General features: G+C 70.8%; 203 protein-coding genes, 2 tRNA genes and 5 pseudogenes (1 of these 210 only partly in view). 119 read left to right on the plus strand and 91 right to left on the minus strand.

The genetic code is table 11. The features are described from left to right. Positions 1-109: 109 nt before the first annotated feature. A complete protein-coding gene (locus KZ820_RS10450; RefSeq protein ID WP_007406227.1) occupies positions 110-1,177 on the minus strand; it encodes a molybdopterin-dependent oxidoreductase in 1,068 nt (355 codons plus the stop codon). A gap of 146 nt (positions 1,178-1,323) precedes the next feature. Between KZ820_RS10450 and KZ820_RS10455 the strand changes: the two genes are divergently transcribed. From KZ820_RS10455 to KZ820_RS10470, 4 genes are all read left to right on the plus strand, one after another. Next, positions 1,324-2,196: a LysR family transcriptional regulator gene (locus KZ820_RS10455; protein WP_007406272.1), complete on the plus strand. Its 873-nt coding sequence runs from the start codon at positions 1,324-1,326 to the stop codon at positions 2,194-2,196. Then, on the plus strand, positions 2,193-3,344 hold the full coding sequence (locus KZ820_RS10460; protein WP_007406242.1) for a TDT family transporter: 1,152 nt from the start codon (positions 2,193-2,195) through the stop codon (positions 3,342-3,344). The genes KZ820_RS10455 and KZ820_RS10460 overlap by 4 nt, the downstream gene beginning before the upstream one ends. A gap of 89 nt (positions 3,345-3,433) precedes the next feature. Further along, entirely contained in the window at positions 3,434-4,669 is a 1,236-nt protein-coding gene (locus KZ820_RS10465) for a molybdopterin-dependent oxidoreductase (protein WP_007406293.1), read from the plus strand. Between the two features lie 14 nt (positions 4,670-4,683). Beyond that, positions 4,684-5,166 (plus strand): c-type cytochrome, encoded by a 483-nt coding sequence (locus KZ820_RS10470; protein ID WP_007406258.1) that lies wholly within the window; start codon positions 4,684-4,686, stop codon positions 5,164-5,166. Between the two features lie 63 nt (positions 5,167-5,229). On the opposite strand, the gene KZ820_RS10475 is transcribed toward KZ820_RS10470, so the two are convergent. Continuing rightward, positions 5,230-7,332, minus strand: coding sequence for an ATP-binding protein (locus KZ820_RS10475; RefSeq protein WP_219748592.1), 2,103 nt, complete (start codon positions 7,330-7,332; stop codon positions 5,230-5,232). Between the two features lie 605 nt (positions 7,333-7,937). On the opposite strand from KZ820_RS10475, the pseudogene KZ820_RS10480 reads away from it, so the two are divergent. Further along, positions 7,938-8,339 (plus strand): annotated as a pseudogene (locus tag KZ820_RS10480) (IS21 family transposase); the annotation flags it as partial. Position 8,340: 1 nt separating this feature from the next. Continuing rightward, positions 8,341-8,839, plus strand: a pseudogene (gene istB / locus KZ820_RS10485) (IS21-like element helper ATPase IstB); the annotation flags it as partial. A 440-nt stretch (positions 8,840-9,279) separates the two neighbouring features. Here istB and KZ820_RS10490 read toward each other — a convergent pair. The 12 genes from KZ820_RS10490 to KZ820_RS10545 form a co-directional block, all read right to left on the minus strand. Continuing rightward, on the minus strand, positions 9,280-11,382 hold the full coding sequence (locus KZ820_RS10490; protein WP_219748593.1) for an AAA family ATPase: 2,103 nt from the start codon (positions 11,380-11,382) through the stop codon (positions 9,280-9,282). Further along, positions 11,379-11,813 (minus strand): nucleotide exchange factor GrpE, encoded by a 435-nt coding sequence (locus KZ820_RS10495; protein WP_219748594.1) that lies wholly within the window; start codon positions 11,811-11,813, stop codon positions 11,379-11,381. The genes KZ820_RS10490 and KZ820_RS10495 overlap by 4 nt, the downstream gene beginning before the upstream one ends. Positions 11,814-11,817: 4 nt before the next feature. Further along, the gene (locus tag KZ820_RS10500; protein WP_219748595.1) at positions 11,818-12,252 is read right to left on the minus strand and encodes a hypothetical protein; all 435 of its coding nucleotides are present in this window, start codon (positions 12,250-12,252) and stop codon (positions 11,818-11,820) included. Next, positions 12,249-14,282: a hypothetical protein gene (locus KZ820_RS10505; RefSeq protein WP_219748596.1), complete on the minus strand. Its 2,034-nt coding sequence runs from the start codon at positions 14,280-14,282 to the stop codon at positions 12,249-12,251. Before KZ820_RS10505 ends, KZ820_RS10500 begins: the two co-directional genes overlap by 4 nt. Next, entirely contained in the window at positions 14,254-15,816 is a 1,563-nt protein-coding gene (locus KZ820_RS10510; RefSeq protein WP_219748597.1) for a site-specific integrase, read from the minus strand. Before KZ820_RS10510 ends, KZ820_RS10505 begins: the two co-directional genes overlap by 29 nt. After that, positions 15,813-17,018: a site-specific integrase gene (locus KZ820_RS10515; protein WP_219748598.1), complete on the minus strand. Its 1,206-nt coding sequence runs from the start codon at positions 17,016-17,018 to the stop codon at positions 15,813-15,815. The genes KZ820_RS10510 and KZ820_RS10515 overlap by 4 nt, the downstream gene beginning before the upstream one ends. 238 nt (positions 17,019-17,256) lie before the next feature. Further along, on the minus strand, positions 17,257-17,826 hold the full coding sequence (gene ssb / locus KZ820_RS10520) for a single-stranded DNA-binding protein (protein ID WP_219748599.1): 570 nt from the start codon (positions 17,824-17,826) through the stop codon (positions 17,257-17,259). A gap of 110 nt (positions 17,827-17,936) precedes the next feature. Next, positions 17,937-19,808 (minus strand): ferrous iron transporter B, encoded by a 1,872-nt coding sequence (gene feoB, locus KZ820_RS10525; RefSeq protein ID WP_219748600.1) that lies wholly within the window; start codon positions 19,806-19,808, stop codon positions 17,937-17,939. A 13-nt stretch (positions 19,809-19,821) separates the two neighbouring features. Next, positions 19,822-20,118 carry a FeoA family protein gene (locus KZ820_RS10530; protein ID WP_373369022.1) on the minus strand — a complete coding sequence of 99 codons (297 nt, stop codon included), beginning with the start codon at positions 20,116-20,118 and terminating at the stop codon, positions 19,822-19,824. 74 nt (positions 20,119-20,192) lie between these two features. Next, positions 20,193-20,870, minus strand: a complete 678-nt coding sequence (locus KZ820_RS10535; protein WP_219748601.1) for a COQ9 family protein — start codon at positions 20,868-20,870, stop codon at positions 20,193-20,195. Continuing rightward, on the minus strand, positions 20,870-21,844 hold the full coding sequence (locus KZ820_RS10540; RefSeq protein WP_219748602.1) for a DMT family transporter: 975 nt from the start codon (positions 21,842-21,844) through the stop codon (positions 20,870-20,872). Before KZ820_RS10540 ends, KZ820_RS10535 begins: the two co-directional genes overlap by 1 nt. Positions 21,845-21,931: 87 nt before the next feature. Beyond that, on the minus strand, positions 21,932-22,606 hold the full coding sequence (locus KZ820_RS10545) for a hypothetical protein (RefSeq protein ID WP_219748603.1): 675 nt from the start codon (positions 22,604-22,606) through the stop codon (positions 21,932-21,934). 216 nt (positions 22,607-22,822) lie between these two features. On the opposite strand from KZ820_RS10545, the gene KZ820_RS10550 reads away from it, so the two are divergent. After that, positions 22,823-23,833, plus strand: a complete 1,011-nt coding sequence (locus KZ820_RS10550) for a histone deacetylase family protein (protein ID WP_219748604.1) — start codon at positions 22,823-22,825, stop codon at positions 23,831-23,833. Positions 23,834-23,849: 16 nt separating this feature from the next. Next, positions 23,850-25,220 (plus strand): sugar porter family MFS transporter, encoded by a 1,371-nt coding sequence (locus tag KZ820_RS10555; RefSeq protein WP_219748605.1) that lies wholly within the window; start codon positions 23,850-23,852, stop codon positions 25,218-25,220. A gap of 20 nt (positions 25,221-25,240) precedes the next feature. Here KZ820_RS10555 and KZ820_RS10560 read toward each other — a convergent pair whose 3' ends face one another. After that, positions 25,241-26,176 (minus strand): ribose-phosphate pyrophosphokinase, encoded by a 936-nt coding sequence (locus KZ820_RS10560; RefSeq protein ID WP_219748606.1) that lies wholly within the window; start codon positions 26,174-26,176, stop codon positions 25,241-25,243. 80 nt (positions 26,177-26,256) lie between these two features. On the opposite strand from KZ820_RS10560, the gene KZ820_RS10565 reads away from it, so the two are divergent. The 6 genes from KZ820_RS10565 (at position 26,257) to ribH (ending at position 31,695) form a co-directional block, all read left to right on the plus strand. Then, the gene (locus KZ820_RS10565) at positions 26,257-27,621 is read left to right on the plus strand and encodes a glutamate--tRNA ligase (protein WP_219748607.1); all 1,365 of its coding nucleotides are present in this window, start codon (positions 26,257-26,259) and stop codon (positions 27,619-27,621) included. A gap of 17 nt (positions 27,622-27,638) precedes the next feature. Then, positions 27,639-27,986 carry a hypothetical protein gene (locus tag KZ820_RS10570; RefSeq protein ID WP_219748608.1) on the plus strand — a complete coding sequence of 116 codons (348 nt, stop codon included), beginning with the start codon at positions 27,639-27,641 and terminating at the stop codon, positions 27,984-27,986. A 244-nt stretch (positions 27,987-28,230) separates the two neighbouring features. Further along, positions 28,231-29,178 carry a bifunctional diaminohydroxyphosphoribosylaminopyrimidine deaminase/5-amino-6-(5-phosphoribosylamino)uracil reductase RibD gene (gene ribD, locus KZ820_RS10575; protein WP_219748609.1) on the plus strand — a complete coding sequence of 316 codons (948 nt, stop codon included), beginning with the start codon at positions 28,231-28,233 and terminating at the stop codon, positions 29,176-29,178. 9 nt (positions 29,179-29,187) lie between these two features. Next, positions 29,188-29,811, plus strand: coding sequence for a riboflavin synthase (locus KZ820_RS10580; protein ID WP_219748610.1), 624 nt, complete (start codon positions 29,188-29,190; stop codon positions 29,809-29,811). Then, a complete protein-coding gene (ribB, locus tag KZ820_RS10585; RefSeq protein WP_219748611.1) occupies positions 29,801-30,934 on the plus strand; it encodes a 3,4-dihydroxy-2-butanone-4-phosphate synthase in 1,134 nt (377 codons plus the stop codon). The genes KZ820_RS10580 and ribB overlap by 11 nt, the downstream gene beginning before the upstream one ends. 341 nt (positions 30,935-31,275) lie before the next feature. Beyond that, complete coding sequence (gene ribH, locus KZ820_RS10590) at positions 31,276-31,695, plus strand: 6,7-dimethyl-8-ribityllumazine synthase (RefSeq protein ID WP_219748612.1); 420 nt, start codon at positions 31,276-31,278, stop codon at positions 31,693-31,695. Positions 31,696-31,900: 205 nt separating this feature from the next. Here the strand turns inward: ribH and KZ820_RS10595 are convergent, their stop codons facing one another. The 3 genes from KZ820_RS10595 to KZ820_RS10605 all read right to left on the minus strand — a co-directional run bounded on the left by KZ820_RS10595 (position 31,901) and on the right by KZ820_RS10605 (position 33,596). Continuing rightward, positions 31,901-32,710: a DUF72 domain-containing protein gene (locus KZ820_RS10595; protein ID WP_219748889.1), complete on the minus strand. Its 810-nt coding sequence runs from the start codon at positions 32,708-32,710 to the stop codon at positions 31,901-31,903. Positions 32,711-32,773: 63 nt separating this feature from the next. After that, positions 32,774-33,451 (minus strand): HPP family protein, encoded by a 678-nt coding sequence (locus KZ820_RS10600; protein WP_219748613.1) that lies wholly within the window; start codon positions 33,449-33,451, stop codon positions 32,774-32,776. A 70-nt stretch (positions 33,452-33,521) separates the two neighbouring features. Beyond that, positions 33,522-33,596: transfer RNA gene (locus KZ820_RS10605), tRNA-Gly, on the minus strand. A gap of 159 nt (positions 33,597-33,755) precedes the next feature. On the opposite strand from KZ820_RS10605, the gene KZ820_RS10610 reads away from it, so the two are divergent. From KZ820_RS10610 to KZ820_RS10700, 19 genes are all read left to right on the plus strand, one after another. Next, positions 33,756-34,466: a response regulator transcription factor gene (locus KZ820_RS10610; protein ID WP_132908299.1), complete on the plus strand. Its 711-nt coding sequence runs from the start codon at positions 33,756-33,758 to the stop codon at positions 34,464-34,466. 11 nt (positions 34,467-34,477) lie between these two features. Then, positions 34,478-35,791 (plus strand): ATP-binding protein, encoded by a 1,314-nt coding sequence (locus tag KZ820_RS10615; RefSeq protein ID WP_219748614.1) that lies wholly within the window; start codon positions 34,478-34,480, stop codon positions 35,789-35,791. Positions 35,792-36,004: 213 nt separating this feature from the next. After that, a complete protein-coding gene (locus KZ820_RS10620; protein ID WP_219748615.1) occupies positions 36,005-37,558 on the plus strand; it encodes a SulP family inorganic anion transporter in 1,554 nt (517 codons plus the stop codon). Positions 37,559-37,725: 167 nt separating this feature from the next. Further along, positions 37,726-38,574, plus strand: a complete 849-nt coding sequence (locus KZ820_RS10625) for a TorF family putative porin (protein ID WP_219748616.1) — start codon at positions 37,726-37,728, stop codon at positions 38,572-38,574. Between the two features lie 291 nt (positions 38,575-38,865). Continuing rightward, positions 38,866-39,762, plus strand: a complete 897-nt coding sequence (locus tag KZ820_RS10630) for a tetratricopeptide repeat protein (RefSeq protein ID WP_219748890.1) — start codon at positions 38,866-38,868, stop codon at positions 39,760-39,762. Then, complete coding sequence (locus KZ820_RS10635; RefSeq protein WP_219748617.1) at positions 39,759-40,382, plus strand: LON peptidase substrate-binding domain-containing protein; 624 nt, start codon at positions 39,759-39,761, stop codon at positions 40,380-40,382. The genes KZ820_RS10630 and KZ820_RS10635 overlap by 4 nt, the downstream gene beginning before the upstream one ends. After that, positions 40,379-40,576 carry a Trm112 family protein gene (locus tag KZ820_RS10640; RefSeq protein WP_219748618.1) on the plus strand — a complete coding sequence of 66 codons (198 nt, stop codon included), beginning with the start codon at positions 40,379-40,381 and terminating at the stop codon, positions 40,574-40,576. Before KZ820_RS10635 ends, KZ820_RS10640 begins: the two co-directional genes overlap by 4 nt. A gap of 412 nt (positions 40,577-40,988) precedes the next feature. Continuing rightward, complete coding sequence (locus KZ820_RS10645) at positions 40,989-41,300, plus strand: STAS domain-containing protein (protein ID WP_219748619.1); 312 nt, start codon at positions 40,989-40,991, stop codon at positions 41,298-41,300. Next, the gene (locus tag KZ820_RS10650) at positions 41,297-41,665 is read left to right on the plus strand and encodes a response regulator (protein ID WP_219748620.1); all 369 of its coding nucleotides are present in this window, start codon (positions 41,297-41,299) and stop codon (positions 41,663-41,665) included. The genes KZ820_RS10645 and KZ820_RS10650 overlap by 4 nt, the downstream gene beginning before the upstream one ends. Further along, on the plus strand, positions 41,662-43,650 hold the full coding sequence (locus KZ820_RS10655; RefSeq protein ID WP_219748621.1) for a chemotaxis protein CheA: 1,989 nt from the start codon (positions 41,662-41,664) through the stop codon (positions 43,648-43,650). The genes KZ820_RS10650 and KZ820_RS10655 overlap by 4 nt, the downstream gene beginning before the upstream one ends. Further along, entirely contained in the window at positions 43,647-44,171 is a 525-nt protein-coding gene (locus tag KZ820_RS10660; protein ID WP_219748622.1) for a chemotaxis protein CheW, read from the plus strand. Before KZ820_RS10655 ends, KZ820_RS10660 begins: the two co-directional genes overlap by 4 nt. A 100-nt stretch (positions 44,172-44,271) precedes the next feature. After that, complete coding sequence (locus KZ820_RS10665) at positions 44,272-46,056, plus strand: methyl-accepting chemotaxis protein (RefSeq protein ID WP_219748623.1); 1,785 nt, start codon at positions 44,272-44,274, stop codon at positions 46,054-46,056. Continuing rightward, positions 46,053-46,547 carry a chemotaxis protein CheW gene (locus KZ820_RS10670; RefSeq protein WP_219748624.1) on the plus strand — a complete coding sequence of 165 codons (495 nt, stop codon included), beginning with the start codon at positions 46,053-46,055 and terminating at the stop codon, positions 46,545-46,547. The genes KZ820_RS10665 and KZ820_RS10670 overlap by 4 nt, the downstream gene beginning before the upstream one ends. 118 nt (positions 46,548-46,665) lie before the next feature. Further along, positions 46,666-48,720, plus strand: coding sequence for a methyl-accepting chemotaxis protein (locus KZ820_RS10675; RefSeq protein WP_219748625.1), 2,055 nt, complete (start codon positions 46,666-46,668; stop codon positions 48,718-48,720). A gap of 125 nt (positions 48,721-48,845) precedes the next feature. Beyond that, complete coding sequence (locus KZ820_RS10680) at positions 48,846-50,498, plus strand: methyl-accepting chemotaxis protein (RefSeq protein ID WP_258048085.1); 1,653 nt, start codon at positions 48,846-48,848, stop codon at positions 50,496-50,498. A gap of 89 nt (positions 50,499-50,587) precedes the next feature. Then, positions 50,588-51,397, plus strand: coding sequence for a CheR family methyltransferase (locus KZ820_RS10685; protein ID WP_258048111.1), 810 nt, complete (start codon positions 50,588-50,590; stop codon positions 51,395-51,397). A 5-nt stretch (positions 51,398-51,402) separates the two neighbouring features. After that, complete coding sequence (locus KZ820_RS10690; RefSeq protein WP_219748628.1) at positions 51,403-52,479, plus strand: protein-glutamate methylesterase/protein-glutamine glutaminase; 1,077 nt, start codon at positions 51,403-51,405, stop codon at positions 52,477-52,479. A gap of 15 nt (positions 52,480-52,494) precedes the next feature. Then, positions 52,495-54,222, plus strand: coding sequence for a hypothetical protein (locus KZ820_RS10695; protein ID WP_219748629.1), 1,728 nt, complete (start codon positions 52,495-52,497; stop codon positions 54,220-54,222). 66 nt (positions 54,223-54,288) lie between these two features. Beyond that, the gene (locus KZ820_RS10700) at positions 54,289-54,531 is read left to right on the plus strand and encodes a glutaredoxin domain-containing protein (RefSeq protein WP_258048086.1); all 243 of its coding nucleotides are present in this window, start codon (positions 54,289-54,291) and stop codon (positions 54,529-54,531) included. Positions 54,532-54,580: 49 nt separating this feature from the next. Here the strand turns inward: KZ820_RS10700 and KZ820_RS10705 are convergent, their stop codons facing one another. The 3 genes from KZ820_RS10705 to KZ820_RS10715 all read right to left on the minus strand — a co-directional run bounded on the left by KZ820_RS10705 (position 54,581) and on the right by KZ820_RS10715 (position 57,021). Then, a complete protein-coding gene (locus tag KZ820_RS10705) occupies positions 54,581-54,997 on the minus strand; it encodes a cupin domain-containing protein (RefSeq protein ID WP_219748630.1) in 417 nt (138 codons plus the stop codon). 65 nt (positions 54,998-55,062) lie between these two features. After that, complete coding sequence (locus KZ820_RS10710; protein ID WP_308462196.1) at positions 55,063-55,941, minus strand: type 1 glutamine amidotransferase; 879 nt, start codon at positions 55,939-55,941, stop codon at positions 55,063-55,065. Between the two features lie 48 nt (positions 55,942-55,989). Further along, positions 55,990-57,021, minus strand: coding sequence for a cache domain-containing protein (locus KZ820_RS10715; RefSeq protein ID WP_219748631.1), 1,032 nt, complete (start codon positions 57,019-57,021; stop codon positions 55,990-55,992). 300 nt (positions 57,022-57,321) lie between these two features. Here KZ820_RS10715 and KZ820_RS10720 point away from each other — a divergent pair, with 300 nt between their 5' ends. The 5 genes from KZ820_RS10720 to KZ820_RS10740 all read left to right on the plus strand — a co-directional run bounded on the left by KZ820_RS10720 (position 57,322) and on the right by KZ820_RS10740 (position 67,920). Then, positions 57,322-60,456, plus strand: coding sequence for a TonB-dependent receptor (locus KZ820_RS10720; protein WP_219748632.1), 3,135 nt, complete (start codon positions 57,322-57,324; stop codon positions 60,454-60,456). A 58-nt stretch (positions 60,457-60,514) separates the two neighbouring features. Further along, positions 60,515-62,023 carry a tryptophan halogenase family protein gene (locus KZ820_RS10725; RefSeq protein WP_219748633.1) on the plus strand — a complete coding sequence of 503 codons (1,509 nt, stop codon included), beginning with the start codon at positions 60,515-60,517 and terminating at the stop codon, positions 62,021-62,023. Between the two features lie 46 nt (positions 62,024-62,069). Further along, on the plus strand, positions 62,070-65,474 hold the full coding sequence (locus KZ820_RS10730) for a glycosyl hydrolase 2 galactose-binding domain-containing protein (RefSeq protein ID WP_258048087.1): 3,405 nt from the start codon (positions 62,070-62,072) through the stop codon (positions 65,472-65,474). A 257-nt stretch (positions 65,475-65,731) separates the two neighbouring features. After that, the gene (locus KZ820_RS10735; protein WP_219748635.1) at positions 65,732-67,204 is read left to right on the plus strand and encodes a carboxylesterase family protein; all 1,473 of its coding nucleotides are present in this window, start codon (positions 65,732-65,734) and stop codon (positions 67,202-67,204) included. After that, positions 67,201-67,920, plus strand: a complete 720-nt coding sequence (locus KZ820_RS10740; RefSeq protein ID WP_308462197.1) for a GDSL-type esterase/lipase family protein — start codon at positions 67,201-67,203, stop codon at positions 67,918-67,920. Before KZ820_RS10735 ends, KZ820_RS10740 begins: the two co-directional genes overlap by 4 nt. Positions 67,921-68,037: 117 nt before the next feature. Here the strand turns inward: KZ820_RS10740 and KZ820_RS10745 are convergent, their stop codons facing one another. Genes KZ820_RS10745 through KZ820_RS10755 form a run of 3 tightly spaced genes read right to left on the minus strand, consistent with a single transcriptional unit; the run spans position 68,038 to position 69,991 of the window. Beyond that, on the minus strand, positions 68,038-68,235 hold the full coding sequence (locus tag KZ820_RS10745; RefSeq protein WP_219748636.1) for a hypothetical protein: 198 nt from the start codon (positions 68,233-68,235) through the stop codon (positions 68,038-68,040). Then, the gene (gene tgt, locus KZ820_RS10750; RefSeq protein WP_219748637.1) at positions 68,232-69,380 is read right to left on the minus strand and encodes a tRNA guanosine(34) transglycosylase Tgt; all 1,149 of its coding nucleotides are present in this window, start codon (positions 69,378-69,380) and stop codon (positions 68,232-68,234) included. Before tgt ends, KZ820_RS10745 begins: the two co-directional genes overlap by 4 nt. After that, entirely contained in the window at positions 69,377-69,991 is a 615-nt protein-coding gene (locus KZ820_RS10755) for an EF-hand domain-containing protein (RefSeq protein ID WP_258048088.1), read from the minus strand. The genes tgt and KZ820_RS10755 overlap by 4 nt, the downstream gene beginning before the upstream one ends. Before the next feature lie 725 nt (positions 69,992-70,716). On the opposite strand from KZ820_RS10755, the gene KZ820_RS10760 reads away from it, so the two are divergent. The 5 genes and pseudogenes from KZ820_RS10760 (at position 70,717) to KZ820_RS10780 (ending at position 79,186) form a co-directional block, all read left to right on the plus strand. Beyond that, positions 70,717-71,910: a carbohydrate porin gene (locus KZ820_RS10760; protein WP_219748638.1), complete on the plus strand. Its 1,194-nt coding sequence runs from the start codon at positions 70,717-70,719 to the stop codon at positions 71,908-71,910. A gap of 103 nt (positions 71,911-72,013) precedes the next feature. Next, positions 72,014-73,576 (plus strand): alpha-N-arabinofuranosidase, encoded by a 1,563-nt coding sequence (locus KZ820_RS10765; RefSeq protein WP_373369020.1) that lies wholly within the window; start codon positions 72,014-72,016, stop codon positions 73,574-73,576. 11 nt (positions 73,577-73,587) lie between these two features. Continuing rightward, a pseudogene (locus KZ820_RS10770) lies at positions 73,588-74,637 on the plus strand (glycoside hydrolase family 43 protein); the annotation flags it as partial. Between the two features lie 494 nt (positions 74,638-75,131). Further along, positions 75,132-78,038 (plus strand): TonB-dependent receptor, encoded by a 2,907-nt coding sequence (locus KZ820_RS10775; protein WP_219748640.1) that lies wholly within the window; start codon positions 75,132-75,134, stop codon positions 78,036-78,038. Positions 78,039-78,103: 65 nt separating this feature from the next. Beyond that, positions 78,104-79,186 carry an arabinan endo-1,5-alpha-L-arabinosidase gene (locus KZ820_RS10780; RefSeq protein WP_219748641.1) on the plus strand — a complete coding sequence of 361 codons (1,083 nt, stop codon included), beginning with the start codon at positions 78,104-78,106 and terminating at the stop codon, positions 79,184-79,186. A gap of 86 nt (positions 79,187-79,272) precedes the next feature. On the opposite strand, the gene KZ820_RS10785 is transcribed toward KZ820_RS10780, so the two are convergent. Together KZ820_RS10785 and KZ820_RS22175 are read right to left on the minus strand one after the other, a co-directional pair. Next, the gene (locus tag KZ820_RS10785) at positions 79,273-80,100 is read right to left on the minus strand and encodes an endonuclease/exonuclease/phosphatase family protein (RefSeq protein ID WP_219748642.1); all 828 of its coding nucleotides are present in this window, start codon (positions 80,098-80,100) and stop codon (positions 79,273-79,275) included. Positions 80,101-80,241: 141 nt separating this feature from the next. Further along, positions 80,242-81,051 carry a cold-shock protein gene (locus KZ820_RS22175; RefSeq protein ID WP_219748643.1) on the minus strand — a complete coding sequence of 270 codons (810 nt, stop codon included), beginning with the start codon at positions 81,049-81,051 and terminating at the stop codon, positions 80,242-80,244. Between the two features lie 265 nt (positions 81,052-81,316). Here KZ820_RS22175 and KZ820_RS10795 point away from each other — a divergent pair, with 265 nt between their 5' ends. The 12 genes from KZ820_RS10795 to KZ820_RS10850 all read left to right on the plus strand — a co-directional run bounded on the left by KZ820_RS10795 (position 81,317) and on the right by KZ820_RS10850 (position 93,649). After that, positions 81,317-81,937: a ribonuclease D gene (locus KZ820_RS10795; protein ID WP_219748644.1), complete on the plus strand. Its 621-nt coding sequence runs from the start codon at positions 81,317-81,319 to the stop codon at positions 81,935-81,937. Further along, a complete protein-coding gene (lptC, locus tag KZ820_RS10800; RefSeq protein WP_219748645.1) occupies positions 81,930-82,562 on the plus strand; it encodes an LPS export ABC transporter periplasmic protein LptC in 633 nt (210 codons plus the stop codon). The genes KZ820_RS10795 and lptC overlap by 8 nt, the downstream gene beginning before the upstream one ends. Before the next feature lie 12 nt (positions 82,563-82,574). Continuing rightward, a complete protein-coding gene (locus KZ820_RS10805) occupies positions 82,575-83,123 on the plus strand; it encodes an LptA/OstA family protein (RefSeq protein ID WP_219748646.1) in 549 nt (182 codons plus the stop codon). A 321-nt stretch (positions 83,124-83,444) separates the two neighbouring features. Continuing rightward, on the plus strand, positions 83,445-84,239 hold the full coding sequence (gene lptB, locus KZ820_RS10810) for an LPS export ABC transporter ATP-binding protein (protein WP_258048089.1): 795 nt from the start codon (positions 83,445-83,447) through the stop codon (positions 84,237-84,239). A 28-nt stretch (positions 84,240-84,267) separates the two neighbouring features. Then, positions 84,268-85,755 carry an RNA polymerase factor sigma-54 gene (gene rpoN / locus KZ820_RS10815; RefSeq protein WP_219748647.1) on the plus strand — a complete coding sequence of 496 codons (1,488 nt, stop codon included), beginning with the start codon at positions 84,268-84,270 and terminating at the stop codon, positions 85,753-85,755. A 107-nt stretch (positions 85,756-85,862) separates the two neighbouring features. Beyond that, the gene (gene epsC / locus KZ820_RS10820) at positions 85,863-86,819 is read left to right on the plus strand and encodes a serine O-acetyltransferase EpsC (RefSeq protein ID WP_219748648.1); all 957 of its coding nucleotides are present in this window, start codon (positions 85,863-85,865) and stop codon (positions 86,817-86,819) included. Positions 86,820-86,821: 2 nt separating this feature from the next. After that, positions 86,822-87,577 carry a gamma-glutamyl-gamma-aminobutyrate hydrolase family protein gene (locus KZ820_RS10825; RefSeq protein ID WP_219748649.1) on the plus strand — a complete coding sequence of 252 codons (756 nt, stop codon included), beginning with the start codon at positions 86,822-86,824 and terminating at the stop codon, positions 87,575-87,577. Positions 87,578-87,878: 301 nt separating this feature from the next. Further along, complete coding sequence (locus KZ820_RS10830) at positions 87,879-89,627, plus strand: DUF885 domain-containing protein (RefSeq protein ID WP_219748896.1); 1,749 nt, start codon at positions 87,879-87,881, stop codon at positions 89,625-89,627. Positions 89,628-89,700: 73 nt separating this feature from the next. Continuing rightward, on the plus strand, positions 89,701-90,615 hold the full coding sequence (locus KZ820_RS10835) for a dihydrodipicolinate synthase family protein (RefSeq protein ID WP_219748650.1): 915 nt from the start codon (positions 89,701-89,703) through the stop codon (positions 90,613-90,615). A 13-nt stretch (positions 90,616-90,628) separates the two neighbouring features. After that, positions 90,629-91,627: a 4-hydroxyproline epimerase gene (locus tag KZ820_RS10840; protein WP_219748651.1), complete on the plus strand. Its 999-nt coding sequence runs from the start codon at positions 90,629-90,631 to the stop codon at positions 91,625-91,627. Positions 91,628-91,754: 127 nt separating this feature from the next. Beyond that, complete coding sequence (locus KZ820_RS10845) at positions 91,755-92,060, plus strand: hypothetical protein (RefSeq protein WP_219748652.1); 306 nt, start codon at positions 91,755-91,757, stop codon at positions 92,058-92,060. Then, entirely contained in the window at positions 92,057-93,649 is a 1,593-nt protein-coding gene (locus tag KZ820_RS10850) for a methyl-accepting chemotaxis protein (protein ID WP_219748653.1), read from the plus strand. The genes KZ820_RS10845 and KZ820_RS10850 overlap by 4 nt, the downstream gene beginning before the upstream one ends. Position 93,650: 1 nt before the next feature. Here the strand turns inward: KZ820_RS10850 and KZ820_RS10855 are convergent, their stop codons facing one another. Then, positions 93,651-94,823: a phospholipase D-like domain-containing protein gene (locus tag KZ820_RS10855; protein WP_219748654.1), complete on the minus strand. Its 1,173-nt coding sequence runs from the start codon at positions 94,821-94,823 to the stop codon at positions 93,651-93,653. A gap of 136 nt (positions 94,824-94,959) precedes the next feature. Here KZ820_RS10855 and rpoZ point away from each other — a divergent pair, with 136 nt between their 5' ends. After that, complete coding sequence (rpoZ, locus tag KZ820_RS10860) at positions 94,960-95,304, plus strand: DNA-directed RNA polymerase subunit omega (protein WP_183922344.1); 345 nt, start codon at positions 94,960-94,962, stop codon at positions 95,302-95,304. Between the two features lie 289 nt (positions 95,305-95,593). Here the strand turns inward: rpoZ and KZ820_RS10865 are convergent, their stop codons facing one another. The 6 genes from KZ820_RS10865 to rpmI form a co-directional block, all read right to left on the minus strand. Beyond that, positions 95,594-96,469, minus strand: coding sequence for an aldose 1-epimerase family protein (locus KZ820_RS10865; RefSeq protein WP_219748655.1), 876 nt, complete (start codon positions 96,467-96,469; stop codon positions 95,594-95,596). Beyond that, positions 96,462-98,852, minus strand: coding sequence for a phenylalanine--tRNA ligase subunit beta (gene pheT, locus KZ820_RS10870; protein WP_219748656.1), 2,391 nt, complete (start codon positions 98,850-98,852; stop codon positions 96,462-96,464). The genes KZ820_RS10865 and pheT overlap by 8 nt, the downstream gene beginning before the upstream one ends. 25 nt (positions 98,853-98,877) lie before the next feature. Next, positions 98,878-99,987 carry a phenylalanine--tRNA ligase subunit alpha gene (pheS, locus tag KZ820_RS10875; RefSeq protein ID WP_219748657.1) on the minus strand — a complete coding sequence of 370 codons (1,110 nt, stop codon included), beginning with the start codon at positions 99,985-99,987 and terminating at the stop codon, positions 98,878-98,880. Continuing rightward, positions 99,984-100,331 (minus strand): GIY-YIG nuclease family protein, encoded by a 348-nt coding sequence (locus tag KZ820_RS10880; protein ID WP_219748658.1) that lies wholly within the window; start codon positions 100,329-100,331, stop codon positions 99,984-99,986. The genes pheS and KZ820_RS10880 overlap by 4 nt, the downstream gene beginning before the upstream one ends. Before the next feature lie 326 nt (positions 100,332-100,657). Then, positions 100,658-101,023, minus strand: a complete 366-nt coding sequence (gene rplT / locus KZ820_RS10885) for a 50S ribosomal protein L20 (protein WP_183922336.1) — start codon at positions 101,021-101,023, stop codon at positions 100,658-100,660. 20 nt (positions 101,024-101,043) lie between these two features. After that, positions 101,044-101,247 (minus strand): 50S ribosomal protein L35, encoded by a 204-nt coding sequence (rpmI, locus tag KZ820_RS10890; protein WP_058755056.1) that lies wholly within the window; start codon positions 101,245-101,247, stop codon positions 101,044-101,046. Between the two features lie 195 nt (positions 101,248-101,442). Here rpmI and KZ820_RS10895 point away from each other — a divergent pair, with 195 nt between their 5' ends. Next, positions 101,443-103,599 (plus strand): AsmA family protein, encoded by a 2,157-nt coding sequence (locus KZ820_RS10895; RefSeq protein WP_219748659.1) that lies wholly within the window; start codon positions 101,443-101,445, stop codon positions 103,597-103,599. 7 nt (positions 103,600-103,606) lie between these two features. Here KZ820_RS10895 and KZ820_RS10900 read toward each other — a convergent pair whose 3' ends face one another. The 3 genes from KZ820_RS10900 to KZ820_RS10910 form a co-directional block, all read right to left on the minus strand. After that, entirely contained in the window at positions 103,607-104,260 is a 654-nt protein-coding gene (locus KZ820_RS10900; protein WP_219748660.1) for an NADPH-dependent F420 reductase, read from the minus strand. Between the two features lie 81 nt (positions 104,261-104,341). Continuing rightward, positions 104,342-105,574 carry an MFS transporter gene (locus KZ820_RS10905; RefSeq protein WP_308462198.1) on the minus strand — a complete coding sequence of 411 codons (1,233 nt, stop codon included), beginning with the start codon at positions 105,572-105,574 and terminating at the stop codon, positions 104,342-104,344. A 5-nt stretch (positions 105,575-105,579) separates the two neighbouring features. Then, positions 105,580-105,807 (minus strand): hypothetical protein, encoded by a 228-nt coding sequence (locus KZ820_RS10910; RefSeq protein ID WP_219748661.1) that lies wholly within the window; start codon positions 105,805-105,807, stop codon positions 105,580-105,582. Positions 105,808-106,183: 376 nt separating this feature from the next. Between KZ820_RS10910 and KZ820_RS10915 the strand changes: the two genes are divergently transcribed. The 6 genes from KZ820_RS10915 to KZ820_RS10940 all read left to right on the plus strand — a co-directional run bounded on the left by KZ820_RS10915 (position 106,184) and on the right by KZ820_RS10940 (position 111,970). Then, entirely contained in the window at positions 106,184-107,317 is a 1,134-nt protein-coding gene (locus KZ820_RS10915) for a nitrogen regulation protein NR(II) (protein ID WP_219748662.1), read from the plus strand. Positions 107,318-107,513: 196 nt separating this feature from the next. Further along, positions 107,514-108,806 carry a hypothetical protein gene (locus KZ820_RS10920; RefSeq protein WP_219748663.1) on the plus strand — a complete coding sequence of 431 codons (1,293 nt, stop codon included), beginning with the start codon at positions 107,514-107,516 and terminating at the stop codon, positions 108,804-108,806. A gap of 65 nt (positions 108,807-108,871) precedes the next feature. After that, positions 108,872-109,231 (plus strand): hypothetical protein, encoded by a 360-nt coding sequence (locus KZ820_RS10925; RefSeq protein ID WP_219748664.1) that lies wholly within the window; start codon positions 108,872-108,874, stop codon positions 109,229-109,231. Then, positions 109,228-109,956 carry a C39 family peptidase gene (locus tag KZ820_RS10930; RefSeq protein WP_219748665.1) on the plus strand — a complete coding sequence of 243 codons (729 nt, stop codon included), beginning with the start codon at positions 109,228-109,230 and terminating at the stop codon, positions 109,954-109,956. The genes KZ820_RS10925 and KZ820_RS10930 overlap by 4 nt, the downstream gene beginning before the upstream one ends. Next, positions 109,953-110,633 carry a hypothetical protein gene (locus KZ820_RS10935; protein ID WP_219748666.1) on the plus strand — a complete coding sequence of 227 codons (681 nt, stop codon included), beginning with the start codon at positions 109,953-109,955 and terminating at the stop codon, positions 110,631-110,633. The genes KZ820_RS10930 and KZ820_RS10935 overlap by 4 nt, the downstream gene beginning before the upstream one ends. After that, positions 110,633-111,970, plus strand: a complete 1,338-nt coding sequence (locus KZ820_RS10940; RefSeq protein WP_219748667.1) for a transporter — start codon at positions 110,633-110,635, stop codon at positions 111,968-111,970. Before KZ820_RS10935 ends, KZ820_RS10940 begins: the two co-directional genes overlap by 1 nt. Before the next feature lie 6 nt (positions 111,971-111,976). Here the strand turns inward: KZ820_RS10940 and KZ820_RS10945 are convergent, their stop codons facing one another. Further along, positions 111,977-112,711, minus strand: a complete 735-nt coding sequence (locus KZ820_RS10945) for a hypothetical protein (RefSeq protein ID WP_219748668.1) — start codon at positions 112,709-112,711, stop codon at positions 111,977-111,979. An 84-nt stretch (positions 112,712-112,795) separates the two neighbouring features. After that, on the minus strand, positions 112,796-113,530 hold the full coding sequence (locus KZ820_RS10950) for an SDR family NAD(P)-dependent oxidoreductase (protein WP_219748669.1): 735 nt from the start codon (positions 113,528-113,530) through the stop codon (positions 112,796-112,798). Between the two features lie 90 nt (positions 113,531-113,620). Between KZ820_RS10950 and KZ820_RS10955 the strand changes: the two genes are divergently transcribed. The 5 genes from KZ820_RS10955 to KZ820_RS10975 all read left to right on the plus strand — a co-directional run bounded on the left by KZ820_RS10955 (position 113,621) and on the right by KZ820_RS10975 (position 116,657). Continuing rightward, the gene (locus tag KZ820_RS10955) at positions 113,621-114,022 is read left to right on the plus strand and encodes a winged helix-turn-helix transcriptional regulator (RefSeq protein ID WP_219748670.1); all 402 of its coding nucleotides are present in this window, start codon (positions 113,621-113,623) and stop codon (positions 114,020-114,022) included. Positions 114,023-114,117: 95 nt separating this feature from the next. Further along, positions 114,118-114,696: a LemA family protein gene (locus KZ820_RS10960; protein ID WP_219748671.1), complete on the plus strand. Its 579-nt coding sequence runs from the start codon at positions 114,118-114,120 to the stop codon at positions 114,694-114,696. 9 nt (positions 114,697-114,705) lie between these two features. Then, complete coding sequence (locus KZ820_RS10965; RefSeq protein WP_258048090.1) at positions 114,706-115,512, plus strand: TPM domain-containing protein; 807 nt, start codon at positions 114,706-114,708, stop codon at positions 115,510-115,512. Continuing rightward, positions 115,512-116,171 (plus strand): TPM domain-containing protein, encoded by a 660-nt coding sequence (locus KZ820_RS10970; protein ID WP_219748672.1) that lies wholly within the window; start codon positions 115,512-115,514, stop codon positions 116,169-116,171. The genes KZ820_RS10965 and KZ820_RS10970 overlap by 1 nt, the downstream gene beginning before the upstream one ends. A gap of 57 nt (positions 116,172-116,228) precedes the next feature. Beyond that, entirely contained in the window at positions 116,229-116,657 is a 429-nt protein-coding gene (locus tag KZ820_RS10975; RefSeq protein ID WP_219748673.1) for an acyl-CoA thioesterase, read from the plus strand. A 4-nt stretch (positions 116,658-116,661) separates the two neighbouring features. Here the strand turns inward: KZ820_RS10975 and KZ820_RS10980 are convergent, their stop codons facing one another. From KZ820_RS10980 to KZ820_RS11000, 5 genes are all read right to left on the minus strand, one after another. After that, a complete protein-coding gene (locus tag KZ820_RS10980) occupies positions 116,662-116,853 on the minus strand; it encodes a hypothetical protein (RefSeq protein WP_219748674.1) in 192 nt (63 codons plus the stop codon). 47 nt (positions 116,854-116,900) lie between these two features. Beyond that, positions 116,901-117,551, minus strand: a complete 651-nt coding sequence (locus KZ820_RS10985; protein ID WP_219748675.1) for a peptidylprolyl isomerase — start codon at positions 117,549-117,551, stop codon at positions 116,901-116,903. Positions 117,552-117,618: 67 nt separating this feature from the next. After that, on the minus strand, positions 117,619-118,743 hold the full coding sequence (locus KZ820_RS10990) for an alpha/beta fold hydrolase (protein WP_219748676.1): 1,125 nt from the start codon (positions 118,741-118,743) through the stop codon (positions 117,619-117,621). Between the two features lie 41 nt (positions 118,744-118,784). Continuing rightward, positions 118,785-120,011, minus strand: coding sequence for a histidine-type phosphatase (locus KZ820_RS10995; RefSeq protein ID WP_219748677.1), 1,227 nt, complete (start codon positions 120,009-120,011; stop codon positions 118,785-118,787). A gap of 154 nt (positions 120,012-120,165) precedes the next feature. Then, positions 120,166-121,476: a gluconate:H+ symporter gene (locus tag KZ820_RS11000; RefSeq protein ID WP_219748678.1), complete on the minus strand. Its 1,311-nt coding sequence runs from the start codon at positions 121,474-121,476 to the stop codon at positions 120,166-120,168. 123 nt (positions 121,477-121,599) lie between these two features. Between KZ820_RS11000 and ubiA the strand changes: the two genes are divergently transcribed. After that, positions 121,600-122,505 carry a 4-hydroxybenzoate octaprenyltransferase gene (gene ubiA / locus KZ820_RS11005; protein WP_308462199.1) on the plus strand — a complete coding sequence of 302 codons (906 nt, stop codon included), beginning with the start codon at positions 121,600-121,602 and terminating at the stop codon, positions 122,503-122,505. A gap of 14 nt (positions 122,506-122,519) precedes the next feature. On the opposite strand, the gene msrA is transcribed toward ubiA, so the two are convergent. From msrA to pabB, 4 genes are all read right to left on the minus strand, one after another. After that, positions 122,520-123,182: a peptide-methionine (S)-S-oxide reductase MsrA gene (gene msrA / locus KZ820_RS11010; RefSeq protein WP_219748899.1), complete on the minus strand. Its 663-nt coding sequence runs from the start codon at positions 123,180-123,182 to the stop codon at positions 122,520-122,522. Positions 123,183-123,271: 89 nt separating this feature from the next. Continuing rightward, on the minus strand, positions 123,272-123,412 hold the full coding sequence (locus KZ820_RS11015; RefSeq protein ID WP_219748680.1) for a hypothetical protein: 141 nt from the start codon (positions 123,410-123,412) through the stop codon (positions 123,272-123,274). Positions 123,413-123,617: 205 nt separating this feature from the next. After that, complete coding sequence (locus KZ820_RS11020) at positions 123,618-124,817, minus strand: pyridoxal phosphate-dependent aminotransferase (RefSeq protein ID WP_219748681.1); 1,200 nt, start codon at positions 124,815-124,817, stop codon at positions 123,618-123,620. A 49-nt stretch (positions 124,818-124,866) separates the two neighbouring features. Beyond that, positions 124,867-126,612 (minus strand): aminodeoxychorismate synthase component I, encoded by a 1,746-nt coding sequence (pabB, locus tag KZ820_RS11025; RefSeq protein WP_219748682.1) that lies wholly within the window; start codon positions 126,610-126,612, stop codon positions 124,867-124,869. Between the two features lie 192 nt (positions 126,613-126,804). Here pabB and KZ820_RS11030 point away from each other — a divergent pair, with 192 nt between their 5' ends. From KZ820_RS11030 to KZ820_RS11055, 6 genes are all read left to right on the plus strand, one after another. Further along, positions 126,805-127,464 (plus strand): MBL fold metallo-hydrolase, encoded by a 660-nt coding sequence (locus KZ820_RS11030; protein ID WP_308462200.1) that lies wholly within the window; start codon positions 126,805-126,807, stop codon positions 127,462-127,464. Positions 127,465-127,730: 266 nt separating this feature from the next. Continuing rightward, the gene (rpmF, locus tag KZ820_RS11035) at positions 127,731-127,910 is read left to right on the plus strand and encodes a 50S ribosomal protein L32 (protein WP_028967316.1); all 180 of its coding nucleotides are present in this window, start codon (positions 127,731-127,733) and stop codon (positions 127,908-127,910) included. Between the two features lie 46 nt (positions 127,911-127,956). Further along, a complete protein-coding gene (gene plsX / locus KZ820_RS11040; protein ID WP_219748683.1) occupies positions 127,957-128,991 on the plus strand; it encodes a phosphate acyltransferase PlsX in 1,035 nt (344 codons plus the stop codon). Then, entirely contained in the window at positions 128,988-129,968 is a 981-nt protein-coding gene (locus KZ820_RS11045) for a beta-ketoacyl-ACP synthase III (protein ID WP_219748684.1), read from the plus strand. The genes plsX and KZ820_RS11045 overlap by 4 nt, the downstream gene beginning before the upstream one ends. A 91-nt stretch (positions 129,969-130,059) precedes the next feature. After that, positions 130,060-130,359, plus strand: coding sequence for an integration host factor subunit alpha (locus tag KZ820_RS11050; protein ID WP_183922282.1), 300 nt, complete (start codon positions 130,060-130,062; stop codon positions 130,357-130,359). 2 nt (positions 130,360-130,361) lie between these two features. Then, positions 130,362-130,790, plus strand: coding sequence for a MerR family transcriptional regulator (locus tag KZ820_RS11055; protein WP_219748901.1), 429 nt, complete (start codon positions 130,362-130,364; stop codon positions 130,788-130,790). On the opposite strand, the gene KZ820_RS11060 is transcribed toward KZ820_RS11055, so the two are convergent. Next, positions 130,787-131,227, minus strand: a complete 441-nt coding sequence (locus KZ820_RS11060; protein ID WP_219748685.1) for a MarR family winged helix-turn-helix transcriptional regulator — start codon at positions 131,225-131,227, stop codon at positions 130,787-130,789. The genes KZ820_RS11055 and KZ820_RS11060 overlap by 4 nt on opposite strands. Positions 131,228-131,353: 126 nt before the next feature. Here KZ820_RS11060 and KZ820_RS11065 point away from each other — a divergent pair, with 126 nt between their 5' ends. The 3 genes and pseudogenes from KZ820_RS11065 to KZ820_RS21900 all read left to right on the plus strand — a co-directional run bounded on the left by KZ820_RS11065 (position 131,354) and on the right by KZ820_RS21900 (position 132,303). Beyond that, on the plus strand, positions 131,354-131,779 hold the full coding sequence (locus tag KZ820_RS11065) for an organic hydroperoxide resistance protein (protein WP_219748686.1): 426 nt from the start codon (positions 131,354-131,356) through the stop codon (positions 131,777-131,779). A gap of 58 nt (positions 131,780-131,837) precedes the next feature. Continuing rightward, positions 131,838-131,924, plus strand: a pseudogene (locus tag KZ820_RS22315) (VOC family protein); the annotation flags it as partial. 109 nt (positions 131,925-132,033) lie between these two features. Then, positions 132,034-132,303 (plus strand): lactoylglutathione lyase, encoded by a 270-nt coding sequence (locus KZ820_RS21900; protein ID WP_258048117.1) that lies wholly within the window; start codon positions 132,034-132,036, stop codon positions 132,301-132,303. 10 nt (positions 132,304-132,313) lie between these two features. Here the strand turns inward: KZ820_RS21900 and KZ820_RS11075 are convergent, their stop codons facing one another. The 5 genes from KZ820_RS11075 to argH form a co-directional block, all read right to left on the minus strand. Continuing rightward, positions 132,314-133,267, minus strand: a complete 954-nt coding sequence (locus KZ820_RS11075) for a zinc transporter ZntB (RefSeq protein ID WP_219748687.1) — start codon at positions 133,265-133,267, stop codon at positions 132,314-132,316. After that, entirely contained in the window at positions 133,264-134,052 is a 789-nt protein-coding gene (locus KZ820_RS11080) for a precorrin-2 dehydrogenase/sirohydrochlorin ferrochelatase family protein (protein ID WP_373369021.1), read from the minus strand. The genes KZ820_RS11075 and KZ820_RS11080 overlap by 4 nt, the downstream gene beginning before the upstream one ends. Before the next feature lie 4 nt (positions 134,053-134,056). Then, entirely contained in the window at positions 134,057-135,313 is a 1,257-nt protein-coding gene (gene lysA, locus KZ820_RS11085; RefSeq protein ID WP_219748688.1) for a diaminopimelate decarboxylase, read from the minus strand. A 227-nt stretch (positions 135,314-135,540) separates the two neighbouring features. Continuing rightward, positions 135,541-135,786, minus strand: coding sequence for a hypothetical protein (locus KZ820_RS11090; RefSeq protein ID WP_219748689.1), 246 nt, complete (start codon positions 135,784-135,786; stop codon positions 135,541-135,543). Then, positions 135,783-137,162, minus strand: coding sequence for an argininosuccinate lyase (gene argH, locus KZ820_RS11095; RefSeq protein WP_219748903.1), 1,380 nt, complete (start codon positions 137,160-137,162; stop codon positions 135,783-135,785). The genes KZ820_RS11090 and argH overlap by 4 nt, the downstream gene beginning before the upstream one ends. A gap of 16 nt (positions 137,163-137,178) precedes the next feature. Here argH and KZ820_RS11100 point away from each other — a divergent pair, with 16 nt between their 5' ends. Then, positions 137,179-137,769 (plus strand): TlpA family protein disulfide reductase, encoded by a 591-nt coding sequence (locus tag KZ820_RS11100; protein WP_219748690.1) that lies wholly within the window; start codon positions 137,179-137,181, stop codon positions 137,767-137,769. A gap of 207 nt (positions 137,770-137,976) precedes the next feature. Here KZ820_RS11100 and KZ820_RS11105 read toward each other — a convergent pair whose 3' ends face one another. From KZ820_RS11105 to KZ820_RS11115, 3 genes are read right to left on the minus strand one after another with little or no spacing between them, the layout of a single operon-like run. Next, the gene (locus KZ820_RS11105) at positions 137,977-139,095 is read right to left on the minus strand and encodes a lactonase family protein (RefSeq protein ID WP_258048092.1); all 1,119 of its coding nucleotides are present in this window, start codon (positions 139,093-139,095) and stop codon (positions 137,977-137,979) included. A gap of 16 nt (positions 139,096-139,111) precedes the next feature. Then, on the minus strand, positions 139,112-139,486 hold the full coding sequence (locus tag KZ820_RS11110; protein ID WP_219748691.1) for a response regulator: 375 nt from the start codon (positions 139,484-139,486) through the stop codon (positions 139,112-139,114). Next, complete coding sequence (locus KZ820_RS11115; protein WP_219748692.1) at positions 139,483-141,054, minus strand: sensor histidine kinase; 1,572 nt, start codon at positions 141,052-141,054, stop codon at positions 139,483-139,485. Before KZ820_RS11115 ends, KZ820_RS11110 begins: the two co-directional genes overlap by 4 nt. A gap of 105 nt (positions 141,055-141,159) precedes the next feature. On the opposite strand from KZ820_RS11115, the gene KZ820_RS11120 reads away from it, so the two are divergent. Further along, positions 141,160-143,091: a CocE/NonD family hydrolase gene (locus KZ820_RS11120; RefSeq protein ID WP_219748693.1), complete on the plus strand. Its 1,932-nt coding sequence runs from the start codon at positions 141,160-141,162 to the stop codon at positions 143,089-143,091. Positions 143,092-143,113: 22 nt separating this feature from the next. Here the strand turns inward: KZ820_RS11120 and KZ820_RS11125 are convergent, their stop codons facing one another. The 3 genes from KZ820_RS11125 to KZ820_RS11135 all read right to left on the minus strand — a co-directional run bounded on the left by KZ820_RS11125 (position 143,114) and on the right by KZ820_RS11135 (position 144,946). Continuing rightward, positions 143,114-143,302 carry a hypothetical protein gene (locus KZ820_RS11125; RefSeq protein ID WP_219748694.1) on the minus strand — a complete coding sequence of 63 codons (189 nt, stop codon included), beginning with the start codon at positions 143,300-143,302 and terminating at the stop codon, positions 143,114-143,116. Positions 143,303-143,416: 114 nt separating this feature from the next. After that, complete coding sequence (locus KZ820_RS11130) at positions 143,417-143,851, minus strand: NIPSNAP family protein (RefSeq protein WP_219748695.1); 435 nt, start codon at positions 143,849-143,851, stop codon at positions 143,417-143,419. Positions 143,852-143,932: 81 nt separating this feature from the next. Next, positions 143,933-144,946 (minus strand): serine hydrolase, encoded by a 1,014-nt coding sequence (locus tag KZ820_RS11135; protein ID WP_219748696.1) that lies wholly within the window; start codon positions 144,944-144,946, stop codon positions 143,933-143,935. A gap of 350 nt (positions 144,947-145,296) precedes the next feature. On the opposite strand from KZ820_RS11135, the gene KZ820_RS11140 reads away from it, so the two are divergent. After that, the gene (locus KZ820_RS11140; RefSeq protein WP_219748697.1) at positions 145,297-147,372 is read left to right on the plus strand and encodes a M13 family metallopeptidase; all 2,076 of its coding nucleotides are present in this window, start codon (positions 145,297-145,299) and stop codon (positions 147,370-147,372) included. A 181-nt stretch (positions 147,373-147,553) separates the two neighbouring features. Here the strand turns inward: KZ820_RS11140 and KZ820_RS11145 are convergent, their stop codons facing one another. From KZ820_RS11145 to KZ820_RS11175, 7 genes are all read right to left on the minus strand, one after another. Further along, positions 147,554-148,228: a GIN domain-containing protein gene (locus tag KZ820_RS11145; RefSeq protein WP_219748698.1), complete on the minus strand. Its 675-nt coding sequence runs from the start codon at positions 148,226-148,228 to the stop codon at positions 147,554-147,556. Next, positions 148,216-148,986: a head GIN domain-containing protein gene (locus tag KZ820_RS11150; protein ID WP_219748699.1), complete on the minus strand. Its 771-nt coding sequence runs from the start codon at positions 148,984-148,986 to the stop codon at positions 148,216-148,218. The genes KZ820_RS11145 and KZ820_RS11150 overlap by 13 nt, the downstream gene beginning before the upstream one ends. 112 nt (positions 148,987-149,098) lie before the next feature. Then, positions 149,099-149,632: a CarD family transcriptional regulator gene (locus tag KZ820_RS11155; protein ID WP_132908544.1), complete on the minus strand. Its 534-nt coding sequence runs from the start codon at positions 149,630-149,632 to the stop codon at positions 149,099-149,101. Between the two features lie 253 nt (positions 149,633-149,885). Then, positions 149,886-151,445 (minus strand): sulfatase family protein, encoded by a 1,560-nt coding sequence (locus tag KZ820_RS11160; protein ID WP_219748700.1) that lies wholly within the window; start codon positions 151,443-151,445, stop codon positions 149,886-149,888. A gap of 2 nt (positions 151,446-151,447) precedes the next feature. Beyond that, positions 151,448-153,778, minus strand: a complete 2,331-nt coding sequence (locus KZ820_RS11165; RefSeq protein WP_219748701.1) for a TonB-dependent receptor — start codon at positions 153,776-153,778, stop codon at positions 151,448-151,450. A gap of 325 nt (positions 153,779-154,103) precedes the next feature. Continuing rightward, positions 154,104-154,643, minus strand: a complete 540-nt coding sequence (locus tag KZ820_RS11170) for a SixA phosphatase family protein (RefSeq protein WP_219748702.1) — start codon at positions 154,641-154,643, stop codon at positions 154,104-154,106. A 15-nt stretch (positions 154,644-154,658) separates the two neighbouring features. Beyond that, positions 154,659-157,379 carry an ATP-dependent DNA helicase gene (locus tag KZ820_RS11175; RefSeq protein ID WP_219748703.1) on the minus strand — a complete coding sequence of 907 codons (2,721 nt, stop codon included), beginning with the start codon at positions 157,377-157,379 and terminating at the stop codon, positions 154,659-154,661. Positions 157,380-157,551: 172 nt separating this feature from the next. On the opposite strand from KZ820_RS11175, the gene sucC reads away from it, so the two are divergent. The 9 genes from sucC (at position 157,552) to KZ820_RS11220 (ending at position 167,007) form a co-directional block, all read left to right on the plus strand. Further along, a complete protein-coding gene (sucC, locus tag KZ820_RS11180; protein ID WP_219748704.1) occupies positions 157,552-158,751 on the plus strand; it encodes an ADP-forming succinate--CoA ligase subunit beta in 1,200 nt (399 codons plus the stop codon). Between the two features lie 459 nt (positions 158,752-159,210). Beyond that, positions 159,211-159,960 carry an electron transfer flavoprotein subunit beta/FixA family protein gene (locus KZ820_RS11185; protein ID WP_219748705.1) on the plus strand — a complete coding sequence of 250 codons (750 nt, stop codon included), beginning with the start codon at positions 159,211-159,213 and terminating at the stop codon, positions 159,958-159,960. A gap of 11 nt (positions 159,961-159,971) precedes the next feature. Then, on the plus strand, positions 159,972-160,901 hold the full coding sequence (locus KZ820_RS11190; protein ID WP_219748706.1) for an electron transfer flavoprotein subunit alpha/FixB family protein: 930 nt from the start codon (positions 159,972-159,974) through the stop codon (positions 160,899-160,901). Between the two features lie 206 nt (positions 160,902-161,107). Then, positions 161,108-162,736: an NAD(P)/FAD-dependent oxidoreductase gene (locus KZ820_RS11195; protein ID WP_219748707.1), complete on the plus strand. Its 1,629-nt coding sequence runs from the start codon at positions 161,108-161,110 to the stop codon at positions 162,734-162,736. Positions 162,737-162,899: 163 nt separating this feature from the next. Further along, positions 162,900-163,301 (plus strand): DUF2147 domain-containing protein, encoded by a 402-nt coding sequence (locus KZ820_RS11200; RefSeq protein ID WP_219748708.1) that lies wholly within the window; start codon positions 162,900-162,902, stop codon positions 163,299-163,301. Beyond that, complete coding sequence (locus KZ820_RS11205; RefSeq protein WP_219748709.1) at positions 163,298-163,459, plus strand: hypothetical protein; 162 nt, start codon at positions 163,298-163,300, stop codon at positions 163,457-163,459. The genes KZ820_RS11200 and KZ820_RS11205 overlap by 4 nt, the downstream gene beginning before the upstream one ends. Beyond that, positions 163,459-164,199, plus strand: coding sequence for a 16S rRNA (uracil(1498)-N(3))-methyltransferase (locus KZ820_RS11210; RefSeq protein WP_219748710.1), 741 nt, complete (start codon positions 163,459-163,461; stop codon positions 164,197-164,199). The genes KZ820_RS11205 and KZ820_RS11210 overlap by 1 nt, the downstream gene beginning before the upstream one ends. A gap of 135 nt (positions 164,200-164,334) precedes the next feature. Then, entirely contained in the window at positions 164,335-165,708 is a 1,374-nt protein-coding gene (locus tag KZ820_RS11215) for a glutamate--cysteine ligase (protein ID WP_219748711.1), read from the plus strand. A 120-nt stretch (positions 165,709-165,828) separates the two neighbouring features. Then, positions 165,829-167,007, plus strand: coding sequence for an aspartyl protease family protein (locus tag KZ820_RS11220; RefSeq protein WP_258048093.1), 1,179 nt, complete (start codon positions 165,829-165,831; stop codon positions 167,005-167,007). A gap of 33 nt (positions 167,008-167,040) precedes the next feature. Here KZ820_RS11220 and KZ820_RS11225 read toward each other — a convergent pair whose 3' ends face one another. Beyond that, positions 167,041-167,235 (minus strand): hypothetical protein, encoded by a 195-nt coding sequence (locus KZ820_RS11225; protein ID WP_219748928.1) that lies wholly within the window; start codon positions 167,233-167,235, stop codon positions 167,041-167,043. A 41-nt stretch (positions 167,236-167,276) separates the two neighbouring features. Here KZ820_RS11225 and KZ820_RS11230 point away from each other — a divergent pair, with 41 nt between their 5' ends. Beyond that, positions 167,277-168,068 carry a class I SAM-dependent methyltransferase gene (locus tag KZ820_RS11230; protein WP_219748712.1) on the plus strand — a complete coding sequence of 264 codons (792 nt, stop codon included), beginning with the start codon at positions 167,277-167,279 and terminating at the stop codon, positions 168,066-168,068. A 449-nt stretch (positions 168,069-168,517) separates the two neighbouring features. Here the strand turns inward: KZ820_RS11230 and phaR are convergent, their stop codons facing one another. After that, positions 168,518-169,075, minus strand: a complete 558-nt coding sequence (phaR, locus tag KZ820_RS11235) for a polyhydroxyalkanoate synthesis repressor PhaR (protein WP_219748713.1) — start codon at positions 169,073-169,075, stop codon at positions 168,518-168,520. Positions 169,076-169,088: 13 nt separating this feature from the next. Here phaR and KZ820_RS11240 point away from each other — a divergent pair, with 13 nt between their 5' ends. Continuing rightward, positions 169,089-170,168 carry a polyhydroxyalkanoate synthase family protein gene (locus KZ820_RS11240; protein ID WP_258048094.1) on the plus strand — a complete coding sequence of 360 codons (1,080 nt, stop codon included), beginning with the start codon at positions 169,089-169,091 and terminating at the stop codon, positions 170,166-170,168. Positions 170,169-170,193: 25 nt separating this feature from the next. On the opposite strand, the gene alr is transcribed toward KZ820_RS11240, so the two are convergent. Further along, positions 170,194-171,240, minus strand: coding sequence for an alanine racemase (gene alr / locus KZ820_RS11245; RefSeq protein ID WP_219748714.1), 1,047 nt, complete (start codon positions 171,238-171,240; stop codon positions 170,194-170,196). An 84-nt stretch (positions 171,241-171,324) separates the two neighbouring features. Here alr and KZ820_RS11250 point away from each other — a divergent pair, with 84 nt between their 5' ends. Then, a complete protein-coding gene (locus tag KZ820_RS11250) occupies positions 171,325-171,909 on the plus strand; it encodes an NADPH-dependent FMN reductase (protein WP_219748715.1) in 585 nt (194 codons plus the stop codon). Positions 171,910-171,913: 4 nt separating this feature from the next. On the opposite strand, the gene KZ820_RS11255 is transcribed toward KZ820_RS11250, so the two are convergent. From KZ820_RS11255 to KZ820_RS11270, 4 genes are all read right to left on the minus strand, one after another. Next, positions 171,914-172,939 (minus strand): serine hydrolase domain-containing protein, encoded by a 1,026-nt coding sequence (locus KZ820_RS11255; protein ID WP_308462201.1) that lies wholly within the window; start codon positions 172,937-172,939, stop codon positions 171,914-171,916. After that, entirely contained in the window at positions 172,936-174,456 is a 1,521-nt protein-coding gene (locus KZ820_RS11260) for an MFS transporter (RefSeq protein ID WP_258048095.1), read from the minus strand. The genes KZ820_RS11255 and KZ820_RS11260 overlap by 4 nt, the downstream gene beginning before the upstream one ends. 102 nt (positions 174,457-174,558) lie before the next feature. Next, the gene (locus tag KZ820_RS11265) at positions 174,559-174,930 is read right to left on the minus strand and encodes a response regulator (protein WP_219748716.1); all 372 of its coding nucleotides are present in this window, start codon (positions 174,928-174,930) and stop codon (positions 174,559-174,561) included. A 91-nt stretch (positions 174,931-175,021) separates the two neighbouring features. After that, positions 175,022-176,020: an SDR family oxidoreductase gene (locus KZ820_RS11270; RefSeq protein WP_219748717.1), complete on the minus strand. Its 999-nt coding sequence runs from the start codon at positions 176,018-176,020 to the stop codon at positions 175,022-175,024. Positions 176,021-176,194: 174 nt separating this feature from the next. On the opposite strand from KZ820_RS11270, the gene KZ820_RS11275 reads away from it, so the two are divergent. The 4 genes from KZ820_RS11275 (at position 176,195) to KZ820_RS11290 (ending at position 181,457) form a co-directional block, all read left to right on the plus strand. Continuing rightward, positions 176,195-179,287, plus strand: a complete 3,093-nt coding sequence (locus tag KZ820_RS11275) for a PAS domain-containing protein (protein ID WP_219748718.1) — start codon at positions 176,195-176,197, stop codon at positions 179,285-179,287. Positions 179,288-179,812: 525 nt separating this feature from the next. After that, on the plus strand, positions 179,813-180,061 hold the full coding sequence (locus KZ820_RS11280; protein WP_219748719.1) for a hypothetical protein: 249 nt from the start codon (positions 179,813-179,815) through the stop codon (positions 180,059-180,061). Between the two features lie 567 nt (positions 180,062-180,628). Then, positions 180,629-181,102, plus strand: a complete 474-nt coding sequence (locus tag KZ820_RS11285; protein WP_219748720.1) for an SRPBCC domain-containing protein — start codon at positions 180,629-180,631, stop codon at positions 181,100-181,102. Between the two features lie 19 nt (positions 181,103-181,121). Beyond that, positions 181,122-181,457, plus strand: coding sequence for an ArsR/SmtB family transcription factor (locus KZ820_RS11290; RefSeq protein WP_308462210.1), 336 nt, complete (start codon positions 181,122-181,124; stop codon positions 181,455-181,457). Positions 181,458-181,655: 198 nt separating this feature from the next. Here KZ820_RS11290 and KZ820_RS11295 read toward each other — a convergent pair whose 3' ends face one another. Further along, positions 181,656-182,117 (minus strand): Rrf2 family transcriptional regulator, encoded by a 462-nt coding sequence (locus tag KZ820_RS11295; protein ID WP_308462202.1) that lies wholly within the window; start codon positions 182,115-182,117, stop codon positions 181,656-181,658. A 101-nt stretch (positions 182,118-182,218) separates the two neighbouring features. On the opposite strand from KZ820_RS11295, the gene KZ820_RS11300 reads away from it, so the two are divergent. Next, on the plus strand, positions 182,219-183,121 hold the full coding sequence (locus tag KZ820_RS11300; RefSeq protein WP_219748722.1) for an NAD(P)/FAD-dependent oxidoreductase: 903 nt from the start codon (positions 182,219-182,221) through the stop codon (positions 183,119-183,121). A gap of 313 nt (positions 183,122-183,434) precedes the next feature. Beyond that, positions 183,435-185,186, plus strand: a complete 1,752-nt coding sequence (locus KZ820_RS11305; RefSeq protein WP_308462203.1) for a chloride channel protein — start codon at positions 183,435-183,437, stop codon at positions 185,184-185,186. Here the strand turns inward: KZ820_RS11305 and KZ820_RS11310 are convergent. After that, positions 185,159-186,535, minus strand: coding sequence for a sensor histidine kinase (locus KZ820_RS11310; protein ID WP_219748723.1), 1,377 nt, complete (start codon positions 186,533-186,535; stop codon positions 185,159-185,161). The genes KZ820_RS11305 and KZ820_RS11310 overlap by 28 nt on opposite strands. After that, positions 186,522-187,199, minus strand: a complete 678-nt coding sequence (locus KZ820_RS11315; RefSeq protein WP_219748911.1) for a response regulator transcription factor — start codon at positions 187,197-187,199, stop codon at positions 186,522-186,524. The genes KZ820_RS11310 and KZ820_RS11315 overlap by 14 nt, the downstream gene beginning before the upstream one ends. Before the next feature lie 131 nt (positions 187,200-187,330). On the opposite strand from KZ820_RS11315, the gene KZ820_RS11320 reads away from it, so the two are divergent. The 3 genes from KZ820_RS11320 to KZ820_RS11330 are packed head-to-tail and all read left to right on the plus strand — an operon-like array spanning position 187,331 to position 191,966. Further along, on the plus strand, positions 187,331-188,611 hold the full coding sequence (locus tag KZ820_RS11320; RefSeq protein ID WP_219748724.1) for a TolC family protein: 1,281 nt from the start codon (positions 187,331-187,333) through the stop codon (positions 188,609-188,611). Continuing rightward, the gene (locus tag KZ820_RS11325) at positions 188,608-191,778 is read left to right on the plus strand and encodes an efflux RND transporter permease subunit (RefSeq protein ID WP_219748725.1); all 3,171 of its coding nucleotides are present in this window, start codon (positions 188,608-188,610) and stop codon (positions 191,776-191,778) included. The genes KZ820_RS11320 and KZ820_RS11325 overlap by 4 nt, the downstream gene beginning before the upstream one ends. After that, positions 191,775-191,966: a hypothetical protein gene (locus KZ820_RS11330; protein ID WP_219748726.1), complete on the plus strand. Its 192-nt coding sequence runs from the start codon at positions 191,775-191,777 to the stop codon at positions 191,964-191,966. Before KZ820_RS11325 ends, KZ820_RS11330 begins: the two co-directional genes overlap by 4 nt. A gap of 25 nt (positions 191,967-191,991) precedes the next feature. On the opposite strand, the gene KZ820_RS11335 is transcribed toward KZ820_RS11330, so the two are convergent. Beyond that, a tRNA-Val gene (locus tag KZ820_RS11335) sits at positions 191,992-192,066 on the minus strand. 58 nt (positions 192,067-192,124) lie between these two features. Further along, positions 192,125-192,502, minus strand: coding sequence for a cell cycle two-component system response regulator CpdR (gene cpdR / locus KZ820_RS11340; protein ID WP_183922199.1), 378 nt, complete (start codon positions 192,500-192,502; stop codon positions 192,125-192,127). A gap of 155 nt (positions 192,503-192,657) precedes the next feature. Here cpdR and KZ820_RS11345 point away from each other — a divergent pair, with 155 nt between their 5' ends. Further along, positions 192,658-193,500 (plus strand): N-formylglutamate amidohydrolase, encoded by an 843-nt coding sequence (locus KZ820_RS11345; RefSeq protein ID WP_219748727.1) that lies wholly within the window; start codon positions 192,658-192,660, stop codon positions 193,498-193,500. Between the two features lie 194 nt (positions 193,501-193,694). Here the strand turns inward: KZ820_RS11345 and KZ820_RS11350 are convergent, their stop codons facing one another. The 3 genes from KZ820_RS11350 to KZ820_RS11360 all read right to left on the minus strand — a co-directional run bounded on the left by KZ820_RS11350 (position 193,695) and on the right by KZ820_RS11360 (position 196,523). Continuing rightward, positions 193,695-194,237: a cytochrome b gene (locus KZ820_RS11350; protein ID WP_219748728.1), complete on the minus strand. Its 543-nt coding sequence runs from the start codon at positions 194,235-194,237 to the stop codon at positions 193,695-193,697. Positions 194,238-194,258: 21 nt separating this feature from the next. Further along, positions 194,259-195,026: a SapC family protein gene (locus KZ820_RS11355; protein WP_183922193.1), complete on the minus strand. Its 768-nt coding sequence runs from the start codon at positions 195,024-195,026 to the stop codon at positions 194,259-194,261. Between the two features lie 81 nt (positions 195,027-195,107). Beyond that, entirely contained in the window at positions 195,108-196,523 is a 1,416-nt protein-coding gene (locus tag KZ820_RS11360) for an FAD-binding oxidoreductase (protein ID WP_219748912.1), read from the minus strand. A 109-nt stretch (positions 196,524-196,632) separates the two neighbouring features. On the opposite strand from KZ820_RS11360, the gene KZ820_RS11365 reads away from it, so the two are divergent. The 4 genes from KZ820_RS11365 to KZ820_RS11380 all read left to right on the plus strand — a co-directional run bounded on the left by KZ820_RS11365 (position 196,633) and on the right by KZ820_RS11380 (position 202,012). Beyond that, a complete protein-coding gene (locus tag KZ820_RS11365) occupies positions 196,633-197,106 on the plus strand; it encodes a hypothetical protein (protein ID WP_219748729.1) in 474 nt (157 codons plus the stop codon). Positions 197,107-197,292: 186 nt separating this feature from the next. Then, positions 197,293-198,753, plus strand: a complete 1,461-nt coding sequence (locus KZ820_RS11370) for a DEAD/DEAH box helicase (RefSeq protein WP_219748730.1) — start codon at positions 197,293-197,295, stop codon at positions 198,751-198,753. A gap of 67 nt (positions 198,754-198,820) precedes the next feature. Then, a complete protein-coding gene (ppk2, locus tag KZ820_RS11375; protein WP_219748731.1) occupies positions 198,821-199,597 on the plus strand; it encodes a polyphosphate kinase 2 in 777 nt (258 codons plus the stop codon). 285 nt (positions 199,598-199,882) lie between these two features. Then, positions 199,883-202,012, plus strand: coding sequence for a M3 family metallopeptidase (locus KZ820_RS11380; RefSeq protein WP_219748732.1), 2,130 nt, complete (start codon positions 199,883-199,885; stop codon positions 202,010-202,012). 278 nt (positions 202,013-202,290) lie between these two features. Here the strand turns inward: KZ820_RS11380 and KZ820_RS11385 are convergent, their stop codons facing one another. Genes KZ820_RS11385 through KZ820_RS11395 form a run of 3 tightly spaced genes read right to left on the minus strand, consistent with a single transcriptional unit; the run spans position 202,291 to position 206,087 of the window. Continuing rightward, entirely contained in the window at positions 202,291-204,066 is a 1,776-nt protein-coding gene (locus tag KZ820_RS11385) for a heparinase II/III family protein (RefSeq protein ID WP_219748733.1), read from the minus strand. A gap of 4 nt (positions 204,067-204,070) precedes the next feature. Beyond that, positions 204,071-204,733 (minus strand): ribulose-phosphate 3-epimerase, encoded by a 663-nt coding sequence (gene rpe / locus KZ820_RS11390; protein WP_219748734.1) that lies wholly within the window; start codon positions 204,731-204,733, stop codon positions 204,071-204,073. 31 nt (positions 204,734-204,764) lie between these two features. Beyond that, positions 204,765-206,087, minus strand: coding sequence for an RsmB/NOP family class I SAM-dependent RNA methyltransferase (locus tag KZ820_RS11395; RefSeq protein WP_219748913.1), 1,323 nt, complete (start codon positions 206,085-206,087; stop codon positions 204,765-204,767). Positions 206,088-206,174: 87 nt separating this feature from the next. Here KZ820_RS11395 and KZ820_RS11400 point away from each other — a divergent pair, with 87 nt between their 5' ends. Further along, on the plus strand, positions 206,175-206,336 hold the full coding sequence (locus KZ820_RS11400) for a DUF1674 domain-containing protein (protein ID WP_219748735.1): 162 nt from the start codon (positions 206,175-206,177) through the stop codon (positions 206,334-206,336). A gap of 9 nt (positions 206,337-206,345) precedes the next feature. On the opposite strand, the gene KZ820_RS11405 is transcribed toward KZ820_RS11400, so the two are convergent. Continuing rightward, positions 206,346-208,415: a TonB-dependent receptor gene (locus tag KZ820_RS11405; protein ID WP_219748736.1), complete on the minus strand. Its 2,070-nt coding sequence runs from the start codon at positions 208,413-208,415 to the stop codon at positions 206,346-206,348. Positions 208,416-208,594: 179 nt separating this feature from the next. Here KZ820_RS11405 and KZ820_RS11410 point away from each other — a divergent pair, with 179 nt between their 5' ends. Together KZ820_RS11410 and KZ820_RS11415 are read left to right on the plus strand one after the other, a co-directional pair. After that, positions 208,595-209,368: a DeoR/GlpR family DNA-binding transcription regulator gene (locus KZ820_RS11410; protein WP_258048097.1), complete on the plus strand. Its 774-nt coding sequence runs from the start codon at positions 208,595-208,597 to the stop codon at positions 209,366-209,368. Then, positions 209,365-210,504 carry an MFS transporter gene (locus tag KZ820_RS11415; RefSeq protein ID WP_219748738.1) on the plus strand — a complete coding sequence of 380 codons (1,140 nt, stop codon included), beginning with the start codon at positions 209,365-209,367 and terminating at the stop codon, positions 210,502-210,504. Before KZ820_RS11410 ends, KZ820_RS11415 begins: the two co-directional genes overlap by 4 nt. A gap of 9 nt (positions 210,505-210,513) precedes the next feature. Here the strand turns inward: KZ820_RS11415 and KZ820_RS11420 are convergent, their stop codons facing one another. After that, positions 210,514-211,899, minus strand: a complete 1,386-nt coding sequence (locus KZ820_RS11420) for an alpha-L-fucosidase (protein ID WP_219748739.1) — start codon at positions 211,897-211,899, stop codon at positions 210,514-210,516. A 298-nt stretch (positions 211,900-212,197) separates the two neighbouring features. Between KZ820_RS11420 and KZ820_RS11425 the strand changes: the two genes are divergently transcribed. Together KZ820_RS11425 and KZ820_RS11430 are read left to right on the plus strand one after the other, a co-directional pair. Further along, positions 212,198-214,321 (plus strand): TonB-dependent receptor, encoded by a 2,124-nt coding sequence (locus KZ820_RS11425; RefSeq protein ID WP_219748740.1) that lies wholly within the window; start codon positions 212,198-212,200, stop codon positions 214,319-214,321. Continuing rightward, on the plus strand, positions 214,321-215,418 hold the full coding sequence (locus tag KZ820_RS11430) for a PepSY-associated TM helix domain-containing protein (protein ID WP_219748741.1): 1,098 nt from the start codon (positions 214,321-214,323) through the stop codon (positions 215,416-215,418). Before KZ820_RS11425 ends, KZ820_RS11430 begins: the two co-directional genes overlap by 1 nt. A 75-nt stretch (positions 215,419-215,493) precedes the next feature. Here the strand turns inward: KZ820_RS11430 and KZ820_RS11435 are convergent, their stop codons facing one another. The 3 genes from KZ820_RS11435 to KZ820_RS11445 all read right to left on the minus strand — a co-directional run bounded on the left by KZ820_RS11435 (position 215,494) and on the right by KZ820_RS11445 (position 219,171). Continuing rightward, positions 215,494-216,972, minus strand: a complete 1,479-nt coding sequence (locus tag KZ820_RS11435; protein ID WP_219748742.1) for a UxaA family hydrolase — start codon at positions 216,970-216,972, stop codon at positions 215,494-215,496. A 175-nt stretch (positions 216,973-217,147) separates the two neighbouring features. After that, on the minus strand, positions 217,148-218,176 hold the full coding sequence (locus KZ820_RS11440; RefSeq protein ID WP_219748743.1) for a ferritin-like domain-containing protein: 1,029 nt from the start codon (positions 218,174-218,176) through the stop codon (positions 217,148-217,150). Positions 218,177-218,187: 11 nt separating this feature from the next. Next, a complete protein-coding gene (locus KZ820_RS11445; RefSeq protein ID WP_219748744.1) occupies positions 218,188-219,171 on the minus strand; it encodes a ferritin-like domain-containing protein in 984 nt (327 codons plus the stop codon). A 249-nt stretch (positions 219,172-219,420) separates the two neighbouring features. On the opposite strand from KZ820_RS11445, the gene KZ820_RS21905 reads away from it, so the two are divergent. Both KZ820_RS21905 and KZ820_RS22180 read left to right on the plus strand, forming a co-directional pair. Beyond that, positions 219,421-219,630 carry a hypothetical protein gene (locus tag KZ820_RS21905; protein ID WP_258048098.1) on the plus strand — a complete coding sequence of 70 codons (210 nt, stop codon included), beginning with the start codon at positions 219,421-219,423 and terminating at the stop codon, positions 219,628-219,630. 51 nt (positions 219,631-219,681) lie between these two features. Then, positions 219,682-219,777 (plus strand): annotated as a pseudogene (locus KZ820_RS22180) (hypothetical protein); the annotation flags it as partial. A gap of 149 nt (positions 219,778-219,926) precedes the next feature. Here KZ820_RS22180 and KZ820_RS22185 read toward each other — a convergent pair. Beyond that, on the minus strand, positions 219,927-220,106 hold the full coding sequence (locus tag KZ820_RS22185; RefSeq protein ID WP_308462213.1) for a hypothetical protein: 180 nt from the start codon (positions 220,104-220,106) through the stop codon (positions 219,927-219,929). On the opposite strand from KZ820_RS22185, the gene KZ820_RS22190 reads away from it, so the two are divergent. The 4 genes from KZ820_RS22190 (at position 220,042) to KZ820_RS11460 (ending at position 224,059) form a co-directional block, all read left to right on the plus strand. After that, the gene (locus KZ820_RS22190) at positions 220,042-220,347 is read left to right on the plus strand and encodes a hypothetical protein (protein ID WP_308462211.1); all 306 of its coding nucleotides are present in this window, start codon (positions 220,042-220,044) and stop codon (positions 220,345-220,347) included. The genes KZ820_RS22185 and KZ820_RS22190 overlap by 65 nt on opposite strands. Further along, positions 220,268-221,200 (plus strand): tetratricopeptide repeat protein, encoded by a 933-nt coding sequence (locus KZ820_RS22195; protein ID WP_308462204.1) that lies wholly within the window; start codon positions 220,268-220,270, stop codon positions 221,198-221,200. Before KZ820_RS22190 ends, KZ820_RS22195 begins: the two co-directional genes overlap by 80 nt. Before the next feature lie 424 nt (positions 221,201-221,624). Then, a complete protein-coding gene (locus tag KZ820_RS11455) occupies positions 221,625-223,358 on the plus strand; it encodes a GMC family oxidoreductase (RefSeq protein ID WP_219748745.1) in 1,734 nt (577 codons plus the stop codon). Beyond that, complete coding sequence (locus KZ820_RS11460) at positions 223,355-224,059, plus strand: gluconate 2-dehydrogenase subunit 3 family protein (protein WP_219748746.1); 705 nt, start codon at positions 223,355-223,357, stop codon at positions 224,057-224,059. The genes KZ820_RS11455 and KZ820_RS11460 overlap by 4 nt, the downstream gene beginning before the upstream one ends. A gap of 159 nt (positions 224,060-224,218) precedes the next feature. On the opposite strand, the gene KZ820_RS11465 is transcribed toward KZ820_RS11460, so the two are convergent. Further along, positions 224,219-225,427, minus strand: coding sequence for an LL-diaminopimelate aminotransferase (locus KZ820_RS11465; protein WP_219748747.1), 1,209 nt, complete (start codon positions 225,425-225,427; stop codon positions 224,219-224,221). Positions 225,428-225,565: 138 nt separating this feature from the next. Here KZ820_RS11465 and KZ820_RS11470 point away from each other — a divergent pair, with 138 nt between their 5' ends. Then, positions 225,566-225,975, plus strand: the 5' portion of a protein-coding gene (locus tag KZ820_RS11470) for a PHA/PHB synthase family protein (protein WP_308462205.1). The gene runs 1,270 nt beyond the window's last position; 410 of the gene's 1,680 nt are visible here — the first part of the coding sequence; its start codon is at positions 225,566-225,568; its stop codon lies off the right edge, out of view.

A 225,975-nucleotide genomic window follows, 5' to 3' on the forward strand; every position in this document is an offset into this window, starting at 1 on the left:
TTCTCACGCGAGCGTTCCCAGCCGAGCACCATCCCGGCCGCGGTCGCCACCACCAGCCGGCCAATCGCATCGATCCAGAAAGCGACGTCCGGTGCCGCTGATGCTTCGATCATTCGACCAGCACGTGAACGTGATGCCAGGCGGTGCACAGATAGCCGGCGAAATTCCACATCGTATCCGGCCGCTCGGGCTGTCCCTGCCCGGTCTCGTCGAAGGCACGGGCGACAAGGTGCTGGCGTCCCTTGGCAAGTGTGGCGTCAAGGATCCAGCGCCGCCAGCCCCAGCGCGTCTCCGGATCATCGGCGAAGGTCGCCTGTTGCCAGTCGCGACCGCCGTTCACCGACACTTCGATCCGAGAAATACGGCGGTCATAGGCAATGGCATATCCCTCAATCCGCACCTCTCCGGCGGCCAAACTCTCGCCCGCACCGGGCGAGCAGATCGCGGCGTTGAGCGGCATGGCATTGATCGTCAGACCCTGGCTCCAGTCGACGGTGTCGCTCGTCACAGCGGCGGGGAAGAGCTTGTAGTCGTGCGCCTGGATCGGTGCCTCGGAGGGCGTTTCACGCACCTCGATCCGTGTCAGCCATTTGGCGCTGCGGACCCCGGCATAGCCAGGCACCACCATGCGGAGCGGGGCGCCATGTTCGGGCGTCAGCGGCTCGCCATTCATCGCCCAGGCGAGGAGTACGTCGGGCTCCCGCGCCTTGCTCATGGCGATCGATACCCCGAACAAGGCTTCTTCACCCTCCACGTCCACCTCGTCCGCGCCGGTGAACGCCACGAACAGCTCGGACGCATCCGGCGCGCCGACCGCATCGAGCACATCGGCCAAGCGTACGCCGGTCCACTCCGCATTGCCGATCGCGCCTACGTCCCACGGATCGCCGGAGGTGTTGGCGACCTGCTGGAGATCGGTACGCCGGTTGCCGGCGCACTGGAGAACCGCCGTTACCGTGCGCGTGGCAAACGTGCTCTTCAGTTCCTGCACCGAGAAGAAGCGGCTCGCCATGCCCCTCCCGCTCACCTCGATCCGATGATTGGCGGGCAGATCCGGCACCGGCCCGTGGCTGCGCACGTAGAACAGCGCCTGCGGCGTCAGAAACCGCTCGATCAACGCACCGGGCGTCGGCTCGGCATTGTAGGGATCAGAACTGCGCTCGATCATATCGGTCATGGACGATCAAACGTCGCGGGCACGCGTAACGCTTCAAGTCTTCGAGACCATCGCAGACGAAAGGCTGCCGACCATTCCGATATCCAGATTGGAATGACCATATCAAACGGTTGGTCGTATCGATCTAAGTACGCGATATATGCTGCATGACTTTGGAGCAGCTCAGAATATTCGTCGGTGTCGCGGAGCGCGAACACGTCACCAAGGCAGCGGAGGCGCTGAACGTCACGCAGTCTGCTGCCTCCGGGGCGGTTGCGGCCCTCGAAGCGCGCTACGGCGTTCCGCTGTTCCACCGCGTCGGGCGTGGCATCCAGCTTACCGAGGCAGGCCGCGGCTTTCTGGAGGAAGCGCGCGCGGTGCTGGGGCGGGCAGCGCATGCCGAGACGATGCTCGCGGACTATGCCGGGCTCGCGCGTGGTTCGTTGCGGATCGTCGCCAGCCAGACGATCGCGAGCTATTGGTTGCCGGCAAAGCTCGCCGCCTTCCACGAACGCCACCCACAGATCGCGGTCGAGCTGGCGATCGACAACACCGAAGGCGCGGCAGCGCAGGTGTTGAGCGGCGCGGCGGAACTCGGCTTTGTCGAGGGCGAGGTGGACGAACCGGCGCTTGCCCACTGGAATGTCGGGCATGACCCAATGGTGCTGGTCGGCCGCGAGGAAGCCGAACGCATCGACGAGGCCTGGCTGCGCACTACACGCTGGATCGTCCGTGAGCAGGGATCGGGTACGCGCTCGACTTTCGAGGACGTGCTGCGAACGCGCGGGTTTGATCCGGCCCAGCTGACGATAGCGATGACGCTGCCGTCCAACGAGGCGGTGCGCACCGCCGTTGAGGCCGGTGCCGGCGTTGCCGTCTTGTCGCGATTGGTCGTCGCGCGCGCGCTCAAGGCTGGCGATCTCGTCGAGCTGCCGCTCGGGCTGCCCGACCGCGCCTTCCACGCGCTGCGCCACAAGGAACGCTATCGCACCCGCGCGGCCGACGCGCTGACGGATCTCATCAAGGAGCAGGTCGCATGACTGCCGACACGCACTCCGTTCTCAGCGGCCTCAAGCCGCTCAGCCGGCTCGATCACCCCCGCGAGATGATCCGCCAGTTCACGCCCAACTGGTTCGCCGCGACGATGGGCACGGGCATCCTTGCCCTCGCGCTGCCGCAGGTGCCCGGCATCGGGCCTTCGCTTAAACCTGTCGGCGAGGTGTTGTGGTTCTTCAATATCGCGCTCTTCGCGCTGTTCGCCGGCCTCTATGGCGCGCGCTGGGTGATGTTCGGGCACGAGGCGCGGCGCATCTTCGGGCACAACACCGTGTCGATGTTCATCGGGACCATTCCGATGGGGCTGGCGACGATCATCAACGGCTGTCTCGCCTTCGGCATCGCGCGGTTCGGAAATGGCATCGTGCCGGTCGCGCATATCCTGTGGTGGATCGACGTCGCCATGTCGCTCGCCTGCGGCGTGCTGATCCCCTACCTGATGTTTACCCGCCACGAGCACAGCCTGGACGGCATGACCGCCGTATGGCTGCTGCCGGTCGTCGCTGCCGAAGTGGCGGGCGCCAGCGGCGGGCTGCTCGCGCCGCATCTAACCGATCCCCACGCGCAGATAGTGACGCTCGCGACCTCCTATGTGCTGTGGGCCTATTCGGTGCCGGTCGCGTTTGGCATCCTCGCCATCCTCATCCTGCGCATGGCACTCCACAAGTTGCCGCATGAAAGCATGGCGGCATCTTCCTGGTTGGCGCTGGGGCCGATCGGCACGGGTGCTCTGGGCATGCTGGTGCTCGGCGCGGATGCGCCGGCGATCCTCACCGCGCACGGGCTAGCCGGCGTCGGCACCGTCGCGCAGGGGATCGGCGTTGTCGCCGGGCTCTGCCTTTGGGGTTTCGGCCTGTGGTGGCTGGCGCTCGCGACGCTTATCACCATCCGCTACTGGCGCGCGGGCGTGCCGTTCAACCTCGGCTGGTGGGGCTACACCTTCCCGCTCGGCGTCTACACCGTCGCCACCTTCCGCCTCGGCACGACGCTGAACCTTATGTTTTTCGGTATCGTCGGCACGGTGCTGACGGTTGCGCTCGCGGCGATGTGGCTGCTGGTCGGTGCCAAGACGCTAGCCGGTGCATGGCGGGGCAACCTGTTCGTCTCGCCCTGCATCGCCACCCCGAACTGATCCGCCATGATGATCGGATCAGTCGGTCCGATCACTTGCAGAATGCCCCTTCGATCCGCCAGCGTGACTGGCCACAGGAGAGCCTTGTCATGGACAATTTCGACGCCGGGCTGGCGAGTGAGACCAGCCGTCGCCGCTTCCTCAGCCATGCCGCGCTCGGCACCGCCGGCCTTGCCGCCGCGCCGGCACTGGCGCAGCAGCTCGTCGACCTGAAGCTGCCCGGCGGCAATGCCGAGCGGCCGATGACCAGCGCCTTTCCCGGCAAGGGCAGCATGATCCTCCAGCGCGTCCATCCACCCTTGCTGGAGACGCCGATGGAGGTCTTCGACAAGTCGGTGTTCACGCCCAACGACCAGTTCTTCGTCCGCTGGCACTGGGCCGACATACCGACCTCGATCGACGTGGAAAGTTTCCGCCTCAACGTCTTCGGCCACGTCAATCGGCCGCTGTCGATCAGCCTCGCTCAGCTGCTGCGCCTTCCACGGGTCGAGATGGCGGCGGTGAACCAGTGCTCGGGCAACAGCCGCGGGCTGTTCCAGCCGCGCGTCGCCGGCGCGCAATGGGGCAATGGCGCGATGGGCAACGCCAAGTGGCTCGGCGTTCGCCTGCGCGACGTGCTCGACCTCGCCGGGGTCAAGGCAGGCGCGGTGCAGGTGCGCTTCGGCGCTCTCGATCAGCCGGTCGTGGCGGGCGCTCCTGACTTCGAGAAGGCACTCGACATCGACCATGCCCGCGACGGCGAGGTCATGATCGCCTTCGGCATGAACGGCGAGCAACTGCCGCTCCTCAACGGCTTTCCCTGCCGGCTGATCGTGCCGGGCTGGTACTCGACCTATTGGGTCAAGATGCTGAACGCGATCGAGGTACTGCCCGGCCCTGACGACCAGTATTGGATGGCCAAGGCCTACAAGATCCCCGCGACACCCGGCGCGAATGTCGCGCCCGGTGCCAAGGACTTCCCGACCGTACCGATCAATCGCATGATCCCGCGTAGCTGGATGACCAGCCTGCCCGATGGTCAGGCGATCGCCTATGAAGCGTCGATCCCGGTCGGCGGCATCGCAATGGGCGGCGATTGCGGCGTCGCCAAGGTCGATGTGTCGTCGGACGGTGGCCGCACCTGGTACAGGACGACGCTCGGAGCGGACGAGGGCAGGTACAGCTTCCGGCGCTGGGACGGGCGGGTGCCGCTGAGACGCGGGCCTAACCCCATCATGGTGCGCTGCTGGAACACCAACGGTGTCGCTCAGCCGATGAAGCCGATCTGGAATCCCGGCGGGTTCATGCGCGGCAACATTGAAACCACCACCATCATCGCGGCCTGAGGAGCGAGCAAATCATGAAGACTCCGTCTCCCGGCATGATGGCTGCTGGCCTGATCGGCCTGACCGGCATCATCCTCGTCTCGATCGGCGCGCCGAGCAGCCGCAAGGCGCCCGTTCCGATCTCCGAGATGTCTGAGCCGGCACCGGCCGCCAGCGTGTCAGCGCGCGGCTTCTCGCTTGCCTCGACCAGCGTCGACCTGCCGGCCGACGACGCGACCTACCCCGACGGTCCGCACGCCGACGTCATCAATGCCAATTGCACCTCGTGCCACTCAGCCAGCATGGCGCTGACCCAGCCTGCGCTATCGGCGGATCAGTGGAAGGCGACCGTCACCAAGATGCGTGAGGTGTATAAGGCGCCAGTGGCCGAGAAGGACGTCGATGCGATCGTTGCTTATCTCACCGCTATGCCGAGCCAGAAGGTGGCACCCGCGACCGGCAAGGCGCAGGACCCGGACCCCAAAGTGGCTCCTGATGTCTCAGGTGGAACCGGCTAACCGATCTACTTCCATAATCCCGAAATACCATCCCAATCGGGACGGTCGCCGGAATGCTTGTCACTAAATCGGCGACTGTAGCGGCGATCTGGCGCCATTCTTGGTGAGAAGCGTGGCAAGCTTGCTTGCAAGATCATGATGCCGAAACGGCTTCTCAAGTCGGGGAAAGCCAGCTTCAATGCCCAGGCTGTCGGAATATCCTGAGACGATCAACACGGGCAGGTCGGGGCGATCTTGCAAGATCGAATGTGCCAGTTCGACCCCGGTCATGCCCGGCATCAGATGATCGGTCACGAGAACGTCGATATGCGGATGTTCACCAAATGCCTGCAACGCTTCCGCCCCGGAGCGCGCCTCGATGACCTCGAAACCGATTTCCGCCAGCATGTCGGCCGTACTGGCCCTCACCACATCTTCGTCATCGACGAGAACGGCGATTCCCGTTACCAGCGGATCATACGCCTGCGACGATGCGACCGGAGCGTGAGCCATCCGGCTAAGCGGCAACCACAGGCTGATCGTCGTTCCTGCGCCCAACTCGCTTTCGATCGTCATAGCGCCCCCGAGCTGAAGCGTCAGGCCATGCGCCATTGACAGGCCGAGGCCTGTGCCCTTGCCGATGCCCTTGGTCGAAAAGAACGGTTCGATCGCCCTAAGGCGTGTCGCCTCGTCCATGCCTTCCCCGTTGTCGGAAAGTTCGATCACGACATAGCTCCCTGGCGGTACATCGGGATGCTGACGACCGGGGCTACGCCGATGCGCAGAAAGGCTAAGCCTCCCGCCGCGCGGCATGGCGTCGCGTGCGTTCAACGACAGGTTGATGATCGCCATCTCAACCTGATGAGCGTCTGCGTGCGCGAGCGGCAGGTCTTCTCCCACTTCCACATGCAACGGGATCAGCGGCCCGGTCGTCGTCGCAACAAGGTCGCTGATCCCACGCACCAGTGCCCCAGCATCGACAGGTTCGACCTTCAAGGGCTGGCGGCGTGCGAAGGCCAGGAGGCGCTGCACCAGCGTCCTTGCCCGTTCAGCGGATTGCAGGGCGCCTTCGATCAGCCGCTGTTCGCGTTCCCCTCCAACCTTGCGGCGTTGAAGAAGATCAAGGCTGCCGAGGATCGGCGTCAACAGGTTGTTGAAGTCATGTGCGACCCCGCCGGTCAGCTGGCCCATCGATTCGAGCTTTTGTGACTGGCGGAGCGCCTCCTGGGCCGCCACCAGCTCACGGGTCCGTTGCTCGACAAGATGTTCCAGTGTTGCAGCGGAACTGCGCAAGGCATCTTCCATTCGCTTGCGCTCAGTGATGTCGATCGAGAGGCCGTCGAGGGTCTGTAACGTTCCGTCAGGGCCGAAGCCGGGCTGACCCCTGATCTCGATCCAGCGAACCTCGCCCGCCGGCGTCCGCAATCTATACTCGATATGGTATTCGACACCCTGCGTCAGACTGGCTTCGATCGCAGCGAGTACACGGGCGCTGTCGTCTTCATGGATCGCGGCATGGAGATCGGCATAGGTGAACGGTAAGTCAGGGTTGCGGCCGAAGTTAATTCGGCACAGCTCGGAGGTTCGCAACTCGCCCGTCGCGACGTCAAAGGACCAGATCCCCATCTTTCCGGCCGACAACATCAGCGCACGCTGACGATCGGCGTCACCCGCCACGCGCAGCAGCCTGGCGTTCTCGATTGCGATGCCAGCGAGTGTCGCCAGTCCCTCAAGGCGCCGGATTGTGACAGGATCATGGTCACGGACGTCCGACCAATAGGCACCAAGGGCGGCAACAGGGACCGGCGCTCCAATCGGGGCCAGCATCATGCTGCGGACGAATGTTGGTGCATACGCATCCTGCGGTATGCGTGGGTCGATCCCCGTGTCGGGAACGACCACCGTCTGTCGGTGCTGCATCGCCCATCCCGAAACGCATTCACCGACCGGGAAGCGATTGCCGGACCATAGCTTTCCGACCGCATCTTCGGCGGCATAGAAGCAATGGTCGTCTTCGCGGATCACCACCGCGATGCCCTCTGCGCCCAAGGCTGCCCGGGCGGTCTGACGCAAAACCTCGACTACCGCATCCAATGATTTGGCATGAGCGAGCTTGCTGCTCGCATCGATCAGCAGCGTCTCCGTACCCAACGGGTGCTCGGGCGTCGGTGCGGGAAAATGCGGCATCGGCTACTCCTGGCCGCATAGCACAGATCGTGCCCCGAAGGCATTGCGGCTCGCCGACGAAGTCGGCACACAACGCATGGCGATCCGAAAAGATCAACTATCCATGTGATGATCTGCAAATTGCCCGGCTGTCGGCTTACGTCCTCTGTGTCGGACAGCCTATGAGCCCCGCTCGACTTTCTCCTGTCGCGCTGCGAGTTCACCCCATTTCACGGCAGCCCTGAGATGCATGGCGGCGACATGCTCCAGTGACGAAGCAGCGGCGCTCGCGCGCTCGCGTGTTTCGTTTTCACGGTACATCGATGAGTGGTTCTTGGGCATGTCACCCTTCCGAAAGGCCGGGCGTTACGAGCAGCCAGAGCGACAGACATACAGGTAGACCCAGACGGCTACAACGGATCGATACTGTCCCATGTCACCATCCTTTGCGGGAATCTGCACTATCGTCCAATCCTCACCTTTTGCTGTTGGACAGTTGGGGATCTGGCTTGTGGATCGGCGTGGAAAAAGGACCCCGGTAGCGAGGTGATCGGCGTCGAAAAAGGACCCCTCATCCCGGTGGTCTAGGCTGCTCGCTTGGCGGTGTGTCAGGCGGCGAGATCGGGATGCTGGTATTGGAGACGGTGTTGAGGATCCGGCGCGAGCACGCGTCGGGCAAGGCCATCAAGGCGATAGCGCGGGACCTGCACCTGTCGCGCAAGGTGGTGCGCAAGGCGATTCGGGCGCCGGAGGCGGACATGGGCTACCGATGCGAGGTTCAGCCGCTGCCCAAGCTGGGGCCGTTCCAGGCGCGACTGGACGCGTTGCTGGAGGAGGACGAGGCGCGGCCGCGGCGCGAGAAGCTGCGGCTCACGCGCATCCACGATCTGCTGCTGCGTGAGGGGTTTGACGGCTCGTACGACGCAGTGCGCCGCTATGCAGCGCGCTGGCGGCAGGTTCGGCGTCGCGACGTGATGGATGCGCCGGCGTTCATCCCGCTGCTGTTCCGGCCGGGCGAGGCCTATCAGTGACGGCACGCCCATCAACGAGGGGCTGGTGCGCTCGCTGTACAGCGGCTCGTTTCTTCCGGGCAGGCGCAACGTCGTGCTGGTCGGCGGAACTGGCACCGGCAAGACGCATCTCGCCGCCGCCATCACGGCCAATGTGGTACGGGCCGGCGCCCGCGGGCGCTATTTCAACACGGTGGATCTGGTGAACCGGCTCGAAGGAAACCCGCCTCGGCAAGGCCGGCACGCTGGCGGCCCAGCTCTCGCGCCTGGACCTCGTGGTCCTCGACGAGCTTGGCTACCTGCCGTTTGCCCGCTCGGGCGGTCAACTGCTCTTCCACCTCGTCAGCAAGCTCTACGAGCAGACCTCGGTCATCGTGACCACGAACCTCGCCTTTGGCGAGTGGCCGACCGTCTTTGGCGACCCCAAGATGACCACCGCGCTGCTCGACCGCATTACCCACCACTGCGACATCGTCGAAACCGGCAACGACAGCTGGCGATTCAAGCACCGCAGCTGACGCCCGGGGGCCACCGGAAGAAGACGCTTCGCGCTGGTTGCGCCTCCGGTCGGGCTACGCCCGCCCTACGCCGCAACCAGCGCGAACGGCGCACCCGTCATACCCGTTATGCTGCTCGACGAAGGGGGTGCCTTTTGGACGCCGATAGGGGGTCCTTTTTGGACGCCGATTGACAATCTTAGACGGTGGACAGGCCCAGCGACGGATAAGGGTAGTGCGGTAACCAACCCGCGGATGAGAGCGTGATCAATCGTCGTCGATCAGGCGCCCGCGGCACACCCGCCAAGGTCAATGCGCCCGCTGGCGTCACAGCCAGCGAAGAGGTAAACTCGGCCGGCGTCTCGGATGGCAGTCATGAGAGCGTACGCTGGGAGAGAGGTTCTGCGATGACCTCCAGCCTGACCGATGGGGGGGCGTTTCCCCTCGTCGAGTGTTTCGTCCTAGGCGGCTTCAGCCTCGGCGGATGCGATGATGGAGTCGGTTACGGCTTGAGCGAGATACGTAGCGCGCCGCGTCGCCTGCGGCGGTCGGCGGACTGCGTCGCGGATGATCTTGGGGTCGCCGACGAGTACGACCCGCCGGGTTGCACGGGTGATCCCCGTATAGAGCAGGGCGCGATCGAGGATCCGGCTGGCAGTGACTGGCACGACCACGATCTCGAACTGCGACCCCTGCGCCTTGTGCGTGGTGATCGCCCATGCGGGCTCGAGATATTCGAGCAGCTCCGCCGGAATGGTGCGGTCGCCCTCGTCGAAGCGGACGGCGAGCCCGTTCTCGGTCATTCCCTGCACATTGCCGAGGCTGCCGTTCCACAGGTCGAGGTCGTAGTCGTTGACCGTCCAGATGACGGGCTCCCCGCGTAGCCAGGTCAAGGGATTGAGCTTGCGCGCCACCGCCCATGCGTCGTGCAGGGCGGCGTTCATCGCCGCGGTGCCGCCGTCGGCTGGATCACCGGCCCCCTTGATCGAGCCGACGATCTGCGCGTTCGGGAGAGCACGGCGGATGGTAACGGCCGTTGTCACCACGTCACGCGCGTCGCAGGCGGCGATCGACACGCCGTGGTCGGCGGTGGCGTCGAATGCCGGCAGGTCGGGGAGGACGCCGTCGCGCACCGACTGCGCGGTGGCAGGTATGCCGGACGCCGCCGCCTGGCGCATGACTTCGGTCAGCACGGTACGCGGGATCGCGTCGACGCCGAGAAGGGCGTGGAAGGTCAGACCGAAGCCGACCGGCGGCAGCTGGCCGTCGTCGCCGACGAGCAGGAAGCGGCAGCCGGCTGGCGCGGAGAGCATGATGCGGTACAGCGACCCGAGGTCCACCATGCTCGCCTCGTCTATGATGATCATGGGCAGGGTGGAAAGATCGACGTGGCCGGTCGCCACGCCGATCAACCAGCCCGCGATGGTGCGGGCCATTTCGCCGGTGGCCTCGCGCATGCGCAGGGCGGCGCGGCCGGAGAGCGCCAACATCTCGACCGGGATGCCGGCGGCCGTGGCCGCACGGCAGATGGCCTTCAGCGTGGTCGTCTTGCCGGTGCCGGCGCCGCCGACGAGCAGCGAGAAGTTGGCGGTGATCGCCATCGCGACGGCCGCCGCCTGTCCGGCGTTAAGGTTGACGCCATCACCGGACCGGTGGGGGAGGGGGAGAACGGTCGGTTCGCGCGATGAGGAGGCGAGTTCGTCCGCGATCCGCTGCGCGATCGCGTCCTCCATGAGCGCGGTTCCCGACGACTGCCAGCCGGTGGGACGCCTGCGGATGGCGCCGAGAAGTGAGGCTTTGGCCAGGACGTCGTCGCCCACGGGCATGCCCAGGAGGGCCGCAGCGGCCTTCCGGAGGGCGTTACCGTCCATCAGCGTGTCGCCGTCGCCCAGACGGACGTTCAACGCCGCCTCGCATGCTGCCACAAGACGGCGCTCGTCCTTCTCCCCGAGACCCATCCGGCGGGCGATCGCGTCCGCCGACTTCCAGCTGGTGAATGCGAGCAGCCGATATGGATCGTCGTGGATGCGATCGAGTGCGTCGGCATCGTAGACGGCAAGCAGCTTGGCGGCAATGCGCGGCGGAATACCGACGCGGTCGAAGCCTGCCAGGATGCGCGGCTCGGCGTCGACCAGCGGCCATTCGAGAAGGATCGTCTTGATCTGCGCGCGCGAGCGGTTGTCGTCCGGGAGCGCGCGCAGAAGCGCCTCGGCGTCGCCCGCCTCGAGTACGTCGATCAGTTGCTCGCCGAATGCGTCCCACAGCTTGTTGGCCGTCGCCTCGCCGACGCCCGGGAAGCGCTGACCGGCCAGCAGCCGCGCGATTAAGCGCCCTTTGGGGCGAGCGAGCTTCATGTCGGTGACGACGACCTGCGGACCGTAGCCGGGGTGGATCTCGGCGGTGCCGCGGATGTGCCAGGTCTCGCCGGTGGCCGGCGGCCTCGCCAGATCCCTGGCGATGAAGCGGCGGCGGACGTGCCCGTCGTCGTCGGCGCGGAAGACGGCCATCCGCACGCCCGCGCTCAGCACGTGCGTGACGGTCGCGCGGACAGCGACGTCGCTCATCGCGGCAGGCGGCCCGTGTCCGCCAGATGGAACTCGATGGCCTCGTAGCGGCGCATGCGGCGGCGCAGTTCGACGGCCTCGGCGCGTGCGACAAGCAATTCCTTCTGCAGCTGGTCGTTGTGCCGCTTGAGCGCCTTCTTTTCCTCGTCCGGAGCGGCTGCACCCGGGCGCTGGAACGGTTCGGCGTCGGCAGACCCCTTGGCCGCGATCGGCGGAATGCCGTGCAGAGCGAACCGTGCATTGCACAGGTCGCGATTCCGACCGTTCTGATAGATCAGCTGCCGATCGTTCAGCGGCACGTCGCGAACGATCGCCGCGATGTCGGCGGAACCGTCGGGCCTGCGCGGGATGTCGGGACCGACGCGATCGAAGTAGCCGATCAGCGCTTGGTGATTGGCCTCGCCGCGCGCCTTATTGCTGGGTTCGGGCATCGGATCATCCCTCGTTGCGGTTGGGCAACGGCATCTCGAGCTCTTCGGCCGTCATGCCCTTCCTGATCCGCGCGTTGTAGATGTAACGGACGAACCGCTCCTCGTAGCCCGACACGACGGCCTTCAGCTTTACTATCTGTTCCTCCTGGCGCTTGATTCGCTGCAGAAGGAGTTCTTCGCCGACTAGGCGGATCCGCTTCGGCTTGCCGCCGTCGAGTTCCTTCCGCTTGGCGTTGAAGGCGGCCTCGATCTCCTGGTGTTTCAGCATGCCGATTCGACTGAGCTTCAGCTTCAGACAGCTCTCCACCTTCTTTTCGAGGCCAGGCCCCGTCAGCTTGCCCCAATCGTTCGTCCATCGATTAATCAGGCCGACAATCTGGTCCCGCCTGTCGCCGGTGATTGCCTCGCGGGTGCGCCCGGGCGTCTTCCTGTCCGTCATGCCGTGATCCTGATGTCGGGGCCGCCGTAGTGGGCAGGCGAGGTCGCATTGGGTTGGACGAGCGTACCGTCTTCGATAGTCGGATCGTCGTGGATCGCGATGATGCGGTCCAACGCACTTACGACGTCCACGGTGGCCCGATGGTGCTGAGACGCGCCGATCGTGCCGTCGTCGACCTCGGCGATCAGGCGCTCCGCGATCCAGGCGTTGTCGTCACGCATCTGTGCGGCGCGTGCCCTAGCGAAGCGGTCACCCTTCTTGATTGCTGCGGACTCGCAGGTCGCGCAGGCTCCGAATTCGGGACATGGCGAACTGTTCCAGTCCTGCAGGCAGAAGCCGATCTCCGTCACGTGCGCGGTCGCGATGACGGTTTCCGCGAAGGCCTCCCGCTTCACCGGCGGAAGCGAGGTATGGATGTCGGCCAGCGGACCGATCACCTTGCCGCCGTGGAGCAGCTCGCGGGCCTGCTCGGCGAGGAAGGTGGGCGTCAGATGGTCGTACTCGCTGTTCTGAGCAACGTCGTCACGGCCCGACCAACGCGCGATCAGCCCCTGCTCGAGACCGCCTGCTTGGGCGAGGGTATTCAGCCAGTGACGGAACTGGTGCGTGCGTGCGACTAGGTCCTTCCGCTGGAGGATGCGATCGAACCCGGATGCGACGATGCCGTTGCGCCCACCCAGGAAGTCTCGGATCTGCTGGTCGGACACGATCTCTAGGAGGCAGGGGTTCGTGGCACGCGTTGCGTGGTGCGCGTTCCGGAAGCTGAGGAACAGCCGTTCGTGCAACGGCGTCTCCCGATCGGATGCGGGGATGATCGGCATGTCGGCGAGAAGCGCGACCTCCAGATCGGCACGCCTCACGACCTTGCGCATCTTCCCGCCGGACGTACGAAGCTGATCTTCAAGCGGTACGCCGTGCTGTTTGAGCCACAGCAGCGCGGCCGCCGGCGCTGCCATGCCGAACATCGCCTGCACGTCGCGCACCGTGTACAGCTTGTCGGGATCGAGATCGGGGTCGGGCAGCCATGCCCTCCCAGGATGGTCGTGCAGCCAGCGGGCAAGCTCGCGTGCACCGGCCGTCGCTGAACGGACCCGCTCGATGGCCAGCTTCGCGACGTCCGTCATGACCGTCGGGATCCACTTCACGTCCGGCTCGCCGGACTTCTCCTTCCAGTACCGGATGCCGAAGCGGAAGATGCCGATGCCGTCCAGATCGAAGACGGGTCCGTTCACGCCCTCCTTCTGCTCCTCGATCTCACAGTTCTCGTTGATGCCCAGCGTCTCGACGATCCGCCAAGGTGCGCAGTGGAGCAGCGTGACGGCACCCATCAGCACTACATCGCTTTCGTCCTCGACGGCGTTCCAGATGGCTGCGAGCGCGTCGAAGACCTCGTCGTCGGGGATGCTCCTCGAGCGGGCACTGTCGGCGACCTCGCTCTGACGGCTGCCATTGTTCGCGACGCGCGGAATCGGGTTCTTCCAGTCGAGCCTGCAGAACCCGATTCCCTTGGCGTCGATCGTCGCGGCGATGATCTCGAGCGCCTGACCCAAGCGATACACGCTCGCTCCGGTCGCACGCTGCCGCACCCGGTTGGCCGCGGCGGCGAAGTCCTGCGGCAGGAGTCGGCACGGGTCGTGACCGCGATCGGCGAGTTCAAGCGACAGGTCGCGCGCCGCGTTGACGATCCTCGAGAGCGGGTGGACGGACTGCGGATTTCCGTCCTGCCGCGTCCTGACGATCGCCTTGATCAGCGAGGCGAAGGGCTCGGGAAGCGGCGTTCGCCCCTTCATCGACTTTGACGAACCACCCTCGTGCGTCGTAAAGTAGATCACGCTGCGACTATGTGATTTGTTCGCCGGCTGGGGGCAGTATGCCGTTATGTCCCAATCGGGTCGGTCCCAGTCAAGATCCGTGCCGAACGCCGCGCAGTCGGTGCGAGCCTGAAGCACGAAGTCGGCTAGGCGCTGGCGGGCATCACGCTGGGGGCGGGTCTCGAGGACCTCAATCATTGGCTGCCATTTGTCGGGCACGAATGTCCTCGATGCGCTTGATGACCCCTGCGACCGCCACGATCAGCTGATCTTCGATGCCGACGATCTTCGGGTCGAGACCCTGCAACTGCCGCTCCTCGCGCGCGATGATGAGCTGAGCGAGTACATCGTCGTGCGGGCCGTCCATCCACGCCTGAAACTTGACGCAGGTGTAGCATGCGTAGGGGGCTGTGATGTTACAGAACGAGAAGCTACCGCAGGTGCCGACGGGCGCGAAACGGCGCGCCGTAGAATCGACAAGGAAGCGGCGGCTTCCTTTCTCGCCCCCTCGAATAGCATCATGCTCGTCCCGCACGATGCCGGCAAACGCCTGCGCGCGAGGCGCAAGAGACATGGCCATAGCCCGATCAAGATGTTCCACGATGTCGGAATGGATTTCCCAGTAGACTGGAACGTTCTGGAGGTCGCTGTGGTCAAGCGCGTCGGCAACGGCGGCACGGGACGCGCCGTTGTTTACCATGCGGCTGGCGAAGGTGTAGCGGAACCGCCGCGTTGTCACTTCCAGCAGGTTGCCGTCCCGGCCGAGCACGCCAAGACGGCGAATGGCCGACTGGATTAATTTTGTAAACTCGAACGCTGCACAATGATAAAGCCATTCATCTTCGATGTTGCCACGCGAGAGCGCGGGCGTATCTCGCCTAAAGAGAGGGCGAGAGAATTTATCTCCGGGATGCGGTGTGGCTCGATTTTGTTCGCAGAGTTCCGCAAGAATGTTGCCGAAGAACGTATTCAGCTTGCGCTGTCTAAAACTAGTCCGAAGGCGTTCCTCGCCCTTCTTGTGGCGAGGAATATTCAGGATGTAGCAGGTGATGGCTCCATTGGCTTCAACCGGTACGAGATCATCTTCGCGAAGCGCGGCGTATTGGGATGCATTGTTTCCCGTTGCGAGACACAGCACCAGTGCGGCCTGTTCGGCAACCGGAATGGTGCCTTCGACCCGGGCGGCCTTCAGGGCGGTGATAATGTTCGCGACTTCCTGGGTGGTCAGAGGACCTTCGGTGGGATCCTGCGACCTAACAGCTCTCCCCTTAGCGTTTCCGCCAATGACGAGGCCGGTCAGCCTGTCCTCCACGTCGGTCGAGAAGGACTCGAGCCGCTGTCGACGACACCATCGGTACATCAGGCGGCTCTCGTGCAACAGGTATGACCGTTCGGCGCCGAGTTTGACGCGGGCCTCGCTGAAGGCCAGATAGGGCAAAGTGCGGCCCTCTGCGGCAGCGGTGATTGCTGCCGGGGTGTGAAGCAGATGTAGCACGCGGCCGAACGTGTTGTAGGTGGTCCAAGCCGAGGTTCTAACGATGTGATGGACTATGAAGCATCGGAAGGCGTCTAGGATCTGCCCCTCCGGCAACTTCACCAGATCCCAGTTCAGCACCTTATCGCCGCTCGGGCTGTTCAGGCGCCAAACCCTTCCGGAGACGTCGACAGGCAGGCCTGCGCGATCGACGATCGTCGTGTTAGCCGGCGGCCAGCGACGCTGCTCAAATTCCGGAAGTGATGCAGGTGCATTCATGCCATGGCCTCGATCTTACCTTGAAGGTCGAGCAGAATGCGGCTCGCCTCCTTCACAATCTCGCTGTGCGAGTAGTTGACCGACTGTTTCGAGTTCTTCGCCCAGCCCATCAGATAATTGTTGACCGTGTCGCGGAATGCATCCTTCCAGCCGAGTTCGGCCGCTCGCTGCCGAAAGCGGGCATTCCAAGTGTGCCGCATCTTGTGGGGATTGAGGTCAGCCGGCAGATCTTCGGGAAAGCGAAGCCGCAGCACCTCGAAGATGTCGTAGACGCTGTCGAGCGACATGGCCGCGCCATCGCCCTTTGTTCCCATGAAGAAGAACGGCTGACGTTTAGCCCCCTTCAGTCCGGCGCGATGCCGCATCGCGTAAGTATCGAGTACAGTCGCCAAGACGCGGCTGACGATGAGCGTCCGACCCATCGTCTTGACCAGCGGCGGCTTGCGTCGGACTTCGTCCGGATCGTTGGGACGAGGCACGATGACGATGCTTGGATTTGCGCCGTGAAGCCTCAGGTCCTCGGCGGCCTTAAGCACGAGGGGCTCCCCCTCCCGCGTGCCGAGTTCGTCCAGCATGAGGACGATTGCGAAGTTTCGATATCGCGTTTCGGGCTTGAACGGATTGCGGGTGTCGTCGGGACGACAGACGGCAAGGAGGAACTCGCGCTGCTCGTCCGTCAACGCCTCGCGCTGACCCTTCCTTCCCGACCGTCGAAGCGAGTCGATCTGTTCGCGGACCTCGGTCAAACGCGCACGCAGGTTGATGGCATGCGCGGGGGTCGACGCCCGATGGATAATGGGCGCGGTGCGCCACTCGATGTAGTCGCAGGTCCAGCCCAGCCGATCGGAATGTGTGTCGGCCTTCACGGCGCGGGGAATGGGCGTCCCCCTGATGGATCGGGGTTCTTTCTTGCTCGCCCGCATCCATTCGGAAAGCATGTCGATCTCGTGCGGGGCGAACAGCGTGCCGCTCTCGACGCGTTGCGTCAGATCGATGCCCTGCTTGTCTAGCCACTCGTGCAATAGGCAGAGGCTGTCGACCTCGCGCTTGGCGCTGTTGATCGAACCGGTGCGCTGCTGGCTGATGCTGTAACTGCAGACTTGGGCATCCGGCAGACCGGTGGCACGCGAGACCATCAGCGGGAAGCGCTCTCCGCTTTCAAGGCGGATGATCTTGGTGCTGTAGCCGCGTCCGTCCGTCATGATCGCCCCTTCTTGCAAGGCAATCTGTAACTGATTGGTTGATAGTCAAGGCCGCTACGTAAACGTACATAGCCGGTAAGTCATCGTGGGTCACAGAAAAAACGGGCAGCAGTTACAACTGCCACCCGTTATATTCAGGCAAAAATGCCTCGTTACTAGTTACAGGTTTTCCGCTTGATCTGGCGTTTTTCGCCTCGTAAACACGGCGAATAGTTACAGATTTAAGCCTTACCCGTTATCAGAACGGCACGTCGTCGTCGAGGTCGTCCGCGAAGCCGCCGCCGAAATTGCCACCGCCGCGGCTGCCGCCGCCGCTCGAGCCGCCACCGCCGCCCGCGCCGCCGCCGAAGCCGCCGCCGCCGCGCGACCCGCCACGTCCACCGCCGCCGCCGAAGTCGTCACCGCCGCCGAAATCGTCGCGGCCGCCGCCGCCGCCGCCACCGCCACCGCTACCCTGCGGGCCGTCGAGCATGGTCAGCACCGAGTTGAAGCCCTGCAGCACCACCTCGGTGGAATATTTGTCGTTGCCCTGCTGGTCCTGCCACTTCCGCGTCTGCAGCTGGCCCTCGATGTAGACCTTGCTGCCCTTGCGCAGGTAACGCTCGGCGACGTTGGCGAGCCCCTCGTTGAAGATCGCCACCGAATGCCACTCGGTCTTCTCCTTGCGCTCGCCGGTGTTGCGATCCTTCCACGATTCCGACGTGGCGATGCGGAGATTCACCACCTTGCCGCCGTTCTGGAACGAGCGCGATTCGGGATCGCGCCCGAGATTGCCGACGAGAATGACCTTGTTGACGCTGCCTGCCATCGAATCCTCTGCGCGCCGGTACCGCCGGCGCCTGCTGGTGAGTGCCGGCCCGCGCCGGCGTCCCGCGGCGTTCCCGCGCGTGGCGGGCAAACGACCGATGGCCTAGATAGTCACAGCCCCGCCGCCACCGCCAGCCAATAAGTGATACCCGCCATCACATAGGCCGCGGCGAAGAGGTAGCCGATCATGAACAGCGGCCAGCGCCACCCGTTGGTCTCGCGCCGCGTCACCGCGATCGTGGAGATGCACTGCGGCGCGAACACGAACCACATCAGAAAGGCCAGTGCGGTGGGCAGCGACCAGCGCCCGCGCAGTTTCTCCACCAGCCCCTGTTCGCCGGCATCGTCCTCGACGTCATCGATCGCATAGGCGGTGCCGATCGCCGCCACCGCCACCTCGCGCGCCGCCATCGCCGGGATCAGCGCCAACGCGATATCGTGGTTGAAGCCGATCGGGCGCACCACTTTCTCGAGCCCGTCGGCGACCCGGCCGGCGATCGAGTAATCGACCTGCCGCTGCCCCGCCGGCGCCTGGGGGAAGCTGAGCAGCGCCCACAGCACCACCGTGGTGAGGGCGATCGTGGTGCCCGCGCGCTTGAGGAAGATCTCGGTGCGGCTCCACAGCCCCAGCCCGACGTCGCGCAGCCGCGGCATCTGATATTTGGGCATCTCCATCATGAAGCCCGACGACTCACCCTTCGTCACGGTGCGGCGCAGCAGCAGCGCGGCGACGAACGCACCCACGATGCCGAGCAGGTAGAGCGCGAACAGCACCAGCCCCTGCAGGCCCACGAACGGCAGGACCTGCCGCGACGGGATGAACGCACCGATGATGATCGTATAGACCGGCAGCCGCGCCGAGCAGGTCATCAGCGGAGCGATCAGGATGGTGGTAAGCCGGTCCTTCTCGTCCTCGATCGTGCGCGTCGCCATGATCCCGGGCACCGCGCAGGCGAAGCTGGAGAGCAGCGGGATGAAGGCCCGTCCGGAGAGCCCCACCTGCGCCATCAGCCGGTCCATCAGGAAGGCGGCGCGGACCATATAGCCGCTCGCCTCGAGCACCAGGATGAAGAGGAACAGGATCAGGATCTGCGGCAGGAAGACCACCACCGCGCCCACTCCCGCGATCACGCCGTCGGTCAGCAGCGAGCGCAGGAAGCCGTCGGGCAGCACGCCCTTGAGCCACGCCTCCGCGGCGGCGAAGGCCCCCTCGATCCAGCCGATCGGCGCCTCCGACCAGCTGAACACCGCCTGGAACATGACGAAGAGCAGCGCGACCAGCAGCACCGGTCCGAACAGGGGATGGAGCGCGACCGAGTCGAGCATGTGGTTCCAGCGGCGCACCGGTGTCTCGCTCACCGTCGCGGCGGCGGCGATCGCGCGCGCGCGGCGCTGGAGGGTGACGATATCGTCGTCGACGCTGCCGTCGGAGGCGCGCAGCCGGCGCATCCCCGCCGCCGCGGGTGCGCCGCCCACCAGCGCGGTGAGTTGCCCGCGCAGCGTATCGATGCCGCGACGCCGCACCGCGACGGTCGGCACCACGGGCACGCCGAGCTCGCGCTCGAGCACCGCGGGATCGAGCACCAAACCGTCGCGCTCGGCGAGGTCGACCATGTTGAGCGCCACCACCACCGGCAGACCCAGCGCGATCAGCTGCATCGCGAAGCGCAGGTGATTGTCGAGGTTGGAGGCATCGATCACCACCAGCAGCGCGTCCGGCAGCCGCTCGCCCGCCTGCGCGCCGGTGACGACGTCGCGAGTCACGCGCTCGTCGGGCGAGGCGGGGTCGAGGCTGTAGGCGCCGGGCAGGTCGACCAGCTCGACCGGGCGGCCGTCCTCGAGCGCGAGCCGGCCCGAGTGCCGCTCCACCGTGACGCCGGGGTAATTGCCGACCTTCTGCCGCGCTCCCGTCAGCGCGTTGAACAGCGCGCTCTTGCCGGCATTGGGATTGCCGACCATCGCGACCAGCGGCGGGAGTTCCATCAGGAGGGGCGGGTCATTCCGCCGGCAGCGGATCGGGCGAGACGCTGATCGCGCGCGCCACGGCGCGGCGCAGTGCCACCGTCATCCGTCCGATACGGCACGCGATCGGCCCGCCGCCCAGCCGCGAGCGGTGCAGTACCTCGATCGCGACGCCCTCGTCGAAGCCGAGTTCGCGCAGCCGCCGCGCCTCGGGCGAAGCGAGTCGCGCCCACTCGATCGCACCCACCGTCGCCGACCGTCGACGCGGCAGCGTCTCGAGCGTGAGCGAGTCGGCCGCATGGTGAGCGGCGGTGTGGCGGGGGGAGCGGATCGCGGTCACGGTCTCGGTATAGGGCGCATGCAACTGATTATCAATAAGCTGCGTCGTCCTATCGCCGCGTCGGGTCAGACGACCGGATAGCGCAGTCGCCCGACGAAGCGGCTCAGGCTGGGGCGACGCGTGGCGCGCTGCTGGAACGCGGCCTTGCTTTTCTCGAAGCGCATGATGCCGTCGATCCGGCGCGCCAGGAAGGCGCTGGTATCGGCATGCGCCTCGCTCTCGTCGTCGAGGAAGACGGTGGTGGTGGCGGCATAGACCGCCAGCAGCATCGCGCGCTTGGTGTAATGATTATAGTCGGTCGCACGGTCGCCCGCGAGCCGCCACATGCGGTCGACGCTGCGCCAGCCGAGTCGCGCCGCGCGCGCGACGTTCTGCGGCAGCGCCAGCACCGCGCGCGCGCGCCGCAGCGCCTCGCGCTCGGGCGCCAGCACCGCCAGCCGCGCCTCGACCAGCGCGGTGATGCGCTCGCGGATCTTCATCGCGCCGAGCCGCTCGGGCGGCAGCGCGCGGGCCATCTCGGCGTCGACATGGTCGAACCAGGCGTCGATCATCGCCACCGGCCCGTCAGCGAAGGCGAGCCGCGCGACGTCGGCGTCGATGTCGTGGCTCTCGGCGGCGAGGTCGCGGGCGGCGTCGCCCCAGCCGTCGAAGGCGGCGTTGGCGGCGATCGCTGGGGCGAGCAGCGCGCGCACCTCGTCGAGCGTCAGGTCCTCCGGCGCGATCGCCGCGGCATCGTCACTCATCACGCTTCCTCCGTCACCGCCTCGGCCGGCGCCGCCGCCCCGATCGGCCTAGCTTCCTCGCGCTCGCGCCGCACCAGCACCAGCGCCGCCGCGATCATCGCCACGCCGACCAGGTCGGGGCCGCCGAGCGTCTCGCCGAACCAGACCCAGCCCACCGCGGTGGCGACCATCGGCTGGATCAGCAGCGCCAGCCCGACCACCAGCGGCGAGGCGCGACCCAGCGCGTAGATCATGCAGCCCTGGCCGATCACCTGGCTCACCAGTGCGACGCCCAGCAACGGCGTCCAGTTCCCCGGCATGATCCGCTCGCCCAGCGCGAGCGCGAAGACGAGCAGCGGCAGCAGCGACGCCGCCGACGAGAGCGCCAGCGCGGGCAGCGGCGCCATCGCGCGGCGCACGTCCGACATCAGGATGAAGTAAATTGCGTAGAGCACCCCCGCGCAGACGCACAGCAGGTCGCCGCCGAGCTGGCGCGGGTCGAGCTGATAGGAGCGCCCCATCAGCAGCGCCGCGCCCGCCGCGGCGAGCAGCAGCGCCAGCCCCTGCCACCGCGTCGGCCAGGTCCGCGCAACCAGGAAGCCCCATAGCGGGAACAGGAAGGTCGCCGAATTGCCGAGCAGGGTGGCGTTGGCCATCGTCGTCTGCAGGATGCCGGCATGCCAGGTGCCGAGATCGGCGGCGAAGGCGAGCCCGGCGAGCGCGAGCAGCCACCAGCGCCGCGCCGAGGCGGACGTCGCGGGTGCGACCCCGCGCGTGCGCCGCGCCGCCACCAGCGCGGCACCGCCGAGCAGCGGCAGCGCCAGCGCCATGCGCCAGAAGGCGGCGGCGACCGGGCCGACGTCGGCGAGCCGGACGAACAGCGGCCCGAAGGCGAGCGCGCTGTTGGCGACCACCAGCGCGACGAACGCCGCCGCGCCCGTCTCCGGGTGCGCGCGCGCGGCGGCGAGCGAGGTGGCGCTGGTCGGCTGGTCCATGGCGCGACCCTTAGGCCGCGTTTCCGGCGCGGGAAAGCGCGGCGGTGACCCGCGCCACCCGGTCGGGCCGGGCGGCGCGGGTGCGGCTCACTTCGCTGGCACGACGGCGGCGACCGGCACGGCGGCGGCGACCGGCGCCGCCGCCGCGGCGGCGACGATCGGCGTGGCCGCCGCCGGCGTCACCGCCAGCGGCGCCGGCGCCGCCGCGGCGAAGGCGAGCGGCACGTCCTCGTCGACGAAGCCCTTCACCGGCGTACCGATCGCGAGATGCGCGCTGGTGCCGGTCATGAAGAAGCCCGCCGGAAGGAACACCAGCGCCGACACTGCGGTGGCGCCGATGCCCCCGGCGGTGCCCTTGTCGTCGAAGCCGCCCGACAGGCGCACCTGGCGACCGTTGACGGTGAGATAGAGCAGCCGCGCCGCGAAATGGCCCGACTTGCCCCACATGCCCTTGTTGCGCACCTCGGTGAGCTCGCCGACCGCGGGCGTGCCCGCCGGGACGACGGTGGTGCCCTGCACCAGCAGCGGCTCGGCGGTCTCGAGGTGCACGCGCTGGCCGATCTTGAGCTTCTTCCCCTTGGTGGTGAGCTCCTCGGTGAGCTTGAGCGGCACCTCGGTGCCGGTGCGCAGCACCGCCTGCCCGGTCACCGGTGCCGCGATGGGCGCGACGGCCTCGGGCTGCGCCGGCGCGGCGACGGTCTGCGCGCGGGCAGCGCCGCCCACGAGCAACACCGCCGCGGCCGCGGCGTAAAGATGAATCATGATGTGAACCCCCGTTTGCGGCCCGCCCCCGCGGGCCGCGGGCGAACCTCGCCGAGCACCCCGCCGTCGTCAAACGGGATCGCCACGGAAGTGGACCGGATCTGGGACATTCCTCCCGCCGACTTGACGCGGGCGCGGTGCCGGCGCCACGGCGTGGAGATCGTCCAGAGGTCGCGCGAGAGTCGGATTGACCGTCAGCCACGAACGCCCGCGCCGGTGAAGCGCTTCTACGCGCCGCAGCAGGCATCGCACGCGCCCGAGCTGGAGCTGCACAACGGCGCCTTCACCGCTTACGCCGAGGTGCCGCAGCGCGCCGAGATGATCCTCGCCGCCATCGGTGGGGCGGTTCCGCCGCCCGATCGCGGTCTCGCGCCGATCGCGGCGGTGCACGACGCCGCCTATCTCGACTTCCTCCGCGACGCGCCGACGCTGTGGCGCGCCGCGGGGCGGCCGGGCGACGCGATCCCCTACGCTTTCCCGATCGTCGGCCGACGCCCGCTGGCGCTGTCGCGGATCGACGCGCTGCTCGGCGCGCACGCCTTCGACGCGACGACGCCGATCACCGAGCGGACCTGGGACGCCGCTTACTGGAGCGCGCAGACCGCGCTCGCCGCCACGCACGCGGTGCTGGAAGGCGAGCGCGCCGCCTTCGCCTTGTGCCGCCCGCCCGGCCACCACGCCGGGCGCGACTATTGCGGCGGCTATTGCCACGTCAACGTCGCCGCCGTCGCCGCGCAGGCGGCGCGGGACGCGGGCCGCGCGCGGGTGGCGGTGCTCGACATCGACTATCACCACGGCAACGGCACGCAGGACATCTTCTACGACCGCGGCGACGTCTTCTACGCCTCGGTCCACGCCGATCCGGCGAGCGACTATCCTTTCTACTGGGGCCATGCCGACGAGCGCGGTGCGGGCGAGGGGGAGGGCGCGACGCTCAACCTGCCGCTGCCGCGCGGCGCCGCGCTGGCCGGGTTCCGCGCCGCACAGGCGCGCGCGCTCGACGCGATCGCCGCCTTCGGTGCCGACTTCCTCGTGCTCAGCTTCGGCGCGGACACCTGGGAGGGCGACCCGATCAGCCACTTCCGCCTCACCACCGGGGACTTTGCGGTCCTGGCGGGCGACGTGGCCGCGACCGGGCTGCCGTGCGCGATCGTGATGGAAGGCGGCTATGCGGTGAACGCGCTGGGTGCCAATGTCGCCAGCCTGCTGAGCGGGTTCGAAGGCTGAGGGAAGGACAGGATAGATGGCGGTGACGGCGATAGCCCCGGATCAATCGGGCGGCAGCGCGCCGCCGCTCAACGCCGGGCTGCTCGCCTGTATCGTCACCGCCGCGCTGGCGGGGCTGCTGTTCGGCTTCGACACCGCGGTGATCTCGGGCACCACCGTGTCGCTGACGCGCGCCTATGGGCTCGACAGCTTCTGGCTCGGCGTCACCGTGTCCTCGGCATTGTGGGGCACGCTGGTAGGGGCGCTGTTCGCGGGGATTCCGGGCGACCGCTTCGGCAGCCGGGACACGCTGCGCGTGCTCGCGCTCTTCTACGTCGCCGGCGGCATCGGCTGCGGGCTGGCGTGGAGCTGGGAGTCGCTGGTCTTCTTCCGGGTGATCGCCGGGCTGGCGGTGGGCGGCTCGTCGGTGCTGGCGCCGGTCTATATCTCCGAGATCGCCCCGCCCGCGCGCCGCGGCGGGCTGGTCGCGGCGTTCCAGTTCAACATCATCCTCGGCATCCTGCTGGCCTATGTGTCGAACGCGATCATCGCCGCGCTGGCGCTGGGGGCGGACGATTGGCGCTGGAAGTTCGGTGTCTCGGCCGCGCCCGCGATCGTCTTCCTGCTGCTGCTGCTGCGCATCCCGCACTCGCCGCGTTGGCTGATGGCGAAGGGCCGCGCCGCTGAGGCGCGTGACGCGCTCGCCCGCGTCGGCATGGGCGAGGAGCAGGCGGAGAAGGAGCTGGCCGCGATCCACGCCGGCTTCGCCGCCAAGCCTAGCGGCGAAAGACTGTCGTGGCGGCGCCATCGCAAGCCGATCATGCTGGCGCTGCTGGTGGCGGGCTTCAACCAGCTCTCGGGCATCAATGCTTTGCTCTATTACCTCAACGACATCTTCGCGGCGGCCGGCGGCGCGCTCTCGGCCGACGTGCAGGCGATCATCATCGGAGTCGTCAACGGCATCTTCACGGCGGTGGGCATGCTGCTGATCGACCGGCTCGGGCGCAAGACGCTGCTGATGGTCGGCTCGGCCGGGATGGCGGCGAGCCTCACCGTGGCCGGGCTGGCGCTCGGCGGGTCGCTGCCGGGCTGGATCGTGCTGCCCGCGCTGATCGGCTTCATCGCCTTCTTCGCGCCGAGCACGGGCGCGGTGATCTGGGTCTATATCAGCGAGGTCTTCCCCACCGCGGTGCGCGGGCGCGGCAGCGCGGTCGGCGCCTCGACGCACTGGGGGCTGGACGCGATCATCGCCGCCGCTTTCCCGACGGTGGCGGCGCTGTCGGTGAGCCTGCCCTTCTACGTCTTCGCGGCGATGATGCTGCTGCAGCTCGTCGTGGTGGCGCTCTACTTCCCCGAGACCAAGGGCGTGCCGCTCGAGGAGATGGAGCGGCGGCTGGGCGTCGGCTGACGCCCGTGCCGTCGCGGGCCTCAGTCGAAGAGGCTGCTGACGCTCGACTCGTCGGCGATGCGGCGGATCGCCTCGGCGAGCAGCGGCGCGATGGTGAGGTGGCGGATCTTCGCCGCCCCGCCGATCGCCTCGTGGTTGCCGATCGAATCGGTGATGACCAGCTCGTGCAGCGCCGAGCCCTCGACCCGCGCCACCGCGCCGCCCGACAGCACGCCGTGGCTGACATAGGCGACCACGCCCTCCGCGCCCGCCTCGCGCAGCGCGGCGGCGGCGTTGCAGAGCGTGCCGGCCGAGTCGACGATGTCGTCGATCAGCACGCAGAAGCGCCCCTCGACGTCGCCGATGATGTTCATCACCTCGGACTCGCCCGCGCGCTCGCGGCGCTTGTCGACGATCGCGAGCGGGGCGTTGTCGAGCCGCTTCGACAGCGCGCGCGCGCGCACCACGCCGCCGACGTCGGGCGAGACGACCATCAGGTTCTTCTCGCCGAAGCGCGCGCGGATGTCCTGCGACATCACCGGCGCGGCGAACAGATTGTCGGTGGGGATGTCGAAGAAGCCCTGGATCTGCCCGGCGTGCAGGTCGACCGACAGCACGCGGTCGGCACCCGCGGTCGTCACCAGGTTGGCGACCAGCTTGGCCGAGATCGGCGTGCGCGGCCCCGGCTTCCGGTCCTGCCGCGCATAGCCGAAATAAGGCAGCACCGCGGTGATGCGCTTGGCCGACGCGCGCTTGAGCGCGTCGATCATGATCAGCATCTCCATGAGATTGTCGTTGACCGGGTAGCTGGTCGACTGGACGACGAACACGTCCTCGCCGCGCACGTTCTCCATGATCTCGACGAAGATCTCCTCGTCGGCGAAGCGGCGCACCAGCGCCTCGGTCAGCGGCACCTCGAGATAGTCCGAGATCGCGCGCGCCAGCGGCAGGTTGGAGTTGCCGGTCATCAATTTCATCGAGAACACCCTTTCGCGCCCGTTGCTCTAGGCTGGGGGGCTGGCGAGGGGAAGGGGCGGCGCGTAAGCGCGGGCGGGCCATGACCAGCCCTTCCTTCCCCGTCGTCACCCGCTTCGCGCCGTCGCCGACCGGCCGGCTCCACGTCGGCAACATCCGCACCGCGCTGCACAGCTGGATGCTGGCGCGGCGCGATGGCGGGCGCTTCGTGCTGCGCATCGACGACACCGACGCCGAGCGCAGCGAGGAGCGCTACGTCGACTCGATCCGCGCCGACCTCGCCTGGCTCGGGCTGGTGCCCGACCAGGAGGTGCGCCAGTCGGCGCGGTTCGCGCTCTATCAGGCGCGCTTCGACGCTTTGGTCGACGCGGGGCGGATCTACCCGGCCTATGAGAGCGCGCAGGAGCTGGACCTGAAGCGCAAGGTGCTGCTCGGCCGCGGGCTGCCGCCGGTGTACGACCGCGCCGCGCTGCGCCTGACCGCCGCAGAGCGGGCGGCGCTCGAGTCCGACCGCGTACGCCCGCACTGGCGCTTCAAGCTGGATCATGACTCGCCGATCGAGTGGGACGACCTGGTGCGCGGGCCGCAGCGCTTCGATCCCGCGACGATGAGCGACCCGGTCGTGCGCCGCGCCGACGGCTCGTGGCTCTACATGCTGCCCTCGGCGATCGACGACGCCGATCTCGGCATCACGCACGTCGTGCGCGGCGAGGACCATGTCTCCAACACCGCGCTCCAGTTGCAGATGTTCGCCGCGATGGGCGCGCCCGCGCCCGCCTTCGCGCACGCCGCGCTGCTCACCGGCAGCGAGGGCAAATTGTCGAAGCGGCTCGGCTCGCTCGGGGTCGATCATTTCCGCGAGGGCGGGATCGAGCCAGCGGCGGTGCTGTCGCTGCTGACACGGATCGGCACCAGCCAGCCGGTCGAGCCGCTCGTCGATCCGGCGCCGCTGATCGAGGCGCTCGACTTCGCGCACTTCGGCCGCGCCCCGGCGCGCTTCGACGAGGCCGAGCTGGCGCAGGTGAGCGCGCGCATCGTCCACCAGCTGCCGTTCGACGCCGTCGCCGATCGGCTGCCGGAGGGGATGGACGCCGCGGCGTGGGCCGCGGTGCGGCCCAACCTCGCCGCCGTGGCCGAGGCGGCGGACTGGTGGGGCGTGATCGAGGGGCCGATCGATCCGCCCACCGCCGCCGAGGACGGCGCCTATCTCGCCCAGGCCGCCACCGCGGCGCGCGCGATCGACTGGGCGGGCGACCCGTGGCACGCGCTCACCGCGCGGCTCAAGGCGGAGAGCGGGCGCAAGGGCAAGCCGCTGTTCCTGCCGCTGCGCCGCGCGCTCACCGGGCGCGACCACGGCCCCGACATGGCGGCGCTGCTGCCGCTGATCGGGCGCGACCGCGCGCTGGCGCGGCTCGACGCCGCGGCGGACTCGAACCGGAGCGGCTGAGGCCCTATATCCACGCGATGCAGTTCTTCGCCCGACTGTCGCCGCTGCGCGCCGCGCGCGACCTCCGCTTCTTCTTCCAGACGCGCGAGCGCTACGAATGGGGGTTCCTGGCGCTGTCGGTGGCGATCACCGGCTTCTTCGTCTGGGCCTTCTTCCACGATTCGTACTTCGAGAAGGAGTATAAGCCCAACATCATCTACTTCGAGCAGTGGAAGCTGGATCGCACCGACGCCCAGATCATCGCGCAGCAGCAGATCGACCAGGCCAAGCGCGAGATCGCCGAGCGCGAGCAGCGTGCGCGCGAGGAGAAGCTGCGCCAGGGCTTCAAGCGGCTCGACGACAAGCTCAACGCGATGGGGATCTGAGCTGAGGGAGTCCGGCGCCGGGGTGGGTCGAATGTGCGGGTGGGCCGCTGAATCCGCTGCCGCCCCGGCGAACGCCGGGGTCCAGGTGGAAAGGCTGTCGTGAGTCTCAACATCGTCTCCCAACTGGACCCCGGCGTTCGCCGGGATGGTGCAGGAGATGGCGCCAGACCCGATAGAAGCTCCTACCGCTGATTGCTTGCCGCGCATGTCATCTCCAACACTCCTCGCCGCCGACCCCCGCTGGATGGCCGCCGCGCTCGCGCTCTCTGAGCGAACGCGCGCGCGCACCTTCCCGAACCCGAACGTCGGCTGTGTCCTCGTCCGCGACGGCGCGGTGGTCGGGCGCGGCTGGACCCAGCCGGGCGGCCGGCCCCACGCCGAGGCGATGGCGCTCGACGAGGCGGGAGCGCGCGCCCGCGGCGCTACCGCTTACGTCACGCTTGAGCCCTGCGCGCACGCCAGCCCGCGTGGCCCCGCCTGTGCCGACCTGCTCGTCGCGTCGGGGATCACGCGCGCGGTGGTGGCGCTCGGCGATCCCGACCCGCGCACCGACGGTGCCGGTCTGGCGCGGCTGCGGGCGGCGGGGATCGCAGTCGAGGTGGGCATAGGCGCGGATGCGGCGCGGCGCGCGATGGCGGGCTTCCTCACGCGGCGCGCGCTGGGGCGGCCGTACGTCACGCTCAAGCTCGCGCTGTCGCTCGACGGCGCCGCCGCGATGGCCGACGGGCGCAGCCAGTGGATCACCGGGCCGGAAGCGCGCGCGCACGCGCATCTCGAGCGCGCGCGCCACGAGGCGATCCTGGTCGGCCGCGGCACCTGGGAAGCGGACCGGCCGCGGCTCGACGTCCGGCTCGCGGGGCTTGAAGGCAGGGCACCGCTGCGGGTGGTGCTGTCAGCGGGGACACCGGCCGCGCAGGAGCGTGATCCGCGCTGGACCTCTACCCCAGCCGGCATCGCCTCCCTCCCCGCCGACCACCTGCTGATCGAGGGCGGCGCGGGCACCGCCGCGGCCTTCCTGCGCGCCGACCTGGTCGATCGCCTGCTGCTCTACCGCGCGCCGATCCTGATCGGCGGCGGGCGCACGCTGCCCGACATCGGGCTCGCCGCGCTCGGCGACGCGCACGCGCGCTGGCGGCTCGCCGACTCGCGCCAGCTTGGCAGCGATCGGCTCGAAGTCTACGAGCGCGGCTGAGAGGTCATCATGTTCACCGGCATCGTCTCCGACATCGGCACCATCCGCCAGATCGCGCAGCGCGGCGACACCCGCGCGGTGATCGACACCGCCTATGACGTCGCCACGATCGAGCTGGGCGCGTCGATCGCCTGCTCGGGCGTGTGCCTCACCGTCGTCGACAAGGCGCCGCACGAGAGCGGCGTCGGCGGCTGGTTCGCGGTCGACGTCTCGCACGAGACGCGCAGCCGCACCGCGCCGGCGCAGTGGGCCGAGGGGCGCAGCCTCAACCTCGAGCGCGCGATGAAGCTGGGCGACGAGCTCGGCGGGCATATCGTCACCGGCCATGTCGACGGCGTCGCGACGGTGGAGGCGATCACCGCCGACGGCGACTCGCGCCGCATCGCCTTGCGCGTGCCGGGCGAGCTGGCGCCGTTCCTCGCCCCCAAGGGCTCGGTCACGGTCGACGGCGTCTCGCTCACCGTCAACGCGGTGGAGGACTTGGCCGACGGCACGCGCTTCACCGTCAACCTGATCCCGCACACCCAGGCGGTCACCACGCTCGGCGCGCTGATCGAGGGCGAGGCGGTCAACATCGAGATCGACGTGCTCGCGCGTTATCTCCAGCGGATGGAGCATTATCGTGGTCGCTGAGCCCGCGGCGCTGGCGCGGCTGCGCCACGGCTATCTCTCCTCGCCCGAGGAACTGATCGACGAGGCGCGCAACGGCCGGATGTTCATCCTGGTCGACGACGAGGATCGCGAGAACGAGGGCGATCTCGTCATCCCCGCGCAGATGGCGACGCCCGAGAAGATCAACTTCATGGCCAAGTACGGCCGCGGGCTGATCTGCCTCGCGCTCACCAAGCCGCGCGTCGAGCAGCTCGGGCTCGACCTGATGAGCCGCAACAACGGCACCCGCCACGAGACCGCCTTCACCGTCTCGATCGAGGCGAAGGAAGGAGTCACCACCGGCATCTCCGCCGCCGACCGCGCGCGCACGATCGCGGTGGCGATCGATTCGACCAGGGTGCGCGACGACATCGTCACCCCCGGCCACGTCTTCCCTTTGGTGGCGCGCGACGGCGGCGTGCTGGTACGGGCCGGCCATACCGAGGCGGCGGTCGACGTCGCGCGGCTCGCCGGGCTCAACCCTTCGGGCGTGATCTGCGAGATCATGAACGAGGACGGCACGATGGCCCGGCTCGACGATCTCGTCACCTTCGCGCAGTTCCACCATCTCAAGATCGGCACGATCCGCGACCTGATCGCCTACCGCCGCCGCCACGACCATCTCGTCGAGCTGGTCAGCGAGGCGCCCTTCACCAGCCGCTGGGGCGGCGACTGGACGGTGCGCGCCTATCGCAACAAGGCGACCGGCACCGAGCAGATCGCGCTGGTCAAGGGCCGCGTCGATCCGACCAAGCCGACGCTGGTGCGGATGCACGCGCTGTCGCCCTTCGCCGACATGTTCGGCGAGGACAGCCAGCGCAGCCACCTGCTGTCGCGCTCGATGGAGCTCATCGGGGAGGCCGGTGCGGGGGTAATCGTGGTGATCAACCGCCAGCGCGCCGACGCCTTCACCACCGCGGTGCGGATGAAGGCGGGCGAGGCGGTGACGGTCGATATGGAGGAGCTGCGCGACTATGGCGTCGGCGCGATGATCCTGGCCGAGCTCGGCGTCCACGACATGGTGCTGCTGACCAACACGCACCACACGTTGGTCGGGCTCGACGGCTACGGCCTGTCGATCGTCGGCGAGCGCGAGATCGATTGAGCGCGGCGGGCGCGTGAGCCGAGCGCGACCTGCCAGGCGCGGGCGAGGGACGAAGTGGCCGGCCACGTCCTTCACTTCGACCTCGGCTCGCGTCCTCTCGCGGCCGCACCACCACCTTACGTCATCCCCGCGAAGGCGAGGATCCAGACACGTTGACGGGCGTGGCGGTGTGCAGCGCCAGCGGCCCGCGACGGCACGTACCTGGCGCGGCTCACTACAAGAGGCGCGAGGACCGCGCGTCTGGATCCTCGCCTGCGCGGGGATGACGGGAAGAGGGCGCAGTGCCGGCGCGCACACCTGCGTGGGCAGCACCAACACACGACCACAGCAAGGAGACCAGCATGGCGCATATCCTGATCGTCGAGGCACGCTTCTACGACCATCTCAACGACCTGCTCGTGGCGGGCGCGCGCGGCGCGATCGAGGCCGCCGGGCATAGCTGCGAGGTGCTCACCGTGCCCGGCGCGCTGGAATTGCCCGGCGCGATCGCCATGGCGTCCGAGCGCGGGCGCTGGGACGCCTTCGTCGCGCTCGGCGTGGTGATCCGCGGCGAGACCTATCATTTCGAGATCGTCGCCAACGAGAGCGCGCGCGGGATCATGGCGCTGACGATGGACGGCGTGGCGATCGGCAACGGCGTGCTCACCACCGAGGACGAGGCGCAGGCGATCGTTCGCGCCGATCCGGCGCAGCTCGACAAGGGTGGCGCCGCGGCCAAGGCAGCGCTGGCGCTGCTCGACCTACGCGACCGGATGGGGTGAGCGGGACGGCTGTCCTACGTGGCAGGCGCGCGGCTAGGACGCGCGCGTGCCCGCCGCTCAGGTCAGCCTCCCGCCTCACGTGCGTCCGCCGACGCTCCGGCCGGCGACTCAACTTTTGCAGCATTGGCGCCCCCGGGCCGCCGCGCCGGCGCCGTGCGCCGCCGGCGCGAACCCGCGCGGCGACTCAACATTCGCAACATTCGCACTACGCGGGCGTCCGCCCCAGCCGCTCGAGCAGCGCCATCGCGGCGTGCGGCGCGCGCACCTTGGCGCCGTTGATCATGAACACGAACGTGTCGCGCGGCCGCACCGGCGCGGGCGCGGCGACATAGGGCAGCCCGTCGGGACTTTTCCCTGCCGCCCAGTCGCGCGCCACCGTCTCCCAGCGATCGAGTGCGGCCGGCGCGTAGCCGGCGGGCTCCTCCTCGCGCGCGTCTTCCAGCCGGGCGTAGACGATGTCGCCCGAGACGTCGGCGAGCGCGGGATAGTCGGCCGAGTCGCCGTGGACGATCGCCACCCCGGCGGCGCGGCAGAGCGCGACGAACTCGGGCACCGCGAACGATTCATGCCGCACCTGGATCGCGTGGCGCAGCGCGACGCCGTCCTGCTTCGCCGGCAGCAGCGCGAGGAAGGCGCGCAGGTCGTCGGCGTCGAATTTCCGCGTCGCCGCCATCTGCCACAGGATCGGGCCGAGCTTGTCACCCAGCTCGGTGATCCCCTGACCGACGAAGCGCTGCACCGACTCGCCCGCCTCGGCCAGCACCTTGCGCGTGACGCAATAGCGCGACGCCTTGAGCGCGAAGACGAAGCCTTCGGGCGTGCCGTCGCGCCAGCTCGCAAAGGTGGCGGGCTTGAACGAGGAATAGAAGGTGCCGTTCACCTCGATCGCGGTGACGTGGCGGCTGGCATAGTCCAGCTCGCGCTTGTGCGGCCATTTCTCCGGATAGAAGGTGCCGCGCCACGGCTCATAGGTCCAGCCGCCGATGCCGACTCGGATGTTCGCCTCGCTCGTCATGGCCACCGGGGTGCCGCGTCGCGCGCGCTCTGTCCATCGCCGGCAATGCGGCGACCGACGGCTTCATCGCCGCGGCGGCGGCGGGCCGGCGCGGCGCCGTGCGGCATGCCACTCGGCGCGGGTGAGCAGCGCGTCGAGATCCTCAGGGGCGATGTCGAAGCTCTCGTGCAGGTCGGCGAGCGCGGCGTCGATGTCGGCGGCGTGGAGCCCGGCCGCGATGGGGGCGGCGGCGCGATGCGGGTAGGAGCGCCGCGTCACCCGGTGAAACAGCAGCCCCGCGGCCACCAGCGTCACCGAGTTGAGCGCCACCGGCAGCAGCGCGAAGCCGAAGCCGGCGGCATGGACGGTCGGCCCGCCGATCACCGCGGTCAGCGCCGCGGCGCCGCCGGGCGGGTGGAGGCAGCGCAGCAGCGACATCGTCAGGATCGCGGCTCCCGCGGCGAGCCCGGCGGCGATCGCGGCGTCGGGCACCAGCCGGTACACCGCGACACCGACCAGCGCGGAGAGCGTGTTGCCGCCGATCACCGGCCAGGGCTGCGCGAGCGGGCTGGCCGGCACCGCGAACACCAGCACCGCCGAGGCGCCGAGCGGCGCGACGATCAGCGGCAGCGCGGCGCCCTGCACCAGCAACGCGCCGAGCAATGCGGTGAGCGCGATGCCGATCGCTGCGCCGAGACAGGCGATCAGCCGCTCGCGCAGCTGCGCGCCGGAGAGCAGGGGCTTGAACAGGCGAACGGGCATGGCGCGCCTGTGGCGTCGCGCGTTCCGCGCGTCAACGCATCGACGATGGTGAGAGAGCCGGATGACCGACTGGAGCGGGCGAAGGGATTCGAACCCTCGACCCCAACCTTGGCAAGGTTGTGCTCTACCCCTGAGCTACGCCCGCTCTGGCGCCTGTGCCGCCCTCGGGAAGAGGACCGGCTGGGTGAGGCGCGGCCACTAGCAGCGGCCCGGGAGCCTCGCAACAGCTTTTTACACGTCCACGCATTTTTCTGCCGCACGCGCGAATTGACCCCGATCAGCCCTGACCTTAGGTCCCGCTGGCATGACCGCTCCAACGATCCTGCTCGTCGAGGACGATCCCTCGCTCCGCATGCTCACCGCGCGCGCGCTGCAGGAGAACGGCTTCGCGGTGCGCCCCGCGTCCGCGGCGCCGGAGATGTGGCTCGCGCTCGACTCGGGGCCGGTGGACCTCGTGCTGCTCGACATCATGCTGCCCGGCACCAGCGGGATCGACCTGTGCCGCTCGCTGCGCCAGAAGAGCGACGTGCCGATCATCTTCATGTCGGCGCGTGCCTCGGAGACCGACCGGGTGGTCGGGCTCGAGCTGGGTGCGGACGACTATATCGCCAAGCCGTTCGGCACGCGCGAGCTGGTGGCGCGGGTGCGCGCGGTGCTGCGCCGGCCCGCGCTCGACCGCCGCGCCGGCGCGGGCGACCAGGGCATGCTGACCTTCGACGGCTGGACGATCAACCTGCCGCGGCGCGAGCTCAGCTCGCCCAGCGGCGCGATCGTCGATCTCACCGGCGCCGAGTTCGACCTGCTCGTCGTGCTCGCCGACCATGCCCAGCGCGTGATCGCGCGCGAGCGGCTGATCGAGCTCAGCCGCACCCGGCTGGGCGACAGTTCGGACCGCTCCATCGACGTGCTGATCAGCCGGCTGCGCCGCAAGCTCGGCAGCGCGGGGGCGCCCGCGCCGATCGTGACGGTGCGCGGCGTCGGCTATATGCTCAACGCCCCGGTCGAGCGCGGCTGACGCCGCCGCGGATGCGCTCGCTGCGCCGCCCCGCGCTGGGCCTGCTCGGCCAGGTGGTGGCGATCCTGCTGCTGACGCTGGTGATCGAGTTCGGCGCCAGCACGCTGCTGTACGAGCGCGCCAGCCGCTTCGCGGTGCGCGACGACGAGGCCAACCGGCTCGCCGAGCATCTCGTCATCAGCCGCCGCCTGCTCGCCGAGCGCCCCGCCGCGCAGCGCGAGCGCATGGCCGCCGAGCTCACCACCGACCGCTACGCGCTGCGCTGGAGCGAGGCGCTGCCCGCCCCGCCGCCGATCGCGCCCGCGCTCGACGAGATGCAGCGGCAGGTGATCGAGTGGGAGCCGTCGCTCGCCGCGACCGATCTCCGGCTGCGCGTGCAGACTCCGGGTCGACGCTCGGTGGTGACCGGCGGCTTGCGGCTCGACGACGGCAGCTGGCTGTATTTCCGCACGCTCGAACCGGTCGCGACGATCAACCTCGCGTTCGAGCGGATCGCGCTGGCGATGGTGCCCGCGATCGCGCTGATGGTGCTGGGCGGGATCCTGCTGCGGCGCGTGCTGCTGCCGCTGCGCCGGCTCGCCGCGGCGGCCGAGCGCGTCGGCCACGGCGATGTCGTCCCGGTGGAAGAGGACGGGCCGGGCGAGGTGCGCCGCGTGATCGGCGCGTTCAACCGCATGCAGGATCGCATCCAGGCGCTGATCGCGGGGCGCACGCAGGCGTTGGCGGCGGTCGGGCACGACCTGCGCACGCCGCTGGCACGGCTCCATCTCCGCACCGAGTCGCTGCCGCAGCTCGAGGCGCGCGAGGCGATCGCGCACGACGTCGCCGAGATGGAGTCGATGATCACCTCGCTGCTCGCCTTCCTCGGCGGCGAGGCGGAGCCCGAGCCGCCCAGCGTCGTCGACCTGGCGGTGATGTGCGCCACCGTGATCGACGACGCGCAGGATCGCGGCGCCGATGCCGAATATGAGGGCCCGGATCACTGCGAGTGGAGCGTGCGCCGGCTCGGCTTCAAGCGCGCGCTGGTCAACCTGGTGGAGAACGCGCTGCATTACGGCGAGCGCGCGCGTCTCACGCTGCTGCCCGGCGACGCCGCACTGACGATCCGCGTCGAGGACGACGGGCCGGGTATCCCCGACGATCAGCTCACGCGCGTGCTCGAGCCCTTCGTCCGGCTCGACCCGGCGCGCGGGCGCGACACGGTGGGGTTCGGGCTGGGACTGTCGATCGTCCAGCTCGCCGTCGCCGCGGAGGGCGGCACGCTGACCTTGTCCAATCGCGCGGAGGGCGGACTGCGCGCCGAGATCGTGCTGCCGCGGCGCTGAGGCGCTCCGTGCCGGCCGGAAGCTGGGCATGGCCGCGCGAGCAACACAACGACACGCCTCGGTCGAACGCGGGACACCCGGTGGCGCTACTCCCTGGACGATTGCTCATCAGGAGGTTGCCGCCGTGGACGACGCCAGCGGACGCGTGTTCAGTCGAGAGGTTGCGGCGTCTCGGCCGGCCTTCCTTCCCGCCCAGCGCCGGGTCGCGGCGTGATGGCCAGCCTCGCGCAACGTACCACCGCGGCCGCCCGCCCCGGCGTCTCGGTCCCCGCGATCCGCTTCCTCGGGCGCGACCTCACCGCCTCGATCGTCGTCTTCCTCGTCGCCATGCCCTTGTGCATGGGGATCGCCATCGCCTCGGGCGTTCCGGCCGAGAAGGGCCTGATCACCGGCATCATCGGCGGCATCGTGGTCGGTGCGATCGCGGGTTCGCCGCTTCAGGTCAGCGGCCCCGCGGCGGGTCTGGCCGTGATCGTCTACGAGCTCGTGCGCGACCAGGGTATCGGCGCGCTCGGGCCTATCCTCATCCTCGCGGGGCTGGTCCAGTTCGTCGCCGGCGTGTTCCGGCTCGGCGGCTGGTTCAAGGCGATCTCGCCCGCGGTGGTGCACGGCATGCTCGCGGGGATCGGCGTGCTGATCGTCGTGGGCCAGTTCCACGTGCTGTTCGATCACCGCCCGCTGCCGAGCGGGCTGCAGAACCTGGCGGCGGCGCCCGGCCGCCTGCTAGGGCTGTCGAGCAACCTGCAGGCGACCGAGTTCGCCTTCGCGATCGGCGTCGCGACGATCCTGGCGATGCTCGGCTGGGAGAAGTTCCGCCCGCGAGCGCTGCGGCTGCTGCCGGGTGCGCTGGTCGGCGTCGTGGTCGGCACCTTGCTATCGCTGACGCTGGGGCTCGAGGTCGCGCGCGTCCAGGTGCCCGCCTCGATCATGGGCGCGATCGCGCCGCCGAGCGCCTCGGCACTGGCGAGCTGGCTCAATCCCTCGATCCTCGCCGCTGCGCTGGCGATCGCCTTCATCGCCTCGGCCGAGACATTGCTGTCGGCCGCCGCGGTCGACAAGATGCACGACGGCGTTCGCACCGATTACAACAAGGAGCTGCGCGCGCAGGGCGTCGGCAACCTGTTGTGCGGGCTCGCCGGCGCGCTGCCGATGACCGGCGTGATCGTGCGCAGCTCGGCCAACGTCCAGGCGCAGGCGGCGACTCGCCTGTCGTCGATGCTGCATGGCGTGTGGATCCTGGGCTTCGTCGCCGCGCTGCCCTTCGTGCTCACCGCCATCCCGATGGCGGCGTTGGGCGCGGTGCTGGTGGTGACCGGGGTGCGGCTGGTGAGCGTCAAACACGCCACCCACCTGTTCCACGACTATGGCGCGCTGCCGGTCTTGATCTGGGCGGCCACCCTGGTGACCGTGGTGGCGACCGACCTGCTCACCGGCGTGCTGGTCGGCATCGGCCTGACCATGCTCGAGCTGGTGCCGCACCTGCGCCGCCTGCGGCTCAAGGTGTTCGAGGCGAGCGACGGCGAGTCGCACGCGATCACGCTCGACGGCACCGCAACCTTCGTCACGCTGCCGAAGCTGTCGGAGACGCTTGATCGCGTGCCCGCCGGCACCAACGTGCGGATCGACGCCACGCGGCTCGACGCGGTCGATCACACCAGCGCCGAGATGCTGCGCGACTGGTTCCAGCGCCGCCGCGCCGCCGGGACGACGGTGGAGATCACCGGGGCGCGTGGCAGGATCGCCACACTCGCGGAGCATCGTCACTGAGCAGGTGCAGCAGCAACTTTTGACATCAAGCGGAAATAATAGAGCAACATAGCCTGAATACGTCGGGAGGGTGGCTTAGCGGCTGCCCTCCCGACGCCTTCGTGGGTACCGGGGGAGAGCGAGCCCGGGTCACGAGCAGGAGGAGCCTCTGCCACAAGGGAGGTTCCATGAACTACACGCTTCGTCTCGCCGCGGCGCTCGCCGCCGGCCTCGCCGTTCCCGCCGCCGCGCAGGACACCGCGCCGCCCAAGCCCATCACCGTCTCCGGTTCGGTCGGCCTCGTCAGCGACTATCGCTTCCGCGGCGTGTCACAGTCCGATGAGAATCTAGCGGTGCAGGGCGGCTTCACCATCGCGCACGAGAGCGGCGTCTACATCGGCACTTGGGGCTCGAACCTGGCGGGCTGGGGCACGTTCGGCGGCGCCAACATGGAGCTCGATCTGATCGCGGGCTACAAATTTCCGGTAGGCGGCGGCACGCTCGACGTCGGCGCGACCTGGTACATGTATCCGGGCGGCTTCGACAACACCGACTTCATCGAGCCTTACGCCAAGCTGTCGGGCACGCTCGGCCCCGCCTCGCTGACCGCCGGTGTCGCTTATGCGCCCAAGCAGGAAGCGCTCGGCTCCTGGTATCTCAACGGCACCTCGGCGGCGAACGGCGTGTACGATCGTCCGGGAGACAAGAACGACAACCTCTATGTCTGGGGCGACGTCGCGGCGGCGATCCCCGACACCGGGCTGACCGCCAAGGCGCATATCGGCGCCTCCAAGGGCAACAAGGGCCTCGGGCCGTTCGCCACCAGCGTCGCGCCGACCGGCGAATATGTCGACTGGATGCTCGGCGCCGACTATGCGATCCCGACCACGCCGCTGACCTTGGGCGTCGCCTATATTGACACCAACATCTCCGAGCGCGAGGCGGCCTATCTCCAGCCGAGCTTCAGCAAGGGGCAGGACGGCACTGGCACGATCGCGGGCAGCACCGTGGTGGTATCGCTGACGGCGGCGTTCTGAGACCGAGAGCGTATTTTAACTGAGGGTGTCATCCTGAACTAGCTTCAGGATCCACCGGCGCGCGCACTCGGATCATGAGGCGCTCGCTGCACCGTGGATCCTGAGGCGAGATCGGGATGACGCAGGATATGGATCAGGCGTGTCGCTGCCGTCCGACCGACCCTCGCGCTCGCCGCGGCCCAGCAAGCGTCGCTGGCGGCGCCCCAGATGTTCCAGGGGGTTTGTATCCCCTCTCGCCTTCCCACATAAGGGCCCCAGCAATCGCAGGAGCGCCCCTTGGCCACGCTAGGAATGTCACCGGCAGAGAAGGAGGCCGTGCAGCGCTTCCGGTCCGAGGTCGTCGAACCCTCGATGACCCACCTCGTCATCATCGATTTCTGGGCCGAGTGGTGCGGGCCGTGCAAGGCGTTGGGACCGGTGCTGGAGAAGGTCGCCGCCGATTACGCTGACAAGGGCGTGGTGCTGGTCAAGGTCGATACCGACAAGGATCAGTTCATCGCCGCGCAGTTCCAGGTCCGCTCGATCCCGACCGTCTACGCGATGTTCCAGGGGCAGCTCGTCGCCGATCTGACAAGCGCTCGCACCGAGTCGCAGCTGCGCACCATTCTCGACCAGCTGCTGCGCCAGCTGCCGATCTCTGGCGAGGCGCAGGAGCAGGAGGCCGAGCTCGAGCCGCTGGTCGCCATGGGCGAGCAGGTGCTGGCCGAGGGTGATGCGGCGCGCGCGCTGTCGATCTTCGACCAGCTCGCCGACATGGCACCTGACCATCCCGGCGTGCTGTCCGGCCGGATCCGCGCGCTGGTCGCGGCGGGGCAGGTAGACGAGGCCGACGCCGCCATCGCCGCGCTGCCCGAAGAGGTGGCGGCACTGCCCGACATGGCGCGCGCGCGCTCGGCGCTGGCGCTGGCACGCTCCGCGCCGGCGGTGGATGATCTCGCCCCGCTGGAGGCGGCGGTGGCGGCCGACCCGGACGACCTCCAGGCGCGCTACGACCTCGCCAACGCCCGCATGGCCGCGGGCAACCGCGACGCCGCGGCGGAGGGCTTCCTCTCGATCGTCGCGCGCGAGCGTGACTGGAACGAGGGCGCCGCGCGCCAGCAGCTGCTCAAATTGTTCGAGGTGGTCGGGCTCGAGGATCCCTGGGTCGCGGCGCAGCGGCGCAAGCTGTCGGCGACGCTGTTCGGATGAGCGAGACGACGCGGCTCTCGATCTTTCCGCTGCCAGGCGCGCTGCTATTCCCGCAGCTGCACCTGCCGTTGCATATCTTCGAGCCGCGCTACCGTGCGATGGTGTCCGACGCGATGGCGCGCGACCGCCGCATCGCGATGATCCAGCCGCGCCCGGACAGCGAGGATCGCGGCAAGCCCGGGCTGTTCGAGGTCGGCTGCGTCGGCCGCATCGCCGAGGTGGAGGCGCTCGAGGACGGGCGTTACAACCTGATCCTGCAAGGCCTCGCGCTGTTCCGCCTGGTGCGCGAGATCGAGGTGACGACGCCGTTCCGCCAGATCGAGGCGGAGCTGCTGCCGTCGCCGCCTGACGAGACGCTGTCGCTTGGCGCGCGCTCCTCGCTCGAGCTGGAGGCGCGACGATTCGCCGCGGTGCAGGGCTATGCGGTCGACTGGAAGGCGGTAGGCCGGCTCGACGACACCAGCCTGGTCAACGGCATCGCGCAGATCGCGCCGTTCGACGTGGCGGCCAAACAGGCGTTGCTCGAGGCCGACGGCATCGCCGATCGCGCCGAGCTGCTGGTGCAGCTGATGCAGTTCTTTGGCCGTCACGACGGTGAGGACCGGGTGACGCTGCAGTGAGCGACGCGGTGCCGCCGATCCTCGATCCCTGGCTGCTGGCGCGACTGGTGTGCCCGGCGACGCGCACGCCGCTGCGCTACGATGCGGTGCGCGGGTTGCTGGTGTCGGACGCGGCGCGGCGCGGCTATCCGGTGCGCGACGGCGTGCCGGTGCTGCTGGTCGAGGCGGCGGTGCCGCTCGACGACGCGGAGTAGATCACCGGAACGGGTTGACCCGTTCTGGCGAAGTGCTACCCGCTAACTCGTGACTTGATCCTGCTATGTCCGCGTGATGCCGCCTAGTATCGGCGCTGACCCAGATCGGTGATCAAGTATAGGTCGGCTTTCCTTTCGCTAGCTAATATGCCGTAAACGGCATGTGCTCAGCACGTTCGTCAGCTTCTGCTTCATCGATGCTACCGGATAGCGTCTCATCGATGGGGCAGGAAAGAAGATCGGACGTGATGACGACCCGCAGCGAAGCGCCCATGATCGGTCGCACGCCAGGCCATCGCGCGGGACGTCGGTGCGCTGCTCCCTTGCTCGGGAGTGGCGCGGCGACGCGTGCGCTTTGTTCGGCTCCCGCAGGGCCGAGGCGAGATGGTGTCTGGACGAGGATCTGACCGGTATGACCACCGCGATCGTGGCGGAGCGCGGCTTCTCGCTCGCGACCATCGACCGGCTCGCCGCCGCCCTGCGCGAGGCGCTCGCCCGGGGAGATTCGATACAGCTCGACCTCACCCATGTCGCCGCCCCCGATCTCGCGCTGCTCCAGCTCGTCGAGGCGGCGCGGCGGCAGGCGTCACGCGACGGCGTCGACGTCGCGTTGGCCGCGCCCGCTGGCGCCGGTCTGGCGAGGGCGCTGGAGCGCGCCGGCTTCATCAAGGGCTTCGACGCCACCGACCATGATTTCTGGTTTCACGGAGACCCGCCGCGATGAGTGCCTCGATCCTGACCGTCGACGATAGCGCGAGCCTGCGCATGGCGATCCGCATCGCCCTGACGGGGGCGGGCTATACGGTGACCGAGGCGTGCGACGGCGCGGACGGACTGGCCAGGGCGACGGCGACCCGCTTCGACCTGATCGTCACCGATCTCAACATGCCGAACATGGACGGGCTGAGCATGATCCGCGCGCTGCGCGAGCAGCCCGCCCAGGCGGGCGTACCGATCATCTTCCTCAGCACCGAGTCGGACGCGGAGGTGAAGGCGCAGGCGAAGGCCGCCGGCGCGACGGGCTGGCTGGTCAAGCCGTTCGAGCCCGAGCAGCTGATCCGAGTGGTGCAGAAGGTGCTGGGGCGGTGAGCATCGAAGATCCCACCGCCGCCTTCCGGGTGGAGGCGCGCGAGCTGCTCGATCAGGTCGAGCAGGCGTTGCTCGACCTCACTCACCGGCTGGACGATCCCGCGCTGATCGACTCGGTGTTCCGCGGGCTGCACACGCTCAAGGGCTCTGGTGCGATGTTCGGCTTCGACGCGCTCGCCGCCTTCACCCACCATATCGAGAGCGCGTTCGACCGGGTGCGCAAGGGTCGCGCCCGTGCCACGCTCGAGCTGGTCGCCACCGCGCTCGCCGCGCGCGACCACATGCGTGCGCTGGTGGAGGGCGACGCCGTCCCGCAGGACGGAGCGGCGATCCTGGTCCGGCTCGCCGCCGCGGTCGACGCTCCCCGAACCGAGCCTGCCGCGCCGCCGCGATCCGCGGGGCGAGAGGCAGCTACCTCCGGCTGGCGATTGTCGTTCCGGCTGCCCCGGGCGGCGCTGGCGCACGGCACCAACGCGCTCGCGCTGCTCGACGAGCTGCGCGCGCTCGGCGACTGCACCCTGGTGGCGCGGCGCGACATGATCCCGCCGCTCGACCAGCTCGCCGAGCGCGACTGCCTGATCGCCTGGGACGCCGAGCTGCGCGGCGCCGTGCCGCGCGCCGCGATCGACGACGTGTTCCTCTTCGTGCTCGACGATATGGAGCTGAGCGTGACGCCGCTCGCGTCAGCCGAGGCGCCCACCACCGCGACCGAGGTGACGCCGGTACTAGAAGCGGCGCGCGAGCACGAGCGATCCGCGGCCGACCAGCCCGCGCCCGACACGTCCGGCGAGCGCCGCGCCCGCGTCGCGCAGGGCGAGCTGGTCCGCGTGCCCGCGGCGCGGCTCGATACGTTGATGGACCGTGTCGGCGAGCTGGTGATCGCACAGAGTCGGCTGAGCCAGCTCGCCGGCGACCGCCACGACCTGCTGCTGCGCTCGGTCGCGGAGGAGATCGAGCGGCTCGCCGGCGAGCTGCGCGACACGATGATGGTGCTGCGGATGGTGCCGGTAGCGAGCCTGTTCGGTCGCTTCCGCCGGCTGGTGCACGATCTCGCGCGTGAGACCGGCAAGGCGATCGCGCTCGAGACGGCGGGCGAGTCGACCGAGATCGACAAGAGCGTGGGTGAGCGGCTGTTCGACCCGCTCGTCCATATCGTTCGCAACGCCTGCGATCACGGGCTGGAGCCGCCGGACGAGCGGATCGCGTTCGGCAAGGGCGCGACCGGCACGATCCGGCTGGCGGCGCACCAGGCGGGCGGCGCGGCGGTGATCACGATCAGCGACGACGGTCGCGGCGTCAGCCGAGCGCGCGTGCGCGCCAAGGCCGAGGCGAGTGGGCTGGTCGCGCCCGGCGAGGTGCTCAGCGACGCGGCATTGCTCGCGCTGATCTTCCATCCCGGTTTCTCCACCGCCGCGGCAGTGACGAACCTTTCCGGACGCGGTGTCGGCATGGACGTGGTCAAGCGCGAGATCGAGCGGCTGCGCGGCACGATCGAGCTGGTAAGCACGGAGGGCGCCGGCACCTCGATCACGCTGCGCATCCCGCTGACGCTGGCGATCATCGACGGGCTGCTCGTCCGCGTCGGCACGGCGTGCTATGTCATCCCCCTCGCGGCGGTAGAGGAGTGCCTCGAGCTCTCCGCCGAGGAGGACCGCCGGTCGCTCGGCCGCAGTCTGATCACGCTGCGCGACCGGCTCGTGCCGTTCCTGCGGTTGCGCGAGCTGTTCGCCAGCGACGCTCCACCCGATGCCTTTCAGAAGATCGTGGTGGTCGCGACCGGGCGCGAGCCCGTCGGGCTGGTGGTCGATCAGATCGTCGGCAGTCATCAGACGGTGGTGAAGGCGCTCTCGCCGTTCCACCGCGGCATCGGCTCGTTTTCGGGCGCTACCATACTGGGCGACGGTGGCGTGGCGCTGATCCTCGATGTCGCGCAACTGGTCGCGCTCGGACAGCAGATTGAGGCGGCGATGGAGCAGGCGGCATGAGCGCGCGCTCCATCGGCGGCTGGTTGGTCAAAGGCTCCGCAGCGATCGCCTGGGATGCGCACGGCGAACTCGAGGTGCTCACCTTCGATCTCGGCGGCGAGCGCTTCGCGATCGAGGCGACGTTGGTGCGCGAGATCGTCGAGCTGCTGCCCGAGACCGCAGTGCCCGGCGCTCCCGCGCTGGTCGGCGCGGTGGTGAACCACCGTGGCCGCATCGTGCCGGTGGCTGACCTGCGCGCGGCCTTCGCCATGGTCGCAGCGCCACCCACCGTGGAGAGCCGCCTCGTCGTGGCCGAACTCGCGCTCGACGATGAGACGCTGCTGCTCGCCCTGCGCGCCGACCGCGTCCGCGAGGTGGTGACACTCGCCGAGGCGAGCAGCGGGGACGCGCCGAGCGTCGGCGTGCGCTGGCCGCGCGCTTATATGCGGCGGCTGGTGCGCTCGGGCGACGACGTGATCGTGCTGCCCGACCTCGCCGCCATTCTCGCCCCGGCGTTCGACGACACGGGCGTCGGGGGATGAGCAGGGCGGCGCCGTGGCGACTTCATCCGGCGACCACCGGCTCCTTCGCCCTGACAATCTCAATCACATCGTACCGACCCTCTCATCGAGGACCCCAGTGATGCGTGCCACGATCAAGCTGAAACTCATCGTCACCTTTTCGGTGCTGACCCTGCTGCTGCTCGCCGTCGTCGGCGTCGCGATCACGCGGATGGGGGCGCTCGACGCCGCCATGGCTGAGGTGCTCGACGGGCCGACCAAGCGCGCGTTGCGCTCGCTCGCGCTCAACGACGCGCTGGGCGACGTGATGCGCATGGAGAAAAACATGGCGATGACGACCGACGACGCGCTGACGCGTACGTTCGACGAGCGGCTCGGCCAGGATCGCGCGCGGGTCGAGCGGCTGATGGCCGAGGGGCTGGCCCAGGCTTCGGAGGAGAACAGGCCGCGCTGGGGTCGGCTGCAGGACGAATGGGCCGCGTACAAGGCGGTCAACGACCGCATCCGTGCGCTCGCCCTCGCCAATCAGAACGCGGAGGCGGCGCGGCTGTCACTCGGCGCGGCGCTCAAGCTCGGCGACGAGATCACCCAGACGAGCGACCAGATGGTCGCCGCCAATCGCGCCTCGATGCAGCGCGCCGAACAGGACACCGACGTGCTCTACGCCCGGTCGCGCCGGACGCTGATGGCGACCGCTGCGGTGGCGGTGGCGGTGGCGGTGGCGGGGACGGTGTGGATCGCGCTGCTGGTATCGCGCGGGTTGCGCGCCGCCTCGACCGCGATCGAGGCGGTGGCGCTCGGCGACCTCGACCAGGACGTGCGAGTCTCGGGCAACGATGAGATCCGCGACCTGGTCGAAGCGGTCAACCGCATGACCGCCAACCTGCGCGGCACCGCGGCGCTGGCCGATTCGATCGCGCGCGGCGACCTGACGGTGGAGCACGTGCCGCTGTCCGAGCGCGACCGGCTCGGCCAGGCGATGGTGGCGATGGTGGCGCGGCTGCGCGGCGTAGTGGGCGACGTGAGCGGCGCGGCGGCGCAGGTCGCGGGCGGCAGCCAGGAGCTCTCCTCGGCCTCGGAGCAGGTGTCGCAGGGGGCAACCGAGCAGGCCGCGGCGGCGGAGGAAGCGTCCGCGTCGATGGAGCAGATGGCGGCCAACATCAAACAGAATGCCGACAACGCCACGCAGACCGAGAAGATCGCGCGCCAGTCGTCGCAGGATGCCGAAATCAGCGGGGCGGCGGTCCAGAGAGCGGTGGGGGCGATGCGTACCATCGCGGAGAAGATCGGCATCGTGCAGGAGATCGCGCGACAGACCGACCTGCTCGCGCTCAACGCCGCGGTGGAGGCGGCGCGCGCGGGCGAGCACGGCCGCGGCTTCGCGGTGGTGGCGGCGGAGGTGCGCAAGCTCGCCGAACGCAGCCAGGCCGCGGCGGCGGAGATCGGCGCGATGTCGAGCGACACGGTCGCGGCGGCCGGCGACGCGGGCGAGATGCTTACCCGGCTGGTACCCGACATCCGCCGCACCGCCGAGCTGGTGGCGGAGATCAGCGCGGCGTGCCGCGAGCAGGACCTCGGCGCCGGACAGATCAACCTCGCGATCCAGCAGCTCGACCAGGTGACGCAGCAGAATGCCGGCGCCGCCGAGCAGATCTCCACCACCGCCGACGAACTCGCGGGCCAGGCCGAGGAGCTCCAGCAGAGCATCAGCTTCTTCCGCACCGATCAGCAGCGGCCGAGCGCAGGCGCACCGCGCCGGACGTCACGCGCAGCGGCCGCGCCGCCGTCGCGGGCGGCCACGCCGCCGCATCGCGCCGGCGATCCGGCGCGGTCGCGCGGCTTCGCGCTCGATCTCAGCAGCGGCGGTCCCGATCGTGAGGACGCCGACTTCGGTCGCGCGGCATGAGCGCGACGGGCGAGCTCCAGGTCGTCGTCTTCGCGCTGGGCGACGAGCAGTTCGCGCTGCCGGTCGGCGAGGTGCGCGAGATCCTCGACCATCACGCGCCTTTCCGCGTGCCCCATGCCCCGGCGTGGCTGCTCGGCCTCACCGACGTGCGCGGCGCCTCGGTGCCGGTGATCGACCTGCGGCTGCGCCTCGGGCTGGCACCGGCCGCGGTCACGCCGATGACGCGCGTGCTGGTGGTGGAGGTGACGCTCGCCGAGCGCGCCGCGGTCGTGACGCTGGGGCTCACGGTCGATCGCGTGCTCGACGTGCGCGGCTATGCCGCAGCGGCGATCGAGCCGCCGCCCGAGCTGGGCGTGCGCTGGAAGGCCGAGCATCTGCGCGGCGTGCTGCGCCGCGACGGCGGCTTCGCCATCCTGCTCGACCTCGCCAGCATCTTCTCGAGCGACGCCGATGCCGAGCTGCTGATCGATACCGCGGAGGAGAGCGGCTGATCTCCGGCACGAGGGATGGCAACGACTTCGCGCGCGCGCGGACGGGCAGGGCGAGGCGACCCTCTATCATGGAAGCATTCCGGCCCATCGCCGGTCGCCCTGCCGCGGAGCCGATCGAATGAAGCGACTGATCGAAGACCTACCCATCGCGCGCAAGCTGTCGTTCGGCATCGGCGCGATCCTGCTGCTGACACTGGTCGGCGACGCGGCCGTGTTCGTCCAGACGCTGAGAGCACGCACGATCGGCGAGGAGAACCGTCGCTATTCCGTCCTGATCGGCGACGTCTCGGAGATGATGCAGGCCGTGACCGATCAGGAGACCGGCTATCGCGGCTATCTGCTCGCGGCCGATCCGGGCTTCCTCGATGCCTATCAGCGCGGCGGCACCGACCTGGATCGCGCCTCGCTCGCCGCTCTGTCCGACGCCGGTGGCGTGGTGAACTTGCGGGCGCAGGTGGAGAGCGTGCGCGGTGCGGCGGCGCGCTGGCGCGAGACGGTGGCGGAGCCGGGAGTCCGGCTGATGGCGGACCCGCGCACGCGCGAGCGTGCCCGCGCGATCGAGCGCGGCGGCGCCGGCAAGCGCCTCTTCGACGAACTGCGCGCGCGCTACGGCGCCGTTGCCAGCACCCTCCGCGCCCTGCGTGCCGAGCGGCGCCGCCAGCAAGACACTCTCTTCGTCGCCGTCCCGCTCGAGATACTCGCCAGCGCGCTCGCCAGCGCGCTGATCGCTTTGCTGGTCGTCGTGGTGCTGTCGCGCACCTTGGCGCGGCCGGTCACTGCGGTGCAGGAGGAGCTGGCGACGATCGCCGACCCGATCGACACCGGGCGCCGCGACGAGATCGGGCAGATGCAGGGCAGTGTGCGCGCGGTGCGGGAGGCGATCGGCGCCGTCTCGGCGACGCTGCGCGCGGTGTCGGTCGGCGAGACGAAAGTCGGCGTGGCGCGGCGCTACGGCGGCCTCAGCGACCAGCTCGCCGACGACATCGACCTGATCCGCCGCAACATGCAGGTGATCGCGCGGATCGCCGATCAGGTCGCGGGCGGCGACCTCACCGCCCGGCCGACGCCACAGTCGGACTCCGACATCCTCGGCCAGGCGCTGGTGACGATGCTGGCCGGGCTGCGCGCCACCGCGACACTGGCCGAGGCGGTGGCGACGGGCGATCTCACCATCGATCATCGCGCGCGCTCGGAGCAGGATCAGCTCGGCCGCGCGCTGGCGACGATGATCGAGCGGCTGCGCGCGATCGTCGGCCACGCCGTGGCGGCGGCCGAGCGCGTGGCCGGTGACAGCCAGCAGCTGTCCGGCGCGGCCGAGCAGGTGTCGCAGGGGGCGACCGAGCAGGCCGCGGCGGCGGAGGAAGCATCCGCCGCGATGGAGCAGATGGCGAGCAACACGCGCCAGAACGCGCACAATGCCGCGCAGACCGAGAAGATCGCGCGCCAATCGGCCATCGACGCGGAGGCGAGCGGCGCGGCGGTGCAGACGGCGACCCGGGCGATGCGCGCGATCGCGGAGAAGGTCGGCATCGTGCAGGAGATCGCGCGCCAGACCGACCTGCTCGCGCTCAACGCCGCGGTGGAGGCGGCGCGCGCGGGCGAGCACGGCCGCGGCTTCGCGGTGGTGGCGGCCGAGGTGCGCAAGCTCGCCGAGCGCAGCCAAGACGCGGCGGCGGAGATCGGCGCGATGTCGGGCGAGACGAGCGAGGCCGCCACTGCCGCCGGTGAGATGCTCGGCCGACTCGTTCCCGACATCCGCCGCACCGCCGAGCTGGTGGCGGAGATCAGCGCGGCGTGCCGCGAGCAGGATCTCGGTGCCGGCCAGATCAACCTCGCCATCCAGCAGCTCGATCAGGTGACGCAACAGAGCGCCAACGCCGCCGAGCAGATCGCGGCGACCGCCGACGCGCTCTCCGCCGAGGCCGATGCGCTGCGTCGCGACCTGACCTATTTTCGTGTCGACACCGACGGATCGCAGCCGATCACGCGGGCCGTCGCCGCCGCGCGGCCGAACAGCGGTGACGAGCCGGCTGTGCTCGAGCGCTCGGGGGCAGCGCCCACCGCGCGATCGAAGCGCTCGCTGAAGGCAGGCGCGCTCGTCGACTGGCTCCGCCAAGCGCGCGGTTCGGCGCTCGACCTCGCCGGCGACAACAGCGCGGCGGAAGCCGGATAGGTCGTGCGGCGTCGTCATATAAAAGGGGCGGGGACCGGTTCGGCCGCCCCTCGCTCTTCAACACCTCGGACCCAGGCGACGCTCGCGCCGCCACGATGGTCGAGTGTCTGCTCGTGGGATTGGGTATGCGTGCGACGATAAAGTCGAAGCTGGGGCTAACGTTCGGGATCATCATCGCGCTTCTTGCGAGCATCGTCACCGCCGGCGTGTCACGGCTGACGATGTTGAACACGGCGATCGGTGAGGTGATCACCGGGCCGGCGCGACAGCTCGAGCGCGCGCTCACGCTCGACGGCGAACTCGGGCGCCTGCTGAATGCTCAGAAGGACGTCATCCAGTCGAACGACAAGGATGTCGAGCAGCGCGACAATCAGGTGGCGTTAGCAGCGGCCGGCAAGATCGATGCTCTTCTCGACGACGGCACCGCGCATGCCTCACGGGAGGGGTCACCGCTCTGGCGCGCGGCACGAGCGGAGTGGGAGCGCTACAAGCCGCTCGACGAGCAGATCCGTGCCCTCGGCATGAGCGGCCGCGACCGGCAGGCGGGTGCGTTGAGCGCGGCGGAAGGTCAGCGCGCGACCAAGCGGCTGGCGCATGTGTTGGCGGAGCTGGTCAAGCTTCAGCGCGACCGGATGCAGGTGGTCGATCAGGAGACCGACTCGGCCTTCGATCGGGCGCGCTCGCTGCTGCTCATCGCCGCGGGTGCGGCGCTGCTGAGCGCGCTCGTGGGCGCGGTGTGGATCTCGCGCCAGATCAGCGACGGGCTCGGCCTCATCCGAGACGGAGTCGCGGCGATCGCGCGGGGTGACCTGACGGCGCGCATCACCACTCGCCACGACGATGAGATCCGCGCGGTCGCCGATCACGTCAACGGCATGGCGCGGCTGCTCGGCCAGACGATCGCGGCGACGGCGCGGGCCTCGGAGCAGGTCGCGGCGAACAGCCAGCAGCTCTCCGCCGCGTCGGGGCAGATGTCGCAGGGCGCGACCGAGCAGGCGGCCGCAACCGAAGAGGCGTCCGCCTCGATGGAGCAGATGGCGGCGAACATCCGCCAGACCGCCGACAATGCCGCGCAGATGGAAGCGATCGCGCGCCAGTCCGCGCGCGACGCCGAGGAGAGCGGCGCGGCGGTCCGCGACGCGGTCGGCGCGATGCGCACCATCGCGGCGAAGATCGACATCGTGCAGGAGATCGCGCGCCAGACCGACCTGCTCGCGCTCAACGCCGCGGTGGAGGCGGCGCGCGCCGGCGAGCACGGCCGCGGCTTCGCCGTGGTGGCGGCCGAGGTGCGCAAGCTCGCCGAGCGCAGCGAGGCCGCGGCCTCGGTGATCGGGGCGATGTCGGGCGAGACCGCTGCCGCCGCGACGAAGGCCGGCGACATGCTCGCGCGGCTCGTACCTGACATTCGCCGCACCTACGACCTGGTCGCGGAGATCAGCGCCGCCTGTCGCGAGCAGGACCTCGGCGCGGCGCAGATCAACCTGGCGATGCAGCAGCTCGATCAGGTGACGCAGCAGAATGCGACGTCGTCCGACCAGATCTCCGCCACCGCCGAACTGCTCGCAGAGGAGGCCGAACGCCTCACCCGCGAGATCGCCTTCTTCACGCTCGCCGAGTCGGGGGCGGTTGAGCCAGCGGCGGCACGCCGCGAGCGCCCGGCCGGATCGAAGCCGTCCATGGTGACCCGAGCGCTGCGGGCCGCGGTGCCGCCCCGCGGCGTCGCCATCGCGCTGGCCGACGGGCCGGGCCGCGGTGTCGAGCGCGTGTTCCCCGCATGACCGTGCCGAACCGGTCGTCGGAGTGCCTCGCCGCGCGGCCGGAGGCTCGCGTCGGCACGATCGCACCGCGTCCCGCACCGGATGACCGACTGTCGCGCCGCGACTTTGCTCGACTGAGCGCGTATATTCTCGAGCAGTCAGGTATCCGGCTGCCCGACGGCAAGACGACGATGCTCGAGGGACGGCTGCGCCGCCGCGTCCGCGCCACCGGCCACGCGAGCCTGGCGGACTATTGTGCCACCTTGTTCGAGTGCGGCGGCCTGCCGGCCGAGCGCGAGCATCTGCTCAACGCGGTAACCACCAACAAGACCGACTTCTTTCGCGAGCCGCGCCACTTCGATTATCTCCAGGCCGAGGTGCTGCCGCGGCTGCGCGACGCCGGCGTGCCGCGGCTCCGCGTCTGGAGCGCGGGCTGCTCGACCGGGGCGGAGCCTTACACGCTGGCGATGCTGCTCGACTCCTTCGCGATCGATCACGGCGGGCCCGATTACGGCATCCTCGCGACCGACCTCGACACCGAGGTGCTGGCAGTGGCGCGCCGCGGCGTGTTCCCGACCGCGCAGCTGGATCCGGTGCCGCCGCTGTTGCGCCAGCGCTATCTCCACCACGCGCTCGATGGCCGGGACGAGCTGCGCATCGCGCCGGAGCTGCGCGCGGCGATCGGCTTCGCGCCGCTCAACCTGATCGAGCAACATTATCCGGTGGGTGCGCCGATGCACCTGATCTTCTGCCGTAACGTGTTGATCTATTTCGAGCGCGATACGCAAGTCGCGGTGGTGCGCCGGCTCGCCGACTGCCTCGCGCCGGGCGGGCTGCTGTTCCTCGGCCACAGCGAGTCGATCGCCGGGTTCGATCTCCCGCTGGTGCCCGTCGCGGGCACCGTGTTCGCGCGGGCATGAGCACGATGCGCAAAACCCGCGTCCTCGTGGTCGACGACAGCGCCAGCGTGCGGCAGGCGATGATCGCGATCCTCACTGCCGACCCCGAGCTGGAGGTGACGACTGCCAGCGACCCGTTCGTCGCGGCGCGGCACATCCGGCAGGTGGTGCCCGACGTGATCCTGCTCGACGTCGAGATGCCGCGGATGGATGGGCTGACCTTCCTGCGCAAGCTGATGGCACAACGACCGATCCCGGTGGTGATGTGCTCATCGCTGGTGGAAGAGGGTTCGGAGACGCTGCTCCAGGCGCTGGAGGCGGGGGCGGTGGACGTGATCCTGAAGCCGCGTCTCGGCGTGGTCGAACATCTCGCCGACGCGCACGTGCAGATCCGCGAGACGGTGAAGGGCGCGGCGCGTGCGCGGCTGCGCGCCCGGCCGAGCGCGCGGAACGTGCCCGACGGGCCGCAGCGCAAACTCTCCGCCGACGCGGTGCTGCCACCCCCGAGTGGCAACGCGATGAGTCGTACCACCGAGATGGTCGTCTGCATCGGCGCCTCGACCGGCGGCACCGAGGCGCTGCGCGAGGTGCTGGAGGCGCTACCCGCCAACGCACCGGGCATGGTGGTGGTGCAGCACATGCCCGAGCGTTTCACGCGCGCTTTCGCCCAGCGGCTCGACTCGCTCTGCGCGGTCGACGTGCACGAGGCCGCCGACGGCGACACGGTGATGCGCGGCCGCGTTCTGATCGCGCCGGGCGGGCTGCGTCACACGTTGCTCGAGCGGCACGGCGCGCGCTATGTCGTCGCGGTGCGCGAGGGCCCGCTGGTGTCGCGCCATCGCCCCTCGGTCGACGTCCTGTTTCGCTCGGCCGCGCGCAACGCCGGCGCCAACGCGGTGGGCGTGATCATGACGGGCATGGGGGACGACGGTGCGCGCGGGCTGCTCGAGATGAAGCAGGCCGGCGCGCGCACGATCGCGCAGGACGAGGCGACCTCGGTGGTGTTCGGCATGCCCAAGGAAGCGATCGCGCGCGGCGCGGCCGATCGCGTGGTGCCGCTAGGGCGGATCGCCCGCGAGCTGCTCCAGGCCACGGCGCGCTGAGCCAGAGGAGGAAGGATGCTGGTAGCCCCGATCACGCCCGATCGCGATCTCACCCCGATCGAGCAGCTCGTCGACGGGCTGAACGCGCTCGCGGGCGGGCTGGAGGGGCGCTTTCGCGGGGTCGGGGAGACGCTCGCCGCCGCGATCGATACGATCGACCGGATGGCCGGCGCGCTCGACGAGGTGCAGCGCGCGCTCGCACCCGAACGCGCTGGCGCCGCGGTGGCCGAGCTGCGCGCCGCCGCGGCGCGGCTCACCGCGCTGCCCGAGACGCAGCGCCGGCGCGCCGAGGATGTCGCGGAGCTGACCCAACGCACGCGCGCGCTGCGCGCACTGCTCGCGGAGATGGGCGAAGTGATGCGGCTGCTCGGCTGCTACGGCATGAGCATCAAGATTGCCTCGGCGGGCGAGCCCGCCTTCTTCCAATTCGTCGCGGTGATGCAGGCCAAGCTGGACGGCAGCGAGCAGCAGCTACGCCGCTTCGCGCAGGAGCTCGAGCGCTTCGGGCGGATCGTCGCCGACGTGCAGGCGACCGACGCGCGGCTCGCCGGGGAGTGCGCCAAGGTGGGCGCGCAGGCGCCGGCCGAGCTCGCCGCCAGTGCCGACACGCTCGAGGCGCAGCTCGCCGCGATGACGCGTATGGCGCACGAGGTGAGCGCGATCACCCGCACGGTGCAGGGCGAGGTGGCGCGCGTGCTCGGCGCGATCCAGATCGGCGACAGCGTGCGCCAGCGGGTCGAGCATTGCGTCGCGGTGCTACGGGTGATCGATCCGTCGGCGGGGATCAACGGCGAACGTCCGGCGCCCCCGCCACGCGGCGCGGTGGCGCATGTCGCGCGGCTGATCGCGGCGCAGATGCGCGCGATCGCGGACGACTTCCGCCACGAGAGCATCGCGTTGCTCGACTCGCTCGCGCGGCTCGGCCCGCTCGCGGCCGAGCTGCTCGCGCTGGTGGAGGCGCAGGCGGCGCGAGGCGCGGAGAGCACGAGCGAGGCCGGCGGTGACGGCGGCGCGCTGCTGCGGCTGGAGCAGGGCATCGCCGCGCTGGGGGACATTACTGCGCGGCTGTTCGATACCGACGAGCAGTCGGCGATGCTGGCGGCCTTCGTCGAGGAGACCGTGGTCGATCTCGGCCGCGGTCTGCAGGCGATCCGCGCAGTGACGCTCGACGTGCAGGACATCGCGATCAACACGCGACTGCTCTGCCGGCGCCACGGCGACATCGGTCGCGCGGTGGCGGTGATCGCCAGCGAGGTCGACCCGTGTGCGCGCAAGCTGGAGCGGCTGCGCGGCACCGTGGTGGAACAGATCGCGGCGCTCGGCGGCATCGCCCTGGGCGGCGACCGTGCGGCTGCCGGCGGCGACGCGCGCGCGACGCTGCGGGACGCGCTGGCGGTGGTGCGCGCCGCGTGCGAGCGCTCGGATGCGGCGGTGGCCGGGAGCGGCGACGAGGCGCGCCGGATCGTCGCGGCGCTGGAGCACAGCGTCGAGGAATTGCACGAGCAGCAGATGTTCATCAGCGCGCTCGAGGCCGCGTCGGGCTCTCTCCACGATTGTACCCAAGGGCACGCGACGCTGAGCGATGCCGATAAGGCCAGCCTGCGTGACCTCATGCCGTGGATCGCCGGGCTCTACACGATGGCGCGCGAACGCGAGATCCACGCGACCTTCCTGCTGCCCGGCATGACGATGCGGACGAGCGAGGCGGTGGCGCCCGAGGAGGACGGGGACGGCTTGTTCTGAGTCGCGGCGGAACCCGCGGCGTCGACGCGGCTTGGGGGGCTAATCCCCTGAGACGAGGAACCGACGATGACTCAGCAGGCCACTCTCTACCGCATGGTGCTGCCCGACCATGTCTGTCCGTTCGGCGTGCGCGCCAAGGCGATGCTGGAGCAGGCCGGATTCGACGTGGACGATCAGATCCTGGCAACCCGCGACGCGGTCGATCGGTTCGAGCATGAGCAGGGCGTCGAGACCACCCCACAGGTCTTTATCGCCGGCGAGCGCGTCGGCGGCAGCGACGAGCTGGAGCGCTGGCTCCAGCGCCGCTGAGCGCGACGCCGGTCGGGTCGGCGGGGGCGCGTTGCCCCCACTGTCCTCCTCAGTGGCCGATCGCCTCGCGGACCTTGTCGGCGGCCTTGGCGAGCAGGCCCTTCTCCGCCTCTTCGGCCTCTTCCTTGGTGCGGAACGCGGCGCCCTCGGGCTCGGCGGGCGGTGCGTAGACCGAGAAGAGCTTGAGCTCGCCGCTGCCCTTGTTGACGATATTGTGCTGCGCGCCCTTCGGCACGACGACGAGGTGGTTCGGACCGGCCTTGGTAGAGTGACCGTCGATCACCACCTGCGCGTCGCCGGCGACGATGAAGGTGGTCTGGTCGGCGGGGTGGGTTTCCATGCCGATCTCCTCGCCCGCCGGGATGCTCATCAGCACGATCTGCACCTTGGCGTCGCGGTACACTTCCTTCTGCCAGAGCTCGTTCTTCGACGCGAGCTCGACCATGTCCTTGTTGAAGATCGTCACGGGATCGTCCTTCCTTGATGTCTCGTGGAGCCGGACGTTCGAGCCCGGCAGAGCGTTCCCGTGGCTCAGCCGCGCCGGCGTGCCCGCGTCGGCAGCACCAGGCGCTCGATGAAGTTGCGGATCTCGGTCGAGCGGGTCGCCGCGTCGATGACCTGCGAGTCGAGCCCGAGCCGCCAGGCGAGGTCGCGCCGCTCGGGTGCTGCGTGCAGCGTCTCGACCAGCTCGGCCTGTGCGGCGACGTCCACCTCGTCTCGCGCGAGCCGGTGCTCGATCAGGTCATCGGCCTGGCGGCGCAAAGCGGCGGCGACCTCGCCCAGGTCGATCTCCGGATGATATTGCACGCCCCAGAACACGCCGTCGCCGTGGCAGATCTCGGCGGCTTGGACCGCGGTCACCGCGTTGCCGGCGAGTAGCGTCGCGCCCGCGGGCAGCTCGGCGACCTCGTCGGTATGGATCGCGGGCGCGTCATAGGCGGGCGGCCGGCCATGCAGCAGCGGATGGTCGCGCCCCGCCGTCGTCGGCGCGATGCGGCGCGCGAACCCGGCCTCGCGGCGCTCACCCATCGCGCGCACGCGGCCACCCGCCGCGACGACCGCGACCTGCAACCCCGCGCACGAGCCGAACGACGGCACGCCAGCGCCGAACACGTCGCGCATGAAGGCGATGATGCGGCGGCACTCGGGGCTGTCGTCGTAGAGGTGCAGCGGCGAGCCGGTGAGGAAGACCGCGTCATACTCCGCGATCTCAGCGATGCCGGGCGGCGTCGCGCCGTCGTCGGCGGGCGTGATCCGGGTGATCGTCGCGCCCGGCGCAATCGTCTCGAGCAGCGCGGCATAGGTCTCGCCCGAGCTGCGCCCGACGCTGTCGCGTCGATGCGCGCGTGCGTCGGGCGGCTCGCTCTCGGCGACCAGGAAGGACAAAGCGGCGACGAGTAGATCGGACACGGGGCGCTGGAACGAGCCGGCGGGCGATCGGCTCCGCTCGTCAATGACTTAGCGCGAGCGCCCGGTCAGCGCGGCGACGATCTCGCTCTCCGAGGCGACATGATCCTCGATGACGCAGCGAAAGCCCAGCCCGGGCATGCCGTGGTCGCTTGGCACCCTGGCCTGGGCGACGGTGAGTCCGTCGAGCGCGCGGGTGAGCCGCTCCGTGCTCGTGACGACATGCGGGTGCGGCTCGAGATGGCGATAGCCGCCGGTGGTCGCGACGACCCGGCCCTCGGGATCGACGATCGAGATGGTCGCGCGCGCGGCGCGATTCATCACCCCGATCAGCTCGGCCACCTGGCCCTCGAAGTCGAACTCGAGGTAGCAGATGCCGGTGATCACGCCCTCGCACACCACCGGCGCGACATAGATCAGCACCTTGCGATCGTTCGACCAGGGATTGACCCAGACCTCGTCGGTGACCCAGCCCGCCGTCGCGCCCCCCGACAGCACCCGGCGGAACTGCGCGAACTCGGCGAAATGGACGTCGCGCACCGCCATATTCTCGTGCGCGCAGACCCGCACCTTGCCCTCGGCGTCGACCAGGAAGGCGTTGAGGAAATACGGCGAATAGCCGAGCAGCGCGCGCAGCCGTTCGAGCGCCCGCGTCTCGGCGCGGGGATCCTTGTCGAGCAGCAGACTCTCGCGGATGGCATGGTCCGAGGCGAGGAAGCGCACGTCGACCGAGCGGTCGTGCAGCATTCGCGCCAGCGCGTCGGCGATCGACTGCGCCAGTTCTCCCAGCCGCCCGCCCTCGAGCTCGCTGACCAGCTCCGCCGCGATCTCGCTGCCCTGACGCAGTCGACCGAGCAGTTCCTCGCGGAAGGCGTGCGACGAGCTGCTCGCCTGCGCCGCGAGCGATTTCACCTCCTGTGCCACGATTCCAAAGCCGCGGCCCGCCTCACCCGCACGCGCCGCCTCGATCGCCGCATTGAGCGCGAGCAATTTGGTTTGCGCCGCGATCGCCTCGGAGCGGTCCGCGTGCGCGCGCACCTCGGTGCTGAGCGATCCTAACAGCGAACGGATGCGACGCGGCATGGTTATTCCCAGATGGAGCGGGCGGTATAGGCGAAGAGCGTGAACCCGGGGTAACTCACCTGTGTCAAGCGCTCACGCCGCTCGCGACGCCACCTCCGGCGTTGCGCCAAATCGTTTTCGCTGCTCCGCCCGAAGGCTACTTGCGCATCATTGATCATACTTAATGCGTATAATGTGAGAGAACGTTCACATCATAGCTGTTCCCGCCGCGGTTTGACGCTTGACAGTGCGAGGACTTCCACAGATTAAATCAATTTGATTGACGTATCGCCGTAGAGCGCGTTGTTCAGGAGGGGATTTATGAAGGGGCTCAATGGGTTGAACGCGAGCCGCGCGAAGCTGCTCGCCGCCGTGTCGCTGGTCGGGCTGCTCGGCCTGCCGCTGGACGCACTGGCGCAGACCGGCGCCGGTACCGCCACCGGGGACGCGGCGACGACCGATCCCGACCGCGTCGCGGCGCCCGACCAGGCCGGTGAGGAGCCCGCCGATATCGTCGTCACTGGCATCCGCGCCTCGCAGGCGCGCGCCATCGAGGTGAAGCGCAACGCCGACAGCGTGGTCGAGGCGATCAGCGCGCAGGATATCGGCAAGCTGCCCGACGTCACCATCTCCGACTCGCTTCAGCGCATCCCCGGCGTGCAGATCCGCCGCGACGCGGGCGAAGGTGCCGCGGTCAACATCCGCGGGCTGCCACAGGTGACCACGCTGCTCAACGGCGAGCAGTTCCTCGGCGCCAACTCGGTGACGACGGTGCAGCCGAACTTCACCGACATCCCGTCGCAGCTCTTCTCGGGCGCGACCGTGTTCAAGTCGCCGACCGCGTCGCTCCAGCAGGCGGGCCTCACCGGCACGATCGACCTGCTGACGCGGCGCCCGTTCGACCTCAAGCAGGGCCTTACCTTCTCGGCCGCGGGCGAGGGCCAGTACGGCGACAAGACCGAAAAGTGGAATCCGTCGTTCAACGGGCTGATCGCCTTCCACGGCGATCGCGTCGGACTGCTCGTCTCGGCGGCGTACAGCGACCTGACGCTGGCCAACAGCTTCCGCGGCATCCAGGATTATGGCGTCGCGCTGCGCAACGAGTCGGGCAGCGCCACCAACCAGGGCGACTTCGCGGTTGGCAACAACGGCGTCAGCCGTGGCACCCCGGTGCGCAACGCCGCGGGCGCGATCGTCGGCTACGACGTTAATGGTGACGGCGACGCCAACGACGCCTTCATCACGCCGCAGTCGCACACGGCATGGAACCGCATCACCGATCGCCAGCGCTTCGGCGCCAACGCGTCGCTGCAGTTCGAGATCAACGACGCGCTGCGCCTCACTGCGGACGGCTTCTACACGCGCCAGACGCAGTACGACCGCACCGCCGGCTTCCAGTTCCAGAACGTCGACTGGCTCTCCTCGCCCTTCTCGCCGACGAAGTCGCGCGACACCGGCGCGGTGGTCAACGGCTTCGACGTCAACACCGTCCAGCAATATACCTATAGTCTGCCGAGCTTCGACAGCTACTCGGAGACGTTCCGCACCAAGAGCGAGTCGCAGAACTACAACCTCCAGCTCGACTGGAAGCCGAGCGACACGTTCAAGGCGACCGTGCGGGGCATCTACGGCAAGGCCTCGCGCAACCGTGATCAGTCGTACACTCAGTTCAGCCTGACCAACGGCCGCCAGTGGGGCTATCAGCCCGACGGCAGCGCCAATCCGGGCGGCCAGCAGATCGGCGGCCTCGGCAACTACCCCGCCTCGATCGGCGGCGACCGCCAGTTCAATCCGACCGGTTATCAGGTCTACAGCCCGACCGCGACGATCGACTATTCCAGCGGCGCGCCGGTGTTCGGCTTCTCGCCCGACTTCCTCGCGCAGGCGAGCGACCCGTCGCGCTACGGCCTCAAGACGATCTCGTCCGAGGGCAACGTCTACCAGAACGGCGACATCTGGGCGCTGCGCGCCGATGGCGAGTGGCAGGCCAACGACCAGCTCAAGATCGCGTTCGGCGCGCGCTACGGCGAGCGCAGCGTGGAGCAATACACCTTCGACCGCGCCTCGCCCTTCTACGCCGGGAACACCGACAACCCGCAGAACCCGGCGGCGGGCTGCCTGGTCAAGTGGAAGGCGTTCGACGTCAACCTCAACGACAACTCGTGCTCGGTGCTCGATCCTGCCGGTCGCGCCTATACCGCGGGACTCACCCGCCAGGCGACCGACCCGATCTTCGCGGGCCTGATCAAGCAATATGCGCTGCCTGCCGCGGGCACGCCCGCGCTCTACGCGCTCGATCCGAAGGCGATGGACGACAGCGAGGCCTGGCAGAACAAATTCTACCCCGGCAGCGTCAACATCGTGAACCCGGCGCTGTCGTTCAACGTCAACACGCGCCAGATCTCGGGCTATGCCCAGGTCTCCGGCGAGGGCGAGCTGCTCGGCATGGCGTTCCGCGCCAACGGCGGCCTGCAGGTGGTCAACACCCGCCTCAACGTGCGCCAGAACATCCTCGGCGCGCCGCAGCCCTACGGCGTCTCCGGCGTGGACGCGGGTGACGTCGTCACCGAGCGTCAGTTCACCGACTTCCTGCCGTCGATCAACATCGCCTTCGACGTCACCGACAAGCTGCGCGCCCGGGCCGCTTTCTCGAAGACGATGACGCTGCTCGACTTCCAGCAGTGGGGCGGTGGCCTCAACGTCGGCTATGCGATCAACACGCAGATCTCGCCGCCGCGCTTCGAGGCGCAGACCGCGGACTCGCTCGGCAACCCCAACCTCAACCCGTGGCGCGCCACCAACGTCGAGGCGAGCCTCGAATATTACACCGGCCGTTCGAGCCTGGTCGCGGCGGGTGCCTTCTATATCGCGGTCGACAGCTTCATCGATCGCACCACCGAGCTGCGCAGCGACATCCCGGACAATGACGGCGTGATCCGCCGCCAGGTCGTGACCAACACCTTCCGCCAGGGCGAGGGCGGCACGCTCAAGGGCATCGAGCTCTCGGCGCGCCAGTCACTGGCCGATTACGGCGTCAACGGGCTGTTCGGCGGCTTCGGCGTCGACGCCAACTACACGCTGTCGCTGGGCGACGCGGGGCTCGTCGACCTGGCGGGCAACAACCAGCCCTTCCAGGACAATTCGAAGCACCAGATCAACGCGGCGCTCTGGTTCGAGAAGTACGGGTTGCAGGCGCGCGTGGCCTACAATTACCGCTCGAAGCGGCTGGTGTCGTCCAACTACGGCGGCATCGTCGGGCTCGCGCAGTACCAGGCGCCGACCAACTATCTCGACGCCTCGATCTCGTATGACGTGACGCCGTTCCTCACGCTCTACGGCCAGGCCTCCAACCTGACCGCCGAGACCGAGCGTTACTATCTCACGTGGCCGGACCAGGTGTTCAACGAGAACATCTACGAGCGGCGCTTCATCGCCGGCGCGCGCGTCCGCTTCTGATCGCCCTGGTCACCGCTCTTGCCCTCGGGCAGGAGCGGTGGCGGGTGAGGGACGCATCATGACGCACGCACCGATCCGCTCGATCACGATCGTCGGCGGGGGGACCGCCGGCTGGATGGCGGCGACCTGGCTGGCGCGGCGCTTCGCGCACCTTCGTCTTGTTATCACCGTCGTCGAGAGCGCCGCCATCGGCACGGTGGGCGTCGGCGAGGCGACCGTGCCCGCGATCCGCGACTTCCTCGCCGCGGTCGAACTCGGCGAGGCCGAGGTGCTGCGCGAGACCGAGGGCACGATCAAATACGGCATCCGCTTCCGCGACTGGCAGCGCGACGGCCACGACTTCTTCCATCCCTTCGGACTGTACGGCGTGGCGGCGCGCGGCGTCGCCTTCCACCATTATTGGCTCAAGCTGCGCCAGGCGGGGGATCCGACGTCGCTCGGCGCCTATTGCGTCGCGACCCAGCTGGCCGAGCGCAACCTGTTCCTGCCCCCGACCGAGCGCCCGGCGAACGACCTCGGCGTGTTCAACTTCGCGCTCCACTTCGATGCCTCGAAGTTCGCCGCGCTGCTCAAGCGGCTCGCGCTGGCCAACCATGTCCGCCACGTCGAGGGCCGCATCACCGAGGTGCTGCGCGACGGCGAGCGCGGCGCGGTCAATGCGGTGCGGCTGGAGGACGACACGCGCGTCGAAGGTGACCTCTGGATCGACTGTTCGGGCTTCCGGAGCCTGCTGCTCGGCGAGGCGATGGAGGTGCCGTACGTCGACTGGCGTCGCTGGCTGCCGTGCGACCGTGCGGTGGCGATCCCGTGCCGCGCGTCGGGCCCGCACCGCCCCCTCACCACCGCGACGGCGCGCCCGGCGGGGTGGCAGTGGCACATCCCACTGCGCCACCGCACCGGCAACGGCTATGTCTATTGCTCAGATTTCGCGAGCGACGACGAGGCCGAGACGCTGCTGCGCGAAAGCCTGGAAGGTGAGCCGCTCGCTCCCGCCAACCGGCTGCGCTTCACCGCGGGGCATCGCGCGCGCTTCTGGGAGAAGAACGTCGTCGGGCTCGGCCTCGCCTCGGGCTTCCTCGAGCCGCTCGAGTCGACCAGCATCTCGCTGATCCAGTCGGGCCTCGACCGGCTCGCCCCATTGTTCCCCGACCAAGGCTTCGACCCACGCCTGGCGGCGACCTACAACCGCCAGTCAGTGCTCGAGTTCGAGCGGATCCGCGACTTCCTGCTGCTCCACTACCTTCCCAACCGGCGCGAGGGCGAGCCCTTCTGGGATGCGATCCGCGCGGTGCCGCCGACCGACGGGCTACAGGCAAAGCTCGACGCGTGGCGCGCTGCGGGCGAGTTCGTGCGACGCGAGTGGGACACGTTCCAGGACGCGAGCTGGCTCAGCCTCTACGCCGGCTTCGACGATCTGCCCGCACGACCGTCGCCGCTGGCGGACCAATATGATGTCGCGACGCTAACCGACAGCCTGACGCGGATGCGCGAGGCGATCGCGGGCACGCTGCGGCTGGCCGAGCCGCATCAGGATTTCCTCCGCCGCGTCGCGGGCGGGGGGCAGTGACAGCGCGCCGCGGCGCCAACCGGGAAGAGGGACGATGGGGGCGAACATGAGGCGGGCGGCCTGGCTGCTGGCGGGGACCGGGCTGGCGCTGGGCGCGACGATTGCCGCGCACGCCGACGTGCCGGGCAACGGCGGGCCGTACAACGTGCGCAGCCTCACCGGCGGCATCGGGATCGAGCGCCCGCTCGCGCGCGCCGACGCGCTGGTCGCGGCGGGTGCGCCTTACACGCTGAGCGCCTGGGTGCGCGCCGACTCGGCGCAGGACGCCGCGGTCACACTGATCGCGCTCGGCGCCGCGCCGACTCAGCGCGCGCTGCTGCTCGACCGCGGCCGGCTGGTGCTGCGTGACGGGTCGGGGGTGGTCCGCGGGCCGGCGCTGACCCCGGGCAAGTGGGCCCATGTCGCCGCAGTCTCGGACGGCGCACGCGCGACGCTCTACCTCGACGGGCGCCGCGTCGGCGGTGGCGCGGCGCGTGCGACCGCGGTGACGCCCGTGATCGCGATCGCGCCGCCCGGCGCGGCGCATTACGGCGGCCAGCTCGTCGGCGCGACCGCGGAGAGCGGCGCGATCGACGCGCGCGCGCTCGCCGCGGCGGCGCGTGCGCGCCCCGACTTCGACACGGTGCAGATGACCGAGATCGGCGTCGGCTGGCCGTTCCAGAAGACCGCCAATATCGGGCTCACGGTCCAGCAGGACGCCTGGACGCTCCCCAGGTCGCGCGCCGACGCGACGACCCCGCCGGTCGCCAAGCCCGTGCCGCAGCGGCCGGTCATGCAGCCGACCGCGCCGGGCCACTGGCAGCTCAACGGCTGGCAGCTCGCCGCCGCGCCCGAGGTAGCCGGTGACGGCGCCGCACTGTCGCGCCCCGGCGCTGCCAAGGGTGACGTGTGGCGCGCCGCGACCGTGCCCGGCACCGTGCTCCAGACGCTGGTCGACCGCGGCGTCTACCCGGACCCCTATTACGGGCTCAACAACCTCCAGATCCCCGAGCGACTGGCCCGGCAGGACTATTGGTACCGCACGCGCTTCACCGTGCCGCCCGAGGCGGCGGGCAAAAGGCTGACGCTCGTCTTCGGCGGGATCAACTATGCCTCCGAGGTGTGGGCCAACGGCGAGCGGCTCGGGACCACGCGCGGCGCGTTCATCCGCGGCCAGTTCGCCTACACGCCGGTGGCGGGCGAGAATGTCGTGGCGGTGCGCGTCTCGCCACCGCCGCACCCCGGCATCCCGCACGAGCAGTCGGTCGCCGCGGGCGTCGGCGAGAACGGCGGCCAGCTCGCGATCGACGGTCCCACCTTCGTCGCGACCGAGGGGTGGGACTGGATCCCCGGTATCCGCGACCGCAACACCGGCATCTGGCGCCCGGTCGAGCTGGTCGCGACCGGCGCGGTCAAGATCGGCGACCCGCACGTCGTCACCGACCTGCCGCTGCCGCGCACCGACAGCGCCGACGTCTACGTCACCGTGCCGCTCGACAACGCCGGCGCTGCGGCGCCGGTGACGGTGCGCGTCGCCTTCGACGGCGTCACGGTGGAGCGGCAGGTCACCGCCGCGCCGGGGCACAGCGAGGTCGCCTTCACCCCGCGCGACTTCCCGCAGCTGCGCGTCGCCAACCCGCAGCTGTGGTGGCCCAACGGCTATGGCGAGCCACACCTCTACGACGTCACCTATCAGGTGAGCGACGCCGCGGGCGTATCCGACCTGCGCAAGGGCCGCTTCGGCATCCGCGAGGTGAGCTACGACCTCTCGCTGTTCGATCCCGCCGGGGCGCTGCGCCGAGTCAACGTCCAGACCACCGACGGCGCGCTCGCGGGCACGAAGCTGATCGACGTGCGCCACGCCGCGATCAAGGAATCGCCGCGCGGCTGGGCCGAGTCGCTCACCCCCGCCGGCGCGACCTCCAGGGCGGTGACGCCGATCACCGAGACCCTGCCCGAGCCGCACCTCACGCTGCGCGTCAACGGCGTGCGCATCGCCGCGCGCGGCGGCAACTGGGGCATGGACGACGCGATGAAGCGCGTGAGCTACGACTGGCTCAAGCCCTTTTTCCGGCTTCAGCGCGAGGCGCACATGAACGTCATCCGCAACTGGATGGGCAACAACGACGAGGAGGAGTTCTTCGATCTCGCCGACGAGAACGGCATGATGGTGCTCAACGATTTCTGGCAGTCGACGCAGAACTTCCAGGTCGAGCCCGACGACCCCTCGCTGTTCCTCGCCAACGCGCGTGACACGATCGCGCGCTACCGCAACCATCCCTCGATCGTGCTGTGGTTCGGCCGTAACGAGGGCGTGCCGTATCCCACGCTCAACGAGGGGCTCGACCAGGCGGTGTTCGAGCTGGACGGGACGCGCTGGTTCACCGGCAGCTCGAACGTGGTCAACCTGCAGGGGTCGGGGCCGTACAATTATCGCCCGCCGGTCGGCTATTTTACCGATCTCGCCACCGGCTTCTCGGTCGAGACCGGGACGCCCTCGCTGTCGACAGCGGAGTCGATCGCCAGCTACGTGCCCGCCGCCGACCGCTGGCCGCTCGGCGACGTGCTGGCCTATCACGACTGGCACGTCAGCGGGAACGGCGACACCAAGACCTTCACCGCGACGCTGGAGCGGATGTTCGGCGCGGGCACCAGCTTCGCCGACTTCGAGCGCAAGGCGCAGATGATGAACCTCGAGACGCACAAGGCGATGTACGAGGGCTTCCTCGGCCATCTCTGGAGCAAGAACTCGGGGCGGCTGCTGTGGATGACGCACCCGGCGTGGCCGTCGAACGCGTGGCAGATCTACTCCTGGGACTATGACACGCACGCGGCTTACTATGGCGCGAAGAAGGCGACCGAGCCGCTCCACGTCCAGCTCAACCTGCCGGGCAACGAGCTGGTGGTGCTCAACACGACGCAGACCGCCGCGTCGGGGCTGACCGCGCGCGTGCGCGTGGTCGGGCTCGACAATCGCGAGCTGTTCGCGCGCGAGGACCGGGTCGACGCCGCGGCCAATGCGGCGACGACGCTGGCGGCGGTGCCGCTCGACCGGCTCTTCGCCGAGCACCCGATGGTGCTGGTTAAGCTGGTGCTGAGCGACGCCGCGGGGACGACGGTGTCGGAGAATGTCTACTGGCGCGGTCGCGACGAGGGCGCCTATCGCGCGCTCAACGAACTCGCGCCGGTGGCGCTGGAGACGTCGGTGGCGAGCGCGACCGAGAGTGATGATCGGGTCGTGCGGGTGACGCTGAGCAACGACGGCGCCGTGCCCGCGCTCAACGCCAAGCTCACGTTGGTCGACGCCGCGGGCAAGCGCGTGCTGCCGGCCTATTACGACGACAATTATGTCGCGCTGCTGCCGGGGGAGAAGAAGGTGATCGCGATCCGCTATCCCGCGCGCGGCGCGACCGCGGCGGCGGTGACGCTGGCGGGCTGGAACGTGCGCGAGAGCAAGGTGGCGGTGAAGTGAGGCGTGCGCTGCTCGCCGCGCTGGCGCTGGTGGGAATGGCGGCGGCTGCCGCAGCGGGAGCGGCCGACCTCGACGGTCGCGGGCCGAGCGAAGGCCGTCTTTCCTCGCCCTTGCGTCATCCCGGACTTGTTCCGGGATCCACGTCGCCGCGCACCTACCGAGCCGTGGACGTGCGGAACGGTGGATCCCGGACCAAGTCCGGGATGACGGAGGTGGGGATCGGGCGCTCATCGCCGACATCGACGGACACCGTGTTCATGCACACGCAGGAACCCGGCGCCGCGAACGCCGGCGCTCGTGACCCTGGACTCCTGCGTCCGCAGGAGCACGCCGCGGCCCCCGTTGCGCGCACCAGCCTCGGCAACGTGCGCGGCACCAGCGCGGGCGGACACCTCGTCTTCCGCGGTCTCCCCTATGCTGCGCCGCCGCTCGGCCCGCGCCGCTTCGCCCCGCCGGCGCCGCCCGCGCGCTGGCCGGGCATCCGCGACGCCGCCGCGCCGGCCGCCGCCTGCACCCAGCAGGATTACACTTGGAACCGCGCCGATCACCTTCACCAGTCGGAGGACTGCCTGACGCTCGACGTCGGCACCGAATCGCTCGCCGGCCGTCGCCCCGTGCTCGTCTGGATCCACGGCGGCGCCAATTACGCCGGCTCGCCCGGCGACATGGCCGAGTCGCCGATCGTCGCGCGCGGCATCGTCATGGTCGGCGTGCGCTACCGGCTCGGCGCGCTCGGCTTCCTCCATCACCGTAGCGCCGGCGGCGGCAACCTCGCGACCCAGGACCAGATCGCGGCGCTGCGCTGGGTCCGTGAGAATATCGCGCGCTTCGGCGGCGACCCCGACCGGGTCACGATCGCGGGCGAGAGCGCGGGCGCACAGGATGTCGGGCTGCTCGTCGCCGCGCCCGCCGCGCGCGGGCTATTCCGCCGCGCCATCATGGAGAGCGGCACGCCCGGCTTCGGCCTGCCGTGGCGCTCGCGCGAGGAGGCGCTGCGGCTCGGCGACCAGGTCGACGACGCGCTCGGTGCACGCGGCGACGCCGACGCGATGCGCTCGGTCGCGGCCTGGCCGCTGCTCGTCGCGGGCGAGACGACGCATGACCAATTGCTCACCGACGACAGCTATCGCTGGCTGCGCACCACCGTCGACGGCACCGTCTTTCCCGCGGCGCCCGACCGGCTGCTCGCCGCCGCCCCGGATGTCGACGTGCTGATCGGCACCAACCGGATCGAGCTCGACCTGCCCGGCGGGCACACCCGCCGCGACGCCTTCGTCGCGCTGAGCTACCCCGGCCACGAGGCGGAGGCGCGGCGCTTCTACCGGCTCGACCAGCCCGAGCCGCGCGCCGACCCGGCCGATCGCGACGGCACGCGCGACCAGCGCATCGCCACCGACGCGACCTTCCGCTGCCCGGCGCAGCGCTTCGCCGCGACGATGCGGGGGCGCGGCGGCAAGGTGTGGCGCTACCTGTTCGACGGCAGCGCCACCGGCGCGCCAACCCGCCACGCGCTCGAGATCCCGTTCATCTACGCCGACCAGCCGCTCGGCCGGCTTCACCTGATCGACTATTGGGCCAATTTCGTGAAGACGGGCGACCCGAACGGCGCCGGCCTGCCGAGCTGGCCCGTGGCCGACGCGGCGCAGACCTTTCTCGCGCTCGACGCGGCCGGCGCGCGCGCCGCTGTCCCACCTGCCAATGACGTGTGCAACTGGGGAGACTCGCTGTGATCGATCGTCGCGCCGCGCTGCTGGGAGTCGCCGGTGGTATCGCCGCCGGGGCGCTCGCCACACCTGCCGCGGCGGCGGACGACGCCGCCGAGCGCCGGCTCCACGAGGACTGGCCGTGGCTCGGCCGCTACGCCGCGGACAACCGCCGGCTGATCGAGGCGCGTGCCAAGGTCGGCATCGTCTTCCTCGGCGACTCGATAACGGAGGGCTGGGGCAGCAAGCGGCCGGGCTTCTTCACGCCGGGGCGCGTGAACCGCGGCATCGGCGGGCAGACCACGCCGCAGATGGTGCTGCGCGTGATGGCCGACGTGGTCGCGCTGCGCCCGCGCGCGCTCCACCTGATGGCGGGCACCAACGACATCGCGGGCAACACCGGGCCGATGACGCCGCAGCAGACGCGCGACAACGTCACCGCGATGATCCAGCTCGCGCGCGCCAATCGGATCGAGGTGCTGCTCGGCGCGATCCCGCCCGCGGCGAACTTCCCCTGGCGACCGGGGCTGGAGACGGTGGCGCCGATCCGCGCTTTCAACGCCTGGGCCCGCGAGGCCGCGCCGCGGCTGGGCGCGCGCTTCGTCGATTACACGCCCGTGCTGGCGGATGCGGCGGGCGGGATGCGCGCGGGGCTGGCCTATGACGGCGTCCACCCGACCGAGCGGGGCTATGACGCGATGGCGACGGTGATCGAGCCGGTGCTGCGCGGGTTGAAGCTGTAGCAAGGTGTCCGGCTGGCGACTGTGCTCCCGCTGAGGCGAGAGCCCGGCGCCACCAGCGGGACACTCGGTCGCTCTGGCCTCCTGCATCCGGAGGAACACGTCATAGCGAAGGCTTGCTTACTTCTCGTCGCGGCGAGAGTTGGCGAACAGGACCGCCGCCGCCACCGCGGCCGAGCCGATCCCCGCCGCCAGCCAGGTCTTGCCGCCCTGCCAGCGGCGGTCGCGGCTCTTCTGCGCCGCCTTGCCCGCGCCGGCTTCCTCGTGCGCCTTGGCGGCGGCCACTTCGGCGAGGATCTCGTTGGGTTGGTCGCTCATCGGGTCTCTCCTTTGCCCGCGCCATAACGCGCGCGGAACGCGTTGGCGAACGTCGCCAGCACGCCCTGCGCGATCGCCGTGCGCAGGTCCGCCATCAACGCCTCGTAGAAGGCGATGTTGTGCTCGGTCATCAGCATCGCGCCGAGGATCTCGCCGCTGCGCACCAGATGGTGGAGATAGGCGCGCGTCCAGGTGGCGCACACCGCGCAGCCGCAGTCCGGATCGAGCGGCGCCTGGTCCTCGTTGAAGCGCGCGTTGCGGATGTTGATCGGGCCGTCGCGCGTGAACGCCTGGCCGGTGCGCCCCGAGCGGGTCGGCATCACGCAGTCGAACATGTCGACCCCGCGCTCGACCGCGCCGACGATGTCATCGGGCTTGCCCACGCCCATCAGGTAGCGCGGCTTGTCGACGGGAAGCTGCGCCGGCGCATAGTCGAGGCAGCCGAACATCGCTGCCTGCCCTTCGCCGACCGCGAGCCCGCCGATGGCGTAACCGTCGAAACCGATGTCGACCAGCGCGTCGGCCGAGGCGCGCCGCAGCCCCTCGTCGAGCGCGCCCTGCTGGATGCCGAAGATCGCATTGTGCTCGGCATGCGCGCCGCCGCCGTCGAAGGCGTCGCGGCTGCGCTTGGCCCAGCGCATCGATCGCTCCATCGCCGCGGCCTGCACCTCGCGCGTCGAGGTGGTGGGGACCAGCTCGTCGAACGCCATCACGATGTTCGAGCCGAGCAGCCGCTGGATCTCGATCGAGCGCTCGGGCGTGATCAGGTGGCGCGTGCCGTCCAGGTGCGAGGCGAAGGCGACGCCCTCCTCCGAGCGCTTGGTCAGCTCGCTCAGGCTCATCACCTGATAGCCGCCCGAGTCGGTGAGGATCGGCCGCTCCCACCCCATGAACTCGTGGAGCCCGCCCAGCCGCGCCACCCGCTCGGCGCCGGGGCGGAGCATGAGGTGATAGGTGTTGCCGAGGATGATGTCGGCGCCGGCGCGCTCGACGTCGGCGGGCTTCATCGCCTTCACCGTCGCGGCGGTGCCGACCGGCATGAACGCGGGGGTGCGGATGTCGCCCCGCTCCATCCGGATCGTGCCGGTGCGCGCGGCGCCATCGGTGGCGTGGACCTGGAAGGCGAAGCGTGGCGCGGCGCTCATCGCGCGCGCTCCGCCTCGGGCGCGTCGGCGTCGGGCGGCGGCGTGTCACGCCCGCCGCGCTTCCCGTCCTTCCCGCGACCGTCGCCGCGATCCGGCTTCCTGGCGTCCTCCTTCTTCGGCGGCCGGCGCCCAGCGGTCGGGCCCTGCGCGTCGACCGGCATGGTGCGATAGGTCAGCAGCTCGGCGCGGCTGACGAGATGGTCACCGTCGCGGTCGTAGCGCGCGAACAGCCGCGAGAAATGATCCTCCAGCTCGTCGAGCGTGACCGCGTCGTCGTCGTTGCGATCCACCTCATAGGGGCTGGGCAGCGCGTGCTGGTCGCCGAGGAAGCGCTTGGCCCAGTCGGAGAAGGCGAGGTAGCGCAGCTTGCCCGTCTTGGCGGTGTCGATCGCCTCGAACGAGCGACGCACGCCCTCCTCGAGCTCGGCGCGATCGACCATCGCGTCGCCGTTCGAATCGAAGGTGGCGATCATCATCGCCACCGGCTCGGCGACGAGCGTGGCGGGGGTCTGCGGCGCGGCGGGCAGCGGCGCGCGGACGGTGACGGTCTCGCCCTCCTGCTGCGGGAGCGGCGCGGGCGCGGCGGCGAGGAGCAGGGCGAACGCGAACATGCCGCCGTCCGTGGCAGAAGCGGCGGCGCGGGCCAAGGGGCGGGTGTGTCGCATGGCCGTCGGCGACGAGGCCGAACCGTCCGGCCAAGTAGCGGCGGTGGCGGGCTTTCGTCGTCCAGATCGGGGCCGCGGCGGGCGCGAATGTTGCGAATGTTGAGTCGCCGGCGGTTCGCGCGAACGTTGAGTCCGGCGCGGGCGGGTGGGCGGTCTCGGTTAACGGGCGTCGCTGACGAGATCCTGGCCGGCGACGATGAGACAGAGCGGTCGTGGATGTGGCACGCCCTTTCGGTGTAGGACAGCCGGCGTGGAGGCAGGCCGCAGATCCACCCCGGCACGGGGAGGGGGACCGCCGCGCGCTAGCGCGGTGGAGGGGGCTGTCCGCGCAGCGCCGCGCCTGCGAACGCCCCTACACCAGCCTTCGACTGTCGTGCAGGTGGAATTGCCCCCGGCAATTTCAGCCATGTCCCGGGGACATGGCGACCTGCTCGACCCTCCCCGCGAGCGGCGAGGATCTGAGGGGTCGCTTCGCCCGGGCCACCGCTACCATCACCAACCCCGCCGCAGACAGCGCGCTCGTTCTCGGCTCGGACCGGCAGTCGAGGTGAGTGACGTCCGTGAGTCGCACCACCGGCTTCCCACCCGAGCCCGGCGCGCGCCTTCACCGCCCCTGTTCGCCCCGCGCGCGCTCGGCTAAGCGCCGCCGGGCACGGGGAACGGAGTGCGGCATGGGGGTCCAATCGACGCGCATCGCGCTGCCGCTCGCGTGCCTCACGCTGATCGTCGCGCCGGCGCGCGCCCAGGACGAGCGCCCGACCGGCTATCCGCGCTCCGCCAACGAGCGGCGCGACGGCACGCTGACGCTCTCCGCCGTCTATACCGCCGATCTCGCCGCCGATGTCGCGGGCGGGCGCGCGCGCGGCGTGCGCTACCTCGACAATCTTGACCTGCAGGCCGCGCTCGACCTGAACGGCCTGGTCGGCTGGCACGGCGCGCGCGCCTTCGGCTACGTCATCCGTGACAACGGGACGAGCCTCTCCGCGCTCAGCGGCGACGCTCAGGGCGTGTCGAACATCGAGACCGCGGTGCCCGCCACCCGCCTGTTCGAGGCGTGGATCGAGCAGGACATCGGGCGCCGCGCCTCGGTCAAGGCGGGGCTGTACAACCTCAATGCCGAGTTCGACACGACGGTGAGCGGCGGGCTGTTCCGCCTGTCGTCGCACGGCGTTGGTCCCGAGCTGGCGCAGTCGGGCCGGCGCGGGCCGTCGATCTTCCCGGTGACGTCGCTCGCGCTGCGCGGCGAGGTCGGCTTCGGCACGCACTGGCTGTTCCACGCCGCGGTGCTCGACGGCGTGCCCGGCGATCCCGACCGCCCGGCGAGGACCGCGATCCGGCTGCGGCGCGCCGACGGCGCGCTGCTGGTCGGCGAGCTCGGCTGGCTCGACCGCGCCACCAAATTGGCGATCGGCAGCTGGCGCTATACCGCTCCGTTCGCGCCGATCGGTGACCCCGCGGCGCGCGGTCGGGGCAATGCCGGCGGCTATGTGCTGGCGGAGCGCCAGCTCGTCGGCGACACTCGCGGCGGCGCCGGGGTGAGCGGCTGGCTGCGGTACGGCGTCGCCGATGCCCGCTATAATGCGATCACGCGCTACCTCGGTGGGGGGCTGGTGCGCTCGGGCACGTGGCGGGGGCGCGACGACGACCAGCTCGGCCTGTCGCTCGCCTGCGCCTGGTTCGGTGAGCGCCACCGCGCGCTGGTCGACACCGGCGCGCGCGAGCTGATCGTGGAGGCCGCCTACCGCTGGGTCGCGGCGCGCTGGCTCAGCCTCGAGCCCGACGCGCAATATGTGGTCGACCCGAGCGGCCGGCGCGACATCCCCGACGCGCTGGTGCTCGCGCTCCGCGTGAAGGTCGGACGCTGACGCAAAGTCGTTGCGTTCGGACGAGCGCATCCATAATGTCCGAGTAATCGTGATCTGGGTGAGCCGCGTCGGGAAACGCGCCGCCGACCAACGGGAGGATGGGATGAAGGGACGTCTGTTCGCGCTCACCGGCGCGCTGATGCTGGCGGCGCTCGCGCCGGTGCCGGGCATCGCGCAGGAGCCCGCCGCGCCGACCGCGACCGCGACGGTCCACGGCGACCGCCAGGGACCGACCTACGACAAGCGCATCTTCACCCAGTTCGCCGAGCATCTCGGCGATGGCATCTACGGCGGCCTGTTCGTCGGCAATGACCGCAAGATCCCCAACACGCGCGGCTTCCGCAACGACGTGGTCGGCGCGCTGAAGGAGCTGGGCGTGCCGGTGATCCGCTGGCCGGGCGGCTGCTTCGCCGACGAATATCACTGGCGCGAGGGGGTCGGGCCGAAGAACAAGCGCCCGGTCAAGATCAACACGCACTGGGGCGGCGTGACCGAGCCCAACAGCGTCGGCACGCACGAGTTCATGGAGCTGGTCGAGCAGGTCGGCGCTGAGCCGTATATCTCGGGCAACGTCGGCAACGGCACGCCGCAGGAGATGGCGGAGTGGGTCGAGTATATCACCTCGCCCGCCGGCACGCTCGCCGACGAGCGCGCCGAGAACGGCCACAAGGCGCCGTGGAAGCTGCCCTATTTCGGCATCGGCAACGAGCTGTGGGGCTGCGGCGGCAACATGCGCCCGGAATATGCCGCCGACGTGACGCGCCGCTACGCCACCTTCGTCAAGGCACCCGCCAACACCAAGATCCTCAAGATCGCCTCGGGCGCCAACAACGACGATTACAACTGGACCGAGGTGATGATGCGCGAGGCGCGCGGCCAGGTGGACGGCCTGTCGCTGCATTATTACACCGTGCCGGGCGGCTGGCCGCCGCGCGCCTCGGCGAGCCAGTTCGACGAGGCGGGCTGGGCCGAGACGCTCGCCGGCGCGTGGAAGATGGACACGCTGATCACCGGCCATTCCGCGGCGATGGACAAATACGATCCCGAGAAGAAGATCTTCCTCGCGGTCGACGAGTGGGGCACCTGGTACGCGCAGGATCCCGGCACGCACCCGGGCTTCCTGCGCCAGCAGAACAGCCTGCGCGACGCTCTGGTCGCGGCGATCCACCTCAACATCTTCGCCAAGCACGCCGATCGCGTGAAGATGAGCGCGATCGCGCAGATGGTGAACGTGCTCCAGGCGATGATCCTCACCGACGGCAGCAAGATGGTGCTGACGCCGACCTACCACGTCTTCCACATGTACAAGCCGTACATGGACGGCACGGTGCTGCCGATCGAGCTGAAGTCGCCGTGGTACAACAAGGACCAGTGGGTGATGCCCGCGGTCAGCGCCTCGGCGGTGCGCGACAAGGCCGGCGTGGTGCACGTCGCGCTCGCCAACGCCGACCCGAACCGCTCGATCACCGTGCAGGCCGCACTCGCCGGGCTCAACGCCAGCGGCGCGACCGGCCAGATCCTGACCGCGCCGGCGATCACCGCGATCAACACCTTCGACCAGCCCAACGCGGTCGTCCCCGCCGCCTTCACCGGCGCGCAGGTGGCGGGCGGGCAGCTCAGCGTGACGCTGCCGGCCAAGTCGGTCGTCATGCTAACGTTGCAGTGAGCGCGGCCGGCATGACGCTGCTCTCGCGCCGCCTGGTCCTGGCGGGCGGTGCGAGCCTGGCGGCGCTGCCCGCGCTGGCGCAGCGCCGGCGCGGCGCGGTGGGAGCGGGTGCGGGCACGATCGTCAACCCGCTGGTGCGCCAGCGCGCCGACGCGCAGGTGTTCCGCCACACCGACGGCTGGTATTACATGACCGGCTCGGTGCCGGAATACGACCGGCTGGTGCTGCGCCGGGCGCGCACGCTCGCGGGGCTCTCGACCGCCGCCGAGCGCGTGCTGTGGCGGCACGAGAAGAGCGGGCCAATGTCGGGCTTCCTGTGGGCGCCCGAGCTTCATCTGATCGACGGCAAGTGGATCATGTATTTCGCCGCCGGCCCCAGCGGCGGCGGCGAGGACGTGTTCCGCATCCGCACCTATGCGGTGGTGTGCGACGGCGCCGACCCGATGACGGGCGGATGGACGGTGCTGGGCCAGCTCGAGACGCCGTGGGACAGTTTCAACCTCGATTCGACCAGCTTCGTCCATCGCGGTACGCGCTATCTCGCCTGGGCGCAGCGCGAGCCGGGGATCGAGACCAACTCGAACCTGTACCTGGCACCGCTGAAGACGCCGCTGACGCTCGCGGCCAGGCCGGCGCGGCTGTCGGTACCCGAGCTCGACTGGGAGATCCGAGGCTTCAAGGTCAACGAGGCGCCCGCGCTGCTGGCGCGCAACGGCCGGCTGTTCATGACCTATTCGGCGAGCGCGACCGACGCGCGCTACTGCATGGGGATGCTCACCGCGCGCGACGACGCCGATATCATGGACCCGCGCAGCTGGACCAAGTCGCCCGCGCCGGTGCTCAAGACCTCGCGCGCGCACCGCATCTTCGGCCCTGGCCACAACAGCTTCACGGTCGACGAGCGCGGCCGCGACATGCTGGTGTTTCACGCGCGCGACTATGAGACGATCAAGGGCGATCCCTTGTTCGATCCCAACCGTCACACGCGCGTCCAGCCGATCCGCTACGCCGCGGACGGCACCCCGCTGTTCGACCCGCCGGTGGCGAACGGACCGCTGCCGCGCAGCTGACCGGGACGGCGGCGCGGGGGCGCGCCGCCGCTGGCTTCTCCACCGGACGGCCCTAGCTTCAGCCCTTTGAAGCGCGCGCTTTGTGCGCCCGCGATCCAAGCCGTCCGGCCCGCCGCCCAAGAGACGCGTTGCCGCCATCGCTTGCGGCGGTGGCGCGGCTTCCATCCCCAGCGAATCTGGATCGCCACGGGCGTGACCAGCGGCATACGCACGGGCGCGATCCGTCAGGACTGCTCCACAAATAGCTGGCGCATGTACCGCCGCCCCGAACAGCATGAAGCGACTACCTGTCCGACTAATGTCACGAAGGCAGTCGGACAGTCGCCCGGAGTTGCAGGCGTCGAAGCCCCCGATCCGCGCGCACTATTGGCACGGTGCTTGTACAGACGACGTCGGCAATCACCCTTGCTACCGTCTAAGATCAGGTATATGTCGGAGTATAAGAGGTGCAACACGCGCCCGGTGCCAGCGTGAGGGAGGGGATGATGGCGATGAAGGCCGCTTTCTTGGTTTCGGTATCGGCAGGCTCGCTGCTGCTCGCGGGCGCCGCGGCGGCGCAGGAAGCACCACTCGCGCCCGGCACCGCTGCGCAGCAATCTCAGCCCGCGCCCGGGAGATCGCCGTCGGAAGACGCGGCCGGCGCCGACGACATCGTCGTCACCGGGGTGCGCGCCTCGATCATCGGCGCGCTCAACGTCAAGCGCGACTCGGTCCAGATCGTCGACTCGATCGTGGCCGAGGACGTCGGCAAATTGCCCGACAATAACGTCGTGGAGGCGCTCCAGCGCGTCACCGGCGTGCAGGTCACCGATCGCGGCAACGCCGAGGCGGGCGCGCTGTCGATCCGCGGCCTCACCGACCCGCTCACCACCCTCAACGGCCGCATCATCTTCACGACGACAGGCCAGTCGTTCGCGCTGCAGGACATCCCCGCCAATCTTGTCAAGCGGGTCGACGTCTACAAGACCCGCGCCGCCGACCAGATCGAGACCGGCCTCGCCGGCCAGATCGACGTGTTCACGCGTCGCCCGTTCGACTTCGACGGTTTCGCGATCTCGGCGGTGGCGCGCGGGATCTACAATGAGCAGGCGGATACGTTCAATCCGAACGTCTCGGCGCTGATCAGCGACCGCTGGGAGACCGGCATCGGCGACGTCGGCGTGCTCGTCAACGCGAGCTACGCGCGCACGAAGTTCCGCACCATGTCGGTCGCCGCCGGCGCGCAGGTGCCGTTCGCCACCGAGACCCCGCCCGCCGGGTCGGGGCTGACCCCGCTCCAGCGCATCTTCCCGCTCGCGCCCGACGTGAACAGCGCGACCGGCTTCGCGCCCGCCGCACCCGGCCTAGGCGCCTGGTCGCCGGGCACGCGCGAGGGCCTGCCCTATGCGCCCGGGTCGACCATGCTCGTCAACGGCGTCGACACGCCTTACTATCTCTCGCGCGACGCGGTCTTCAGCGGCGACCTCTACGGCAAGCGCGAGCGCCCGGCGGTGAACGCGGCGCTGCAATGGTCGCCTAATTCCAGCTCGACCTACACCGCCGAGTTCTTCTGGAGCGGCTTCCGCCAGACGACCTACAACAGCCTGATGTTCTCGTTCGTCGACTGGTGGGGCAGCCTCGGCGCCAACCCCGGCTCGACGATCTCGCTCTACCCCGATACCAACATCATCAAGACGCGCAGCGTCGGCGACGTGTTCGGCTTCAACAGCGGTGACCTGACGCGCGCCACCACCGACAGCTTCGTCTACGCGCTCAACGGCAAATGGGACGTTGGCAACGGCAAGATCGTCGCCGACGCGGCCTATCAGACCAGCCGCAACGACACGACCTTCACCGCGATGCGGATCAACCGCGTCGCCAGCCGGATCGACGTCGACTTCAACGCGCGCGACGGCATCCCCTCGTACAATTTCAGCGACAACGCGCTGCTGCTCGACCCCGGCCAGTGGACCGCGGGCGAGTTCTACGACAACGCCAACCGCGACACCGGCTCGGCCTTCACCGCCACGGTCGACGCCGACCAGTCGTGGGACTCGGGATTCTTCCGCAAGATCAAGGCCGGGCTGCGCTATGACGCGCGCAAGGCGGCGAGCGAGGTGCGCACCCAGGCCGCTGACGCGAACGGCGGGCTCGGCGTCAACTTCGCCACGCTCTCGGACAGCCTGCGCTACGTCAACAAGGGCTTTTTCGACGGCGCGGCCGACGTGCCGACCTCCTGGGTCAACGCCAACGGTTACTACCTCGCGAACAACACCGACGAGATCCGCCGGCTGTACCAGACCAAATTCCCCAACATCCTCACCGCGGACCAGCTCTCGCTCACGCGCGTGTTCGACATCAGCGAGAAGACCATGTCGGCCTATGTCCAGGCCGACGCCGAGCTCTCGATCTTCGGCCGGCCGCTGAGCATCGAGGCGGGTGCCCGCTACGTCGACGTCGATACCGACTTCACCTTCGTCGACCGCTACAGCGCCGGCGCGCAGCTGCGCGGCTCGCAGACCACCAGCAAGCTGCTGCCGTCGGCGACGCTCCGCTACGACATCACGCGGACGCTCCGCGCCCGCTTCAACTACGGCAAGACGCTGCGCCGACCGGCGTTCGGCGACCTCAACCCGAACTACAATCTCACCGGTGACCTCACCAGCGTCGGCTATGGCACCGGCAGCAGCGGCAACATCAACCTGCGGCCGACCCAGTCGACCAACTACGACCTCGGACTGGAGTGGTATTTCGACCGCGACAGCGCGCTGTACGGCACGCTGTTCCGGCGCGAGATCGACGGGCTGGTGGTCGGCGCACGCTCGCGCGTCACGGTGCTCAACACCGGGCTCAATACCAGCAGCTTCGTCGTCAACCGGCCCGAGAATGCGTCGGACGGCGTGCTCAAGGGCGCCGAGCTCGGCTTCGTCTACTTCCCGCACTATCTGCCGAGCTTCCTCGACGGCCTGGGCGCGCAGGGCAGCGTGACGATCCTCGATTCGTCGCAGAACGTGCCCGAGTTCGACGAGGCCGGCGCGGTGGTGGGGCAGCTGCGCTCGTCCTTCTTCGGCGTCTCCGACCTCTCGTACAACGCGACGTTGGCCTATGATCACGGCCCGATCGGCGCGCGCCTTTCCTACGTGTGGCGCAAGGAGTTCCTGCAGCGCAACGAGGCGGCGCTGTTCGCCAACCCGATCGGCGTATGGCGCCGGCCCGACAAGAGCCTCGACTTCCAGCTCACCGCCAAGCTCACCGACGACCTCGGCCTGACCTTCGACGCCACCAACCTGACCAAGGCGAAGCAGCAGGAATATTACCGCTTCGACTCGGCCGGCAACCAGGACCAGTTCAACCTGGGCACGCTGCTGATCCCACGCACCTTCGCGATCGGCGTGCGCTACACCTTCGACTGAGCGCGCCGCCCGACGGGCGGGGGCGGCGTGCCCCGCCCACGCCCCTTCACGCCGGGAGAGAGACGATGGCGAGCAGAACGAGGCGCGCCGGGACGGCGCTCGTCGGCGTGACCGCGTTGTTGGCAGGATGCGGCGGCGCCGGCGGCAGCGGCGCGGCGGCGCTCGCGCCAGTGGCTGCTGCGCCGGCACCTGCGCCCAGCCCGACGCCGGCGCCCGCGGCCGGCTCGATCGCGTTGACCGGCGCGACCAGCCCGGTCCACGATCCCGCGATCCTAGCCGACGGCGGCCGCTATTATCTCTTCACGACGGGCAACGCCGGCAATGCCGCCGGGCTGCTCGGCCTGCGCACCTCCGACGACCTCAGAGATTGGACGCTGCGCGGCGGCTCCTATGTCGCGCTGCCCGCATGGGCCGCGAGCGCGGTACCGGGCGCGTCCGGCATGTGGGCGCCGGACATCTCCAAGGTCGGCAGCGAGTACCGGCTCTATTACTCGATCAGCACCTTCGGCAGCAATCGCTCGGCGATCGGCCTGGCCACCGCGACGGTGATCGATCCGGCGGCCCCGGCCGCGCATTGGATCGATCAGGGGCCGGTGATCCGATCGGATGTTACCGACGATTACAACGCGATCGATCCCAACGCCTTCACCGACGCGGACGGGCGATCATGGCTGGTGTTCGGCAGCTTCTGGAGCGGGATCAAGCTGATCGAGCTCGATCCCACCACCGGCAAGCGTCGGGACGGCGATCCGCTGCGCAGCCTCGCCGCGCGACCGTCACCCGGGGCGATCGAGGCGCCCTTCGTGATCCGGCACCGCGGCTTCTATTATCTGTTCGCCTCGTTCGACTTCTGCTGCCGCGGCGCGGCGAGCAGCTACAACACCGTCGTGGGCCGGTCCGCCACGCCGACCGGCCCCTATGTCGACCGCGCCGGCATCGCGATGCTCCGGGGCGGCGGCACGCCGGTGCTGGCCTCGGGGCAGGGGACGGGGGATCGCTATGTCGGCCGGGGCCACGCCGCGATCCTGCAGCGTGCCGATGGCGACGTCATCGTTTATCACGCCTATGACACGCAGCGGAACGGCACGCCGACGCTGCAGATCCAGCCGCTCGCCTGGGATGCGGAGGGCTGGCCGGTGGCGCGTTAGGGCAGCAGGCGTGACGCCTCTCGCTGTGGGCTCCTGCGTTCGCTGGCGCACGGCGCGGGCTCACACGCCGGTCCTCGCGCGGCCGGTCAGCGCAGCAGCGTGACCTTGGCGGTGACCGGGAAATGGTCGGAGGGGTAGACCCCGCCGGGTCGGTCGGTCACCACCTTGGTACCGCTCGCGCGCGCACCGTCGAGAAAGATATAGTCGATCCGCCGGTCCGCCACGCCGGTGAAATCGTGGAAGCTGAGGCCGCCGGGGCGCTTGCCCCAGGCGTCGGTCATCGCCGCGGCGAGGCGGCGGTAGGCGGCGCTGTCGGGCGTGGCGTTGAAGTCGCCGGTCAGCACCACCGGCAGCCCGCGTGCGATCGCCGGGATGCGCTCGAGCAGCAGCGCGGCGGCGCGGTCGCGCGCGCCGTCGTCCTGGTCGCGGTGCGCGAGATGCGTGTCGACCAGCAGGAAGCGACGCTGGGGATCGCTCTTCAGCGCGAACTCGCCCCAGTTGGCCATGCGCGGCAGATCGGTGCCCCAGCTCTGGCTGCCGACCACGTCGGGCGTGTCGGAGAGCCAGAAATCGCCCTGGCGCAGCAGCGTCAGCCGGTCGGTACGATAGAGGATGCCCATATGCTCATTGGCGTGGCCGCCCATGCGGTCGCGCCCGAACCAGCGATACTCGCGGAGCGCGGCGACCATGTCGTCGCCCTGGCGCTGGAGCAGCTCCTGCGTGCCGATCACGTCGGGATGAACCCGGCGCAGCATCGCCACCGCGGCGGCGCGGCGCGACGGCCAGGGCTGCGGCCCGTCGTCCGAGGCGTAGCGGACATTGTAGGTCATCACCTTGAGCGACGGCGCGCAAGCGCCGGTCAGCGCGACGAGCGCGAGCGCGGCGGCGCGGACAGGGCGAAGGCGTGTGATCATGGCAGGACTCCCTCGCCGCCGCGATGCGCGAGCGAGCCCGCGAGGGCAAGCGCTTACGGTCGATCGACCGGGCGCAGAAACGAGAACGGCCCGCCCGACGAGGCCGGGCGGGCCGATTCTGTCAGCCGTTCAAGGAGCCGATCAGCTCGACGAGGACAGGTTCACCGCGGCGTACTTGCCGCGACGATCGACCTCGATCTCGAACTGCAGCCGGTCGCCCTCGTTGAGCGTCGGCATGCCGGCGCGCTCGACGGCCGAGATATGGACGAACGCGTCGGGCTGGCCGTCGTCGCGCTGGATGAAGCCGAAGCCCTTCATGGCGTTGAAGAACTTGACCGTACCCGTGGCCTTCTCGCCGGTCAGCTGGCGCTGCGGCGCGCCGCCGCGTGCGCCACCCGGGCCGCCGCCGAAGCCGCCCTCGCGCGGGGGCGCGCGGTCGGTCACCGGCATCGGCTCGCCCTCGATCTTCAGGTCGGTCGCCGAGATGCGGCCGCCGCGATCCACCAGGGTGAAGCCGAGCGGCTGGCCCTCGGCCAGGCCCGAGAGGCCGGCCTGCTCGACCGCGGAGATGTGGACGAACACGTCCTCGCCGCCGTCATCGCGCACGACGAAGCCGAAGCCCTTCTGCGCGTTGAAGAACTTGACGACGCCCGTGCCCTCGCCGACGACCTGGGGGGGCATGCCGCGGCCGCCGCCGAAGCCGCCACCACCGCCGCCGCCGAACCCGCCGCCGCCGCCGCCGAAGCCGCGACCACCGCCGCCGCCGCCGAAGCCACCGCCGCCGAAGCCGCGGTTGCCGCCGCCACCGCCGAAGCCGCCGCGGTCCTCGTACCCGAAGCCGCCGCCGCCGAACCCGCCGCCGCCGAAGTCGTCACCGCCGCCGCCGAAACCGTCGCGCTTGTCGCGCCCACGTCCGCCGCGATTGCCGCGGCCGCCCTTGTCGTAACCCATAACCCTGTTCGTCTTCCCGGTCCGCCCGAACATTCTCAACGAGACCACGCGCAGGACGGCGAACGCGGTTCCCCGGGCGCAGATCCTATTGCGCCGCATCGCCCGTCATAGCCGAACAATCCAGCGCCGTCGAATCGTTGTGCGAGTCTTTTCTTCACCAATGCGCCAATGACTTGCCTCTCATCCCGCGCCCGCCACCGTCTGTCGCAGACGCAACCGAACGAACGCGTTGAGCCCGCGCCACCGCCCCGCTACAGCCGCGCGCATGGCTGTCCATTTTCATGAGGAAGATCTGCCCGGCGACGTGTTCGCCCCGGGCGCCGCGATCGCGGTCGACACCGAGACGATGGGGCTGATCACCCCGCGCGACCGGCTCTGCCTGGTGCAATTGTCCGACGGTAGCGGCGACGAGCATCTCGTCCGCTTCAACCCCGGCAGCGACTATGCCGCGCCGGTGCTGCGCGCCGTGCTCGCCGACCCGGCGCGGGTGAAGCTGTATCATTTCGCGCGCTTCGACATCGCCGCGATCCGCCACTACCTCGGCGTCGTGGCGGCGCCGGTCTATTGCACCAAGACCGCGTCGCGGCTGGTGCGCACCTATACCGATCGCCACGGGCTGAAGGAGCTGGTGCGCGAGCTGCTCGGCCAGGACATCTCTAAGCAGCAGCAGTCGTCCGACTGGGGCGGCCCCGAACTGAGCGAGGCGCAGCGCGACTATGCCGCCTCCGACGTGCGCTTTCTCCACCGCCTGCGGGACGAGCTCGACCGGCGGCTCGCGCGCGAGGGGCGCACCGGGCTGGCGCAGGCGTGCTTCGACTTCCTGCCCGCGCGCGCCGAGCTCGATCTCGCCGGCTGGCCCGAGGTGGACATCTTCGCGCATGTCTGAGGTGGCGATCCGCACGCGCTCGGAGCGCCAGCGCTGGGCGCAGCCCGGCGGGCGTCACGATCGCCTGATCGCCACCGCCAACCGCCTGCTGCCGCTCTCGATCGGCGTGCTCTTCGCCTTCCTGGTGATGGCACCGCTGACGATGGGGGGCGACGCCTCCTTCGTGCTCGACAAGAACAAGGTCGAGGTCGCGCGCGAGCGGCTCAAGATCCAGCGCGCGCGCTATCGCGGCACCGACGCCAAGGGCCAGCCCTTCGCGCTCACCGCGGGTTCGGCGCTGCAGAAGAGCTCGGCCGAGCCGGTCGTCAATATCCGCGACCTCGCCGCCGCGATCCGGCTGTCCGACGGTCCGGCCGAGATGACCGCGCCGACCGGCCGCTACGACATGGACAGCGAGCAGGTGAACGTCGCCGGCCCGATCAAGGTGCGCGGCCCGAACAATTACGCGCTCGACACCAACGACGCGGTGGTCGACCTCAAGACGCGCCGGCTGCGCTCCACCGCCGCGGTCACCGGCACCGTCCGGCAGGGCACGTTCAGCGGCGACAGCATGCGCGCCGACCTGGAAGCGCGCACCGTCACGCTCGACGGCAATGCGCGCTTGCGGATCGACCCGAGAAAATAGAAAGAGCGCTGGATGTTGCGCCCTCTCGCCCCGGTCGCCTGCCGAGTCCCGCTGCTGGCGCTGCTGCTCGCCGGCGGCGCGGCCGCACAGACGCGTCATAACAGCGCCGCGCCGATCGACTTCGGCGCCGACCATATCGAGCTGCAGGACCGCGCCAACCGCGCCGTGCTGGCGGGTAACGTCAAGGTGCGCCAGGCCGAGATGACGCTCGACGCGGCGCGGATGACGGTCGCCTACACCGGCCAGGTCGAGGACGGGAACCCGCAGGTGTCGCGGCTGGACGCGGCGGGCGGGGTGACGGTGACCCGGCCCGACCAGACCGCGCGCAGCACCTATGCGGTGTACGACCTCAACCGTCGCGTCATCACGATGCTGGGCGGGGTGCGGCTCACCCAGGCGGGCAACACCGTCAGCGGCGGGCGGCTAACGATCAACCTCGACACCGGGCGCGCGGTGATCGACGGCTCGGCGGTGGCGGGCGGCGGCGCCGGCACGGGCAACGTGACTCAGGCGCCGAATGGGCGCGTGACCGGGACGTTCTCGGTACCCAAGCGGAACTGAGGCCGGGGACGACCGCCTCGGGCGGCCCTTCGAGACGAGGCTTCGACGGGCTCAGCCTCTCCTCAGAGCGAGCGGTGGTGAGAACCGCTGGTCAGCGATGATGCAGATCTCGCCTCCTCCTCTACCGTTCGTGCTGAGGAGGGATCGAGCGGAGTCGAGAGCCCGTCTCGAAGCACTGGGTCGAACGCCCCCTCATCCCCGCCCGCACACCGCCCGTCACGTCCCCCCTTCAAACGGCCGCGCCGATCGGGCATGCACGTTCCCTGCCAACCGGCGCTCCGTTAGCGGACCGGTAACCCTGTTATGCGAGGCCTGACGGCGATGGACAGCGTGACCACCCAGCTCGACCGCGAGTCGCTCGACCAGGTCGCGCCGATCCACGAGGCGCCGGTGCAGAGCGGGCTCCAGGTCGTCTCGATCGCCAAGAGCTATGACAAGCGCGTGGTGCTCACCGACGTGTCGGTGTCGGTCGGGCGCGGCGAGGTGATCGGGCTGCTCGGCCCCAACGGCGCGGGCAAGACCACCTGCTTCTACTCGGTGATGGGCCTGGTGAAGCCCGACTCGGGCCGGATCATGCTCGACGGCGACGACATCACCGGCCTGCCGATGTACCGCCGCGCCATCCTCGGCCTCGGCTATCTGCCGCAGGAGACCTCGATCTTCCGCGGGCTGACGATCGAGAAGAACATCCTGACGGTGCTCGAGCTGTCCGAGCCCGACGCCGCCGCGCGCGCCGAGAAGCTGGAGACGCTGCTCGCCGATTTCGGCCTCACCCGGCTGCGCGACGCGCCCGCGATGGCGCTGTCCGGCGGCGAGCGCCGCCGCGCCGAGATCGCGCGCGCGCTCGCCGCGGACCCGTCGATCATGCTGCTCGACGAGCCGTTCGCGGGCATCGACCCGATCTCGATCGCCGACATCCGCGACCTGGTGTGCCAGCTCAAGGAGCGCGGCATCGGTGTGCTGATCACCGACCACAACGTGCGCGAGACGCTCGACATCGTCGATCGCGGCTACATCATCTACGACGGCAAGGTGCTGTTCACCGGCAGCCCCGAGGAGCTGGTGCGCGACGAGAACGTCCGCCGCCTCTATCTGGGCGAGAGCTTCACGCTGTGAGGCCGATGCGCCGCGGACCCGTCATCCCGTGAGCCTCGCCCCGCGCCTCGACCTGCGCCAGTCGCAGTCGCTGGTGATGACGCCGCAGCTGCAGCAGGCGATCAAGCTGCTGACGCTGAGCAACCTCGAGATCGAGGGCGTGATCGCCGAGGAACTCGAGCGCAACCCGCTGCTCGAGTCGAGCGCGCCCGCCGACGACAGCGTCTCCGCCGTACCCGAGACCGCCGAGGTGCCGCGCGACGAGCCCGCCGGCGCCGACGAGCTGGTGATGGCGGGCGAGGGCGCGGGCGAGTCGCTCGACGTCGACATCGCCGCCGAACGCTTCGACGACGGCCCGAGCGAGTCGGCGGCCGAGCGGATCGGCGACCTCGGTCCGGGCAATGGCAATGGCAGCGGCAGCGGCGAGGCGATCGACTTCGACTCGTTCGCCGACACCAGCGAGAGCCTCGCCGACGTGCTGCTCGCGCAGGCCGGCGCCACGTTCGACGACGTCGACCTCTTCGTCGCGCGCGCGCTGATCGACCAGATCGACGAGGCCGGCTACCTGCGCGCCGACCTGAACGACGTCGCGCGGCGGCTCGGTGTGTCGCTGGCGCGCGTCGAGGCGGTGCTCGCCGGGATCCAGAAGTTCGAGCCCACCGGCGTGGGCGCGCGCGACCTCGCCGAATGTCTCGCGATCCAGGCACGCGACGCCGACCGCTACGACCCGATGATGGCGCGGCTGCTCGACCATCTCGACCTGCTCGCGCGCGGCGAGCTGGCGCGGCTGAAGAAAATCTGCCGCGCCGACGACGAGGATATGGCGGACATGATCCGCGAGCTGCGCGGCTATGATCCCAAGCCGGGCTTCCGCTACGGCGGCGACCCGCCCGCGCCGGTGATCCCCGACCTCACCGTGACTCGCGCGCGCGGCGGCTGGGCGATCGAGCTCAACGCCGCGACGCTGCCGCGCGTGCTGGTCAACAAGAGCTATTACAGCGAGCTGGCGGGCGGCGCGCAGGATCGCGCGGGCAAGACCTGGCTCGCCGAGAAGCTCGCCAGCGCCAACTGGCTGGTGAAGGCGCTCGACCAGCGCCAGCGCACCATCATCCGCGTCGCCACCGAGATCGTGCGCCAGCAGGAAGCCTTCTTCCTCCACGGCGTCGCGCACCTTCGCCCGCTGACGCTGCGCCAGGTGGCCGACGCGATCGAGCTGCACGAGTCGACCGTCAGCCGCGTCACCAGCAACAAGTATCTCAGCTGCGCGCGCGGGCTGTTCGAGCTGAAGTATTTCTTCACCTCGGCGATCGCCGCGGCGGACGGCGGCGACGCGGTCTCGGCCGAGGCGGTGAAGAGCGCGATCCGCGCGCTGATCGCGGGCGAGGGCGACACGATACTGTCCGACGACACCTTGGTCGACCTGCTTAACGCGAAAGGCTTCGGGATCGCGCGGCGGACGGTCGCGAAATATCGCGAGGCGATGGGGATCGGCAGCTCGGTGCAGCGCCGCCGCGCCCGCGCGTTGCAGCGCGCCTGACCGATGCGACGCGCGCGAACCTCCTCGCCGCGCAAGAAAAGCTTGGATCACCTACTCGCCTGGTGGAGTATGACTCGCGGCTCGGACCAACGGGCGAGAGGCGGGGCATGAGCGACGGGGCGGCGAGCGGGGCGGGTGAGGGCTCGGCGATCGCCGCGGCGGTGCTGGCGCTGCGGGGCGCGCGCGACGACTGGCGCGCCGGCCACCCGTCCGAGGAGGCGCGCACCTTCCCGTCGCGCGCGGCGCTGGAGCGCGTGGTGGAGACGCTCGCCGCCGCGCTCTTCCCGCGCCGGCTCGGCCAGTATCGCGGCGGTGCGGGCGAGGAGGACGGCTTCGTCGCCGCCAAACTGCTCGCCGCCGCGGCCGAGCTGGAGCGCGAGATCGGCGCCGAACTGGCCTATTGGCAGGCCGAGGCGCGCAGCGGCGCGTTCGATCCCGAGCAGCCCGCGACGATCGTGCGGCTGTTCCTCGCCACGCTCGGCGAGGTGCGGCGGCTGATCGACAGCGATGTCGCCGCCGCCTTCCTCGGCGACCCCGCGGCGCGCAGCGCGGACGAGATACTGGTCTGCTACCCGGGCGCGATCGCCAGCCTGCACCACCGCATCGCGCACCCGCTCTATCAGCTCGGCGCGCCGATCGCCGCGCGGCTGATCTCCGAGATCGCCAACGAGCGCACCGGGGTCGACATCCACCCCGGCGCGACGATCGGCGCGCATTTCTTCATCGATCACGGCACCGGCGTGGTGATCGGCGAGACCGCGATCATCGGCGAGCGCGTGCGGCTGTACCAGCATGTCACGCTCGGCGCGCGCACGCCGCTGGCGGACGCGTCGGACCACCCGCGCGAGCGCTACGCGCGCCACCCGATCGTCGAGGATGACGTGGTGATCTACGCCGGCGCGACGATCCTGGGGCGCGTGACGATCGGGCGCGGCGCGATGATCGGCGGCAACGTCTGGCTGCTCGAGGATGTGCCGCCGGGGCGCATCGTGGCGCAGCCGGTGGCGCGCGTGCTCGCGCCCGCCGACGGCGAGCGCTGGCGCGATGGACTGGCGGGAGACTGAGCATGGCGTCGCGGCGACCGCTGATCGGGGTGTTGTGCTGCAACGAGGTGGCGCATCGCCCCGTGCAGGCGGTGGCGAGCCGCTTCGTCCGCCCGCTCGCCGCGGTATCGGGCGCGACCGTGCTGCTGGTGCCCGCGCTGACCGGCGCCAACGAGGCCGCCGCGCTGGCCGCGCCGCTCGACGGGCTGCTGCTGACGGGCTCGCGCTCGCATGTCGCCCCTGAACGCTACGGCGGCACGCTCGACCTGCCGCCCGAGGCGCTCGACCCGGAGCGCGACGAGGTGGCGCTGTCGCTGGCGGACGCGATGATCGCGGCGGGCAAGCCGGAGTTCGGCATCTGCCGCGGGTTGCAGGAGATCAACGTGCTGTTCGGCGGCTCGCTCTCGGCCGACTCGTGCTGCGGCCGCCACCTGCGCGGCGGCAGCTGGGCGCAGCGCGACTATGCCGAGCTGTTCACGCTGCGCCACGACGTCCAGCTCGCGCCCGAGGGGCGGCTGGCGCGCGCGACGGGCGAGCGCCAACTGACCGTCCACTCGGTCCACGAGCAGGCGATCGAGCGGCTCGGCGGCGGGTTGCGGGTCGAGGCGCGGTCGAGCGACGACGGCGTGATCGAGGCGGTCGCGGCGCCCGGCTGCGGCGCGGAGGTGCTGGCGGTGCAGTGGCATCCGGAGTGGGACGTCGACTCGAGCGCGGGAAGCCAGGCGTTCTTCGCGCTGATCGGCGCCGCGCTGCGCGGCGAGGGTGAGCGGGCGAACTGAGGCGGAGGTGGCGGGCGCGGTAGCCGCTCCCGCGCGAGAGGCGGTGGACACCGCCACCGCTACTGCCGTCACGCTGAACTCGGTTCAGAAATCACGATCGCGCGAACGAGATGGCTGTTGAACAAGCGGTGCGGTGGATCCTCAACCGAATCCAGGATGATGCGGGAGGGCGGGGCAGTCTCGAGCGATGCTTGCGCCTCGCGTGCGACGCGGCACGCGCGCGGAGCCAGAAAGCGCGTGTGGGAAAGCTCGCCGCGCTCTACGCCGACGTCATCGCGATCGGGGAGGTTGAGTGAGGAACATGTTGGCAGCGCTGCTCGGCGCGACGATGATGGTGGCGGTATCGGCGAGCGCCGCGCCGACAAACGGCAGTGCCGACGCGACGCTGCGCCAGCTCTACACCGACGAATATCGCTGGCGGCAGCAGCAGCTCGCCGCCGACGAGGACAGCCGCCGCGAGGCCCGCGCGCATCTGCCTGACGTCGGCCCCGCGGCGCAGGCGGCGCGGCTGAAGCGCTGGGAGGACACCGCGGCGCGGCTACGCGCGATCCGCCCGGCGGATCTCTCGCCCGCCGAGCAGGTCAATTATGCGGTGTATCGCCAGCAGATCGACGCACTCCTCAACGAGCAGCGCTTCCGCGACTATGAGATGCCGCTCACCGCCGACACCAGCTTCTGGGGCGACGTCGCCGCGTCGGCGCGCGACCCGCTGGCGAACGAGAAGGAGTATCGCGCCTACCTGTCGATGCTGGGCGAGCTGCCGCGCTACTTCGACCAGCAGATCGCCGAGATGCGCGCCGGCCTCCGGCGCGGCTTCACCCCGCCCCGGGTGACGCTGGCGGGGCGCGACATCGGCGTGGCGCAGGTGGTCGAGGCCAAGACGATCACGGACAATCCCTTCTACGCGCCGTTCGTCAGCCTGCCGAAGCAGATCCCAGCCGCGACCCAGGCCGAGCTGCGCCGCGCCGGCGAGGCGGCGATCCGCGACTCGGTAGTCCCCGCGCATCGTAGGCTGCTCACCTTCCTGCGCACGGAATATGTTCCCGGCGCGCGCATCACCCTCGCCGCCGCTGACCTCCCCGACGGCCGGGCCTATTACCAGTCCAAGGTGGCGAACTATACGACGCTGCCGCAGACCCCCGAGCAGGTCCATGCCATCGGTCTCGCCGAGGTCGCCAAGATCCGCGCGCGCATGCACCAAGTGATGGCGCAGGTGAAGTTCCGGGGTGACCTGCCCGCCTTTCTCACCTTCTTGCGCACCGACCCGCGCTTCTATGCGACCGCGCCGCAGCAGCTGCTCGATCGCGCGGCGTGGATCGCCAAGACCTTCGACGGCAAGGCCTCGCGCTATTTCGGCCGGCTGCCGCGCAGCCGCTTCGCGATCCGGCCGGTACCCGCCGACGTCGCGCCCTTCTACACCGCGGGGCGCGGCGGGCCGGGCGTGTACCTCGTCAACACCTATGACCTGCCCGCCCGCTCGCTCTACGCGCTGCCCGCGCTGACGCTGCACGAGAGCGCGCCGGGTCACGCCTTCCAGATGCCGCTCGCGGCGGAGAACAAGGACCTGCCGCCGTTCCGCCGCGACTCCTATCTGTCGGTCTACGGCGAGGGCTGGGCGCTCTACTGCGAGACGCTGGGCGAGGAGATGGGGATGTACGAGACTCCCTACGATCTCTTCGGCATGCTCAGCTATCAGGCGTGGCGCGCGTCGCGGCTGGTGGTCGATACCGGCATCCACGCGATGGGCTGGAGCCGCGAGCGCGCCCAAACCTATCTGCGCGACAACACCGCGCTGTCCGACCACGAGGTCACCACCGAGGTCGATCGCTACATCTCCTGGCCCGGGCAGGCGCTGAGCTATTACACCGGACAGCTCGCGATCCAGCGCGCACGCGCGCGCGCCGAGCAGAGGCTCGGCCCCAAGTTCAACGTGAAAGCCTTCCATGATGCGGTGCTGGCGCTCGGCTCCGTGCCGGTGAGCGAGATCGATCGCCGCGTCGACCAGCTGATCCGCGACGACGGTCGAGGTCCCTATGCCGACGAGGAGTAGTCAGACAGGTTGCGCTTACATATTATACTTAGTATACGATCTACCTGAGAACGGGCGAGGGGCAGTGTCGGCGATGGCGATCGGTTGGAAGGGCGTATTCCCGGCGGTGACGACCCAGGTGCGCGAGGATCTCACGCTCGACCTCGCCGACACGCAGCGCGTCGTCGACGAGCTGATCCGCGACGGCGTCACCGGGATCATCGCGCTCGGCACGGTGGGCGAGAACAACTCGCTCGATCATGACGAGAAGGTCGCGGTGCTCTCCGCCATCGTCGAGGTGGTGAAGGGGCGCGTGCCCGTGCTCACCGGCGTCTCCGAATATGACACGCGGCGCGCGGTGCGCTACGCCCAGGCCGCGGAGAAGGCCGGCGCGGACGGGCTGATGCTGCTGCCGCCGATGGTCTATGTCCCCAAGCCCGACGAGCTGGTGGCGCACTTCCGCGGCGTGGCGGAGCGCACCGCGCTGCCGATCATGCTATACAACAACCCGCCGGCCTATCGCACCGTGATCGATCGCTACGTGCTCGAGCAGCTGGTGCCGGTGAAGAATATCGTCGCGGTGAAGGAATCGGCGCCCGACACGCGCCGCTTTACCGACTTCCGCAACGATCTCGGCGACCGCTACGTGCTGTTCGCCGGGCTCGACGACGTCGCGCTGGAAGGGCTGTATCTCGGCGCGCGCGGCTGGGTCTCCGGCCTGACCAACGCTTTTCCCAAGGAGTCGGTCGAGCTGGTCGCGGCGGTCGAGCGCGGCGATCATGCCAAGGCGCTCGAGATCTATCGCTGGTTCATGCCGCTGCTCCACCTCGATGCCGAGCACGACCTGGTCCAGTCGATCAAGCTGGCCGAGCAGGTGATGGGGCGCGGCTCGGAGCGCGTGCTGCCGCCGCGCTACGTGCTCACCGGGGCGCGGCGCGCCGAGGTGATCGCGATGGTCGAGCAGGCCGCGGCGACGCGCCCGAGCCTGTCGCTGCCCGCCGCGGCCTGATAGCCTGCGCGTCATGCGCCACACCTTCTTCTGCATCGACGGCCATACCGCGGGCAACCCGGTGCGGCTCGTCGCCGGCGGCGCGCCGCTGCTGCGCGGCGCCTCCATGTCCGACCGCCGGCAGGATTTCCTCGCCCGCTACGACTGGATCCGTACCGGCCTCTGCTTCGAGCCGCGCGGGCATGACATGATGTCGGGAGGCTTCCTCTACCCGCCCACCAGAGCCGACGCCGATGTCGGCATCCTGTTCATCGAGACGAGCGGCTGCCTGCCGATGTGCGGCCACGGGACGATCGGGATCATCACTTTCGGGCTGGAGCACGGGCTGATCCAGCCGACCACGCCGGGGCGGCTCAAGGTCGAGGTGCCCGCCGGCGTGATCGACATCGCTTATTCGGTCGCGGGCGAGAAGGTGACCTCGGTGCGCATCACCAACGTGCCGAGCTATGTCGCGGCGCGCGGGGTCGAGGTGGAGGTGGCCGAGCTCGGGCGGCTTCGCGTCGACGTTTCCTATGGCGGCAATTATTACGCGATCGTCGAGCCGCAGGGGGGCTATGCGGGGCTCGACGCGATGGGCGCGGACCGGCTGATCGCGGCCTCGCGCCTGGTACGCGCCGCGGTGCGTGAGAAGGTCGAGCCGGTCCACCCGCTCGACCCGACGATCCGCGGTGTGAGCCACGTGCTCTGGGCGGAACGCCCCCGCGCGAACGATGCCGACGGGCGCAACGCGGTGTTCTACGGTGACAAGGCGATCGACCGCTCGCCCTGCGGTACCGGCACCTCGGCGCGGCTCGCGCATCTCGCCGACCGCGGCGACCTTCGTGTCGGCGACCGCTTCGTCCACGAGAGCTATATCGGCAGCCGCTTCATCGGACGGGTCGAGGAAGCGACGACGCTGGGCGGCGTGCCCGCGATCGTCCCCTCGATCGAGGGATCGGCCGTGGCAACCGGCTTCAACACAATCTGGATCGATCGCGCCGACCCGTTTTGGGCCGGGTTCCAGGTGGCGTGAGGGTAGCGCCGGCGTCACCTGAAGGCGATCACGCTTGTGCCGGCTCACGGGCGCTCAGCATAGTCATGACGGCGCTAACTTATGTGAGATAAAGCGCACATTAACTATCGTCGCCTAGACGATTGGCATGACGCGCCGTCTCCCGGTCCCGCTGCTGCTCCACGCCGCGCTCTTCGCGGCGGTGCTGCTGGTGCTGGCACTGCGGCCGCCGGCCGAGGGGACGCTGCTGCTGGTGCCGATCGCCACCGCCCCGGGCGTGCTCGCCTCGGCCGCGCTCGCCGCCGACGCGCGGCTGGTCGGGCGCGGGCCGGGACGAAGCCTGGTGGTGCGCGGCACGCGCGACCGGATCAAGGCGCGGCTGCGCCTCGGCGACGCGCTGCTGCTCGCCGCGCCCTCGCCGCTTTGCGGCGACGATCTCGAGGTGAGGACATGACCGTGATCGGCTGGCGCGCGCTCGACACGCTGACGCTCGAGCAGATGCGTCTTCTCGGCATGCGGCTGATCGCCGCGCTTGGCTGGGTCGCGCTCGCCGCCGTGGCGGTGATCCAGCTGGCGCTCACCGGCGTCGTCGATCCCTTCGTGCTCGGCGCGGGGATCGCGCTCACCGCGGCGCCGACCTGGCTCGCGTTCAAGGGTCGCACCGACGCCCAGGCGCGAACCGTCGCGGGGACGCTCGCCGCCACCGCCCCCGCGCTGCTGGTCTATGTGCTCGAGGGTCATCCCTGGCAGATGGACGGGCATATGTTCTTCTTCGTCGCGCTCGCCGCCTTGGTGGTGCTGTGCGACTGGCGGCCGATCGTCTTCGCCGCGGGGCTGATCGCGCTCCATCACCTGCTGCTCGAATGGTTCGCGCCGACCTGGGTATTCGCGGGCGAAGGGCGGCTCGGCCGCGTGCTGGTCCACGCGTTGGCGGTGGTGATGCAGGCAGGGGTGCTGTGGCTGGTGACGGGTGCGCTCGAGCGGCTGCTCGAACGCCAGCGGCTCTCGCTCGAGCACAGCCGCGTGTTGGTCGCGGAGGCCGACGAGGCGCGCTCCGCCGCCGAGCAGGCGCGCGCCACCGCGACCGAGGCGCTGCGCCAGACGCGCGCCGCCGAGGACGCCGCCGCGGCCGAGCGCGCGCGGCTGCGCGGCGTCGAGCAGGACGCGGCGTCGCGGCGGCGAGACGAGCTACTCGCCGTCGCCGAGGCGTTCGAGGGCTCGGTGGCGCAGGTGGTGCGTGCGATCGGCAGCGCGGCGGGCCAGCTCGAGCGCTCCTCGATCGCGCTCGACGATCTCGCCGCGGGGGCCGGAGTGCAGGCCGCGGCGGTGGCGAGCGAGGCGGTCGAGGCGACCGCGCAGATCCGCCACGTCGCCGACTCAATCCGCGATCTCGGCGGCTCGATCCGTGCCATCGCCGACTCGGCCGATCAGCAGAGCGCGCTCACCGCGGTGGCGCAGGCGGCGGCCGGCAGCGGCGTCGGCCGGATCGGCGAGCTCGAGGAGCACGGCCAGCGCATCGGCCAGCTCGTCGGCGATATCCGCGACATCGCCGAGAAGACCAACCTGCTCGCGCTCAACGCCACGATCGAGGCGGCGCGCGCGGGCGAGGCGGGGCGCGGCTTCGCCGTGGTCGCGGGCGAGGTGCGCTCGCTCGCCGCCGACTCGACGCGCGCGAGCGATCGTATCAGCGCCCTTCTCGGCGCGATCTTCGCGGGCGTGGGCGATGCCGCCGCGGCGCTGACCCGCGCCGATATGGCGGTGGCGCAGGTGTCGAGCGCGGCGGGCGGGATCGCGGCCTCGGTGTCGGACCAGCGCCAGCTCGCTGCCGGGATCGAGGCGGGCGCGACTCGCACCGCGAGCGGCGCAGAGCTGATCGAGCGGCGTATCGACGAGGTCGCCGCCGCGGTGCGCTCCACCGCGTCGCTGTCGCAGACGGTGCGCGGCAGCGCGGGCGAGCTCGCCGCCAGCGCGCGCGCGCTCGACGGCGCGACCGAGCGCTTCGTCGGCTTCCTCAAGGGCGAGACGCCGCGCCGCGCCGCGTGACTCAGCCCTCGTCGATCCCCCAGTTGAGCCCGCGCGAGATCGCCGGATCCGCCACGGCGGTGAGCGCATAGGCGACCAGCTGCTTGCCACGCTGCCACCAGCCGGTCGCGGCGCGATAGGCCTCGGGCGTCACCTCGTTGGACTGCGCGATCTCGCCCTCGACATAGGCGCGCGCGTGCGCCGCGAAGGCCGGATCGTCGATCCGCAGCATCAGCTCGAGGTTGATGAACAGGCTGCGCATGTCGAGGTTGGCGCTGCCGATCCAGGTGGCGTCATCGACCACGTACAATTTGGTGTGCAGCTTGGTGGCGGCATATTCGAACACGCGCACCCCGCGGCGCAGCAGCCCCGCATAGGTGAAGCGCGCCGCCGCGATTGTCACGTTGTTGTCCGACTTGGACGCGGTGACGACCCGCACCGCCGCGGCGCGGCGGCCGGCGCGATCGAGCGCGCGCAGCAGCGTCGGGCTCGGCGTGAAATAGCCCGCGATCACGTCGATGCGGGTCGCGCGCCGCATGTCGTCGCGGATCGCGCGCGCCCAGGGCGACAGCTCGCGCGTCGGGCCGCCGATCAGCCAGCGCAGCCTGCCGTCGTTCTCGCTCCACCGCGCCAGCGCGCGGTTGAGCCGGCGCACCCGGCTGCGCCCGTGGATACCCTGTTCCAGCGCGTCGAAATAGCCCGCCATCCGCGCCGCGGCGGGGCCCTCCAACAGCAGGCCGAGATCGCGCCACGCCTGCTCGCGCGGCGTGCCGAAGTAATCGTCCTCGATGTTGAAGCCGCCGATGATGATCCGCGCGTCATCGGTCTCGGCGTCGGCGAGCGCGAGCTTCTGGTGGTTGCGCAGCAGATAGCGTCGTCCCAGCCGCGGTGAGAAACGGCACACCGACACGCCGGCGCGCTCCAGCGGCGCGAAGAAGTCGGGGTCGGCGTCGTCGCTGCCGAACCCGTCGACGATCAGCGCGACGCGCACCCCGCGCCCCGCCGCAGCGGTGAGCGCGGCGTTGACGCGGCGCCCCGACTCATCGTCGGCGTAGATGTAGTAGAGCACACGCAGCGAGCGGCGCGCGCCGTCGATCAGCGCGATCAGTCCCTCCAGCCGGCGCGGGCCGGTGTCGAGCAGCGTCAGGCGGTTGCCCTCCACGGTGAACGTCGGCTGGGCGGGAGCGTCTTCCATCGCCCTCAGATGGCGGGTCGCGCCGCGGCGGGCAAGCGCACCGCTGCCCCGGCGTGGGGCGCGGCTTCCTTGACGGCTGGCCGGTGCTCGACTAGATGGCCACCCTTCCCTGAAGTTTACGACAAGAGGATACGCGATGGCGCGCGTCACCGTCGAGGATTGCGTCGACAAGATCCCGAACCGCTTCGATCTCGTCCTGCTCGCCGCCCAGCGCGCGCGGCAGGTGTCGGGCGGCGCCGAGCTGACGATCGACCGCGATCGCGACAAGAACCCGGTGGTCGCGCTGCGCGAGATCGCCGAGGAGACGGTCAAGCCCGACGAGCTCCACGAGTCGGTGGTGCAGAGCCTCCAGCGCGTCCAGATCGACGACGAGGAAGAGGCCGACGCGATCGGCAGCCTCGCCGCCTCGGCCGAGGCGCTGCGCCTCACCGCGGTCGCCCCGCCGCGCAACCAGAATCTCGGCGCCGACTACGACGGCTGAGGCGTTCGAGCGTGTTCCTCGTGCGCCTGCGCGGACAGGGGCGCGGGGAGATGGGGGCTGCGCTCCCGTGGCCTTGGGCGCCCGCGTGCGCCGGATCGCGGGATGACGTGGTCATGTAAGCCGCTGAGTGGTGCCGACGGCTGAACGTCACGTCACCTTCGTTCCGGCGTCATCCTGAACTCGTTTCAGGATCTACCGCCCCGCACGAACCGCCACCGCTGAGAACGCGGGACCGTGGATCCTGAAACAAGTTTAGGATGACGCTAGCAGACGGGGAAAGCGCCCCGCCTCACCCCATCAGCGTCACGCTCATCGTGATGCGCTTCTCGCCGCCGGGCGCCACCTCGAAGACGCCGGGCTTGTCGCGATACTCGCCGGTATAGCCCTCGGGGTCGGCGATGCCGTGCCACGGCTCGACGCACACGAAGGCCGCCCCCGGCTTGGTCCAGATCCCCAGCTTGGGCGTGTCGGGGAAAGCGATCTCGAGCTGCGGGCCTGCCTCGGCGCCGTAGCGGACCGACTGCGACACCACCTCGTCCCACACCAGCGCGTCATGCGCGAACAGCGCGTCGTCGAGCCGCAGCACGCGCCCATCGAGCGGGGAGGCGACAGTCTCCGCCGCGATCGTGCCATCGGCGGCGATGCTGCGCAGCCGCGCCGGCTCGTCCTTGGCGAAGACGATGCGGTGGTCGCCGCGCGCCTGGCCATAGGGGAGCGGCCAGGCGAAGGCGGGATGGAAGCCGAAGCTCGCCGGCAGCGGCACGTCCGCGGGGTTGGCGACGGTCGCCTCGATCGCCAGCGTCGCGCCCTCGAGCGTATAGGCCAGCTCGAGCCGGAAGGCGAAGGGATAGCGCGCGCGCGTCGTGGCATCGTCGGTCAGCGCGAACACCGCGCGGGTCGGCGTCGCCTCGATGACGGCGAAGTCGCTGCGCCGGGCGAAGCCGTGCTTGCGCATCGGATAGTCGACGCCGTCGACGCGGATCGTCTCGCCCGAGGGCGCGCCTACCACCGGGAAGAGGATCGGGGCACGCCCGTTCCAGAAGCGCGGGTCGGCGTCGGTCATCAGCTCGCGCCCATCGCCGTCGGTCAGCGAAGAGAGCTGCGCGCCGTGCGGGTCGATCGCCGCGCCCAGCACCCCGTTCGAGAGTCGGATCCACTCAGCCACGCAAGCTCGCTCCCAATTTGCCCGCCGCGGCGACCACCTTGTCGGCGACCACCTTGAGCTCGGCGTCGGTGAAACTCTTCTCGCCCGGCTGGAGCACCACCTCCAGCGCGACCGACTTCTGCCCCTCGGGCACGCCCGTGCCGGTGAACACGTCGAACACGCGCGCGCGCACGATCGCGGCCTTGTCGGCACCCTTGGCCGCGCGCGTCAGCGCCTCGGCGGTGAGCGCGGTGGGGGCGAGGAAGGCAAAGTCGCGCCGCACCGGCTGGAGCGCGGGCGGCGCATAGGCCGCGCGCATGAAGCCGGTGCCGCGCTTGGCCGGCAGTGAGTCGAGGTACAGCTCGACCGCGGCGACCGAGCCGGACAGGTCGAAGGCGCGCAGCACCGCGGGATGGACCGCGCCGAACGATGCCAGCACCGTCTTGGGGCCGAGCCGCAGCGTCCCCGAGCGACCGGGGTGGAAGGCGCCGCCCGCCTCGCCCATCACCTGGAGATTGTCGACCGGCGCCCCCGCCGCGGCGAGCAGCGCCAGCGCCTCCGCCTTGGCGTCATAGGCGTCGAAGCCGGCGGCCTTGCCCTCACGCCAGCCGCGCGCGCGGCGGTCGCCCGCGAGCACGAGTCCAAGCGTCGCGCGCTCGTGCGGCGCGCCGTCCTTCGCCAGATAGCGCCGGCCCAGCTCGAACAGCCGCACGCTCTCCGCGACCTGGCGCAGGTTGCGCTCGGCGGCGGCGAGCAGCCCGGGGAGCAGCGAGGGCCGCATCACCTTGAGCTCCTCGCTGATCGGATTGGCGAGCGTCCAGTCGCCGCCGCCGAACGCCGCGGCGTGGCGCTCCGCGACGAAGCTCCACGTCACCGCCTCGTCGAGCCCGCGCGCCGCGGCGGCGCGGCGGAGGCGGCGCTCGACCTTCTGCTCGGGCGTGGCGGTCGGGCGCGCGACACCGGACAGGCGCGGTAGCGCCACCCCCTCGACGCGGTCGAGCCCCTCGATCCGAATGACCTCCTCGACGAGGTCGGCGGTGCCGTCGACGTCGGGGCGCCAGGTCGGCGGGGTGACCTGCCACTCGGGCGAGACGGTGAAGCCGAGCGACTCGAGGATGGCGCGCTGGCGATCGGCGGGCACGTCGAGGCCGCCGAGGGTGGCGGCGCGTGCCGGGTCGTAGGCATAGCTCGGCATCGCCACCGGCGGCGACCCCACGCGTGTGACGTTGCTGGCGGTGCCGCCGCAATATTCCCGGACGAGGAAGGTGGCAATCGCGAGCCCGTCGTCGAGGAACGCCGGGTCGACGCCGCGCTCGAAGCGCTGGCGCGCGTCGCTGGTCAGCGCCAGCTTCTGGCCGGTGCGCGCGATCGCGTCGGGCGCGAAATAGGCGCACTCGATGATCACGTCGGTGGTCGCCGCCGAGACGCCGGAGTGCGCGCCGCCCATGATGCCGCCGATGTCGTGCACCGCGACATCGTCGGCGATCACGGTCATGCCCGCGGCGAGCGTGTACGTCCGGCCGTTGAGCGCCACCACGCTCTCGCCCTCGCGCGCCTGGCGCGCGACGAGGCCGCCGGTGAGGTGCGCGCGGTCGTAGACGTGCAGCGGGCGGCCGAGGTCGACGGTGAGATAGTTGGTGATGTCGACCAGCGCCGAGATCGGCTTCTGCCCGATCGCGCGGAGGCGTCGCCGCATCCACTCGGGCGACTCGCCGTTGGTGAGACCCGCAACCGCCTGCGCATAGAAGGCGGGGCAGCCCGCTTCATCCTCGATCCGCACGTCCGGGCCGGGGCCCTCGCCCGGCACGTCGGGTACGGTCAGCGGCACGAGCGTGCCGAGCCCCGCCGCGGCGAGGTCGCGCGCGATGCCGCGCACGCCCATGCAATCCGGGCGGTTGGGCGTGATCGACACGTCGATCACCGCGTCGTCGAGCCCGGCATAGTCGGCGAAGGCGGTGCCCACTGGCGCATCCGAGGCCAGCTCGATGATGCCGTCATGGTCGTCGCCCAGCTCGAGCTCGCGCGACGAGCACATCATGCCGTTCGACTCGACGCCGCGGATCGCGGCGACGCGCAGCACCATGCCGTTGGCGGGGACGGTCGCGCCCGCGGTGCCGAACACGCCGACCAGCCCCGCACGCGCGTTGGGCGCGCCGCACACCACCTGGAGCGGCGCGCCGCCGTTGACTTCGGGGCCAGCCTCGACCGTGAGCACCTGGAGCTTGTCCGCCTGCGGGTGCGGCGCGGCGGTGAGGACGCGCGCGACGCGGAAGCCGCCGAGCCGCGCGGCGGGGTTCTCGACCCCCTCCACCTCGAGCCCGACGCGGGTGAGCGCGGCGAGGATCGAGTCGAGCGGCTCGCTCGTGTCGAGATGGTCCTTGAGCCAGGAGAGCGTGAATTTCATCGGTTAGTCCGGAGCTGAAGGAAGGTCAGGCGGGGCTGCCGACGCCGCCCGACAGCGTCGGGACGTCGAGCGCGGCGAAGCCGTAGTGGTGCAGCCAGCGCGAGTCGGCCTCGAACATCGGGCGCAGGTCGTCGATGCCGTATTTGAGCATCGCCAGACGGTCGATCCCGCAGCCGAAGGCGAAGCCCTGCCACTCGTCGGGGTCGAGCCCGCAATTGGCGATCACGCGCGGGTGGACCATGCCGCTGCCGAGCACCTCCATCCAGCCCTGATCGCCGCCGACGACGCGCTTGCCCTTCTCGACCGAGAAGCCGACGTCGACCTCGGCGGAGGGCTCGGTGAAGGGAAAATAGCTCGGGCGCAGCCGCAGCACGACGTCGTCGCGCTCGAAGAAGGCCTTGAGGAAGGTCTCGAGCGTCCATTTGAGATGACCGAGCGTGATGCCCTTGTCGATCACCAGTCCCTCGACCTGGTGGAACATCGGCGTGTGGGTCGCGTCCCAGTCGGAGCGATAGACGCGGCCGGGCGCGATGATGCGGATCGGCGCGCCCGCGCCGTTCTGGCGGCGCGCGACCTCGACCATGGTGCGGATCTGCACCGGCGAGGTATGCGTGCGCAGCACCAAGGGCGCGGTCTCGGCGCCCTCGGCTTGCGCGACGTAGAATGTGTCCTGCATCGCGCGCGCCGGGTGGGTGTCCGGGATGTTGAGCGCGCCGAAATTGTGCCAGTCGTCCTCGATCTCGGGCCCGGTGGCGACCGCGAAGCCGAGGTCGGCGAAGATCTCGGCCAGCTCGTCCATCACCTGGCTCACCGGGTGGACCGTGCCGCCCGCGGGCAGGTCGACCGGGAGCGTCATGTCGAGCGCCTCGCTGGCGAGCTGCGCGTCGAGCGCGACCTGCTCCAGCACCGCCTTGCGTGCGGCGATCGCGGCGGTGACTGTCTCGCGGAGCTGGTGGATCGCGGGGCCGCGCGCCTGGCGCTCCTCGGGCGACAGCGCGCCCAGCGTCTTGAGCAGAGCGGTAACGCGCCCCTGCTTACCGAGCGCCTCGACCCGCACCGCCTCGAGCGCGTCGAGCCCCGCGGCCGCGGCGATCGCGGCGAGCAGGTGGGTCTGGAGCTCGTCGGTATCGGTCATTGCTCACCTTCGTCATTCTCGCCGCCGCGGCCCTTCCGCCGCGCCACGGGGGCGAAGCCGAGGCCGATGGCGAGGTCGAGCCACGCCGGGTTCGCCTCCTCGATCAGCCGCAACTTCCAGTCACGCTTCCACTTCTTCAGCTGCTTCTCGCGCGCGATCGCAGCCTCCATCGTGTCGGCCGTCTCGTACCAGACCAGCCGCACCGCTCCGTAGCGGCTGGCGAACCCCGGGATCAATCCTCCGCGATGCTGCGCCAGTCGCGCTGGCAGGTTGGAGGTGACCCCGATGTACAGCGTACCGTGCCGCCGGCTCGCGAGGATGTAGACGCACGGCTGTTTCGCCATGGGCGGCGGTTCGGCAGGTTGAGGTACCTAGGCGATATAGGCGGTCTCGCTGGCGAACGGCGTCAACGTCGTGCCACGCTTCCTGGACGCGCCGCTCTTGCCTCGTCCGTCATCCCCGCGGAGGCGGGGACCCATTCGCGCGGGTCCGCGTGAGAGGTCGAACGTCAGCGTGTATGGATCCCCGCCTTCGCGGGGATGCTTGTGAGGACGTGGGTGACGACGTGAGCGGGGTGCGCGTCAGTCGTATGACGGCCCTTGCCCCTCAACAAACGAGAAAGGGGCGCCGGTGTCGCCACCAGCGCCCCCATATCATCGCGGAGGAAGCCTCACGCCGCCTGCGGCAGCGCGGCCTTCGCCTGGGCAATGATCGCGGTGAAGGCGGCGCCCTCGTTCATCGCGATGTCGGCCAGCACCTTCCGGTCCAGCTCGACGCCGGCGAGCTTCAGCCCGTGCATGAACTGGCTGTAGGTCAGGCCCTCGGCGCGGACGCCGGCGTTGATGCGCTGGATCCACAGGCCGCGGAAGGTCCGCTTCTTCACCTTGCGATCGCGATAGGCATACTGGCCGGCCTTCTCGACCGCCTGCCGCGCGACGCGGATGGTGTTCTTGCGACGGCCGCGATAGCCCTTCGCCTGCTCGAGGATGTTCTTGTGCTTGGCGCGAGTGGTGACGCCCCGCTTGACGCGTGCCATATGCTATTCCTCCTCGTCGCTCAGTTCAGGCCGTACGGCGCCCAGGCCTTCACCGTCGCGGTGTCGGCCTTCGACAGCACCGTGGTGCCGCGGTTCTGGCGGATGTACTTGGCGTTGTGGCTGATGAGGCGGTGGCGCTTGCCGGCGACGCCGTGCTTGATCTTGCCGGTGGCGGTGAGCTTGAAGCGCTTCTTCACGCCGCTCTTGGTCTTGAGCTTGGGCATTTTCGTCCTTTCTGCTGGAGCGTTCGGCTGAAACGGCCGCGGCAGCCCTGGATGGCCGGGCCGTTCGTCACCGCCGATCGCTCGGAGAAGCGGGCGCCTTAGCCGCGCTCCCCGCGAAAAGCAACCGCCCGCATCTGGCACGGTGGCGCGCGCGGCACCGGGAACCGCGTCGCCGCGTCGCGCGATTGGACCGCCATGGCAACGATCCCGCCCGACACGGTCGCCGCGCCCGCTCCGTCCGCGGCGTCGACCGGCGCGGCGGGTGCGTCACCGCCGCCCGCGCCGCCGGGAGGCGCTGGTCCGTCGTCCGGCCGCGGCTGGCGGATCGCGCGCAACGTCGTGCTGGGGCTGCTCGCCCTCATCGCCGCGATCTGGCTGGTGCTGTTCGTCACCAAGGGCCGCTTCCTCAAGCGACCGTTCGAGAGCGTCGTCGGCAAGCTGACCCATCGCCAGGTGACGGTGGGTGGCGACTTCCAGCTCTATTTCGCCCCGCTCAAGATCAAGTTCTACGCCGAACGACTCGCCATCGCCAATCCCACCTGGGCGACGCGGCCGAACCTCTTCGCCGCGGAGCGGATCGATTCGCGGATCGCGCCACTGTCGCTGCTGTTCGGCAAGCGCCGGCTCTACTGGCTCGAGCTCACCAACGGTGCGGCCGACCTCGAGTGGGATCCTGCGCACACGCGTAACACCTGGACCTTCAGCGAGGACAAAGGATCGGGCAAGCCGCTCGACCTTCCACGGATCGACCGCGCCACCGTCACGGGAACGCAGGTGCGCTACCGCGACCCTCGGATGAAGCTGCTCGCCGATCTGACGCTCGACACGATCCGCTCGACCGACGCGCGGATCGGCCAGGCGGTGGGGCTGAGCGGCAGCGGCCAGCTGCGCGACACGCCCTTCACGCTGGCGGCGCGGCTGCTCTCGCCCGACGCGACCGTGGCGCGCGGCCGCAACGAGCTGGTCGCGCGCGCCAGGGCGGCGGGCAACACGGTCGACGTCGCCGGCACGCTGCCGAGCCTCGCCGAGTTCGAGAACGTGCCGCTGGCGGTGCGCGCCGCCGGGCGCAACCTGTCGACCCTGCTCGACGTGATCGGCGTGGTGATCCCCAACACGCGCACCTACCGGCTCCGCGCACAGCTGGTGCAGAGCGGCAACGAATACCGCTTCACGCGCATGAGCGGCACGTTCGGCGACAGCGACGTCGCGGGGCGGCTGACCATCACCAACGGTGCGCGGCTCCACCTCGACTCGGAGCTGACGACGCGCCGGCTCGACATCGTCGATGCCGCGCCCTTCATCGGCTACAACCCCGACATCGTCGCGGAGAAGGGCGCCGTCGCCGCCGCCGCCGCGACCGGCGCGGCGCCGGCGCGGATCCTCCCCGACGCCGCGCTGCCGGTGGCGACGATGCAGCGATTCGACGCCGACCTGAAGTGGCACGTCGGCGTGGTGCGCTCGCGCCGCGTGCCGATCTCCGACATCGACATGGTGCTCGATCTCGAGCGCGGCCGGCTGGCGCTGTCGCCGCTCACCTTCGCCATGGCGCGCGGCAACGTCGCCGCCGACGCGATCTTCGACACGCGCGAGCGGCCGAGCGCGGTCAGCTACGACATCCGCCTCGCGCCGACGCCGATGGGGCGGCTGCTCGCCGGCTATGGCGTCGCCGAGTCGGGTACGTCCGGGACGATCCGCGGCCGCATCCAGCTCGCGGGCCGCGGCGACACGATCCACGACTCGCTCGCCAGCGCGCGCGGCCGGATCGCCTTCGTGATGCCCGCGGGCACGATGTGGACGCGCAACGTCGAGCTGGCCGAGATCGACCTCGGCACCTTCGTCCAGAAGATGTTTCAGCAGGAGCTCAAGGAGCCGGTGCAGATCAACTGTGGGCTGATCGCCTTCACCGTCCGCGACGGCGTGGCGGCGACCGACCCGATCCTGATCGATACCAAGAACAACGTGATCCTGGCGCGCGGCGGGTTCAGCTTCAAGACCGAGGCGCTGGACCTCGCCTTCCGCGCTGACTCCAAGAAGTTCAGCCTCTTCTCGGGCCAGTCGCCGGTCGGGCTCGGCGGCTATTTCGCACAGCCGCAGCTCAACGTGATCTCGCCGCAGCTGGTGGCGCGCGCCGGCGCCGGGCTAGGCCTGGCGGTGGTTGCGACGCCCGTCGCGGCGCTGCTCGCGTTCGTCGACCCGGGAGACGCCAAGGCGGCGCAGTGCGGCCCGATACTCGCGGGGAAGACCGCGGCGGCGCAGCGCGACGAGAAGGGCGAGCCGCGCACCGACGTGGGTAACGGCACGACCAGCAAGGCGCCGGCGCCCAAGCGGAAGAATTTCCTGGGGATCTTCTAGGTCGCACTCACCGCCACGATCCCTCGGGAAGATCGACGTCGCGCTCGGCGGCGTCGAGCGCGGCGACCAGCCCGGCACGGTCGAGCGGGACGCAATAGGCCGGCTTGGCACGCTCGAACCGCCACCCCTCGGCCAGCGGTCCCGCATCGACCGCGGCATAGCCGAGCGAGCCGTGCAGCGCCGCCACCTCCCCGCAGGCGCCTTCGTCGTCGCCCGCGATCGGCAGAGCGCGACGCGCCCCGCCCGGCAGCACCGGCGGCGCGCGCAGCTCGCGCGCGAGGATGGCGTTGAACGCCTTCACCACGGTCGCCGCGGGGAAGTGGCGCGCCACCATCTCGCTGGTCGTGGTCGAGCGCGAGTCGAGCGCCGCGATCCGGCCGTCGCGGTCGGGGTAGTAATTGTTGGCGTCGGCGACGACCCGCCCCGCCAGCAGCCCGGGCGCGAGCGTGAACACCGCGGTGAACGGGACCGCGAGCACCACCAGCTCGCTCAGCCCGGGCACGTCCTCGGCACGTGCGGCAGCGCAGCCGATCGTCGCGGCGAGGTCGTAGATCGTCTCGGGCTCGCGCGAGTTGGCGAGCGTCACCTCGTGCCCCGCCACGACCGCTCGGCGCGCCAGCGCCTGGCCGACCTGGCCCGCCCCGATGATCCCGACCCGCATCACTCACCCCGCACTGACCTCGGTGCTTTATAGTGGCGTGACGGGGCGACGGCGGTCGGCGCGAGCGGAAGTGTCGCCTCGTCACGCCGAGGCGGGCGGGGGCCCGGTGCTGGGATCCTCCGGCACGGCGAGCGGCCGCACCCGCACCAGCAGCACGCCGCCGAGCAGCGCGAGCGTGCCGAGCGCGGCGCAGAAGAGGACGACGCCCGGCCAGCCGTGACGTGTCCAGGCGATGCCGCCCGCCGATCCGAGCACGCTCGACCCGAGATAGTAGAAGCACAGGTACCAGGCCGCCGCCTGGCCGCGTGCGGCGCCGCCGCGGCGGCCGACCCAGGCGCTCGCGATCGAATGGGCGCCGAAGAAGCCGATCGTGAGCACCGCGATGCCGAGGATCACCAGCCACAAGGGTCTCGTCGCGGTGAGCGCCACGCCCGCGATCAGCAGCACGACGGGCACCCAGAAGACGCGGCGACGCCCGAGCCGGCCCGCCAGGCCGCCGAACAGCCGCGAGCTGACCGAGCCGAGCACGTAGAGCAGGAACACCGCCCCGATCGTCGCCTGCCCCAGGCCGTACGGCGGCGCGAGCAGGTGGAAGCCGGCGTAATTGTAGATCGTCACGAACGCGCCCATCAGCAGGAAGCTCTCGACGTAGAGCAGCCTCAGTCCGGGATCGCGGAACAGGGCGGCGGCGCCGCGCGGCAGCGCCAGCCAGCCGGCGTCGCTCGGCGCGAATCGGCGCGACGGGGGCGCGAGCCGGCGGAACGCCTCGGCCAGCGCGAACCCGATCAGGCCGACGCTCGCCAGCGCCCAGCGCCAGTCCGCCGCCGCGGCGACGAGGCTGGCGACCAGCCGTCCGCCCATGCCGCCGAGCGCGCTGCCGGCGATGTAGAGCCCCATCGCCGCGCCGATCGAAGCCGAGTCGACCTCCTCGGCGACATAGGCCATCGCCACCGCCGGCACGCCCGCGAGCGCCAGCCCGGCGAGCAGCCGCAGCGCGAGCAGCCCGTACCAGCCGGGCACCACCGCCGCGGCCACCGTCATCAGCGCCGCTGTGATCATCGCCGCCACCATCAGCGGGCGGCGCCCGACCCGGTCCGACACCGCGCCGGCGACGAGGATGCCGAGCGCGAGCGGTCCCGTCGCCAGCGACACCGCCAGCGACGCCGCCTCCGCGCTCAGCCGGAAGTGTGCCGCCAGCAGCGGCAGCAGCGGCTGCACCGCGTACAGCGTGGAGAAGGTGGCGAAGCCGGCGAACAGCATCGCCAGCGTGAGGCGGCGATAGGCCGGCGAACCTGCCGCCAGTGCGGGCGGCACGGCGCTCAGCCCGTGCCCTGCGCGCGCGCCCCGGCAATCATGCGCCGCGCGATCTCGCGCACGCCCTCATCGTCCTTGCTATCGTCCTTCGCCGGATCACCCAGGTGTGACAGGCTGGCCTCAAGGAAGTCGAGCAGCCCGGGATCGCGCGACTCGACATACTCGATGAGCTTGAACAGCAGATGCTCGGCGGCGATCTCGCGCTGGCGCGTCCGGATCATGTCGTCTCTCATGGAGTGCTCCCTTCGAGCTTCTCTAACCCTTGGGGGTGGCGGCAGCTCCCCGACGAGGCAGTACCTTCGGCGAACGCTCGCTCCGATCACGACCTATCCACTGCGTAGGCGTTCGCGGGACGAACAAGATGCTGTTTACGCTTCATTTTGCCGAAATCGCGCGGCACCATTCGCCCGCTGGAGCGAGCGGCGGAGGCGCGTCCCTTTTCGGGAAGGCGGCGCGCGCTTGGTCGCTTGTCGGTCCGTGGCAATCCCGCATGCTCACCGGGCTTGTCAGCTAACCTACGGTGACGACGCGAAGAACGAGAGACCGACCACAACCACCGCATCGAACGCGGGGCGACCGGCACGACCGGTCGGATGACAGGAGAGAGCTATGGTCAGCGTGCTGCACGGCTCGGCCGTCGTTGCCATGATGGGGCAGGGCCAGGGCGAGGCCCGGCCCGCCAGCGCGCTGCCGCCTGATCGCGTCCTGAGCGCGGTGGCGTCGGCGGAGGTCGACGACCCGCTCGTCGCGCTCGCGCGCGACCATGCCCAAGCGCTCGACGCCGACGCGCTGCTGATCACCTGGCAGCCCCCCGCAAGCGCGCCGGTGGCGCTCTACGCCGGCGGCGCGGGGCTCACGCGCGAGCGGATCGACCGGCTGGTCGCCGAGCAGGCCGCGCACCCGGCGCGTGCTGCCCGCGAATGGCGCCCGGAGCGGGAAGGAGACGAGGGCGGCGCACGCCTGCTCGCCGTCTTTCCCGCGGGCGATGGCATGGTGACGATCACGACGCTGTTCGCCCGCCCGAGTGAGACGGCGCGGCAGCGCGCCGAGGCCGAGGCGGCGCGCCGTCAGTCGCTGCTCGAACCCTTCTTCGCGTTATGGGCGCAGCGCGCGCGCGCGCAGGCGCAGGCGCGCGGCCTCGCCGAGGCGGTGAACCACAGCGACGTCGGCGTGCTGCTGGTCAACGCGCGCGGCCAGCTGATGCTCGCCAACACCGTCGCCGAGGCGCTGATGGCGCGGCAGGACGGGTTGCGGCGCAGCGGCACGCTGCTGAGCGGCAGCCGCCTGCCCGACACGCTGCGGCTGCAGACCGCGATCGACCATGTCGTCGGCGGCGGCACGTCGCGGGCACGGGCCGCCGCGCCGGTGATCGCGCTGGGTCGCGCCGAGCGGCGGCCGCTGCTGGTCGCGATCGTCGCCACCGACCAGCCGCCTGCCACGGCGGAGGACTGCGCCGCGATCCTCTACGTCTTCGATCCGGCGCAGGAACTGCGCCGGCTGATCGAGCCCGTGTGCAAGCTCTATGGCCTGTCGCCGGTCGAGACCCGGCTCACCTGCCTGCTCGCGGACGCGCTGAGCCTGGCCGATGCCGCCGCGGCGATGCACGTGCGCGAGCAGACCGCGCGCTCCTACCTCAAGCAGATCTTCCTCAAGACCGATACCAACCGGCAGGCCGAGCTGGTGTGGCTGATGCTGAAGAGCGCGGTGCGCGTGGCGCCGATCTGTCGCACGTCTTTCGTGTGAACACCCCCTGAACGAGGGGGTCGGCTTTCCCCGAACGAGGGCAAGGGAATCACTTATGTCGGGGCAGAGAAGCGCCAGCGGAGTCCGCATACCGATAGCGTACCGAGGATACGGTGCCGCACCGCTCCTCCGACGACGGCGACGTCGCGCGGTCAACAGGGGGCGTGGCGATCACGTGATAGCGAGGAACGCCGACATGAAAGCACCATTCTACCGCTCCTGCTCCGTCGCCGCGCTGCTGATCGCAGCCCCCGCGGTGGCGCAGACCGCCGACCCCAGCAACGGCGCGAGCGCGGGGCAGAATGCCGCCGCGGGCGGCTCGACCGCCTCGACCGACAGCTCGAACAACTCGACCAATGACTGGTCGAACAGCTCGACGAACGATTATTCGAACAGCTCCACGAACGACTGGTCGAACAATTCGACCGCGGACAATTCGAACAGCTCGACGACGGACAATTCGAACAGCTCGACCACCGATAACTCGAACAGCTCCACCACCGATAATTCGAATAGCTCGACCAACGATTATTCGAACAACGCGGTGACCACGTCGGACAGCTCGAACAATTCGACCAACACCGCGGACAGCTACAACTCCTCCACCTCGGATAGCTCGAACAACTCCACCACGACCACCGACGCATCGGACAATTCGACCACCGACAATTCGGTGACCACCAGCGACAGCGGCAATGCCACCGCCTCGGCTGGCCGCGTCGCCGCCAACAACAGCGCGTCCGCGACCGACAACACCAACAACTCGTCGAGCGACTCCTCCAACAGCTCGACCAACACGACCGACAGCTACAACGACAATTCGACGACCACGACGACGACGACCGACGCCTCGGACAACTCGTCGACGGACAATTCCGACAGCTCGATGACGGATAATTCGAACAGCTCCACCACCGACAACTCCAACAGCTCGATGACGGACAATTCCAACAGCTCAACCAACAACAGCAACAACGACAGCTCGACCACGACGACGACCGACGCGTCGGACAACTCGACGACAGACAATTCCGACAACTCGACGACGGATAACTCTAACAACTCGACCAACGACAACTCGAACAGCTCGACGACCGACAATTCCAACAACTCGGTCAATGACAGCAACAACGACAGCTCGGACAACTCGACCGACAATTCGGTCGCCAACAGCAACAACGACAGCTCGGATCACTCGATCTCGCTGGTCGGCACCTCGGCGACGGCCTCGGCGTCCAACGCCAACGTGTTCGGCGACAGCGCCATCGTCGCCAGCTCCACGCTGTCGAGCTACGTCACCGGCGTGTCGGTGACCTTCGGCGGCGGCGGCGAGGGTGGCACACCCGGCGCGGCCAACCAGCTGAGCAACAGCGGCGGCGCGTTCCAGAACTACGCCGGCATGCAGGCGCTCAACCAGAACACCGGCGTCGGTGCCTCGCAGAACGCGAGCGTGTCGGTCGCGGTGTCGACCGGCGACGTCACCTTCTGATGCCCCCGGGCCGGCGGCGGTGCCCCCCGCCGCCGGCCCACCTTCGACCAACGAGGAGCGTGTCGATGCCCCGCCTCATTCCCCTCTGCCTCTGGGCATCGCCGCTGCTCCTCGTCGGCGCGCTCGCCGCCGCGCCCGTCGCGGCACAGACCGAAGCGACGCCCTTCGCCACCGCGGCGCTCGACGAGGGCGCGCTGGCGCAGATCGCCGGCCGCGAGGACACGCGCCAGTCGGCGCTGGCCGAGCAGAACGCCGGCGTCGCGCACAACAGCGTCGGCGACAACGTCCGCACCGGCGACGCGACGATCGACGGACAGGCGTTCCAGAACATGTCCGGGCTGTCGGTGCTGAGCGTCAACACGGGCAACAATGTCGCGATCAACGCCGCGATGAACGTCACGATCGCGCTCTCGCCCAATCCATGATCCCGCTCGCGCCCGTGCCCCGCCTGATCGCGGCCGTGCTGCTGACGCTCGGCGCGGCGGCGTGCGCGGGCGAGGTCGCGCCCGGGTCGCGCTTCGTCGGCGGCGCCGGCGCGGGGCCGGTCGGCGACTATCGCGTGCCGGTCCGCTCGATGGCGGAGCGGCGCTTCGACGGCATCGTTCGCCAGCGCTATGATTTCAGCTGCGGCTCGGCCGCGCTCGCGACGCTGCTGCGCTACCATTACGACCTCGACGTGCGCGAGGATCTCGCCTTCCGCGGCATGTGGCTGCGCGGCGACCAGCCGCAGATCCGCCGACTCGGCTTCTCGCTGCTCGACATGAAGCGCTGGCTCGCCAGTCGCGGGCTGCGCGCGGACGGCTACAAGGTGACGCTCGACAAGGTGCGCCAGACCGGCGTGCCGGGGATCGCGCTGATCGCGATCCGCGACTATCGCCACTTCGTCGTGGTGAAGGGCGTGAGCGCGCGCGAGGTGCTGCTCGGCGATCCGTCGAGCGGCGTCACCGTGATGCCGCGCGCCGCCTTCGAGCAGGCGTGGAACGGCATCTATTTCGTGCTCGCCGACGACCAGCCGCTCGCCAAGACGCGGTTCAACCGCGAGGCGCAGTGGCTCGCCTATGCGCGCGCGCCGATCGGCGGCCGCTTCTCCGATCCGGTCAGCCAGCAGGCGCTGTCGATCACCGCCCCCTCCTACGGCGACATCTCGTGAGCGGCGCGGCGCTGATGCTGCTGGGGTTGGGTCAGGCGCTGTTCGGCGCGCTCACCCCCGTCCCCGATTCGGCGCTGGCGGAGGAGCGCGGCGGCTTCATGCTGCCGGGCGGGATCGACGTCGCGCTGACGGTGCAGACGCAGACCGCGGTCGACGGCGCGGTCGTGCTGCGCACCGTCTTCCAGGCGAGCCAGGGAACGCCGACGCTGACCGTCTACGCGCCGCGCGCGGGCGAGACCGTCGCCGCCACGCCCGCGGTGGCCGCCGGTACCGCCGGCGCGCGGGCACCGACCGTGACGTACGACACGCGCACCGGTTTCCAGGTGACGCCCGGCACGAGCGCGCCCGGCGTCGGCGTCGCCGCGGCGGGAGCGGCGGCGTTGCCCGCGGGACTCGAGGCGGTCGCCGGGGGTATGACCGATCACGGCGTGATCACACAGGGGCAGCAGGGGGGCACGCGGACGGTGGAACTGAGCGGCAGCGATCTCACGGTGACTCATCTCGCCGGCAACGTCTTCGGCACGGCGATCGCCAATTCGGGGAGCGACCGCGTGATCGACACGCAGACCAGCGTCGCGATCGATCTCGGCGCGGCGGGCGCGGAACTGCTCGCGGGCTCGGCGCTGCTGCGCGTCGGCGAGATCGCGGGCGGCGCCACCGCGATGCGGGCGCAGTGATGCGGCGGGTCCTGCTCGCGCTGCTCGCCACGACGTTCCTCATCCCGTCTGCCGAGGCGCAGCCGACAGGTCGGCGCGCGCCGCTGCAGCGCCAGCTCGACCAGGCGCTCCAGCTGATCGAGGCGCAGCGCGCGCGGCTCGACGCGCAGGCGGCCGAGCTCGCCGAACTGCGCCGCCGCGTCGACGCGCAGGCGCAGGCGGTCGCGCGCGCCGAGTCGGCGCCGCTGCCCCAGCTCGCCGCCGCGCCGCCGCGCGCGCCCGCGGTGGCCGCGGCGCAGGGGGCGGCGCCGGGTGCCCCCGGCGACCCCGCGGGCGTGCTCCAGCCCCCGCTCGAGCGCGTCGGCCAGGCGCCCGAGGACGCCGAGCAGCCGATCCAGCTCGCGGTGCTCGACAGCCAGTCGAGCGTCGTGACGCGCAAGGGCCAGCTCACCGGCGAGTTCCAGGTCGATTACGCGCGCGCCGATCGCAGCCGCGCGGTGTTCCGCGGCGTCGAGCTGGTCGAGGCGGTGCTGGTCGGCGTGTTCGACATCAACGAGAGCCGACAGGACGTGCTCACCGCCTCGGCGGCGCTGCGCTACGGCCTCACCGACCGGTTCGAACTGGGCGTGCGCGCGCCGTTCATCCATCGCGCCGACGCCTCGATCATCGCGCCGATCGCGGGGAGCACCAACAACGACCAGGCCGCGACGATCGACAGCTCGGTGAAAGGCACCGGGATCGGCGACATCGAGCTGACCGCGCGCTACCAATTGCTCAGCGGCGGCAACGGCCGGCCCTATCTGATCGGCAACCTCCAGGGCGTGCTGCCGACCGGCACCGACCCGTTCGCGATCCGGCGCGACGACCTCGGCCGGCCGACGCGCGCGGCGACCGGCGCGGGCTTCTGGGGCATCGCGCCGAGCGTCACCGCGATCCTGCCGAGCGACCCGGTCGTGCTGTTCGGCACGCTCGGCTATACCTTCAACCTGCCGCGCGCCGTCGACACGCGGATCCCGCCGGTGGTGATCACCTATGTCGACCCGGGCGACGCGATCTCGGGCTCGGCGGGGATCGGCATCTCGCTCAACCAGCGCACCACGGTGAACTTCGGCTACGCGCATACCTGGGCGTTCGGGACGCGCACGCGCACCATGCTGATCGAGCCGACCGCGGCCTGGCCGGGCGAGCGCGAGACGATCTCGCGCGACCTCCAGATCGGGCGCTTCCTGTTCGGCGTGACCTATCGCGTCACCGATCGCGCGAGCCTCAACTGGTCGGTCGAGGTCGGCGCGACCGAGGACGCGACCGACCTGCGCACCGTGCTGCGCGTGCCCGTGGTGCTGTTGACGGGGCGGTGAGGGGGCTCAGCGCAGCTCGCCGTCCGCGTCATATTTGAGTTCGAGGTAGCGGCCCTGCACCGCGATGCCGTCGAGCGCGCCGCGGCCGAGCTGCGAGTCGACGCGGGCGAGTTCGCCGTCGAGCAGCCGCAGCCCGTTCTCGAGCAGCAGGTCCGGCGCGGGCGCACCGTCGCGCGCGCTGCCGCGCAGCGAGATCGGCACCGCGCGCCAGCCGTCGACCAGATCGGGCAGCTCGACCGCGATGAGCGCGCGGACCTGCGCCGCAGCGGGGCTACGCGGGTCGAGCTGCGCGAGCCGCGGCGCGAGCGTCTCGAGCCGGTGTGCCATCGCTTCGCTCAGCCGCAGCGCGGGCGGCGGCAGCCCGCGGCGCTGTGCGGCGAGCCACACAGCAGCCTCGGCGGCGAGGTCGGGCAGCGCCGCGCCGGCGAGCGCCTCGCGCCCCGGCGCGCGCGGCGCCGCGCGGATCAGCACCAGCGCCGTCAGCAGCAGCATCAGCGCCGCGGCGACCGCGAGCGCCACCGCCGGCGCGACCGCGATCGCGAGCAACGCCCAGACCAGCAGCGACGCCGCGGCGGCGAGCACGACCCGCACGAGCAGCCGGCGCTGCCGCCGCGCGCGCGCCTCACGCTCGCGCCGCGCCTGCGCGCGTCCCTCGGGCGAGACGCGGCGCAGCAGTTCCTCGGCCTGGGTGAGGCCGACGTCGGCGAAGCCCGCGGCGACGCTGCGCGCGCGCTCGATCATCGGTTCGCCTCGGCGGGAATCGGGTTCCATCCCGGGAGGTTGCCGCTGTTCGGCGGCGCGGTCCAGTGAGTCGCCGCGGCGCGCTCAGATCTGCGCCAGGCCGCCGTCGGCGAAGACCTCGCTGCCGGTCATGAAGCTGCTGTCCGACGAGGCGAGGAAGGCCGCGACCGCGGCGATCTCGTCGGGCTGGCCGACGCGGCCGATCGGCGTGCCCGCGCCCAGCTCCACCATCGCATCGCGGCCGACCACCTCCTGCGCCAGTTCTGTCAGCGTCGGCCCGGGCGAGAGCACGTTGACGCGGATGCCGGTGCCGCGCAGGTCCTGCGCCCAGCTGCGCGCGAAGTTGCGCACCGCCGCCTTGGTCGCGCTGTAGACGCTGAACGCGGGCGTGCCCATCGAACCGGTCGTCGAGCCGGTGAGGATGATCGAGCCGCCCGCGCGCATCAGCGGCAGCGCCGCCTGCACGGTGAACAGCACGCCCTTCACGTTGATGTCGAAGGTGCGCTGATACTGTTCCTCGGTGATCTGGCCGAGCGGGACGAGATCGCCGTGGCCGGCGTTGGCGAACAGCACGTCGAGCGTGCCGCGCTCGGCCTTCACCTGATCGAACAGCCGCGCGAGGTCGGCGAGGTCGGACACCGATCCCTGCACCGCGCGCACGTTGCCGCCGAGCGCCGCTACCGCTCGGTCGAGCGGCTCCTGCCGACGCCCGGTGACGTAGACGAACGCACCCTCGTCGACGTAGCGCTTCGCGGTCGCGAAGCCGATACCGGTCCCGCCGCCGGTCACTACCGCGGTCTTGCCATCCAGTCTCTTCATGGTCGTCTGCTCCGTTCGTTTGAACTGGCGCAGAGCTGATGGCGTGCCTACCTGACGACAAGTATGAACCTTTTGGTAAGTACCTCTAATATGACGAACGCTACCGACCTCCCTGCGCCCGGCTTCAGCTGCGGGCTCGACGCCACGCTCCGCGTCATCGCGGGCAAGTGGAAGCCGCTGATCATCTACTTCCTCGTGCAAGGGCCCAATCGCTACGGAGCGCTCAAGCGCGCGGTCCGCGGCGTCAGCGACAAGATGCTGATCCAGCAGCTCAAGGAGCTGGAGGCCGACGGCATCATCACGCGTCACGACTATCAGGAAGTGCCGCCGCGGGTGGATTACACGTTGACCCCGCTCGGACGGAGTCTCGCCATTGCGCTGGCGCCGCTGTGCGAGTGGGGCAGCGCGAACATGGCGGCGGTGACGCACCTGCTCGAGGAGCGCGCGCGCTGGCAGGCGACCCCGCCCGCCCACGCGACCGCCGGCGGCTGACGGACGCGAGAAGATCGTTACTCCCCTGGTAACTTTTACCGCTTCGCCCGCGTTGGCGCCGGCGTATAGTTCGCGGGAAACAAGGGGATTACGGGATGATGCACCGCCGCGCCGCCGCGCTCGTGATGGTTTTGCCGCTCGCCGCCTGCGGGGTGAACAGCGTCCCCACCGCCGAGGAGAACGCCAAGGCGCGCTGGGCCGACGTGCAGAACGAATATCAGCGCCGCGCCGACCTGATCCCCAACCTCGTCGCGACGGTGAAGGGCTATGCCAAGCAGGAGTCGGACGTGCTCACCCGCGTCACCGAGGCGCGCGCCTCGGCCAATCGCGTCCAGGTGAGCGGCGATCAGCTCAGCGACCCGGCCGCGGTGCAGCGCTACGCCGCCGCGCAGAACGCGGTGACGCTGTCGCTGCAGCGGCTGCAGGAGGCCTATCCCGACCTCAAGTCGAACCAGAACTTCCTCTCGCTCCAGTCGCAGCTGGAGGGGACCGAGAACCGCATCACCATCGCGCGGCGCGACTACAACCAGGCGGTGCAGGAGTATAACACGCGAATCCGCACCTTCCCCGACGCGGTCGGCGCCAAGATCTTCTACGGCGCCAAGCCGCTCGTCCCGTTCCAGGCGACGAGCCCCGGCGCCGAGCAGGCTCCCACGGTCAACTTCGGCAGCTGAGCCGCGACGATGATCGCGCGCGCGCCGGGGCGCGAGTCGATGCGGCGCTGGTGCGCGCTGCTCGTGGCGTTGCTGTGGCTGGCGGTAGCGGCGAGTGCGACCGCGCAGCAGTTCCCGCCGCTCACCGGCCGGGTGGTCGACGCCGCCAAGCTGCTCGATGCCGACCAGGTGCGCCAGCTCGAGCAGCTCTCCGCCGCGGTCGAGCAGGCCTCGTCGCGCCAGCTCGTCGTCGCCACCGTGCCGAGCCTTCAAGGCTATACGATCGAGGACTATGGCTATCGGCTCGGGCGCGCCTGGGGCATCGGCCAGAAAGGCGCCAACAACGGCGTGATCCTGCTCGTCGCGCCGAGCGAGCGCAAGGTGCGGGTCGAGGTCGGCTACGGGCTCGAGCCGATCGTCACCGACGCTTATGCCAGCATCGTCGTCAATCAGACCATCCTGCCGCGCTTCCGCGACGGCGACATGGCGGGTGGGATCGTCGCCGGCGCGCAGCAGCTCGCCGATCAGCTCAAGCTGCCGCTCGAGGCCGCCGAGCGTCGCGCCGCGCAGGCCAGCGCCAAGCCGGCGCGCGCGGACGACGGCGGCGACTGGGCGGTCGCGGCCTTCTGGATCGCGGTGGTGCTCGTCTTCGTGCTGCTGCCGCTGCTGCGCCGCTCGGCCGGCGGGAAGCGCTATCGCGGCGGGTTCGCGCCGGTGGTGATCTGGGGCGGCGGCTCGGGCTGGGGCGGCGGCTCGTCGGGCGGCGGCTTCTCCGGCGGCGGCTTCTCCGGCGGTGGCGGCTCGTTCGGCGGCGGCGGCGCGAGTGGGAGCTGGTGATGGCGCGGCTGGTGCTCACCCCTGCGGAACGCGCCGCGGTGACCGAGGCCGTCACCGCGGCCGAGCGCGCCACCGACGGCGAGATCGTCACCGTGGTGAGCGAGCGCTCCGACGCCTATCACGACGTCGGGCTCCATTACGCGCTGCTCGCCACGCTGGCGGTGCCCGCGGCGGCGGCGCTATGGCCGGCGTCGCTCACGCCCGGCAACGGCTGGGGCGAGTCGCGCGCGACCGCGCTCGCGCTGCTGCTGGTAACGCAGGCGGCGACCTTCCTCGTCGCGCGACTGCTGCTCGCCTGGATGCCGCTGCGTTTAGCGCTGACCCCGCGCGCGACGAGGCGGCGACGCGTGCGCCGGCGCGCGCTGCTCTATTTCCGCCTCGCCGCCGAGCGTCGCACCGCCGGGCGCGAGGCGGTGCTGCTCTACCTCTCGGCCGACGAGCGCGCCGCCGAGATCGTCGCCGACCGCGCAGTCCACGCCGCGGTGCCGGCGGAGCGCTGGGGCGCGGCGATGGCGGCGCTGGTCGATTCGATGCGGGCGGGGCAGGCGGGCGACGGCATGGTCGCGGCGGTGGGCGCGATCGGCGCGATCCTGGCCGAGCAGCTGCCCAAGAGCGCGAGCGACGTCAACGAGCTGCCCGACCGCGTGATCGAGCTGTGAGGCACGCGGCCCGCCGCGGTTGACCCGACGCGTCCGCGCCGTCACAGCGCGCCGCCTATGACCCGCCCCGGCTTCGCCTTCTCCACCCGCTTCCGCGTGCGCTACGCCGAGATCGACGGCCAGCGCGTCGTCTTCAACTCGCGCTACCTCGAATATGCCGACGTCGCCGCGACCGAGTTCTGGCGTGCGAGCGGCATCGCCAAGGCGCTCGGCCCGGTGTGGGAGGACAGCGAGTTCCACATTCGCCGCGCCGAGCTCGACTATCTCGCGCCCTTCACCTGGGGCGACGAGGTCGAGGCGCATGTGCGGGTCGAGAAGCTCGGCACCACCAGCATGACGCTGCGCTTCGAGCTAACCAACCCGGCCACCGGCGCGCTGTGCAGCGTGATCACGATGGTAAGCGTCAACGTCCACCTGCCGACCGGCCGGCCCGTGCCGATCGCCGACGCGGTGCGCGCCTATGTCGAGGCGCTGCCGCGCGGGTGAGGGGCTACTGCCCGTCGCTCTCGCCGCGGCCGGCGCCGACCGCGCTGTCCTCGCCGGTGGCGCGGCCGCCGTCCTTCTTCGGATACGCCTCCGGCGTGGTGCCGCCCTGGTTCTTGACCGCCTGCTCGTCGCCCGCGTCGCGGACGGTGCCGTCCTGGCGGAAATCGCCGCCCGGCTTGTTCGGCTGCTCGCTCATGTCACTCTCCTTCGCTGCGTGCCTAACGAGCCGGGAGCGCCAGGAGTTCAGCCGTCGCGCCGGCGCTCGATCAGCCAGGGGCGTGGGCGGCCGGTCGGCTTGGCGGTGCCGTCGAGCCGGATCGCCTTGTTGACGCGGACCGGCTGGAGCATCAGCGTGCCCTTCATCCCGCCGCCGGTGGGCTCGGCCAGGATGCGCTTCACCGTCGCCTGCCCCGCCACCACGCGGCCGAAAGCGGCATAGCCGGGGTTGGTCGGTGTCCAGTCCATCGAGGGGATGGCGCCGACGGTGATGAACCAATTGCCGTTCGCCGCGCCGGGCGGGCCGAGCCGCGCCATCGAGATTGTCATGTCGAGATGCTTGATCCCGGTCTGCTTGGTCGATTCGTGCGGGATCGTGTCGAGGAAGCGGCGCGCGTCGGTGCGGATGCCCGACTGGATGAAGCCGTAGCGCGGGTCGCGCTTGTTGCGCGCGGTGCGGTAGAAGCTGACCCCGTCGAACCGCCCGTCGTCGACGTAGCGCATGAAATTGGCGGTGGTCACCGGCGCGTGGCGCGAGTCGAGCGCGAGCACGATCGGGCCGTCGGCCGTCTCGAGCCGGACCCGCACCCAGCCGGGCGTGGCGCGGTCGGCGCGCTGCGCCGCGGCGGGCGGGGAGAGCAAAGCGGCGAGCGCGACGAGCGGGAGGAGGGGGCGCATGCGCCCGGCGCTAGGTCGCGCGGCGCGCGCGTGCAAGCCGTGAGCGTGCCTCACTCCCGCGAGGCGATCAGCGCGGGGCCGAGCGCGCGAGCAGCGCGACGAGATCGTCCTTCCACAGCCGCGCCCAGGTGTGGCTGCCGTGGCCGCGAGTCGCGACGCTCTCGGGGATCAGCCGGAAACGCGCGTCGCGCATCCGCTTCACCGCCTGCACGGGATAGTCGAGCGCGCGCGGGTTGATGAAATCGTCCGCCGAGTTGATCCAGGTCAGCGGCGCGGTGATCGCTTCCAGCCGCGGCCAGGGATCGTAGCTGCGCGACGAATCGAGCGCCCAGATCAGGTCGTTGGCGTCGAGCCCCTTGAGCGAGGCGGCGACGCGCTGGCGCGCATAATCGGCCGCGGCGTCGCGCATCGGATAGGCGTCCTGCAGGTAGATCGGCGCGCCGCCGGCGACGAACAGCAGCGCGGCCGCGCCGCGCAGCCCGGCGAGCGGCTGCGCCCGGTAGCGCCCGCCGGCATAGGCTGGGTCGGCGGTGATCGACTCGATCGCGAGCTGGCGCCACATCCGGTTGAGCCCGGCGATCTGGACGGCCTCGCAGCCCAGCGGCATCAGCGCGCGCGCCGCGTCGGGCCAGCGCTCGCCCCACATCAGTGCGTGCATGCACCCCATCGACGTGCCCATCAGCAGCCGCAGCCGCCTGATCCCGAGCGTCTGGGTCACCAGCCGGTGCTGGAACGCGACCATGTCGTCGTAATCGTAGCGCGGGAATTCGGGACCGCTGCCGTCCGACGGCTTGGACGAGCCGCCGTGCCCGATATTGTCGGGCAGGATGACGTAGTAGCGCGTGATATCCAGCGGCTGGCCGGGGCCGTAGAGCTCGTCGGCGAACTGCGGCTGGAGGAACTGCTTGCCGGTCCCGCCGGTGCCGTGGAGCACCATCACCGCATTGTCGATGTCGCCGCGCGCGTCGCGGTGCGGGGTGCCGAGCGTGGTGTAGTGGAGCCGCACGCGCGCCATCGTCCCGCCCGCGGCGAAGGTGACGTCGCGCAGCTCGGCGTCGGCCTCGCGTGTCGGCCAAGTGCGCGAAGCGGCAGGCTGCGGCGCCGCGGCGGTGATCGGCGGGCGCTGGCCCTGCTGCTGCGCGAGCGCGGGCGAAGCGGCGAGCCCGACCAGGGCGAGGAGTGAGCGGAACATGCCCCCTTGTCGGCGAGCCGCCGCGGGGGCGCAAGCGGTGCTCAGTCCGCGGTGCGCGCGCGCAGCAGCCGCACGAACGCGCCGATCGGGCAGCTCCGCTCGGGGCCGCCCGCGCAACCGGGGATCGGCAGCCGGGTCACGGATTCGCCGCGCGCGAGGCGGCGCAGCTGGGTCGGAGACTGGGTGCGATAGGTCACGCGGACGAAGCGCGCCCCGGCGCGGCCGCGCAGTAGCTCCAGCACGAGCGCGCCACCGGGCGCGACGTCGCCGGCGGCATAGCCCGGCGCGGTCAGCGTCACGCCCAGCACCGCGGCGAGTGCGGTCACGTTGGTATCATGCCCGACCAGCAGCTCGATCGCGGGACCGTCGCGCGCGGTGAGCCGCTCCTCGACGCGGCGGGCGAGCGGCCCCGCCTGGCGCGCCGCCATATAGGGCGGCCGCGAGAAGACGTCGAACAGCGCGGCGTGGAGCGCGCCGAGGCGGCGCAGCGAAGCGGCGTCGACCCGCGCCCAGGGCGTGCGCGCGGTCAGTCCCTCGGCATATTGCAGCAGCAGCACCTGCGCCGTGCCCGAGACGTCGCGGATCGGGCCGCTCAGTTCGATCGCGCGCCCGTCGGCGCTGGGGCGCAGCGTCGCGGGCGCATCGGGACTGCAGCCCGCCGCATCGCCGCAGCCCAGCGCGCGGTCGAGCTCGGCGCGCTGCCGCCGGTAGCGATCCGCCATGTGCTCGACCCCGCCGGTATAGGCCTGAATCGACTCGATCGCGGCGCGCGGGTCGAACCGCGCCGCGCCCGCGCGCAGCGGCTCGAACAAGGGATCGACCTCGCCCGCGCCGCGATGCCCGACCGGGACCGCGCAGCCAGGAGCGAGTCCCTCCACCAGCGCGGCGCCGCTGGCGATGGTCCGCTCGGCGGTGTTGGTCCAGACGCTCAGCTGCCCCGGGGCGGGGCAGTGCCCGCGCGCGGTGAGGCCGAGCGAGTCGAGCCAGCGGCGCGCCAGCGCGCCCTCGTTCCGCAGCGCGCGCGCGCCGTGCGGGGTGAGCCGCTCGGGCGCGACCGGCCAGCGCGGCCACGGCACGTCGGTGCGCGTGCCCTCGGGCACCTCGCCCGGGATCGGCGCGCGCACGCCGTGGCGGACCAGCGCGACCACCCGCTCGACGCGGAGCTCGTGCGGTCGCACGGCACCGCGCGGCGCGGCGTGGAGCGGCGCGGCGAGTAGAAGCGCGAGCGGCGCCAGCGATCGTGTCCAGCGTGTAATCCGTCCCGTCATGTCCGCCTGCGTCTCCGCCACTGCCCGCGGCTAGCATTATAGCCGCGCGGTGCTGGCCACCGTTGCACTGGTGTGACGACGCTACCGTGACAGTGCAGGACAGAGGTCGTCCGAGCACGCGCCGGGGCGCCGCGGGGGCCGCCTGATCGCTCGGCTACACCAAAGCGTCCAGCAGCAGCACGAACACCAGCCCGAACGTGCCGACCAGCGTCTCCATCAGCGACCAGGAGCGGAACGTGTCGCGCAGGCTGAGCCCGAAATATTCCTTGAACATCCAGAAGCCCGAGTCATTCACGTGGCTGCACATCAGGCTGCCGGCGCCGATCGCGAGCACCATCAGGTTGGGGTTGGCGCCGCTGCTGGCGAGCAGCGGCGCGACCAGCCCGCCCGCGGTGAGCCCCGCCACGGTCGCCGAGCCGAGCGCGATCCGGATCACGCAGGCGAGCAGCCAGCCGAGCACCAGCGGCGGGATCGGCAGCGTCGCGAGCTCGGCGGCGAGCACGCGGTCGGCGCCGCTCTCCACCAGGACCTGCTTGAGCGCGCCGGCGCCGGCGATGATGAGCAGGATCGGCGCGATGTCGCGCGTCGCGCCCGCGAAGCTCTCCATCATGCGCGGCAGCGGCAGGCCACTGCCCGCGCCCAGAGCGAGCATCGCGATGGCGATCGCCACCAGCAGCACCACCGTCGGGTTGCCGACGAAGCGCACCGCCGCGGCGAGGTCGGGCGACAAAGCGAGATAGCCGAGCGCGGTGGTGCCCGCGATCAGCCCGACCGGCAGCAGCGCGCACAGGAAGCTCACCGCGGTGCCGGGCAGCCGGCGCTCGGCGGTGTCGTCGCTGCCGAACAGCGCCGAGGGCGGCGACTGGATGTTCTTCAGCGTCATCGCGAACAGCGGGCCGGCGATAAGCAATGTCGGCACGCCGACGATCAGGCCGTAGATCAGCGTCTGGCCTAGGTCGGCGCCGAGCTGGGTCACCAGCGCGGTGGGCGACGGGTGCGGCGGCAGGAAGCCGTGCGCGATCGACAGGCCCGCGAGCAGCGGCATGCCGACATGCACCGGCGGCAGCTTGGCCCGCGCCGTGATCGAGAAGATCAGCGGCACCATCAGAACGAAGCCGACGTTGTAGAAGAGCGGGATGCCGACCAGGAAGCCCGTCGCCGCCATCGCCAGCGGCAGTCGCCGCGGGCCGAACAGCGCGATCAGCGCGTCGGCGATGCGCCGCGCCGCGCCGCTGTCGGCGATCAGCTTGCCCGCCATCGCGCCGAGCACCACGATCACGACCAGCGGACCGATCGTGTCGCCGATGCCCTTCTCGATCGCCTTGGGGATGGTCTCGAGCGGCACGCCGAGCAGCACGCCCCCCAGCAGCGCGGCGATGACGAAGGCGACCAGCGGCGGCGCCTTGGCGAGCGCCACCAGCAGGATCAACAGCACGATGACGAGGGCGATTGCGAGCAACGTCATGCCGGCTGGGCGACCATATCTATCCTCTCCCGCGCGGACGGTTCACCCGCGACCATGGCGGCGGCGCCGTCGCACCGCAACCGCGGCTTTGGTCGCGGGACGGGACGCGCTAGAGCGACGCGCGTGACCGAGATCGTTCCCGACAGCCAGCACCGCGGCCTCGTCGCCGCGCTCCCGCCGCTCCCGCGCGCGCTCGCGCTGCTCGCCCGGCTCGATCGGCCGATCGGCTGGTGGTTGCTGTTCTGGCCCGGCGCCTGGGCGGTCGCGCTCGCCGGGGGGGTGGTGGAGCGCTGGCCGCTGCTGCTGTGGCTGCTGCTGGGCAGCGTGGCGATGCGCGGCGCGGGCTGCGTCTACAACGATATCGTCGACCGCGAGCTCGACGCCAGCGTGGCGCGTACGCGCCACCGCCCGCTCGCCAGCGGCCAGGTGTCGCTCGGCGCCGCCTGGGCATGGCTGGTGGCATTGTGTCTGATCGGGCTGGTGGTGCTGCTCCAGCTGCATCTCTACGCCGCGATCGTATCGCTCGCCGCGCTCGCGCCGGTCGCCGCCTATCCCTTCATGAAGCGGATCACCTGGTGGCCGCAGGTGTGGCTCGGGCTGGTCTTCTCCTGGGCGGCGCTGGTCGGCTGGAGCGAGGTGTGGGGCGCGCTCACCGCGCCTGGCCTGATGCTCTACGCCGGCGCGATCTGCTGGGTGGTCGGCTATGACACGATCTACGCGCTGCAGGACCGTGAGGACGACGCTTTGATCGGGATCGGCTCGTCGGCACTGGCGATGGGGCGGCACGTCCGAGCCGGCGTCGCACTCTGCTACGCGCTCGCGCTGGCTTTATGGGCGGCCGCCTTCTGGCAGGTCCGCGCCGACCTTCTGGTGCTCGCCGCGCTGGCGCCGATGGCGCTCCACCTCGGCTGGCAGGCGACGACGCTGGTGCCCGACGACGGCGCCGGCGCGCTCGCGCGCTTCCGCAGCAACCGTTTCGCCGGGCTGCTGATGTTCCTCGCCTGCGCGGCGGTGGGAACGCGCCTGTAGCGCGTGCCGCACGCTCAGCTCGCCAGGCGCGGGAAGCCGGCACGGAACGCGGCCACCTTGGGCTTGTCCCAGCGCACGATATAGGGGTGGTACGGGTTGCGCCGGAAGAAGTCCTGGTGCTCCGCCTCGGCCGGGTAAAAGGTGCCGCTCTCCACCTTGGTCGCAATCGGGCGCTGGAACGCGTGTGCGGCGGCAAGCTGCGCGATATAGGCGTTGGCCACCGCGCGCTGCTCGGGCGTCTGCGCGAAGATCGCGGAGCGGTAGCTGGTGCCGACGTCGGGGGTCTGGCGGTTCACCTGCGTCGGGTCGTGCGCCACCGAGAAGTACACGCGCAGCAGCGTCGCGTAGCTCACGGCGCGTGGGTCGTAGCGGACGCGGATAGCCTCCGCGTGCCGCGTCGTCTCGCTGCTGACGTCGCGATAGTTGGCGGTCGCCGCGGTGCCGCCCGCGTAGCCGGCGGTGACGTCGCGCACGCCGCGGACCTGCTGGAACACCGCTTCCATGCCCCAGAAGCAGCCGCCCGCGAGCACCGCGGTCTGCAACCCCGGCGTCGGGGCGACGTCGCGCGCGGCGGCGGGGATCGGCACCGCCCGCTCCGCCTGCGCCGCGCCGCAGCCGGTCAGCGCAAGAGCGCCGAACGTGAGCGCGGCGAGGCGGTAGGTGAGGGGCTTGGTCATGCCGCTGAAGATGGGGAGCGCGCGACGCGCCGGCAACATGGATCAGCGCCTTTCATCGCCCGCGCGGATCGCGGGCGGCGATACAACGATCAGCGCGCGACGTGGGTCGCGGCGTAGGCGTTCGCGGGCGTCTCGGCCTGGCTGGCGTGGATCCCGAGCATCGCCGCCGCGCCGATCAGGAAGCCGCCGGCGAACTGGCGCGCGAAGCTGGACTTGATGAAGCGGTGCATAACGTTACTCTCTTCTCTCCGGCCGCTGGCGCGGCCGCTCCGATATCGCGGGCGCCACACGCGCCCTAGGGCTGGAGGGATAGGGATCGGGCGATGAACGAACTCCGATCGAGGCGTTCATCTCGCGCCCATATAGGCGCGGCTTACGTGCGCCGATATGTCAACGTTCGAACAGAATCGTTTCCGTTCGTGACAGTCACGCCACTCAGCGCAGCGCGGCGCAGGCCTGCTGGATACGGTGGCACGCCTCGGTCAGCAGCGCTTCGGAGGTGGCGTAGCTGATCCGCATCGCCGGCGAGACGCCGAAGGCGACGCCCTGCACCGCGGCCACCTTCGCATCGTCGAGCAGATAGCCGACGAAGTCGCTGTCGGTCTCGATCTTTCGCCCCGCCGGGGTCGCCTTGCCGATCACGCCGCTCACGTCAGGGTAGACGTAGAAGGCGCCCTCGGGCGTGGGACAGGTGATGCCCGCGGCCTCGTTGAGCATGCCGACGACGAGGTCGCGGCGCTTCTGGAAGGCGGCGGCGCGTTCCTTGAGGAACGACTGGTCGCCGGTCAGCGCCGCCACCGCGGCGGCCTGCGCGATCGAGCAGGGGTTGCTGGTCGACTGCGACTGGAGCTTGCTCATCGCCTTGATCAGCCACGGCGCCCCGCCGGCGAAGCCGATCCGCCAGCCGGTCATCGCATAGGCCTTGGAGCAGCCGTTCACCGTCAGCGTGCGCTCGTACAGCGACGGGCAGACCTCGGCGATCGTGGCGAAGCGGAAGTCGTCGTAGACGATATGCTCGTACATGTCGTCGGCGAAGATCCACACGTGCGGGTGGCGCTCGAACACCGCGCCCAGCTCTCGAAGCTCGTCGACGGTGTAGGCCGCGCCGGTCGGGTTCGACGGCGAGTTGAGGATCACCCACTTGGTGCGCGGCGTGATCGCCGCCTCGAGCATCGCGGGCGTCAGCTTGTAGCCGACATCGGCGCCGGCGGCGACGATCACCGGGGTGGCGCCGGCGAACTGCACCACGTCGGGGTAGCTCACCCAGTAAGGCGCGGGCACGATCACCTCGTCGCCGGCGTCGAGCGTCGCCACCAGCGCGTTGAACAGCGTGTGCTTGCCGCCGACGTTCACGCTGATCTGAGCGGGGGTGTAGTCGAGCCCGTTGTCGCGCTTGAACTTGGCGACGATCGCCTCCTTCAGCTCGGGCGTGCCGTCGACGTTGGTGTACTTGGTCTTGCCCGCGCGGATCGCCGCGATCGCGGCCTCCTTGACGAACTCGGGCGTGTCGAAGTCGGGCTCGCCCGCACCCAGCCCGATCACGTCGACCCCGGCGCGCTTCAGCTCCAGCACGCGGCTGGTGATCGCCAGCGTCGGCGAGGGGTTGATGCGGTCGAGCGCGGCGGAGGTGTGCATGGCGGGCGCCTTCGTTGAGGAAGCGCGCGTGCCTATGCGACGGGCGTCCTCATTGTGCAACCGCGAGCGTGGCCGGCATCAGCCCGCGCAGCGCATTGCCGAGCAGGAATCCGCCCGCGAGGTCGTACGGGGTGAGGTCCCCCTCGATCGCGCGGCGCTGCGCGATCAGCTCGGCGCGCAGCACGCCGGGCAGCAGCGGGCCGTCGCGCGGCGTCACCAGCGTCTCGCCGCATTCGACGAAGACGGTCGTGAAGCTGCCCTCGGTGAGGCGTCCGTCGGGGGCAACGAACACCACTTCGTCCGCGCCGGCGGCGCGGCGCGCGCGATCGTAGAAGCCGCGGTCGCTGGTCTTGTGGCGCAGCCGCCAGTCGCGCGGCGTCACCGGCAACGGCGCCAGTGCGACGCGCAGCGGGGCGAGCCGGGGCACGGGCGGCGGGGTCACCTCGATCGCGATCGCGCCGGAGGGGGCCAGCAGCAGCCGCACGCGCGCGCGCTCGCGCAGCCGGAAGGTCGCCGCCTGGAGTTCGTTGCGCGCGGCGTGGCGGTCGAAGTCGAAGCCGAGCGCCGCCGCGCTCGCCTTCATCCGCGCGAGATGGCGGTCGACCAGCAGCAGCCCCTCCAGCGGGTCGAAGGCGATCGTCTCGATCAGGTCGGGCGTGGTCACCGCGCGCGCGACGAAAGCGGCCTTGGCGAGCGCCTCGTCCCACTCCTCGTCGGCGCGCGAATCGGCGACGATCCCGCCGCCGACGCCGAGCAGCGCCGCGTCAGCGTCCGTGGCGAGCGTCAACGTGCGGATCGCGACGCTGAACTGCGCGTCGCCGTTCGCGTCGATCCGCCCGATCGCGCCGGTGTAGACGTCGCGCGCGCTGCCGCGCTCGATCGCGGTGATCGCCTGCATCGCGCGCACCTTGGGCGCCCCGGTGATCGAGCCGCACGGGAACAGCGCGGCGAGCACGTCGGCGGCGTCGCGCCCCGAAGCCAGCGCCGCGGTGACCGTCGAGGTGAGCTGGTGGACGCTGGGGTAATGTTCCACCGCGAACAGCTCGGGGACGTCGACGCTGCCCGCGACCGCGACGCGCGCGAGATCGTTGCGCATCAGGTCGACGATCATCAGGTTCTCGGCGCGCTGCTTGGCGTCAACGGCGAGCCGCTCGGCCGCGGCTCGGTCGGCGGCGGGCTCGGCCTCGCGCCGCGCCGTCCCCTTCATCGGGCGGCAGGTGAGCCGGTCGCCGTCGAGCGCGACGAACAGCTCGGGCGAGAAGGACAGCAGCATATGCTCGCCGGTGGCGACGATCGCCCCCCAGCCGGCGCGCGCGTGCGGGCGCAGCCGCGCGTAGAGCGCGAGCGGGTCACCCAGCACCGGCACGCGCGTGCGGAAGGTGAGGTTGAGCTGGTAGAGGTCGCCCGCCGCGATCAGCGCCTGCGCCTGGGCGAACATCGCGTCATACTCTTCGCGCGTCGGCTCGGGCTCGGGTGCGCCGAGCCAGCTCGCCGCCGCCTCGGGCAGCAGCGCGGCGACGTCGTCGACCGTCTGCCAGCCGTCGAACAGCCCGAACCAGGCGAGCGGCGGCGCGTCGGCCGCACGCGGCGCGACCTGCGCGCTCGGCTCGAACGCCGCCCCCGCGCCATAGGCGAGGAAGCCCGCAGCGTCCGTCCCCGCCGCCTCGCGCAGCAGCGCCGGCACCGCCGCGGGCGTGTCGGCGCGCAGCACGCGGCGCGGGTTCGTGTAGAGCCGCGCCGGACTCGCACCCGGTCGCGCGTCGTCGAGCAGCACGAAGGGCGGTTCGAGCACCATGAGCCGGTGATGCCCGCGCGCCGCCGCGCCGGCAAGTCGGCTAGCCTCGACTCGTCGCGGGCAAGTCGCGGGAAGGAGGGCAATTGGGTCTCCACCGCCGGGTCGACGGCTGTGACAAGTGCGAGCGCCGCCGCTATGCGGGGCGCGCGCGGCACGTTCGGACCGCGTCAGGCGCGAGCTTAGGAGCGAGCAATGAGCGACACCCCGCTGCGCGCGGCGATCATCCCCGTCACCCCGCTCCAGCAGAACTGCACGCTGATCTGGTGCACCGCGACGATGCGCGCCGCGGTGGTCGACCCTGGCGGCGACCTGCCCAAGATCACCGCCGCGATCGCGCGCGCCGGCGTGACGGTGGAGAAGATCCTGCTCACCCACGGCCATATCGACCATGCCGGCGCGGCCAAGCCGCTCGCCGACTCGCTCGGCGTGCCGATCGAGGGGCCGCACGAGGACGATCGCTTCTGGCTGGCGCGGCTCGACGAGGACGGCCGGCAATGGGGTGTCGAGGGCCATGTGTTCGAGCCGAGCCGCTGGCTGGTCGAGGGCGACACGGTGCGCGTCGGCGAGCTGGTGCTCGACGTCTATCACACGCCGGGGCACACCGCCGGCCACGTCATCTTCCACCACGCGCCGTCGAACTTCGCGCAGGTCGGCGACGTGCTGTTCCAGAACTCGATCGGACGCACCGACCTGCCGCAGGGCAATTTTCCGCAGCTGATCGAGTCGATCGTCACGAAACTTTGGCCGCTGGGCGACGCCACCGCCTTCATTCCGGGCCACGGCCAGCCGAGCACCTTCGCGCACGAGCGCCGCCACAACATGTTCGTGAGCGACCGGGTGCTCGCGCAATGATCCTCGGCCGCGAGTGATTCGCGTGAAGGCGCGGGGACTTGCGCTTCGTTGCCGGTGGCATCAATTGCGCCGCTCGCTCGTTGGTGACGCAGCGGAGAGACAGGTGACGGCGACTTGCAACAGTGGCGGAAATCGCTATAGGCGCGGGGCTTCGCGATACGAGCCGATGCCCGGCTGTCCGCCGCGGCCGGCTCAAGCGTCGGCCGCGCGGCCCCGGACATCGGCTCGTCGCTGTTACGAACTCTTAGATAGATCAAGGTGCCGCGATGGCCGTCCCCAAGCGAAAGACTTCCCCCTCCCGCCGCGGCATGCGTCGCGCGCACGACGCGCTCTCGGTGGAGGCGTTCCAGGAGTGCCCGAACTGCGGCGAGCTGAAGCGCCCGCACAACCTGTGCACCGCCTGCGGTCACTACAACGGTCGCGAGGTCATCGCGGTCGACGCCTGACCGCGGGTAGTCTCCCGCGTCTGAGCATCAGGAGTTGGGTCCAGTGATGTCCGACAGGTCCCGGATCGCCGTCGATGCGATGGGCGGCGACGAGGGGTTGGCGGTCATGCTGGCCGGGGTGGCGCGTGCGCGCCGCCGCTTCGACGACGTCAGCTTCCTGCTGGTGGGCGATGAGGCGGCGATCTCGGAGGGGCTGAAGAGCCACCCGAACCTCTCGCAGCATTCCGAGATCGTCCACGCCCCCGACGTGATCGCGGGTGACGAGAAGCCGAGTCAGGCGATCCGCCGCGCGCGCACCACCTCGATGGGCGTCGCGATCGATCTGGTGAAGCAGGGGCGCGCCGGCGCGGCGGTCTCGTCGGGCAATACCGGCGCGCTGATGGCGATGGCCAAGCTGTCGCTGCGCACCATGCCCGGCATCGACCGCCCCGCGCTCGCCGCGCTGCTGCCGACGCTGGGCGACAATGACGTGGTGGTGCTCGATCTCGGTGCCAACACCGAGTGCGACGCGCGCAACCTCGTCCAGTTCGCGGTGATGGGCGCGGCCTACGCGCGCACCACGCTCGACCTCGGATCGCCACGAGTCGCGCTGCTCAACATCGGCAGCGAGGACCAGAAGGGCACCGAGGAGATCCGCGACGCCGCGCAGATGCTGCGCGTGGCGGGGCATCTGCCGATGAACTTTACCGGCTTCGTCGAGGGCGACCGGCTGTCGCGCGGCGAGCACGACGTGATCGTGTGCGACGGCTTCTCGGGCAATATCGCGCTCAAGACCGCCGAGGGCACCGCGCGCTTCGTCGGCGACCTGCTCAAGCGCGCCTTCACCAGCTCGGTCCGCTCCAAGCTGGGCTTCCTGATCTCGCGACCCGCGACCGAGCTGCTGCGCGACCATCTCGATCCGAACAACCACAATGGCGCGGTCTTCCTCGGGCTCAACGGGCTGGTGCTCAAGAGCCACGGCAGCGCCAACGAGCGCGGCGTCGCCACCGCGATCGGCAACGCCGCCAAGATGGTGAAGGCCGATCTGGCGCGCCGCATCGCCGAGGACCTGCGCCACTTCGAAGCGAAGGCCGCCGCATGATCCGTGCCGTGCTGACGGGGACGGGTTCCGCTCTCCCCGCGCGCCGCGTCTCCAACGCCGAGCTGGCCGAGCGGGTCGACACGTCCGACGAGTGGATCGTCGAGCGCACCGGCATCCGCTTCCGCCATATCGCGGGCGAGGGCGAGACCACCGCGACGCTGGCGCGCGACGCCGCGGTCGCCGCGATCGCCGCCGCGGGTGTAACGCCGCAGGACATCGACCTGATCGTGCTGGCCACCGCCACGCCCGACAACACCTTCCCCGCCACCGCCACCAAGGTGCAGGCGATGCTGGGGATCGACGACTGCGTCGCGTTCGACGTCGCCGCGGTCTGCTCGGGCTTCCTCTACGCGGTGCAGGTGGCGGACAGCATGATCCGCGCCGGCGCGCACCGCCGCGCGCTGGTGATCGGCGCCGAGACCTTCAGCCGACTGCTCGACTGGGAGGATCGCACCACCTGCGTGCTGTTCGGCGACGGCGCGGGCGCGATCGTGCTCGAGGCGGGCGACTCGGCCGACGACAACGCCGATCCCGCCGCGCGGGGCATCCTGGCGACTCGGCTTCACGCCGACGGTCGCCACAACGAGTTGCTCTACGTCGACGGTGGTCCCTCGACCACCGGCACCGTCGGCAAGCTGCGCATGAAGGGCCGAGAGGTGTTCCGGCACGCGGTGGTCAATCTCGCCGCGGTAATGGAGGAGGCACTCGTCGCGGCGGGGCTGCCGACCGAGTCGGTCGACTGGGTCGTCCCACATCAGGCCAATGCCCGCATACTCGACGCCACCGCGCGCAAGCTGTCGCTGCCTGCCGAGAAGGTGGTGATGACGGTCGACCAGCACGCCAATACATCCGCCGCCTCGGTGCCGCTGGCCCTCGATCAGGCGGTACGCGACGGGCGCATCCGGCCGGGCCATATCGTCGTGCTCGAGGCGATGGGCGGCGGATTCACCTGGGGCGCGGCGGTGCTGCGCTACTGACCCTGACTGGCGGTCACCGATCGACAAGATAACGATTGCGTTATAACGAACGGGAATGACAGTCATTTAACTTCGAAGGGGGGTTGCGGTCATGGTGGAGGCGGGCACGCTCACGCGCGCTGATCTGGCGGAGGCGCTGCACCGGCGCGTCGGTCTCTCGCGCGCTGATTCGGCGCGCATGGTCGAGCAGATCCTGGAGAAGATGTGCGGCGCCCTGGCCGAGGGCGAGAACGTCAAGATCTCGGGCTTCGGCACCTTCGTGCTGCGCGACAAGGGCGAGCGGATCGGGCGCAATCCCAAAACCGGCGTGGAAGTGCCGATCGCGCCGCGCCGAGTGCTGACCTTCCGCGCCAGCCAGATGATGCGCGACCGCATCGCGGGCGCCAGCTGACGATCGTGGCGTCGGACGAGAAATCCGCCGCCGCCTTCCGGACGATCGGCGAGGTCGCCGCGGCGACCGGGGTCGCCCCGCACGTGCTGCGCTACTGGGAGGAACGCTTCCCGCAGCTCCGCCCGGTGACCCGCGCCGGCAACCGCCGTTACTATCGCCCCGCCGACATCGCGTTGATCGAGCGGATCGCCGCGCTGCTGGGCGGCGAGGGCTATACCATCCGCGGGGTCCAGCAACTGCTCGCGCGCGAGCGCTCAAAAAGCCGCGGCGCCACGCCCCCGGTCTCGCCCGCGCCGAGCGCCGGTGACGGTCCCGCGCCGAGCGAGACGAACCAGTCGCAGCACGAGTTGCAGGGCGAGGCCGCCACGCTCGCGCGCGTGCGGGTGGTGCGCGACTGGATCGCCGCCGCGCTGAACGACGATCGCGCTTAATCCCCGCTGCTCTCCACCAGCGCGTCGCGTAGCGCCTGCACCTGCCCGTTGAGCGCGGCGAGCTGGTCGATCGACAGTCGCGAGCGCTCCAGCAGCCGCTCCGCCAGGCAGCCGCAGCGCGCGCGCATCGCCTGCCCCGCCTCGGTGAGGAACACCCGCACCTGACGCTCGTCGTCCGGGTTCCGCCGACGCTCGACCAGACCTGCCGTCTCCATCCGCTTCACCAGCGGCGTGATCGTGCTCGACTCGAGCGCGAGCCGCTCGGCGATCGCGCCGACGCTGCGCCCGTCCTGCTCCCACAGCGCATGCAGCACGAGATATTGCGGGTAGGTGATGCCAAGCTGGTCGAGCAGCGGCTTGTACGCCCGCCCGACCGCCATGCTGGCGGCGTAGAGCGAGAAGCAGAGCTGTTGGTCGAGCGGCAGCGGAACGGACATTCACGTCATCCTTTCCCGCCACATAGCCCATTCCTTATCGCGATACAAATACCGCTGGACAAGCCCCGCCGGCCAGACTAGCAGCTATGTATCGAGGTAATAGTTGCCGCGACAGGAGATTGCATCATGACCGTCGACGTCAAGTACAGCACCCGCGCCACCGCCACCGGCGGGCGCGACGGCGAGGCACGTACCGAGGACGGGAAGCTCACCGTCGCGCTCTCGACGCCGAAGGAGCTCGGCGGCGCCGGCGGCGAGGGCGCCAATCCGGAGCAGTTGTTCGCGGCGGGTTATTCGGCGTGCTTCATCGGCGCGCTCAAGGTCGCCGGCCAGCAGCTCAAGGTGAAGGTGCCCGCCGACACCAAGGTGACCGCAACCGTCGGCATCGGTCCGCGTTCGGAGGGCGGGTTCGGCATCACCGCCGACCTGCTCGTCGACCTGCCCGGGGTCGAGCGCGCCGAGGCGGAGCGGCTGGTCGAGACCGCGCACCAGATCTGCCCCTATTCGAACGCGACCCGCGGCAACGTCGACGTCGGCCTCACGCTCGCCTGACGGAGACTCGCTCATGCCCCGCCCTGCCGGAACCGAGGGGTTCACGTTGAACCAGACGATGCTGCGGGTGCGCGACCCGGCGGCATCGCTGGCCTTCTACCAGCAGGTGCTGGGCATGACGCTGCTGCAGCGGCTCGATTTCGAGGACATGCGCTTCTCGCTCTACTTCCTCGCCTTCCTCGGCGAGGGCGAGAGCGTGCCGACGGATCCGGTGGAGCGCGCGCTTCGTCTTCACGCGCGAGACCACGCTGGAGCTGACCCACAATTGGGGCACGGAGAGCGACCCCGACTTCGCCGGCTATCACAGCGGCAACGACGAGCCCCGCGGCTTCGGCCATCTCGGCGTCTCGGTGCCCGACGTCGCCGCCGCCTGCGCGCGGTTCGAGGCGCTCGGCGTGCCGTTCCGCAAGCGGCCCGACGAGGGGAAGATGCGCGACATCGCCTTCGTCACCGATCCCGACGGCTATTGGATCGAGATCCTGTCGCCCGCGAGCATGACCGCGCGCGTCGTCGCGGCGGGGTGACCGTGGCCGGTCAGCGGAACCAGTGGCGCCGCAGGAAATAGATCACCGTCGCCGCCGCGATCAGCGCGCAGACGCCCGCGATCGCGTCGAACGCCCAGGGCTCCTTGGCATAGGGCAGTCCCTCGACGTTCATCCCGTACAGCCCGGTGATGAAGGTCAGCGGCAGGAACACCATCGCCACCACCGCGATCACCAGCCCGCGCTGGTCGAGCTGCTCGGCGCGCAGGTCGGTGAGCGCCTCGTGCACCAGCGCGGCGCGCTCGCGGATCGCCTCCACCTCCTCCGCCATGCGCGCGGCGCGGTCGGCCGCGGCGGAGAGATGCGCGCGATCGTCCTCGGCGAGCCAGTCGCCCGGCAGCGTCGCCAGTTTCTCCAGCGCGGCGCGCTGCGGCGCGAGGAAGCGGCGATAGTTGATCGCCTCCGACCGCACCTTGGTGACGCCGCGGCGCAGCTCGAAGATATGTTCCGCGGTGAGCTTCTGCTCGCAATCGTCGAGCCAGTCGCCGAGGTCGCCGACCACGGGATCGAGGTCCTCGGTGATCTCGGTGGCGAAGGCGCTGATCAGGTCACCGGGGTCGCGGATCGTGCCGTCACGCATCTGCGTCACCACCTCGTCGAGCGCGACCAGATGCTTGCGCGAGACGGTGACGACCCGTCCCTTGGCTGCCCAGATGCGGATCGAGGCGAGCATGTCGGAGCCGTCGAGCTCCTCGTCGGTCCGTCCGCGCAGGTTGACGAAGGCGGCGTCGGCCAGCTTGTCGGCGCGCGGGCGCGTCTCGGCGGCGGTCAGCGAGTCGACGATATAGGGCGGCAGCCCGGCCTCGTCGCGCAGCCATGTCTGCGCGTGTTCGGCGTTGGTGGTGAGGTGGACCCACACGAACGGCGCGCCGCAGCCGAGCGCGCCTTTCACCGGTATCTCCTCGACCTTGCCCTCGCCGGTGAGCCGCCACGCGGTGCCGCTCATCGTTCCTCCTCCATCGCGAGATCGACCACCAGCCCGGTCGCCGGCGCGAGCGGCGGCGCGGCGCATTCCACCCGCTCGGCGTCGGCGCGCGCGCGGTCGAGGATCGCGGGCGGCACGTCGGGGCGGTGGGTCACCACGTCCGCCGCGGCGAGCAGCCGGGCCTGGCGCAGCGTCAGCTCGTCCGGGTCGTGCGAGCGCAGCCGCAGCCGAGCGAGACCGGTGGCGGGCTGCGCCGCGATCACCGCGGCGGCGACGTCGTCGAGCGCGGGCGCGCCAAGCGGGTCGAGCGCGCCGCCGGGCGCGAGCGCGGCGCCGATCGCGCGGCGCCGCTCGCCCATGTCGGGCAGCGCGGCGCGGAGCGCGGGCCGCGCGGCGTGGAGCGCCTCGGCGAGCCGGCCGAGCGATGCGGGCAGCAGCGTCTCGAGCCGCTGGCGCAGCGCCGCGGCCAGCCCCGCCGACACGCCCGCGCTGCCGATCGCGACCAGCACCGGCGCGCGGTCGAGGATCGCGGGGAGGGTGAAGTCGCACAGCTCGGGCCGGTCGACCGCGTTGACCAGCACGCCGCGCGCCTTCAGTCGAGCGACCGCGGCCTCGTCGTCCGCCACCACGGCGAGCCGCGCGGCGCCATCGTCCTCGCCGACGATCACCGCGCCCGCGCGCTCGAGCAGCCGGCGCTTCGCCGCGGCCGGCTCGCCCGCGCCGACGAGGATGACCGGCCGTCCCGCCAGCCGCAGGAACACCGGCAGGCTCGGCAGCGCCGCTGCGGCGTCGCGCGAGTCGCTCACCGGCTCACAGCCACTCGGGCACGCGCTCGGCGGCGAGGATCGTCTCCGCCGCGATCCGGTCCGCCACCACCGCGAAGCGCTCGCCGTCAACCAGCACCTCTGGCACCAGCGCGCGGCTGTTGTAGGTCGAGGCCATCGTCGCCCCGTAAGCGCCGGCGCTGCGGAACACCGCGAGATCACCCTTGGCGACGCGGTCGATCTCGCGCGCCATCGCGAAGGTGTCGCCGGTCTCGCACACCGGCCCGGCGATGTTGGCGGTGACCCGCTCGCCGCTCGGCACCACCGGGTCGAAGTCGTGCCAGGCGTCGTAGAGCGCGGGTCGCGCCAGGTCGTTCATCGCCGCGTCGACGATGACATAGGGGTTCACCACGCCGGGCTTCACCCAGATCACGCGGGTGAGCAGCACCCCCGCGTTGGCGGCGATCACCCGCCCGGGCTCGAACATCAGCGTGACGTCCCAGGCGCGCGTGACGCGGTCGACCATCGCGCCGTACTCGGCGGGAGAGCGCGGCGCGTCGCCCTCCTTGTAGCGGACGCCGAGCCCGCCGCCGAGATCGACTCGCGTGATGCGGTGCCCGGCGGCGCGGAGGGTGGCGACCAGCTCGCCGACGCGGCGGTAGGCCGCCTCGAGCGGGGCGAGGTCGAACAGCTGGCTGCCGATGTGGATCGCCACGCCCTCGAGCGCGAGACCCGGCAGCCCCGCCAGGCGCGCGAACATCGCGGGCGCCTGGTCGATCGGCACGCCGAACTTGTTCTCCTTGCGCCCGGTCGAGATCTTGGCGTGCGTCCCGGCGTCGACGTCGGGGTTGACGCGCAGCACCGCGCGCGCGGTCTCTCCCCGTTCCGCGGCGAGCCGGGCGAGTGCCTCGCCTTCCTCCTCCAGCTCGAGGTTGAACTGGCCGATCCCGGCGTCGAGCCCGCGCACCAGCTCGGCCTCGGTCTTGCCGACACCCGAGAAGACGACCGACTCGGCCGGCATCCCCGCCGCGAGCGCGCGCGCCAGCTCGCCGCCGGATACGACGTCGGCGCCATAGCCCTCGGCGGCGAGCAGGCGCAGGACGGCGACATTGGGGTTGGCCTTGATCGCATAGGCGAGATGCGCGTCGCGCACGTCGGCCAGACCGGCACGAAAGGCGCGGGCGTGATCGCGGAAGGCGTTGGCGGAATAGACGTAGACGGGGGTGCCGACCTCGGCGGCGATGCGCGCCAGCGGCACGCCCTCGCACCACAATTCTCCGTCGCGATAGTGGAAATGGTCCATCAAATCTCTTCTAGCGTGATTCGCGCGGTGCAGGTGAGGAAGAGGTGGCCGGATGTTGGGCGCGTGTCATCGCCCCGAACGTGCCGTCATCCCGAACTCGTTTCGGGATCCACGGTGCCGCACATCCCTCGACCGTGGCGTATGCGGGGCAGTGGATCCCGAAACAAGTTCGGGATGACGGAAGGGGGGTGGATAGCACAGCGAAGCGCCTCGACGCCCCACCATCATCACCGCGGCGGCAGGTCGAACTCGTCGCTCTGGCGCTCTTGCGAGCGGGTGAGCACCTCGCCGGTGCGGCGCGGCCGCGCCTGCACGCTGGGGGTGAGCAGGTCGTTGATCCCCGGCGTCGCGGTCGCGCCATAGGGCGCCACCGGCAGCGGCGTGCCCGGTGCCGGCTTGAGCGCCTGGGTCGAGCCGCACCCCGCCAGCGCGGTCGCCAGCGCTAGAGCGACCGGTGAACGGTACATCGTCATGCCACCTCTCCGGCCCGCTCCGCGCGCGCGGCGGCGATCGCGGCGCGGACATTGTCGGGCGCGGTCCCGCCGAAGCTGCGCCGGCTCGCCACCGAGGCGTCGACCGACAGCACGTCGTAGACCGCATCGGTGATCCGCGCGTCGATCGCCTGCAGCTCGGGGAGCGGCACGCGGTCGAGCGTGCAGCCCAAAGCCTCGGCGCGCGCCACCGCGCGGCCGGTGATATGATGCGCCTCGCGGAACGGCACGTCGGCCTCGCGCACCAGCCAGTCGGCGAGGTCGGTCGCGGTGGCGAAGCCGCTCTCCGCCACCTGGCGCATCCGCTCGGTGCGGAAGGTGGCGCTCTCCACCATCCCGGTCATCGCCGCGAGCGACAGCGCGAGCAGGTCGTGCGCCTCGAACACCGGCGGCTTATCGTCCTGCATGTCCTTCGAATAAGCGAGCGGCAGCCCCTTCATCGTGACCATCAGGCTGACCAGGCAGCCGGTGATCCGCCCGCTGTGGCCGCGCACCAGCTCGGCCGCGTCGGGGTTGCGCTTCTGCGGCATGATCGAGCTGCCGGTCGACCATTGGTCCGACAGCGCGACGAAGGCGAAGGGCTGCGACGCCCACAGCACGAACTCCTCCGCCAGCCGCGACAGGTGGAGCGCGCACTGGCTCGCCGCCATCAGGTAATCGAGCGCGAAGTCGCGGTCACTGACCGAATCGAGGCTGTTGCGAGTCGGCGCGTCGAAGCCGAGTCCGCGGGCGGTGGCGTCGCGGTCGATCGCGAAGCCGGTCCCCGCCAGCGCCGCCGCGCCGAGCGGACAGAGGTTGGCGCGCGCGCGATTGTCGGTGAAGCGCGAGCGGTCGCGTCGCACCATCTCGTGATAGGCCATCAGATGGTGGCCGAGCGTCACCGGCTGCGCCGACTGGAGATGCGTGAAGCCCGGCATCACGCTGGCGGCATGTTCCTCGGCGCGTGCGAGCAGCGTGTCGTCGAGCCGGTCGAGCGCTTCGACCACTTGGTCGGTCGCGTCGCGCACCCACAGGCGGAAGTCGGTCGCGACCTGGTCGTTGCGGCTGCGCGCGGTGTGGAGCCGCCCGGCCGCGCCGCCGATCACCTCGCCGAGCCGCGCCTCGCTCAGCATATGGATGTCCTCCATCGCGAGATCGTCGGGCACGCCCTCGGCGGCGTAGCGCTCGGCCACCTGCGCCAGCCCCGCGTCGATCGCGGCGGCGTCCCCGGCGGAGACGATCCCCTGCGCGCCCAGCATCGCGGCATGCGCGCGGCTGCCCGCGACGTCCTGGCGCCACATCCGCTTGTCGAAGGGGATGGAGGCGTTTATCTCGCGCATGACGGCGGCCGGACCCTCGGCGAAGCGCCCGCCCCACATCTGGTTGGAACCGCTCATGGTCTCGCGTGTCGCGATCGTCTGTCTCCTCGGCGCCGCGCTGGCGGTTGGTGCGTGCGATAAGGGCTCGGGGGACGACGGGCAAGCCGCGGGCAACGCCACCGCCGCCGCGAGCGCGGACGAGGTGCCCGCCACCGCCGCGGCACGCCCCGACAAGGTGGATCGCAGCCACAAGGGCGAGGCCGCGCCCGACGCCGGCTTCGCCACGCTGGCGGGCGCGCCCACGACACTGGCCCAGCTGGGCGGCGGCAAGCCGCTGCTGGTGAACCTGTGGGCGACCTGGTGCGCGCCCTGCGTCAAGGAGATGCCGACGCTCGACGCCGCCGCCGGCGCGCTCGCCGGCAAGGTCCGCGTCGTCGCGGTCAGTCAGGACATGGAGCCGGCGAAGGCGAAGGACTTCCTCAAGGCGCGCGGTTTCGCCCGGCTGGAGCCGTTCCTCGACGAGAAGCTGGCGCTGAGCACCGCCTACGGCGCCAACCTGCCGACGACGATCCTCTACGACACCGCGGGCAAGGAGATCTGGCGCGTGACCGGTGACCTCGACTGGACCGGAGCGCAGGCCAAGGCGCTGCTGGCGGAGGCGGGCTGAGGGCGCGTTCCGACCCGTTGGGGAGGAGAGCGCCTCCCCGCGTCTAATGCTCTGCCGTCGTCCCGGGCTTGATCCGGGATCCATGCCTCCACGACAGCGACGGGGGTGGTGTGCGTGGCACGATGGGCCCCGGGTCGAGCCCGGGATGACGGAACAGGTCGAGAGGCGGTCAAGCCGGGACGTTAGCCCACGGCCGCCTCAACCCCCTCACGCCTCGCCGATGAACGCCACGCCGGGCGCGCGCGCCGCCGCGCCGAAGGGCGACAGCCGCCCGTCACGGCCTACCGAGAAGCCGTCGATCGTGCCGCTGCGCTCGTTGGCGACGAGCAGGCGCGAGTCGAGCACACGCAGGTGGCGCGGCCAGCGCCCGCCGCCCGCGATGTGCTGGATCGGGGTGAGCGCGCCGTCCGCCGCGATGGCGTAGACCGCGACGCTGTCGGCACCGCGGTTGGAGGCGTAGAGCCAGCGCCCGCGTGGGTCGATCGCGATCGCGCCGGCCTGGCTCTTGCCGGCGAAGCCGGCCGGCAGCGTGGAGTGGCGCGCCAGCGCGGTGAAGCGGTAGTCGGCACCGCGGCGCAGCACCGTCACGCTGTTGTCGAGCTCGGCGACGAGATAGGCGAGCGGCAGCCGCGGGTGGAAGGCGAGATGGCGCGGGCCGCTGCCCGCGACGGCGCGATAGGCGGCGCGGGTCTCGCCCAGCCGCGTGCCGGCGGCGTCGAGCCGGTGCGCGAAGATCGTGTCGGCGCCGAGATCGACCGACCACAGCCACTGGCGGTCCGGGCTGAAGCCCACCCAGTGCGCGTGCGGCGCGGGCTGGCGCTCCGCGTCCGGTCCGCGCCCGCGGTGCGGCACCACCTGCGCCGCCGCGCGCGGCAGCCCGGTGCGCGGGTCGAGCGCGATCAGCGCGACGCTGCCGCTGCTGTAATTGGCCACCGCCAGCGCGCCGCCATCGGCGCTCAGCGCGAGGTGGCACGGATCCGCGCCGCCCGAGTCGACCAGCGCGAGCCGCTGCCACGCGCCACCGCGCTCGCGGAGGACCGCGACCTTCCCGGCGCTGCCTTCCTGCACCAGATAATGCAGCCCGAGCCGCGGGTGGCGCACGCCCCAGGAGGCATCAGGGGCGGCGGCCACCGCCGCGTGCGCGCGCCAGGCGCCTGCGGCAGGGGCATAGTCGAGCGGCAGCAGCCCCGCGCCGCCCTCCTTGTTGTAGCCCCCCGCGTAGAGCGCCCGGGTCGCGGCGGGGGCGGCCAGCGCCCCACCGGGCAGCGCGGCGACGGCGGCAGCGCCGAGCAGGGTGCGGCGCGTCAAACGGTCGTCGATCATCATCGTCTCCGGGCTCCGCTCATCCTGGCGCGCGTCCTGTCAGCCGCTCGAGGCAGCGTCGCAGCGTCGCCATCGTCAGCGGCTTGTTGAGGTGGGGGGCGTCGGCGAAGGCCGGGTCGCGATCGTCCGCGTCATAGCCGCTGGCGAAAGCGAAGGGCACCGCGGCGGCGCGCAGCGCGGCGGCGACCGGATAGGCCTTCTCGCCGGCGAGATTGAGGTCGAGCACCGCGACATCGGGCAGCGCGCCCGCGGCGAGTGCCGCCAGCGCCGCCGCGACAGAGGGCGCGACCGCGACCACGTCCGCGCCGTCACGCTGGAGCGCGCGCTCCAGCTGGCGCGCGAGCAGATACTCGTCCTCCACCACCAGCACGCGCAGGCCGGCGAGCGCGGTCACGCCGCGGCGCCGCGCGCCAGCGTCTGCGACACCGGCAGCACCATCGCGCAGCGCACGCCGTCGGCGGTGAGCGCATAGTCGACCGTCGCCTCAAGCTGATAGGGCACCGCGCGCTCGATCAGGTCGCGCCCCTGGCCGACGCGCTCGGGCGTTTCGCCGCGCACCGGCATGGTGACGCCGCGCTCCTCCCAGTCGAAGCGCAGCCGCGGCCGCTCCCCCGCCGCGACGGGCAGCAGCGCCCAGCGCACCGACAGAGTCGCGCCGGGCTGGCTTAGCGCGCCATATTTGAGCGAGTTGGTGATCAGCTCGTGCAGCGCCAGCGCGAGCGTCTGGATCCCGCCCGAGCGCAGCGGGATCCCGCGGGGGCCGGCGAGCGACACGCGCGCGTCCTCGTCCGGCAGCGCGCCGAAGGCGGCGAGCTCGCTGCGCAGCAGCTGATCGAAGCCGACCCGCTCCAGTCCCTCGATCCGCGACAGCAGCTGCTGCACGCGTGACAGCGCGTCGAGCCGCGCCGAGAAGGCGCGCTCGAAGTCGGTCAGGTCGGCGCTCGCCTCCAGCGTGCTCTCCGCCACCGCCTGGATCACGCCCATCAGGTTGCGCGTGCGGTGCTGCAGCTCGCCGATCAGCATCTGCAGCCGCGCCGCGGTGTCGCGCTCCTCGGTGACGTCCTGCGCGATGCCGCCGATATGGCTGACGCGCCCGTCTGGCTCGCGCAGCGGGAAGGCGGTGTTCTTGAGCCAGCGCACCTTGCCGCTGCCGGGGATGCGCGCGCGGAAATCGTGCGTGACTCGCTCGCCCTGGCGGACGCGGCGCAGCGTGGTGGCGGCGAGGTCGCGGTCCTCCGCGATGATCGCGGTCTGCCAGTCGAAGCTCAGCGGCGCGCCGCGCCCGCTCGCCACGCCGACCCCGTAGAGCTTGCGCAGTGCCGGGCTGAGATAGGCGAAGCGCGCGCTGTCGATGTCGAACAGCCACAGCACGTCGGACGAGGCCTCGGCGAACTCGCGGAAGCGCGCCTCGCTCGCGCGGAGCGCGACCTCGACCCGGTCGCGCTCGGTCGTCTCCTCCACCACCGCGCCGATGCCGACGACCTCGTCACCGCTGCGGATCGGGAAGAAATGCTCGCGCCAGCTGCGCTGCTTGTCGCTGTTCGCCGGGGTGCCGCCGTGGACCTCGACGTCGAGCCACGGCTCGCCGGTAGCGATGATCGCGCGCCAGCGCTCCATCAGCGCGTCGATCCCGGCGATGTCGGGCAGCAGCTCGCGCGGGGTGAAGCCGATATGCGCCTCGGGAGGCAGGCCGTTCATCTGCGCGAGGCTGGCGTTGACGCGGACGAAGCGCAGCTCGCGATCCCAGATGCCGAGCCCGAGCGGCGCGGCGTCGAACAGCGCGTCGAGCGCCGCGGCGGCGCTGGGGGCGGGAGGATGCACGGGCGCGGGGCCGGCCAGCGACTCGGCGACCGCGGCGCGCAACGCGGGGCTCCAGCGCTCGGGCGCGCCGAGCGGGGTGGCTGCCCAGTCAAAGTCACCCAGGACGGTGACGGCGGGCACAGGAGGATCGGGGACGTGCATGCCGCAACCTATTGTCTCTCCGCAACGAATAGCAGGTCGCACGGGGCTGCCAAGGGGAGCGCGGCGCGCTTGACCGCGCGCGCGCGTCCCGGCACCTCAGGCGCCATGACCCGCCGCCTCCCGCTCGCCCGCCGCGCCGCCCCGTTCCTGCTCGCCGCCGCGCTGCCGGCGGCCCTGAGCGCGCAGCGCGCGCCCACCGATACGATGGCGAACGAGCAGGTCGCCGGCTACGACTGGGTCCGCCCCGAGGCCGATTACGTGCGCCGCACCGAGATGGTGCCGATGCGCGACGGCACGCGGCTGTACACCGTGATCGTCTACCGCAAAGGCACGCACGACGCGCCGATCCTGCTCAGCCGCACGCCCTATGACGCCGACAAGGCGACCAGCCGCAACCGCAGCCAGCTTATCGAGGAGATCCTGCCCGTCGCCGACGCCGAGTTCGTCGACGACGGCTATATCCGCGTCTACCAGGACGTGCGCGGGCTGGGGAAATCCGAGGGCGATTACGTGATGAACCGGCCGCTGCGCGGGCCGCTCAACCCCACCAAGGTCGATCACGCCACCGACGCCTATGACACGATCGACTGGCTGGTGAAGAACGTGCGCGAGAGCAACGGCAAGGTCGGCATCACCGGCTCGTCGTATCTCGGCTTCACCTCGCTGATGGCGCTGATCGACCCGCATCCCGCGCTCAAGGCGGCGGTGCCGCAGAGCCCGATGGTCGACGGCTGGATGGGCGACGACTGGTTCCACAACGGCGCCTTCCGCACCTTCGGCTTCGACTATGACCTGTCGCAGACGGTCAAGGCCGGGGGCGGCGCGGTGCCCAAGGGCGGTGGCGACGAATATGCCGCCTACCTCGCCGCCGGCTCGGCGGGCGATTACGCGCGCCACTATGGCCTGCTCGACCTGCCGGTGGTGCGCAAGGTGCTCGAGCACCCGAGCTATGATTCATGGTGGCAGGGACAGGCGGTCGACAAGCTGCTCGGCGCCCGCAAGCTGACCGTACCGACCATGCTCGTCGTCGGCCAGTGGGATCAGGAGGACAGCTACGGCGCCCCTGCCGTCTATCAGGCGCTCGAGGGGCAGGACCCCGACAACCAACTCGTCAGCCTGGTGATCGGGCCGTGGCGCCACTCGCAGGTCAACTACGAGGCGCGCGAGCTCGGCCCGTTGAAGTGGGAGGGCGACACGGGTCGGCAGTTCCGCACGCGCTGGATGAAGCCATTCCTCGACTGCCATCTCAAGACCGAGCCGGCGCCGTGCGACACGCCGCCGGTGCTCACCTACGCCACCGGCGAGAACCGTTGGGAGGTGTCGCCGCGCTGGCCCGCGGGGCAGTACCGGCCTCTGTATCTAGCAGGCGGCGCGTCGCTGTCGTGGCAGAAGCCCGCGGCGGGAAGCGACAGCTATGTCTCGGACCCGGCCAAGCCGGTGCCGATGCTGCCGCGGCCGATCCATATGCAGGGCGAGGAGTGGCGCACCTGGCTGGTCCACGACCAGCGCTTCGTCGACGGCCGCCCCGACGTGCTGAGCTACACCGGCGCGGTGCTCAATCAACCAGTCCATATCAAGGGCGCGCCCAAGGTCGACCTGCGCGCCGCGACGACCGGGCGCGACGGCGACTTCGTGGTCAAGCTGATCGACGTCTACCCGGAAGAGAACAGCGCCGACCCGGCGATGGCGGGCTATCAGCTCGCGCTCGGGATCGAGATCTTCCGCGGCCGCTACGTGAACGGTTTCGCCACGCCCGCGGCGCTGACGCCGGGCAAGACCTACAAGTTCGACTGGTCGCTGCCCAACGTCGACCATGTCTTCCTGCCGGGGCACCGCATCATGGTGCAGGTGCAGTCGTCGCTGTTCCCGCTCTACGACCGCAACCCGCAGAGCTGGGTGCCCTCGATCATGGACGCGCGCCCACGCGACTACGTGAAGGCGACGCAGACGGTGCGCTGGGGCGGCGACGCGGCGAGCGCGGTGTGGCTGCCGGTCGCGGACGACTCACCCGCGGGAGCGGCGACCGCGGCGAACTGAGCGCCGCGGCCGCCTGGCGGGTTCAGCCCTTGCCGCGCAGCGTGTTGAGCACCGCGAGTGCGGCGACGCCGACGAAGGCCGCGCTGGTCCACGGCCGCTCCTTGGCGAAGCCGCGCGCCTTCTCGGTCAGCGGCGCGTCGCCGCCGAAATGCGTCTTGAACGAGTCGGTGAGCGCGGTCTTCTTGTTCGACGTGGTGGCGGTGTCGGCCATGCGTATGTCTCCTGCTGGATGCGCGGGCACAACGAACGAGGCGCGATGCGGTGCCGTGACGCGTGGGCGCTTGGCCAAAGCAGATCCTCCCCGCATCGCGGGAAGGATTACCCTCTACTTCAGCCGCAGCGGCGGCGAATAGTCGGTCATGGTCATGAACACGCTGTCGACCTTGGTCACGATCTTGCCGTTGACCTCGCTCGCGGCAGCGACCTTCTGCCACTCCGGGTCGGCGCCGAACGCCTTCCAGTCGGCGTCGCGCGCGGCGCGGTCCGGGTAGGCGAGCACGTAGACGACGCGGCCCTCGGGATAGTCGGCGCTGGGCAGCTCGTTCCAATAAGCGACGTTGGTCATGCCGTGGCGCTTGAAGATGCCGAGCGTGTGCTCACGGAAGCGCGTGTTGAGCGCGGCCATCTTGCCCGGCGCGGGATAATAAGTCCGCAGCTCGTAGAGCGCGGTGCGCGGGTCGAGCGTCGCCTTGGGTGCTGCGGCGGTCAGCGCCAGCGGTGCGAGCAGGGCGAGGGTGAGCGCGATCAGGGCAGGACGCATGCGGCAGGTCTCCGGGACGATAAGTCCGCAGGCTGCGCCGGATTTCGCCGCGGCGCCAGTGACTCGGATCAATCCGCCGGCTCAGCCGTGCGCGCGCACCACCGCGCGGGTGACGTCACCCATCAATCGAAGTCGCGCGCGCAGCGGCGCGCGGGTACGCGCGATCAGCACCGCCACCGCGTAGCGATGCCCATCGGGCGCGGTGAGCAGCCCCACGTCGTTGGTGCCCGTCGCGGTGCCCGCCAGCTCCTGCCCCGTCCCGGTCTTGTGCGCGAGCGTCCAGCCGCGCCCCAGCCCCGCGCGCAGTCGCAGCGGGCCCGTACGGCTCGCGCGCATCAGCGCCAGCATCCGCGCGGTCGACGCCTTGCTCAGCAGCCGCCCCTGCGCCAGCCGCGCGAGCCCGAGCGTGACACCGTCGGCCGAGGCACCGTCGGGCGGGCTGGCGACGTAGCGGTCGAGCGCGCGCCGCCGCGCGGCGAGGCTCAGCCGCGCCCGCGCGCGCAGGAAGCCGTCGCCGCCGGCCCAGGAGTCTCGCCACGTCAGCCCGGCGGTGCGCGCCTGGAGCAGCCGCTCGCCGGGACCGAAGGTGACGCCGGTGATGCCCTTTCGCGTCAGCGTTCGCCGCACCGCGGCGGGGCCGCCGACTTGGCGCAGCAGCACGTCGTTGCAGGTGTTGTCGCTCCGTGTCAGCGCGCAGTCGAGCAGGCCGGCGATCGTGATGCGCAGCCCGCCCGCGCCGACACGCGCGCGGATCGGCTGGTGGAACAGGGTGAGGTCGGCGCGCCGCACCGTCACGGTCTTGCGCAGGCTGAGCGTGCCGCGGTCGATCGCGTCGAAGGTGGCGAGCGCGACCCACAATTTGCTCACGCTCTGCTGTGGCCGGCGCGTGCCGCCCTGCCACGAGACGGTCCAGCCGCGGTCCACGTCGCGCACCGAGATGCCGACCGCGCCGGGGAAGCGCTGGCCGAGCGCCTCCACCGCGTTGAGCAGCCGCGCCGGTGGCTGCGGCCGCACCGCGCCGCGGTCGCGCGCGGCGGCGGGCTCGGCCAGCGCGAGCGCGGCGAGCAGCGGGGCGATCAGGCGGCGGGGAAGCATGGCTACGGCAACCTCATTCTCATGATCACGGGCGCCTGATTCAGGCAGGTAAGGCGCCGACTTCTCCCATCGTCATCCCGGCCCCGAGCCGGGATCCATGCTACCGCGCACCGACCGGCGGCGATTCACGCGGCACCATGGATGCCGGGTCAAGCCCGGCATGACGGGCTCAAGGGCGGGGCTCACGGACGAACGGTCTGGCTCTAGCCGGCTCGCGCGATAAGGAAAGCGCGCGCCGGCCCAGCACGGCCGACACGAACCGGCAGCAGCACTGGCCTATTGCCTCCCTCCGCAGCACGTGGCACCGCTTTCTCATACCAAAAGTTACTATTTCGCCCGGAGACGATCCCGTGACCCTGAAGAGCGTGCTGCTGGCGGCGACCGCCGGCCTCGTCCTCGCCGCCCCCGCGCTGAGCCGCGACCAGTCGGCGCCCGCTGCCAGCCCCGCCGCGGCGCCCGACGCCGGCGCGACCCGCTACGGCGCCTGGGGCTTCGATCTCACCGGCATGGACCGCAGCGTCCGCCCCGGCGACGACTGGTTCCGCTTCGTCAACGGCGCCTGGGTGGCGCGCACGCAGATCCCGGCGGACCGCTCCTCCTACGGCGCCTTCGCGGTGCTGCGCGAGCTCTCCGAGCAGCGGCTGCGCGCGCTGATCACCGGTTATAGCGCGAGCGATGCCTCCCATCCCGACCGCGCCAAGGCGGCGCTGCTCTACAACGGCTTCATGGACACCGCCGCGGCGGAGCAGGCCGACGCCGCGCCGCTGGCCGAGCGGCTGCGGCCGATCGCCGCAGCGGCGAGCAAGGACGATATCGCGCGGCTGATGGGCCGCTCGGTCGGCGGTTTCGGCGCCAGCTTCGTCAGCGCCGGGGTGAGCGACGACGCCAAGCGGCCCGAGGTCTACGCGCTCTACCTGCGCCAGTCGGGGCTGGGCCTGGGCGACCGCGAGCTGTACCTCGACCCCAAGTTCGCGCCGCAGGTGGCGCGCTACCGCCAATATGTCGCGCAGATGCTGACGATGGCGAACTGGCCCGACGCCGCCGCCGCGGCGGAGCGCGTGGTCGACATGGAGACCAAGCTCGCCCAGGCGCACTGGACCCGCGCCGAGAGCCGCGACCGCGACAAGACCTACAACCCGATGATGCTCGCCGAGTTGAAGGCGCAGGCGCCGGGCTTCGCCTGGGACGCTTACTGGCAGGCCGCCGGACTCGGCGCGGCGGACCGCGCGATCGTCGCGCAGAACACCGCCTTTCCCAAGATCGCCGCGCTGTTCGCCGCGACCGATCTCGCCACGCTCAAGGCTTGGGCGGCGTTCCGCACCGCCGACGACGTCGCGCCGCTGCTGTCGCGCCGCTTCGTCGACGCCGAGTTCGACTTCCGCTCCAAGTTCCTCAACGGCCAGCCGCAGCAGCGCGAGCGCTGGAAGCGCGCGGTCGGCTTCACCGAGAACGCCATCGGCGAGGGCATCGGCCGCGACTATGTCGCGCTCTACTTCCCGCCCGAGTCGAAGGCGAAGATGGACACACTGGTCGGCAACCTGCGCGTCGCGCTCGCCGGGCGGATCAAGAACCTGGCGTGGATGAGCCCCGCGACCAAGACTCAGGCGCTCGACAAGCTCCAGGGCTTCACCGTCAAGGTCGGCTATCCCTCGAAGTGGCGCGACTATAGCGGGCTGGAGGTGCGCGCGGGCGATCTCGTCGGCAACGCCGAGCGCGCCACCCGCTTCGAGTGGGACTATGACCGCGCCCGCATCGCGCGCCCGGTCGACAAGGCCGAGTGGGGCATGACGCCGCAGACGGTCAACGCGTACTACAGCTCGGTGAAGAACGAGATCGTCTTCCCCGCCGCCATCCTCCAGCCGCCCTTCTTCGATCCCCAGGCCGACGACGCGATCAACTATGGCGGGATCGGCGGCGTGATCGGCCATGAGATCAGCCACGGCTTCGACGACCAGGGCCGCAAGTCGGACGGGCGCGGCGTGCTGCGCGACTGGTGGACCGCGGAGGACGCGACCAAGTTCGAGGCGCAGGCGGCGCGGCTCGGCGCGCAGTACGAGGCCTACACCTTCCCCGGCCTGCCCGGCGTCCATATCAACGGCCGCGCCTCGATGGGCGAGAACATCGGCGACCTCGGCGGCGTGCTGATCTCGCTCGACGCCTATCACGCCTCGCTCGGCGGCAAGCGCGCGCCGGTGATCGACGGTTTCACCGGCGACCAGCGTTTCTTCCTCGGCTGGGGGCAGGTGTGGCGCACCCTGTTCCGCGACGAGGCGCTGCGGCAGCAGCTCGTCAGCGACCCGCACTCGCCGGGGCAGATCCGCGCGGTCAACCCGCTGCGCAACGTCGACGCCTGGTATGCCGCGTGGAAGATCGACCCGTCGCAGAAGCAATATGTCGCGCCGAAGGACCGCGTGCGGATCTGGTGAGCGGGCGTCGCGTCGTGGCGTGAGTCGGCAGAAGGCCCGTGTCTCCCTTTCCGTCATCCCGGACTTGATCCGGGATCCATGGTGCCGCGAGCGCCGCAGCCGTTGCTCCCGCGGAGGGATGGATCCCGGATCAAGTCCGGGATGACGGTGGAGGAGGGGCGCCTCACTCAGCAGCAGCACCTCAACGCCCGCACGTCACCGACGCGGGGGCCACCGCGCGCACGTCGCACCGCGGGCGCCCGGCGACGCTGACCTGCGCGCCCTGGATCGCCACCACCCTCGCCGCCTGGGACGCGGCGGCGCGCACGATCGAGTCGCCCGCGCCGCGCACCGTCAGCCGCTGCGTCGCCAGCGCGCGCGCGTCGATCGTGCCGGTACCGTTGGCGACCACCGTCGCGTCGGGCGCTGCGCCGGCTAGCGTGATGACCGCGTCGCCCGCCAGCGTCGCGCTCACGCGCGCCACGTCGAGCGCGGCCACGTCGATCGAGCCCGCCGCCGCCGACAGTTCGACTCGCTCGCCGCGCATCGCCGCGATCGTCACGCGTGCCGGCGTGTAGACCGCGACTCCGACGAGCCGCGGCGCGACCACCGTCACCACCGCGCTCGCCGGCCCGCCGCGCAGCACCAGCGTGCCCCCGCTCGGCTCCACCTTCAGCGCGTCGAGGGCCGCTGGATCGGCCGCGCTCGCGCTGACGCCCGTACCCACTCCGCCCGGTCCTGCGGTGACGACCCGCACCGTCGCGGGGGTCTCCACCCGCAGCCGCTCGACCGTGGCGACCGGCCAGCGCCGCTCCGCCGCGCTCGCGGGGACGGCGGCGAGCGCGGGCAGCGCGGCGGCGAGGATCAGCCGCCGCACCGCACGCTGCCCGAGCCCATCTTGCGCACCGAGCAGCGCGCCCGCGCGCCGAGGTCGACGTCGCCCGACCCCATCGCCATCACCTCGGCCCGGCCGTCGACCGTCGCACGGACGCTGCCCGAGCCCATCACCTTGATGTCGGCGGCCTTGGCGACCAGCCGCTCGCCTGCCACGTCGCCCGAGCCAGCGATCGACACCTCGAGGCGATCACTCTCACCGGCCAGCGTGACGCCGCCCGAGCCGGCGATCGACAGGTCGAGCGTGCCCGTGCGGCCGGTGAGGGCGGCGTTGCCCGACCCGGCGATCGAGACGTCGGCAGCGTCGGCCCGCAGCGCCGCCACGGTGAGGTTGCCCGAGCCCGCCAGCTTCGCCTTGAACGCGGACGCCTCGACGCGATCGACCGAGAGATTGCCCGAGCCCGCTAGGATCGCACCCTTGATCGCGGGCAGCGTCACCGTCACCCGCGCGTGCCCGCGCGAGCGGTCGTTGCGGCGCGACACCCGCAACGTGTTGCCGTCGCGCGTGATCTTGAGTTTGTCGAGCGCCTCGGCGTCGCCCTCGGCGGTGACGGCGAAGCCGCCGCCGACGCGCACGCTGACATCGTCGCTGCCGGCGAGCTCGACCGAGTCGAAGCCGGCGGCCTGGAAGCTGCGCTGGTTACCGCTGCCCGTGCCTGGGATGCCGGGGCTATCGTCCTGCGTGAAGCTGTTGCCGCAGGCCGCCAGCGGCAGCAGTGCGGCGGCGATGATCGCGCGCATGTCCTCTTCTCCCCTACGTGTATTGCGGCACTAATACACAGCGATGGGACACGCAAACGAAAAGGGGCGGCCCGCGGACCGCCCCCGCTCTCATTCGACCCGGTGCGGCGGGTTACGCCGGCACCTTGTCCTTGTTGTAGATCGCCGCGGCCTTGCGCAGGATCTCGAGGATCTTCTCCTGCGCCGCCGGCTCGTCGATCTGCTCCATCGCGGCGAGCTCGCGCGCGAGGCGGCTGCACGCGCCCTCGAAGATCTGGCGCTCGGAATAGCTCTGTTCGGGCTGGTCGTCGGCGCGGAACAGGTCGCGCACCACCTCGGCGATCGAGACGAGGTCGCCCGAGTTGATCTTCGCCTCATATTCCTGCGCGCGGCGCGACCACATCGTGCGCTTGACCTTGGGCTTGCCCTTGAGCGTCTCCATCGCCTCGCGCATCGTCTTGTCCGACGAGAGCTTGCGCATGCCGACCGACTCGGCCTTGTTGGTGGGAACGCGCAGCGTCATGCGCTCCTTCTCGAACCGCAGCACGTACAGCTCCAGCTGCATGCCCGCGATCTCCTGTTTCTGCAGCTCGATCACACGGCCGACCCCGTGCTTGGGATAGACGACATAGTCACCGACATCGAAATGCAGAGCCTTGGCAGCCATAGGAGGCCTTTCCAATGTTAGGGCTCCCGCAGCCCGCTGCGACCCGCGCCGGCAAGCACCGCGGAACGGACTGACGAGGGGAGCAGAAGGTTTGACGTCTCCAGGGACGCGAGAACGAATGCGCCCGTGCCGGCCTCTTATAGCAACTCGGCAATAAAATTTCCAGCCCCAATGGGGCAGGGAGGCTGACGCGAGGGAACCTTTTTACAGTTTCGCGTCGCCCGATGCGGCGAGATGACCCGTTTCGGTGCACTCAGCCGGTGGTCGGCGGGCGGAAGAAGCCCGCCGGGAAGGGCGCCTGGCGCGGCCCCGCAGGATCGCGCAGGTCGTTTCGCACGCCCGCATCGGCGCTGAGCGGGATCGCCATGCCGTCGGTCGTCTCGAGCAGCGCGAACAGCTTGGCACTCATCCGCGCGGCCAGGTCCTCGTGGCCCGGGCGGGCGAGCAGATTGTCGCTCTCGTGCGGGTCGGCGGCGAGATCGTACAGCTCGTCCAGGTCCCAGATGCCGTGGAAATGCATGTACTTATACCGATCCTCGCGGAGCGCGTGGACGGTCGGTGTCTGCGGAAAGTTGCGCTCCCAATAATATTCGTAGAGCAGCTCGCGCCGCCACGGCACCGCGCCGCCGCGCGCCAGCGGCAGCATGTTCGCCCCAGCCATGTCCGTGGGCGCGCGCAGCCCCGCGGCGGCGAGCATCGTCGGCGCGACGTCGATGTTGGCGACCACCTGCTCCACCACGCTGCCCGCGGGGAACAGCGACGGGCAGCGCGCCAGCATCGGCACGCGCATCGATTCCTCATAGGCGGCGCGCTTGTCGATCAGCCCGTGCTCGCCGAACATGAAGCCGTTGTCGCCCATGTAGAGGATCAGCGTGTCGTCGAGTTCGCCGCGGCGCTCGAGCAGGTCCATGATCCGCGCCAGCCCCTCGTCCACCGCGAGCAGCGTCTCCATGTAGCGCTTGTAATAGTCGCCGATGTCGAGGGTGCCGTGATAGGGGTAGCCGACGCCGTGCCAGCTGTTGCGCTGGTTCTCGACCCACATCGGGCGTCCCGCCACGCCCGGCTTCATCGACGCCGGGTAGCGGAAGGTCTCCTTGTCATAGCGGCCCTTGTGGCGCTCCGCCGGGATGAACTCGGAATGCACCGCCTTGTGCGCGAGGTGCATCATCCACGGCTTGCCCTTCGGCCGCGCGCCGAGCCAGTCGAGCGCATAGTCGGTCAGCTCATCGGTGATATAGCCTTTCTGCGCTACCTTCCGGCCGTCGACGTTGAGCCCATTCGCCTCCGGCAGGTAGCTGCCCTGGCCGCGAAAGCTGACCCAGCGGTCGAAGCCGGGCTGGGGCGAGTCGCCCTCCTCGCCCATGTGCCATTTGCCGATGAAGGCGGTGTCATAGCCCGCCGCCTGGAGGTACTCGGGATAATAGACCAGCCCGGGCGGGATCGGGTGGTTGTTGTCCACCACCTTGTGCTGGTGCGCGTACAGCCCGGTGAAGATCGAGGCGCGGCTCGGCGAGCATAAAGCGGTGGTGACGAAGGCGTTGCGGAAATGCGTGCCCTCGCGTGCCAGCCGGTCGAGCGTCGGCGTCTCGCCGAAGTCCTGCGCCTTCATGAAGCCCATCGCGTCGTAGCGATGATCGTCGGTCAGCACGAACAGGATGTTGCGCGGCTTCGTGCCTGGCACGCGCGCGAGCCGGCGGGAGCGGCGCGGCGCGGGTGTCGCCGCCTCCGCCGCGCCCGCCGCCCAGCTGTACAGCCCGAACGCGCCGCCGGTCCCCGCCAGCAGTACGCCGCGTCGGCCCGTGTCCTCCGCCATCGTCAGAAATCCTTGCGCAGCAGCAGCCCGGCATAGCGCCGATCGTCGCGCGGCACGAACCGCACCGTGCCAGCGAACGAGCCGTTGGCGAGGAAGCTGGCATAGGATTGGTCGGTGATGTTCTTGACGTAGGCGCGCAGCTGCCAGCCGTCGCCGGGGCGGATCAGCGCCACGCTGGCGTTCCAGATCGCATAGGCGGGCTGGATCGTGCTCGGGGTCTGGTTGAGCGAATATTGCGTCTTCGAGCTGAAGCTGACGTCGCTCTGCAGCTCCATCGACAGCGAATCGCTCAGCGCGAAGCGATACGCCGCGTTCTCGTACAGCTTGACCCGCGGCGCGAAGGGCAATGGCTGGCCGTTGATGTTGCAGCTGGTCGGCGCGCCGGGCGGGCAGAGGAAGTCGCGCACCGTGGCGTCGGTGAAGGCGCCCGAGAGGTCCACCGTCAGCCCCGCAGTCGGACGCAGCGTCACGTCGGCCTCGACCCCGCGCGACCGCACCGAGCCGGCGTTGATCAGCCGGGTGACCTGCGCGCCGTTGACCACGTCGTTGAAATTGGCCTGATAGCCGTCGAAGGTCGTGGTGTAGGCGGCAAGGCTGTAGCTCAGCGCGCGGTCGGCGGTGCTGCCCTTGAGCCCGATCTCGAACGAGTCGCTCGTCTCGGGGCTGAGCGGCAGCTCGTCCAGCAGCGTCGTCGCGTTGAGCGAGCGCATGTTGAAATAGACGTTGTACGCCGGGCCCTTGTAGCCGCGCGAGTAGGTGAAATAGGTCTGCGCGCGCGCGCCGAGATCGAGCTGGAGCCCGAGCCGGTAGCTGTCGCCGCGCCGGTCGGTGCTGCCGCTGGCGTTGTGATAGGCGCGGATCGCGGGGCGATCGAGCGCGGCCGCGCCGCTGTTGGTCGGGTCGTTGCTCGACGTGCGGACGTGGTAGAAGTCGAGCGTGTCCCAGGTCGAGCGATAGCCAGCGATCGCGCGGAAGGCCGCGCTGAAGTTGACGTTGGCCTCGCCGAACAATGCGTAATTGTGGCTGGTGATCCCGTAATTGGCGACGCCGACGGTGGTGAGCGGCGCGCCCGCGGTCAGCGTGGTGAGCGTGCGCTGGTAGCGCTCGTCGGTCTCGCCGCGCAGGTAATAAGCGCCGACGACATAGTCGATCAGCCCGCCGCGCGGCGAGGTGAGCCGCAGCTCCTGCGAGAATTGCTTGCTGTTCACCGTGCCGTCGTCGAGCCCCTGCGGGAAGGCGGTGCTCAGCCCAGTGAGCCCGTCATAGTCCTGGCGCTGGTGGTTGAGCCACTGGCGCCACGCGGTGATCGAGGTGACCTGATAGTCGCCCAGCCCGAGCTCGGCGGTGAGCGAGCCGCCGTAATTCTCGTCGCGCACGTCGGTGTCGATGTCGGTGGCGTTGGCGCGGTTCGTCGGCGAGGGGGTGATCCCCTGCGCGCCGAGCGCGGCGAGCAGCGGCGCCGAGGTGGTCACCGCGCGGCTGGGGTAAGCGATCTGGCTGGCGGAGGCATAGACCGCCGCGACCGTCTCCTTGGTGTTGAGATAGTCGCCGATCGCGGTGAGCTTGAGCGTCTCGGTCGGCGTCGCGATCAGCTTGGCGCGCACGCCGTAGCGGCGCGAGGCGTTGGTGTCGTTGCCGGTGACGACGTTGCGCGTGTTGCCGTCGAAATCGTCGTAGAGGCCGCCGATCAGCGCGGCGAGTTTGCCCGGGATCAGCGGCCCCGACACGCCCGCCTTGACGCGATATTCCTCGTCGGTGGTGGCGCCGAGCTCGCCGAAGGCGGCGAAGGTCTCGCCGGGGTCGCGCGTGACGATGTTGACCACGCCGGCCGAGGCGTTCTTGCCGAACAAGGTGCCCTGCGGCCCGCGCAGCACCTCGATCCGCTCGACCTCGCCGAGGTCGAGCGTCGCCTGGCCCGGGCGGGTCAGCACCACGCCGTCGAGCACGGTCGAGACCGAGGGTTCGACGCCGGGCGAGGTGGTGATCGTGCCGACGCCGCGGATGAAGATCGTGCGGTCCTTGTTCGACGCCCCGGTGCGGAAGTTGACCGACGGGATCGCGGCGGTGATCGCCTGGACGTTGTTGAGCTGGCGCTCGGCGAGCGAGGCGCCGCTGAGCGCGGTGATCGCGATCGGCACCTGCTGGAGCGACTCGTTGCGGAAGCGCGCGGTGACGACGACGTCGCCGTCGGCGGGGTTGGCGGCAGGGGTTTGTGTCGGCGTCGATGCGACATCCTGCGCCGGCGCGTCGGCCGCCTGCTGCGCGGTCGCGGGGAGCGCGACGGCGAGGCCCGCGGTGGTGGTGAGGAACGCGAACAGACGGCGACGGTGCATGGAAACTCCCCTCTACGATCAATGTGCTTGTAAAAGCCGAGTTCGTCGATGGGGAATAAAGAAGCATATGCGCCGAGCGCACCCGCGCTTTAGTGCTGCCCGCTAGATCCTCCCCGCTCGCGGGGCGGGGGACCGCCGGCCGCAGGCTGGTGGTGGAGGGGGCTCTCCGCGGGCGACTCGCTCAGTTGATCGCGTCTCAGGGGAGCTAGCGCGCCTGCTGTGCGCAGCAAGCGTGGCGCTCGCAGAGACCCCCTCCGTCAGCGCTGCGCGCTGCCACCTCCCCTCGCGGGGAAGGATCTCGCGTTTCGTCCCGTCCGACGATCCGCTACTCCCCGTCCGGCCCCAGCGTCGCGTCGATGTCGCGCGGGCGGACGAAGCGCGTCAGCGTCGCGCCGCCGCGCGCCACCGCCCCCCAGCCATCCACCGCGAAGGTCATCTCGGCCAGCGTGGCGGTCGGATATTTCTCCTCCACCGCGTCGCGCAACCCGCCCGGCGCCTCGGGCACCAGCGCGAGCACCAGCTCCGCCAACCCAGGATTGTGGCCGACCAGCAGCAGCGTCTCCGCGGAGTCGTCCTGCTCGTGCATCACGTCGAGCAGCGTCGCCGTCGAGGCGAGGTACAGCCGCCGGTCCCATTCGGGCGCCAGCGCGCGGCCGAGCCCGCGCTCGAGCTCCTCGATCGTCTCGCGCACGCGCACCGCGGGCGAGGCGATCACGCGGTCGAAGTCGAGCTCCATCGCCTTGATCTCGCGCCCCATCGCCTGCGCGGCGCGGCGGCCCTTGGGGTTGAGCGGGCGATCGAGGTCGCGCGGCACGGCATCGTCCCAGCCCGACTTGGCGTGGCGCAGCAGCGTCAGCGTCTTCATTCGGGCGAACTCCGCTCAGGCGTCGAGGTCGGCCTCATGCCCGATCGGACCCGCGGTGGAAAGCCGCTGCCGCACGCGACTCACCGCCTCGTCGAGCGGCACGCGGGACACGCGCACGCCGGGCGGGAAGGCGTCGAGCAGCCGCGACGGCATCGCCGCCGACAGCAGCACGAACAGGCCCGCGTCGTCGCCGCGCCGGATCAGCCGACCGAACGCCTGCGCCAGCCGCGCGCGCACGATGCGGTCGTCGTACGCGCTGCCGCCCCCGGCGAGCCGGCGCGCGGCGTGGAGCACGGTCGGCTTGGGCCAGGGCACGCCCTCCATCACCACCAGCCGCAGCGACTGGCCGGGCACGTCAACGCCGTCGCGCAGCGCGTCGGTGCCGAGCAGGCTGGCGTGGGGATCGTCGCGGAAGATGTCGACCAGCGTCCCCGTGTCGATCGGGTCGACGTGCTGCGCGTGGAGCGGGAGCCCGGCGCGCGCGAGCCGGTCGGCGACGCGCGCGTGCACCGCGCGCAGTCGGCGGATCGCGGTGAACAGCCCGAGCGCGCCGCCGCCCGCCGCCTCGATCAGCCGCGCGTAGGCGTTGGCGAGCGCGGGCACGTCGCCGCGCTTGACGTCGGTGACGATCACCACCTCGGCGTTGCGCGCGTAATCGAACGGGCTCGGCGCGGTGAAGCGGCCCGGCGCGCGCTGGAGGTGCGGTGCGCCGACGCGCGCCTCGGCGGTCTCCCAGTCGCCCCCCGCGGTCAGCGTCGCGGAGGTGACGAGCGCGCCGTGCGCTGGCTTGAGCACCGTCTCGGCGAAGGGGAGGGTCGGGTCGAGCCAGCGGCGGTGCAGCCCGATGTCGTACTCGCGCCCCTCGCCGCGCTCGACCGCGAGCCAGTCGACGTGGCGCGGGTCGGCCGGGCCGCCGACGCGCGCCAGCAGCGCCAGCCACGCCGCCACGGTCTCGGCGCGCCAGCCGAGCGAGGCGATCGCGCCCTCCACGCGCGCGCGTGCCGGCGCGTCCATCCAGTCGGGCGCGTCGGCGAGCACCGCCTCCAGCCGTTTCCCCAACGCCACCATCGGCCGCACCAGCGAGTCGAGCGCGTGCGCGGCGGGTGCCGCCGCCTCGATCAGCTCGGGGGTCGGTTCGGCGAGCTCGGTCTCGAGCCCGTAGCCCGCGTCGGCGTCCTGCTCGGCGCGTGCGTAGGCGAGCCCGCGCACCGCGGCGAGCAAGGTCTCGATCGCGCCGAACGGCTGTCCCTCGGCGACTCGCTGGAGCCAGCCGTCGGCGGCGAGCGCTCCCGCCGCGGCGACGATCTCGGTGATCGCGCGCGCGCCCTGCTCGTCGTAGCTGGCGAGGTCGGACAGCCGCGCCTGGAGCCCGCGCCGCCGCCCGCGTGCATTGCCCTCGGGGCCGACGATCCAGCGGCGCAGCTCGATCGTCTCCTGTCCGGTCAGCGCGGTGCCGAACATCGCGTCGGCGGCGTCGAACAGATGGTGCCCCTCGTCGAACACGTAGCGAGTCGGCCGGGTCGCGGTCTCGCGCCCGCGCGCGGCGTTGACCATCACCAGCGCATGATTGGCGATGACGAGATCGGCCTCGGCCGAGGCGCGCGCGGCGCGCTCGATGAAGCAGCGGCGGTAATGCGGGCAACCGGCGTAGACGCACTCGCCGCGCCGGTCGGTCAGCGCCGCCGAGCCGTTGCGGCGGAAGAGCGTGACGAGCCAGCCGGGCAGGTCGCCGCCGACCATGTCGCCGTCGTCGCTATAGGCCGCCCAGCGCGCGACCAGATGCGCCAGGATCGCGGCGCGGCCGGCGAAGCCGCCCTGGAGCGCGTCCTCGAGGTTGAGCAGGCAGAGATAGTTCTCGCGTCCCTTGCGCGTCACCACGCGCGCCTTGCGGACCGCGCGATCGGGATGGAGCCGGCGCGTCTCGTGCCCGAGCTGGCGCTGAAGCGCCTTGGTGTAGGTGGAGATCCACACCGCGCCGCCGGCCTGCTCGGCCCACAGGCTGGCGGGGGCGAGATAGCCGAGCGTCTTGCCGATCCCGGTCCCCGCCTCGGCGAGCACCAGATTGGGCATGTCGCGCGTCATGCGCGGCGCGAAGGCGGCTGCTGCGGCGGCGGCATAGGCGCGCTGACCGGTGCGGAGCTCGGCGCCGCCGCCGACGAGAGTCTCGAGCCGGTCGAGCACCGCGGCGTCGTCGAGCGTCACGGGGCGCGGCGTAGGGCGCGGGGCGGCCTCCTGCCACTCGGGCAGGCGCGAGAACAGCCAGCGCTCGTGCTGCGCCGGCTTGGCGATCCGCGGCGCGACGATCGGCGCCCAGGGCCAGCGCGCGCGGGTGAGCGACTGCGCCGCGGTCCAGGCGCCCTCGCGCTCGGGCCAGTCGCCCGCCTGCGTCACCGCAAGCAGCCGCTCGGCGGCCGCGGCGAGGAAAGCGGCGACCTCCTCGTCCCGCGCCGGCGCCTCGAGCCCGGTCACCTGCGCGATCCCGCGCGGGGTCGGCACCGCGAAGCGCGCGGGGTGGAGGAAGGCGAATAGTTCGAGCAGGTCGAGCCCCGACAGCTCGGCATAGCCGAGCCGCTGCGCCACCAGTGGGGCGTTGAGCAGGATCACCGGCGTGTCGGCGGCGAGCCGGATCGCCTCGCCGCGCGACAGCGCGCGCGTCTCACCGCCTCGTGCCACCCACACACCCGAGTGGCTGGCATGAAGCGCAGGGTGCGGCAGCGCGGGAAAGGGCGACGTCACGCTCTCGCTGTGCGCCACGCGGAACAGATCGGCAACCGCAAAGCGCTTAACGATAATGCATCGCAACTGCCGTGCGGACCGATGATCGCGTCTACGCGGGGGTGGATTCCCCCGCCGCAAGCGCCTAAGGCACCCTCCAGTCTAGTCTGTCCTGCTGTCTCGGAGACCGCGCATGAACATCCACGAATATCAGGCCAAGGAGCTGCTCGCGAAGTTCGGCGTGCCGGTGCCCGCGGGCTTCGCCGCGATGAGCGTGGAGGAGGCGGTCGCCGCGTCCAAGAAGCTGCCCGGGCCGCTGTACGTGGTGAAGGCGCAGATCCACGCCGGCGGGCGCGGCAAGGGCAAGTTCAAGGAGCTGCCCGCCGAGGCCAAGGGCGGCGTCCGCCTCGCCAAGACCGAGGACGAGGTGCGCCACGCCGCCACCGAGATGCTCGGCAACACGCTGGTGACGATCCAGACCGGCGACGCCGGCAAGCAGGTCAACCGCCTGTACGTCACCGACGGCGTCGACATCGCCAAGGAATTCTACCTCGCGCTGCTGGTCGACCGTGCCACCGGCCGAGTCGCCTTCGTCGTCTCGACCGAGGGCGGCATGGACATCGAGACCGTCGCGCACGATACGCCCGAGAAGATCCACACCTTCGCGGTCGACCCGGCGACCGGCTTCCAGCCGCACCACGGCCGCGCCGTGGCGAACGCGCTCGGCCTGACCGGCGACCTCGCCAAGCAGGCGCACAGCCTCGCCGCCAAGGTGTACGACGCCTTCCTCGGCACCGACGCCTCGCAGATCGAGATCAACCCGCTCGCGGTCACCGACGACAACAAGCTGATGGTGCTCGACGCCAAGGTCGGCTTCGACGGCAACGCGATGTTCCGCCACAAGGACCTCGCCGAGCTGCGCGACGAGACCGAGGAGGATCCGGCCGAGCTCGAAGCGTCCAAGTACGACCTCGCCTATATCAAGCTCGACGGCGACATCGGCTGCATGGTCAACGGCGCCGGTCTCGCCATGGCGACGATGGACATCATCAAGCTCAACGGCATGTTCCCCGCGAACTTCCTCGACGTCGGCGGCGGCGCGAGCAAGGAGAAGGTGACTGCGGCGTTCAAGATCATCCTCGCCGATCCCGCGGTGAAGGGCATCCTGGTCAACATCTTCGGCGGCATCATGAAGTGCGACATCATCGCCGAGGGCATCGTCGCCGCGGCGAAGGAAGTGAACCTGTCGGTGCCGCTCGTCGTCCGGCTCGAGGGCACGAATGTGGAGAAGGGCAAGGAGATCCTGTCCACTTCCGGCCTCGCGATCGTCCCCGCCAACGACCTGGGCGACGCCGCGCAGAAGATCGTCGCCGAGGTGAAGAAGGTCGCCTGAGGCGTGAGAGGGCGGCGCCCGGTGGCGCCGCCCGCCCCCCATCGTGTCGGACTTGGTCCGGAATGACGTTGAGGAGCGCCTCACCTTCCCTGACCACCCGGGCGGACCCGGGGTCCAGGTGGGAAGGCCCACGTGACGACGCGCCTCGCTCGTTCGACCGAGGACCGCCCACCTGGACTCCGGCGTTCGCCGGGTGGTGACTAGCTATGCCGGGGTGGTCGCTCTCCCTGTTGTGGGGCGATGCAAGAAGCGGGGCCCTGTCACCTCAGCCGCGGCACGACGCGAAAATCGCCCACGCCGGACACCATGTCCGCGCCCCGCGCGTTGACGCCGCGATTGCTGCCGCTACGGCAACCGCGCTTTCCGTACTGAACTTGCGAAAAGCGCGGAAAACCGCCATGTGGAGCCCACACCGGGGCCGCGAACGCTCGCCCCGACCGCAGGATCGGAAGGACGCTGATGAAGGTCTTGGTGCCGGTCAAGCGCGTGCTTGACTATAACGTGAAACCCCGTGTGAAGGCGGACGGCTCGGGGGTCGACCTCGCCAACGTCAAGATGAGCATGAACCCCTTCGACGAGATCGCGGTCGAGGAAGCGATCCGGCTAAAGGAGAAGGGCACCGTCACCGAGATCGTCGCGGTCTCGATCGGCGAGCCCAAGGCGCAGGACACCCTGCGCACCGCGCTGGCGATGGGTGCCGACCGCGCCATCCTCGTCACCAGCGACACCAAGGTGGAGCCGCTCGGCGTCGCCAAGATCCTGGCCAAGATCGTCGAGGAGGAGCAGCCGCAGCTCGTCATCCTCGGCAAGCAGGCGATCGACGACGACAACAACCAGACCGGCCAGATGCTCGCCGCTTTGCTCGGCTGGGGCCAGGCGACCTTCGCCTCCAAGGTCGAGCTGAGCGCCGATGCGGTGACGGTGACGCGCGAGGTCGACGGCGGGCTCGAGACCGATCGCTACAAACTGCCCGCGATCGTGACAACCGACCTGCGCCTCAACGAGCCGCGCTACGCCTCGCTGCCCAACATCATGAAGGCCAAGTCCAAGCCGCTCGCGACCAAGACCGCCGCCGACATCGGCGTCGACGTCGCGCCGCGGCTCACCACGGTGAAGGTGGCCGAGCCGGCCAAGCGCACCGCGGGCGTCAAGGTCGCCGACGTCGACGAGCTGGCGGGCAAGCTCAAGTCGCTCGGCATCGCGAAGTAAGGGAGCGCAGCATGAAGACTCTGGTTTGGGTCGAGCACGACGGCCAGTCCGTCAAGGACGCCACGCTCTCCGCGGTGACCGCGGCCGCCAAGCTCGGCGAGGTCCACCTGCTGGTCGCGGGGCAGGGCGTCGACGACGTCGCGCAGGCGGCGGCCAAGATCGCGGGTGTGGGCAAGGTCCATGTCGCCGACGATGCCGCCTACGCGCACCAGCTCGCCGAGAATGTCGCGCCTTTGGTAGTCGAGCTGATGGGGCACCATGACGCCTTCGTCGCGCCCGCCACCACCACCGGCAAGGCGATCGCGCCGCGCGTCGCGGCTCTGCTCGACGTCATGCAGATCAGCGACGTGCTCTCGGTCGAGGGCGAGGACACGTTCACGCGTCCGATCTACGCGGGCAACGCGATCGCAACGGTGCAGACGCGCGACGCCAAGAAGGTGCTGACGGTGCGCGGCACCGCCTTCGAGAAGGCCGCGGCCGAGGGCGGCAGCGGCACGATCGAGGCGGTCGCGGCGACCGACGACACCGGGCTGGCGACCTTCGAGGGCGCGGAGATCGCGGCGCTGACCCGCCCCGAGCTGACCAGCGCGCGGGTGATCGTCTCAGGCGGTCGCGCGCTCGGCTCGGGCGAGAAGTTTCACGAGCTGATCGAGCCGCTCGCCGACAAGCTCGGCGCCGCGGTGGGCGCGAGCCGTGCCGCGGTCGACGCGGGTTATGTCCCCAACGACTATCAGGTCGGCCAGACCGGCAAGATCGTCGCGCCGGAGGTCTATGTCGCGGTCGGCATCTCGGGTGCGATCCAGCATCTCGCCGGGATGAAGGACTCGAAGGTGATCGTCGCGATCAACAAGGACGAGGACGCGCCGATCTTCCAGGTCGCCGACGTCGGCCTCGTCGGCGACCTGTTCAAGATCGTGCCGGAGCTCACCGAGAAACTGTGAGAGGGTAGATCCTCCCGGGTACGGGGAGGGGGACCAGCCGCAGGCTGGTGGAGGGGGGCGCCCGCGGGCGCTGTGCCTAGTGGAGAGCCCCCTCCACCACGGCGCTGCGCGCGGCGGTCCCCCTCTCCGCCGAGCGGAGGATCGGCGAGGTCTGTCGCCGCCCGACTCACATTGGCCGCCGCTCCGGCGCGGTGTAAGGCGCCGCGATGATCCGGCTCTCCAACCTGCGCCTCCCGTTGCGCCACGACGACGACGCGCTCCCGGCGGCGCTGCACGAGCGGCTCGGCGTCGCCGCCAACGACGTGCTCGGCTGGCAGGTGGCGCGCCGCGGGCACGACGCGCGCGGGCGCGGGCGAATCGCCTTGGTCTATTCGGTCGACGTAGCATTGCGCGACGAGGCAGCGGTGATGGCGCGGCTCGGCGCCGACAAGGACGTCCGCCCGACCCCCGACACCGCCTACCGTGCCCCCGTGCTCGCCCCGAGCGGCGGCGCGCGCCAGCGCCCGGTGGTGATCGGCGCCGGGCCGTGCGGGCTGTTCGCCGCGCTGATCCTGGCACAGGCGGGCTTCCGCCCGATCCTGCTCGAGCGCGGCAAGGTGGTGCGCGAGCGCACCAAGGACACCTGGGGGCTGTGGCGCCGCGGCGTGCTCGTCCCTGAGTCGAACGTGCAATATGGCGAGGGCGGCGCGGGCACCTTCTCCGACGGCAAGCTCTACAGCCGCATCAAGGACCCGCGCCACCTCAACCGCAAGGTGCTGGAGGAGTTCGTCGCCGCCGGCGCCCCGCCCGAGATCCTCACCGAGGCGCACCCGCATATCGGCACCTTCCGGCTGGTGACGATGGTCGAGAGCATGCGCGCCTCGATCGAGGCGCTGGGCGGCGAGTATCGCTTCTCGACGCGGGTCGACGGGCTCCACGTCGAGGCGGACGCGCGCGGCGAGCGCCGCGTGCGCGGGCTGCACCTCCACGACGGTTCGTACCTGGAGGCCGAGCATGTCGTGCTCGCGGTCGGCCACAGTGCGCGCGACACGTTCGGCATGCTGGTCGAGGCGGGGGTGCATGCCGAGGCCAAGCCCTTCTCGCTCGGCGTGCGGATCGAGCATCCGCAGTCGTGGATCGACCGAGCGCGCTTCGGCGACGATGCCGGCCACCCCGCGCTGGGCGCCGCCGAATATCATATCTCGCATCACTGCTCGAACGGCCGCACCGTCTACAGCTTCTGCATGTGCCCGGGCGGCACGGTGGTGGCCGCCACCTCGGAGGAGGGACGCGTCGCCACCAACGGCATGAGCCAATATTCGCGCAACGAGCGCAACGCCAACTCGGGGCTGGTGGTGGCGATCGACCCGGCGCGCGACTATCCCGGCGACCCGCTCGCCGGCATCGCGCTGCAGCGCCACTGGGAGGAGCGCGCCTTCGTCGCGGGGGGCCGCGACTATCGCGCCCCGGCGCAGCGCGTCGGCGACTTCCTCGAGGGCCGCGCCTCGACCGCGCTGGGCAGCGTCATGCCGAGCTATCGGCCGGGCGTGACGCCGACCGACCTCGCCGCCTGCCTGCCCGACTTCGCGGTCGCCGCGATGCGCGAGGCGCTGCCGGTGTTCGGCCGGCAGATCCGCGGCTACGACCACCCCGACGCGGTGATGACGGGGGTGGAGACGCGGACCTCCTCGCCGGTGCGCTTCACCCGCGGCGCCGACTTCCAGAGCCTCAACACCGCCGGGCTCTACCCGGCGGGCGAGGGGGCCGGCTATGCCGGAGGCATCCTCTCGGCGGCGGTCGACGGGATCAAGGTGGCCGAGGCGGTGGCGGTAAGGCTGGCGGCGCAGCCGGGCTGACGGTGGGCGCGCCCCGGCGGAGGCCGGGGCCCAGCTGCAAGACGCTGATGAGGCTCACCTCCGCCTTCCCGACTGGGCCCCGACTTTCGCCGGAGCACATGCGCGCTCCCAGGTCCGACGCCGCGGACTTCAAACCGCCCGCTTCCTCCCCTATCTCGCCGGCATGCTATCGCTCGCCCTGCTGCTCGCGCTCGCCCCCGCTCCCGCCGCCGCAGCGGACCCGCTCGCCGGCACCTGGCGCAACGCGGGCGACAGCGTCCGCATCCGCGTCGCGCCGTGTCGCGGCGAGCCGGGCATGTGCGGGACGGTGGTGGCCGCGAGCGAGAAGGCACGCGCCGACGCGGCGGCCGGCGGCACCGAGCGGCTGATCGGCACCGCTCTGTTCCGCGGCTTCGAGCGCGGCGAGGACGGCCAATATGCCGGTACCGTCTTCGTCCCCGACATCGGCAGCGAGGTCGACGGCACGCTCCACCTGGAGGGTCGCGATACCCTGGTCGCCGAGGGCTGTCTCTTCGCTGGCTTCGGCTGCCGCGAACAGCGCTGGTCCCGCGTGACGGGGAGGTGATCCATCTCTCGGTCGCGCTCGGTCGTTTCTTCGAGGCCCTGTTCTACGCGATCCTCCGGGTGGCGGGGGGCATCGCGGTGAGCGTGATCGGCATCGCGTTGCTCGGCGGCGCGGCGTTCCTGGTGGCGCGGCTGCTGCTCGCGCGCGGGCGCCGCTGATGGGCGCGACTCCCGCCTGGCCGCCGCGCTCGACGCCGCGGCTGTACGTCGAGCCGCCGCTCGCCCCCGGCCCGCGCGCGCTCGCCGGTCCGCAGGCACATTATCTCATCGCGGTGATGCGGTTGCGGGCGGGTGACCCGGTGCGGCTGTTCGACGACGTCACCGGCGAGTGGCTCGCGACCGCGGCGAGCGTCGGCAAACGCGACCTAGTGCTCGACGTCACCGAGCGGTTGGCCGAGCGCGAGCCGGTGCCCGACCTGTGGCTCGCCGCCGCGCCGCTCAAGAAGGGGCGGGTCGACTGGCTCGCCGAGAAGGCGTGCGAGCTCGGCGTGGCGCGGCTGGTGCCGGTGGTCACGCGGCGCACCGTGGTCGACAAGCCCAATGCCGAGCGGCTGCGCGCCCATATGATCGAGGCGGCCGAGCAGTGCGGTCGGACCGCGGTGCCCGAGTTGGCGCCGATGGTGAAGCTGCCCGCGCTGCTGCGCGATTGGCCGGCGGAACGCGCGCTGTTCTTCGCGGACGAGACCGGCGGCGTGCCCGCCGCGGCGGCGATGCGCGCGCACGCGGGGCCGGCGGCGATCCTGATCGGCCCCGAGGGCGGCTTCGACGACGAGGAACGCGCGCTGATCCGCGCACTGCCGCAGGCGGTGGCGATCACGCTCGGCCCGCGCATCCTGCGCGCCGACACCGCCGCGGCCGCGGCGGTAGCGCTGTGGATGGCGGAGGTCGGGGATTGGTGAGGGCCTAGCCGACACGATCGTTCAGGCGATCCGACGTGGCTGGGGCGCAAGGTCGGCTGGTCACCGCTCGACCTACGTCAAGCCGACGTCGATCGGCTCTAGCGCGCCCGTTCATCCGCGCGTAAGCGCGGCGCCATGACGACGAAGACCGTTTCGGATCACAACGCGGCGGTCATCGAATCGCGCGACCAACTGATCGCCCATCTCGCCTCGGGGGAGAAGCCGGCGGCGCGCTGGCGGATCGGCACCGAGCACGAGAAGTTCGTCTACGCGCTCGGCGACCACCACGCGCCCTCCTATGACGAGCCCGCCGGCATCCGCGCGCTGCTCGGCGAGCTGGTCCAGCACGGCTGGCGCCCGGTCGAGGAGGGCGGGAACGTCATCGCGCTCAGCGGCGCCGATGGTAGCGTCAGCCTCGAGCCCGCGGGGCAGTTCGAGCTCTCGGGCGCGCCGCTCGAGAACCTCCACCAGACCTGCGCCGAGACGGGTCGTCACCTCGCCCAGGTCAAAGCCGCGGGTGAGGCGTTGGGGATCGGCTTCCTCGGGCTCGGCATGTGGCCCGACAAGACCCGCGCCGAGCTGCCGATCATGCCCAAGGGCCGCTACGCCATCATGCTGCGCCACATGCCGCGCGTCGGCACGATGGGGCTCGACATGATGCTGCGCACCTGCACGATTCAGGTGAACCTCGACTATGCGTCCGAGGCGGACATGGCGAAGAAGTTCCGCGTCGGGCTGGCGCTGCAGCCGCTCGCCACCGCGCTGTTCGCCAATTCGCCGTTCACCGAGGGCAAGCCCAACGGCTTCCTCTCCTATCGCAGCCATATCTGGTCGGACACCGATCCGGCGCGGACGGGCATGCTGCCCTTCGTGTTCGAGGACGGCTTCGGCTACGAGCGCTATGCCGATTACATGCTCGATGTGCCGATGTACTTCGTCTATCGCGACGGCCGCTACATCGACGCCGCGGGCCTGTCGTTCCGCGACTTCCTGCGCGGCGAGCTGAGCGTGCTGCCGGGCGAGAAGCCGACGCTCGACGACTGGAACGACCATCTCTCCACCGCCTTCCCCGAGGTGCGGCTCAAGACCTTCCTCGAGATGCGCGGCGCCGACGGCGGGCCGTGGAACCGCATCTGCGCGCTGCCGGCGCTGTGGGTCGGGCTGCTCTACGACCAGGGCGCGCTGGACGCCGCCTGGGACCTCGTCAAGGACTGGACGCTCGACGAGCGCCAGACGCTGCGCGACTCGGTGCCGCGGCTGGGGCTCGCCGCGCCGCTGCCGGGCGGGGGCACGCTGCGCGACATCGCGGGCGCGGTGCTCGACATCGCCACGCTGGGCCTGCGCGCCCGCGGCCGCACCAATGCCGCGGGGGACGACGAGACCGGCTTCCTCGAGCCGCTGCGCGAGATCGTCCGCAGCGGCAAGGTGCCCGCCGAGCAGCTGCTCGAGCGCTACCATGGCGCGTGGGGCGGCGACGTGTCGAAGGTCTATGCCGAGGCGAGCTTCTAGGCACCGCCACCGGGACGGCGGTGATCGCCACCCAAAGCGACACACCCGCCCTCCCGCTCTCCCCGTGACTCGCCGCGGCGATGCGCTACACCCGCGCGGGTGCGCGTCCGATCCCGCCTGTTGCTGCCGTTGCTGCTCGCCGCCGCCGCGCCGCCGCTGCCCGAGCCGCGCGCCGCCTGGGCGGGCAGCAGCGCGCTCGCCCCCGACGCCGAGGCGCGCTGGGTCGATTTCGACCTCACCCCCGGCAACCAGATCCGCTTCCGCATGACGCTCGACGGCCGCGACGTCACCGCGGTGCTCGACACAGGGGTGAGCTACTCGGTGCTGGCCAAGCGCTACGCCAGCGCCAACCGGCTGACGGTGCGCGCCGAGGGGCAGGCGACGGTGATCGGCGGCAGCGTCGACGTCGGGCGCGTCGATACTGCGACGCTGGCGCTCGGCGGCCTCACCCGGCGCGGCGGCAGCCTCGCGGTGGCGGAGCTGCCCGCCGCCGCGACCGGCAGCGCCACCCCGGTCGACCTGCTCGTCGGGCGCGACCTCACCGCCGCCTACGCGCTCGACATCGACTATGCCGCGCGGCGCTTCCGCCTGCTGCGCAGCGGGCGCGCGCCCTTCGCCGGGCTGAGCGCACCGCTGGCGATCGCGCCCGACCGGCTGGTCTATGTCAGCGAGGTGGCGCTCGGGCGCGCGCGGCTGCGCCCGATGGTGGTCGATACCGGCGACGGCTCGTCGATCACGCTCGGCGCCGAATCCTGGGCCACGGTGGGTGCGGCGGCGCGCGCGGTGCCGACCACCACCACCGTCTCCTACGGACTGGCGGGGGCGGTGGTGAGCGAGCTCGCGATCGTGCCGCGGCTCCAGGTCGGTCGAGTCGCGGCACGCGACGTCGAGCTGCGCGTCGAGCCCGCCGGGGGCTTCTCCGACACGATCGGGGTGGCGGGGCGGATCGGCTCGGGCTTTCTCCAGCGCTATCGCGTGCTGCTCGATCCGGGCGCGGGGCACATGCTGCTGCGCGCACTGCCCGGTGGCACGGCGGTGACGCGCTCCACCAGCGGGCTGCTGCTCGGGCTGGCGAGTGACCGGCTGAAGGTGCTCCACGTCATGCGCGGCGGCCCCGCCGCCGCGGCGGGCTGGCGCGTCGGCGACACGATCTGCGCGGTCGACGGTGCCGCGGTCGGGCCGGGCTATGCGAGCCAGCCGGTCGCCGGCTGGGCGACGGGGATGCCGGGACGCGCGGTGCGGCTCACGCTGTGCGATGGCGCGGGCGAGCGCGTACTGGTGCTGCGGCGCTTCTACTGAGCGCGGTCCGCCGGCCGCCGTTGCCGCGCAGCCTCACCCCTTCAGCGCGACATAGCCCGACACCGCCAGCGCGATCAGCGCCACCACCTGCACCAAAGTCCAGTCCACCCAGCCGACCGCGTCGGGGTCGGCGCGGCGCGTGCGGCGGTGCGCGCGCCAGCCGGCGAACAGCGCCAGCGCGAACGCCAGCGACGCGATCGCGACGAGCGAGGCTTGCGCATCGCTCACGCGCGCGTCAGCCTGTGCGTCATCGTCCCGGAGGATCGCCGATGCATCGTCTCGCCTGCTCCCTGCTGCTCGCCGCACCGTTGCTCGTCGCGGCCAGCACCCCCAACGTCCCAGCGCCGATCGCCGCCGCGGTCGCCGCGCCGACGCGCACTGCCGCCAACGTCGCGCGCGACCGCTACCGCCACCCGGCGCAGACGCTCGCCTTCTTCGGGGTCAAGCCCGGCGACACGGTGGTGGAAGTGTGGCCGGGCGGCGGCTGGTACACCGAGATCCTCGCCCCGCTGACGGCGCGCGCCGGCGCCTATTACGCCGCCGGCCCGTGGGAGAAGGGCCTCGGCGCGGTGCGGGCGCTACAGGCGAAGGACGCCGCCACCTACGGCAAGGTCAGGCTCGCCGCCTTCCCGGCGGAGGCGGGCCAGCCCGGCGTGCCCGACGGCAGCGCCGACGTGGTGCTGACCTTCCGCAACGTCCACAACTGGCGCTTCGGCGGCGAGGACCGGGCGCGCGCGATGTTCGCGGCGATGTACAGGATGCTCAAGCCGGGCGGCACGCTCGGCGTGGTCGAGCACCGCCTGCCCGAGTCGCGCCCGAGCGCGGCGGAGGAGAAGAGCGGCTATATGAAGCCCAGCTCAGTGATCGGCTTCGCCACCGCGGCGGGGTTCAAGCTGGCGGGCCGTTCCGAGATCAACGCCAACCCCAAGGACAGCGCCGACTGGCCCGAGGGCGTGTGGACGCTGCCGCCGAGCTACGCGCTCAAGGACAAGGACCGCGCGCGCTATGCGGCGATCGGCGAGAGCGACCGCATGACGCTCCGCTTCGTCAAGCCGCGCTGAGGGGGACTCCCTCACCCTGGCGTCATCCTGAGCTCGTCTCAGGATCCACGGGTCCGCGGACCCAGGATCCCGTGGATCCGTGGACGAGTGGGTCCTGAAACGAGTTCAGGATGACGCCTGTGGGGCCGGAGAACGCCCGAGCCGGCACGCGGCGCGTGCGCGTGGTAGGAAGGGGTGGCGATGTCTGCCGGGCGCCGCCTTAGTGGAGGCGACGACGTGTCGGCCCGGACAGTCCTTACCGCCTCCCGACGAGGAACCCGGACGCCGAGCGCTGTCCTACGCTACCCAAGCCCTGATAGACGCGCCGGGTGACGCCTTCCTCGATCCTCGCGTGCCCGCACGCTCCCGCGGCTCAACGTTCGCCCGACACGCGCCAGCGACTCAACATTCGCAACATTCGCGCCGCGGTCCCGTTGCCGCAACGACGCGCTACCGCCCGGCAAACGCCTTCACTCGCCCAGCTTGTCGACCTTGTCGCGCAGCTGCGCCAGCTCGGCCTTGAGCGCGGCGATCTCGCCGTCCTTGCCCGCCGCGGGTGTGGTGCCCCCCGCCGGCGCCGGCGTGGCGCCCGGCTTGAACGCGTTAGCCGCCGCCTCGAACATTTCCAGGTTGCGCTTGGCGATCTCGGCGAAGGGGGAGCCCGCGAACGCACCCTCGACCGCGGTCTTGAACTGCGTCTGGTTGCGGCGGAAGCTCTCCATGGAGGCCTCGAGATAGTCGGGCACCATCGCCTGCATCGAGTCGCCGTACAGCGCGATCAGCTGGCGCAGGAAGTTGACCGGCAGCATGGTCTGGCCGCGGCTCTCCTCCTCCATGATGATCTGGGTGAGGACGTTGTGGGTGATGTCCTCGTCGGTCTTGGCGTCCACCACCTTGAACTCGCGCCCGGCGCGGGTCATCGCGGCGAGATGCTCGAGCGTGATGTAGGACGAACTCTCGGTGTTGTAGAGCCGGCGGTTGGCGTACTTCTTGATGACGACCACGCCGTCGCCCTGCTGTTTCTTCATCGCGCGAGCCCCCATGACCGATAGTCCCTTCGGTACCGCACAAATTTTCGCGCCGCAACACAAGCGCGACGTCCCCCGGCCGCTGCCGCTGTTCCTCGACATGCTGCGCCGCGAGACCGCAGCATCGCCCGCGCGTCGGACGGCGGCGCTGGCCGGGCTGCGGCGCTACCAGGAGGCACCTCGCCCGCGCCGCCGTATGAAGCCGGTACGGTATCGCCGCGGTGCGGCACGGCTGCGCGACGGGGGCGGGGCCGCGGACGCGCCGCCGGTGGTGCTGGTGCCGTCGCTGATCAACCCGCCCTCGGTGCTCGATCTCGCGCGCGGTCGCTCGCTGGTCGACCATCTCGCCGGCGCTGGCCTGCATCCCTGGCTGCTCGACTGGGGGCACCCGCGCGGGGGCGACGCCGCGCTCGACCTCGCCGGCCACGTCACCGAACGACTGCTGCCGCTTCTGGCGCGGCTCGACCGTCCGCCGCTGCTGGTCGGCTACTGCCTCGGCGGCACGCTCGCGCTCGGCGCGGCGGCGCTGCTGGGATCGCGCTGCGCCGGCGTGGCGACGGTGGCGGCGCCGTGGCGCTTCGCCGGCTATGGCGAGCGCGCGCGAGCGGCGATGCGCGCCTCGTGGGAGCAGGCCGAGCCGGCCTGCCGCGCGCTCGGCGTGCTGCCGATGGAGGTGCTCCAGTCGGGCTTCTGGCAGCTCGACCCGGCGCGCACTGTCGCCAAATATGAGGCGCTGGCGACGGCGGACGCGGCGACGCTGGCGCGTTTCGTGCTGCTCGAGGACTGGGCCAACGCGGGCGCGCCGCTCACCTACGCCGCGGGGGCGGAACTGTTCGGCGCGCTGGTGGGCGAGGACTTGCCGGGGGCGGGTGCCTGGCGCGTCGGCGGGCGGGTGGTCACGCCCGGCGACCTGGCCTGCCCGTCGATCGAGTTCGTCTCCCTGAGCGACCGCATCGTGCCCGCGGCGACCGCGGCGGGGCTGGCCGAGCGGCGCGACGTCGGCGCGGGGCACGTCGGGATGATGGTGGGCGGGCGCGCGCGCGCGTTGCTCTACGATCCGCTCGCCGAGTGGCTGCGCGGGGTCGCGGGGTGAGTGCTCCGGCTCGGGCGCCCGCCTCTCAGGCCCAGCGCCGCTCCAGCCGCCGCCCCAGGCCGGTGAGCAGCTCATACTGGCTCATCCCGCTCGCCGCCGCCGTCGCGGGCAGGTCGGGATCGAAGCGCAGCCAGTCGCCCTCACCGATGTCGATCCCCGTGGCGTCGAGCGCGACCAGGTCCATCGAGACTCGCCCGATCACCGGCAGCGGGGCGTCCTCGGCGTAGGCGCGGCCGCGGTCGGAGAGGGCGCGGTGATAGCCGTCGGCATAGCCGAGGTTGGCGATCACCACCGCGGTGTCCGCGGGCGCGCGCCACGTCGCGTTATAGCCCACCGTCTCGCCCGCGCGCACTAGGCGGCGCTGCAACACCTCGGCCGCGACCGTCGCGACCGGGCGCAGCACGGCGCCGAGCGCGGGCACCGGCTCGCCGCCGTAGATCGCGAGGCCCGGCCGGGTGAGGTCGAAATGATAGTCGGCGCCGAGCGCGATGCCCGCCGAGTTGGCCAGGCTCATCCGCTTCGCCGCGGTTCGGCCCGCCAGCGCGGCGAAGCGCGCGCGCTGCACCGCGTTGAGCGGGTGGTCGGGCTCGTCGGCGCAGGCGAGATGGCTCAGCAGCGTGTCGAGCGCGAGCCCGTCGAGCAGCCCGTCGGCGACCTCCTCCGGCGCGACGCCGAGGCGGTTCATCCCCGTGTCGACCATCACGTCGCACGCGCGCCCCGCGCCCGCCTCGCGCCAGCGTCGCACCTGCGCCGCGGTGGAGAGGACGGGGCGGACGCCGGGCAGGTCGGCGTGGGCGAGATCGGCCGCGCGCGCGCCGTGGAGCACCGCGATCCGCGCCGGACCGCCGGCGAGCGCGGGGGCGAGCGCCGCCGCCTCGGCCCAGGTCGCGACGTAGAAGTCTCGACAGCCCGCCTCGGTGAGCCGCGTCGCCACCGCGACCGCACCCAGGCCATAGCCGTCGGCCTTCACCGCGGCGCCGCACGCCGCCGCGCCGCTCAGCCGCGCGAGCGCGCGCCAGTTGGCGGTGAGTGCGGCGGCGGAACAGTCGAGGCGGTGCGGGGCGTCGGTCATCGCGCCTGCGCCTAGCGCGCTCCGACGCGCGGCGCCACCGCGCGGGGCTTTACCCGGTCCGGCGCGGAGGGCAGGACGGGGGCGATGAACGTCCTGATCCTCTACGGCTCGTATCGCGCCGATCGCACCGGCATCCGGCTGGCGCGCTATCTCGTCGACCGGTTCGCCGCGCGCGGCGACGCACCGACGTTGGTGGACGCCAAGGAGGTCGGGTTGCCGCTGCTCGATCGGATGTACAAGGAATATCCCGCGGGCGAGGCGCCGGCGGCGATGGAGCGGCTGGCGGGCCAGATACGCGACGCCGACGCCTTCGTGTTCGTGACCGGGGAGTATAACTGGGGTCCGCAGCCGGGATTGAAGAACCTCACCGACCATTATCTCGAGGAATGGTTCTGGCGCCCTGCCGCGGTGGCGAGCTACTCGGCCGGCCGGCTCGGCGGCGCGCGCAGCAACAGCGCGTGGCACGCGATCCTGCCCGAGATGGGGATGCCGGTGATCTCGAGCACGCTGGTGGTCGGCCCTATCACGCAGACGCTCGACGCGGAGGCTCGGCCGACCGGCGGCGCGGGTGAGTCGCTCGAGCGCCAGTTCGGCCGCTTCGCCGACGATCTCGCCTGGTGGGCGGAGGCGGCGAAGGCTAAGCGCGGACGGATCGCGCCGCCGTATTGAGCCGTCACGCGGCGGACGCGTCCCACCCTGCCATCAGCGCCTCGCCCACCGCGGGGCGCAGCGTGAAGATGCCGCTGTCGTGATGCCGCGTCGGGTGAACGCGGTTGGTCAGCAGCGTCCAGGCGAGCCCGCGCGCGTGGTCGATCCACAGGCCGGTTCCGGTGAAGCCGGTGTGGCCGATCGTCCCCGCCGAGCAGGCCTGGCCGCCCGACCAGCCGTCGTGCCGTACTTCCCAGCCGTGGGTGCGCACTCCCGCGACCGGGGTGCGCATCGCGTCGAGCGCCGCGGGCGAGTCCTGGCTGCCGTCGAGCAGCGCCTGCGCCGCGTCGAGCACGCCGTCGACCGTCCCGAACAGCCCGGCATGGCCGGTGCGTCCGCCCATGGCGAAGCAGTTCTCGTCATGGACCTCGCCCTGCAGCACGCGCCCGCGCCACGTACAGGCCTCGGTCGCCACCGGCGGGCCAGGGGGCGGCGACCAGGCCAGCCCGTCGCTTCCCAGCGGCAGCTGGTCCAGCCCCGCGCCGGTCAGCCGCTCGAGCGCGATGCCGAGCAGGATAAAATTGATGTCGGAATAGACCGGAGGGCCGTGGCGCCACGCGCGCTGGAGGACGAAGGCACGCAGCCGCGCCGGGTCGTCGCCATAGGTGTAGATCGGCTCTACCGCCGGCAGGAACGTGCGGTGCGCGAGACAGTCGCGGAACGTGATCCGCCGCTCCGCCGCGCCGGCGACGTCATATTGGCGCAGGTCGGGGATGGCGTCGGTGAGGGGGCGATCGAGGTCGATCCGCCCCGCGTCGGCGAGGCGGAGCACGTGGCGGGTGGTGGCGAGCACCTTGCTGACCGAGGCGAGGTCGAACCAATGCGCGCGCGTCAGTGGCTCGGGATCGGGTACCCGCTGCGCCCACCCGGCCCAGCGGACCGCGCGGGCGCCGTCGCGGGTCACCGCCCCGAGCGCGGCGCCGGGCATCCTGCCCGACTTGACCGCCGCCACGGCGGGAGCGAAGCCGGCCTCGACCGCGCGCGCGATCACGCCCCGCCCATGTCGTCGGCGCGCGGGCGCAATCGCGCCAGCCACGGCAGGAAGGGCAGCGCCGCCAGGCTCAGCGCGCCCGAGAGCAGGAAGAATCCGTCATAGCCGATCGCGCCCACCATCGTGCCGCCCGCGCCCGCCAGCAGCCGCGGCAGCAGGAAGGCGAAGCCGGTGAGAAAGGCATATTGCGCGCCCGGGAAGCGCGGGTTCACCAGCAGCGAGAGATAGACGACGAACACCGCCCCCGCCATGCCGTTGCCGAACTGGTCCGCCGCGGTGGAGAGGTACAGCACCGCCTCGCCGACCGGCTGGTGCGCGAGCCAGACGAAGCCGAGATTGCCGACCCCCGCCACCACCGCTCCCACGGCGAGCGCCAGCGGCATCGGCGCGCGCGTCACCAGCCAGCCGCCGGCACCGACGCCGGCGACGCTGGCGGCGAGCGCGACCAGGCTGTCGGCGCGACCGATCTGGCTCAGGCTATAGCCCAGCCCCTTGATCATCGGCTTGGCGAGGTTGAGCGCGAGCACGTCGCCCATGCGGTAGATCGAGACGAACGCCATTAGCCCGATCGCAGCGCCCCCGAAGCGCCAGAAGAAATCGACGTAGGGGCCGAGCGCGGCGGAGCGGCGCAGCCGTGACTCTGGTGTCGCGCGGCGAATCCGCGGCAGCGCGGCCGCCATCGCGACGAACGGCAGGAGGCAGAGCGCCAGCACATAGGGCGTGACGTTGCTCGCACCGCTCAGCCCCGCGCTGGCGGCGAGCGCCAGCGCGAGTCGGCCCAGCACGGCGGTGGCGATCGCGACCGCGCCGAGGATCACCGCTGCGGCGGCGAGCCCCGCTGCCAGCGCGGCCCAGCGGCCGCCGCGCGCCTCGCGTCCCGGCTGCGCCGCCCCGGCGACGAGCAGCGGGAAGGGCAGGAATGCCGCCGCGGCGATCGCGAGATAGGCGGCGGTCCAGCCGGCGGCGTCGGCGATCAGCAGCGCGCCCGAGCCCGCGGCCACCATCGCGCCGCGATAGCCCCACAGGTTGGCGGCGACGATGGGCCCCTGCTGGTCCTGCGTCGGGTAGAGCTCGATGCGCCAGGCGTCGGCGGCGATCTCCAGCGTCGTCGTCCAGAAGGCGAGCAGCACCGCGAACAGCGCGGTGAGCGGCAGGCTGGTGTCCGCGGCGGTGAACGCCATCGCCGCCGTGGACGCGGTGATGCCGAGCTGCGCCAGCATGATCCAGCCGCGCCTCTTGCCCCAGAAGTGCGCGAAGCCGGGCACGTCGTAGCGGTCGAGCAGCGGTGCCCAGACGAACTTGAAGGTCGGCAGCAGCTGCACCCAGGCGAAGAAGCCGATCACCGCGAGCGCGACGCCGTGCGCCTGCAGCCGCAGCGCGAGCACGGTGGAGAAGAGATAGAAGGGCAGCCCCGCGGCGAAGCCGAGCAGCGCGTACAGCGGCATGCCATGCGGCACGGTCGCCGGCGCCGAGGCGGCGGGCTGGGGAAGGTCGAGCACGGCCGCGGCGTCGGTCATCGATGCTCCGCTGGAGACGAGCGGATGAGCCTCCGCCGCCCCGGCGCGTGCGTCAAGCCGCCGGCGACCGGCAAGCGGCGGGACGCGGCGCCGGGCGGACGATCAGTGCGCCAGCAGCTGGTCCAGCTCGCGCGACAATGCCTCGAAACGGTAGGGCTTGGCGAGAAAGCGGCCGTCGTCGGGGATCGCGGCGCCGGTCGGGCGGGTGTCGCCCGAGGTCAGCAGGATGCGGATCGCCGGCCAGCGGCGGTGCACCTCGCCGGCGAGCTGGAGCCCGTCCATCGATCCGGGCATGCGGATATCGGTGAACAGCACCTGGACGTCGTCACTGCGCTCGAGCCGCGCCAGCGCCTCGTCGGCATCGCCCGCCTCGATCACGCGATAGCCTGCCTCGGACAGCGCGTCGGCGCCGATCATGCGGACGAACAGCTCATCCTCGACGAGGAGGACGGTGGTGCCGCATGCCTGACCCATTAGCTGATCTACCCTGGTGATCTATCGGATTAACCCTTCCGACACACGGGGCGTTCCGCAGCAACCTCCTAACCTAGGTAGAAGCTGGCGCTCAGCCTCGCCCGCGCAGCCGCGCCAGCACCGCAAGACCCAGCCCGGCGCCGACCGCGGTGGCGGCGGCGAACTTGTGGCGGCCGGCGGCGTCGTACAGGCTGACCGAGCGGCCATGCTGGTCGTGCGAGCGCTCGCGCCCGCCGTCGAACGGCGCCGCGAGATTGTCGCGCCGCGTCGGCGCGCGCGTGCGGTCCTGGATCATCGGCAGCAGCTTGTGGCCGAGCTTGTCGAGCAGCGGCGGGAAATGCTCCGCCACCAGCACCTGGAGCCGGCCGGTGCCGCCGACCGTGATGTCGCGCTTGGGATGCTGTGCCGCCTCGAGGATCGCCTCGGCGACCAGCTCGGGGGCGTAGACCGGCGGCGGCAGCAGCGCGGCGCCGTCGAGATGGTTGGCGGCGTGCTCGGCGATCGGCGTGTCGATCCCCGAGGGCTTCACCAGCGTCACCGAGATCGGCAGGCGATCGCCCTCGATCTCGATGCGAAGCGAGTCGACATAGCCTTTCACCGCGTGTTTGCTCGCGGCATAGGCGCCCATGCCCGCGGTCGGGATGTCCGACACGATCGAGCCGACCGTGATCAACGCGCCGCCCTCGCGCTGGAGCTGCTCCACCGCGGTGAGGCAGCCGTGCACTGCGCCGAGATAATTGGTGCGCATCAGCCGCTCGTGCTCGTCCATCGGGGTGTCGACCAGCTTGGCATAGATCGCGACCCCCGCGGCGTTGACCCAGGTATCGATGCGGCCGAAGCGCTCGACCGCCTTCGCGGCGGCGCGCTGGACGTCGCGCAGGTCGCCGACGTCGGCGGTGGCGAACGCGGCCTGTCCGCCCGCCTCCTCGATCTCGCGCGCGATCGTCGCCAGCGCGTCGCTGTCGCGCGCGACCAGCACCACCTTGGCGCCGCGCTTCGCCGCCGTGCGCGCGGTGACCAGCCCGATGCCGGAGCTGGCGCCGGTGATCAGGATGACCTGCTGGTCGATCGGCTTGAGCTGCGGCGGCATCGGTCATCCTCTCGTGATTGCGCCGGAAGGTAACCATCGCGGGCAGCGATGGGTTCATCGCGGCGCGCCGCCGCCGTGCGGAGTCATTAACCAGCGGGAAAGCCAACGTAGATCAGACACATCCCTCCCTGACACTGATTGACACAGCGTCGCTAGAGGCCAGACATGCCGGGCATGACCCAACGCTCATCGCGCAACGTGTCGCTTACCCCCGAGCTCGAGTCGGTCATCACCGACGCGCTCGCCTCGGGGGACTATGGCAACGCCAGCGAGGTGGTCCGCACCGCGCTGAAGCTGCTGCGCGACCGCGGCGTGCCCGGCACGGTGCCCGCCTGGCCGATCGGCGGCGGGGAGACCGGCGGGCTGATCCGCGCGCGCGACTGGGGGCGCAGCGCGCTCGGTCCGCTCGCGGACTGGTCGCCGCAGCTGCGCACCACCGTGGCCAACGTGGTCAACTCGCCCGTGCCAAAGGTGCTGATGTGGGGACGCGAGGGCGTGATGCTCTACAACGACGCCTATCGCGCGGTCGCGGGCGCCCACCATCCCGCCGCGCTCGGCCAGACCGCGGCGAGTGTTTTCCCCGAGATCTGGGACTGGAACCGCGCCATCCTCGAGCGCGGCTTCGCGGGCGAGATCGTCTCGTACCGCGACCAGCCGCTGACGCTGCTGCGCGACGGCGTGCCCGCTGAGCTGATCTTCGACCTGTTCTATACGCCGGTCTACGAGGCCGACGGCAGCGTCGGCGGCGTGCTGTGCACCGTGATCGACAATACCGGCCGGGTCGAGCTGGAGCGCCAGCTCGCCGACAGCGAGGCGGAGCTGCGCACCGTCACCGACGCGCTGCCGCTGCTCGTCTCCTTCATCGACCGCGACCACGTCTTCCGTTTCGCCAACCGCTATTACCTCGACTGGTTCGGGCTGGCTCCCGAGCAGGTCGTCGGCCGCCACGCCCGCGACGTGATCGGCGCGGAGAATTACGCGCAGCGCCGACCGCTCATGGATCGCGCGCTCGCGGGCGAGACGATCGAGTCCGACTCGGCGATCCGCCACGGCGACGGCAGCCTGCGTCGCGCGGACGTGCGCTACCTGCCACGCCGCGCCGCGGACGGCAGCATCACCGGCTTCCAGGTGATCGTCTTCGACATCGAGGATCGCGTTCGCCGCGAAGAGGCGCTCGACGCCAGCAACGCGCGCTTCCGCGCCGCGATGGAGGCGATGCACGGCGTGCTGTGGACCAATGACGCGCACGGTCGGATGGTCGGCGAGCAGCCCGGTTGGGCGCTGCTGACCGGCCAGCGGCTCGAGGACTATCAGGGCCATGGCTGGTCGGCCGCGGTCCACCCCGACGACGTCGCGCCGACGCTCGCGGCGTGGGAGCAGGCGGTCGCGGCCAAGTCGACCTTCGTGTTCGAGCATCGCGTTCGGCGCCACTGCGGCGCCTGGCGCACCTTCGCGATCCGCGCGGTGCCGCGGCTCGACGACAAGGGCGCGATCGCCGAGTGGGTCGGCGTCCACACCGACATCACGCACCAACGCGCCGCCGAGGCAGCGCTGCGCGACCATGCCGAGCAGCTCGAGCGCCAGGTGCGGCACCGCGAACGCGCTGAAGAACAGTTGCGCCATCTCAACGAGACGCTCGAGACCCGCGTGATCGACGAGATCGCGACGCGCCGCGCCGCCGAGGCCAAGTTGGCGCAGGCTCAGAAGATGGAGACGGTGGGCAAGCTCACCGGTGGCGTGGCGCACGACTTCAACAACCTGCTTCAGGTCGTCTCCGGCAACCTCCAGCTGCTGCAGAAGGACATCGCGGGCAACGAGCGCGCCGAGACCCGCGTCGCCAACGCGCTGGCGGGCGTGTCGCGCGGGTCGCGGCTGGCGTCCCAGCTGCTCGCGTTCGGGCGGCGCCAGGCGCTGGAGCCGAAGACGGTCAACGTCACGCGCTTCGTGCGCGGCATGGACGACATGCTGCGCCGCGCGATCGGCGAGGGGATCGAGGTGGAGACGGTGTTCGGCGGTGGGCTGTGGAACACCTTCATCGATCCCGGCCAGATCGAGAACGCGCTGCTCAACCTCGCGATCAACGCGCGCGACGCGATGGAGGGGCAGGGCAAGCTCACCATCGAGCTCGCTAACGCGCACCTCGACGACGCCTATGCGCGCCGCCACGACGAGGTGACGCCCGGCCAATATGTCATGCTGGCGGTGAGCGACACCGGCAGCGGCATGACGCCGGAGATCATGGAGAAGGTGTTCGAGCCGTTCTTCTCGACGAAGGCCGAGGGCAAGGGCTCGGGGCTGGGCCTCTCGATGGTGTACGGCTTCGTCAAACAGTCGGGCGGGCACGTCAACATCTACTCCGAGCCCGGCCACGGCACGACGATCCGGCTGTACCTGCCGCGCGCGCTGGAGAGCGAGGACGTCGAGGTGGCGGTCGATACCGGGCCGATCACCGGCGGCAGCGAGACCGTGCTCGTGGTCGAGGACGACGACGAGGTGCGCGCCACCGTGGTCGAGCTGCTCGCCGATCTCGGCTATCGCGTGCTCAAGGCGGTCGACGCGCAGAGCGCGCTCAGCGTGGTGGAGAGCGGCATCGCGATCGACCTGCTCTTCACCGACGTGGTGATGCCCGGCACGCTCAAGAGCCCCGAGCTGGCGCGCAAGGCGCGCGAGCGGCTGCCCGAGATCGCGGTGCTGTTCACCTCGGGCTACACCGAGAACTCGATCGTTCACGGCGGGCGGCTCGACGTGGGCGTGGAGCTGCTCTCCAAACCCTATACCCGCGAGGCGCTGGCGCGAAAGATCCGGCACGTACTCGCCAACCAGCGCCAGCGCGCGGCGCTGCCGCCACGCGCCATCCCGGTCACGAGCCCAGTGCCGGCCGCTCCAACCACACGAGCGACGATCCTGCTGGTCGAGGACGACGCGCTGATCCGCTCCGCCACCGCCGAGGTGTTGCAGGAAGCGGGTCAGGTGGTGGTCGAGGCCGCCAGCGCGGAAGAGGCCATGGCGGCGCTTCAGACCGCGCCGATCGACGTGCTGATCACCGACATTCACCTGCCGGGCACCTCTGGGCTGGCACTGGCCGAGCGCGCCGCCGAGCTACGCCCTGGCATCCACGTCGTGGTCGCGAGCGGCGACACCGGCTCGGTCGACGCCGCGGCGGCGGGAGTGCGGCTGCTACCAAAGCCTTATGGCGCGGCCGACCTTCTGCGCGCGATCGGGGCAGCGGGAGCGCCGCGCGTGCTGGCGCGCGAGGGCGAGGCCTAGTCCGGCGCCAGCGGCGCCGGGTCGAGCGATCATCGTCGCAGTGGCCGCCCCTGTCGTTGTGGAGGCGCCACAAGCGGGAGAGTGCTGCCAGGAACATGCAGCGCTTTCCGTGTGAGGCCTCGTTCCCATCGAAGATGCAACGATCGGACCAGCTGCGATGCCGGAGAGGGCAGGTAAGGCCAGGCTCGCGTCGACTTAGACAGATCGGGTCGGACATCACGATCACTTCGCGAGAGTGTCGGAGTGGCCCGGCCCGCATGGCCAGAAGAGCCGCGGTGGAGCCGGGATCACGTTCGGAACGATGATCCACATCAGGCGCAGCCATTGACTCGCGTCCTGGCAAGTGCATGTTAGGTCTATGCCGCCCGCTGTTCTCTTCCAGCGCTTTCGCAACCACGCGGGTCAACTCGCCGCACGCGGTTAGCCCGAGCTCGGCGGCTTGCTCGCTCGAGTTCGGGATCTTTCGACCGATCCGCCGGGACGTGACGAAGACGTTCTCGGCTTCGATTTAGCGAGAGCATGGACATGGCAAACGGTCTCAGGCAGCGCGACTACCCGGTCGCGCCTTCCCCTCATCATTTTGGCAACTCGGACGCGGCGATTGAGCCGCGAGGAAGACGCTCCGCCGACGGGGTCGGTGGACTGAGCGAGGCGGAGGAGGGTCGCGCGGGATGGAGACGCGCGCTGGCACGCTTCGTCGACATCGAATTGCTCCTGATGATCCTCTTCGTCGGCCTGCCCTCGCTGGCCCTCTGCGTGCTCTCGTCCGAGTAACGCAGCGACCGTGTCGCTCGCCCAGGCGAGCGACACGGTAAAGGCCGCAGCGCAGGCGAAACCAGTGACGATCAAGGATCATGCCGCCGCGATGGCGACGAAGTCGCTCCATCCGGTCGCTCGGCCTAAACGCTGAAATGACCGGATAGAGCCGACTTACGTGGTGGGCGTGGCAAGGATTGAGCTTGCGACACCGCGATGTCAACAAAGCGGTCCGGGTGGCGCGCGTCGGCCCCCGATGGAGCGACCAGTGCCGGTTCCGACGGGACCGGAACGCGACTCAATCCGGACACGCTCGGAGGACGGCAATCAGGTGTTTTCCGACAGGTTCAAGCGTCCCGTTTCCCCGTCGATCCGGCAAGATCTCGGGAAAAGACCATCGGGACCAGGATCTGGGAAAGCTCGCCCCGTTTGGCCCTGACTCGATCTCGCGGGATGCACCGTCGTTCTCGATCAACCTTCCCGATCGGGAAAGCCGGACCGGTCGCAGGCACACGCTAAGGTTATTACTTGACCGTTTGACGATGGGCGCTATGGTGAAGTCATTACCTCAGTGAGGAGATAGGCATGACCAACTCTGCTGTCGTGCATGGCAACTTCACCATCGACCGGTTCTACCCGGCTGCGCCTGCCAAGGTGTTCGCCGCGTGCGCCGATCCCTCGATCAAAAAGAGTTGGTATGCGGAGAGTGACACGCATGAGATCAAGGCCTTCGATAGCGATTTCCGTGTCGGTGGTACCGAGCGGCTCACTTATCTGTTCGGACCCGACACACCCTTTCCCGGCGTCGAGCTAACCAACGAAGGCGTTTTCCATGACATCGTCGACGGACAGCGTATCATCATATCCTCTCGCATGGCGATAGCGGGCAGGCCGATCTCGGTGGCACTGGAGACGATTGAGATTGCTGAAGTAGACGGCGGAACGGACCTGACGTGCACCTTCCAGGGTGTGTTTTTCGAGGGCTCCGACGGTCCAGCTATGCGTGAGCAGGGGTGGAACGACCTTCTGGATCGGCTCGGCCGGTTGCTGGCGGATTGACGTGGCGCGGCCACGCCGGGTGATAGATGCCGAGCCGATCGACCGGTTGCTCCATGCACTGGGTGATCCCACGCGGCGTCGCATGATCGAACGGCTCGGCGAGCGTCCGCGGGCCGTGTCGGCGTTGGCCGACATGTGCGGGATCACGGTCACGGCTGTGGGTCAGCACATCCGGGTTCTCGAGGAGGCAGGGCTGGTTGCCAGCAGCAAGCTGGGGCGTGTCCGATCCTGCCAACTCGACCTTGATGGCATGAAGATCGTCGAGCAGTGGTTGAGCGAACGGCGATCAGCGTGGGACAGAAGGCTCGATGCGCTAGGATCGGTCCTCTCCAGCCAGCAGGAAGGCAACCGATAGACGGAACTGGCTGGTCACATCGATCTAGGCGGGGTTCTTAGGAACCGGTGCGCTCTCCTGAGATGCCGTCGTTCTTGAGAGCGTCGACCGTTGCCATCTCTGTCGGGAAAGCGGGGCAGACGTCATGCCGGTCGATCAGAGCCCCCGTGATCCGGGGTGGCCGCCATCGATGGCAGCAGAGACCTTTCCGTAACTCGTCTAACGCAGGTTGCTGCTCACTCTGCTGCCGCCATTGTCTGGCAACTCGGCGAGGCGATGATCAAAATCCGCCGCGATGCCCGCGAGGGTCACGTCTCTCAAACGCTGAAGCAGCAGAGCTTTTGCTTCACGCAGCGCACCCTCCAGCGACGCATTGACAGCTTGCTCGACCAGGCAGGTTGCCGTCGGGTCAGCGGGGCCGAGCGCGAAGATGCGGTTCTCTCCCAATGCTCGATGAACGTCGAGCATGGTAATGTCTTCAAGTTTCCTGGTCAGCGACCATCCGCCGCCATGCCCCTTCACCGAGCGGACGTAGCCCGCGTCGCGCAGGCCCGCCATTGTTCGGCGTACGACCACAGGGTTCGTGCCCAACATCGTGGCCGCTGCTTCCGAGGTCAGCGGTCCGGCCATTCGTCCCATATGGATCAGCAGGTGCAGCATTCTCGACAGACGGGCGTCCACAGTACCGATCCTCCTCACCGCTTTATATCATGCCACCTTTGTTGTTGCAAAAGGGGGCGGCGTTTGTCATGTAACAGTGAGAGTGTTCTGAGGGGTGCGAGATGTACGATGTCATCGTGATCGGTGGTAGCTTCGCGGGCCTGTCCGCTGCCCTGCAGCTTGCGCGGGCAAGGCAGAAGGTTCTGGTGGTCGATGCCGGGCTGCCGCGGAACCGGTTCGCCGACGAAGCCCACGGCTTTCTGGGTCAGGACGGCCGTCCCCCCGCCTCGATCCTACGTGACGCTCGATCTCAGCTTCTACGCTATCCAACGGTGCACATCCGGACCGGCGAGGCCAGCGCGGTCGAGCCGATCAATGACGGCTTCGCGGTCGGCCTCTCGTCCGGCGGCGAAGAGCAGGCCCGACGTCTCGTGCTGGCCACAGGGGTAAGTGACACCCTGCCGTCGATCCCGGGCCTGCGTGAGCGCTGGGGCGAGAGCGTGCTGCATTGCCCCTATTGCCACGGCTACGAAGTTCGCGACCTGCCGCTCGCCGTGCTGGCCGCGCATCCCATGTCGCCGCATCAGGCATTGCTTATCCCCGATTGGGGACCAACTACCTATTTCACTCAGGGGGAGTTCGAGCCTGGGCCGGCCGAGCTCCAGGCATTCGCCGCGCGGGGCGTGGCGATCGAGCGCACACCGATCGTCGAGCTGCTCGGCGAAGCACCCGCGCTCGATGGTGTTCGCCTGGCAGACGGGCGCGTACTGAACGTTGCAGCGGTCTTCACAGCACCCCGAACGACACCGACGACCCCGCTTGCCGCCCTCCTCGGGTGCGACCATGAGGATGGACCGACCGGCCCCTACATCAAAGTCGACCAATTGGGAGCCACCTCCGTGGACGGCGTATGGGCTGCCGGGGACGCTGCCACCCCCATGCACAATGCCACGCTTGCGTCCGCGGCCGGCGTCTTGGCCGGCATCGGCGCGCACCAAGCCAGAGTGAGGGCTGCGACGGATTGATGGTCGGCCCGTCGGCGCACCAAGGATCACGCTCGGCCACTAATCGACCACCTGATATCGGATTTCCATTCATCTCCATCTTCGAAGCCTTCCGGGCGTTCGGCGCAGCTGCCCAACTGGCCTGATCAGGCAGATACGACACATGCTGGCGGGTGCGGCGGCGGAGCGCGCGGTCCGGCTTCAGCGCTTAACCGTGCAAAGCCATCGGGGTGACACTCTCGGATCATTCTGCCGTGGGGATAGTGCGAGGAGGTGACAGTCGCGGCGCGCGCGGGCACTGCGGTGCCATGTCTCGCCCCGCCCTTCAGCGCACGTGATCGCGCGCGATCTACGCCGATGGCCCGCCTGGTCGCGCTGGTTCGGCGCGCGCGTCCGCTCGGTCGAGCTGTTGTTCGTGCTGGTCGCGGTGGTGGTCGGCATGGGTGCGGGGCTGCTCACGGTGGTGCAGGGTGCGCTGGCGCGGGCGCTCCAGCACCTGCTCTACCGCCTGCCCGACGACCTGCGGCTCAGCGGTGTGCCCGCGCTCGACGGGTGGCAGCTGCTCGTGCTGCCGCTCGGCGGCGCCGTGCTGGTGGCGTTCAATCGGCTGGTCGGGGCGCGGCGCCGCTCGCTGGTCGACGCGGTCGAGGCCAACGCGCTGCACGGCGGGCAGCTCTCCGCGCGCGACAGCGCCATCGTCTCGGGCCAGACGATCCTGTCGAACGGCTTCGGTGCCTCGGTCGGGTTGGAGGCGGCCTATGCGCAGCTCGGCGGGCTGATCGCCTCGGCGAGCGGGCGTTGGCTGGCGCTGCGCCGGATCGACGTCCGTACGCTGGTGGGGGCAGGCGCGGGGGCGGCGATCGCCGCGGCGTTCGGCGCACCGCTGGCGGGTGCTTTCTACGCCTTCGAGGTCGTCATCGGCGCTTACACCCCCGCCGCGATTGCACCGGTGGTGGCTGCCGCGCTCGCAGGATCGCAAGTGGCGCAGCGGCTCGGCACGGTGCCCTATATCGTCGCGGTGGAGCGCGGCCCGGCGATCCATAGCTTCGGTTACCTGGTCTACGGCGTACTCGGCGTGCTGTGCGCGCTGGTCGGCATCGCGATCATGCGCTCGGTCGGCGCGGTCGAGGCGCAGACGCGCGCGCGCTTGCCCGCGTGGAGCCGTCCGGTGATTGGCGGCGCGCTGTTGGCGGGGCTGGCGGCGGTGTCGCCCCAGGTCCTGTCCGCGGGGCACAGCGCGCTCCACCTCGATATCACCGCGTCGGTGCCGCTCGCCTTCGTGGCCACGATCCTGCTGACCAAGGCGCTGGCGTCGATCGTCTCGCTCGGTTTCGGTTACCGCGGCGGACTGTTCTTCGCCTCGCTGTTCCTAGGTACGCTGGTGGGCCATCTGTACGCCGGCGCGCTCGGCTGGGTGGCGGGGGAGTCGATCCTCGACCCAGGCAATGCCGCGATGGTGGGCATGGCGGCGCTGGCGGTGGCGGTGATCGGCGCGCCCTTCACCATGACGATGCTGGTGCTCGAGGCGACGGGCAATTTCAGCCTCACCGGCGCGGTGCTGGCGGCGAGCCTGGTGTCGTCGACGATCGTTCGTCAGTTCTTCGGTTATTCCTTCTCGACGTGGCGTCTCCACCTGCGCGGCGAGACGATCCGCAGCGCGCGCGACGTCGGCTGGGTCAAGGCCCTCACCGCCGGGCGCATGATGCGGCGGCAGCCCAACATGGTCGCGGGCAGCACCGGCGCTGCCGAGTTTCGTCGTCGCTTCCCGCTCGGCTCGACCAAGCGCGTGATCGTCCTCGACGAGGGCGGCCGTTACGCCGGGATCGTCGACCCCGTCGCGGCGCATGACGGCGGGGTCGACGACGACACACCGGTGCTCACGTTGGTGCAGGGACGCGGCGAGGTGCTGCGCCCGGAGATGGACATCCGCGCGGTGATGGCGTGCTTCGATGCGGCGCAGCGCGAGGAGCTGGCGGTGGTGGACGAGGGCGGCAGGGTACTCGGCCTGCTCACGGAGGCGCACGTGCGGCGGCGTTACGGCGAGGAGCTGGAGAAAAGTCAGCGCGAGCTGTTCGGCGAGGTGTGATCCACCGGGGCAGGGCAAATCAGTTGTACGCTGCTCTCCCCCTCGACGAAGTGCAGCCTAAAGCCGTGCAAGTCAGCGATCCCTTTGACCATGGCCAAGCCGAGACCAGCACCGCGGACGACCCCTGGGCTGCGATACGCTCGCTGCGTCACCAGCGACCGCTCGCTGACGGCTATGCCTTCGCCGTCGTCCCGCACCGTGATGATCCCCGCCGTGTCGCGCCGGTCGAGCTCGACCGAGACACGCCCCAGCGCGGGACCAAATTTGACCGAATTATCGATGAGATTGGCGACAGCCTCCATCAGCAGGCTCGGATCGCCCCGAACTTCGACGCCGGCGTGGACCAGGCAGACGAGCGTGACCCCCCGGTCTTCCGCCATCGGTCGATGCAGATCACAGGCGTCCTCGACGAGACGTGCCAGATCGACCTGCGTGAAGCGACTGCGGCGTTCGTGATCCTCCAGCTCGCGCAGTCGGAGCAGCGCGGCGACGACACCGAGCAGCGCGTCGATCTCAGCCAGCGCGCGCTCCATCACCCGCTCGAAGGCGCCTCGATCACTCGCCTCCCGCAGTCCTCGCTCGAGGCCGGCGCGCAGCCGCGTCAGCGGGGTACGCAGCTGGTGCGCGATGTCGTCACCGATGCCCCGCACGTCCGCGACGAGCAGCTGAAGCCGATCGAGCATCGCGTTGACCTGAGCCCACAGCAGCCCGACACTGTCGGGGCGACGACTGACCGGCAGCCGCTCGCGCAAGTCACCCGCGACGATCCGCGCTGTCAGCCGCCGCACCGCATCGACCTGGCGCGCCGCGCGCCGCCCCAGCATCAATCCAACCCCCAACGCGAGCAGCAGCCCCGGCGCGAGCGCCAGCAGCAGCGAGCGCCATACCAGCCGCAGCGCCTCCTCGGCGTCGTCTAGATCGACCCCGGTGAGCAGCCGTGTGCCGTCGGGCATCGCACATACCGTCAGCCGCGCGACGTCGCTGGTCCGCCCGGGCAGCTCGGTCGGCGCGACCGCGGCGACGATCGAGCGCCCGACGCCGCTCGCCGCCGGTAGCCGCGCGACGTTGCCCGCGATCAGCCGGCCGCGCGCGTCGAACAGCGCGAGGAACTGCTCGCGGTGGATGTCGCGGCTGAGCCGCTCGCGCAGTTCCTCGGGCCGTTCCTCGGCCGGAGTCAGCGCGAAGAAGGTGCAGTCGTCGGCGAGCCCGTGCTCGATCGCGCGGCGGTGATTGTCGTTCGCGAAGCCCCAGAAGATCGCGGTGAGGACGAGCGACTGGAAGACCAGCATCGCCGCCAGCGCTCCGCCCCAGCGCCAGCCGGTGCGCGCGACCGGATCAGCCCGGAACATCGAATACATAACCTTGCCCGCGCACGTTCCGGATGAGCGCGGGCTCGCCCTCGCCGTCGACCTTGCGGCGCAGCCGGCCCATATGGACGTCGACGACGTTGCTGTTGGGCTCGAACGTATAGCCCCATACGTCCTGCAGCAGCATCGAGCGCGTCACGATCCTCCCCGGTCGCCGCGCCAGATAGTCGAGCAGCTTGAGCTCGCGCGGCAGCAGCCCCAGGAGTCGTCCGGCGCGCGTGGCGGTGCCGCCGAGCAGGTCGAGGTCGAGCGGACCGACGATCAGCCGCGTCGCGCGCCCTTCCTCGGGGCGGCGCAGCAGCGCCTCCAGCCGCGCCGCCAGCTCGACCAGCGCGAACGGCTTGGGCAGGTAGTCGTCCCCGCCCGCGCGCAGACCGCGCACCCGGTCGTCGAGGCTGCCCAGCGCGCTCAGCACCAGCGCGGGCGTGCGGCGTCCCTCGGCGCGCAGAGCGGCGATCAGGTCCAGCCCGTCGCCGTCCGGGAGCTGCCGGTCGACGATCATCGCATCGATCGCGCTCTCGCGCATCGCCTCGGCCGCGCCAGCCAGCGTGGTGCGGTGGAGTGCCTCATGGCCGGCGGCGGCGAGTTCCAGCAGGATCTCGGTCGCCGTGCCGGCGTCGTCCTCGAGGAGCAGGATCCGCGTCACGCGCATGGATGTGCGTCCGACCGGCGCCGTGAATCAACTGAATAGCAGTTCAGATTCTGAACCGGGATTTAGTCGACGGTACCCCCACCGCGCCGCTAGCAGGGAGCGGGGCGAAGGAACGGAGGTGATCGATGCGCCGTATCGCGCTCGCAATGCTGGGTTGCCTCTCCCTGCCCGCGCTGGCGTCGGCCTCGCCGGCGATGGCGCAGACGGTCGCCGCACCGGCCGTCTCGCTCGACGCGCTCGCGCGCGATGTCGTCGCCAACAATCCCGAGCGGCAATATTACGAGCGCCAGATCGCCACCGCGCGGGTCGAGCAGCAGGCGGCGAGCCGCTGGGCCAATCCCGAGGCGGTGGTCGAGTTCGGCCAGCGCCGCGCGCAGGACGTGACCAGCGGCGCGCTCACCGGCGAGGGCGTGACCTACGCGGTCTCGGTGGTGCAGCCGATCGAGTTCGGCGGCCGCATCGCGCTGCGCCGCGCCATCGCCGAGCGTCAGCTGGGGCTCGCCGAGCTGGGCTTGCGCCAGTTCGACGCGACGCTGACGGCGCGCGCGCGCTCGCTCGGCTACGGCCTGTTCGCCGCCGACGAGAAAGCCGCCGCGGCGCGCACCGTGGCGACGCGGATGCGCACGCTGGCGCGCGTGATCGTGTCGCGCGATCCGGCCGGCCCCTCCCCCGTGCTCGAGGCGACCGCGCTGGAAGCCGGCGCGGTGAGTGCCGAGCGCACCGCCGCCGCGGCCGACGCCGACGCCAACTCGATCCTGTACGAGCTCAACCAGCTGCGCGCCCAGCCCTTCGCGGCGCGGCTGCGCGTGGTGCGCCCCGACATGGGCCTGCCCGCGCTGCCCGCCGGTCCGACGCTGGCCGCCGCGGCGGGCGAGAACAATTTCGAGCTGCGCGCGTTCCGCGCCCAGCTCGAGCAGCAGGGGCTGCGAGTCGATCTCGCGCGCAAGGCGCGGGTGCCGGTGGTCAGTGTCGGCCCCTATTACGACCGCGCGCGCTCCGACATCCGCGAGACCAACTACGGCGTGCGGCTGTCGACCTCGATCCCGCTGTGGAACCGGCAGGCGGGCGAGGTCGCCGCCGAGCAGGGACGGCAGGCGCAGGCCAACGCCACGCTGGTCAGCGCCGAGCGCCGCGTCGCGCGCGAGGTGTTCGATCAGTCGGCGCAATATGAGGCCAAGCGCGCGGCGCTGGCGCGCTGGGATGACGAGGCGCCGCGCCGCTTCGCCGCCGCGGCCGCCGACGCGGACCGCAACTATCGCCTCGGCGCGATCCCGCTGGCCACCTACACGCAGATGCAGCAGGCCTATGTCGACGCTACCACCGCGGTGCTCGATACGCGGCGCGAGGCGATCGAGGCGTTGCTCCAGCTGCGCGCGCTGAACGGCGGCGACGCGCTGCCGCGATGAGCCGGCTGCTCCGCTGGGTGACCCATCACCGCCTCGCGGTCGCGCTGATCGGCGCGATCGTCGCAGCGCTGGGGCTGTGGTCGTTCGCCAGCCTGCAGATCGATGCCATCCCCGACATCACCGGTGTGCAGGTGCAGATCAACACCCAGGTGCCCGCGCTCGCGCCCGAGGAGATCGAGCGGCTGGTGACGCTGCCGCTCGAGCGCGCGATGGGTGGCCAGCCGGGCCTGGACCAAAGCCGTTCGCTGACCAAGACCGGGCTGAGCCAGGTCACGCTGCTGTACAAGGACGGCACCGACCAGCTGCGCGCGCGGCAGCTCGTCACCGAGCGGCTCGCCGCGGTGCGCGACCAGCTGCCCGCGGGCAGCACGCCCCAGCTCGCGCCGATCACCACCGGGCTGGGCGAGATCTATTACTACACGCTGGAGTGGCGCCGGCCGCCCGCCGGCATGTCGCCGCAGCAGCAGCTGATGGCGCTGTACGAGGCGCAGGAATATACCGTCCGCCCGATGCTGCGCTCGGTCGCGGGCGTCGCCGACGTCAACTCGAACGGCGGCCTCGAGCTACAGTTCGTGGTCGAGCCCGACCCGCGCCGGCTGACGCTGCACGGCGTCACCGCCGCCGAGCTCGCCGAGGCGGTCGGGCGCAACGTCGAGAATGCAGGCGGCGGCGTGGTCAGCCGCGGCACCGAGCGCTTCACCGTCCGCACCGATGCGCGTGTGATGGACGCCACGCAGATCGGCTCTATACCGGTCAAGTTCGCGGGCGGCGTGCTGCCGCTGCAGGTGCGCGATCTCGCCGACGTGGTGATCGGCGCCGCGCCGCGGCAGGGCGCGGCGACGCAGAACGGGCGCGAGACCGTGCTCGGCACGGTGATGATGCTGGTGGGGCAGAACAGCCGCCAGGTCGCGCTGCGGGTCGAGGACGCGCTGCCCAGCATTCGCGCCGCGCTGCCGGGAGGCATGGTGATCGACCGCCAGTACAGCCGCGCCGACCTGGTCAACCGCACCATCCACACCGTCGAGCGCAATCTCGGCGAGGGCGCGCTGCTGGTCGCCCTCGTGCTGCTGGTGGTGATGGGCAACTGGCGCGCGGCGCTGATCGTGGCGCTGGTGATCCCGCTCGCCTTCCTGGTCACGGTCAGCGGGATGCACGCCGTCGGCCTGTCGGGCAATCTGATGAGCCTCGGCGCGCTCGACTTCGGCCTGATCGTCGACGGCGCCATCGTCGTCGTCGAGAACAGCCTGCGCCTGCTCGCCGCGCGCCGCCGCGACAAGGGCGAGGACCTCACCGCGGAGGAGCGCCGCGAGACGGTGGCGCGCGCGGCCCGGATGGTGGCGCGGCCGACCAGCTTCGGCATCGCGATCATCGCCCTGGTCTATGTGCCCGTGCTCAGCCTCGGCGGGGTCGAGGGCAAGCTCTTCCAGCCGATGGCACAGGCGGTGATGCTGGCGATCGTCGCCGGTCTCGCCTGGACCTTCACCATCGTGCCGGCGCTGTCGGCGTGGCTGCTGCGTGCGCCGTCCCGCGACCACGGCGACGGGAGCGCCACTGGGGGGGTGATCGGCTATGCCCAGCGCGGCTATGCCCCGTTGCTCGAGCGCGCGCTGGCGCATCCGCTGCTGCTGGTGCTCGCGGCGCTGGCGCTGCTCGGCGGCACCGCGCTGGCGTTCCGCTCGCTCGGCTCGCAGTTCACGCCCCAGCTCGACGAGGGCGCGATCACCGCGATGGTGTACCGCCCGGTCGGCCTCTCGCTGGAGCAGAGCCTCGCGATCGAGCAGCGCACCGAGCGGGCGATCCGTCGCGCCTTCCCGCAGGTGACCCACACCTTCTCGCGTATCGGCACCAGCGAGGTGGCGACCGACCCGATGCCGCCCAACGAGAACGACCTCTACGTCTTCTACGCGCCCGAGAAGGACTGGCCGCGGGGTGATGGCAAGCCGCGCACCAAGCAGGAGCTGATCGCGGGGATCGAGCGCGTCGCGCGGCGCGTCTACGCCGGCCAGAACTTCGAGTTCGCGCAGCCGATCGAGATGCGATTCAACGAGATGCTCGAGGGCGTCCGCGCCGACGTCTCGGTCAAATTCTACGGCGACGACTATGACGTGCTCGAGCGCGCCGCCGCCCGCGCCAAGGTCATTCTGGAGCGGCTACCAGGCACCGAGGGGGTGGAGTTCGAGACCGCGGGCCGGCCGAAGACGATCGTGGTCGAGCTCGACCGTGCCGCGCTGCTGCGGCTCGGGCTCGGCACGCAGGAAGTCAACCGCGCGATCACCGACGCGATCGCGGGCACCGAGGTCGGCTTCATCCCGCACGACGCGGCGCGCCACGCGATCGTCATCCGCATGAGCGAGGCGCTGCGCGCCGACCCGGCGGCGATCCTGTCCTTGCCGCTGCGCGTCGGCGACTATGGCCTTGTGCCGCTCTCGCGCGTGGCGAGCCTGCGCCAGACGCGCATGGTCGAGCCGATCCTGCACGACGACGGCAATCGCCGCGCTGCGCTGATGGTCAACCTCTCCACCACCGACCTTGAGGGCTATGTCACCCGGGCGCGCGCCGCGATCGACGGCAAGGTGGGGCTGCCGCCCGACTATCGGGTCGAGTTCGGCGGCCAATATCACCAGCTCGAGGCGGCGCGGCGCCGGCTCGCGATCGTGGTGCCCGCCGCGCTCGTGCTGATCTTCGCCCTGGTCTACGCCGCGCTCGGCAGCGTGCGCGAGGCGGCGATCGTGTACACCGGCATCCCCTTCGCGGTGACCGGCGGGGTGCTGGCGCTGTGGCTTCGCGGCATGCCTTTCTCGATCACCGCCGCGATCGGCTTCATCGCGCTATCGGGCATCGCGATGCTCAATGGCCTGGTGCTGATCGACCATATCAACTCGCTGCGCGACGGCCGCGAGGGCGAGCCGCTCGACGTCGAGGAAGCGGTGCGGCGCGGCGCGCGCGACCGGCTGCGCCCGGTCCTCTCCACCGCGCTGGTCGCCTCGATCGGCTTCGTGCCGATGGCGATCGCGACCGGCGCGGGCGCCGAGGTGCAGCGGCCGCTCGCGACCGTGGTGATCGGCGGCATCCTCACCTCGACGATCCTGACATTACTCCTTCTCCCGAGCCTGTATGGCTGGGTCGAGCGCCGCCGCGCGGACCGGGTCGAGAAGGTGAGCGGATGAGGAGGAATCTGAAGGATTTCATGGGGCGCGACGCCGGCGGAACGGCTGAGATCTACGCTGTCGATCGATTCGACACCGTTCGGAGCGCTTTGGAAAACATCCTGGCCGAGATCGACGTACGCGCGCCAGGCGCTTGCGCCGAAAATGCGCCGAAGTCGTCCTATCCGGCCCTCAAGCTGAGAGCTTGAAATGACCGGATAGGAACAACTTACGTGGTGGGCGTGGCAAGGATTGAACTTGCGACCCCTGCGATGTCAACACAGTGCTCTACCACTGAGCTACACGCCCGAGGGTGGCGCCTCTAACCGGCCTCGGCCGCGGGCGCAAGCGCCTTTTCGCGCGCGCCTCAGATCAGCTCGTTGGCGGCGTCGACGTCGAACAGCCGCTCGACCTCGAGGACGAGGTCGCGCAGGTGGAACGGCTTGGAAAGCACGCGTGCCTGCGGCATCGTGTTGCCCGCCTTCAGCGTCACCGCGGCAAAGCCGGTGATGAACATCACGCGCATGCCGGGGGCGAGCTCCTGCGCTTTCTGGGCGAGCTCGATCCCGTCCATCTCGGGCATGACGATGTCGGTGAGCAGCAGGTCGAACCGCTCCTCGGTGATCAGCGGCAGCGCCGCGGTGCCGCGGTCCACCGCGGTGACGGCATAGCCGGAGCGCTCCAGCGCGCGCGTGAGATACTCGCGCATCACCGAATCATCCTCGGCCAGAAGAATCCTGATCATCACGTGTCCATGCTCCCGAGCCGATGCTTATGCCCGATCCGCATTGATTTTTCCACCAGCGGACATGGTGAACGAACGGCCTTGCCGTCCCATTAGGTCATAACGAGCGACGATGCGTTGCGGTGCCGCGGCGGGTTCCATAGGGTCACGCGCAGATGACGCGCAGCTTCCGACTGATCGGCGATACGCCGCCCGCCTCGCCGGTGGTGCTGTCGGTGCCGCACGCCGGACGCGACTATCCCGCCGCGCTGCGCGATTCGCTGCGCGCGCCGCTGTCCTGCCTCGCCACGCTGGAGGACCGGCTGGTCGACGCGCTCGCGCTCGCCGCGCGCCGTGACGAGACGCTGCTGGTACAGGATGCGCCGCGCGCCTGGATCGACCTCAACCGCGCCGAGCACGAGCGCGATCCCCTGCTCGACGACGGTGCCCGCGGCGGTGCACCGCTCTCGGCCAAGGTGCGCGCGGGCATCGGGCTGGTGCCGCGGCGGACCGCGGCGGCGGGCGAGCTGTGGCGCTGCAAGCTCAGCGCGGGCGAGGTGGAGGCACGGATCGCGGCGGCGCACCGGCCCTATCACGCCGCCCTCGAGGACGCGCTGATGCAGGCACGCGCGCGCTTCGGCTGCGCGGTGCTGCTCGACGTCCACTCGATGCCGCCGATCGCCGGCGGGCGGACGCGGCTGGTGATCGGCGACCGCTTCGGTCGCGCCGCCGGCGCGCGCTTCGTGGCGCGGGTGGAAGGGGCGGTCCGCACGGCGCGGCTGGGCTACACGCTCAATACGCCCTATGCGGGCGGCCATATCCTCGAGCGCCACGCGCGGCCGCATCAGGGCGTGCACGCGATCCAGCTCGAGCTCGACCGTTCGCTCTATCTCGACCGCCGCCTCGAGTCGCTCGGCGGAGGAGCGCCAGCGATGGTGGCGCTGCTCCGCACCGTGATCGACTCGCTCGCCGACGAGGCGCTGGCCGCGACCGGCAGCACACCCCTCGCAGCCGAATAAAAAAACCACCGCGTGCGAGCACGCGGTGGCCAAGGTTCAGGGAGGAGACACGCCAGAGGCGTGTCATACGGGCTCGCGAAAGGGGGGACACGAGCGCCGTACGCCATTAACTTAGGAAGACGGTTTTTGGTTGCAACCCCTACGACGCGAAATGTCGTCTCGTTGCGATGAGCCGAGCCGATGCGGCCGCGGGTTCACGCACCCGGCAGCATGCGCGCCAGCACGCGGTCGCGCAGCACGAGGTGGTGGCGCAGCGCCGCGGCGACGTGAAGCAGCACCAGCGCCAGCATCACCCAGCCGAGCAGCCCGTGCGCCTTGGCGGCACCCTCCGCCGCGGGCGAAGTGGCGGGCAGGTAGGGCAGGTCGAACGCGCCGAACCAGCTGAGCGACCGACGCCCCTGCGGCCCCGATACCATCACCCAGCCGCTCAGCGGCAGGGCGACGAGCAGCAGGTAGAGCGTCCAGTGCGTCGCGTGCGCCGCGCCCCGCTCCCAGCCCGGCGTCTCGGCGGGCAGCGGGGGCGGGCGGTGCGCCAGCCGCCAGGCGACGCGCAGCGCCGTGAGCGCGAGCACGGTGAGCCCGATCGCCTTGTGCGCCGGCATCAGCGTGCGCAGCGCGGGGATCGGGTCGTGCCCGAGCCCCACCGCGATGTTGAAGATCACCAGGGCGGCGATGGTCCAGTGGAAGGCGATGGCGACGCGCGAGTAGCGCTCGCCCCGATATGCCCGCGTCGCCATCGCCGTCTCTCCCGCTGGTGGTTACATCGTCAGCTGTGGCTGCGGCATCTTGCCCAGCCGCACCTGCCGCGCGAAGATATCGCGCATCAGCGACAGCGAGAACAGGTGCGCGTAGAGCAGCGGCAGCAGGCCGGACTGCGAGATCTTGCGCAGCTGGTCGCCGCGCAGGTCGACCAGCTTCTGCTCGTCGACCATCTGGAAGCCGCGATAGACGAAGGGCTGCTCGACGCCGTCCTGCTGGATCGACACCTCGCCCTCCATCAGCAGGCCGAGCTCGCGCACCTCGTTCATGAACTGCGCCGTGCGCGCCGCGGCCTGCTCGAAGTTCTCGTTGAACTGCAGGATGTTGCGCGTCAGCTCCGTGGGCTGGCCGTTCTCGAACAGCGCGTCGCCCTGGTCGAACGCGCCGATCGTCGGCGAGGTCGGGTCGAAGCACAGCGACAGCTCCTGCGCGTCCGGGGTCAGGCGCGCGAGCATGTACGGGTAGCGGCGGACATAGGCGGGGACGTAGATCGTCTCCTCGAGCAGCTTGCCGCTGTCGTCGAGGAAGACGTTGACGCCCTCGTTGAGCCCCATCAGCGCCAGCGGGATCGCGTCGTCGCCCGAGGAGAAGACGATCGGCATGTGCCGCTGCACCAGCGGGAATTCCTCCACCGTCAGCGGAATGGCGTGCTGGTTGGCGAGGAAGGGCGCGACCGTCGAGGGCTGCACCTTGTAGTTGGCGTGCGTCTCGCTCGAGAGCGGCTCGAGGCCGTTGTAGAAGAGCGGCAGTTGCGGCGCGCTGGCCATGGGAATCTCCAAAGGACGGTGAGGGTTGGCAGTCAGGTCGCGGCGCGTCGCCCCCGGTCGCCGCGCGGATGGTCGCCGGGGTTATTCACTGCCGCGGTCGGGCGCAAGCGCGACGAGTTTGCCCGGATTGAACAGCTGGCCCGGATCGAACGCGCGCTTGATTGCGCGCAGCGCGTGGAGCCGCGCCGGCGGGCCGAGCCGCTCGAGCTCGGCGCGCTTCATCTGCCCGATGCCGTGCTCGGCCGAGATCGAGCCGCCCGCCGCGGCGACCAGGTCGTGGACGAAGCGCGACACCACCGGCACCTGCTCGGCATACCAGTGCGCCGGATCGGTGCCCGGTGCGGCGCGAACGTGGAAGTGGACGTTGCCGTCGCCGAGATGGCCGAAACCTGAGGCGCGCGTGCCCGGGAAGCGCGCGTCGCACGCCGCCGCGGCCTCGACCATGAAGCGCGGCATCGCCTCGACCGGCACCGAGATATCGTGCTGCGCGGCGGGACCGGTGGCGCGCTCGGCGTCGGAGATCGACTCGCGCAGCCGCCAGAACGCCTCGGCCTGCGCCTCGCTCTGCGCCAGCGCGGCATCGCCGATCTCGCCCGCGTCGAGCGCGGCGGCGAGCTGCGCCTCGACCAGCGCGGCGGGATCGTCGCCCGCCGCGTCGGCGGTGACCTCGAGCAGCACGTGCCAGGCGTGGCGCCCGGCGAGCGGCGCGCGCGCGTCGGGCAGATAGGCCAGCACCGCGGCGAGCGACTCGTCGGGGAGCAGCTCGAAGCTTTCCAGCGCGGGCGTGGCGCGCTGGAAGCGGCGCAGCAGCGCCATCGCGGCGTCGGGCGAGGTGACTCCCACCCAGGCGACCGCGCGCGCCGCCAGCGCGGGCACCAGCCGCAGCGACGCGGCGGTGACGACGCCCAGCGTGCCCTCGGCGCCGATCAGCAGCTGGTCGAGATCGTAGCCGCGATTGTCCTTCTTCAGCGCGGCGAGCCCCTCGTGCAGCGTGCCGTCGGGCAGCACCGCCTCGATGCCGGCGACCAGCCCGCGCATCGTGCCGAAGCGCAGCACCTGCGTCCCGCCCGCGTTGGTCGAGACCAGCCCGCCGACGGTGGCGTTGCCCTTGGCACCGAGCGAGAGCGGGAAGCGGCGACCCTGCGCCAGCGCGGCGGCGTGGAGATCGGCGAGCACCACGCCCGCCTCCGCCACCACCAGCCCCGCGGCGGGGTCGAGACGCCGGATCCGGTTGATCCGGCGCAGCGAAAGGATCGCGGCGCTGCCGTCCGCCGGTGGGGTCGCTCCGCCCACCATCGAGCTGTTGCCGCCCTGCGGCACCAGCGGCACCCCGAGACTGCGCGCGGCGACGACGATCGCCTGTACTTCGGCAGTGTCGCGCGGTTGGAGCAGCAGCGCCGCGCGGCCGTGCCAGCGCCGCCGCCAGTCGATCAACCAGGGCGCGATCGCGTCCGGATCGGTGACGATCGCGCCGGGCGCGAGCTGCTGGGCAAGCATTTGGGCGAGGCGGTGTTGCACGTCTGTCACGCTCCGCCTCTTGCCCGACAAAGCGCCCGCGTTCAATTCAGCCGGCATTCAACCGACTCTCCGCAACGGGCCGTGCCGCATGCCCCAGCGCTTCCTGCCCGTTCTGACGCTGCTGCTGACCGCCCCGCTGGCAGTGTCGGCGCGCGCGCCCGATCCGGGCTGGGCCGGCGTGCAGTACGCGCAGCTGACGATCCACGAGCGGCTGATCATCCGCATCCCGCGCGTCGCCCCCGCACCGCGGGGCGCGCGCGTCGTCACCCCGGCGGCGGTCGAGTGGCAGGAGAAGCGCGGCCCCGAGTGCCTGCGCGTCACCGCGCTGACCGGCGCGGCGATCGACACCAAGGGCGACGTCGATCTCGTCATCGAGGGCGCGCGCCGCATTCGCGCCAAGCTGGACGACGACTGCCCGACGCTCGACTTCTACGCCGGCTTCTACCTGCGCCCGACGAGCGACGGCCAGATCTGCGCCGGCCGCGACGCGATCCGTTCGCGCTCGGGCGCTTTGTGCCCGATCAGCAAGTTCCGCACGCTGGTGCCGAAGAAGCGGAAATAGCGGGCGGGCCGCGGGGCGCCACGCCATCTTTGCTCGACAGCAGCGAGACGCCAGGCGGCGACGCCTTTCCCTCTCCCACCCCGCCGCCGACCCGCATTCTCCTTGACTTCTCGCCGCGGATAGGGAAGCGCTCGGGGCTAGGCTATTCCTGCGGTTCCGCCCGCGCCCCACAGCCCGGACATCTGCATGAGCTTCGCCGATCTCGGCCTCTCCGACGAACTTCTCCGCGCCGTCGGCGACACCGGCTATACCGAGCCGACGCCGATCCAGGCGAGCGCGATCCCGCCCGTGCTGATGATGCGCGACATCATTGGCATCGCGCAGACCGGCACCGGCAAGACCGCCAGCTTCGTGCTGCCGATGATCGACATCCTCGCCCATGGCCGCAGCCGCGCGCGCATGCCGCGCAGCCTGATCCTCGAGCCGACGCGCGAGCTCGCCGCGCAGGTCGCCGAGAATTTCGAGAAATACGGCAAGTACCACAAGCTCTCGATGGCGCTGCTGATCGGCGGCGTGCAGATGGGCGACCAGGTCAAGGCGCTGGAGAAGGGCGTCGACGTGCTGATCGCCACGCCCGGCCGGCTGATGGACCTGTTCGGCCGCGGCAAGATCCTGCTCACCGGCTGCTCGATGCTGGTGATCGACGAGGCCGACCGCATGCTCGACATGGGGTTCATCCCCGACATCGAGGAGATCTGCACCAAGCTGCCGGCGACGCGCCAGACGCTGCTGTTCTCGGCGACGATGCCGCCGCCGATCAAGAAGTTGGCCGATCGCTTCCTCAGCAATCCCAAGACGATCGAGGTGGCGCGCCCGGCCAGCACCAACGTCAACATCACCCAGTGGGTGGTGCCGGTGAAGGGGACTTCGTTCGAGAAGCGGCGCGTGCTGCGCCAGCTGCTCGCGCCGGACGACGTGCGCAACGCGATCATCTTCTGTAACCGCAAGACCACCGTGCGCGAGCTCAACAAGAGCCTGCAACAGCACGGCTTCGCCAGCGGCGAGATCCACGGCGACATGGACCAGCCGGCGCGGCTCGCGGAGCTCGACAAGTTCAAGAAGGGCGAGGTCAACATCCTCGTCGCCAGCGACGTCGCGGCGCGCGGGCTCGACATCAAGGGCGTCAGCCACGTCTTCAACTTCGACGCGCCGTGGCATCCGGACGATTACGTCCACCGCATCGGCCGCACCGGTCGCGCCGGCGCGACCGGCGTCGCCTACACGCTGGCGGCGCCCGACGACCTCGAGAACATCGAGAACATCGAGAAACTCACCGGCCAGAGGATCGCCCGGCTCGAGGCGCTGCCAGGCGCTGATACGAGCGCGGGAGCGGAAGCGGTCGAAGAGGAGCGTCCCCGCCGCGGTCGTGAGCGCGGGCAGCGTCGCGGCGCGCGCAGCGAGGCGCCGGTCGAGTCGATCGTGGCCGGGTCCGGCCCGGACGAGCCGCGCGAGCGTCCGCGCCGCGCCGCGCGGCCGACCCGCGACGAACGCCCGGCCCGCACCGAGCGACCCGCGGCCGAGCCGCGCGCCGCTGCGCCGAGGCAGGAGCGCTACGCCGATCGCCGCCGCGAGCGCGACGAAGCGCCCGACGACGGCGGTTGGAACGGCCCGGTGCCCGACTTCCTGCGGGTGACGCTGACGGTCTGAGCCGCGCGCGCATCCTCCTGCTTCCGGTGCGTTATAGTCGCAGGTTCGGCGACGGAGCGCGACACGGATGGGCAAGGATCACGACGATAAGCACAAGGAGGGGCATGCCAGCCTGGAGGAGCTCCAGCTCGCGCTGGTGCACACCCAGCAGGCGGCGGCACGCAGCGGCGAGCGGGTCGTGCTGGTGCTCGAGGGCCGCGACGGCGCCGGCAAGGACGGCGCGATCAAGCGAATCGTCGAGCACAGCTCGGTCCGTGCCACGCGCGTGGTGGCGCTGCCCAAGCCGTCCGACCGCGAGCGCACGCAATGGTATTTCCAGCGCTATGTCGCGCATCTGCCCGCCGCGGGCGAGTTCGTGATCTTCAATCGCTCCTGGTACAACCGCGCCGGCGTCGAGGTGGTGATGGGCTTCTCCACCGCCGCCGAGCAGGCCGAGTTCCTGCGCGACGCGCCCGATTTCGAGCGCATGCTGGTGGAGAGCGGGATCAAGCTGGTCAAGCTGTGGCTCGACATCAGCAAGGACGAGCAGCGCGAGCGGCTCGAGGCGCGGCGCGAGGACCCGCTCAAGGCGCTCAAGGTCTCCGACATGGACGCGGTCGCCCAGTCGAAGTGGGACGATTACACCGCGGCGCGCGACGTGATGCTGACGCGCACGCACACGCCGCTGGCACCGTGGCACTGCGTCCGCGCCGACGACAAGAAAGCGGCGCGGCGCGCGATCCTCGCGCACCTGCTCCACCGCGCCGCCCCGCCCGAGATCGCGCGCGAGGTGCCGCTGCCCGATCCCGACGTGCTGTTCACCTTCGAGGCGGCGGCGCTCAAGGACGGGAGGCTGGCGGACTGAGGCCGACGCAGGGCGCGACCGCCGCCCCTCACGCTACCGTCATTCCGGACTTGATCCGGGATCCATGCTTCCGCGGTAACAGCGGCGTGGGTGCGCGCGGCACCATGGATCCCGGGTCGAGCCCGGGATGACGCGGCAGGGCGGCGCGCGATGCCGCGCGTGTTGCCCTTGTCGCCACTGGCTCCGTGGGTCGGCAGGCCGACTCAACCCACATTAGGGCAGCACGCTTGCCCCTACCCCCGCGCAGGTGCATCAGGCGCGCATCCTCCAGCTCAAGGAGCAACGATGCGTTCCCTCGCCGTCGCCACCGTCGTGGCGCTGATGTCCTCCTCTGCGGTCGCGCAGACGCTCAGCCCGACCAACCCCTTCGCCCAGCCGAGCAACTTGCCCTATCAGGCGCCGCCCTTCGACAAGATCAAGGACTCGGACTATCTCCCCGCGCTCGAGGCGGGAATGGCCGAGCAGCGCCGCGAGATCGCCGCGATCGTCAACGTCCGCTCGATGCCGACCTTCGAGAACACGATCGCCGCGCTGGAGAAGTCGGGCCGGCTGCTCGAGCGCGCTGCCCTCGCCTTCTCGGGCGTCAACGGCGCCAATACCAATGACGTGTTGCAGAAGACGCAGGAGGTGCTCGCCCCCAAGTTCGCCGCGCACCAGGACGCGATCAACCTCGACCCGCGGCTCTTCTGGCGGGTGAAGACGCTGTACGACCAGCGCGACACGCTGAAGCTCGACGCCGAGCAGCGCCAGGTGCTGACGCTGACCTATGAGAACATGGTTCACGCCGGTGCGCAGCTGAACGACGCCGACAAGAAGGCGCTGAGCGCGCTCAACGCGCAGCTCTCCACGCTGGAGACCGCGTTCCAGCAGAAGCTGCTCGCCGCGGCCAAGGCGGGCGCGCTGGTGGTCGACGACAAGGCCAAGCTCGCCGGCCTCTCCGACGCCGAGATCGCCGCCGCCGCGGACGCCGCCAAGGAGCGCGGCCTCGCGGGCAAATACGTGCTGACGCTGCAGAACACGACTCAGCAGCCCGCGCTGGCGACGCTCACCGACCGCGCCACGCGCGAGGCGCTGTTCAACGCGAGCTGGACCCGCGCCACTAAAGGCGACGCCAACGACACGCGCGCGACGATCAGCCAGATCGCGGCGCTGCGCGCGCAGAAGGCCAAGCTGCTCGGCTTCCCGACCTGGGGCGACTATGTCCTGTCCGACCAGATGGCGAAGTCGCCCAAGACCGCGCTGGCCTTCATGCGCCAGCTCGGCGCGCCGGTCGCGGCCGAGCAGAAGCGCGAGGCGGGCGAGCTCCAGGCGCAGATCAAGGCCGAGGGCGGCAGTTTCGCGCTCAAGCCGTGGGATTGGGACCTCTATTCGGAGAAGCTGCGCAAGGCGAAGTACGACCTCAACCAGGACGAGCTGAAGCCCTATTTCGAGATCAACAAGGTACTGACCGACGGCGTGTTCTATGCCGCCAACCAGCTCTACGGCATCACCTTCAAGCGCCGCACCGACATCCCCGTCTACCAGCCCGACGTGATGGTCTACGAGGTGTTCGAGGGCGACGGGCGTACCATCGGGCTGATGTATTTCGACTATTGGAAGCGCGACAACAAGAACGGCGGCGCGTGGATGTCGAACTTCGTCAACCAGGCGAAGCTGCTCGGCACCAAGCCGGTGATCTATAACGTCGGCAATTTCACCAAGCCGGCGGCGGGCCAGCCCGCGCTGATCACCTTCGACGACGTGACGACGATGTTTCACGAGTTCGGCCACGCGCTGCACGGGCTGTTCGCGAACCAGACCTACCCGTCGGTCTCGGGCACCAACACCGCGCGCGACTTCGTCGAGTTTCCGTCGCAGTTCAACGAGCATTGGGCGCTCGATCCCAAGGTGCTGCCGCACTATGCCGTCAACTATCGCACCGGCGCGGTGATCCCGGCCGAGCTGGTCGGCAAGATCAAGCGCGCCGCGACGTTCAACACCGGCTATTCGTTCGGCGAGGCGCTGGCCGCTGCCGAGATGGACATGAGCTGGCACTCGCTCCCGGCCAGCGCGGGCCAGCAGGACGCCGACACGTTCGAGGCCAAGGCGCTGGCCGAGACCGGCCTCGACACCGCCGACGTGCCGCCGCGCTATCGCTCGAGCTATTTCCTCCACATCTGGGGCAACGGCTATTCGGCCGGCTATTATGCCTATCAGTGGACCAAGATGCTCGACGCCAACGCCTACGACTGGTTCGAGCGCAACGGCGGCATGACCCGCGCCAACGGCCAGCGTTTCCGCGACATGATCCTGTCGAAGGGGCATACCGAGGATTACGCGCCGATGTTCCGCGCCTTCTACGGCAAGGACCCGGAAGTGGCGCCGCTGCTGCACAATCTGGGGCTCAACGCGGACGGGTCGCGCGTCGCGCCGTGACGGGGTGAAGGGCACTGCCGGTGATGTGCGGTCGGCCGGCCGGTGGGCTGCCGGCATGAGTGAGCTACCCCCTCCCCTTCAGGGGAGGGGTTGGGGTGGGGCGTATCCGCGAACGCTGCGTCAGCGGAGAGGCCCCACCCCAGCCCTCCCCTGAAGGGGAGGGAGCCTCATGCGGGCAGAGCTACGTTTCTCCGCGACAGTCGGGCCTGGAGGCGCCGCAGCGAAGCTCCGCTTCTATGAACCGCGCGCAACCAACCCGACGACAGCCACCCGCCCGCCTACCGCGCCCGGCGCAGCACCCAGGCGATCGTCGCGCCGCCGGCGGGGGCGAGCGAGTCGATCACGATCTGCTTGGTCGGCACCAGCCGGCCGTGCGGGTCGCTCCACACGCTGTCCTCCACCGTCAGCCGGTCGGCGCGCGCGCGCAGCTGCCAGAAGCCGCCCGACGGCGTGCGCAGCATCGCCGCCTGCGCGTCCGCGGTGGCGACCGCGTCGACGCCGGGGCCGAGATGGAAGCGCAGCGCCAGCGGGGTCATCGCGCCTTCCACGCGGCGGCCCCAGCGCGCCGGCTGCGGCGCGGGCAGCACCGCATCCTCGCCGCGAAGCTCGCCGCCGTCTGCGGTGAGCAGCAGCGTGCGCTGGTGGACGAAGCCGAAGCGCCGCGCGTAGCCGTCGTGGCGCGCCTCGATACGGCTCCCCACCTCCGACTCCTGTCGCGCCAGCTCCACCGCGGTGACGCCGCGGCCGAGCGTGCCGTCGGCGTTGAGCGCGGTCGAGTTGGTGTCGGCGATCACGAGCGTCGAGTGCGCCGCGGTGGTGCGCAGCGCCTGCGCCATCGCGTCGTTGCCGCGCGCGCGTGCGTGGCCCGCACCGCCGCAGCTCACGATCAGCCGCTCGGCACCGTCAGAGAATTCTATCGCCAGAGTCGCGGCGCAGCCGCCGTCGGGCACCGCGGCGGCGGGGGGCGGGGCGGCGTCGACCAGCAGCACCGCGCCGCCCGCGCTCAGCCGCTGATAGCCCCAGTCGCGCGACTGGCGCAAAGGTCGCCCGAACGCCCCGCTCGCCTGCAAGGCGTCGTTGATCCGCGTGGCGTCGAGCGGCAGCCCGCCCTGCCAGCTCGCCAAACCGCCGTCGCCCATCGCACTGCCGAGCAGCGCCGGCGTCGCGCGCGTCAGCGCGGCCGCCAGCGCCTCGGGCAGCGGCTCGCGACGCGAGTCGTAGAGCGCGCGCAGCAGCCCGATGGTCTCCATGACGGAGAGCAGCTGCGCCGGCGAGCGGCTGACCACGCCGCCGTCGTCGCTCAGCGCGCCCGCGAGCGCGCGCGCGAAGCCGTCCTCGCCGACGCTGCGCCGGGTCTCGCCGCCGGGCAGCAGCAGCCCCGCCGCGACCAAACCGCCCCAGGCGAGCACGCGCGGCGCTCCCGCCGGCGCCTTGTCAGCGGTGCGGTCGAGGTGACGCGCGCCCCGCGCCATCGCGGTCAGCACGCGCGAGCGCGCCACGAGGTTGCTCGACGAGAGCAGCAGCGGCGCGTGGAACAGTAGCATCAGCAGCCGCCGCGCGGCGACGTCGGGGCGCCATGCCGGCTCCGTCGGGCGCTCGCCGTGCGCCATCAGCCAGCGCTGCGCCAGCGTCTCGGCGATGCTCGCCGCGCGTTCACGCTCGCCCGTCGCGGCGAGATCGCGCAGCCAGGCGAAGCCGTGGAGATAGTCGGTGAAGCCTGGCCGCGTCGGGGCGAGCGGGTCGAGCTCGGCGATGGCGCGCTGCTCGCCCGCGGCGAACAGCCAACCCTCCAGCAGCGCCTCGCCCGCCAGCTCGTCGCCGGGGAAGGGGTCGACCGGCACCGCGAGCAGCTTGGGCGGGTGCTGCCCGTCGAGCCGACGGTCGTGCAGCGGGGTGCGCCAGGTCAGTCGCTCGAACCAGCGCACCACCTGCTGCGCCAGCGGCGCGCCGGTCGCGGGGGCGGCGCGCACCAGCCGCTTGCCCGGCTCGATCTCGTCGTGGTGTGTCGGTCCCTCGCGTGCCTCGGGCCCGCGACCGTGTCCGTCCGTGCTCATCGCCTCAGTCGCCCCGCAGTGCGCGGATGTTGGCGGCGTAGCAGTCGGGCCCGCCACGGAAGGTGGCGGTACCAGCGACCAGCGCGTCCGCCCCTGCCTCGATCGCGCGGCGCGCGGTGTCCGGGTCGATGCCGCCATCGACCTCGAGGTCGATCGTGCGGCCGGTCGAGTCGATCATCTTGCGGATCGCGGCGATCTTGCGCAGCTGACTATCGATGAAATGCTGCCCGCCGAAGCCGGGGTTGACGCTCATCACCAGCACGAGATCGACCATGTCGATCAGATAATCGAGCATCTTGGCCGGGGTGGCGGGGTTGAGCACGACGCCGGCGCGCTTGCCCAGCGACTTGACGTGCTGGATCGTACGATGGACGTGCGGCCCGGCCTCGGGATGAACCGTGATCGTGTCGGCGCCGGCCTCGGCGAAGGCGTCGAGAAAGGCGTCGACGGGCGAGATCATCAGATGGACGTCGAACGGCTTGGCGGTGTGCGGGCGCAGCGCCTTCACCACCGCCGGACCCATCGAGATGTTGGGGACGAAATGGCCGTCCATCACGTCGATGTGGATCCAGTCGGCGCCGGCGGCGTCGATCGCGCGCACCTCCTCACCCAGCCGCGCGAAGTCGGCGGAGAGGATCGACGGGGCGATGCGCACGGGTCTGGTCATGCGCGCCGAGGTAGCGCGATGCGGCGCCGGGTTAAAGCCGCGTGAGCCGCGCGACGAAGAAGCCGTCGCAGCCGCCCACCGCCTCGACCGTTCCCGGCAGCGTCCGGACCCAGCCCTCGCTCGTCGGAGCGACGCCTTGCGGCAGCTCGGCTTGGGTCGGCGGGGCCAGCGCGAAGTCGCCGCGCGCGGCGAGGAAGCGCGTCAGCTGCGCCTCGCCCTCGGCCGGCTCGAGCGAGCAGGTGGCGTAGACCAACGTCCCGCCCGGCGCGACCCAGTCGGCGGCGCGGTCGAGGATACGCGTCTGCAGCTCGGCCATCTCGGCGATCGTGGCGTCGCCGGCGCGGTGGAGCACGTCGGGGTGGCGGCGGAAGATGCCGGTGGCGCTGCACGGCGCGTCGACCAGCACCGCCTGGGCCGGCGCGCCGGGCGACCAGTCGAGCACGTCGGCCAGCGCGATGTCATAGGCGAGCCCGATACGATCGCGATTGTCGCGAAGTCGCGCCGCGCGACTCTCCGACACGTCCACCGCGGTGACGGCATAGCCCGCCGCGGCGAGCTGGAGCGTCTTACCGCCCGGCGCGGCGCACAGGTCGAGCGCGCGCGCTCCCGGCGCCGCGCCGGTGGCGAGCAGTCGGGCGGGGATCGAGGCGGCGAGGTCCTGCACCCACCAGGCGCCTTCGGCATAGCCGGGCAGCTCGCTCACCGCCCCGGCGCCGGCGGGCAGGCGGACATGGCCGGGGGCGAGGCTGGTGCCGCCGAGCCGCTCGACCCAGTCGGCGGTCGTGCCGGGGTCACGCAAGGTGAGGTCGAGCGGTGGCGGCGCGGCGATCGCGCGCGCCGCGGCGGCGACAGCCTCCTCGCCCCAGTACGCGCGCCAGCGCTCCGCCACCGCGGGGAGCAAGCTCGGCACCTCGGATAGCGTCGCGCCGCCGCGCATCAGCGTGCCGAACACACCGTGGACCAGTCGCTTGGGGCCGCCGTCGACCAGCGGCAGCACCGTGGCGATCGCGGCGTGCGGCGGCGTGCCCAGCGCGAGTGCCTGGACCAAGGCGACGCGCAGCACGAAGCGCGCTTTGGCGTCGTCGGGCAGGCGCTGGCGCGTCGCCGAGTCGATCAGCGCGTCGAGGTCGGGCAGACGGCGCAGCGTCTCGGCGGCGATGGCGTGGGCGAGGCCGCGGTCGGGGCCGCCGGGCAGCGCGCGCGTAGCGAGCGCGAGCGCGGACTCGAGCGGCTCGCCGCGGCGGAGCACCGCGTCGAGCAGGCGCAGCGCGGCGCGGCGGGTGGCAGTGCCGAGCGGGTCGGGGCCGCGGGCGGGGCGGGAGGGCTTGGCGGGCCGGGCGGCGGGGCGCGCCATGATCAGCGCGGCGCGCGCGGGTTGAAGCGGGTCATGCCCGCGCATATGTCCCTGTCGACGCGAGCGATCAATCGGAAGGACGTCCGCATGGGCCAGCGCCCCGACCACGTGAAGCCGCCGGCGCACCTCAGCCCCAACCCGCCGGTGCCCGCCCCGGAGCCGCTCGACCGGCCCTCCCAGGACCCGCTCGGCCGCGACCCGGTGCGCTATGGCGACTGGGAGCGCGACGGCATCGCGATTGACTTCTGAGGCCTTGAGTCAGTCGTTGAGCCGCAAGGTCAACAGGAGGGTGCGCGGCGCGCCGGGCAGGTTGAGCAGCGGCGAGGTGCCGTGCCCGGCGACGATGTAGCGCGTGTCGCCGAGATTATAGCCGTTCAGCTGCACGCGCGCCGGACCGATGCGGCACCAAGCCGTCACGTCGGCGGTGACGTAATGCGGCAGTACCGTCGTGTTGGCCGGGGCGGCCCAGCGGTCGCCGACATAGTTCAGCCCACCGCCGACGCCAAACCAGTCGGCCACGCTCCCGGTTACGAAGACATTGGCGGCGTGACGCGGGGTGATCGTCGCGCGCTTGCCCACGAAGGCGGGGTTGGCGGAGGCGGTGACCCGCGCGTCGAGGTAGGAATAGCCGGCGATCGCGTGGAGCCCCGCGGGGAGGTCGAGCTGTCCGGAGAGCTCTAGCCCGCGCGTGCGCTGCGTGCCGATCGGCAGGAGCGTGATCGGCTCCGCCGGGTCGGCGCCCTTGATCCCGGTGCGACGCAGTATGAACCCCGCCGTCTGGAGCGCGAGCCGACCGCCGAGCAGCGTGTATTTGGCGCCGACCTCGCGGTTGACGGTCTGCTCGGGCGCGAGCTCGGCGTTGTTGGCGGCCAGCGCGAAGGTCTCGGCGGAGGGCTGGAAGCTGCGGCTCCACGCGACGTGATAGGATTGCGCCGGGTCGGGCTGGAGCACCAGCCCGGCGCGCGGGCTCCAGGTGCGGTCGAGCCGCGCGAGATTGGGTTGACCGGGCAGCAGCTGGCGCGTGCGCTGCGTGAACCAATCGTGCCGCGCGCCGATCAGCGCCTTCACCCCGTGGCCGAGATCGGCGAGATCCTGAAGGTACAGCGCCTGGGTCTCGAGCGTGGTGCTGGTGCGCGCGCTCAGCGCGGTAAAGCTGGCGTTGTCCATGACTGGCAGCACCGGGTCGAACAATGCGGTGCGTGCGACCACGCGGTGCGCGTAGGTGCTCGCGTCCTTCAGCTGGCGCGCCGCTTCGTAGCCGTAAAGCAACTGGTGCTGCGTGCCGGCGAGCGCGAGCGTCTGGGTCACCTCGGCCTGGTTGGACCAGCCCTCCTCGCGCCGACCGATCCGATTGTGGCGCAGCGTTACGGTGAGGGTCCCGGGATCGACCGCGTCGGGCAGCGTGCCGTGGCGCTCGAGCGTATAATCATAGTGGCGAAAGCCGTCGCGGAAACGCAGCTCGTCAGTCACGACATGTTCGACCACAGCGGTCTGCGACAGCACCTGGCTCTGCGTGCTATCGGCGTCGCGCGCGTTGGCGGCGCCGTAATAGCTGCGCGCCGGCACGTCGACGGGGCGGCCGTTCAGCGCGGGGATACCCATGTCCATCAGCCGGCGATCGCGGACATAATCGGCGACGGCGTAGAGGCTGGTCGACCCGCCTTGTACGAGCAGCGAGGGCGCCAGCGCGACACGACGCAGGAACTGCTGCTCGCGATAGCTGTCGCTGTCCTCATACGCACCGGTGAGGCGCAGGCCGACCGCGCTCGCCGCAATGTAGCGGCCCAGGTCCCACTCGGCGCGCCGGTGGCCGAAGCTGCCGCCGGTGAGCGTGGCGGAAGTGACGTCGACGTCGGGGCGCTTGAGCACGCGGTTGATCAGTCCGCCCGACGAGCCGCGCCCGTACAATACCGCGGCGGGCCCCTTGATCACCTCTACACGCTCGGTGTTCGAGAGGTCGCGGAAGTAGAGGGCGTCGTCGCGGAAGCCGTTGACATATTGGTCGGCGATCGCGCTGAAGCCGCGGATCGTGACTTGGTCGCGCTGGCCGTCGCCGGTGGAGAAGCCGACGCCGGGCACGTTTTTGAGCGCGTCCTGCAACGACAGCGCACGCTGATCGCGCAGCACGGCGGCGGTGATGACGGCGACCGACTGCGGCAGGTCGCGCAACGGAGCCACGGTCTTCGCCGCGGCGGTGTCGGCCCGGCCGTAGCCGTCGCGCTTGCCGGTGACGACCACGTCGTCATCGCCGCCTGGCTCGCCGGCTATCGCGGCGTTGCTCGCTGCGGACAACGATATGATCAGGGCCGTCGCCCACGACGTGCGCATCGATGATCCTCTGTGTCGCCGCCTCGGCGCAAATCCGTACGTCCACGCCCTGCAACTAATGCGTGTCAATCGCAGCTAGGTTGCAGAAGACCCGTTTCGGTGACCAGTTCGTCAGCCGCACGCGCGTAAACATGCACAAACAGCTTTGAACATGTGCGAGAAGGACGTAGAAAGCGTGCATGAACAATGATCTTTCGGAACAAAGGCGGGAGACGATCGCGTCTCGCCTGATGGCGGGCCAACCCGTTGTCGCCGCGTCGCTGGCGACCGAGTTCTCGGTGTCAGAGGACGCGATCCGACGCGACCTGCGCGCGCTCGCCGCGGAGGGTCGGTGCCGCCGCGTCTACGGCGGCGCGCTCCCGATCACCGCGGCCACCCGACCGCTCGCGGCGCGCGCGGACGAGGCGACGGCGGGCAAGCGCGCGCTGGCCCGCGCCGCGGCCGAGACGATCAGGCCGGGCGAGCGGATCTTCCTCGACGCGGGCAGTACCCATCTCGCGCTGGTCGAGATGCTGCCGGACCAGGCCGACCTCACGCTGGTCACCAACGCGCCCGACATCGCCGCGGCGGCGTTGCGGCGCGGCGACCTGACGGTGCTGCTGCTCGGCGGCATGGTCGACCCAGCGGTCGGCGGCTGCGTCGACGCGGTCGCGGTGCAGGCCGTGGTGCAGTTGCGGCTGGACCGCGCCTTCGTCGGGGCCTGCGCGATCGCCGACGAGGGCGTCGCCGCCTTCCACCACGCCGACGCGAGCTTCAAGCGCGCGGTGATCGCACGCGCGGCGCAGGTGATCGTGCTCGCCACGACCGACAAGCTCGGTGCGGACGCTGGCTATCACGTCGCGCTGCCGGGCGAGGTAGCGCTGCTGGTGATCGAGGAGGCGACGACCGCCGCGCAGCGTCGTGAACTCGATGCCGCCGGCTATGCGCGGCTGCTGATTGCCCCCCCGGCATGAGCGCGACGCCCTCCGCCGACCGGCCCGCGACGCGGCTGGCGACTCGGCTCGCCTTCCTCGTCGCCGGCTTCGGTATCGCTTGCTGGGTACCGCTCGTGCCGCTCGCCAAGGCGCGGCTCGGCGTCGATGACGCCGGTCTCGGTCTGCTGCTGCTGTGCATCGGCGCGGGGTCGGTCGCGGCGATGGTGGCAACCGGGCCGCTCAGCGCGCGGCTCGGCAGCCGGCCGGTGATCGTCGCGGGCGGGGTCGCGCTGGCCCTGCTGCTGCCGACGCTGGCCGTGGCCGCCACGCCGATCACGCTCGGCGTGCTGCTGCTGCTGTTCGGCGCCGCGCTCGGCTCGCTCGATGTGGCGATGAACATCCACGCCGTCGAGGTGGAGCGCGCCGCGGGGCGGCCGCTGATGTCCGGCTTCCACGCGCTGTTCAGCATCGGCGGCTTCGCCGGAGCCGCGCTGATGACGCTGCTGCTCAGCCGCGGGGTGGCGTCGCTCGCCGCCACGCTCGCCTGCGCGCTGCCGATGCTGGTGGCGATGGCGGTGGCGACGCCGCGCCTGCTCGCCGTCCGCGCCGAGCCGGGACCGCTGTTCGCGCTGCCGCGCGGCATCGTGCTGCTGCTCGCGCTGCTGGCGATGGTGACCTTCCTGGTGGAGGGTGCGATGCTCGACTGGAGCGCGCTGCTGGTGGTGCAGCGGCGGCTCGCCCCCGCGGCGCAGGCGGGGCTGGGCTATATCCTGTTCGCCGCGGCGATGACCGCGGGTCGACTCGGCGGCGACGCTCTGGTGGCGCGGCTCGGTGACCGGCGCACCCTCGCCGCGGGCGGACTGCTCGCCTGCGTCGGTCTGGTGACGCTGCTGGCGCTGCCGGCACCGTTCGCGCTGGGCGGCTTCCTCCTGGTCGGCCTCGGTGCCTCGAATATCGTGCCGGTGCTGTTCCGCCGCGCCGGGGCGCAGCGCCGCATGCCGCCCGCGCTCGCGATCGGCGCGATCACCACGCTCGGCTACGCCGGCGTGCTGGTCGGGCCGGCGGGGATCGGCGTCGCCGCCGCGGCGGTGGGGTTGCCCGCCTCCTTCTGGGCGCTGGCCGCGCTGCTCGCGCTGGTGCCGCTCACCGCCCGGCGCGCGGCCGGCGAGGTTTGAGGCGGCCGCTCAGCGCCGTATTTGGAGCGCCACCACCTGGTCCCAGGCGGCGCCCAGCGGCGGCAGGCCGGCGAGCTCGACCGCACCGTTTCGCGCGGTGACCGTCACCGCCGCGCCGCCGTCGAGCAGCCGCGCCGAGCGTACCTTCGCTGTCAGCGGCAGCCGCACGCGCCCGTCGTGCGCGCGCAGCAGGTGGACGTAGACGGTGTCGCCACGCTGCGTGGTCACGCCATAGTCGCCGGGCGCGACCGGGCCGCCGCGCGTGCCGTAGATGCTCTCGCCGTGACGCTTCATCCACTCGCCGATGGTATGGAAGGTGGCGAGGTTCTCGGGCTGGATCTCACCGTTGGGCATCGGCCCGGTGTTGAGCAGGAAATTGGCGTTCCGGCCGGCCGCGCCGACCATCGTACGCACCAAGGTCTCGGCCGACTTGTAGTTGTCGTCCACCAGGTTGAAGCCCCAGCTGCCGTTCATCGTCTCGGCCATCTCGAGCGGCAGCCGCCCGATCGTCGCCTTGTCGCCGTTGAACCCCATCGTGTTCTCGCCCGGCAGGTCGCGCTCGAAGGTCTGGTAATCCTCGCCCGGGAAGGGCGCGTGGTGGTGGTTGTTGACGATCAGCGCGGCCGGCTGGAGCGAGTGGATCAGCGCGTAGGTGCGGTCGAGCCGCCAGCGGTCGCGCAGCGCGGTCTTCTCCTGGTCCCACCAGCCGTCGAACCAGATCCCGCCGATCGGGCCATATTGCGTCAGCAGCTCGCGCAGCTGCGCGTCCTGATAGTCGAGGTATCGCTCCCAGTCGCCCGCTTCGGGGCGCCCGGTGGTGTGCCCGGTACGACCGCGCGGAAAATAGTCGGGATTGTGCCAGTCGAGCTGCGAGTAATAGAAGAACAGCTTCACGCCCTGGCGCCGGCAGGCCGCGGCGAGCTCGGCGATCGGGTCGCGTTTGAACGGCGTCGCATCGACGACATTGTAGCGCGACACCTTGCTGCCGAACATGGCGAAGCCGTCATGGTGCTTGCTGGTGATGACGATGTAGCGCGCGCCCGCGTCCTTGAAGGAGCGCACCCAGGCGTCGGCGTCGAAACGGGTCGGGTTGAAAAAATGCGCGAGCCGCTCGTACTTCGCGGCGGGGATCTTGTTCTCCTGCATGATCCACTCGGCCAGCCCGGGCGAGCCGCTGCCGCCGAGCTCGCTGTAGAGCCCCCAGTGGAGGAACACGCCGAACTTGGCGTCCTGGAACCAGGTCCGAGCGGCGAGATTGGCGGCCGCGGGCGTGTAGGTGGATGCGGCGGGGGGCGGGGCGGGGGTGGACTGCGCGGACACGCCGATCGGTGATGCCAGCGCCGCCATGATCGCCGCTGCGACGACCGCGCTGCGGCCCCTCGGACTCCATTCCATAACAGACGCCCTCTCCGACGTGTTCGTCTTCGCGACGAGCGTAGCATAGCGATGCGGCGGCGCCAGTGACCAACGTGCACAATCGCCGGCTCAGACTAATGCGACCGACTTGCATTAGCTTGAGATGGTGTCTATCGCGCCGGGAAGGATCAGCGGCTCAACCCTCAGCTTTTATCCCGCGAACGCGGGAATCCGCGGCCCAGCAGGCCACAGCCGGCAACGCTCAGGGCTGCTGCGCCCCCGCGCGCGGGAGCACGGAGGAGATGGCCGAGCAGTTGATCCACGGGAGGGGACGGGGATGCGGATCACTTGGGGAGTGTTGGCGGGCCTGTGCGCCTCGGGCGCGAGTGCGCAGCTGCCGGGCGAGTCCGCATCGGCGAGTGACGCGCGCGGCGAGGTCGTCGTCACCGCTGCGCGCACCGTCCTCCCCGCGAGCGCGCTGCCGCTGACCGTCGACGTGATCGATCGCGAGACACTGTCGCGGCAGGTCGCGGTGTCGGGCTCGGTGGTCGACGCGGTGTCGGCGCTGCTGCCGGCGTTCTCGCCAACGCGCGAGAAGATCACCGGCGTCGGCGAGACGCTGCGCGGCCGCTCGCCACTCTACGCGATCAACGGCATCCCGCAGACCACGCCGATCCGCGACGGCGCGCGCGACGGCTACACGATCGACCCCTTCTTCATCGACCGCGTCGAGGTGATCTACGGCTCGAACGCGCTCCAGGGCATCGGCGCGACCGGCGGCGTGGTCAACCAGGTGACGGTGCGCGCGCCCGAGCGCGACGGCTGGAGCGGGCGCACGCTGGTGCAGGGCAACGCGGGGGACGATCTCTCGGGCGAGTCGCTCGGCGGCAAGCTCGGCGCGCTGGTGAGCTATCGCGCCGGGCGCGTCGACGCGACCGCCGGGGCCGCGTTCGAGCGGCGCGGCGCCTTTCTCGACGGGCGCGGGCGCCGCGTCGGCTATGACGGCAACCAGAGCGAGATCCAGGACACCGACACGCTCTCCTTCTTCGCGCGCGCCGGCGTGGCGCTGAGCGACAGCGCGCGGCTGGAAGTGGTGGCGAGCCGCTTCCATCTCGAGGGGCGCGACCATTATGTCCCGGTCGAGGGCGATCGCGCCACGGGCGTGCCCGCGACGACGCGGCGCGGCTCGACTCCGGGACAGCCCTCTACTGGCGTCGCGCAGATGGTCTCGGCCTCGCTCACCGACGGTGCGCTGGCGGGAGGCGCCTTCACGCTGCAGGGCTTCTACAACCGCACCAGCGACACGTTCGCGGGCGGCGTGCTCGCGACCTTCCAGGACGCCGCGATCGCGCCGGTCGGCACCTTGTTCGACCAGTCGCGCAACGTCTCGCGCAAGCTCGGCGGCAAGCTGAGCTACGAGCGCGCGGTGCCCGGCTGGCAGGCGCTGACGCTCACCGCCGGGTTCGACGCTTTGGTCGACCGCACCGCGCAGACGCTGGTGCAGACGCAGCGCGCGTGGGTGCCGCGGACCGACTTCCGCAGCCTCGCGCCGTTCGCGCAGGGCAACCTCAGGTTGGCGGACGGCCTGGTGCGTCTCGCCGGCGGCGTGCGCTACGAGAATGTCCGGCTCGACGTGCCCGATTACACCACGCTGGCGACCTCGGGTGCGCGCCGCGTCACCGGCGGCTCGCCCGCGTTCGAGCGCGCGCTATGGAACGGCGGCGTCGTGCTCGAGCCCGCCGCGGGTATCCGCGCCTATGGCAGCTACGCCGAGGGCTATACGATCGCCGACATCGGACGCGTGCTGCGCGCGGTGAACCAGCCGAATGTCCGGATCGACGACTTCCTCGACCTCACCCCGGTGATCTCGAACAATCGCGAGGTCGGCGTCGAGCTCAAGCGCGGCCCGCTCACCGCGAGCAGCACCTATTATTGGTCGTCGAGCGAGGCGGGCTCGGTGCTGGTGCGTGGCGACGACGGCATCTTCAACGTGGTGCGCCAACCGATCGACATCCAGGGGCTGGAGCTCAACCTCGACACGCTCACCCCGCTTCCCGGGCTCAACGTCGCACTCGGCTACAGCCACGTCACCGGCCGCACCGACACGAACGGGGACGGCCGGCTCGACGCCGACCTCGACGGCGCCAACATCTCGCCCGACCGGCTCAACCTCAGCGCCGACTATCGCGCCGGGCGCTTCAGCGCGCGGGTACAGGGGCGCTATTATCTGTCGCGCCGCTTCCAGGGCCAGCCGATCGCGAACGACTTCGGCGGCTACCGCCTGTTTGACGCCTATCTCGCCTATGACGCGCCGGTCGGGCGGCTGATGCTGAGCGTGCAGAACCTCGGCAACACCGACTACGTCACCTACTACAGCGACACGCAGGGACCGACCGACAACGCGCGCTTCTATACCGGCCGCGGGCGCAACGCGACGTTGAGCTGGCAGACGAGCTTCTGATGCGCGCGCTGGCGCTGCTGCACCGCTGGGTCGGCGCGATCGTCGGCGTGCTGCTCGCGCTGCTCGGCGTCACCGGCGCGCTGCTGGTGTGGCGCGATACGCTGACGGTGGTGCCGCACGTCCGCGACGCGGTGTCGCGCGACCCCGCCGCGCTGGCGCGCGTGCTCGACGCGCTCGCCGGGGGCGCGCGGCCGCTCGATCGCGTGACGCTCGCGGGCGAGGGGCTGGGGGTGCACCAGGTCGTGTTTCGCGACGGCGGGGGCGCCTATCTCAGCCAGAGCGGCGAGGTGGTGGCGCGCTGGTCGAGCGCGTGGCAGCGGCCCGAGCTGCTGTTGTTCGACCTCCACCACCGCCTACTGTTGGGCGAGCTCGGCGAGACGGTGAATGGCGTCGCGGCGCTGGTCGGGCTGGTGCTGGTGGTGAGCGGCGTCGTGCTGTGGTGGCGGACGCGTATGCGCTTCCGTCCGCGACTCTGGCCCGCGCGGATGACCTCGGGCGCGATCGTCCACCACCACCGCGACCTCGGCGTGCTGACCGCACCGCTGCTCGCGCTGTCGCTGCTCACCGGCGCGATGATGGCGCTGCCGGCGGTGGAGCGGCTGCTGCTGGCGCCGCTCGGTATGAGCGACCGGGCGCGGCCGCCCAAGCTGGTGACGACCGACACGACGCCCGCGACGCCGACACGCTTCGGCCCGCTGCTGGTGGCGGCGGCGCGACGCTTCCCCGGTGCGGAGGTGCGGCGGGTGCAATGGCCGCGCGACGCGGGCGCGCCGCTGGCGCTGCGGCTACGGCAGCCGTTCGAGTGGACGCCGAACGGGCGGACCTTCGTCTACGCCGATCCGGCGATGCTCGCGATCGTCGGCGTCGCCGATCCCGCGGTCGGCGGCGCGCACGAGCACGCGCGCGAGAAGCTTTACCCGCTCCACGCCGCGAAGGTCGGCGGCCTGGCATGGAAGCTGGCGATCACCGCCTCGGGCCTGGCGCTGGCGCTGCTCGGCAGCCTCGCGGTCTACGGTTTCTGGGCGACGCGGGCGCGGGTGAGCGCGGCGCGGCGAAGGAGGCGCTCTGTCACGTCGCGCAAGCGGATCGCCCTGTAGATCCGGGACGGCCGCAAGCTGATCCTCCCCTTACAGGGGAAAATTGGTAAGGACGTCGGACGAGTAGTGCACGCCTCACAGCGTCACGCCGCGCTTCCAGATCGCGATCTCGCGCTCGCCGTTGCGCTCGGCGGCGGTGGGCTCGCCCGAGGCGATCGCGACGATGCGCGCCAGCAGCGCGTCGGCGGTGGCGTCGAAGCCGCGCTTCAGCACCGCGCCCGCGTCGAAGTCGATCCAGCCCGGCTTGCGCTCGGCCAGGCCGCTGTTCGAGGCGATCTTCACCGTCGGCACGGGAAAGCCGAGCGGGGTGCCGCGCCCGGTGGTGAACAGGATCACGGTCGCGCCCGCGGCGGCCAGCGCGGTCGAGGACACCGCGTCGTTGCCCGGCGCCTCGAGCAGCGTCAGCCCGCGCGCGTGCGCCGCCGCGCCATAGCCGATCACGTCGCTGATCGGCCCGCGCCCGGCCTTCTGCACCGCGCCGAGGGACTTCTCCTCCAGCGTGGTGATCCCGCCCGCGACGTTGCCGGGTGAGGGGTTCTCCGAGACCGTCTCGCCGTGGTCGAGGAAGTAGCGCTTGAAGTCGTTGACCAGCCCGGCGATGCCGTCGAACACGCGATGGTCACTGGCGCGGTCCATCAGCGACTGCTCGGCGCCGAAGATCTCGGGGATCTCGGTGAAGACGACGCTGCCGTCCGCCGCGACGATGCGGTCGCTGATGCGGCCGACCAGCGGGTTGGCGGTGAGCCCCGACAGGCCGTCCGAGCCGCCGCATTTGACCCCGAGCACCAGCTCGCCGAGCGCGCAGGGCTCGCGCGTCGCGCGCGCCGCCTCGGCCAGCGCGGCGACGATGGCGACGCCTTCCTCCACCTCGTCCGCGCTCGCCTGGGCGGTGAGCGCGCGCACCCGGCCGCGCGCCGTGGCTGGGATCGCCTCGATCAGCGCGGCGACCTGGTTCTCCTCGCAGCCCAGGCCGACGATCAGCACGCCGCCCGCATTGGGATGCGCCGCCAGCGCGGCGAGGATCGCGCGCGTCCCGCCCAGGTCCTGTCCCAGCTGCGAGCAGCCGTGCGGGTGAGTGAAGGCGTGCACGCCGTCGACCGCGTCGCCGACCAGCGCGGCGGCGCGCGCCGCGATCCGCTCGGCGGTGCGCGCGACGCAGCCCACCGTCGGCAGCACCCAGATCTCATTGCGCGTCGCCACGCGGCCGTCGGCGCGGCGATAGCCGAGGAAGCTCGCCGCGGTCGGGCGCTCCAGCGTGGCGGGCGGCGCGGGCGCGTAGCGATAGTCGAGCGTGGCGTCGAGCGCGGTGGCGAGGTTGTGCGAGTGGACGTGCTCGCCGGGGCGGATCGGCGCGGTGGCGTGGCCGATCGGATAGCCGTATTTGATCACCGCCTCGCCCGGCGCGAGCGCGGCGACCGCGACCTTGTGCCCGCGCGCCACGTCCTGCGCGAGCGTCAGCGTGTCTCCGGCAAGCGTGAGCGTCTCGCCCGCGCGCGCGTCGTCGAGCAGGGTGGCGACGCTGTCGCCGGGCGCGATCTTGAGGGCGCTGGCCATCTTACCTCCGGATTCCGGACCGATGGCTTGAACACTAGCGCATGATCCAGCCGCTTTGAATTGCCGCGTTCGGACGGCGGGCGTCCTCCTGCAAGCGCGGGAGTCCAGGACCGCCCGTACGACGCTTGCGGCTCAGGGCTCCGGCTTTCGCCGGAAGACGGGCGCGTCCGCGCGCTCAGCCTGCGCCGCTCGTCAGGATCGTGCCGTTGAGCCCGGCGGGGAAGAAACCGCCGCCCGTCACCGCCGCGCCGTTCTGGAAGACGACGTTGAGCACCTGCGCCGCGCTGCGCCCCAGCACCAGCCCGTCGCCGTCGGTCGGCACGAGATTGGCGGTCGCTGCCGTGCCGATGTCCTGGTCGGTGTCGCCCGCGCCGTCGAGCGAGTCGCGCAGCGCCGAGATCTGGCTCACCCGCGTGTAGATGCTCGGCACGGTCAACCCGCGGCGCCACAGCTCGGCGCGAATCGTCGCGTCATGGTAGCATTCGGCGGCGAGGATGCCCGCGCTCGCCTCGAGATAGGTCTTGTTGGTGAGCAGCCTGGCGGCGCCGCGGTAGGCGCTGACGCCGACGTCGGTGAGCAGGTAGGCGCCGATCAGGAAGTTCTCGTCGCTGGCATAGGGATCGAAGATGTCGCCCGCGCCGATCACCCCGGCGGCGCGCGCCGCCGCGGTGAAGGCGCCGACCGCGGTGGTGCCCGCGACGTCCACGCTCGCGCTGCCCGAGATGTTGATCGCGGGCTGCGCCACGCGCACGCTGCCCAACGTCTCGCGCAGGAAGCGGATGTGGCCGATCTCGTCGGCGGCGATCTCGCGCGCGTACTCGGCGACCACGTCGTCGCTGAAGTCGACCGCGCGCGCCGCGCCCGCGCCGCTGCCGGTCACCACCGGCCCCTGCGTGCCCATGCCGGTCAGCAGCGCGCCGTCGACGCCGCTGCCCGACACCGCATAGGCGTAATAGGCGCCCTCCAGATATTCGAGCTGGAGCGCGAAGTTGAGCACCGCGACGTCGGTGATCGCGCCGCTCGGCGTCGGAGTCGGCGAAGGCGTCGGTGAGCCGTTATCATTGTCGTCGCCGCATCCCGACAGCAGCGCCAGCCCGCCCGTCATCGCCGCGGCACCGCCGCACAGCCGGATGAAGCGGCGGCGCGCCTGGCGCTGCTGCTCGGCGCGCTCCATGAGGTCGAGGAACTCGATCGGATCGCTCATCGCCGTGTTCCTTAGTTCGCGCCGGAGCGACGAAGCGCCGCATTGGCATTATTGGTCCCGGCCGGGAAGAAACCGCCCGCGCTGACCTGCTTGTCGGTGAGATAGGCGATGTTGTGGACCTGCTCGACGGTACGGCCGAACACCAGCCCGCGCCCGTCCGTGGGGACGACGTTGGCGGCGCGGCCGTAGATCGAGGTGACCGGCGAGATGCCCTGGTCGTCGTCGTCGACGCGGCGCGGTGGGCCGTCCGAATCGTCGTCGCCGTCCAGATCGTCGCGCGCGTCGGAGAGCTTGTCGGCCTTCTCGCGCAGGTCGTCGACGTCGACGCCGCGGCGGTAGAGCGCGCTGCGGATCAGCCCGGCGTGGAAGGCCTCGGCGGCGAGCAGCCCCGCCGCGGCGTCGACGATCGCGACGTCGCTGAGCAGCGGCGCGGCGCCCTTGTAGGCGGTGACGCCGACGTCCTCGAACAGGAAGGCGGCGAGCAGGAAATTGTCGTCGCTGGCGTACGGGTCGAACACGCCGCCGCTGGCGTCGAGGTCGATGTCGGCGGCCCTGGCGGCGGCGGTGAAGACCGTGGTCGACAGGTCGATCGCGGGCTGCGCCACCGCGGCGCTGCCGAGCACGCGGCGCAGCACGGCGACATGGGCGACCTCGTCGGCGGCGATCTCGCGCGCGTACTGGATCACCGCCGGGTCGCTCAGCGCGGCGCGACGGGCCCCCGTGACCGACCCTTGCGTCTGCGTGCCGGTGAGCTGGTCCGCCGCCAGCCCGACGCCGGAGACCGCGTAGCTGTAGAATTGCGCCTCGAGATATTCGAGGTTGAGCGCGAAGTTGAGGATATCGGCGTCGCTCGCCGCGGTCTGCGCGCTGGCCTCGCGCGCCAGCATCAGCCCGCCCGCTCCCAGCACCGCCACGCCTGCGGCGTCGCGGAAGAAGGCGCGGCGCTCCTCGCGGCGGCGCGCGCGCGCCTCGATCAGTCTCTCGCCCGCGGCCATCGAACGCTCTCCCTCTTCGGCGCGGCGTCACGTCGCGCGCGAGGGGGATACGAGGGGCCGGCGAAAAGGATGCGTCAGGACCGAAACGATCGCGTCCTTACCCGCGGCGGCGACACCGGACGTCGAACGCGCGGCAGGCGCGCTAAGCGGAAACGAGGTCCGGATCGGATCGGGCAGGCGCGTCGCCCCCGCCGGGGGCGCTTGCCCGGCGTTCCGTACGACGCAGCGGATCGCGACAGAGAGGGGGCAATGCGGATGGGTCGGGCGCGACAGGGACGGGCAGCGGCGATCGTCGTGCTGCTAGGGGCAGGAGCGCTGGCGCCCGCGGCCGCGCGTGCCGACTGCCAGGTCAGCAAGATGCTGGAGCTCCCCGTGACGATGGCGGGGCAGCGCCCCATCGTTCAAAGTCGCGTGCGCGCACGCGACGTCGCCTTCCTCCTCGACAGCGGCGCCTTCTAAAGCACGCTGTCGCGCGCCAGCGCGGCCGAGCTCGGGCTCAGGGTCGAGCCGCTGCCGCCGTCGTTCAAGCTCGGTGTGATCGGCGGATCCGCCAGCGCGGCCGTGGCCAAGGTGCGCGACTTCTCGCTGGGGCGCGCGACGCTGCCGCGGATCGACTTCATCGTCGGCGGCAGCGACACCGGCACGACCGGGCTGCTCGGGCAGAATATCCTCGGACTGGCGGACGTGGAATATGACCTGCCCCACGGCATGGTGCGGCTGATGCGCACCAGCGGCTGCGGCAAGGTCAACCTGGCCTATTGGGCCGGCGACAAGCCCGTGACGACGCTCACGCTGGAGCGCCCCGAGGTTGGCCCGTTCAAGCCGCACACCGTCGCGCGGGTGACGATCGACGGCACGTCGCTGCGCGCACTGTTCGACACGGGCGCCTCGGAGTCGATGCTCACGCGCGCCGCGGCGAGGCGGATCGGCGTCACGCCCGATACGCCGGGGGGTCGAGGTGACCGGGCCGGGGTTCGGCCTGGGCCAGCGCGGCGTGGCGGCGTGGCGGGCCACCTTCGGCTCGATCGAGATCGGCGGCGAGGTGATCAAACGGCCGCGGATCGCCATCGAAGACGTCGACCTGAAGCAGGCCGACATGCTGATCGGCGTCGATTTCTTCCTGACGCACCGCCTCTTGGTCAGCAACGCGACCCGGACGATGTACGTCACCTATGACGGCGGGCCGCTGTTCGGCCTCACCCCGCATGGCGCGCGCACCGCGGCGGGCGCGGCGATCGACCTGACGGATCGCGCCGGCGCCCCCACCGACGCCGAGGGGTTCAGCCGGCGCGGCGCGGTGCTCGCCGCCAATCACAAGCTGGCCGATGCGATCGCCGACCTCGACCGCGCCGTCGCGCTCGCGCCCAAGGAGGCGCGATACTATCGCCAGCGCGCCGCGGCGCGGCTCGCCGACCGACAGACGCTGCCCGCGCTGGCCGACCTCGACCGCGCGATCGAGCTCGCGCCGCAGGACGCCGAGGCGCGGCTGCAGCGGGCCAGGCTGCGGCTGGCCGGCGGCGACCGACCCGGCGCCACCATCGACCTGGAAGCGGCCGACGCGACTCTGGCGCCCTCCAGCGCGCCGCGGCTGACGCTCGCCGGCCTGTGGGACCGGGTCGACCGGCCCGCCGCGGCGCTCACCAGCTATGACGCCTGGCTGCGCACGCATCCCGAGGACGCGCGCCGTGCCAACGCGCTCAACGGTCGCTGCTGGGCGCGCGCGCAGCTCAACCGCGATCTCGACGCCGCGCTGGCGGATTGCGACGCCGCGCTGAAGCTCGCGCCCGACCGCCCTGCCTATCTCGACAGCCGCGCGCTGGTGCGGCTGCGACGCGGCGAGCTCGATGCCGCGCTGGCCGACTATGACAAGGCGCTTCGGCTCGCGCCGCGCATGGCCTGGTCGCTTTACGGACGCGCCCTTGCCGCCGCCAAGGCAGGACGCGCCGACCAGGCCGCGCGCGACCGCAGCGCCGCGCTGGCGATCGACCCGCACCTCACCGAGCGCGCCAGGCGCATCGAATTGGAGTGAGCCCCGGCTGTCGCAACACCGCGCCGAGCACTGTCCTTGTGCTCTCGCGCCTGCGGGACCTCTGCACCACCACATCGTCATTCCGAGCTTGACCCGGGATCCATGGTGCCGCGTACGACCAGGCCACTGCTATGTGGCACCTCAAGTCCGGGCTCTCGGCCGGGATGACGACGTTGAAGCGGCTCCGCAGAGGTCCCGTGCGGGCGGGAACCCCAGCAGAGCCTGGCGCCGCGGTCCGTCACCCTGTGCGACCATCGATCGCAGCGCTCGCGGGCGAACGGGCCGGTAACGGGCAGCCCCGACCTTCGCGAGCGCCGCTGTCGAGACCAGCCGCTTCGCTCGGTATCGTCCGGCGATCAAGGGATTGCGCTGACTGCCCCGGCCATTAGGTAGGGCCACGAGCGTGGGTGGAGTGGGAGAGAGCATGTCGACACAGGCCCGAGCGGCGGGCGCCGCACCGGCGCGCGCGGGCGCGACCGACGCGCCCGCGGACGTGATCATCGTCGGGTCGGGCGCGGCCGGCGGGATGGCGGCGCATAGCCTTACCAAGGCCGGGCTGCGCTGCCTGATACTGGAGGCGGGTCGCGACTATGACCCCAAGGCCGAAGTCAACATGTTCGCGCCGGAGAGCGACGCGCCGCTGCGCGGGGCGTCCACCCCGGACAAGCCGTTCGGCTATTTCGACGCCACCGTCGGCGGTGGTTGGGAGGTCGACGGCGAGCCCTATACCTCGCGCCCGGGCAGCGACTTCCGCTGGTATCGCCCGCGTATGCTGGGCGGCCGCACCAACCACTGGGGTCGCCACTCGCCGCGCTGGGGCCCGTACGACTTCAAGCCGTATTCGCGCGACAAGCTCGGGGTGGACTGGCCGATCGGCTACGACGACGTCGCGCCTTATTACGATCGCGTCGAGCGGATGATCGGGGTCAATGGCGGCAAGCTCGGGCTGGAGAACCACCCCGACTCGCCCGACGGCTGTCTGCTGCCGCCGCCCAAGCCGCGCGTCACCGAGATGATGATCAAGGCCGCGGCGGAGAGTATCGGCATCCCGGTGCGCGCCGCGCACACCGCGGTGCTCACGCGCGACATGCCCGACGACGTCGCGCCGCGCAGCGCCTGCTTCAATGCCACGCCCTGCACGCGCGGCTGCACGATCGGCGCGATGTTCCAGACCACCACCTCGCTGCTGCCGCAGGCGCAGGCGACCGGGCGGCTGCGCGTCGTCACCGACGCGATGGTGGCGCGCGTGCTGATGGGGCCGAACGGTCGCGCCACCGGGGTCGAATATGTCGATCGCAAGACCGGGCAGCGCCACCAGGTGAGCGCGCGCGCGGTGGTGCTGGCGGCGGGGACGGGCGAGACCGCGCGGCTGCTGCTCAACTCGGGCACCGACCGGCGCGGGCTCGCCAACGGCTCGGGCGAGCTGGGGCGCAACCTCACCGACTCCACCGGCGCCTCGTTCGCCGCCTATATTCCCAAGCTCGCCGGGCGACCGCGCTACAACGAGGACGGGATCGGCGGGCAGCACATCTATATCCCCTTCTGGCAGTACAAGGAGCAGGCGCGCGGCGAGCTCGACTTCGCGCGCGGCTATCATTTCGAGATCGGCGGCCGCTTCGACATCCCGCCGCCCGCGACGCTGCCGCGCGCTTATGGCAGCGCGCTGCGCCAGGCGGTGCGCCAGTCCTCGGGCGCGACGCTGCGGCTCACGCTGCGCGGCGAGATGATCCCGAACAAGGACACGTTCTGCGAGATCGATCCGGGCGTGAAGGACAAGTTCGGCATCCCCGTGCTGCGCTTCGCGTTCAAATGGTCGCAGAACGAGGTCAACCAGGTGGCGCACGGCCGACGCTCCGCGCACGCCGTGTTCGAGCGGCTCGGCGGGACGATCCTCAGCCCCGACCTGCCGATCGAGCAGATCATGACCGCGGGGGGCGAGATCATCCACGAGCTCGGCACCGCGCGCATGGGGGACAGCCCGCGCACCTCGGTGGTGAACAGCTACGGCGAGGCGTGGGAAGTGCCCAACCTCGTGCTGATGGACGGCGCGGTGTTCGCCTCGGGCGCGCACAAGAATCCGACGCTGACCATCCTCGCGCTCGCGCTTCGCAACTCCGAGCGGCTGGCGCAACGGATCAAGACGGGAGCTCTCGCGTGACGCTATCGCGCCGTACCACGCTGCAGTGGCTCGCCGCCGCGGCCGCTTTGCCCTTGTTCGAGCCGCCCGCACTGGCGCAGGCCGGCGCCGCCGCGGTCGCGCCGCCCTTCGCCGTGGTCGATTGGCCCGCCCTGCCCGCGGCGAAGCCCGCCCCCGGCTATGGCCGCGATCCCAAACTGATGGAGCCCAGCGTGCCGTGGCCGCTGACGCTCGACCGCGCGCAGCGCGCCACGCTCGACCTGCTGGGCGATCTCATCCTGCCGCCCGATGGCGACGCGCCGGGCGCGGGCAAGCTCGGCGTCGCCGCCTTCGTCGACGAGTGGGTCAGCGCGCCCTATCCGGTGCAGCGCGCCGATCGCGAGCGGATCCTGCCCGGGCTCGCCTGGCTCGACGCGCAGAGCCGCGCGCTCGGCGGCCGCTCGTTCGTCGCGCTCGCGCCGGCGCAGCGCACGACGCTGATGGACGCGCTGACGGTGGCGACGCCGGCGCCGCGGATGGTCGCGCCGGTCGCCTTCATGGACAAGCTGCGCTACCTCTTCGTCACGGGCTATTACAGCCTTCCCGAGGGCAAGGCCGACATGGGCTATATCGGCGACCAGCCGACCGAGGGGCCGTATCCGGGGCCGACGCCCGAGGCGCTGGCGCATCTCGACCGCGTGCTGGGTGAGTTGAAGCTGTCCCCGGCGGTGGCGCGGAGCTGAGGGGGCGAGATCGTAGATGTCGTGCGATCTCTCCCCTCCCCTTCAGGGGAGGGGGCGGGGGTGGGGCTCTCCCCAGGCGCAGCGTCCGGGCGAAGGCCCCACCCCAAGCCCTTCTCCGAAGGGGAGAGGCTTGTTTCGTAGCCCAGCCCGCCCCTCAACTCACCCCGCCGCCTTGCCCGGCACGTTGACGCCCATGCTCTGCAGGTAGCGCTTCACGTTGCGCGCCGCCTGGCGCAGCCGCTGCTCGTTCTCGACCAAAGCGATCCGCACGAACCCCTCGCCGTTCTCGCCATAGCCGACGCCCGGCGCCACCGCGACCTTTGCGTGGCTGAGCAGCTGCTTGGAGAATTCCAGGCTGCCGAGATGTGCCAGCGCCGGCGGCAGCGGCGCCCAGGCGAACATCGAGGCGCGCGGCGCGGGCACGTCCCAGCCGGCGCGCGCGAAGCTCTCCACCAGCACGTCGCGGCGCTTGTGATAGAGCTGTCGGTTCTTCTCGACGATGTCCTGCGGGCCGTTGAGCGCGGCGCAGGCGGCGGCCTGCACCGGCGTGAACGCGCCATAGTCGAGATAGGACTTCACCCGCGTCATCGCCGCGATCAGCTTGCGGTTGCCGACCGCGAAGCCGATCCGCCAGCCCGCCATCGAGTAGGTCTTGCTGAGGCTGGTGAACTCCACCGCGACGTCGCGCGCGCCGGGCACCTGGAGGATCGAGACGGTCGGTTTCCCGTCATAATAGAGCTCGGAATAGGCCAGGTCGGAGATCACCCAAACTTCGTTGGCGCGCGCCCAGGCGACCAGCCGCTCGTAGAAGGCGAGGTCGACCGTCTCCGCCGTCGGGTTCGAGGGATAGTTGACCACCAGCACGCTCGGGCGCGGCACGGTGAAGGCCACGGCGCGATCGAGGCTCTCGAAATAATGTTCGTCCGGCGTGGTCGGCACCGCGCGGATCGTCGCGCCCGCGATGATGAAGCCGAAGGTGTGGATCGGGTAGCTCGGGTTGGGCGCCAGCACCACGTCGCCCGGCGCGGTGATCGCGGTGGCGAGGCTGGCGAGCCCCTCCTTCGATCCCATCGTGACGACCACCTCGGTCTCGGGGTCCACCTCCACCCCGAAGCGGCGGCCGTAGTAATTGGCCTGGGCGCGGCGTAGCCCGGGGATGCCGCGCGACTGCGAGTAGCCGTGCGCGCTCGGCTTCTGCGCCACCTCGACCAGCTTGGCGATGACGTGATCGGGCGGCGGTAGGTCGGGATTCCCCATGCCCAGGTCGATGATGTCCTCCCCGCCCGCGCGCGCCTGTGCCCGCATCGCGTTGACCTCGGCGATGACATAGGGCGGCAGGCGCTTCATGCGGTAGAATTCGTCGGACACGGGCGGGCACTCCTTTCCGTTCACCTATATCGCCATTCGCCCCGCGCGGCACCCGCCCGACAGAAAAAGCCTTCGCCTGCGCTTCGCCGCGCAACGAGCTTGCGCTATGCCGGGCGCGCCAACGAGGAGCGACGAGCCGTGAGCGCGACGACCAAGCCGCCGATCCCCGATCTCGCCGAGCTCCAGCACTGGACCTGGGTGGCGGGACGCGCGCAGCAGATGCTGATGGAGGCGGGCGTGCCGCTCGCCGCGCCGGAGAGAGCGGCGGCGCAGGTGCAGGACTTCTGGAGCGACTATCTGGCGCTCTGGCAGCGCTTCGCCGCGCCCGACGCCGCCGCCGCCGCCACGCCCGAGAAGGATCGCCGCTTCGCCGCCGCGGCGTGGCGGGACCACCCGCTCTTCGACTGGATCCGCCAGAGCTACGCGCTGGTCGCCGACCACCTGCTGCGCGGCGTCGACCAGCTCGACGGCGTCGACGAGCGCACCCGCGCGCAGCTACGCTTCGCCGCGCGCGGCTTCGTCGACGCGATGAGCCCGTCCAACTTCGC

It is taken from the genome of Sphingomonas citri (assembly GCF_019429485.1).
GTDB lineage: Bacteria > Pseudomonadota > Alphaproteobacteria > Sphingomonadales > Sphingomonadaceae > Sphingomonas > Sphingomonas citri.

What these genes read in the sequence shown, in the direction of transcription:
- KZ820_RS10450 (WP_007406227.1), bottom strand. Translation starts at nt 1,177, where the DNA reads ATGACCGATATGATCGAGCGCAGTTCTGATCCCTACAATGCCGAGCCG.
- KZ820_RS10455 (WP_007406272.1), top strand. Translation starts at nt 1,324, where the DNA reads ATGACTTTGGAGCAGCTCAGAATATTCGTCGGTGTCGCGGAGCGCGAA.
- KZ820_RS10460 (WP_007406242.1), top strand. Translation starts at nt 2,193, where the DNA reads ATGACTGCCGACACGCACTCCGTTCTCAGCGGCCTCAAGCCGCTCAGC.
- KZ820_RS10465 (WP_007406293.1), top strand. Translation starts at nt 3,434, where the DNA reads ATGGACAATTTCGACGCCGGGCTGGCGAGTGAGACCAGCCGTCGCCGC.
- KZ820_RS10470 (WP_007406258.1), top strand. Translation starts at nt 4,684, where the DNA reads ATGAAGACTCCGTCTCCCGGCATGATGGCTGCTGGCCTGATCGGCCTG.
- KZ820_RS10475 (WP_219748592.1), bottom strand. Translation starts at nt 7,332, where the DNA reads ATGCCGCATTTTCCCGCACCGACGCCCGAGCACCCGTTGGGTACGGAG.
- KZ820_RS10490 (WP_219748593.1), bottom strand. Translation starts at nt 11,382, where the DNA reads ATGAGCGACGTCGCTGTCCGCGCGACCGTCACGCACGTGCTGAGCGCG.
- KZ820_RS10495 (WP_219748594.1), bottom strand. Translation starts at nt 11,813, where the DNA reads ATGCCCGAACCCAGCAATAAGGCGCGCGGCGAGGCCAATCACCAAGCG.
- KZ820_RS10500 (WP_219748595.1), bottom strand. Translation starts at nt 12,252, where the DNA reads ATGACGGACAGGAAGACGCCCGGGCGCACCCGCGAGGCAATCACCGGC.
- KZ820_RS10510 (WP_219748597.1), bottom strand. Translation starts at nt 15,816, where the DNA reads ATGAATGCACCTGCATCACTTCCGGAATTTGAGCAGCGTCGCTGGCCG.
- KZ820_RS10515 (WP_219748598.1), bottom strand. Translation starts at nt 17,018, where the DNA reads ATGACGGACGGACGCGGCTACAGCACCAAGATCATCCGCCTTGAAAGC.
- ssb (WP_219748599.1), bottom strand. Translation starts at nt 17,826, where the DNA reads ATGGCAGGCAGCGTCAACAAGGTCATTCTCGTCGGCAATCTCGGGCGC.
- feoB (WP_219748600.1), bottom strand. Translation starts at nt 19,808, where the DNA reads ATGGAACTCCCGCCGCTGGTCGCGATGGTCGGCAATCCCAATGCCGGC.
- KZ820_RS10535 (WP_219748601.1), bottom strand. Translation starts at nt 20,870, where the DNA reads ATGAGTGACGATGCCGCGGCGATCGCGCCGGAGGACCTGACGCTCGAC.
- KZ820_RS10540 (WP_219748602.1), bottom strand. Translation starts at nt 21,844, where the DNA reads ATGGACCAGCCGACCAGCGCCACCTCGCTCGCCGCCGCGCGCGCGCAC.
- KZ820_RS10545 (WP_219748603.1), bottom strand. Translation starts at nt 22,606, where the DNA reads ATGATTCATCTTTACGCCGCGGCCGCGGCGGTGTTGCTCGTGGGCGGC.
- KZ820_RS10555 (WP_219748605.1), top strand. Translation starts at nt 23,850, where the DNA reads ATGGCGGTGACGGCGATAGCCCCGGATCAATCGGGCGGCAGCGCGCCG.
- KZ820_RS10560 (WP_219748606.1), bottom strand. Translation starts at nt 26,176, where the DNA reads ATGAAATTGATGACCGGCAACTCCAACCTGCCGCTGGCGCGCGCGATC.
- KZ820_RS10565 (WP_219748607.1), top strand. Translation starts at nt 26,257, where the DNA reads ATGACCAGCCCTTCCTTCCCCGTCGTCACCCGCTTCGCGCCGTCGCCG.
- KZ820_RS10570 (WP_219748608.1), top strand. Translation starts at nt 27,639, where the DNA reads ATGCAGTTCTTCGCCCGACTGTCGCCGCTGCGCGCCGCGCGCGACCTC.
- ribD (WP_219748609.1), top strand. Translation starts at nt 28,231, where the DNA reads ATGGCCGCCGCGCTCGCGCTCTCTGAGCGAACGCGCGCGCGCACCTTC.
- KZ820_RS10580 (WP_219748610.1), top strand. Translation starts at nt 29,188, where the DNA reads ATGTTCACCGGCATCGTCTCCGACATCGGCACCATCCGCCAGATCGCG.
- ribH (WP_219748612.1), top strand. Translation starts at nt 31,276, where the DNA reads ATGGCGCATATCCTGATCGTCGAGGCACGCTTCTACGACCATCTCAAC.
- KZ820_RS10595 (WP_219748889.1), bottom strand. Translation starts at nt 32,710, where the DNA reads ATGACGAGCGAGGCGAACATCCGAGTCGGCATCGGCGGCTGGACCTAT.
- KZ820_RS10600 (WP_219748613.1), bottom strand. Translation starts at nt 33,451, where the DNA reads ATGCCCGTTCGCCTGTTCAAGCCCCTGCTCTCCGGCGCGCAGCTGCGC.
- KZ820_RS10610 (WP_132908299.1), top strand. Translation starts at nt 33,756, where the DNA reads ATGACCGCTCCAACGATCCTGCTCGTCGAGGACGATCCCTCGCTCCGC.
- KZ820_RS10615 (WP_219748614.1), top strand. Translation starts at nt 34,478, where the DNA reads ATGCGCTCGCTGCGCCGCCCCGCGCTGGGCCTGCTCGGCCAGGTGGTG.
- KZ820_RS10620 (WP_219748615.1), top strand. Translation starts at nt 36,005, where the DNA reads ATGGCCAGCCTCGCGCAACGTACCACCGCGGCCGCCCGCCCCGGCGTC.
- KZ820_RS10625 (WP_219748616.1), top strand. Translation starts at nt 37,726, where the DNA reads ATGAACTACACGCTTCGTCTCGCCGCGGCGCTCGCCGCCGGCCTCGCC.
- KZ820_RS10630 (WP_219748890.1), top strand. Translation starts at nt 38,866, where the DNA reads ATGTCACCGGCAGAGAAGGAGGCCGTGCAGCGCTTCCGGTCCGAGGTC.
- KZ820_RS10635 (WP_219748617.1), top strand. Translation starts at nt 39,759, where the DNA reads ATGAGCGAGACGACGCGGCTCTCGATCTTTCCGCTGCCAGGCGCGCTG.
- KZ820_RS10645 (WP_219748619.1), top strand. Translation starts at nt 40,989, where the DNA reads ATGACCACCGCGATCGTGGCGGAGCGCGGCTTCTCGCTCGCGACCATC.
- KZ820_RS10650 (WP_219748620.1), top strand. Translation starts at nt 41,297, where the DNA reads ATGAGTGCCTCGATCCTGACCGTCGACGATAGCGCGAGCCTGCGCATG.
- KZ820_RS10660 (WP_219748622.1), top strand. Translation starts at nt 43,647, where the DNA reads ATGAGCGCGCGCTCCATCGGCGGCTGGTTGGTCAAAGGCTCCGCAGCG.
- KZ820_RS10665 (WP_219748623.1), top strand. Translation starts at nt 44,272, where the DNA reads ATGCGTGCCACGATCAAGCTGAAACTCATCGTCACCTTTTCGGTGCTG.
- KZ820_RS10670 (WP_219748624.1), top strand. Translation starts at nt 46,053, where the DNA reads ATGAGCGCGACGGGCGAGCTCCAGGTCGTCGTCTTCGCGCTGGGCGAC.
- KZ820_RS10675 (WP_219748625.1), top strand. Translation starts at nt 46,666, where the DNA reads ATGAAGCGACTGATCGAAGACCTACCCATCGCGCGCAAGCTGTCGTTC.
- KZ820_RS10680 (WP_258048085.1), top strand. Translation starts at nt 48,846, where the DNA reads ATGCGTGCGACGATAAAGTCGAAGCTGGGGCTAACGTTCGGGATCATC.
- KZ820_RS10690 (WP_219748628.1), top strand. Translation starts at nt 51,403, where the DNA reads ATGCGCAAAACCCGCGTCCTCGTGGTCGACGACAGCGCCAGCGTGCGG.
- KZ820_RS10695 (WP_219748629.1), top strand. Translation starts at nt 52,495, where the DNA reads ATGCTGGTAGCCCCGATCACGCCCGATCGCGATCTCACCCCGATCGAG.
- KZ820_RS10700 (WP_258048086.1), top strand. Translation starts at nt 54,289, where the DNA reads ATGACTCAGCAGGCCACTCTCTACCGCATGGTGCTGCCCGACCATGTC.
- KZ820_RS10715 (WP_219748631.1), bottom strand. Translation starts at nt 57,021, where the DNA reads ATGCCGCGTCGCATCCGTTCGCTGTTAGGATCGCTCAGCACCGAGGTG.
- KZ820_RS10720 (WP_219748632.1), top strand. Translation starts at nt 57,322, where the DNA reads ATGAAGGGGCTCAATGGGTTGAACGCGAGCCGCGCGAAGCTGCTCGCC.
- KZ820_RS10725 (WP_219748633.1), top strand. Translation starts at nt 60,515, where the DNA reads ATGACGCACGCACCGATCCGCTCGATCACGATCGTCGGCGGGGGGACC.
- KZ820_RS10730 (WP_258048087.1), top strand. Translation starts at nt 62,070, where the DNA reads ATGAGGCGGGCGGCCTGGCTGCTGGCGGGGACCGGGCTGGCGCTGGGC.
- KZ820_RS10735 (WP_219748635.1), top strand. Translation starts at nt 65,732, where the DNA reads ATGCACACGCAGGAACCCGGCGCCGCGAACGCCGGCGCTCGTGACCCT.
- KZ820_RS10745 (WP_219748636.1), bottom strand. Translation starts at nt 68,235, where the DNA reads ATGAGCGACCAACCCAACGAGATCCTCGCCGAAGTGGCCGCCGCCAAG.
- tgt (WP_219748637.1), bottom strand. Translation starts at nt 69,380, where the DNA reads ATGAGCGCCGCGCCACGCTTCGCCTTCCAGGTCCACGCCACCGATGGC.
- KZ820_RS10755 (WP_258048088.1), bottom strand. Translation starts at nt 69,991, where the DNA reads ATGTTCGCGTTCGCCCTGCTCCTCGCCGCCGCGCCCGCGCCGCTCCCG.
- KZ820_RS10760 (WP_219748638.1), top strand. Translation starts at nt 70,717, where the DNA reads ATGGGGGTCCAATCGACGCGCATCGCGCTGCCGCTCGCGTGCCTCACG.
- KZ820_RS10765 (WP_373369020.1), top strand. Translation starts at nt 72,014, where the DNA reads ATGAAGGGACGTCTGTTCGCGCTCACCGGCGCGCTGATGCTGGCGGCG.
- KZ820_RS10775 (WP_219748640.1), top strand. Translation starts at nt 75,132, where the DNA reads ATGGCGATGAAGGCCGCTTTCTTGGTTTCGGTATCGGCAGGCTCGCTG.
- KZ820_RS10780 (WP_219748641.1), top strand. Translation starts at nt 78,104, where the DNA reads ATGGCGAGCAGAACGAGGCGCGCCGGGACGGCGCTCGTCGGCGTGACC.
- KZ820_RS10785 (WP_219748642.1), bottom strand. Translation starts at nt 80,100, where the DNA reads ATGATCACACGCCTTCGCCCTGTCCGCGCCGCCGCGCTCGCGCTCGTC.
- KZ820_RS22175 (WP_219748643.1), bottom strand. Translation starts at nt 81,051, where the DNA reads ATGGGTTACGACAAGGGCGGCCGCGGCAATCGCGGCGGACGTGGGCGC.
- KZ820_RS10795 (WP_219748644.1), top strand. Translation starts at nt 81,317, where the DNA reads ATGGCTGTCCATTTTCATGAGGAAGATCTGCCCGGCGACGTGTTCGCC.
- lptC (WP_219748645.1), top strand. Translation starts at nt 81,930, where the DNA reads ATGTCTGAGGTGGCGATCCGCACGCGCTCGGAGCGCCAGCGCTGGGCG.
- KZ820_RS10805 (WP_219748646.1), top strand. Translation starts at nt 82,575, where the DNA reads ATGTTGCGCCCTCTCGCCCCGGTCGCCTGCCGAGTCCCGCTGCTGGCG.
- lptB (WP_258048089.1), top strand. Translation starts at nt 83,445, where the DNA reads ATGGACAGCGTGACCACCCAGCTCGACCGCGAGTCGCTCGACCAGGTC.
- epsC (WP_219748648.1), top strand. Translation starts at nt 85,863, where the DNA reads ATGAGCGACGGGGCGGCGAGCGGGGCGGGTGAGGGCTCGGCGATCGCC.
- KZ820_RS10825 (WP_219748649.1), top strand. Translation starts at nt 86,822, where the DNA reads ATGGCGTCGCGGCGACCGCTGATCGGGGTGTTGTGCTGCAACGAGGTG.
- KZ820_RS10830 (WP_219748896.1), top strand. Translation starts at nt 87,879, where the DNA reads ATGTTGGCAGCGCTGCTCGGCGCGACGATGATGGTGGCGGTATCGGCG.
- KZ820_RS10835 (WP_219748650.1), top strand. Translation starts at nt 89,701, where the DNA reads ATGGCGATCGGTTGGAAGGGCGTATTCCCGGCGGTGACGACCCAGGTG.
- KZ820_RS10840 (WP_219748651.1), top strand. Translation starts at nt 90,629, where the DNA reads ATGCGCCACACCTTCTTCTGCATCGACGGCCATACCGCGGGCAACCCG.
- KZ820_RS10845 (WP_219748652.1), top strand. Translation starts at nt 91,755, where the DNA reads ATGACGCGCCGTCTCCCGGTCCCGCTGCTGCTCCACGCCGCGCTCTTC.
- KZ820_RS10850 (WP_219748653.1), top strand. Translation starts at nt 92,057, where the DNA reads ATGACCGTGATCGGCTGGCGCGCGCTCGACACGCTGACGCTCGAGCAG.
- KZ820_RS10855 (WP_219748654.1), bottom strand. Translation starts at nt 94,823, where the DNA reads ATGGAAGACGCTCCCGCCCAGCCGACGTTCACCGTGGAGGGCAACCGC.
- rpoZ (WP_183922344.1), top strand. Translation starts at nt 94,960, where the DNA reads ATGGCGCGCGTCACCGTCGAGGATTGCGTCGACAAGATCCCGAACCGC.
- pheT (WP_219748656.1), bottom strand. Translation starts at nt 98,852, where the DNA reads ATGAAATTCACGCTCTCCTGGCTCAAGGACCATCTCGACACGAGCGAG.
- pheS (WP_219748657.1), bottom strand. Translation starts at nt 99,987, where the DNA reads ATGACCGATACCGACGAGCTCCAGACCCACCTGCTCGCCGCGATCGCC.
- KZ820_RS10880 (WP_219748658.1), bottom strand. Translation starts at nt 100,331, where the DNA reads ATGGCGAAACAGCCGTGCGTCTACATCCTCGCGAGCCGGCGGCACGGT.
- rplT (WP_183922336.1), bottom strand. Translation starts at nt 101,023, where the DNA reads ATGGCACGCGTCAAGCGGGGCGTCACCACTCGCGCCAAGCACAAGAAC.
- rpmI (WP_058755056.1), bottom strand. Translation starts at nt 101,247, where the DNA reads ATGCCCAAGCTCAAGACCAAGAGCGGCGTGAAGAAGCGCTTCAAGCTC.
- KZ820_RS10895 (WP_219748659.1), top strand. Translation starts at nt 101,443, where the DNA reads ATGGCAACGATCCCGCCCGACACGGTCGCCGCGCCCGCTCCGTCCGCG.
- KZ820_RS10900 (WP_219748660.1), bottom strand. Translation starts at nt 104,260, where the DNA reads ATGCGGGTCGGGATCATCGGGGCGGGCCAGGTCGGCCAGGCGCTGGCG.
- KZ820_RS10910 (WP_219748661.1), bottom strand. Translation starts at nt 105,807, where the DNA reads ATGAGAGACGACATGATCCGGACGCGCCAGCGCGAGATCGCCGCCGAG.
- KZ820_RS10915 (WP_219748662.1), top strand. Translation starts at nt 106,184, where the DNA reads ATGGTCAGCGTGCTGCACGGCTCGGCCGTCGTTGCCATGATGGGGCAG.
- KZ820_RS10920 (WP_219748663.1), top strand. Translation starts at nt 107,514, where the DNA reads ATGAAAGCACCATTCTACCGCTCCTGCTCCGTCGCCGCGCTGCTGATC.
- KZ820_RS10925 (WP_219748664.1), top strand. Translation starts at nt 108,872, where the DNA reads ATGCCCCGCCTCATTCCCCTCTGCCTCTGGGCATCGCCGCTGCTCCTC.
- KZ820_RS10930 (WP_219748665.1), top strand. Translation starts at nt 109,228, where the DNA reads ATGATCCCGCTCGCGCCCGTGCCCCGCCTGATCGCGGCCGTGCTGCTG.
- KZ820_RS10940 (WP_219748667.1), top strand. Translation starts at nt 110,633, where the DNA reads ATGCGGCGGGTCCTGCTCGCGCTGCTCGCCACGACGTTCCTCATCCCG.
- KZ820_RS10945 (WP_219748668.1), bottom strand. Translation starts at nt 112,711, where the DNA reads ATGATCGAGCGCGCGCGCAGCGTCGCCGCGGGCTTCGCCGACGTCGGC.
- KZ820_RS10950 (WP_219748669.1), bottom strand. Translation starts at nt 113,530, where the DNA reads ATGAAGAGACTGGATGGCAAGACCGCGGTAGTGACCGGCGGCGGGACC.
- KZ820_RS10955 (WP_219748670.1), top strand. Translation starts at nt 113,621, where the DNA reads ATGACGAACGCTACCGACCTCCCTGCGCCCGGCTTCAGCTGCGGGCTC.
- KZ820_RS10960 (WP_219748671.1), top strand. Translation starts at nt 114,118, where the DNA reads ATGATGCACCGCCGCGCCGCCGCGCTCGTGATGGTTTTGCCGCTCGCC.
- KZ820_RS10965 (WP_258048090.1), top strand. Translation starts at nt 114,706, where the DNA reads ATGATCGCGCGCGCGCCGGGGCGCGAGTCGATGCGGCGCTGGTGCGCG.
- KZ820_RS10970 (WP_219748672.1), top strand. Translation starts at nt 115,512, where the DNA reads ATGGCGCGGCTGGTGCTCACCCCTGCGGAACGCGCCGCGGTGACCGAG.
- KZ820_RS10975 (WP_219748673.1), top strand. Translation starts at nt 116,229, where the DNA reads ATGACCCGCCCCGGCTTCGCCTTCTCCACCCGCTTCCGCGTGCGCTAC.
- KZ820_RS10980 (WP_219748674.1), bottom strand. Translation starts at nt 116,853, where the DNA reads ATGAGCGAGCAGCCGAACAAGCCGGGCGGCGATTTCCGCCAGGACGGC.
- KZ820_RS10985 (WP_219748675.1), bottom strand. Translation starts at nt 117,551, where the DNA reads ATGCGCCCCCTCCTCCCGCTCGTCGCGCTCGCCGCTTTGCTCTCCCCG.
- KZ820_RS10990 (WP_219748676.1), bottom strand. Translation starts at nt 118,743, where the DNA reads ATGTTCCGCTCACTCCTCGCCCTGGTCGGGCTCGCCGCTTCGCCCGCG.
- KZ820_RS10995 (WP_219748677.1), bottom strand. Translation starts at nt 120,011, where the DNA reads ATGACGGGACGGATTACACGCTGGACACGATCGCTGGCGCCGCTCGCG.
- KZ820_RS11000 (WP_219748678.1), bottom strand. Translation starts at nt 121,476, where the DNA reads ATGACGTTGCTCGCAATCGCCCTCGTCATCGTGCTGTTGATCCTGCTG.
- msrA (WP_219748899.1), bottom strand. Translation starts at nt 123,182, where the DNA reads ATGACCAAGCCCCTCACCTACCGCCTCGCCGCGCTCACGTTCGGCGCT.
- KZ820_RS11015 (WP_219748680.1), bottom strand. Translation starts at nt 123,412, where the DNA reads ATGCACCGCTTCATCAAGTCCAGCTTCGCGCGCCAGTTCGCCGGCGGC.
- KZ820_RS11020 (WP_219748681.1), bottom strand. Translation starts at nt 124,817, where the DNA reads ATGCACACCTCCGCCGCGCTCGACCGCATCAACCCCTCGCCGACGCTG.
- pabB (WP_219748682.1), bottom strand. Translation starts at nt 126,612, where the DNA reads ATGGTGCTCGAACCGCCCTTCGTGCTGCTCGACGACGCGCGACCGGGT.
- KZ820_RS11030 (WP_308462200.1), top strand. Translation starts at nt 126,805, where the DNA reads ATGAGCGACACCCCGCTGCGCGCGGCGATCATCCCCGTCACCCCGCTC.
- rpmF (WP_028967316.1), top strand. Translation starts at nt 127,731, where the DNA reads ATGGCCGTCCCCAAGCGAAAGACTTCCCCCTCCCGCCGCGGCATGCGT.
- plsX (WP_219748683.1), top strand. Translation starts at nt 127,957, where the DNA reads ATGTCCGACAGGTCCCGGATCGCCGTCGATGCGATGGGCGGCGACGAG.
- KZ820_RS11045 (WP_219748684.1), top strand. Translation starts at nt 128,988, where the DNA reads ATGATCCGTGCCGTGCTGACGGGGACGGGTTCCGCTCTCCCCGCGCGC.
- KZ820_RS11050 (WP_183922282.1), top strand. Translation starts at nt 130,060, where the DNA reads ATGGTGGAGGCGGGCACGCTCACGCGCGCTGATCTGGCGGAGGCGCTG.
- KZ820_RS11060 (WP_219748685.1), bottom strand. Translation starts at nt 131,227, where the DNA reads ATGTCCGTTCCGCTGCCGCTCGACCAACAGCTCTGCTTCTCGCTCTAC.
- KZ820_RS11065 (WP_219748686.1), top strand. Translation starts at nt 131,354, where the DNA reads ATGACCGTCGACGTCAAGTACAGCACCCGCGCCACCGCCACCGGCGGG.
- KZ820_RS11075 (WP_219748687.1), bottom strand. Translation starts at nt 133,267, where the DNA reads ATGAGCGGCACCGCGTGGCGGCTCACCGGCGAGGGCAAGGTCGAGGAG.
- lysA (WP_219748688.1), bottom strand. Translation starts at nt 135,313, where the DNA reads ATGGACCATTTCCACTATCGCGACGGAGAATTGTGGTGCGAGGGCGTG.
- KZ820_RS11090 (WP_219748689.1), bottom strand. Translation starts at nt 135,786, where the DNA reads ATGACGATGTACCGTTCACCGGTCGCTCTAGCGCTGGCGACCGCGCTG.
- argH (WP_219748903.1), bottom strand. Translation starts at nt 137,162, where the DNA reads ATGTGGGGCGGGCGCTTCGCCGAGGGTCCGGCCGCCGTCATGCGCGAG.
- KZ820_RS11100 (WP_219748690.1), top strand. Translation starts at nt 137,179, where the DNA reads ATGGTCTCGCGTGTCGCGATCGTCTGTCTCCTCGGCGCCGCGCTGGCG.
- KZ820_RS11105 (WP_258048092.1), bottom strand. Translation starts at nt 139,095, where the DNA reads ATGATGATCGACGACCGTTTGACGCGCCGCACCCTGCTCGGCGCTGCC.
- KZ820_RS11115 (WP_219748692.1), bottom strand. Translation starts at nt 141,054, where the DNA reads ATGCACGTCCCCGATCCTCCTGTGCCCGCCGTCACCGTCCTGGGTGAC.
- KZ820_RS11120 (WP_219748693.1), top strand. Translation starts at nt 141,160, where the DNA reads ATGACCCGCCGCCTCCCGCTCGCCCGCCGCGCCGCCCCGTTCCTGCTC.
- KZ820_RS11125 (WP_219748694.1), bottom strand. Translation starts at nt 143,302, where the DNA reads ATGGCCGACACCGCCACCACGTCGAACAAGAAGACCGCGCTCACCGAC.
- KZ820_RS11130 (WP_219748695.1), bottom strand. Translation starts at nt 143,851, where the DNA reads ATGCGTCCTGCCCTGATCGCGCTCACCCTCGCCCTGCTCGCACCGCTG.
- KZ820_RS11135 (WP_219748696.1), bottom strand. Translation starts at nt 144,946, where the DNA reads ATGCTTCCCCGCCGCCTGATCGCCCCGCTGCTCGCCGCGCTCGCGCTG.
- KZ820_RS11150 (WP_219748699.1), bottom strand. Translation starts at nt 148,986, where the DNA reads ATGCGCGCGATCATCGCCGCCGCACTGCTGCCGCTGGCGGCCTGCGGC.
- KZ820_RS11155 (WP_132908544.1), bottom strand. Translation starts at nt 149,632, where the DNA reads ATGGCTGCCAAGGCTCTGCATTTCGATGTCGGTGACTATGTCGTCTAT.
- KZ820_RS11160 (WP_219748700.1), bottom strand. Translation starts at nt 151,445, where the DNA reads ATGGCGGAGGACACGGGCCGACGCGGCGTACTGCTGGCGGGGACCGGC.
- KZ820_RS11165 (WP_219748701.1), bottom strand. Translation starts at nt 153,778, where the DNA reads ATGCACCGTCGCCGTCTGTTCGCGTTCCTCACCACCACCGCGGGCCTC.
- KZ820_RS11170 (WP_219748702.1), bottom strand. Translation starts at nt 154,643, where the DNA reads ATGAAGACGCTGACGCTGCTGCGCCACGCCAAGTCGGGCTGGGACGAT.
- sucC (WP_219748704.1), top strand. Translation starts at nt 157,552, where the DNA reads ATGAACATCCACGAATATCAGGCCAAGGAGCTGCTCGCGAAGTTCGGC.
- KZ820_RS11185 (WP_219748705.1), top strand. Translation starts at nt 159,211, where the DNA reads ATGAAGGTCTTGGTGCCGGTCAAGCGCGTGCTTGACTATAACGTGAAA.
- KZ820_RS11190 (WP_219748706.1), top strand. Translation starts at nt 159,972, where the DNA reads ATGAAGACTCTGGTTTGGGTCGAGCACGACGGCCAGTCCGTCAAGGAC.
- KZ820_RS11195 (WP_219748707.1), top strand. Translation starts at nt 161,108, where the DNA reads ATGATCCGGCTCTCCAACCTGCGCCTCCCGTTGCGCCACGACGACGAC.
- KZ820_RS11200 (WP_219748708.1), top strand. Translation starts at nt 162,900, where the DNA reads ATGCTATCGCTCGCCCTGCTGCTCGCGCTCGCCCCCGCTCCCGCCGCC.
- KZ820_RS11210 (WP_219748710.1), top strand. Translation starts at nt 163,459, where the DNA reads ATGGGCGCGACTCCCGCCTGGCCGCCGCGCTCGACGCCGCGGCTGTAC.
- KZ820_RS11215 (WP_219748711.1), top strand. Translation starts at nt 164,335, where the DNA reads ATGACGACGAAGACCGTTTCGGATCACAACGCGGCGGTCATCGAATCG.
- KZ820_RS11230 (WP_219748712.1), top strand. Translation starts at nt 167,277, where the DNA reads ATGCATCGTCTCGCCTGCTCCCTGCTGCTCGCCGCACCGTTGCTCGTC.
- phaR (WP_219748713.1), bottom strand. Translation starts at nt 169,075, where the DNA reads ATGAAGAAACAGCAGGGCGACGGCGTGGTCGTCATCAAGAAGTACGCC.
- KZ820_RS11240 (WP_258048094.1), top strand. Translation starts at nt 169,089, where the DNA reads ATGACCGATAGTCCCTTCGGTACCGCACAAATTTTCGCGCCGCAACAC.
- alr (WP_219748714.1), bottom strand. Translation starts at nt 171,240, where the DNA reads ATGACCGACGCCCCGCACCGCCTCGACTGTTCCGCCGCCGCACTCACC.
- KZ820_RS11250 (WP_219748715.1), top strand. Translation starts at nt 171,325, where the DNA reads ATGAACGTCCTGATCCTCTACGGCTCGTATCGCGCCGATCGCACCGGC.
- KZ820_RS11260 (WP_258048095.1), bottom strand. Translation starts at nt 174,456, where the DNA reads ATGACCGACGCCGCGGCCGTGCTCGACCTTCCCCAGCCCGCCGCCTCG.
- KZ820_RS11265 (WP_219748716.1), bottom strand. Translation starts at nt 174,930, where the DNA reads ATGGGTCAGGCATGCGGCACCACCGTCCTCCTCGTCGAGGATGAGCTG.
- KZ820_RS11270 (WP_219748717.1), bottom strand. Translation starts at nt 176,020, where the DNA reads ATGCCGCCGCAGCTCAAGCCGATCGACCAGCAGGTCATCCTGATCACC.
- KZ820_RS11275 (WP_219748718.1), top strand. Translation starts at nt 176,195, where the DNA reads ATGACCCAACGCTCATCGCGCAACGTGTCGCTTACCCCCGAGCTCGAG.
- KZ820_RS11280 (WP_219748719.1), top strand. Translation starts at nt 179,813, where the DNA reads ATGGCAAACGGTCTCAGGCAGCGCGACTACCCGGTCGCGCCTTCCCCT.
- KZ820_RS11285 (WP_219748720.1), top strand. Translation starts at nt 180,629, where the DNA reads ATGACCAACTCTGCTGTCGTGCATGGCAACTTCACCATCGACCGGTTC.
- KZ820_RS11300 (WP_219748722.1), top strand. Translation starts at nt 182,219, where the DNA reads ATGTACGATGTCATCGTGATCGGTGGTAGCTTCGCGGGCCTGTCCGCT.
- KZ820_RS11310 (WP_219748723.1), bottom strand. Translation starts at nt 186,535, where the DNA reads ATGTTCCGGGCTGATCCGGTCGCGCGCACCGGCTGGCGCTGGGGCGGA.
- KZ820_RS11320 (WP_219748724.1), top strand. Translation starts at nt 187,331, where the DNA reads ATGCGCCGTATCGCGCTCGCAATGCTGGGTTGCCTCTCCCTGCCCGCG.
- KZ820_RS11325 (WP_219748725.1), top strand. Translation starts at nt 188,608, where the DNA reads ATGAGCCGGCTGCTCCGCTGGGTGACCCATCACCGCCTCGCGGTCGCG.
- KZ820_RS11330 (WP_219748726.1), top strand. Translation starts at nt 191,775, where the DNA reads ATGAGGAGGAATCTGAAGGATTTCATGGGGCGCGACGCCGGCGGAACG.
- cpdR (WP_183922199.1), bottom strand. Translation starts at nt 192,502, where the DNA reads ATGATCAGGATTCTTCTGGCCGAGGATGATTCGGTGATGCGCGAGTAT.
- KZ820_RS11345 (WP_219748727.1), top strand. Translation starts at nt 192,658, where the DNA reads ATGACGCGCAGCTTCCGACTGATCGGCGATACGCCGCCCGCCTCGCCG.
- KZ820_RS11350 (WP_219748728.1), bottom strand. Translation starts at nt 194,237, where the DNA reads ATGGCGACGCGGGCATATCGGGGCGAGCGCTACTCGCGCGTCGCCATC.
- KZ820_RS11355 (WP_183922193.1), bottom strand. Translation starts at nt 195,026, where the DNA reads ATGGCCAGCGCGCCGCAACTGCCGCTCTTCTACAACGGCCTCGAGCCG.
- KZ820_RS11360 (WP_219748912.1), bottom strand. Translation starts at nt 196,523, where the DNA reads ATGCTTGCCCAGCAGCTCGCGCCCGGCGCGATCGTCACCGATCCGGAC.
- KZ820_RS11365 (WP_219748729.1), top strand. Translation starts at nt 196,633, where the DNA reads ATGCCCCAGCGCTTCCTGCCCGTTCTGACGCTGCTGCTGACCGCCCCG.
- KZ820_RS11370 (WP_219748730.1), top strand. Translation starts at nt 197,293, where the DNA reads ATGAGCTTCGCCGATCTCGGCCTCTCCGACGAACTTCTCCGCGCCGTC.
- ppk2 (WP_219748731.1), top strand. Translation starts at nt 198,821, where the DNA reads ATGGGCAAGGATCACGACGATAAGCACAAGGAGGGGCATGCCAGCCTG.
- KZ820_RS11380 (WP_219748732.1), top strand. Translation starts at nt 199,883, where the DNA reads ATGCGTTCCCTCGCCGTCGCCACCGTCGTGGCGCTGATGTCCTCCTCT.
- KZ820_RS11385 (WP_219748733.1), bottom strand. Translation starts at nt 204,066, where the DNA reads ATGAGCACGGACGGACACGGTCGCGGGCCCGAGGCACGCGAGGGACCG.
- rpe (WP_219748734.1), bottom strand. Translation starts at nt 204,733, where the DNA reads ATGACCAGACCCGTGCGCATCGCCCCGTCGATCCTCTCCGCCGACTTC.
- KZ820_RS11395 (WP_219748913.1), bottom strand. Translation starts at nt 206,087, where the DNA reads ATGGCGCGCCCCGCCGCCCGGCCCGCCAAGCCCTCCCGCCCCGCCCGC.
- KZ820_RS11400 (WP_219748735.1), top strand. Translation starts at nt 206,175, where the DNA reads ATGGGCCAGCGCCCCGACCACGTGAAGCCGCCGGCGCACCTCAGCCCC.
- KZ820_RS11405 (WP_219748736.1), bottom strand. Translation starts at nt 208,415, where the DNA reads ATGCGCACGTCGTGGGCGACGGCCCTGATCATATCGTTGTCCGCAGCG.
- KZ820_RS11410 (WP_258048097.1), top strand. Translation starts at nt 208,595, where the DNA reads ATGAACAATGATCTTTCGGAACAAAGGCGGGAGACGATCGCGTCTCGC.
- KZ820_RS11415 (WP_219748738.1), top strand. Translation starts at nt 209,365, where the DNA reads ATGAGCGCGACGCCCTCCGCCGACCGGCCCGCGACGCGGCTGGCGACT.
- KZ820_RS11420 (WP_219748739.1), bottom strand. Translation starts at nt 211,899, where the DNA reads ATGGAATGGAGTCCGAGGGGCCGCAGCGCGGTCGTCGCAGCGGCGATC.
- KZ820_RS11425 (WP_219748740.1), top strand. Translation starts at nt 212,198, where the DNA reads ATGCGGATCACTTGGGGAGTGTTGGCGGGCCTGTGCGCCTCGGGCGCG.
- KZ820_RS11430 (WP_219748741.1), top strand. Translation starts at nt 214,321, where the DNA reads ATGCGCGCGCTGGCGCTGCTGCACCGCTGGGTCGGCGCGATCGTCGGC.
- KZ820_RS11435 (WP_219748742.1), bottom strand. Translation starts at nt 216,972, where the DNA reads ATGGCCAGCGCCCTCAAGATCGCGCCCGGCGACAGCGTCGCCACCCTG.
- KZ820_RS11440 (WP_219748743.1), bottom strand. Translation starts at nt 218,176, where the DNA reads ATGAGCGATCCGATCGAGTTCCTCGACCTCATGGAGCGCGCCGAGCAG.
- KZ820_RS11445 (WP_219748744.1), bottom strand. Translation starts at nt 219,171, where the DNA reads ATGGCCGCGGGCGAGAGACTGATCGAGGCGCGCGCGCGCCGCCGCGAG.
- KZ820_RS21905 (WP_258048098.1), top strand. Translation starts at nt 219,421, where the DNA reads ATGCGGATGGGTCGGGCGCGACAGGGACGGGCAGCGGCGATCGTCGTG.
- KZ820_RS22195 (WP_308462204.1), top strand. Translation starts at nt 220,268, where the DNA reads ATGCTGATCGGCGTCGATTTCTTCCTGACGCACCGCCTCTTGGTCAGC.
- KZ820_RS11455 (WP_219748745.1), top strand. Translation starts at nt 221,625, where the DNA reads ATGTCGACACAGGCCCGAGCGGCGGGCGCCGCACCGGCGCGCGCGGGC.